Below are 173,913 nucleotides of genomic sequence, written 5' to 3'. Positions count from 1 at the left end.
CCAGCGGCGCGGGCCACGACGCGGTCTACATGGCGCCCACCGGCCCCATCGGCATGATCTTCATCCCCTGCCTGAACGGCCGCAGCCACTGTCCGGAAGAGTGGATCGAACCCGCGCAGCTGCTGGACGGCACCCGCGTGCTGTACCAATCCGTGCTGGAACTGGACCGCAAGCTGCGCGCCGCCTGAGGCCGGGACGGCCCTGCCAGGCCCGCGGGTATCTCCCGCCCGCGGGCGGGGCGCTGCCATAATGGGCGCCTCGCGCCGCGACCGGCGCCCTCTCCCGCCTTGCCCGCCCCATGGAACAGATAGAACTCAACGACAGCACCGCCGACCGCTACCTGCTGGACGCGCCCGGGCTGTCCCTGCTGGTCTTCCACAGCCGCACCTGTGGCACCTGCCGCGTCGCCCGTGAACAACTGCCGCAGCTGGAGCTGCCCGTGGAACGCGTGTGCTGGGTCGACGCCGGCGACAACCGCGGCCTGGTCGAGCGCTACGAAGTCTTCCACCTGCCCGCCATGTTCGTGACGCGCGACGGCGCCTTCTTCGGCCCGGTGCAATCGACGCTGGCGGAATGGGATCTGCGCCAGCAGATCGGCCTGGCCCTGGACAGCTACCCCGCCGAACTGCCGTGAGCGCCGCCAAGCCCTTGCGCCAGCCGCTGGACGGGCTGGCGACCGGCGCCATGCTGCTCTTATGCGTCTGCTGGGGCTTCCAGCAGATCGCCATCAAGCTGGTGGCCGCGGATGTTTCGCCCATCATGCAGATCGGACTGCGCTCGGCGTTCGCGGCGCTGGTGCTGGCCGTGGCCGTGTGGCGGCGCGAAGGCCTGCGTGCCGTCATGGACGGCACGGCGCTGCCCGGTCTCATCGTGGGCCTGCTGTTCGCCGGGGAATTTCTGTTCGTGGCGCAGGGTCTGGTCTACACCACGGCCTCGCACATGTCGGTGTTCCTGTACACCGCGCCCATCTTCACCGCGCTGGGACTGCACTGGCTGCTGCCCGAAGAACGCCTGAAGCCGCTGCAGTGGGTGGGCGTGGCCGTGGCGTTCTGCGGCATCGCCGTGGCCTTCCTCGGCAAGGGCCAGCCGGCGGGATCGGCCGGCGCGCCCAACATGCTGCTGGGCGATGCGATGGGCCTCCTGGCCGGCCTGTTCTGGGGCGCCACCACCGTGGCGATCCGCAAGACCTCGCTGTCCGAAGCCGCGCCTGCCAAGACGCTGTTCTATCAGATGGCGGTCGCGGCCATTACCCTGCTGGCCTACGCCGCGGCCACCGGCAACGCCGGCTTTCGCTATACGCAGGCGGCAGTGCTCAGCGTCGCCTTCCAGTCCGTGGTGGTGGCCCTGTCCAGCTATCTGGCCTGGTTCTGGCTGCTGCGCCGCTACCTGGCTTCGCGCTTGTCCGTCCTGTCGTTCATGACGCCGCTGTTCGGCGTGAGCTTCGGCGTGCTCATCCTGGACGAACCGCTGGACGCCGGTTTCGTGCTGGGCGCGCTGCTGGTGCTGACCGGCATCACCCTGGTGAGCGGCGCCGAACTGCTGCGCGAGAAGCTGCGGCGCGCGCGCTGATCCACCCGCGCCTATGGCCTGGATCGCGGCGCGGGCGCCGCGCCCAGGTTCAGCACGATCAGCGCGGCGCCTCCCAGCACCAGGGCGAATCCCCACCAGTCCAAGGCGGCGGGCCGGTCGCCCACCAGCGCCATCGCGCCCAGCACTCCCACCACCGGCACCATCAATGTGGTCAGCGCGGCCACCGTGGCGCTGACGCGCTCGCTCAGCACGAACCAGAGCCAGTACGCGACGGCGGTGCCCAGGATGATGTGGAACGACAGCGCCGCCACCACACGGCCGTTCCAGCCCTGCGTGGGGAACGATTCGCCCGCGATCAGCATGCCGCCCAAGGCGCAAGCCGCGCCCACCGCCAACTGCCAGGCCGTGACGACGATGCGATCGCCGGCCACCGGCCAGCCCTTCAGGTAGACCGTGCCGGCGGCCCAGCCGAAAGCCGCCACCAGCGGAAACACCAGACCCTTGGCCGCGGCCGCGTCGTGTTCGCCGAAGACTGCGCGCAGCACCGGCCAGGCCAGGATGGAAACCCCGGCCGCGCCCAGCAGCAGCGCCAGCGCCCGGCGCCGGTCCAGGCGTTCGCCCAGCACCGCCCAGGCCAGCACGGCCGACATCATGGGCATGGTGAAGGTCAGCACCGCCGCGCGCGAGGTGCTGGTGCTGAGCTGCGCCCAGGCCACCAGCAGGTTGAAGGCCGCGACGGCAAGCAGGCCGCCCACGATGATGCCGCGCCACGACTCGCGCGGCGGCAGCAGGGGCACCCGCTTGGCTCGCGCCAGCAGCAACAGCAGCACCGCGCCGCTGCCCAGGCCGAGCAGGCGCAGCGTGAACGGCGGGAAAATCGACAGGATGATCTTCACCGCCGGCCAGTTCAGGCCCCAGAACAGGGCCAGCGCAACCGGGATCAGGCGCACGCGGCGCGCGCCTGTGCCGTCAGTTCGGACAGGCCCTGCCGCTGCTTGCCCTGGGCATCGAAATTGTCGGGGCTCAGCCAGCGCTCATAGGCGGCACGCAGCGCGGGCCAGTCGCCGTCGACCATGGCGAACCAGGCCGTGTCGCGGCTGCGGCCCTTGTACACCGTGGCCTGGCGGAAGATGCCCTCGAACTGGAAACCCAGCCGCAGAGCCGCCGCGCGCGACGGCGCGTTCAGGCTATCGCACTTCCATTCATAGCGGCGGTAGCCCAGTTCGTCGAAGGCGCGGCTCATCAGCAGGAACTGGGCCTCGGTGGCGATGCGCGTGCGCTTGAGCTGGCGCGAGAACGACACGAAGCCGACCTCGATCGCGCCGTTGGCCGGGTCGATGCGCATCAGCGCCAGCGTGCCGATGGCGCGCCCCGTTTCCAGGTCGATGATGGCGTGATGCAAGGGGTCATTGCCGGCCTGCGCCTTCTCGGCGAACTGGCGGTAGGCCGCCAGGTCCGCGAAGGGTCCCACCGACATGTAGGTCCAGTCGCTGTCGTCCGGCGCCTCGCTGAACGCGTGGAACAGATCCTCGGCGTGACGCTCGGCCGACAGCGGCTCCAGCCGGCAATAGCGGCCGACGATGGGTGTCAGGGGCGGACGCGGACGCGTGGTCCAGCCCGTCATGTCCGGGCCGATGGGTTGCTGGTAGGCGTTGACGCGGGGTTGCATGCTACGGAGCCTCTTCAGGTTGGCGCACCGCCCGAAGGGACGGGCGCAGTACGCATGCCCTCACGATATCGGAATCGTGGCATCATAAAAAGCACCACGATCCAGAATTTTAATAGGGCCAAGATGAATACCCCCGCCCTGCTTTCCAGCCCGCTCACGCGCGGCCCCGGCGCCCTGCCGCGCCAGCGCCAACTGATCCAGCGCCTCAAGCAAGCCATCCTGGCCGGACAGCTGCCCGCGGGCGGCAAGCTGCCCTCGTCGCGCGCCCTGTCAGAAGAACTGGCCATCTCGCGCAACACGGTGCTGATCGCCTACGAGCAGCTCACGGCCGAAGGCTACGTGATCGCCGACCGCCAGGGCACGCGGGTCGCTCCCCTGTCGGCCGCCGCGGCCATCGCCGCCAAGCGCGCGACGCCGCCCACGGACCAGCCCTCGCTCACCGCCAAGCGGCTGACGCGCATCGTCTCCACGCGCTACGCCCACGACGGTTCGCTGCCCATGACGCCCGGCACGCCTGCGCTGACGCAGTTTCCCATCAATGCATGGCGCCGCGCGCAGGACCGCGCGCTGCAAGCCGCCCCGGCCACGGCCCTGGGCTACGGCCATCCCGTGGGCGAGCCGGCGCTACGCGAAGCCATCGCCCAATACCTGCGCGTGTCGCGCGGCGTGCGCTGCGACGCCTCGCGCATCGTCATCACCGAAGGCGCCCAGGGCGCGCTGGCGCTCTGCGTGCAACTGTTGACCAACCCTGGCGACACCGCCTGGCTGGAAGACCCCGGCTACCGCGGCGCCAAGTCCGCCTTCCATGGCGGCGACCTGGACGTGGTTGCCATGCGCGTGGACGCGGACGGCATCGTGATTCCCGAAAGCGCCTGGCAGGAACGCCCGCCCCGCCTCATCCAGACAACGCCGTCGCACCAGTACCCGACCGGCGCGGTGCTGTCCCTGCCGCGCCGCCTGGGCTTGATCGAACGCGCCCGCCAGGCCGGCGCCTGGATCATCGAGGACGACTACGACAGCGAATTCCGCCACCAGGGCGAACCCATCGCCGCGATGCAGGGCCTGGTCGAGGACGCGCCGGTGCTCTACGTGGGCACCTTCAGCAAGACCATGTTCCCGGCGCTGCGCCTGGGTTTCGTGGTGCTGCCCGAAGCCATCGCCGCGCAGGCGATGCCATCCATTATCGAGATGCTGCGCGGCGGCCACCGGCTGGAACAGCTGACCATGGCGGCCTTCATGGAAAACGGCCAGTTCTCGCGCCACCTGGGCCGCATGCGGCGCCTGTACCGAGAACGCCAGGGAGCATTGCGCGAGGCGCTGGCGGCGCATCTGGGGATCGAACACGAAGTCCTGGGCGGACATTCCGGGCTGCATCTGACGGTGCGGCTGCCTGCTGCATATCCCGACCGGGAGATCGTGGAACAGGCGCGCAAGATCGGGATGAATCCGGGCGCGTTGTCCTCGTTCGCGGTGGCGCCGCGGGCGGAGGACAATGGCCTGGTGATCGGATATGGCAATACCGGAGCCGAGCGGTTCGCGGGCCTGGTGCGCAGGCTCCGCGACGTGACGTTAGGACTCACGGGCTCCCGTACCGCACCATGATCAGCCAGTCGGCATGCACCGACGGCCTGAGCGTCCCCTCCGCCTGGATCGCGACCTTCCAGGCGCAGCGGGCCATGCCCGTGCCGGTCTCCACGACCTCGGCCAAGGAAAAGCTGGCGGCCACGCGCGTGCCGGAAACCACGGGCGCGGTGAAGCGGACCCTGTCGAATCCGTAATTCAGCAACATCGCTGCGCCCGGAAAGGCGATGCAGCTGTTCTGCCAGTGCGTCAGCAGCGACAGCGCCAGAAAGCCATGCGCGATGGTGTCGCCATAGGGGGATTCCGCTTGCGCGCGCAGCCGGTCCACATGGATCCACTGCGTATCGAGCGTGACCTGCGCGAACCGGTCGATCATGTCCTGATCGATCAGCAGCGCGTCGGAAACAATGGGAGGTTGCCCCACGGCGTTCAGCAAGGACTGGATCGAGTCGAACGGCAGAGGAGATGCAACAGGATTGCGTGTCATGGCGGCTTCAGATGCGTTCAAAGATTGCGGCGATGCCCTGCCCGCCGCCTATGCACATGGTGACCAGCGCGTACCGTCCGCCGATGCGCTCGAGTTCGTGCAAGGCCTTGACAGCGATGATCGCGCCCGTGGCTCCCACCGGATGCCCCAGCGCAATGCCCGAACCATTGGGATTGACCTTGGCCGGATCCAGATCCAGTTCGCTCGCCACCGCGCAGGCCTGCGCCGCAAAGGCCTCGTTGGACTCGATCACATCCATATCGGCGGCGGACAGGCCTGCCTTGGCCAGGGCGGCGCGCACGGCGGGAACCGGGCCCATGCCCATGTAGCGCGGGTCCACGCCGGCATGGGCGTAAGCAAGCAGGCGGGCCATGGGGCGCGCGCCCAGGGCCAGCGCCTCGGCACGCTCCATCAGTACCAGCGCGGCCGCACCGTCATTGATGCCGGAGGAGTTGCCCGCCGTGACCGTGCCATCGTCGGAAGAAAATACGGGCCTCAGGGCGGCCAGGTCCGACGGCGCGATGTCGGCGCGGACGTGCTCGTCCTGCGCGAACACAATGGGCTTGCGGCCGGGCGTCGTGATGGCCACGAGCTGCGCGTCGAAGCGGCCTTCGGCCACGGCGCGCGCGGCGCGGCGGTGGCTCTCCAGCGCCAGCGCATCCTGCGCGTCCCGCGTAATGCCGTAGCGCCTGGCGACGTTTTCCGCCGTGACGCCCATGTGGATGCGGTGGAACGGATCATGCAAGACGCCCAGCAGCATATCGGTCATCGGCGCATCGCCCATGCGCGCGCCGAAGCGCAGCGCCGATGTGGCGTACGGCGCGCGCGACATGCTCTCGGCGCCGCCCGCCACCGCGACCTTGCAGTCGCCCAGCAGGATGGACTGCGCCGCCGAAACGACCGCCTGCAATCCCGAGCCGCACAAGCGGTTGACGTTGAATGCCGGCGTGCCGTCGGCGCAACCGGCCTCGATCGCCGCCACCCGCGACAAGTACAGGTCACGCGCTTCGGTCGTGATGACCTGGCCGAAGCAGACGTGCTCGATCTGCGCAGGCGCCAGGCCCGCGCGCGCCACGGCGGCTTTCAACACCTCGGCGGCCAGCGCCGTGGGCGGGACGTCCTTCAGGCTCTTGCCGAAACTGCCGATGGGCGTGCGCACGCCAGACAGGACTACAACTTCTCGGTTTCGCATGCCAGGGCCTTGGCGATCTCGTGGCGCAACTGGTCGAAACCGGTGGCGGGAACCGTTTCCTGCGCGCGGTCGGACACTTCGTCCAGGCGGCCGATCAGGGCCTGCGCGGACAACTCCTCTCCACTCAGATGGATACCGCGGGTCATGGTGATATTGGCCTGCTCGAAACTGCCCGCGCCCGCCATCAGAATGGTCCGGGTGGGCGCGTTTTCGGCCACCAGGGCAACCAGGGCGGGACTGACCGAGTCCGGCGTCAACAAGGCCAGCGCCTGCTCATCGAGCAGGCCTTCGGTCATGGCCGTGGCGGCCGTCGGCGCCAGGCAATTCACGCGCACGCCGTAGCGCTCGCCTTCGAGGGCAAGGGTCTGCATCAGGCCGACCAGCGCCATCTTCGCCGCGCCGTAATTGGCCTGGCCGAAGTTGCCATAGAGTCCCGAGGACGAGGTGGTCATGACGATGCGGCCATAGTTCTGTTCGCGCATGGCGTTCCACACCGCCTGGGTGCAATGCACCGCGCCCATCAGATGGACCTCGATCACGAGGCGGAAGTCCTCCAGGCCCATCTTGGCGAAGGTCTTGTCGCGCAGGATGCCCGCGTTGTTGACCAGGATGTCGACGCGCCCCCAATTTGCGATGGCCGCCTGCACCATCGCCTCGGCCTGCTGCGGCTGGGTCACGTCGGCGCCATGCGCCATGGCGTCCCCGCCAGCCGCGCGGATCGCGTCCACCACGGCCTGGGCCGGCGAGTCCGGCCGGTCGGCGCCCAGGTCGTTCACCAGCACCTTGGCGCCGTGCTGCGCAAGCTCCAGCGCATGCGAGCGGCCCAATCCACGCCCGGCTCCGGTCACGATGGCGACGCGGCCTTGCAAAAGTTGAGTCATAGAGTCTCCGGATGAATGGTTGTTCAGGGGATCAGGGGAAGCGCGGTGTCGGCCTGGGTCCGCAGGACGCCGGCGCGCTCGAGCTCGGCTATCGCGGCGTCGTCCAGGCCCACGCGCCTGAGCACCTCGCGCGTGCCCTCGCCCAGCGCGGGAGCGCCTGCCTGAGTCGGGCCGCCGTCCTGCTCGAAGGCAAAGCCTAGCCCATGCGTGCGCAGCTCGCGTCCACCCTGGTGAAAACGATGATCAGGCAGGCTCACGCAACCGGTGGCGTCCGCCTCGTCGAGGAACTCCTCGAGCTTTCTCACTTTGGCCGCGGGCACGCCGGCCTGGCTGAGCAGGTCCTCGAGCTGCGCGGCGCTGCGGGTCGAAAACGCGGCTCTCAGCCGTTGCACCACGTACTCGCGGTCGTTCGGCACCACGAATCCGTTAGGCAGGTTGAAGGCATCCAGATCCAGCGCCCTGGCGTCGCTGCACAGCGCCTCCACTCCGATGGCGGCGGTCAACTTGCGGAATTGTTCCGGCGTGTTCGCGGCCACCGCCAGCCAGCCGTCCGCACAGCGGTAGGTATCGGCCGCGGGACTGCCGGTGTAGCCCCGGTTGCCGACCCGGCGCGTCGGCGTGCCGTCGCTCAGGTAGGCGCAGGTGTTGGTGTACATCAGCGCCAGCGAGGCCTGGACCATGGACGCGTCGATGTATTGCCCGGCGCCTTCGCGCAGTCTGCGATGCAGCGCCGACACGATGGACAGCGCGCCCAGCATGCCCACGGCCACGTCGATCACCGGAAAGCCCACTTTCAGCGGCGGCGCGTCGTCGCCCTCGCCCGACATCATCATCATGCCGGTCATCGCCTGGACCACATGGTCGTAGGCGCCGCGCTGCGACCAGGCCCCTTGCTGGCCAAAGCCCGAGATGGAGCAATACACGATGTCGGGCTTGACCGCCTTGATCGAGGCGTAGTCCAGCCCGTAGCGCGCCACCACGCCCGGCCTGAAGTTTTCGATGAACACATCGGCCGAGGCGGCCAGCGAGCGCAGCAGGTCCGCGCCCTGGCGGGTCCGGATGTCCAGCGCCAGCGATTGCTTGCCGGCGTTGATGGCCGCGAATCCGGTGGGCGTGTCGGTGTCGACGCCGTTCTTCATCGAGCGCAGGACTTCGCCCGCCAGGGGCGGTTCGACCTTGATGACTTCAGCGCCCAGTTGCGCCAGATAAAACGAAGCGAGAGGACCGGCGATCACGTGCGACAAGTCGAGCACGCGTACGCCTTCAAGAGGCTTGGCCATGGATTTCCTGCGGGTCAGCCGGCGGTGATGCCGGTCAGTTTGATGATTTCAGCCCATTTGCGGGCCTCGCTGCGCACGAACGACGCGGCGGCTTCCGGGCTGTCGCTTTGGATCACGCTGACGCCTGCCGCCTCGAAGTTGCTCTTGACGCCCGGGTTCTTGAGCGACGCCGTGGTTGCGCCATAGAGCTTGTCGGCCACCTCGGCGCTCGATTTGCGCGGCAGCCAGAAGGCGAACCAGAATTCCTGGACCGCCAGATCGCTGCCCAGGATCTCCCGCAGCGTGGGCACGCCGGCAAGCTCTGCCATGGGTTCGCGGCTGGTCACGGCCAGCGCGCGCAGCCGGCCGCCCTGCACCTGCGGCACGGCGGTCCCGGCAATGGCGAAGGCGAAATCCGTGTCCCCGCGCAGCAGCGAGGTCGGGATCTCCACCGACCCCTTGAACGGAACGTGCGTGGCTTCGGCCCCCAGCAGCGTGACGAAGGTCGCGCCGCCCAGATGCGCGGCCGATCCGATGCCGCCCGAGGCGTAGTTCATCTTGCCCGGTTGCGCCTTCAGGGCGGCGATCAGGTCTTGCGCCGTGCGGTAGGGTGACTTGGCGGACACGACCAGGACGCTGGGCGAGGCGCCGATCACCGTAACCGGCAGAAAGTCCTGCTCGGGATCGAACATCAGGCTCGGCTGCAGGGCTTTCTGGATCAGGTGCGAGTTGGAACCCAGCAGCACGGTATAGCCGTCGGGCGCAGCCTGGGCCACGTATTGGGCGGCCAGCACGCCGCCCGCGCCCACCTTGTTTTCCACCACGATGGTCTGACCCATCCTGGCGCCGAGCACCGGGCCGAATTGCCGCACCATGATGTCGGGTCCCCCGCCAGCGGCATAGGGCACGACGACGCGCACGGCCCGCGACGGATAGCTCTCTGCGGCGTTCGCCATGGAACGGAACATCATGCCCGCGCCAAGGGCGCCCAGGCAAAAAGTACGACGTTGCATGTTGTCTCCTTGTTATGCGGGCAGGATAGGCGATCGCAGCTAATCAAAAAATTGATATATTTTGATATAGCGATAACTTTCAGTTCTATCTCAACCCATGACCGGCGCCATCGAACCCGACCATCTGGTAGCCAAGCTGCGCTTTCGCCATCTGCGCATGCTGCAAGTGGTGCAGAGCACGGGCAGCCTGCGCGCCGCGAGCCAGGCGCTCAACTTGACGCAACCCGCGCTGAGCAAGGCGCTGACGGAAGTCGAAAGCGCGTTTGGCTTTGCCTTGTTCCTGCGCACCGCGCGCGGCCTGAAACCGACACCGCAAGGAGAGGTGGTGCTGCGCGGCGCCGCGCTGTTGCTTGAAGAGCTTGGACATCTGCGCGCCGACGCCCAGACCGCCGATCGCTACGCGGCGAAGATCCGCATCGGCGCGCCGCCCTTCCTGGCGCAGACCTACTTGCGCGGCGTGGTCGAGAAACTGGTGAACCATGCCAGGCCGATGCGCGTGCAATTGCTCGAAGAACGCGTGCCCGCCCTGCTCCACGCGCTGGAGCTGGGCGAAATCGACGCGCTGATTTCCACTTTCCCGCTGCAGATGCTGGGATCCGGGGCGGCCGCGTTTCAGTACGTCAAATTGTTTGAAGTGCAGTTCGCGGTGATTGCGGCCGCCAGCCATCCGCTGGTCCGCGCGCGGCGCGTGGACTGGGCCAGCCTGGCACGGGAACGTTGGGTAATGCCGGCCGAAGGATCCATGGGCCGCAAGCTGATTGAAGACTGCTTCACCCATGCCGGCCTGCCCGCGCCCCTGCCCGTGGTGGAATCCACCAGCCCCACCACCGGCGTGCAGTTCGTCGCCAGCGGCCTGGGCATCGGCATCGTGCCGGACATGGCCCTCATCCGCGACACTGTGGCCCCCGCGGGCGCGGTCAAGCAGATACGCGCGCACCCGGAACCGCCTTCCAGCGTGGTGGCCTTGATAACCCGGAAGGGACCATCCAATCCCCGCGTCGACCTCTTGCGGGAAGCGCTTGGAGAAGCGCTAGGCGCCCAGTCCGCCCAGCAGCAGTAGCGCGACGATCACCCAGAACAGGAATCCGATGATCGAACGGCGCAGCAGCGCCTTGACCGCGGCCCACAGGCACATCAGCCCCAGCACCAGCAGGATGAAATTGAAGATCGACGGGCTCATGCCCATTGCGCCGGCCAGCCCCGAGTAGAAATCGCCGAAGGCATGGCCCAGGCCGCCCAGCAGCCACTTCAAGCCCGCGACGACCCCGCGCAGCGCCTCGCCCAGCATGCCGCCCAAGGAAGCAAAGAAACCGTCTTCGGCCTGCATCAGCGGCGGTTATCCATCAGCATGCGTACCGCCAGCCCGGCCAGCACCGTACCCATCAACCAGCGCTGCACCACCATCCACAAGGGGCGGCCCGCCAGGAACCCGGCGATGGAACCGGCCATGATGGCGATCAGCGCATTGACCGTCAGGCTGATCGCGACCTGCGTCATGCCCAGCGCCAGCGACTGCGTGAACACGCTGCCGCGCTCGGGCTGGATGAACTGCGGCAGCAGCGACACGTACATGATCGCGATCTTGGGATTGAGCAGATTGGTCACCAGCCCCATCGTGAACAGCGTGCGCGGGCTGCTCTTGGGCAGTTCGCGCACCTGGAACGGCGAACGCCCGCCCGGACGCAGCGCCTGCCAGGCCATGTACAGCAGGTACAGCGCGCCGCCGATGCGCAGCGCGTCGTAGGCGTAGGGCACCGCCATCAGCAGCGCCGTGATGCCGAACGCCGCGCAGAGCACGTAGAAGACGAAGCCGACCGCCACGCCCCCCAGCGAAATCAGGCCCGCCTGCGCGCCCTGCGAGATGGAACGGGATACCAGGTAGATCATGTTGGGCCCGGGTGTGAGCACCATGCCCAGGGCAACCAGGGCGAACGTCATCAGATGGGTAAGGTCGGGCATGATGGGCCGGCGCGGGGCCGCGCGGAAAGTGGAAACGTGAATCCACACCTTAGCGCAAAACTGTATCGGAACAGCGAACTTCCGGCGGGGGTTTGCGGACCAGTGGCGCCGGCGATACAGTTGTCCGGTTCCCACGCCTGGAGGGCCGGCCATGCCGCAAGCGCATTCTCATCCGAAAGACGGCGCCATCCGCATCGGTATCGGCGGCTGGACCTACGCCCCCTGGCGCGGCGTCTTCTACCCCGAAAACCTGCCGCATGCGCGCGAACTGGAATACGCCAGCAGCCAGCTCACCGCCATCGAGATCAACGGCACCTACTACAGTACCCAGAAGCCGGCCACCTTCGCCAAATGGCGCGATGAGACGCCCGCAGGCTTCGTGTTTTCGCTGAAGGCCTCGCGCTACGCGACCAACCGCCGCGAACTGGCGGGCGCCAAGGATTCGATCCACCGCTTCGTGCACAGCGGCATCGCCGAACTGGGCCCCAAGCTGGGGCCCATCGTCTGGCAGTTCGCGCCGACCAAGGTATTCGATGCGGACGATTTCGGCGCCTTCCTCGCGCTGCTGCCGGACAAGGTGGACGGCTTGCCGCTGCGCCACGTACTGGACGTGCGCCATGACAGCTTCGCCTGCGAGGAATACCTGGAGCTGGCGCGGCGCCACGGCGCGGCCACCGTCTACACGGACAGCGAGGACTACCCGTCCATCGCCGACCGTACCGCCGCTTTCGTCTATGCGCGGCTGATGCGCGCCAGCACGGCCTACAAGGCGGGCTACCCGCCCAAGGCGCTGGACGCCTGGGCGGACCGCCTGCGCAGCTGGGCCCGCGGCGGCCACCCGGCCGACCTGCCGCTCACCGGCGCCCCGGAAGAAAAGGCGCGGCCGGGAGACGTCTTTGCGTTCTTCATCAATGGCGCGAAGGAACGCGCGCCGATGGCGGCGCGCGCCATGATCGAACGGCTGTAGCGCCTTATTGGGCGACCGGCGTGCGCAGGGTCACGAACTCTTCGGCAGCCGTGGGATGGATGCCGATGGTCTCGTCGAACACCTGCTTGGTCGCGCCGGCCTTCAGCGCGATCGCGATGCCCTGCACGATCTCGCCCGCGTCCGGGCCGACCATGTGCACGCCCAGCACGCGGTCGGTCTTGGCGTCCACGATCAGCTTCATCAGCGTCTTTTCCTGCGACTCGGTCAGCGTCAGCTTCATGGGCCGGAAGCGGCTTTCGAACAGCTTGACCTCGTGGCCGGCGGCGCGCGCCTCTTCCGTCGTCATGCCCACCGTGCCGATGTTCGGCAGGCTGAACACGGCGGTCGGAATCAGCTGGTAGTCGACCTTGCGGTATTCCTCGGGACGGAACAGGCGCCGCGCCACCGCCATGCCTTCGGCCAGCGCCACGGGCGTCAGCGGCACCCGGCCGATCACGTCGCCGATGGCCAGGATGGAAGGCTCGGCCGTGCGGTATTCGTCGTCCACCTCGATGAAACCGCCCTTGCCCAGCTTGACCGCCGTGTTCTCCAGGCCCAGGTTGTCCAGCATGGGCCGGCGGCCAGTGGCGTAGAACACGCAATCGGCCTCGACCACGGAGCCGTCCTTCAGCGTGGCGGCCAGCGTGCCGTCGGCCTGCTTGTCGATGCGCGTCACTTCCGAATTGAAGCGCAGGTCGATGCCCTTTTTCACCAGTTCGTCGCGCAGATGCTCGCGCACGCCCTGGTCAAAGCCGCGCAGGAACAACGGACCACGGTAGACCTGCGTGGTCTGCGCGCCCATGCCGTTGAAAATGGAGGCGAATTCCACGGCGATATAGCCGCCGCCCACCACCAGCACGCGGCGCGGCAGTTCCTTCAGGAAGAAGGCTTCGTTCGACGTGGTGGCGTGTTCCTTGCCCGGAATGTCCGGCACCTGGGGCCAGCCGCCGGTCGCCACCAGGATATTGGCGGCGCGGTAGGATTTGCCGTTGATTTCGACCGTGTGCGGATCGAGGATGCGGGCGTGGCCTTCCAGCAGGGTCACGCCGCTATTGACCAGCAAATTGCGATAAATGCCGTTAAGACGTTCGATTTCCCGGTTCTTGTTCGCGATCAGCGTGGGCCAGTCGAAGCTGGGCTCGCCGGCGTTCCAGCCGAAGCCGCGGGCCTGCTCGAAGTCCTCGCTGTAGTGCGCGCCATAGACCAGCAGCTTCTTGGGCACGCAGCCCACGTTCACGCAGGTGCCGCCCAGGTAGCGGCTTTCCGCCACCGCCACGCGCGCGCCGAAGCCCGCCGCGAAACGCGCCGCGCGCACGCCGCCGGAGCCCGCGCCGATCACAAACAGATCAAAATCGAATGCCATGATGTTTCCTTCGCGCGCCCTTGCAGGCCCGCGCTCACTGTCCGGGGAAAACCGTATTTAACACCACCCGGCGCGCGCGCCCGGCCACGTCCGGTTTGCAGGCGGCCGCGATTGCTATACAGTGGCCCGCAGGCTGGCCGCCGCGCGCAGCCCCACCCCTGGAGCAGATCCCATGTCGCTTGAAACCTGGCTGGCCTTCCTGGGCGCGTCCGCCCTCCTCGTGATGCTGCCCGGCCCCACGATACTCACCGTCATCAGCTACTCCATTGCGCAAGGCCGGCGCGCACGCCTGCCGCTGGTGCTGGCGGTGGCGCTGGGCGACTCCACCGCCCTGCTGCTGTCGCTGCTGGGCCTGGGCGCCCTGCTGGCGGCGTCGGCGTTCTGGTTCACGGTGGTCAAGATCGTGGGCGGCCTGTACCTGCTGTACCTGGGCTTCAGGCTGCTGCGCGCCGGCGTGTCGCCGGCGACCCTGCCCGCCGCCGGCGCGTCCGGTTCGCGCTGGAAGCTGTTCGCCAACACCTATCTGGTGACGGCGCTGAACCCCAAGGGCATCATCTTCTTCGTGGCTTTCCTGCCGCAGTTCATCGATCCGGCGGGCGACGTGACGCGCCAGCTCTGGATCCTGTCGGCCACCTTCGTTGCCTGCGCCGGCATCAACGCCACGGCCTATGCCATCTTTGCCGGGTCCGCCCGGCGCCTGTTGGCCTCGCCCCGCGCCCAGCGCGGCTTCAACCTGGGCGGCGGCGCCCTGCTGTCCGCCGCCGGGATCTGGGCCTTGCTGGCGCGGCGCGTCTAGCCTGCCCCTAGGGCCGCGCCGCGGACACGGCCTCCGGGTCGATGCCGTAGCGGGCGATGGCGTCGGCCGCGCGCTCGTGCGGCATCAGTCCGTCGTCCGCCAGCGCCTTCAGGGCCGCCAGCGCGATGTGATGCCGGTCCACCTCGAAGTAGGCCCGCAGGGCTGCCCGCGTGTCTGACCGGCCAAAGCCGTCGGTCCCCAGCGTGACATAGCGGCGGTCCTGCATGAACGGACGTATCTGTTCGGCCACCGTCTTCATGTAGTCGGTGGCGGCCACCACCGGCCCCTCGCTGTCCGCCAGGACCGTCTCCGCGTAGCCGGCGCGCCTGTTCTCCAGCGGATGCAGGCGGCTCCAGCGTTCGGCTTCCTGGCCGTCGCGGCCCAGTTCCGAATAGCTGGTCACGCTCCAGACGTCGGCCGCCACGCCGAAGTCCTGCCGCAGCAGCTCTGCCGCCGCCAGCGTTTCGCCCAGGATCGCGCCGCTGCCCAGCAACTGCACCCGCAGCGCGCCGTCGCCGCCTTCGCGCAGGCGGTACATGCCGCGCAGGATGCCCTCCTCGGCGCCCTGCGGCATGGGCGGATGCGCGGTCTTCTCGTTGATCAGCGTCAGGTAATAGAAGACGTCTTCCTCCTCCTGGTACATGCGCCGCATGCCGTCCTGCACGATCACCGCGATTTCATAGGCATAGGCCGGGTCGTAGGCCACGCATGAAGGGATGACCGAGGCCAGCACGTGGCTGTGGCCGTCGTCGTGCTGCAGTCCTTCGCCTTCCAGCGTGGTGCGTCCGGAGGTCGCGCCCAGCAGGAAGCCGCGCGCGCGGATGTCGCCCGCCGCCCAGGCCAGGTCGCCCACGCGCTGGAAGCCGAACATGGAGTAGAAGATGTAGAACGGAATCGTGGCCACGCCGTGCGTGCTGTGCGCGGTGGCGGCCGCGATCCACGAGGCCATCGCGCCCGACTCGTTGATGCCTTCCTGCAGGATCTGGCCGCGCCGGTCTTCGCGGTAGACGCTCAACTGGTCTGCGTCCTGCGGCGTGTACAACTGCCCCACGTGCGAATAAATGCCCACCTGCCGGAACATGCCGTCCATGCCGAAGGTGCGCGACTCGTCGGGCACGATGGGCACCACGCGCTGGCCGATGGCGGGGTCCTTGAGCAATTGCGCCAGCACCCGCACAAAGGCCATCGTGGTCGAGAACTCGCGGCCGTCGCTGCCCTTCAGGTGCGCGGAGAACGCCTCCAGCGGCGGCGTGGCCAGCGGCCCGGGTCCGGCCTGCCGCCGCGGCAGATGGCCGCCCGCGCGCGCGATCGCGGCGTCGAAATAGGTCCGCTCGGCGCTGCCGGGCGCGGGCTTGATGTAGGGGATCTGTTCCAGCAGATCGTCGGGCACCGGGATGGAGAAGCGGTCGCGGAAGGCGCGCACGGCCGGATCCGCCATCTTCTTCTGCTGGTGATTGGTGTTGGCCGCCTCGCCCGCCGCGCCCATGCCATAGCCCTTGACGGTCTTGGCCAGGATGACGGTGGGCTGGCCACGATAGGCCAGCGCCGAGGCGTAGGCGGCATAGATCTTGGCAGGATCATGGCCGCCGCGGTTGAGCGCGCCGATTTCCTCATCGCTCAGGTGCGCCACGCGCTCCAGCAGCACCGGGTCGGCGCCGAAGAAATGTTCGCGCACGTATGCGCCGCCGCGCGCCTTGAACACCTGGTACTCGCCGTCCACGCACTGCATCATTCGCCGGCGCAGGCGGCCGTCATGGTCTTGCGCCAGCAGCGCGTCCCAGCCGGCTCCCCAGATCACCTTGATGACGTTCCAACCGGCGCCGCGGTACACGCTTTCCAGTTCCTGGATGATCTTGGCGTTGCCGCGCACCGGGCCGTCCAGGCGCTGCAGATTGCAGTTCACCACGAAGATCAGGTTGTCCAGTTTTTCGCGCCCGGCCATCGCCACCGCCGCCAGCGTCTCGGGCTGGTCCTGTTCGCCGTCGCCCAGAAAGCCCCAGACCTTGCGGCCTTGCGCGGGGATCAGCTCGCGGTCTTCCAGGTAGCGCATGTAGCGCGCCTGATAGGCGGCCATCAGCGGTCCCAGTCCCATCGACACGGTCGGAAACTGCCAGAACCCGGGCATGGTGCGCGGATGCGGATAGGACGCCAGCCCGCCGCCGGCCGTCTCGCGCCGGAAGCGGTCGAGTTCTTCCTCGGAAATGCGGCCCTCCAGATAGGCGCGCGCATAGATGCCGGGCGCGGAATGGCCCTGGATGTACAGCATGTCACCCAGGAAGTCCGGCGTGGCCGCACGGAAGAAGTGGCGAAAGCCGGTTTCGTACAGCGTCGTGGCCGAGGCGTAGGTCGCGATGTGTCCGCCCACGCCCGAGGTCTTGCCCGCGCGCAGCACCATGGCCATGGCGTTCCAGCGCAGATAGGCGTCCAGCCGCAGCTCGATGCCCATGTCGCCCGGAAACGAACCCTGCTCCGCCGGCCGGATCGTGTTGACGTAGGGCGTGGCGTTCGGCGCGGCATAGCCGCCGTGGCCGGCGCGGTCCTGGCCGATCAGTTGGTCCAGCAGATAGTGGGTGCGCGGCCGGCCCTCGTGGGCCAGCACGGCCTGCATGGCCTCCAGCCATTCCTGGGTTTCCTGCGGGTCGGCGTCGGTCGGTTCTATCGGGGTGTCCATGGCGTCCTCCTGGTGGGCGCGAAGGCGGCATCCCGGTGTACGGCCGCCGTCATTTCGCATCGTGAATTGCAATTGCATCATGTGCAATTGCAATCGTATGGAGGAATTCTAATAATTGCAAGTGCAACTATTTCAGGACAGGTCCCCAGGCCCTCCCCGCTAGCGGGACGCAGCCATCATGAATTCCACCGCGGCCCTCAGGGTCGGTTCGTCCGCGGACGAGCCGCCGCGCGGCGGCATCGCGCCCTTGCCCTTGAGCACGGTGGCCAACAGCGCGTCCGTGCCCTGCGCAATAAAGGGTGACCAGGCTTGCTTGTCGCCCAGCCTGGGCGCATTGGCGACCCCGCTGGCGTGGCATACGACACAGGCGGACTTGTAGAGCTTTTCGCCCGCGGGGTTGATGGCGGCCAGCGACTCGGCCCCCGCTTGCGCGACGGGCAGGCTGGCCAGGGCGGCGGCGAACGCAATTCGATACAGCGAGGACATGGCAAGGCTCCGAAAGGAAAAAGCGTGACGGCGTAGCGGATAGACAAGGGCAAGGCGCGCCACGCGCGCCCTGCCGCCGCGCTCAGCGCGGGATCGGACCCGGCGCCTTGATCTGCTTCATCAGGTCGTCATTCCATTTGCCCTCGACCTTGATATGCCCGGCCGCGCCCAGTTCGAAGGCTTCGATCAGGTTGTGGTTCAGGTAGGCGTACACGCCGGGCTGCTTGAAGGTGTAGAGCGCCGCGCCCGCCGAACCGCCGCGGATGAACCAGGTCTCCAGGTCCTTCTGCGGCGGGTTGGCGAACTTGCCGGTTTCCCAGACCCAGTCGCCATGGCCGCCGATCAGATGCGGGCGCGTATCGCGATTGGCCTGCGAATGGATCAGGAGCACCGTCTCGCCGACCTTGGCCGTGAGCGCGTTCGCCCCCGTCAAGGCCCCGACCTTGCCATTGAAGACGATGTGCGACGGCGTCAGCGTGCGCATGACTTCGACCGTGTCGCCATAGCTTTCCGCCAGGGTCGCGTAGTCCTTGTATTTGCCGTTCGCGTCCTTGGGGATGTACAGGTCGAACTCGCCTATGGTGTAGGCACGATCGTAGCGCAGCGGCTTGCCCTGCGGATCCTTCAGGCCGTCGCGCGGCAGCACCATCAGCGTGCCGCTCATGCCCGCCACCACGTGCCAGGGCACCATGCCTTCGGGCGCACAGTGGTAGACGAAGGTGCCGCTGCGATCCGCCTTGAAGCGCAGCGTGGCCTGCTCGCCCGGGTTCACGTTGGTGAGCTTGGCCCCGCCCAGCGCGCCGGTGGCGGCGTGGAAATCCACGTTGTGCGGCATGGCGTTGGTGGCCGGATTGACCAGGGTCAGTTCGACATAATCGCCTTCATGCACCACCAGGGTCGGACCGGGCATGGACCCGTTGAACGTCATTGCCTGCAAGGTCGTGCCCTTGTCATCGATGACCATCTTCTTCTCCTCGATGGTCATCGTGAATTCGATCACCTTGGGACCCGAACGGGCCACCTGCTCATGCGGGTGGACCATGGGCGGGGCGACCAGCGCAACCTTGGCGCGTTCCAGCTGATCGGCGTTCTGGGCGGCTGCCGGGCCGCCCGCCATCGCTGCGATCAATGCCATGGCAAGCAAGGTGGGGCGCAAAGCGTTCATGTGCAACTCCTGTTCGGGTTTCTGCAACGCCGAGTCTGTCGGCGCTTCCATTGAAGGCTCGCCACCTTTTGCGTTCTTTGCTGTAGCGCAAACTTCAGACCAGCTTGCGAGCCGCCGTGCATTGCCGCCGCGCGGCCGCGATGTCACCATCAAGGCATGGACCCTCCACACGCTTCCGGGCAGCCTGCGGCGTCGTCGCCCCTGTGCCATGCCCTGCTTCGCAACCTGGATCTGTTCAGGCCCTTGTCCGATGCGCAGCTGGACGCCGCGCTGCGCGGCGCGGTGCCTTGCCGCCTGGAGGCCGGCGCCTTGGCCTATCGCCAGGGCGCCGCTGCCGCGCATTTTTTCGTGCTGCTGCATGGCTGCCTGAAGGTGGCGCAGCTGACGCCGGAGGGCGAACAGGTCGTGGTGCGCTACGTGAATCCCGGCGACATGTTCGGGCTGGCCTGCGCCATGCGGCAGCCCTGCTATCCGGCTACGGTGCAGACCGTACAGGAAAGCGTCTGCCTGGCGTGGCCGGCCACGGCCTGGGAACGCTTCATCGCCTGCCATCCCCAGTTGGGCGCGGCCGCACTGCAAACCATGGGACAGCGCTTGCAGGACGCGCACGTCCGCATCCAGGAGCTGTCCACCGATGAAGTCGAGCAACGGGTCGCGCGCGCCATCCTGAGGCTGGTGCAGCAATCCGGCCAGCCCATGCAGGACGGCATCGGCATCGGCTTTCCCATCACCCGCCAGGACATCGCCGAAATGACCGGCACCACCTTGCACACGGTCAGCCGGCTGCTCAGCGACTGGAAGCAGCGCGGCATCGTCTCGGCCGGACGCAAGCGCGTGGTGCTGCGCTCGCCCGCCGCCTTGGCCCGCCTGGGCGAGCACGCCGCGCCCGCCGTGGATTGCTCGGCCTGCCTGTCCTGTCGCCACGGGTCGCCGGCCGCGGACGAGGCCTGCGACGCGAGCGCCGAGCTGACCGGCGCATAGCGCGCAGGCAACGCGGCCTAGCCGGGTTCCAGCACCAGCCGCAGCCCCAGGTTGGCGGGCGGCACGCCGACCGAACACGCGCCGCCCTTGGGGTCGCGGATGAAATCGGGCAGATACGCGACGTGCCTGCCGGCCGCGACGCGTATGCCGCAGTTGCGGCTTTCCTGCTCCTGCTCCTGCGCCGCATTGCCGCTTGCGCCATCGCGCAGCCCGTCCAGCACGCGCCGCGCATGGCAATCGTCGGTCCAGTCCCACACGCTGCCCGCCATGTCCATCAGGCCGGCGCGGTTGCGGCCATAGGCGCCGAAGGCGCGCACCGTGACGTCGCCCTGCGCGCCGCGCAGGCTCTGTTGTTCGTATTCCGCCAGCCAGCGCTGCGCCGGGTCGCTGCCATCGGGCAAGGCCGGCAAGACGTCCGCGCGATAGGCTTCGCCCGCCGCGTAGACCCATTCGGCATAGCTGGGCAGGCGCAGGCGCCTGCCGGTGCGTTCGGACAGCCACGCAGCATAGGCAACCGCGTCGGTCCAGCTGATGCCTACCGCGGGCAGGTCGGGCGCAACCGCCTGGCGCTGCGCGGGATCCAACGCCTTGCATGCGCCGGCCTCCACGCACGCTGCGTATTCGGCCTGGCTGACCTGTCGTGTCATGATGACCAGGCCATCCGGATAGCGCGCGACGCGCGGCGCGGGCGTGGCGGGATAGCCGTTGCGCAAGGCCTCGCCCGGCGGCACGTAGCTCACCTCGCCCGGCGGCAGCCGCGTGATTTCCGGCAACGCAAAACGGACCCCGTCCTGGGGCCCGCAAGCGGTCAACAGCAATGAAACGATGACGGTCGGCAGGATGCGCATGCGGCGGTTCTCCGGAATGCCCGCGCCGGTCGGGCGCGGGCTGGATTCCATTGGACCGGCTGCCGCGGCCGGGCTCTTTGCGCTGAAGCAAAGAGCCCGACGCTCGCCGCGCGCCGCTCGCCGCGCGCCGCGCGCCGCTACCCGCGCGCCGCCTTGGCCTGCAGGCGCGGCTCGGCCTGCGCGGGCTTGCCGCTCAGAAGGCCCAGGATCACCTGCATCACGATGGCCAGCGCGCCCAGCAGGAACACCACGTCGCCGAAGGTGCGGCCCCAGCGCAGGTTCTGCAGCAGCTCCTGCTGCATGAAGCCTTCGCTGCGGGCGTACCACATGCCCTCGCTGACGCTGGCGTGGAACTGGATCAGCCCCACCGGCAGCAGGCTGGTGAAGATCATCAGCGCGAGGCCCAGGTTCATGCCCCAGAACGCCAGCTTCATCAAACCGGGGCTCAGCGCGTACTGCGGACGGATGTAGCGCAGCACCAGCAGGGTGAAGCCCAGCGCCAGGAAGCCATACACGCCGAACAGGGCCGCGTGCGCGTGCACCGGCGTGGTGTTCAGACCCTGGATGTAGTACAGCGAAACGGGCGGGTTGATCATGAAGCCGAAGACGCCCGCGCCCAGCATGTTCCAGAAGGCCACGGCGACGAAGCACATCAGCGGCCACTTCAGGTTTTCCATCCAGGGCGCGCGGGTCTTCAGGCGCCAGTTCTCCCAGGCCTCATGCCCCAGCACGATGAGCGGCACCACTTCCAGCGCCGAGAAGCTGGCCCCGATGGCCATCACGGGCGTGGTAGTGCCGGCGAAGTACAGGTGATGGAAGGTGCCGGGTATGCCGCCCAGCATGAAGAGCGAGGCCGAGGCCAGGCTGGCCGTGGTGGCCATGCGGCGCGACACCAGGCCCAGCGTGGAGAAGATGAAGGCCAGCGCCGTGGTCGCGAAGACTTCGAAGAAGCCTTCCACCCACAGGTGCACGATCCACCAGCGCCAGTACTCCATCACCGTCAGGTGCGTGCGTTCGCCGTAGAAGAAGCCGGCGCCGTAGAACAGGCCGATGGCGCCGACCGAAGCGGTCAGGAGCGCCAGCAGGTTCTTGTCCCCGCCCGGCGTGCGCAGCGCCGGCACGATGCCGCGCAGCATCAGCACCAGCCAGAAGCAGATGCCGGCGAACTTGCCGATCTGCCACAGGCGGCCCAGGTCCACGTATTCATAGCCCTGGTGGCCCAGCCAGAAGTTCAGGTCCGGCGGCATGATCTGCGCGATCGCGAGGTAGTTCCCGGTGAACGATCCGACCACCACCAGCACCAGCGCCCAGAACAGGATGTCGACGCCAAGCTTCTGGAACTTGGGATCGCGCCCGCCGTTGATCAACGGCGCCAGAAACAGGCCGGCGGCCAGGAAGCCCGTGGCGATCCAGAACAGCGCGCTCTGGATATGCCAGGTGCGCACCAGCGAATACGGGAACCACCGCGACAGGTCGACGCCATAGAACTTCTGCCCTTCGACGGTGTAGTGCGCGGTGAAGGCGCCCAGCAGCACCTGGAAGCCGAACAGCGCCACCACCAGGAACAGGTACTTGCCCAAGGCGCGCTGCGACGGCGTCAGGGCGAAAGTGGTCAGCGGGTCCTTGGCGGGCGCCAGCGGCTCGTCGTCTTCCTTGCCGCGCAGGAAAGCCCAGGCCCAGACCAGGAAGCCGATGCCGGCCAGCAGCACCACCACGCTGAGGATGGACCACATGACGTTCTCGGCGCTGGGCACGTTGTCGATCAGGGGTTCATGCGGCCAGTTGTTGGTGTAGGTGACCGCCTTGCCTTCGCGCTCGGTGGCCGCGGCCCATGCCGTCCAGAAGAAGAAATGCGTGAGCTGGGTGCGGCGCGCGGCGTCGGGCAGCGTGTTTTCCTTCATCGCGAAATTTTCGCGGCTGCGGTGCAGCGCGGGCGCGTCGGAGAACAGCTGGTCGTAATAGGCGGCGGTCTGCGCCATGGCGCGCGCGCGCCGCGGACTCACCGCCAGCGTGTCGGTGGCGGCGTCGCTGCGGTTGGCGCGGTATTCGGCCTTCAGTTCCGCGCGCAACGCTGCCTGGGCGCCCGCGTCCAGCTGCGCATAGTCCCGGCCGTGCTGCTCGCGCGCGGCCAGGTCCAGCCAGGCGGTCAGTTCACGGTGCAGCCAGTCGGCCGTCCAGTCCGGCGCCTGGTAGGCGCCGTGTCCCCAGACCGATCCCAGCTGCATGCCGCCGACCGATTGCCAGGCCGTCTGGCCGTCCAGGATGTCGTCGCGGCCGAACAGCGGTTTGCCGTCGGTCGTCACGACCTGCCCGGGAATCGGCGGCGCCTGGCGATAGACCTCGCCGCCGTAGAAGCCCAGCAATGCGAACGTGACCGCCAATACGGCGATCAAGGTGAACCATAATTTCCGATACGGACCCATGATGGGAACGCCCTCCAGTGTTGCGGTTTTGGGGTACGTACCCATATGCGAATTCCGTGCCAGGAAAAATCCCATGAAAATCATGGCATTGCAATTCAAACGGTTTTTTTCACCGTGGCCAGCCAGGGTATAAATCACCAATAAAGGGTTGTTTGGACCGCGAAATGCCGGCGTCGCGCCTGGCGCCCGCCTCTTACAATCCCCGCAGCATTCCCACCTCTTTCAAAGGAACCGACCGCATGGCCACGGGCAAGCCCGATGCGTGGAGCCTCTTCCTGACCGCGCATGCGCTGGTAGTGGAAGAAATCGAAAAGCGCCTGTCAGCCGCCGGCCTGCCGCCGCTGGCCTGGTATGACGCCTTATGGGCGCTGGAGCGCGCGCCCGACGGCACGGCCAGGATGTTCGAGATCGCCGAGCGCATGGTGATCGCGCGCTACAACCTGACGCGCCTGATGGACCGCATCGAGGCCGAAGGCCTGGTCGAACGCTTCCGCTCGGACGAAGACCGCCGCGCCACCTACGCCCGCCTCACGCCCAAGGGCCGCGCGCTGCGCCGCGAGATGTGGAAGGTCTACGGCCCCGCCGTCGACGAACTGTTCCTGTCGCGGCTGCCGCAGGCGCAGCAAGACGCCATGGCGGCGAGCTTCCTGGACATCGCGCGCCACGTGCGCGCATCCAACAAGGAGTCTGCTGAATGAACGCCACGCCCCTGCACATCGGCATCGTCGCCTGCTCGGCGGAAGGCGCCGCGCTTTGCTACCGCACGCTGTGCGCGGAAGGCGCCCAGCGCCTGGGCCCGCACGCGCACCCGGAGATTTCGCTGCACACGCATTCGCTGGCGGACTATGTCGCCTGCCTGGACCAGGCCGACCTGGCCGGGGTGGGCGCGCTGATGCAGTCGTCGGCGGGCAAGCTGGCGCGCGCGGGCGCGGATTTCCTGATCTGCCCGGACAACACCATCCACCAGGCGCTGGACCATGTGCTGCCGCAGTCGCCCCTGCCCTGGCTGCATATCGCCGAAGAGGTCGCGGCCGAGGCCCAGGCGCGCGGCTTGCGCCGCATCGGCATCCTGGGCACGCGCTGGCTGGTGGACAGCAGCGTCTATCCGGACAAGCTGGAAGCGCGCGGGCTGCAATGGTTGCGGCCGGCGCAAGCGGACCGCGACACGCTGGCCCGCGTCATCATGGATGAACTGGTGTACGGCGTGTTCAAGCCGGAATCCGTGGCGAAGCTGCAAGCCGTGATCGAGCGCCTGCGCGAGGCTGGCTGCGACGCCGTGGTACTGGGCTGCACCGAGTTGCCGCTGGTGCTGAACGACGGCAATTCGGCCCTGCCCACGCTGGATTCGACCCGCATCCTGGCGCGCGCCGCGCTCACCCGCGCCTTGCGCGGCGCCTGATCCGGCGCCCTCAGATCTGGTCCAGGCCGTATTGGCGCAAGCGCTCCAGGTCCAGCACCTTGATCTGGTTGTAGGCCAGCGCCAGGATGCCCTGGTCGGCCAGCGTCTGCAGCGCCTGGTTGACCCGCTGGCGCGACAGGCCCGTCAGATAGCCTAGTTCTTCCTGCGAGATCGCCAGCGTCAGATCGGTGGACGGATACAGCTGCGGATTGAACAGCTGCGCCAGCGACTGCGCCACGCGCGCGTCCGCATCCAGCAAACGGTGGTTCTGGATGGAAGCGATGAACTCGCCCATGCGGTTGTTCAACTGGCCGATGACGAAATGCGAAAAAGGCAGACTGGCCGACAACAGCGCATGGAAGGTGGCCGTAGGCACCAGCAACACCAGCGACGGCTGGATCGCCACCACGTCGTACTTGCGCAGTTCGCGCTTGATGACGCTGCCCTCGCCGAACCAGCCGCCCGGCGGCACGCCCGAAAAGGTGCAGCTGCGGCCCGATTCGTTGTAGATGGCCAGCTTCAACAGACCCGTGTGCACGCCCAGCCAATAGTCCGACGGCGCATTGCGCCGCGCGATCCAGGCGCCGTTGGGCACGTGTTCGGCGCGCGCGGTCGCCAGCACCAGATCCTGGTGGCGGGCCTCCAGCGCGGTAAACCAGGCACAGGATCCGAACAGGCCGGCCAGTTCCTCGGCGGAAACGATGTTTGAAACGTCGGACATGGGAATAACTGTGTAAAACTTGGGGAAGCCAGGTCGGCCGGCCGTCTGTCATGCAGGTGACAGACAGCATTTTCGGCGGCCCCGTAAGCTAGGGCAAGCGACGGGGATCAAACTCCCCGCACACGGATAAGGGACGCCTGCGCGTCCCAACTGGAGACAAGCATGAGCGGTATGTTCGACCGCGGCCTTGAGCGCCGCGACGCCAACTACGAAGCCCTGACCCCGGTGGATTTCATCGCGCGCGCAGCCCAGGTCTATGGCCAGCGGCTGGCCATCGTCCACGGCGAGGTGCGGCGCAACTGGGCCCAGACCTACGAGCGCGCGCAGCGCCTGGCCGGCGCGCTGGCGCAAGCCGGCATCAAGCGCGGCGACACCGTGGCCGTGATGCTGCCCAACATTCCCGCCATGGTCGAAGCCCATTTCGGCGTGCCCATGCTGGGCGCGGTGCTCAATACCCTGAATACCCGCCTGGACACCCCCAGCGTGCTGTTCATGCTGGGCCACGGCGAAGCGCAGGCGCTGATCGTGGACACGGAGTACGCCGAACTCGCCCAGCGCGCCCGGGCCGAGTTCCCGCACCTGAAGCTCATTTCGGTGCACGACCTGGAAACCGCCCCGGCGGAGCTGCCCGGCGCGGTCGATTACGAAGCCTTCCTGGCCGGCGCCCCAGCCCGCTACGACTGGAAGCCCCCCGCGGACGAATGGGACGCCATCGCACTGAATTACACGTCCGGCACCACCGGCGATCCCAAGGGCGTGGTCTACCACTACCGCGGCGCCTACCTGAACGCCATCAGCAACATCCTCGAATGGGACATGCCCAAGCATCCGGTCTATCTGTGGACCCTGCCGCTGTTCCACTGCAACGGCTGGTGCTTTGCCTGGACGGTCGCCGCGCGCGCCGGCGTCAACGTGTGCCTGCGCAAGTTCGATCCGCAGACCGTGTTCGACCTGATCCGCAATGAAGGCGTCACCCATTATTGCGGCGCGCCCATCGTGCAGAGCGCGCTGGCCAACGCGCCGGCCGAACTGCGCGCCGGCATCGACCACACAGTGCGCACCATGGTGGCGGGCGCCGCGCCCGCGCCCGCCGTCATCGCCAAGATGCGCGACATCGGTTTCGAATTGACCCATGTGTACGGTCTGACCGAAGTCTATGGACCCGCAGCCGTGTGCGCCCGCCAGGAAGCCTGGGACGCGCTGGACGAGGAAGAACGCGCGCTGCGCAATGCGCGCCAGGGCGTGCGCTACCACCTGCAGGCGGGCGTGTCCGTGCGCGATCCCGACACCATGGAAGAGGTGCCGGCCGACGAGCAGACCGTGGGCGAAGTCATGTTCCGCGGCAACATCTGCATGAAGGGCTATCTGAAGAACGAACGCGCCACCGAACAGGCTTTCGCCGGCGGCTGGTTCCGCACCGGCGACCTGGGCGTGATGACGGCCGACGGCTACGTCCGCATCAAGGACCGCAGCAAGGACATCATCATTTCCGGCGGCGAGAACATCTCCAGCATCGAAGTGGAAGACGCGCTCTACCGCCATCCCGCGGTGGCGGCGGTGGCCGTAGTAGCCATGCCCGACCCCAAATGGGGCGAAACCCCTTGCGCCTTCGTCGAACTCAAGCCCGGCTGCAGCGCCACCGCCGAAGAGATCATCGCGCACTGCAAGCTGCTGCTGCCCGGCTTCAAGGTGCCGCGCGCGGTGCGCTTCGGCGAACTGCCCAAGACCTCCACCGGCAAGATCCAGAAATTCGAACTGCGCGCCGCCGTCGGCGCGACCAAGGCCATCGACGTGGCCGGCCCCGGCAAGGCCGGTTGAATCCCACGTTTCCATCCCATCCAGGAGCTCCGACGCCATGACGTACCAAGCCCCCGTGAAAGACATGCTGTTCGTGCTGAACCACCTTGCGGGCCTGCCGCAAGTTGCCGCGCTGCCCGGCTTCGAGGAAGCCACGCCCGACACCACCCAGGCCGTGCTGGAAGAATCCGCGCGCTATGCCGGCGACGTGCTGGCGCCGCTGAACCATGCAGCCGACCGCGAGCCCAGCTCCTGGCGCGACGGCGCCGTCACCACTTCGCCTGGCTTCAAGCAAGCCTTCGACATGTACGCGGAGGCCGGCTGGCAAGGCATGACGCATCCGGTGGAATACGGCGGCCAGGGCCTGCCCGGCCTGATCGGTTCACCCTGCTCGGAAATGCTGAACGCCGCCAACCTGTCGTTCGCGTTGTGCCCGCTGCTGACCAATGGCGCGATCGAGGCGCTGCTGACGGCGGGTTCGCCTGAACTGAAGCAGCGCTTCATCGAGCCCATGATTTCCGGACGCTGGACCGGCACCATGAACCTGACCGAGCCACAGGCAGGCTCGGACCTGGCCATGGTGCGGTCACGCGCGCAACCCGTGGGCGACGGCACCTACCGCATCTCGGGCACCAAGATCTTCATCACCTACGGCGAACACGATCTGGCCGAGAACATCCTGCACCTGGTGCTGGCGCGCCTGCCCGACGCACCAGAAGGCGTCAAAGGCATTTCGCTGTTCCTGGTGCCCAAGTTCCTGGTCAACGAAGACGGCACGCTGGGCGCGCGCAACGATGTCCATTGCGTGTCGATCGAACACAAGCTGGGCATCAAGGCCAGTCCCACCTGCACGCTGCAGTTCGGCGACGCGGGCGGCGCGCTGGGCTATCTGGTGGGACAGGAAAACCGCGGCCTGGACGCCATGTTCATCATGATGAATGCCGCGCGCTATGCGGTAGGCGTGCAGGGCGTGGCCGTCGCCGACCGCGCCCACCAGCACGCGCTGGCCTATGCCGCCGAGCGCGTGCAGAGCCGCCCGGTGGATGGTTCGTCCAAGGACGCGGTGGCCATCATCCAGCACCCCGACGTGCGGCGCATGCTGGGCACGATGCGCGCCCTGACCGAGGCCGGCCGCGCGCTGGCCTACTACACCGCGGGCCACGCCGATCTGGCGCACGCCAGCCCGGACACCGAAGCCCGCAAGCGCCATCTGGCGGTGCAGGAATACCTGGTGCCGATCGTCAAGGGCTGGTGCACCGAGATGTCCATCGACGTGGCCAGCCTGGGCGTGCAGGTGCACGGCGGCATGGGCTTCATCGAGGAAACCGGCGCGGCGCAATACTACCGCGACGCGCGCATCCTCACGATCTACGAAGGCACCACGGCGATCCAGGCCAACGACCTGGTGGGCCGCAAGACCCTGCGCGACGGCGGCGCAGTCGCCCGCGCCCTGCTGGCGGAAGTCGGCAAGACCGAAGCGGCGCTGGAAGCCCGCAGCGAATCCGCTGCCCGCCTGATGTTGACGCCGCTGCGCCAGGCCCGCGCGGCGCTGGCCGACGCCATCGACTTCGTGCTGGCCAACGCCGCCAGCCGTCCCAACGCGGTGTTCGCGGCCGCCGTGCCTTATCTGCTGCTGGCGGGCACCACGTTTGCCGGCTGGCAGATGGCTCGGGCGCTGCTGGCGAGCTTGGATCTGCGCGAGGAAGATCCTGTTTTCCACGATGCAAAGATCGCGACTGCGCAGTGCTATGCGTTGCATAAGCTGAGCCAGGCGCCGGGGATGGCGGCGGTGGTGCTTGGGTCTGGGGAATATGAGGTGCAGCCGTAACTGTCTATGGTGTGTTGCGGCGGGCCCTTGATACATGAGGGTCTCGTCTGAGGTCTTGTTTGTAGGCGATGGCTTCGGGGTCTCGTTCCAGTGCTTCGTAGGCCGCTCGTCGGCGCGGGCGCCTGAGGGGTGGGCGCCCACGATTGCGGTCCGGAGCGTTCGCTCCGGACTGCCCCGTCGTCATCTTCGTCCAGGCCTTCGGCCTTCCCTTCAGATTCCCTCGGGCGCATCGAGGTTGCCCACCCCTCAGGCGCCCGCGCCGACGAGCTACTTGAATCTTGGATTGGGGCGCTGCTAGAGCCGTGGGCAGGGACGATGCTTGTGTTGCCCGTCATTCTCGGCCGCGCGGGCGGCCGAGAATGACATACGTGATTTCTTGAATTTCGATTGTGTTCGCTTGCGCGGATGCGGTGACTGATTTGCTATTGATCCCCAGCACACGGGGGAGTGGGCGGTGATGGGTGGCGCGCGGCGAATGGCCGCTTGCGCATGCAGACCTGGACGCGCGCCACCCATCCGGCACCTGCGTTGAAATGACGATTGCTGGCCGACCCTTGCGCTTCGCCATCAACCCGAACACAGCACCCACCATATTCAAACTTGGCTCTCGCCAGCCGCACGCGTCATCACGAGAACTCCCCCGTCACCCGCGCGCAGCGCCATCGCGCGACGCAAGATACAGCGTAAGCCCCAAGAGGCCGCCCGCGCGGCCGGCCTGGGGCGGGCCCCGCAAAACACACCACCACCCCCACCGACCGTGGCCAGAACGCCAAGCACACCGCCCGCCCCAGCGCCCGTGGAGATTCAAGCAGCCGAGCCAGTCGCGGCGTGGGCTCGCGATGCGCGGGGCGTCGATAAGCCCGAGGGAATCTGAAGGAGTCGCCGAAGGCGAGGACGAAGATGACGAAGGGGAAGTCCGGAGCGAAGGCTTCGGACCGCAATCGCAGCCCCGCGCATCGCGAGCCCACGACGCGACTGGCGTCTAAAGAACCCCACGACGAGCATCCTGAGAACCAACGGCCAAACGCTCACCACGCGGCAACGTCACCGCCCAGAACGCCAGCGCCACAACACTGATACCCGCCCCCAGCAAGCACACCCCAAGCCACCCCGCCTGCGCATAAACCGCCGTCGAAGCGATTGACCCCAACCCGCTCCCCACCGCGTAGAACATCATGTAGCCACCGACCAATCGACTATGCGCCTGCGGATTCACGCTGAAGATCATGGTCTGATTCGTCACGTGCAGCGCCTGCAAGGCGATATCCAGGACCAACACACCCAACGCCAGCAACCACAGACTCTGATCCAGAAAGGCAATCGGCACCCAGGCCAGGCAGAGCAACGCCAGGCCCACGGCCGTGGTCCGCTCGCCTTGCCCGCTATCGGCCAGCCGCCCTGCCCGCGCCGCCATCAGCACGCCCGCCACGCCCACCAGCCCGAACGCGCCCACCGCGCTGTGCGTCAGCGAATGCGGCGGCGCGCTCAGGGGCAGCACCAGCGCGGTCCAGAAGGCGCTGAAGGCGGCGAACATCAGCAGCGCGATCATGCCGCGCACGCGCAGCACGCGCTCGGTAGCCAACAGGCCGTAGAGCGAGCGCAGCAAGGCCCAGTAACCCATGTCCACCGCGGGCAGCCGGCGTTGCGGCAAACGCCGCGCCAGCACCACCGCCAGCACGGCGGCCAGCGCAGCGGACACGACGTAGACCGCGCGCCAGCCCCACAGGTCCGCCACGGCCCCGGCCAGCGTGCGCGCCAACAGCAGGCCGATCACCACCCCGCCTTGCGCGGCGCCGACCACCCGGCCGCGCTCGCCCGGCGCGGCCAGCGCCGCGGACAAGGCCAGCAGGCCCTGCGTCATGGCCGTTCCCAGCAAGCCCAGCGCCACCATGCCCATCAACAGCCAGGGCGTGCCGGCCGACAGCGCCACGGCCGCCAAAGACAGGACCAGCAGCGCCAGCTGCCCCAGCATCAGGCGCCGGCGGTCCAGCAGGTCGCCCAGCGGCACCACGAACAGAAGCGCCAGCGCGCAGCCCAGTTGGGTGGCCGTGACCACGATGCCTACCGCGCCTTCGGCGATGCCGAACTCTCGGCCGATGGCGTCCAGCAAAGGCTGCGCGTAATACACGTTGGCCACGCTCAGGGCGCAGGCCACCGCCAGCAGCATCACCAGGGATCTGGGCATCGGACTTGGGGGTGCGGAATCGGCGGGTTCTGGTCGGGCTGACATCTCTTGCTCCACTCTGGTTGCGTTATAAAACCAGAATAATAGTTTTCGAGGTTTTATAATGCAACCGAAATTTCGATACGCCAGCCATCACCGCCTTTCCCTCAGCAAGGATCCGACATGGTCAAACGCACTAGTCTCGAAGGCGCCGCCTGCCCGGTGGCACGCTCCCTGGACGCGATCGGCGACTGGTGGTCGCTGTTGATCGTGCGCGACGCCTTCGATGGATTGCGGCGGTTTGGCGAATTGCAGAAAAGCCTGGGCGTGGCCAAGAACATCCTCAGCGACCGGCTGCGCACGCTGGTGGCCCACGGCATCCTCGAAGTGGCGCCGGCCTCGGACGGCAGCGCCTACCAGGAATACGTGCTGACCGACAAAGGCCGGGCGCTCTTTCCAGTAATCGTGGGCTTGCGCCAATGGGGCGAAGACCACTACTACGGCGCGGCCGAACCCCATTCCACGCTGATCGACCGCAAGCGCGGCCAGCCCGTGCGCAAGCTGGAAATCCGCGCGCAGGACGGCCGCCTGCTCGGGCCGGACGATGCCGTGGTGCAGAAGACCGCCCTCCCGGGCTAGGTCGGGGCTAGGCAGCCCCCGCGGCCGGCCATTGCCCGGTCGCCAGCGCGGTGGGCGAGTACGAATCGAAGCGCCAGCGCAAGGCCAGCGCGCCGGGCCGGCGCACCACGCGCCGCACATGCACCCGCCACAGCCGTTCGGCGCCCTCGAACTGCGCGATCTCCGGGCTGTCCAGGATGACTTCAGCAGCGCCCGTCAACTGCAGCACATCGCCGCGCTCGAAGTCGATGAACAGCAGTCCGGCGCGCGGGTTGAGCACCATGTTGCCCAGGGTGTTGAAAAAGCGGTTCCCGGAAAAATCCGGAATGGTCAGCACGTCGCCGTCCACCCGCACGAAGCCCGGCTTGCCGCCGCGGTGCGAGACGTCGACCTTGCGGCCGCCCTCGTCCGCGTAGGTCGCCACGAAGAACGTGTCGGACCGGGCGATCAGCGCCCGCGCCGCGGCGTCCAGCGCGGTGCGCTCATTCGGCGCGCCCGGAAAGCGCAGCGCCGGCGAACGCGAAAACTGGAATTCCCGCGCCTGGATGTATTGCGGGCAATTGCCGAAGGACTGCATCACCGCCACCTCGAAGCGCTTGCCGTCCCAGGCGGCGATGCGGCCGTTGGCGCGGTTGCGTCGGCGCGTGTGCAGCTCGATTCCCAGCAGGCCCACCTGCTGGTCCATCCCCAGGCCGGCCAGCAGCGGATCGTCGGCATCCGGCACGGCGGACACGCGCAGGCTGCGTGGATCGGGCGAGGACACGAAGCCGGGCAGGCCTTCCAGCACGCCGGCCCAGGGATCGCCCTGCCCGTCCACCGCGCCGGCAACCAGAAACGGCAGTTGCTCGAAAAACAGGCGGTGCTGGTCCGGCATGTAGTCGCGGATGACTTTGGGTCCGGTCATCGCCATGCGCTCGGCGATCCCGACGTGGTGTTGCAACAGGCGTTCGCCCGCGTGCCAGGGCGACGGCGGGAGGGCGGCAGGTTCTGCGATGGCCATGGCGTACTCCTTGAGGGCGGCGCCTGTCCTCAGGCGGCCAGCAGGCCCACGGGCGACGAGGCCATGGGCACGAAACGCGGCAGGCTTTCGATGCGGCCCAGCCAGGCGCGGACGTGCGGATAGGCCTCCAGCGACACATTGCCTTCGGGGGCATGCGCCACATAGGCGTAGCAGGCCACGTCCGCAATGGTCGGCGTCGTGCCCGCCAGGAAATCCCGTGCGGCCAGTTCGCCGTCCATGACCTTGAGCAAGGCATGGGCGCGGGCCAGCGTGCTGTCCACGTCATAGGCCGCGCCGAACAGGGTCACCAGGCGCGCAGCCGCCGGGCCGATCGCCAGCGGACCGGACGCCGCCGACAGCCAGCGCTGTACCGCCGCCGCCCCGGCCGGGTCTTCCGGCAGCCAGGCCTGGCCGCCGTAGCGCTTGGCCAGGTAGACCAGGATGGCGGTCGAATCCGCGACCACCACCCCGCCATCGTCGATGACCGGCACCTGGCCGAAGGCGTTCAAAGCCAGGAACGGCGGGCGCTTCTGCTCGCCGCCGCGCAGGTCCACATCGACCTTGCGGTGGGGCACATCCAGCAGGGACAGCATCAGGGCGACGCGATGGGCGTGGCCGGACAAGGGAAAACTGTAGAAGGTCAGCGTAGGGGTATGGGCGGTTTGCATGAGCGGGCTCCAAGTCGGATTCAGACTCCATCTTGGGCCGGCGCCGGGCTCGCGTGAACGGCCAGCGCCGGCAAGACACTCTTGCAGCGGATGAAAGAAAGAGGACGGCCGCCCCGTCCCTTCAAGGCCTGCGTGCGGGCGCGTCCGAGGAACGGGTCGCTACGCCGGCAGCGTCGCCAGGTCGCGCCGCAAGGCCTCGACGCAGAACTCCACGAAGCTGCGCACCTTGGCCGAACTCTTGCGGCCTTCGGGGTACACCAGGTGGACCGGCAGCGGCGGCAGTTCGAAGTCGCGCAGCACCACCTCCAGGGCGCCGCTGGCCAGGTGCCGCGCCACCTGGTAGGACACCACCTGCGTCAGCCCCCAACCCTCGCAGGCCGCGAGCACCGCGGCCTGGAAGGACGTGACCGTCAGCTGCGAATCGACGCGCAGGCTGCGGGGCTGGCCGTCCTGCTGGAAGCGCCATTGCGGCGTGCGGCCCTCCATGGCGGCAGTGACCGTGCAAAAGCGCGGCAGGGACTCCAGGTCCTGCGGCACGCCGTGTTCGCGCAGGAAGGCGGGCGCGGCGCAGACCACGCGGCGTACCTGCCCCACCGGCACCGCCGTCAGCGTCGAATCCGGCAAGGCGCCGATGCGCACCGCCACGTCCACGCGTTCGTCCAGCAGGTTCACCACGCGGTCCACCAGCAGCGTGCGCACGGAGACTTCGCGATGCGCGCGCAGATAAGCCAGCACGGCCGGCATCACGTGCAATTCGCCAAAGAACGCCGGCGCCGTGATGCTGAGCGCGCCCCGCGGCGCGGCCATCGCGCCGGCCACGGCATCGTCGGCCTGTTCGACTTCGTCGAGGATGCGGCGGCAGTCGTCGGCATAGCGCTGGCCGGCCTCGGTCAGTCGCAGGCTGCGCGTGGTGCGCACCAGCAGCAACGCGCCCAACCGCCGCTCCAGCGCCGACACGCTGCGCGTGACGGTGGGCGCGGACATCTCCAGCCGGCGCGCGGCCGCGGCGAAACTCTGTGCCTCGGCCACCGCCAGGAACACGCTCATTTCATGGAATCGATTCACGCCTCGCGGCCTCCGCGCTGATTTTCGGGAAGAGAGTAGAAGCGCGTGCAGGGGCGCGTCAATCCAGTTACAGAGGATATGAGCCGCATGCTTCCCGGCCTCATGCTTGAGCCTCGAACTCCTTGCGCAACCACCCCAGGAAAGCCTTGACCGGCGGGTGGCGTTCGCGGCCCGGCGCGCACAGCGCGGTGTAGGCCGCCCCCGCCACCCGCACCTCAGGACGATACGCCACCAGGGTACCCGCCGCCACGCTGTCCGACACCATGACGGAGCTGGCCAGCACCAGTCCCTGGCCGGCAATGGCGGCCTGCAGGGCATAGTGCTCTTCCTCGTAGGCATGCAGCGCCGCCGGCTTGCGCCAGGACGGCAGGCCGGCGGCCTCGCACCAGTCCTGCCAGCCCTGCTCGTACAGCTGCGAATCGCGCCAGCGCACGGTCACCAGCGACGGCGCGCGCCTGCCCGGACGGGCGGCCAGCGTCGGCGCGCCATAGACGCCGAACCATTCCTGCAACGAGCAGGCGGCGTGCAGCCCGGGCCAGCGCGCCCGGCTGTAGCGGATGGCCAGGTCCACGCTGGCGTCGCGCAACAGGTCCACCGCTTCGGCGCTGGTGTTCAGGTTCAGTTGATATTGAGGAAACGCCGCGTAGAAGCGGCCCAGCCGCGGCACCAGCCACAGGGCCGCGAACGAATGTGTGGTGGACAGGGTCAGCGCGCCCGAGGCCGGCGCGGCGCGCAAGGCGTCCAGGGTCTGCGCCACATCGAGCAAGGCGCCGTGCACGCCGGCAAAAAGGCGCGCGCCCTTCTCCGTCAGGCGCACGCCGCGCGGCACGCGTTCAAAAAGCGCGTAGCCCACGTGCCGCTCGAGCGCCTTGACCTGATGGGACACGGCCGTGGCAGTGACCGCCAGTTCGGCCGCGGCCAGTTTGAAGCTGAGCAATCTGGCAGCCGCCTCGAAGGTGCGCAGCGCGGTCACCGGTAGCGTGGCAAACATGGATTCCTGGCCCTATGGATGAAATCAATTCATCATATTCAAGGATTCATCATTTGTCGCCTTTCAGCCGCCAGGACAGAATTTTCCTCACCACATGGAAACGTCCATGCCAACAAGAGGAATCAAACATGAATTCAGATCATCCCGACAAGCGCCTGCTGATCCTGGTCGGCAGCCCGCGGCGCGACGGCAACAGCGCGGCCCTGGGCGCGGCTGCGCTGCGCGGGGCCGAGGCGGCGGGCACCCAGGCCACGCTGCTGTTCCTGGACGACTACATCGGGGCCTTTTTGCCGGACTTGCGGCGCTCGCCCCCGCCGACCGACCGCTATTCCGAGCTGTTCCTGGAACACTTCCTGCCGGCCGACGGCGTGCTGATCTGCACCCCGATCTACTGGTACGGCATGTCGGCGCAGACCAAGGCGTTCTTCGACCGTTCGTTCAGCCACTATGCCGGCCAGGGACCCGAACCGGAACGGGTCAAGCAGCGCATGACCGGCAAGCGCCTGGGCCTGGCGGTGGCATCCGAGGAAACCTACCCGGGTGCGGCGCTGGGCATCGTGCACCAGATCCAGGAATACGCGCGCTATACCCATTCGGACTTCATCGGCTACGTGCACGGCGCCGGCAACCTGCGCGGCGAGATCGCGGCGGACCCGCGCCAGCCGCTGCAGGCGGCGGCCGAACTGGGCACCACGTTCTTTACCCGCAAGTACTCGGACTACCGGGTGGAAACGCCGCGCGCCCGCAATGTCTGGGAGCCCGCCCCCGCGCTGCGCAGCACGCCGGGCGTGCTGCCGTAGACCTGCTTGAACACGCGGGTCAGATGGGCCTGGTCGGCGAAACCCACGGCATGCGCGGCGTCGGCCAGCGCCAGGCCGTCGCGCAGCAGCGCCCGGGCCCGCGCCACCCGCCAGTTGCGCAGCCAGGCCAACGGCGGCAAGCCGTAGCGCCGGGCGAACTGCTTGACCAGCGTGGTGCGGTGGCGGTCCTGCGCCACCGCCAGGGCCTCCAGGTCCGGCGCGCAGGCTGGGTCCGAGGCCATACGCGCGCGCAGCAGCGAGCAGACGTCGGACGCGTCGTCTGCCGCCGCCGTACGGGCTTGCGCATGTGCCGCCAGCAGGCCGAACAAGGCGGCGGAGAGGCGTTCGCGGCGCTGCGCGTCGGCGATGGGATCGGGCGTGAGCGCGTCCAGCCAGGCCTGGCAGAGCGCCGGATCGCGAATCACGGGACCAGCCAGGCTGGCCCCGCCCGCAAACAACGTGAGTTCGTGATCCCTGAACCAGTCCGGATCGATATAGGCCATGCGGTACCCCAGCGGCGCGTCCGAGGTGCCCCCGGTATGGACCTGACCGGGCGCAATCACCACCAGATCGCCCTCGCCCGCGGCCTGCGGCACGCCATGCACGGTGAAGGCGCAACGGCCCTGCGCGATGGCGCCGATGGACCAGGCGTCGTGGAAATGCGGCGCATAGCGGTAGCCGCGCAGGTCTGCGATCAAAACATCGCCGGGCAGGCCGGCGCCGCAATGCCAGATATGTTGGGAAACCGCCATGAACAAGTGAGGATGTAGCGCCTAGCCGAAGTAGCTCTGGTCCGATGTGAGCGTGCGGGCCAACAGCCACGCGTTGCGGGGATTCTCGCCCACGCGGCGCACGGCATACGGCCACCAATCACCGCCGAAGGGCAGATAGACCCTGACGTTATAGCCCAAACGGCGCAACGCGAGCTGCCAGTCCGGACGCACGCCATAGAGCATTTCGAACTCGAAGGCTTCTGGCGGCCAGCCGCGCTCCCGCGCCAGCTCCAGGATGGCGCCGGCCAGGCGGTCGTCATGGGTACCGAAAACGGGCTGGAAGCCGGACTCCAGCGCCTCGCGCGACAGCATGATGGCGGCGGCGTCCAGATAGGCCTGGTCGATGCGCGCGCGGCCGGCGTGGTCCAGCGCGCGCTCCGGAAACGCGCCCTTGACCAGCCGCAGCGAGGTGCGCTGACGGATCGCCCAGGCCAGGTCCAGCGGCGTGCGGCGCCGCCGCGCCTGCAGTGTCAGGCCTGCCGGCATGCCGGCTTGCAGCAGTTCGCGATGCAAGGCGCAGGTGCGGTCGCAGAGGGAGGAATCCTCCATGTCCAGCACCATCCAGTCGCGCCCCAGGCCGACCGTCCGGCGCGCCGCCAGGCCGATGCGCCGGGCATTGTCCCGGCCCAGCGCGTCGTCGCGCATATAGCCGATGGCGGTGGGATCGACTGACACGTGCACGTCCAGCCCTGCGTGCTCCAGCGCCCGGCAGGCGCCGAGCGTCTGGGCCACGTTGTGCTCGATGGCCTCGGGATCGTCCACGTACTCGCCCAGGTAGAAGAGCGAGGCGCGGATGCCGTGCGCCTCGCGCAGCCTGGCGGCCGTGCGGACCGCGGCGTCGACGTCCGCGCCGCCGACGAAACGGGCCGCCAGCGACGTGCGGGCCGCCATGGCACGCATCGCCCGCCCCACGCCCGGGCTGCGCGCCAGCGCGATCGCCGTTCTCTGGAACATGCTCATGGGCTCTCTCCCTATAAAGAGAGCCACTGTGCCGGTACCGCGCGCGCCCGTCTTGAACGCCAGTGAAACTTCCTAGTCCAGCGCCAGCGTGCGGGCGCGACCGAACAGCGGGCGCTGCACCGTCTGCGCCAGCAGCACGCCGGCCAGCGTCACCGCGCCGCCCAGCAGGTGGTACATGTGCAGTTGCTCGCGCAGCATGACGAAGGCGGCCAGCGCGGTGAACAGCGGCAGCAGGTTGATGAAGATGCTGCAGCGGTTGGGCCCCAGCCGCTGCACGCCTTCGATCCACAGGAAGGACAGCAGCACCGACGAGAAGATGCCCGCGTACAGGATCAGCGGCACCGTGTTCATGTCCAGCGCAGCCTGCGCCGCCGGCACGCGCAGGTACAGCGGCAGCATGTAGAGCAGCGCGAAGATCGATTGCACGAAGGTGGACTGCCAGGCCGGCAGCGGCACCTTCCAGTGGCGCAGCAACACTCCGTACAGCGCGTAGGACAAGGCAGCCAGCAGCATCAGGCCGTCGCCGACGTGGATGCCGTGCTGGAACACGCTAAGCATGTCGCCCTGGCCCACCAGGTACAGCAGGCCGAGGAACGACAGCGCGCCGCCAGCGGCCATGCCCAGGGTCAGCGGATCCCGCAGGATCACCACGCTGAGCAGCATGCTCAGCAAGGGAATCAGCGCGGTCAGGATGGCCATGTTGGTCGCCGTGGTAGTTTCGGCGGCGCGATAGGACAGCGCCTGGAACACCGCCGACGACAGGGCGCCGTACAGCGCCAGCTTGGGCCAATGGCGCAGGATGGTCTTGCGGTTGCGCCAGGCCGGGCCGGCCGTGAACAGGCCCATCAGGAACAGGGCCAGCACCAGCCGGTAGAAGGTGATGGCGGTGGGCGAGATGGCGCTGGCGGCCATCTTGGAGACGATGACGTTGCCCGCCCAGAACAGAATGGCGAACAACGGAAACAGGTAGGACATGGTGGTTGCGCTCGGAGGATGAGGGATGGTCTCCGGCCGCTTGCGGCGCCGCTTGGGGCTACGCAGGCGGTGGAGTATCGCTATCCTATTGAGCGCGATCCAGTCCGTCTGCCGATGAAAAGGCAGTCACTATCGCAAAATGGACATCGCCGTATCAGGGGCGGAATGGCGCCGGATCCAGCGGCAGCTCCAGCCCGCCCATCTGGGCCGTCAACAGCGCGGCGCTGCCGCAGGCCAGGGTGAAGCCCAGCGCGCCCTGCCCGATGTTCAGCCACAGGTTGTCGGCGGCATGGCTGCGTCCGATCAGCGGCTTGCTGGTGGGAGTGGCCGGACGCAGCCCCGCCCAAGGCGCCGCCTGGCGCAGGTCCAGCGCCGGAAACGCCTCGTGCACCTGGCGCTTGAGCAGCCCGATGCGCGCCGTGTCGATGCCGGCATCGGCGCTGCCGATGTCGACCATGGCCGCGATCCGCAGCACGCCGCCCACGCGGGCGTAGACGATGCGCCGTTCGTAGTCCGTGACGCTGATGCGCGGCGCCACCGAATCGTCGTCCTCGGCCAGCGGCACGCTCAGGCTGTAGCCCTTCAAGGGATACAGCGGCACGTCATGGCCCAGCGGCTTGAGCAGCGCGCGCGTGCCGATACCGGTGGCCAGCACGATGGCGTCAGCGCCGATGTCGCCGTCGCGCGTGTTCACCGCCACGATGCGGCGGCCTTCGCGCTGCAGGCCCGATACCGGATTGGACATGACGCATTGCACGTTGGCCATGGTCTGCAGGCGGTCGAACAGCGCTTCGGTGAACTGGCGGCAGTCGCCCGCTTCTTCGCTGGGGGTGTAGATGGCGCCGGCCAGGCTTGCGCCCATGCCGGCCAGCGCGGGTTCCAGCGCCAGGGTCTGCGCCGCGTCCAGCACCTGCTGTTCAGCGCCGAGGTCGGCCTGGTACGCCACCAGCGCGCGCGCCTTGTCCAGCAAGGCCGGACTGCGGTAGGCGATGAGCTTGCCGTTCTTCAGATGGCCGAAATCCAGGTCTTCCTGCTCCAGCAGCGAGTGCATGACGTCCCGGCTCAGATAGGACAGGCCAGCCAGTTGGACCGTGGAAGCCTTGGCCACCGAGGCCCGGCACGCCAGCGCAAATTGCAGGCACCAGCGCCATTGATGGGGATCCAGCCTGGGCCGGAAACGCAGCGGGGAGTCCTCGCGCAGCAGCCAGCCCGGCACGCTGGGCAGCACGCCCGGACCGGCCAAAGGCGCCACGTAGCTATAACTGAGCTGACCGCCATTGGCGTAGCTGGAGACCTCGGCCGGACGCGCCTGGCTATCCACCAGCACCACGTCATGGCCCTGGCGCGCCAGGAAATAGGCCGACGTGACGCCCACGACGCCAGCGCCGATTACGCAAACCCGCATACTCTTAGATCCAGAAAGACAGGGACACGACGCTATTCTGGGACGCGCCCCGCCCGTCCGGCAAATGCCAAACTCCGCAGGGTCCATAACAAAACATCATGCCCCGCCTCAGGCGGCGCGATGCAGCTTGATGATGGCGGCGGCCGTGGGATCGCGCACCAGGTCGGCCAGGGTGTAGCCGTTGAGCGCCTCGTAGAAGGCCTGCAAGGTCTGCGCCAGCACGCCGGACAGCCGGCATGCGCCGTCCAGCGCACAGGGAGGTTCGCGGCAGTCGATCAGCGGCCCCTGCTGCTCCAGTTGCCGGATCAGGTCGCCCAGCCGGTAGCGGTCGGCGGACTGCGACAGCCGCAGGCCGCCGCCCTTGCCCCGCGAGGTGCTGACCCAACCCTGCTGCGCCATGAAGTGCACCACCTTCACCAGATGATTGCGCGACACGCTGAAGCGGTCGGCGATCTCCGGAATGGTGACGGCGGCGGACCGGTCGCGGCATTGCGTCAGGTACATCAGGACGCGCAGGCCGAAATCGGTGAATCGGGTCAGTTGCATGGCTGGGACGAAAGGGATGGACGCTGGCGGCCCGAAAGTTCAGGCCGCCAGGATACACCGCTCAGGCGGGCGCACCGCCGCTGCCGAAGGCTTCGGCATGGATGCGGTCGGCGGGCACGCCCAGGCCGGTCAAGGCTTCGCGCTGCGCGCGCATGAAGCCGGCCGGGCCACACAGGTAGTAGTCCGCGCCAGGCACGATGACTTCGTCGCGGATGGCGTTCAGATCCACCCGGCCGGCGTAGTCGTAGTCGCGGCCAGGTTGGTCGCCGTGGCCGACCTCCTCGTAGAACACCGCCTTGCGCACGTTGGCGCGTTCGGCGGCGATGCTGTTGACGTGATCGCGCATGGCGTGGACCGAGTTATTGCGGCAGCCGTGCACGAAACGGATCTGGCGCTCGTCGTTCAACCCCACCAGATGGTTCAGGATGGAGACCATGGGCGTCAGGCCCACGCCGCCGCTCAGCAGCACCACCGGCGCGCTGCCTTCCTCGCGCAGATGGAAGTCGCCCTGGGGCGGCGCCACGTCCAGCACCCCGCCCTCTTCCAGGCGGTCATGCAGGGCGTTGGAAACCCGGCCGGCCGGCGTATCGGCGCCCGCCGCTTCGCGCTTGACCGAGATGCGCAGGCGGTCCTGGCCCGGCGCGTCCGACAGGCTGTACTGGCGCGGCTGCATCAGGCCCAGTTCGGGCACGAACACGCGCACCGACACGTACTGGCCGGGACGGTAGGCAGGCACTTCGCCGCCATCGGCCGGCGCCAGGTAGAAGGACGTGATCTCGGCGCTTTCACGCTGCTTGCCCACCACGCGGAACGCGCGCCAGCCCGTCCAGCCGCCCGGCTTGGCGGCCGACTCCGCGTACAGGCGCGCCTCTTCGGCGATCAGCAGGTCGGCCAGTTGGCCGTAGGCCGCGGCCCAGGCCGCCACCAGCTCTTCCGTGGCTGCCTCGCCCAGCACTTCGCTGATGGAGGCCAGCAGATGCTTGCCCACGATCTGGTAGTGCTCGGGCCGGATGCCCAGGCTGACATGCTTGTGCACGATGCGCGTCACCACGGGCATCAGCACGGAAGGATCGTCGATGTGCTCGGCGTAAGCCGCGACCGCGCCGGCCAGCGCCTGCTGCTGCTCGCCGCCAGCCTGGTGGCCCTGGTTGAAGACATGCTTGAGCTCGGGGTTGTGCTTGAACATGCGGGCATAGAAATGCTTGGTCAGCGCGACGCCGTGCGTCTTGAGAACGGGCGCCGTGCCCTTGACCAGGGCGCGGATTTGGGGACTCAACATCAACTGCTCCTTGTGGCGCGATCGGAATCGCCATTAAACATGCATTTATAATACATCTTTAAATGCCCACTGAAAAACCCCGGGCGATTCAATCCGGCCCGCTGGCCCATGCGCCCAGGATGGCAAGCGGCGGTAACACGCAATCGGTCCCCGCGCGCCATTGGGGACGCGTGGCGCCGCCAGCCTGTCCGCGCCACGCCACGGACGCGATCCAGTCCTCGCCCAGGCGCCATGAACAGGCGCGCCACTGCCCCGGCGGCGCACGCAGGCGCCATTCCGCCTTGCCGCCGAAGTCCAGGCCTACCGAAGCCATGTCCGCAGGGAAATCCAGTCCGGCCGCCTTGATGAAGGCTTCCTTCAGCGTCCACAAGAGATAAAAGCGTTCCAATTGGGCTGCGCCTTCCAGGCCAGCCAGCGTGGCTTGCTCGGCCGGCGCGCATACCCACTCGGCCAGGCGCAAGACCTCGCGCGGCCGCACTCGCTCCAGATCGGCGCCCAACTGCCACCCGGCCGGGGCGGACGCGCAGACCGCGTGGCCGCCGCTGTGGCTGAGCGACAGGGCCGCAGGCGGCATGGCCTGCCTGATCTCTTGCAGCAAAGCCCTGCTGACCCGCCAATCGAGCTGCGCCTTCGGGCTGCGCAGCGCTTGTGCGCGCGCGGCGTCCTCCGCTGACAGCTCCTGGCTGCGGTAACCCGCAGCCGCGCCTTTGTCCGCCCACCAGATTAAAAGTTCCTGAACGTTCACGGGAGAAAGTAACAAATAGCAAGCTGAAGTGTAAGAAACAAAGGAAATATTGTGTATTATGTAACGTTTTAAATCAAAATGGCCTGACATCGCCATAGTAGAATCGCGCGCTATGTTGACGTTTTCGATCGCGCAATGGCAGGGTTGGGCGCAAGGAATCGATGGCCCCGGCGACTGGTTGAAATGGGCCGAACATCCGTTCTGCCCGATCGGAAATCAGAATCCGCCCCGCCTGGACTTCCTGCCACCCTTGCAACGCCGCCGCCTGAGCCCGCTGGCTCGCGGGGTGTTCGAGTGCGCGTGGCCATTGGCCGAGGGACGCCCGCCCATGCCGCTGGTGTTTGCCTCCCGCCATGGCGAAACCACCCGCAACTTCGGCCTGCTGCAAGCGCTGGCGGCGCACGAACCCCTGTCGCCCACGGCCTTCGGCCTGTCGGTCCACAACGCCATCGCCGCGCAGTGGTCGATCATACGCCGCGAGACCACTGAATCCGTGGCCTTGTCGGTGGAAGACGACGGCCTGGAGCACGCCTGCATCGAGGCGTCGATGCTGTTCGACGCCGGCCACCAGGACGTGCTCGTGGTGCTGGCCGAGGAACGGCCGCCCGCAGCTTACGCCCCCTGGGTGGATGACGCGCCCTACGCTTATGCGGTCGCCCTGCATCTGCAGCCCGGCGCCGACTGGACCTTGGCCCTGGCCCCGCAGGTGCGGGATGCCGCCGACAGCGCGCAGGCCTGGCCCAATCCCCTGAACCTGCTGCGCCACCTCTTGCTGCGCACGCCCGACTGGCGCCACGCCAACCGCTCCCGACTATGGACCTGGACACGCACGGCATGACTAGCGCCACGCCTCCCCGGCAGGACTTCTGGCTCTGGCGTCTGTTCGCCACCGGCATGGCCTTTACCCTTTTCGGGCTGGGCGGCGTGCTGCTGCGCGTGCTGGTGTTCCCGCCCCAACGCTTGCTGCCCGGCGACAAGGCGGACCGCCAGCGCCGCGCGCGCGGCGCGCTGAACGGCACCTTCCGCCTGTTCATCCGCTTCATGGTCCGCACCGGCATCCTGACCGTGGAATTCAAGGGCGCCGAACGCCTCGGCAAGCCCGGACAGATGATCCTGGCCAACCACCCTTCGCTGCTGGACGTGGTGTTCCTGGTCGGCCACGTCAAGAACGCCAACTGCATCGTCAAGCACGGCCTGGCCACCAACCCGTTCACCCGCGGCCCGGTGGCCAATGCCGGCTACATCACCAACGACGAAAGCTTCGACATGTTCGACCGCGCCGCCGACGTGCTGCGCGCGGGCGAAACCCTGATCGTCTTTCCCGAAGGCACGCGCACGCCGCGCGACGCCATGCCGCGCTTTCATCGCGGCGCCTGCGCCATCGCGCTGCGCGGCGCGCGCGTGGTCACGCCCGTGGTCATCAGCATGAATCCCCGCAGCCTGACCAAGGGCGAGCCCTGGTACCGGATTCCGCCCTGCCGCATGCGCTATGTGATCCGCGTGGGCGAGGACATCGATCCCGCCTCCTGGAGCGGCGCCCATCCGCTGCCCATCGCCGGACGCAAGATGAACGATTACCTGCACGCCTATTTCGAAGCCGAGCTGGCGCCCGCCGCGCCTGCCGGCGCCATCATGAATGAACAACCGCCTCGGGCGGTGGAAGTGGAGTCCTGACCGGATGAACCAACTGGAATTTGAACTCAAGACCCTCGTCATCGACTCGCTGGGCCTGGAAGACATCGCGCCCGACGATATCGACAGCGACGCCCACCTCTTTGGCGACGGACTGGGGCTGGACTCGGTGGACGCCCTGGAGCTGGGCCTCGCGCTGCAAAAGCGGTACGGCATCACCATCGATCCCGAGACGCGCAACATGCGCGAGCATTTCGCCAGCATCGCCAAGCTGGCCGAGTTTGTCACCGCGCAACGCCGCGCCTAAAGGATACGGAGTCCAGGATGCATACCCGCGACGAAATCTTCAACACGCTGCGCGGCGCGCTGGTCGAACTGTTCGAGATCGAACCTGAACGCATCACGCCCGAAGCAAACCTGTACACGGACCTGGAGATCGACAGCATCGACGCCATCGACCTGATCGACCATGTGCGCCGCCAGACCGGCCGCAAGCTCGACGCCAACGACTTCCGCACCGTGCGCACGGTCGAGGACGTGGTGCAGGCCATGTGCCAGAAACAGGACCCCGCCGCATGAAACGCGGCGTGGCGGCAGCCCTGGCCGTGGCCGGCATCGCCTATCCCTTCGCCGTCCATGCGGCGCTGGGACGGGTAAGCGCCGCCTGGCTGGCGCTGCCGCTGGCCCTGCTGTGGCTGGCGCGCGGCCTGACCGCGGATGCCGCCCGGCCGGGCGCGCGCCTGCTGCCCGCTGTGGCGGTGGCCTTCTGCCTGGTCCTGGCCGTTTCGAATTCGCAAGACTGGCTGCGCTGGTATCCCGTGCTGGTCAACGGCATGATGCTGGCTATCTTCGGCGCCAGCCTGCGGCGCGGCCGCCCCGTGATCGAGCAACTGGCCCGGCTGCGCCACCCAGATCTGCCGCCCGAAGGCGTGCGCTATACCCGCAATGTCACCCGCGTGTGGTGCGCCTTTTTCGCCCTGAACGGCAGTGTGGCGGCGGCCCTTGCGGCCTGGGGACCCTGGAGCTGGTGGACCGTCTACAACGGCGCCGTGAGCTATGTGCTGATGGGCCTGCTGCTGGCGGGCGAATGGCTGCTGCGCCCCGCCGCCGCCAAGGCGGCGTAACGCATGGCCTGGACCGATCTCGCGCAGCTGCTGCTGCCCGCCCCGCCTGACTTGGCCGATGCGCTGGTCGCCGACGAGCCGCCACTGACGCGCGAGGCGTTTGCTCGCGCCAGCCTGCAGGCCGCGGGCGCCTTGCAAGCCAGGCAGTTGCAACGCGTCGCGATCTGGTTCGAGGACGCCGCCCGCATGGCCGTCGCGTTGTTCGCATGCTGGCGCGCCGGCGTGGTCGCGGTGCTGCCGGGCGACGCCCAGGCGCAGACCTGCGCCACGCTCGACGCCATGGTGGACGCCTGGCTGAGCGACACTGATCTGCCGCTGCCGGCCGAGCGGCTGTGCCGGCTGGCCGAGCTGCAAGGCCACGCACCGCTCGCGCCCGCCGAACTGGACCCTGCGCTGACGCTGGTGCTGTGCACTTCGGGATCCAGCGGCACGCCCAAACATATCGCCAAGCACTGGCGGCAACTGATGGACGAAGTCCGCGCGCTGCAGCAGCAATGGCCGGATGCGCGCGGCCCCGTGCTGGGCAGCGTATCGGCGCAACACATGTACGGCCTGCCCTTCAGGGTGCTGTGGCCGCTGTGCGCCGGGCGCCAGCTGGACCGGCCGCAGCGCCTCTATCCGGAAGAGCTGCAGCAGGCCAGCCTGCGCCATCCGGCCTGCACCTGGATCGCCAGCCCGGCGCTGCTGCGCCGCCTGGGACAGCGGCTGGATTGGGACCAGCTGCGCGGCCGCCTGACCCGCATCCACTCGTCCGGCGGCGAATTGCCCATCGACGCATCCGACCATATCGCACAGCACCTGGGACTGCGCCCCAGCGAGATCTACGGCAGCTCCGAAACCGGCGCCGTCGCCTGGCGCGAAGGCGACAGTCCCTGGCAGCCGCTGCCCGGCGTGGCCGTCGACCTGAACGCCGAAGGCGCGCTGCGCGTGCAATCGCCATGGGTCAACCCGGCCGAGGCGCAGACCGCCGACGGCGCGGAGCTTGCGCATGACGGTTTCCGGCTGCTCGGCCGCCTCGACCGCATCGTGAAGATCGAGGAAAAGCGCATTTCCCTGCCCATGCTGGAACAGGCGCTGGCGCGCCATTCCTACGTCGCCGAAGCGCGCCTGGGAGGTCTGGCCGGGACCTCGCGCCTTGCCGCGCTGGTCGCCCTGTCGGCCGGCGGCCTGCATGCTTTGCGCAACCAGGGCCGCAAGGCGCTAGTGGATGCGCTGCGCGCGCATCTGGCCCCAGGCTTCGAATCGCTGGCCATTCCGCGCACCTGGCGCTTCTTCGCGCAACTGCCTGCCAACGCCCAGGGCAAGCTGCCGCGCGGCGTGTTCGAAGCGGCCGCGGGCCCCCGGCCGCTTGCGCCCGAGGCGCAGGAACTGCCGCGCCTGGCGGATCACGAACGCCGCTACCGGCTGGAAATCCCCTGCGACCTGGCGCATTTCAGCGGCCACTTCCCCACTGCTCCCGTTGTGCCCGGGGTTGTCCAGATCGGCTGGGCCATGTCGCTGGCACAACGCGACCTCCATCCCGAGCTGCGTTTCGCCGGCATGGAAGCCCTGAAATTCCAGCGCCTGCTGCGTCCGGGCGATACCGCCATGCTGGCGCTCAAATGGGACGCCTCGAAGCAGAAGCTGTATTTCGCCTACACGGTCAACGGCGCGCCCTGCTCTTCCGGCCGCATTCTGCAGGCAGGCGGCCATGGCCCCGCATAAGCTCTGCGCGCTCATTCCCGTGTACAACCACGGCGCCACGGTCGCCGCGGTGCACGCGCAGCTTGTGGCGCAAGGCTTGCCCTGCGTGCTGGTGGATGACGGCTCCGAACCGTCTTGCGCCGCCGCGCTGGATGCGCTGGCCGCCCAACCGCATACGCATCTGCTGCGGTGCGCGGTCAACGGCGGCAAAGGCGCGGCGGTGCAGGACGGGCTGCGCGCGGCGGCGGCGCTGGGCTATACCCATGCCTTGCAGGTCGACGCCGACGGTCAGCACGCCCTGACGGACGCGGCGGCCTTCGCCGCGGCCTCCCGTGCTCGCCCCGAAGCCCTCGTCTGCGGCGCGCCGCTGTATGGCGACGACGTGCCACGCAGCCGTCTCTATGGCCGCTGGCTGACGCGCGTGTGGGTCTGGATCAATACGCTTTCGCTCGACATCCCCGACGCCATGTGCGGTTTCCGCGTCTACCCGCTGGCCGCGGCGCTGCCCGTGATCGACGGCGCGCGCGTGGGCCGGCGCATGGATTTCGACATCGCCGTCCTGGTGCGCCTGCACTGGCGCGGCGTCGCGATGGTCTGGCTGCCGACGCGCGTGGCCTACCCGGAAGGCGGCATTTCCCACTTCCAGGGCCTGCGCGACAACCTGCTGATCAGCCGCATGCACGCGCGCCTCTTCTTCGGCATGCTGGCGCGCTCGCCGGCGCTGCTGTGGCGCCGGCTTGCCGGAGGTCAGCGTCCATGAGCGCCACAGATCAGCATTGGGCCGATCAGCCCGAGCGCGGCAGCGCCCTGCTGATGCGCCTGACCGCCTGGGCCGCGCGCACCCTGGGCCGCCGTTTGGTCGCGCCCGTGGTCTGGCTGGTCGTGCTGTATTTCTATGTCAGCGGCGCCCGCGCCCGGCGTTCGATCGCGGCCTACCAGCGCCGTCTGGCGCAATCCGGCACGCTGGCCGAGCCGCTGCCGCGCCGCATGCCGGTCTACCGCCAGTACCTCGCGTTCGCCAACGCCATCCTGGACAAGCTGGACGTCTGGCAGGGCAAGATCACGATGGCCCATCTGGACATCTCCGACCCTGACGGCCTGCACGCGCAGATGGGCAGCAACCGCGGCCAGATCCTGGTGGGCTCGCACCTGGGCAATATCGAGGTCTGCCGCGCGCTGGCGGAGCAAAGCGGCACCTTGAAACTCAATGTGCTGGTCCACGACAAGCACGCGGTTCACTTCAGCCGGCTGCTGCACGAGGCCGGCGGCGGGCTGCGCATGATCCAGGTCAGCGAACTGGATGCTCCGGCCATGCTGGACCTGGCGCAGCGCCTGGACCGCGGCGAATGGCTCGCCATCGCCGGCGACCGCGTGCCGCTGCAGGGCGACCGTTGCACGCCGGTGGACTTTCTGGGCGCCAGCGCGCTGTTCCCGCAAGGGCCCTGGCTGCTGGCGGGCCTGTTGCGCTGCCCGGTCAACCTGCTGTTCTGCACGCGCCACGGCGCACGCTACCGCGTCGCGATGGAACGCCTGTCGGACGGCATCGAATGGACGCGCGCCACGCGCCAGGCCCGGATCGCCGAGCTGGCCCAGCGCTACGCCGACCGTCTGGCCGCACACTGCCACCTGGCGCCGCTGCAATGGTTCAACTTCTACCCTTTCTGGAAAGACGATGCGTAAACGGGGCGCCATTGGCGCTGAAGTCGAAATCCGTGTGCCCTTCTTCGACGTGGATCCGCTAAACGTCGTCTGGCACGGACACTACGTCAAGTATCTGGAACAGGCCCGCTGCGAACTGCTGGACCTGCTGGGACACAACTACGACGCCATGCGCGCCAGCGGCTACGCCTGGCCGGTGATCGACCTGCATCTGCGCTACGCGCAGCCCGCACAATTCGGCCAGCGCCTGAAGGTGCGCGCCGAACTGGTGGAATGGGAGCACCGGCTGAAGATCAACTACCTGATCCTGGACGCCGCCAGCGGCCAGCGCCTGACGCGGGCCACGTCCGAACAGGTGGCGGTCTGCATCCAGACCCGCGAGATGCAGCTGACCTCGCCCGCCGCGCTGGTCGATGCCGTGCAACGCAAGCTGCAATCGATGGAGACGCCCGCATGACGCGCCGCCTGGTTTTCATACGCCGCCTGTGCGCCCTGCTGGCCTTGGCCCTGCTGCCGCTGGCCGCTCGCGCCTTCGACCTGGCCGACCTGCAAACGCAGCTGAACGCCACGCCGGTGGTGCGCGGCCATTTCGTGCAGCAGAAGTTCCTGCGCTCGCTGCCGCAGCCGCTGACCAGCCGCGGCGATTTCACGCTGGCGGCGGGCAAGGGCCTGCTGTGGCTGCTGCGCACGCCGATCGCGCAGGACCTGCGCATCGACGCCCGCGGCATCTCCCGGCGCGACGAAGCCGGCAAATGGCAGGCTCTGCCGCAGCATTCCGGCGCCGGCCGCGAGAACCGGCTGTTCCTGTCCGTGCTGGCAGGCGACACCGCCGGGCTGCGCGAAAACTTCGACCTGGCGCTCACTGGCGACGCCAATGCCTGGCAGCTGCTGCTGACGCCGCGCTCGGTTCTGCTGCGCCAGATCTTCGACAACATCCAGATCAACGGGGGCAAGCTGGTGGACCGCATCGAACTGCGCGAGACGCAGGGCGACCGCAGCGTGCTGCAAATGACGGATGCGCAGGCCGCCCAGGCCCTGACCGCCGAGGAGCAACGTGCGTTCGCCGATTGAGCGCTGGCTGCCGCGGCTGTTCAAGCTGGGGCTGCTGCTGATTCTCTGCGCCGGCGCCTGGCAAAGCCGCCACGGCTGGCCGGTGTCGGCCAACCTGATGGAGCTGGTGCCCCAGGCCGGCGCCGACGCCACCCGCCAATTAGCCGAGGCCCGCATCCAGGAGCCCCTGTCGCGCCAGCTCATCGCGCTGGTCGCGACTCAAAGCGCAAACGCCGGCGCGGATGCCGCGGCCCCCGCGCGCCTGCTGGCGCAGCGCTGGACCGACAGCGGCCTGTTTTCTTCCGTGCAGGTGGAACTGCAAATCGACGTGCCCGCGCTGCGCGCGCAACTGCTGGCGGGCCGGCTGGCCATGCTGCCGGCGGCCGACCGGCATCAGCTCGAGACCGATCCCGCGGCCTACGCCCAGCGCCGCGCACGCGAGCTGTCCGATCCATTTTCATCTTCGGGCCTGGTGCCGGCGGACCAGGACTGGCTGGGCCTGACGCGCCGCGCCGAACAGGCGCTGCGCCCAGGCGGCGCGGTGCAGTACGACATGGGCACGGGCACCCTGCAGGCCGAACACGCCGGCAGACGCTGGATGCTGGTGCGCGCCGAAACCCGCGGCGATGCGTTCGACGCGGCCGCGCCCCAACAAATCGCCGCGCAGCTCGAACAGGACCGCGCGGCGCTCGGCGCGGCCGGCGCCGAGCTGCTGGTGGCCGGCGGCCCCCTGTACGCCGCCGCAGGCCGGGCGCAAGCGGTTGCCGAAAGCAGCTGGATCGGTACCGGCGCCACCATCGGCATCGTGCTGGTCCTGCTGCTGGCGCTGCGGCGCGTGCGCGCGCTGCTGGCTTTCGTGCCGGTCGCCGTCGGGCTGCTGACCGGCGCGGTGGCCTGCGTGGCAGTGTTCGGCTCCATCCACGTCCTGACCCTGGTGATCGGCGCGAGCCTGATCGGCGTAGCGGTGGATTTCCCCATGCATTGGCTCGGCAAGAGCTATGGCATGGCCGACTGGCAGGCCTGGCCCGCGCTGCGGCGCGTCCTGCCCGGGCTGACCATCAGCCTGGCAGCCAGCCTGGTCGGCTACGTCGCGCTGGCGTTCACCCCGTTCCCCGCGCTGACGCAGACCGCGGTGTTCTCGGCCGCCGGCCTGCTGGGCGCCTACGCCTGCACCGTGTGCCAGTTGCCGGCCTGGATGGACGGCTGGCGGCCCCGCCCCTGGCAGCCGCTGCTGCGTTTTGCCGAGGCCGCGCTGCACGCGCGTCAGCGCCTGGCCGGACGCCGCGCCGCGCTGTGGCTGGGCGCCCTGGCCCTTATCGCCGCCACTGCCGGCGGCATCAGCCGGCTGAGCATCCAGGACGATCTGCGGCAATGGCTGAGCCTGCCCGCGCCCTTGCTGCAGCAGGCCCGGCAGATCGGCGAAATCACCGGCTTCATGCCGACCAGCCAGTTCTTCCTGGTGCGCGCGCCCGACGCCGACGAGCTGCTGCGCAGGCAGGCGCGGGTGTCGCAGGCGCTGGATGCGCTGGTCGCGCGCGGCGATCTCGCCGCCTACAACGCCTTGAGCCAGCTGGTCTCGCCGGCCGCCGACCAGAAGGCGCTGGGCGCGACGCTGGCCAGCCTGGCCGGGCAGCCCGACGCCTGGAAGCCGCTTAGCGACATCGGCATCCCCTACGCCGCCTTGCGCCTGGAACTGCAATCCATGGCCGCGCTGCCGCCGCAGGCCATCGAAGACGCGCTGCAAGGCCCGCTGGCCGAACGCTGGCGGCCGCTGTGGCTGGGCGTGCGTGAAGGACAGGCCGCAGGCATGGTGACCTTGCTGGGCCTGCGCGACGCGTCCGCGCTCGAGGCCATCGCCCGGGTTGCCCCGGACGTCACGCTGGTGGACCGCAGCGGCGAACTGAATCGCATGTTCGCGGCCACGCGCATCGAAGCCGCCGAGCTCAAGCTGCTGTCCTATGGGGTCGCGGCGCTGTTGCTGCTGCTGACTCTGGGCCGCGCCGCCGCCTGGCGCATCCTGGCCGTGCCGCTCGCGGCCACCGCATGCAGCCTGGCCGCGCTGGGCTATCTGGGCCAGCCGCTCACCCTGTTCAGCCTGTTCGGTTTGCTGCTGGTGTCGGCCATCGGCGTGGATTACGCCATCTTCATGTACGAGCGGGTCGCGGGCGCGGCCGCCAGCCTGGTCGGCATCCTGCTGGGCGCCGCCACCACGCTGCTGTCCTTCGGCCTGCTCGCCGTCAGCCAGACGCCCGCCATCGCCAACTTCGGGCTGGCGGTCGCGCTGGGCGTGGCCTTCTCGCTGCTGTGGGCGCCATGGATCAATCCGCCGCGCGCCGCCGCGCCGCATCCTGCTTTCAATAACTAAAAGGAAATACCCGGCATGGAACATCGCGAAGTCGTAGTCATAGGAGCGGGGCCGGCAGGCGCGGTCGCCGCCGCCCTGTTGAAGCGCCAAGGACATGACGTCCTGATGCTGGAACGCCAGCAGTTTCCGCGTTTTTCCATCGGCGAAAGCCTGCTCGCCCATTGCCTGGAATTCGTGGAAGAAGCGGGCATGCTGCCGGCGGTGCAGGCCGCCGGCTTCCAGGTGAAGAACGGCGCGGCGTTTGCCTGCGGCGAGCGCTATACCCACTTCGATTTCCGCGACAAGTTCAGCCCCGGCCCCGGCACCACGTTCCAGGTGCAGCGCGCGCACTTCGACAAAGTGCTGGCGGACGATGCCGCCCGCCAGGGCGTGGAAGTGCGCTACCTGCAGGAAGTGACGGCGGCCGATTTCGACGGCGACGCCCCCTTGCTGGATGTGCGCGGCGCCGATGGCGCGTCCTACCAGGTGCAGAGCCGGTTCGTGCTCGATGCCAGCGGCTACGGCCGCGTGCTGGCGCGCCTGCTGGACCTGGAGCGCCCGTCGTCGATGCCGCCGCGCAAGGCCATCTTCACCCATATCGAGGACCGCATCGACGACCCCGCCTTCGACCGCGAGAAGATCCTGATCAGCGTGCACCCGCAAGAACGCGGCATCTGGTACTGGCTGATCCCCTTCTCCAACGGCCGCTGCTCGTTCGGCGTCGTGGGCGGCGAAAACCTCTTCGGCGGCCCCGGCCAGGACCTGATGGCGACGCTGCGCGAGATGGCCGACGCCGCGCCCAATCTCAGGCGCGTCCTGAAGAACGCCGTCTGGGACACGCCCGCCAATACCATCGGCGGCTATTCGGCCAGCGTGACGCAGCTGCACGGCCCCGGCTACGCGCTGCTGGGCAACGCGGCGGAATTCCTGGACCCCGTGTTTTCCTCGGGCGTCACCATCGCCCTGCGCTCGTCCAAGCTGGCGGCCGACGCGCTGCACCGCCAACTGACCGGTGCGCAGGTCGACTGGCAGGCCGAATTCGCCGATCCGCTGATGGTGGGCGTGGAGACCTTCCGCGCCTATGTCCAGGGCTGGTACAGCGGGGAATTCCAGGATGTGGTCTTCTACGAGAACGCGCAGCCCGAGATCCGGCGCATGATCAGCTCCATCCTGGCGGGCTACGCCTGGGACCGGAACAACCCCTTCGTCGCCAACCCGCAGCGCCGCCTGCGCATGCTGAGCGAACTTTGCCGCGGCGCCGAAGCGCAGCCGCTGCCCGCCTGATCCCGACCATGGCCGCCACCCGCTCCTCCTTCCTGTCCGCCGCGCGCACCCTGGGCGCGCTGCTGGCGCTTGCCCTGCTGGCAGGCTGCGCGGGCGCGCCGCCATTGCCGGCGCGCAACGCGGACTTCACGCTGCCGCGGCAGCTGCATGTGGTGCAGGCCGTCGCCGGCCAGCCGCCGCTGGACACGCTGCTGGTGGTGCAGCGCGAAGGCGCCGCCTTGCGCTGGTCCCTGTTCGATCCCATGGGCGTGCCGCAGGCGCGCCAGATGCTGGAACGCGGCCAATGGCGCAACGACGGCTTCCTGCGGCCCAATGCCGGGGCGCGCGATCTGTTCGCCGCCCTGATGTTTGCGTGGACGCCCGAAGCGGAACTGGATGCGGCCTACGGCGCCGGCAACTGGCGCGCCAGCCGCGAGGACGATGGCGCGGCGCAACGCGAACTGCTGGACCGCGGCGGTTCGCGCTGGAGCGTGCGCTGGCCGCAGGCCGCGCAGACCGGCACGTTCATCATCACCACTGCCGACCAGGTCACCTGGCGGATCTCGCCCTTGAAGGAGCAGCCATGAACACCTGGTTGGGTACGCCCGGCGTGGTGTGCGCGCTGGGCGCCGGCATCGACGCGGTAGCCCGCGCCGCCTTCGCCGGCGACACCTCGGGCATGGGCCCGCAGCCGGATTGGGTCCATGGCCGCACGCTGACGCTGGGCGGCCATGCGGACGCGCTGCCGCCCATCCCCGACACGCTGCCCGCCCATCACCACAGCCGCAACAACCAATTGCTGCTGGCCGCCGCTTTGCAGATCGAACCGCAACTGCGCGCCGCCGTGGCCCGCCATGGCGCCAGCCGCGTCGCCGTCGTGCTGGGCACCAGCACTTCCGGCGTCAACGACAATGCGCCGGCCTTCCGCCAACTGGCGGCGCAGGGCGCATGGCCGGACGGCTACGACTACCGCCGCCAGGCGCTGTCGTCCCCCGCCGCCTTTTTCGCGGACTGGCTGGGCGCCACCGGCCCCGCCTACACGCTGTCCACGGCCTGCACCTCCAGCGCCCGCGCCCTGCTGTCCGCGCGCCGCCTGCTCGCCTCGGGCCTGTGCGACGCCGTGGTCTGCGGCGGCGCGGACACCCTGTGCCGCCTGACCATCAACGGCTTCGCCACGCTGGAAGCCATCGACGACATGCTGTGCCTGCCCTTCTCTGCTAACCGCCGCGGCATCAACATCGGCGAAGCCGGCGTGCTGTTCCTGATGGAACGCGAGCCCGCAGGGGAGCGCTCCGTGGCGCTGCTGGGCGGCGGCGCCAGCTCCGACGCCTGGCACATGTCCGCGCCCGAACCCAGCGGCGCCGGCGCGCGGGCAGCCATGCAGGCCGCGCTGCATTCCGCCGGCGTGGACGCGGCCAGCATAGGCTGGGTCAATCTGCACGGCACCGGCACCCTCCACAACGACGCCATGGAAAGCCAGGCCATGCACGCCGTCTTTCCGCAGGGCGTGCCCTGCGCCTCGACCAAGGCGCTTACCGGCCACGCGCTGGGCGCGGCAGGCGCGCTGGAAGCGGCGCTGGCCTGGGCCACGCTGTCGGCCGGCAATGCCGAAGGACGGCTGATGCCCCACGTCTGGGACGGGCAGCCCGATCCAACCCTGCCGGCGCTGGATTTCAGCACCGCGCAGCACCGCTACGCGCAAGGCCGGCCGCGCCTGGCCATGAGCAATTCCTTCGCCTTCGGCGGCAACAACGCCAGCCTGATCCTGGGAGCCCAAGCATGACGACCTGGCCGGTATCCAGCCTGCTGCCGCACGCCGGCGACATGATCCTGATCGACGAGGTCTGCAGCCACGACGCCGACAGCCTGACCGCGCGAGCCGTGGTCAGGCCCGGCCCCTACTCGCTGCCCGACGGCTCATTGCCGCCATGGCTGGGCATGGAGCTGATGGCGCAGGCCGTGGGCGCCTGGGCCGGCTGCCAGGCGCGCCAGGCCGGCGAACCCGTCAAACTGGGCTTTCTGCTCGGCACCCGGCGCTACGAAAGCCACGCGGACGCGCTGCCCGCCGGCGCCCGCCTGACCATACATGCGCGCCGCGGGCTGATCGACGCCAGCGGCATGAGCGTCTTCGAATGCGAACTGCGCGACGACGCGCGCCTGCTGGCCAAGGCCAGGCTGAACGTCTATCAGCCCAAGGACCCCGCCGCTTTTATCCAGGAAGAATCACCCGAATGAGCACCGCCCCGATACTCGTAACCGGCTCGAGCCGCGGCATCGGCCGCGCCATCGCGCTGGCCCTGGCCGACGCCGGCCACGACCTGGTGCTGCACTGCCGCCAGCGGCTCGACCAGGCGCAAGCCGTGCAGGCCGAAGTCCAGGCGCGCGGACGCCAGGCGCGCGTGCTGCAATTCGATGTGGCGGACCGCCAGCAATGCGCCGCCGCCCTGCAGGCCGACATCGACGCGCACGGCGCCTATTACGGCGTGGTCCTCAACGCCGGCCTGACCCGCGACGGCGCGTTTCCCGCTTTGACAGGCGACGATTGGGACCAGGTGCTGCGCACCAACCTCGACGGCTTCTACAACGTGCTCAGTCCGCTCGCCATGCCCATGATCCGCCGCCGCGCGCCTGGCCGCGTGGTCTGCATGGCGTCCGTGTCCGGCCTGATCGGCAACCGCGGCCAGGTGAACTACAGCGCCTCCAAGGCCGGCCTCATCGGCGCCGCGAAAGCTCTGGCCGTGGAACTGGCCAAGCGCCAGATCACCGTCAACTGCGTGGCGCCGGGCCTGATCGACACCGACATGATCGACGAGCACGTGCCGGTCGAGGAAATCCTGAAGGCCGTGCCCGCGCAACGCATGGGGCGGCCCGAGGAAGTGGCCGCCGCCGTCGTATTCCTGATGTCTCCCGGCGCCGCCTACATCACGCGCCAGGTCATCGCCGTCAACGGAGGGCTGTGCTGATGAAACGCGTCGTCATCACCGGCATGGGCGGCATCAGCGCGCTCGGCAACGACTGGTCCAGCGTGCAGCAGGCGTTCCAGGCGGGGCGCAGCGCGATCCGCGTCATGCCCGACTGGTCGCGCTACGCCGAACTGAACACCCGCCTGGCCGGCCCCATCGAAGGCTTCCAGACGCCCGCGCACTGGACCCGCAAGCAGTTGCGCAGCATGGGACGGGTTTCCCAGCTGGCGGTGCGCGCCGCGGAACTGGCGCTGGACGACGCGGCGCTGCTGGGCGACCCATGCATCGCCGACGGTCGCATGGGCGTGGCCTGCGGCTCCTCGGTGGGCAGCACGGCGGAAATCCGCGCCTTCGGCAACATGCTGCTCAATGGCGTCACGGATGATCTCAACGCCAATTCCTACGTCCGCATGATGCCCCACACCACCGCGGCCAACGTCGGCATCTTCTTCGAGCTGAAGGGCCGCATCATCCCGACCTCCAGCGCCTGCACCTCGGGCAGCCAGGGCATAGGCTACGCCTACGAAGCCATCCGCTACGGCCGCCAGGAGCTGATGCTGGCAGGCGGCGCGGAAGAGCTCTGCGCCAGCGAAGCCCTGGTGTTCGACGCGCTCTACGCGACCAGCCAGAAAAACGACACGCCCGAACTCACGCCGCGCCCCTACGACCGCGACCGCGACGGCCTGGTGATCGGCGAAGGCGGCGGCATGCTGGTGCTGGAATCGCTGGACCACGCACTGGCGCGCGGCGCGCGCATCCACGCGGAAATCGTCGGCTTCGGCAGCAATTCGGACGGCACGCACATCACCCGCCCCGAGGCCGGCACCATGCGCATCGCCATGGAAATGGCGCTGGCCGACGCGGGCCTGCCGCCGCAAGCCATCGGCTACGTCAACGGCCACGGCACCGCCACGGAACAGGGCGACATCGCCGAAACGCAGGCCACGCACGGCCTGTTCGGCAGCCGCATGCCCATCAGCTCGCAAAAGAGCTACCTGGGCCACACCCTGGGCGCCTGCGGCGTGCTGGAGTCGTGGTTCAGCATTGAAATGCTCAACCGCGACTGGTATGCGCCCACGCTCAATCTGCGCAACGTCGACCCGCGCTGCGGCGAACTCGACTACCTGACCGAGGGCCGCAACATGAGCAACGAATATGTCATGAACAACAACTTCGCCTTTGGCGGCATCAACACCTCGTTGATCTTCCGCCGCTGGCGCTGAAGTTCGCAATATCCGCGTTTTTCCCTCTCAAGAATGGAATGCCTGTCATGAACGTTTCTTACAAGCTGTCCGCCGCCCTGCTTTTGTCGCTGGCATGCTCGGCGCAAGCCCTGGCTGCGGATCGTACCGTCCATCTGCCCATGCAGGCCGCAGTCGAAGCCGCCCAGGCCGCCGGCAAGATCGACGGCAGCGTCAAGTTCTACCTTGCCGGCACCGGCCCCAAGGGCACGGTGCTGGAATCCGGCGTCGTCACCAACCGCAAGACCAACGCCTTCGCCAAGAAGGACGAGGACGCCTGCCTGTGGGTGGCCCAATCCGCCATCATCGCCCTGCACGAAGCGGCCAAGAAGGCCGGTGCGAACGCGGTGACCAATATCATCAGCTACTACCGCAAGAACGAATACAGCAGCAAGACCGACTACGAATGCCATGCCGGCGCGATGGTGGCCGGCGTCGCCCTGCGTGGCGACCTGGCCAAGGTAAAGTAAGCAAGGTGAACCGGCGCCCGCGGGAAATCGCCCGCCGCCGGAAATCGCCGGCCGCCGGTTTAAACTGCTTGTTTGTCGCAACACCACAAAGGTTTACCCATGAGCACTGCTACGCTCAAGACCCGCCTCTCCGATGCCGTCAAGGACGCGATGCGCGCCAAGGCCGCCGAACGCCTGACCACGCTGCGCTTCCTGCTGGCTGCCGTCAAGCAGAAGGAAGTGGACGAACGCCGCGACCTGAACGACGCCGAGATCACGGCCATCATCGAAAAGCAGGTCAAACAGCGCCGCGAGTCCATCGCCGCGTTCGAACAGGCCGGCCGCACCGAAACCGCCGAACAGGAAAAGGCCGAACTGCTGGTGCTGCAGGAATTCCTGCCGCAAGCCGCCACGCCCGAGGAAGTCTCGGCCGCCATCGACGCCGCGCTGGCGGAAGTGGCCGCGCAGGGCGTGACCGGCGCGCCCGCCATGGGCAAGGTCATGGCGCTGCTGAAGCAGGCCCTGGCCGGCCGCGCCGACATGACGGCGCTGTCACAGCAAGTGAAGGCCCGCCTGGCCTGAGTCCGCACATGCCTGGCTGCCGTTCGGCTTCCAGCCAGACACGGTAGCCAGCCGCCCCGCTCGGCTCAGAACGCGCCCCCGAACAGATCGGGCTGGCGCGACTGCTCCTGCGGGTCGGCGAAATTGCTCATCCCCACCCCCGCCAGCCGGTACAGCGTTTCCGGCGGCAAGTCCACGCGCTCGCACAGCAGCCTGGCGACGGCGGCCAGCTCCACCGCCGATCCGGGCGGGTTCAGGCTGGTCTGGCTGCGCGTCAGGATGCGGAAACGGTCCGTCTTCAACTTGAGCACCACGGTACGGCCCAGGGCGCCCTTCTTCAACGCCTGGTCCCACACCCGTTCCGCCATGCGGTCGATGGCCTCGCCCACCGCGTCCAGGCGGATATCCTGCGAGAACGTCGTCTCCGACGATACCTGCTGCAAAGGCTGATCCGTCTGCACCTCGCGCTCGTCGATGCCGCGCGCCAATTCGTACAGGCGCCGGCCATAGCGGCCGAAGTAATGCTCCAGCTCCTGGGCGCTGTGCGTGGCCAGGTCTCCCACGGTATGGATGCCCAGTTGCTCCAGGCGCGCCTGCGTCACCTTGCCCACGCCCGGCACTTTGCGCACCGGCAAGGGCTCCAGAAAGGCCAGCACCTTGGCGGGCCGGACCACGAACAGGCCGTCCGGCTTGTTCCAGTCGGACGCGATCTTGGCCAGGAATTTATTGGGCGCGACTCCCGCCGAGGCCGTCAGCCCGGTTTCCTCGCGGATCTGCTGCCGGATGACTTGCGCGACCTCGGTGGCCGAGGGCAGACCCAGCTTGTTGACGGTAACGTCGAGGTAGGCCTCGTCCAGCGACAAGGGTTCGATCATGTCGGTATGGCGGGCAAAGATCTGCCTGACCTGGCGCGAGACCTCGCGGTAGCGGTTGAAATCCGGCGGCACGTAGATCGCATGGGGACACAGGCGCTCCGCGCGGGCGGCGGACATGGCCGAATGGATGCCGAACCGCCGCGCCTCGTAGGACGCGGCGCACACCACCGAGCGCGGTCCGGTCCAGGCCACGACCACGGGCTTGCCGCGCAGTTCGGGGTTGTCGCGCTGTTCCACGGAGGCATAGAACGCGTCCATGTCCACGTGCACGATCTTCCGTAATTCAATCATGGTGGTGATGCCCCCATGAGCCGTTCATCGCCTGAAACCCCGTGGCAAAACATATATTATGACCGCCGACAACCGACTTTCCATTCCTGCCCGCAACGGTCCATGACTGCAGCCTCCACGCCTCAAACCGACTACTTCGGCCTGACCATCCCCTTCATGCATTTCATCGGCCTGGTGCCCGAGAGCATCGCGCCGGCCTATGCCCGTACCTCGCTGCCCTGGCGCGCCGACCTGACCAACAGCCGCGGCGACGTGCATGGAGGCACGCTGATGAGCGTGCTGGACTTCACGCTCAGCGCCGCCGCCCGCGGCTCGGCCGACGGCACGGAAGGCATGGCCACCATCGACATGAACACCTCGTTCCTGTCGCCCGGCACGGGCGACCTGGTGATCGAGGCGCGCTGCCTGCGCAAAGGGGCGTCGATCGCCTTCTGCGAAGGCGAGGTCCGGCGCGCCGACGGCGAGCTGGTGGCGCGCGCCACCGCCACCTTCAAGATCATCCGCCGCCGCCCGGGCGGGGACTGAGCGCGCCGGCGGCGGCAAGCCGCCAGCGCCCGCGCATCAGTTGGGCAGGTCGCGCGAAGGCTTGACCGGCGGGCGCGGATCCAGCGGCATATAGCTGCTGCACGACACCAGGCTGTAATAGACGGCGTCCTGCATCGCGCGCATGGCGGCCGCGTCCCAGGTGCCCTTGCCCCACACCGCGATGCGCACATCGGTGGTCTTGGGGCCGGCCGCCTTCAATTCGACCCGCGTCATCTCATTGTCGCTATAGGGCGCCAGCACCTGCACCACGCCGGACTGCGCGCTTTCGTTCATGGTGTCCACCACGCGATAGGCGTTGTCGGTGCTGCGCAGGCACGCATTGGCCTGCCGGATCGCCGCGTCGTAGGCGTCCTTGAAGGCCACCGGGGCCTTGAATTCGCTGTGCGGCGACGTGCCGGGCGAAATGCCCATCGAGCAGCCCGCCAGGCCCAGGGCCAGCGCCGAAGCCGCGACCAGTTTCCAGTACATGTGTATCTCCAGATCAGTGCCCGCGATTATCCCGCATATCGGCTGCGCGCGATAAGCGCAGCCGCGTTCACATGATCCCGATGCGGTACTCCAGGTTCTTCACCAGGGTCCGCAGGCGCGGCCCCAGGGTCTCGTACACGTGCTTTTCGTCCAGGTTGTCAGCCGGGATCGTCACGTTGAAGGCCAGCGGCAAGTCATTGGAGCGATAGCGCATCGGCGTGGCGATGCCGCACAGCTCGGCCCGCCAGTCCTTGCTGACCACGCAGAAGCCGTGCTCGGCGATGGCATCGAACGCGGGTTGCAGCGATGGGCCGAAGCGTTCCCAGTCCTCCGGGAACTCCTCGGCCAGCCGGGCGCAGATGAGCTCACGCTCGTCCGGCGTCTGCGCATACAGCAGCGCGCGCCCGGTGGCGGTGCGCAGCAAGGGGCGGGCCGACCCGATGTCCGGGCGCGAGGCATTGGACGCGCCGTCGTGCACCGTTTCCACGTAGACCACCTGCAGGCGGTCGCGGATGGCCATGGACACCGGCCCCTTGGCATAGCGCGCCAGTTCGATCATGTCGTGCGCCGCCAGCTGCCGCAGCGTCAGGTGCACCAGCAAGGGATAGCCCAGCGTCAGCACCGCCGGACCCAGCGAATATTTGCCGGTGCGTTCGTCGCGCCGCAGATAGCCCAGCCCCACCAGCGTGAACGTCAGCCTGGACACCGTCGGGCGCGTCAGGCCGAGCATTTCGGCGATTTCCTTGTTGCCCAGCTGCGGCTCGGCCGCCGAAAAGCACTTGAGCACGTCGAGCCCGTTGGAAAGCGTGGAGGCAAAGCGCGGGTGCGCTTCCAGCGAGGCGCGGGATTCGAGTTCGTAGTTGAGCGGCGTTTTCGAGTGCATGGCGGCCTAGGGATTCGGAGCATTGACAGTATATCGCCTGCCGAAATACAAACATTCCGTTCACTATAAACACTTGAATTCCATTTATTGAAATTGAAAGGGTAGTTGATGACGAATTCCCGCTTTTCCCGCCAGCCGCTGGGCGCCCGCCTGTTCAGCTTTGCCGTGGTGGCCGACACCCACGTCAATGAATCCGAAGACACCTGCGCGTCGCCCTTCGCCACCAATGCCCGCGCCAATGCCCGGGCGCGGCACGTCTTCGCCGACATCGCCAGCCTGGACCCCGCGCCCGCCTTCACCATCCACCTGGGAGACATCGTCCACCCGGTGCCCAGCATGCCTTCGTTCGAGGTGGCGGCCGACCGCTTCAAGGCCATCGCCGGCCAGATCGACATGCCGCTGCACCTGGTGCCCGGCAACCACGACGTCGGCGACAAGCGCATCGACTGGATGCCCGCCGACATCGTCTGCGACGACTACCTGGACAAGTACCGCCAGGTGTTCGGGCCGGACTATTACGCGGTGGACCATGGCGGCGTGCGCTTCCTGTTCCTGAACGCGCTGCTGTTCAACTCCGGACTGGCGGCGGATGACGCGCAGCGCGCCTGGATCGACGAGCAATTGGCAGGCGCCAGCGGCCGCGTCTTCGTGTCGCTGCATTACCCGCCCTATCTGCATGACGCCAACGAACGCGGGTCCTACGACAACATCGACGAGCCCGGCCGCGGCTGGCTGCTGTCGCGCCTGGCCGATCCGCGCGTCGAAGGCGTGTTCGCCGGCCACGTCCACAATTTCTGGTACGACGTCATCGGCGTCGCGGAGGTCTACATGCTGCCGTCGACCGCCTTCCTGCGGCATGACTTTTCCGAGTTCTACCGGGTGCCGCCGGCGGACGAATTCGGCCGCGGCGACGTGGAAAAATTCGGCTATTTCATCGTCGACGTGCATGAGCAGGGGCATGTCGCCAAGCTGATCCGCACGCACGGCGCCATGCGCGGCGAGGCCGAACCGGGCCGGGCGGCGGCGCGCACCCTGCCTACCGTCCATACCAAGACCGCCGCCTGCGACGGCATCGCGGTCGAGATGCGGCATCCCTGGGCCGAGATCGTCGAAATCCCCTGCACCGGCGGCGTACAGGAGTTCGGCCGCAAGCTGGCGCGCAACGACTACCCGCTGATGTCCATGTGGGAAATGGGGCTGCGCACGCTCAAGATTCCCGTGCAGGATCTGCGCGACGACAAGACCTTGCGCCGTGCGCGCCTCATGTCCGACGTCGGCCACCGCTTCGTGCTGACCTCGCTGGGGCTGCCGGACGCCAGGCTGCTGCAACAGGCGCGCGAGCATGGCGTGGCCATCGCCGCTATCGAGATCAACCTGAACGCCCAGGCGCTGGAAGAGGCGGGCGCAGCCTTGCAGCGCCTGCGCGCGCGCACCGACGCCCGCCTTGTCTATTGCAAGATCCGCACGGGCGCGGACGATGCCCACTTCGACGGCAAGCACTACAGCCATTTCGTCAACACCGGCCTGCGTGCGTCCGAGCTCGAAGCGGCGCAATCCGCGCTGCTGCCGCACTTCGCGCAGAAGAACCTGGACGGTTTCACCGTACGCCTGGACTGGGGCGCCGACCTGATCGCCACGCACCAGCAACTGGCCGCGCAGGCGCGCGACTGGGGCGCGACGGTGAACGTGGGCGTCAAGCTGGCCGACCGCCTGGCGGCGGCCAACACCGACGACACCGCCATCGCCGCGCTGGTGGCCGAAGCCTTCCTGGCGGCCCGGACCACGGACGCGGTGAGCTATTCCTTCGACACCTTCATGGACGTGGATCGCGGCTACTTTCCGCGCAACGGCCTGATCGACCGCCGCTACGATCCGCGCCCCGCCGGACTGGCGCTGGCCGCGCTGAACGCGGTCTTTGCAGGCCAGGCCACAGGCGCCGGATCGGTCGAACGCATCGACGGCGAAGCCGGTCTGCGTCTGTGCCGCTACCGCTGCGGCGAGCAGACCTATGAACTGGCCTACGGCCCCGGACCGGCCCTCAAGCGTCAGATCGAGGCCGGCGCGTTCAAGCGCGTCGTCGACCTGACGGCCCAGCGCGCGCTGCAGACCGGGGACGATTGGGCCGAGTACGCGCGCCTGCATCTGCCCGGCCAGGCCGTGCTGTTGATCCAGCGCAGTTGAACCCTCATTCCCCGCACAGGAGCCACCCCATGTTTCGATACGCAATCAAACTCGCGGGACTGCTGGCCGCCGCCTGCCTTCCCATGTATGCGCAGGCGCAGCCCTATCCCGACAAGCCGGTGCGCCTGATCGTTGCCTACACGCCCGGCGGCGCCACCGACGTGATCGCCCGCATCCTCGCGGCAAAGCTCAGCACCAGTTGGGGCCAGCAGGTCATCGTGGAGAACAAGTCCGGCGCCAGCGGCATGATAGGCGCCGAACAGGTCGCGCGCGCCACACCCGACGGCTACACCCTGCTGCTGGCCTACACGCCCGAGGTCTCCATCAACAAGCTGGTCTACAAGCAGATGCGCTACGACCCGTTGAAGGACCTGCAGCCCATCGCCCTGGTGGCGGATGCGCCGCTGGTGCTGGTCAGCGGTCCCAAGCTGCCCGCCACCACCTACGCCGATCTCAAGCAACAAGGCGCAAAGGCGCCGCTGGTGTACGGTTCGCCGGGCATGGGCGGCCAGCAGCATCTGGCCGGCGAACTGCTGCGAGTGCGCTCCGGCATGAACCTGACCCACGTGCCCTACCGCGGCACGGCGCTGGCCGTGGCCGATCTGGTGGGCGGCCAGATCGATATCTTCTTCGCCACGGCGCCAGCCATCATCGGCCAGATCGGCGCCGGCAAGCTGCACCCGCTGTTCATCGCCGGTCCCCAGCGTCAGGACATCCTGCCTTCGACCCCGACGGCCAAGGAGGTCGGTCTGGACGACTTCGACATTTCCAACTGGTTCGGCCTGTTCGGCCCCGCCGGCATGCCGCCGGCCCTGGTGGAACGCATTTCCAAGGACACGGCCCAGGCGCTGCAGGCCGCCGACGTGAAGGAAAAACTGCAGGGCCAGGGGCTGGCCATTTCCTACAAGCCGCCCCAGGAATTCAAAACCTTCATCGGCGCCGAAATGGCCAAGTACGGCGCCATCGTCAAGGCCACGGGGCTGGAGCCGCAATAAGGCCGGCGCAGGCCCGGCAGCGTCCGCGGGCGGTTCGACACCGCCCGCGCCGCTATGGCATTATCGGCGGACCACCCGGCGGCCGGCCTCAAGCGCCCGCCGCGGCAACTTCGGAGGTCCCCCTTGTTCTCATTCCTCAAGCGCACCGTCCTGGCCGCCAGCATCATCGGCGTCTCGCTGGGCGCCAGCGCCGCGCAACCGCCGCGCGTCTATCCCCTCAAGGATTTCTTCCGCAACCCCGAACGGGGCTTCTTCCGCCTGGCCGACGACGGCCGCACATTGGGCTTCATGCAGCCCACCAGCGTGGACGGCAATCCCGCCCGCATGAACATCTACGTGCAGCCGCTGCAAGGCAGCACGCCTGTCGGCGACCCGCGGCAACTGACCAGCGAGACCGCGCGCGACATCAGCAACTTCTTCTGGAAAGGCGCCGACGTGGTGCTCTACCAGAAGGATTTCGGCGGCGATGAGAACTTCCACGTGCTGGCCGTCAACGCCAAGACCGGCAAGATCACCGACCTGACGCCGTATGAAGGCGTGCGCGCCGGCATCGAGGACGATCTGGAAGACGATCCCGACCACGTCCTCATCAGCCACAACCAGCGCAATCCGGAAGTCTTCGACGTCTACCGCGTCAACGTCCACACGGGCGCCGCGGAGCTGGTGGCGCAGAACCCGGGCAACATCGTCGGCTGGCAGACCGACCACGCCGGCAAGGTGCGCGCCGCCGTCGCCAGCGACGGCCTGAACACCACCCTGCTCTACCGCGACGACGAATCTTCCGAATTCCGTCCGCTCATCACCACCGACTACCGCACCAGCGTCAGTCCGGCGTTCTTCACCTTCGACGACAAGAAGTTCTACGCCCTGTCCAACCGCGGGCGCGACAAGCTGTCGCTGGTGGTGATCGACCCCGCCCAGCCCGAGGCCGAGGAAGAAATCTTCACGCCCGACACCGTCGACCTGGATTCCGCCGGCTACTCGCGCAAGCGCCGCGTGCTGACGGTAGCCGCCTACCAGACCGACAAGCCGCAATACAAGTTCTTCGACGCGCAGAGCGAGACGCTCTTCAAGAAACTGTCGGCCAAGCTCACTGGCTACGACTTCGCCATCCAGGGATCCAACCGCGACGAAGACAAGTTCATCGTCGCCGCCTACAACGACCGCACGCCCGGCTCGCGCTACATCTACGACGCCGCTGCCGACACGCTGACCAAGCTGGCCGACATCAATCCCGCCATTCCCGAGGCGGACATGTCGCGCGTGCAGCCCATCAGCTACCAGACCCGCGACGGCCTGACGGTCCACGGCTACCTGACGCTGCCCGCCGGCCGCGATCCCAGGAACCTGCCTTGCATCGTGAATCCTCACGGCGGCCCGTGGGCGCGCGACGGCTGGGGCTACAACCCTGAAGTCCAGTTCCTGGCCAACCGCGGCTTCTGCGTGCTGCAGATGAACTTCCGCGGATCGACCGGCTATGGCCGCGCCTTCTGGGAAGCCAGCTTCGGCCAATGGGGCCTGAAGATGCAGGACGACATCACCGATGGCGTGCAGTGGCTCATCGGGCAAGGCATCGCCGATCCCAAGCGCATCGGCATCTACGGAGCCAGCTATGGCGGCTACGCCACGCTGGCCGGCGTGGCGTTCACGCCCGACCTGTATGCCGCCGCGGTGGACTACGTGGGGGTGTCCAACCTGTTCACGTTCATGAAGTCCATTCCGCCATACTGGAAGCCCATGCTGGACAAGATGCAGGACATGGTGGGCGACCCCGAACGCGACCGCGAACGCCTGGCCGCCACCTCGCCCGCGCTGCACGCGGACAGGATCAAGACGCCGCTGTTCGTGGCGCAGGGCGCCAAGGATCCGCGCGTGAACAAGGACGAAAGCGACCAGATGGTCAAGGCGCTGCGCGCCCGCGGCGTCGAGGTCGAGTACATGGTCAAGGACAACGAAGGCCACGGCTTCCACAACGACGAGAACAAATTCGAGTTCTACGAAGCCATGGAGAAGTTCCTGACGGAACATCTCAAGCCCTGACCTCCTCCTCCACCACCGTCGGGCCGCGCTCCTGCGCGCGGCCCGCGGGACGGCCGATCCAGGCCATCTCGACGCGGTCGCGCCCATGTTCCTTGGCGCGGTACAGCGCATCGTCGGCTCGTGCCAGGATGCCGTCCGCGCCGTCTCCCGACTGATACGAAGCCAGGCCGCCGCTGGTGGTCATCCTTACTTCGCGCCCTTGCAGGTGGAAGGGCGTGTCGCGCAGGGCGTCGCAGACGCGCTGCGCCTGCACCAGCGCGCGGGCCGGATCGCAGTCGTACATCAGCAGCACGAATTCCTCGCCGCCCAACCGGCCGAAGCGGTCGCTGGCGCGCACCGCCCGCTGCACCACCTTTGAAAAATGGCGCAGCGCCGCGTCGCCCGCGGCATGGCCGTAACGGTCGTTGATGGACTTGAAATGGTCGATGTCCAGCACCAACACCGCCAGCTTGCCGCCGGCGCGCTGGCAGCGCTGCAACTCGCGCTCCAGCTCGTCCAGGATGCTGCGGCGCGAATAGGCGCCTGTAAGGCCGTCGAAGGTCAGCGCAGCTTCCATCTGTTCGGACAGGCTGGTCTGGATCAGGAGCAGCAGCGCCAGGAACAGCCCGGGCACGGTCACCGTCCCGCAGACAATGAAGAACAGGCCCCAGGGACTGGGCTCGAGCAGCGACGAGGGTTCTTGTCCGCCCACGCTGTAGACCGCCAGGCGCAGGGCATGCAGCGCGGCTAGGCCGAAGCTTGCCAGCATCATGTACAGCATCACGCCGCGCGTGTGCAGCCGCTTGCGCTGGCGGAAGAACACCATGCCCGTCGCCATCATGGCCACGAAGGTGTAGGCGGAAAACAGCAGCATGCGCGCCCGCAGGTCATCCGCCACGTACAGCAGCAGCGCGAACGCAGCGATACTGAGCGCGCCCAGCGCCGCCGTGCGCCGCGCCAGCGGACGCAGGCCGAAGAACTGCCGCACGCCGACGTAGACCAGGCTGACCGCGCAGACCCAGGCGGCGTTCGAGACCATCACATAGACGGCGGACGGCAGGATGGGCGAGGCCGCATAGGCCAGCAGCGACAGCACGGCCAGCGCGTTGCCCGCCGTGAACGCGGCGACGCCGCCCACGTCGCGGGCGCGCAATGGCGCCAGCAACGGCAATGCCAGAGCCGTGGCCAGGCCCCACATCAGAAAGAAAAGAGAAGTCGTCATGGTGTTTGCCGGCTTGCGCCCCGCGGGCGTTCGCCGTCGCTCGTCATTGCTGTTGCACTGGGTTCATGCCTCATGAGGCGGCGTTACATCCCACCACCCCTGACGCTTTTTGTTACCCGTACAGCGACAGACCGGCACAACCTGGCGCCCGTCCGTCGCCGCACGCCGTTTCGCCCTGAACCTTTACCGCCCGCGCCAAGACGATTGCGCGGCAAGCGACGAAGAATACGCCACGGCCGCACTTTCGCCATGGCCCTTTGCACTAATTGACAGTTGACTGACAGTTAACACACTTATAATTCGGGCCATTGACGGTGCCATCAAGAGCGCCGCAATCACGCCCTACGGGCGTGGCGCGTACTAGCCATGCACTCCCATAGCGCGAGTGCGAAGGTCCCCGCAGCGGGCGCCGCGCAGTCCTAACCAAAAAGTGTTCCTTCCCGCCGCCGCCGGCGCCTTTGTGCTGCGCGTCGCCTCGGCTCGCGCCGAAAAAAGGCACGCCCACGGCCGGCCGGACCAGGAACGCCCCGAGTCGCAACTGCGGAAGTATTACAGATGCAAAACAGAGGATCGACACCCCTGGGTGCCGTTGGACCGAGACTGAGCCTGCTGGCGGCTTGCGCCATCCTGGCTCCAGCCATGGCGCTGGCCGGCCCCGGCAACGACTACGACGCCTTGATCGCCAGAGCGCGCGCCGGCGACTACGAGCCCGCGCTGGCGATGCTGCGCCAGCAAGGTCCGGCCGGCGGCAGCCGCGCCATCTACGACCACATCATCATCGCCGGATGGGCCGGCAAGCCCGCCGAAGCCGTCGCCGCCTACGAGCAATTGCCGCAAGGCGCGGCGCTGCCCGGCGACATCCAGCTTTCCGTCGCGCGCGCCTACCGCGACCTGCAGCGCTGGCCCGAGGCGCTGGCCGCGTACCAGGAGGGCGCGCGCCGCCATCCCGGCCAGTCCGCTTTTCGCGCCGGCGAAATCATGACCCTGGCCGATGCCGGCCGCTACCCCGAGGCGCGCGAGGCTGCGGCGCGCTGGCTCAAGCGGCATCCCCGCGATGTCGACGCCCGCCTTGCCCTGAGCTACGTCCACGCCCGCCAGGGCGAGCCTTATGAAGCGCTGCACCAGGCCGACCTGGCCCTGGCCGCCGCGCCCGGCACCCCTTACGTGTTGCGCGAGTACATCTGGGCGCTGCAGCGCGCGCGCATGGCGGACGTGGCGCTGGAGTTGGCGCGCCGTCACCAGGATCTGTTCGACGCTGGCCAGATGCGCGGCTTCGAGGCCGACGCGCTGGCCCAACAGGTGCGGCTGGCGGCCATGCCCACGCGGTCGGAAGCTGAACGTTTCGTGTTGGCCGACAAGGCTTTGGCGCGTTACGACGAACTGATCCCCGTCTGGCAGCAGCAGGAAGACGCCCGCGCCGACGCGCTGCGCGCCCGTATCGACCGCTTGCACGCCCTGCACGTCCGCGTGCGCATGGCCGATCTGGTCCGCGAATACGAAGCCCTGCTGGCCGAGGGCGTCACGGTGCCGCGTTACGCCTTGAACGACGTGGCATCGGCCTACCTGTACGTGCGCCAGCCCGAACGCGCCCGCGACATCTATCGGCAGGTCGCGGCCGACGACGCCCTGCGCGGCGACGATGCCGAGCAGCGCCTGGCGACCGAGACCGGCCTGTACTACTCGCTGGCCGAGGGCGAACAATTCAACGAGACCAGCGCCGTCACCGAAGGCGTCGAATCGGGCTACGCCCCCTGGCTGTACTACAAGGGCCAGGCCACCCGCATGCCCAACGACCTGAACCTGGAAAGCCGCCAGACCCTGGCGTCGGCTCGCCTGCAGGCCAACGACACCGTCGCCGCCCGGCAGCGCCTCGAAGAGATGGTCGAGAACGCGCCCAACAACTCCGGACTGCGCAGCGACCTGGCCACCGTCTACCGCGCCCAATCGCTCCCCCGCGCCTCGGAGGTCGAATTGAAGATGGCCGAGACCCTGGCGCCGCGCAGCCTGGGCGTGGAGAACGGCCAGGGCTTCACCGCCCTGGACTTGCAGGAATGGCGCCAGGCCGAAGCGCTGTCGCAGGACACCATGGCCCGCTCGCCCGAAAACCTGACCAGCCGCCGCCTGGCGCGCGAATGGGAAGTGCACAACAAGGCCGAGCTGCGCATCAACGGTTACCGCGGCCTGGCATCCGACAGCCCGGTCACCGGCAGCGGCGACTTCGGCATCGACGCCGTGCTGTACTCCGCGCCGCTGGACTACAACTGGCGGGTCTTCGGCGGCGGCGGCTACGCCTCCGGCGACTTCGAGGAAGGCCGCGGCAACTACCGCTGGCTGCGCACCGGCGTGGAATGGCGCGGCCGCGACCTCACGATCGAAGGCGAAGTCTCCACCCACGACTATGGCCACGGCGTGAAGCCGGGCGCGCGCCTGTCGGCCGCCTACGACCTGGACGACCATTGGCAGGTGGGCGGCTCGGGCGAAATCATGTCGCGCGAAACGCCGCTGCGCGCGCTGACCAGCGGCATCTATTCCAACAGCCTGTCGGCCTACGTGCGCTGGCGAGCCGACGAGCGCCGCGAATGGACGCTGGCGCTGTCGCCTTCGCACTTCAGCGACGGCAACAACCGCTGGGCGCTGGGCCTGGCCGGGCGCGAGCGCGTCTACACCTCGCCGCACCTGCTGGCGGACCTGGAGTTCGAGGCGTCCACCCAGCGCAACAGCCACGACAGCAACGTGCCCTATTTCAATCCGCGGTCGGACCTGATGCTGCTGCCCGGCGTGCGCCTGACGCACACCCTGTACCGCCGCTACGAAACCGCCTGGGAGCAGATCGGCACCCTGGGCGCAGGCGCTTACACCCAGCAAGGCTACGGCACCGGCGGCGTGATCGCGCTGGGCTACGGCCAGCGATACCGCGCCAACGACGTCCTCGACATGGGCGCCATGATCACCGGCACCAGCCGCCCGTACGACGGCGAACGCGAGCGCGAACTGCGCATCGTGTTCGACCTGACGTACCGCTTCTGAACCCGGATCCGAGTAACGCCATGATGCTTAAAACCCATACCCGCCTGATTCTCGCCGGCCTGCTGTTGCTTGCGATCCTGGCGCTGACCGCCTGCGCCAAGGACATCCCGGTCTACACGCCGCCGGACCAGCGCCCGCTCGCCCCCGCCGAACAGCCCTGGGTGCAGGGCCAGTTCCTGGCCCTGGCCTACCACGACGTGGAAGACGAAGACCCCGACCAGGGCTTTCTCAGCGTGCGCACCGACCGTCTGGTCGAACAGCTGGCCTGGCTGCGCGCCAATGGCTACCAGGCCGTCACCGTGGATCAGATCCTGGCCGCGCGCCAGGGCGGCAAGCCGCTGCCCGAGCGCGCCGTGCTGCTGTCCTTTGACGACGGCTACCGCAGCTTCTACACCCGCGTGCTTCCCATCCTGAAAGCCTATCAATGGCCCGCGCTGCTGGCGCCGGTCGGCGTCTGGATGGACACGCCGGCCAACCAGCGCGTGGACTTCGGCGGCAGCCCCGAAGACCGCAAGCGCTTCCTGAACTGGGACGAGGTCCGCGAGATCTCGCGCTCGGGGCTGGTCGAAATTGCCGCGCACACCAATGCCTCGCACTACGGCGCGCTGGCCAATCCCCAGGGCAATACCGAGCCCGCCGCCGCCATCCGAGCCTACGATGCGCAGACCCGCCGCTACGAGACCGAAGCGGAGTTCGACGCGCGCATGGGCGGCGACGTCGCCGCCATCACCGAAAAGATCCGCCGCGCCACCGGCAAGAAGCCGCGCGTCTGGGTCTGGCCTTATGGCGCCGAAGGCGGCTCCACCCTGCGCATTACCGCCGAGCACGGTTATCAGCTGGCGCTGACGCTGGAGGACGGCCCGGGCCGCGTCGGCCGCCTGATGTCCACGCCGCGCCTGCTGCTGTCCAGCGACCCGACGCTCAAGCCCTTCGCCAACAGCGTGGTCGGCATGGAAGCCCAGCCCTTCATGCGCGTGGCGCACGTGGACCTGGACTACGTCTACGACCCGGACCCGGCGCAAACCGACCGCAACCTGGGTGAGCTGGTGCAGCGCATCCTCGACATGCAGATCAACACGGTGTTCCTGCAGGCCTACTCGGACCCCGTGGGCGACGGCCTGGTGAAGTCCGTCTACTTCCCCAACCGCTGGCTGCCTATGCGCGCCGATCTCTTCAACCGCGCCGCATGGCAGCTGCACAACCGCGCCAACGTGATGGTCTACGCCTGGATGCCGGTGCTGTCCTTCGACCTGGATCCCGCCCTGCCCCGCGTCACGCGCTGGGAGGAAGGCCAGGCGCAGCCAGAGCCGGATCCCGACCAGTACCGCCGCCTGTCGCCGTTCGACCCGACCGTGCGTGCGCGCATCGGCGATCTGTACGAGGACCTGTCCCGCTACGCGATCTTCGACGGCATCCTGTTCCATGACGACGCGCTGCTGTCGGACTTCGAAGACGCCAGCCCCGGCGCGCTGGCCGCCTACCGGGCCGCGGGCCTGCCGGGCAGCATCGCCGAACTGCGCGCGGATCCGGACACCCTGCAACGCTGGACCCGCTACAAGAGCCGCGCGCTGGTGGACTTCACCGCCGAACTCACGCAGCGGGTGCGCGCGGTGCGCGGCCCGCAAATCAAGACGGCGCGCAACATCTTTGCCGAACCCATCCTGAACCCCGGCAGCGAAACCTGGTTCGCGCAGAACCTGGACGACTTCCTCGGCGCCTACGACTGGACCGCGCCGATGGCGATGCCGCTGATGGAAAACGTGCCCGCCGGCCAGGAAAACGCCTGGCTGGACCGGCTGGTCGATACCGTCGCGCAGCGCCCCGGGGCGCTGGACAGGACCGTGTTCGAGCTGCAGGCCCGCGACTGGCGCACCGGCCCCGGCCGCCCCGAAGCCACGCCGGTCGACACGGCCGTGCTGGCCGGCTGGATGAAGCGGCTGCAGCTGCGCGGCTCGCGCAGCTTCGGCTACTACCCCGACGATTTCTCGCAAGACCAGCCCCGGTTGCAAGGCATCCGGCCCGCCATCTCCGAAGCCTGGTATCCGATCAAATGATAGACCGACTGATTGCCCTGCTGATTCTCTGCGCGGTGCTTGGCGCGCCCTTCGGCTTCACCCTGATGCTGACCGGCGAAGCGCTGCTGGGCTTCGTGTTCTTCTACCCCCTGTTCATGTCCGGCATGTGGATGGCCGGCGGCATCTACTTCTGGTGGCATTGGGAGCGGCACTGGAAATGGGGCAAGGACAGCCAGCCGCCAGTCCTGGCCGGCAATCCGCTGGTGTCCATCCTGGTGCCCTGCTACAACGAGGCCGACAACGGCGAAGAGACGCTGCTGGCCGCCCTGGGCCAGAACTATCCGCACATCGAGGTCATCGCCATCAACGACGGCTCCAGCGACGGCACCGCCGACATGCTGGACCGCATGGCCGCCGCCCATCCGCGGCTGCGCGTGGTGCACCTGGCGCAGAACCAGGGCAAGGCCATGGCGCTGCGCATGGGCGCCATGGCTGCGCGCAGCGAGTACCTGGTCTGCATCGACGGCGACGCCATGCTGGACCCGGACGCGGCCGCCTACCTGGTGGCGCCGCTGATCGACAACCCGCGCGTGGGCGCCGTCACCGGCAACCCGCGCATCCGCACCCGCTCCACCATGATCGGGCGCATCCAGGTGGGCGAATTCTCTTCCATCATCGGCCTGATCAAGCGCACCCAGCGCGTCTACGGCCAGGTGTTCACCGTATCCGGCGTGGTCGCCGCCTTCCGGCGCGCGGCGCTGGACCGCGTGGGCTACTGGAGCCTGGACATGATCACCGAGGACATCGACATCAGCTGGAAGCTGCAGCGCGACCACTGGTCGATCTTCTATGAGCCGCGCGGCCTGTGCTGGATCCTGATGCCCGAAACCCTGCGCGGACTGTGGAAGCAGCGGCTGCGCTGGGCCCAGGGCGGCGCCGAGGTCTTCCTGAAGAACCTGCGTTCGATCTGGGTCTGGCGTCACCGCCGCCTGTGGCCGCTGATGGCCGAGTTCTGCTTGTCCACCGCCTGGGCCTTCGCCTTCGGCGTGTCGGTGCTGCTGTGGGCCGTCAGCCAGGTGGTCACGCTGCCCAACAACATGCAGATCGCCAGCCTGATGCCGCCCGCCTTCACCGGCATGATGCTGGCCGTGGTCTGCCTGCTGCAGTTCGTCGTCAGCATCCTGATCGACCGCCGCTACGAGCCCGGCCTGGCCCGCTCGCTGTACTGGGTCATCTGGTATCCACTGGCCTTCTGGATGGTGAGCCTGTTCACCACCCTGGTCAGTTTCCCCAAAGTCATGCTCCGCAAGCAGGCCCGGCGCGCGCGCTGGACCAGCCCGGACCGGGGCATCAAATCACCGGACGCAACGTCATGATCATCACCACGCAACGTTCCCGCGCAGGCTATCTGTTCGACCTCGTCCTGACCGCCGTCGGCTGGTTCGCCTTCGTCTATCTGTTCGGCGCCGGCATCCTGGCGATCCTGCGCGCCGCCGCGGGCGGCCCCGATGTCTCGCTCTGGCCGGTGTTCCTGCCCACCGTGCACACGCTGTGGGGCTATGCGCTGCTGGCCCTGGTCAACGCGGGCGTGCTGGTGGGCTGGGCCGTCTACAACCACCGCAAGTTCGCAGGTAAGGACCGCCGCAAGCCCATCAAGCCGGTGGGCGACCGCCGCGTGGCGGCCAGCTTCGCAATCAGCCCGGCGCAGCTGATGCAGGTGCGCTCCGCGCACACCTGCGTCGTCCACCACGGCGCGGCCGGCGACATCACCGGCATCGACATCAGCCGCCCCCGCCTGAACGCGGTGCAGGCCGGCTGATGCGGTCCCTGCCTGGCGCTGTAAGCCTCCTGGCTTGACGGCGCCAGGCCCGGCGCCCGCCTTCAGCGGCGCGCCTTCTCCACGTTCGGCAGCAGGATCGCCACCACGCCCAGCAAGGGCAGATAGGCGCAGACCTGGTACACATAGCCGATGCTGGTGGCATCAGCCAGCTTGCCCAGCGCCGCGGCGCCCACGCCGCCCATGCCGAAGGCAAAGCCGAAGAACAGTCCGGCGATCATCCCCACCTTGCCCGGCACCAGCTCCTGCGCATAGACCACGATGGCCGAGAACGCCGAGGCCAGTACCATGCCGATAATCACCACCAGCACGCCGGTCCAGAACAGGTTCACATAGGGCAGCAGCAGCGTGAACGGCGCCACGCCCAGGATGGACACCCAGATCACGATCTTGCGGCCGATGCGGTCGCCTACCGGTCCGCCCACCACCGTGCCTACCGCCACCGCGGCCAGGAACAGGAACAGGTAGAGCTGCGCCTCGCGCACCGACAGCGCGAACTTGTCGATCAGGTAGAACGTGAAATAGCTGTTCAGGCTGGCCAGGTAGAAATACTTGGAGAACACCAGCACGCCCAGCACCGCCAGCGCGCCCAGCACCTGGTTGCGCGACAGCCCGTTGCCCGCGCCCTCGCGCCGCGCGCGCGGCTTGAGCAGGACGCGGTTGGCGCTGTACCAGCGGCCGATGCCGGTCAACACCACGATGCCGAACAGCGCCGCCAGCGAAAACCAGGCCACGCTGCGCTGCCCGTGCGGGATGATGAAGAGCGCGGCCAGCAGCGGCCCCAGCGCCGAGCCCACGTTGCCGCCCACCTGGAACAGCGACTGCGCCAGGCCATGGCGTCCGCCGGAGGCCATGCGCGCCACGCGCGAGGATTCCGGGTGGAACACCGACGAGCCCGTGCCCACCAGCACCGCGGCCACCAGCAGCCAGCCGAACGACGGCGCCATCGACAGCAGCAACAGCCCCACCAGGGTGAAGCCCATGCCCACCGGCAGCGAGTACGGTTTGGGATTGCGGTCCGTATAGAAACCGATGAAGGGCTGCAGCAGCGAGGCCGCGAGCTGATAGACCAGCGTGATCAGCCCGATCTGCGCGAACGACAGGCTGAATGAATCCTTCAGCATGGGATAGATGGCCAACAGGATCGACTGGATCATGTCGTTCATCAGGTGCGCCACGCTGATCGCGCCCAGCACCTTGAAGGCAGTGGATGGGTCCGAGGAAGCGGCGGACGGCGGGACCGGATTGGCGTCGGCGACGCCGGCGGCGGAGTTCTGAGGGGGATTCATGGGCGATGGACGCAAGTAAGGGGGATGGACATGTCCAGCGCCACGCCGGACCAATACCCAGTGTAGGAATCCGGGACGGAACCGATCTGCCAATTTTCGTCGCTCAAGTGACAAAATATGGTGACAAAATACGCAAACCACCCCTGAGCCGCCCAACTCATCCTTATGCCGGAAGTGACACGCATGCCCGCCCGACTCCTTTTGCCCGACCCCGCCCGCAGCGTCAATCCGCAGGACTACCAGCACCGGCCGCGCGCCGTGACGGCCATGGCCAAGGAATTCCTGCCAGGCACCCGCACGGGCACCCACTCGCATCCGCGCGCGCAACTGGTCTACGCGGTCGAAGGCGTCATGCGCGTCACCACGCCCAGCGGCTTCTGGGCCCTGCCGCCGCTGCGCGCGCTGTGGGTGCCGGCGGGCGTGCCGCATGGCGTGGACATGGTGGGCGCGGTGTCCATGCGTTCGCTCTATCTCGAAGCCGAGACCGCCCGCGGCTACTGGCCGCAATGCCAGGTGGTCGAGGTCGGCGGCTTGCTGCGAGAGCTGATCCTGGCGCTGACCGCCGAACCCATCGACTATCCGCTGGACGGCCGCGCCGGGCAGGTCGCCGCCCTGCTGCTTTCCGAGCTGGCCGCCGCACGCGTCGCGCCGCTACAGATCCCCTGGCCGCGCGACCGGCGTCTGCAGACCATCTGCGCGGCGATCCTGGACGATCCGGGGCTGCAGCGCGGCATCGAGGACTGGGGCGACGAAGTCGGCGCCAGCGCCCGCACGCTGATCCGCCTGTTCCAGGCCGAACTGGGGCTGAACTACCGGCAGTGGGTCCAGCAGGTCCGGCTGGCCGAGGCGGTGTGCCGGCTGTCGCAGGGCGTGCCGGTCGCGCGCATCGCCGCTGACCTGGGCTACCGCAGCGCCAGCGCCTTCTCGGCCATGTTCCACCGTGCGCTGGGCGCGCCGCCCCAACGCTACCTGAACAATGGCTGACGCCTGCAACCGGATTTGCCGTCACTCGCGACGCAATTCATGTTTAGTTACTGAAACCTTATGACCCTCTGGGCGGTCCATCGTGTTCTGCCCTAGAATCGCCTGCAATGAGCACCCCCCAGCAATCCTCCGCCACCCCGGGCGGCAAACCGGGCCTCCCCTGGAAACGCATTCTCGTCAAGGCGGGCGTAGCCGCCGGCGGCGTCGCCGTGTGCGGCGGCATCGCGCTCGGCCTGGCGCTGGCCCTGGCCTGGCCCAGCCTGCCCGACCTGCACGCCATGACGGACTACCGTCCGCGGGTGCCGCTGCGCATCTATACGGCGGACAAGGTCCTGATCGGCGAGTACGGCGAAGAGCACCGCAACGTGCTGCGCTTTGACGAGATCCCGCCCGTGATGCGCCAGGCGGTGCTGGCAGCCGAGGACGACCGCTTCTACAGCCACGGCGGCGTCGACTGGATGGGGGTGGCGCGCGCGGTCGTGACCAACCTCGTCAAGGGCTCCAAGAGCCAGGGCGGCAGCACCATCACGATGCAGGTGGCGCGCAATTTCTACCTGTCGTCGGAAAAGACCTATTCGCGCAAGTTCTATGAATTGCTGCTGACGTTCAAGATCGAATCCGAGCTCTCCAAGGACCAGATCCTTGAGCTCTACATGAACCAGATCTACCTGGGCCACCGCGCCTATGGTTTCGCGGCCGCCTCGCGCACCTATCTGGGCAAGCCCCTGTCGGAAGTCACGCCGGCCGAGGCCGCCATGCTCGCCGGCATCCCCAAGGCCCCATCGCGCTTCAACCCCATCACCAATTTCCCGCGCGCCGAGATCCGTCAGCACTACGTGCTGGGCCGCATGAAGACGCTGGGCTATCTCACGCCCGAACAGGCCGACGAGGCGCTCAAGCAGCGCCTGACGATTCGCGGCGCGGACGGCGCCAGCGCGCGCGGCTTCGCAATCCACGGCGACTACCCGGCCGAACTGGCGCGCCAGCTCATGTACGGCGTGTTCCAGGAACAGACCTACACCAAGGGCATCGACGTCTACACCACCATCGATTCCAAGGACCAGGAAGCCGCCTACCGCGCCGTGCGCGACGGCGTGCTGGACTACACGCGCCGCGCCGTGTATCCGGGCCCCGAGGACCAGATCGACCTGCCCGAGGGCGTCGAAAAGGACCCGGCCGCGCTGGATGAAATCCTCGACGGCGTGCAGGAAAAGACGCCTGACAGCGAAGATCTGCTGACCGCCGTGGTGCTGGCCGCCAGCCCCACCGAAGTGACGCTGGCGCGCAGCGCGCGCGACATCATCACCATCAGCGACAAGAAGGCGCTGGCAGTGGTGGCGCGCGCGCTCAACCCCAAGGCCAGCGACAGCCAGCGGCTGCGCCGCGGCTCGGTCGTCTACATCCACAAGAACGGCGACAGCTGGGAAATCATCAACATGCCGACGCTGCAGGCGGCGCTGGTCTCGATGGTGCCGCAGGACGGCGCCATCCGCGCCATGATCGGCGGCTTCGACTACAACCGCGGCGGCTTCAACCGCGTGACGCAGGCCTGGCGCCAGCCCGGCTCCAACATCAAGCCCTTCGTCTACGCGGCGGCGCTGGAACGCGGCCTGACCCCGGCCACGCAGATCTCCGACCAGCCCTTCATGCTGACCGCGGAGCAGACCGGCTCCAAGGCCTGGCAGCCCAAGAACGACGGCAACAAGTACGAGCCCATGCTGACGCTGCGCCAGGGCCTCATGCGGTCCAAGAACATGGTGTCGATCCGCATCCTGCAGGCCATCTCGCCGCAATATGCGCAGGACTACCTGACCCGCTTCGGCTTCGACAAGTCGCGTTGGCCGGCCGTGCTGCCGCTGGCGCTGGGCGCGGGCGGCGCCACGCCGCTGCAAGTGGTCAACGGCTACAGCGTGTTCGCCAACGGCGGCTACCGCGTCACCCCGTATCTGGTGGACCGCGTCACCGACCGCTCGGGCAACGTGCTGATGCAGGCCCAGCCTGTCGTCGCCAGCGACGCCCTGGCGCGCGCCATCGATCCCCGCACCGCCTGGGTCATGGACGACATCCTGCGCGGCGTCACGGTCAGCGGCACCGCCGCCCGCGCGCACCAAGTGCTCAAGCGCAACGACATCGGCGGCAAGACCGGCACCACCAACGAGGCCGTGGACGTGTGGTTCTCGGGCTTCACGCCCAGCCTGGCCACCACCGTCTGGATGGGCTTTGACCAGCCCAAGTCGCTGGGCACCAACGAATTCGGCAGCGGCCTGGCCCTGAGCACCTGGCTGGACTACATGCAGCCGGCCTTGAAAGGCGTGCCCGAGGCCAAGCCCGCGCCGCGGCCGGACGGCCTGATCGTGGACAACGGCGAATACTATTTCTCGGAATTCCCGCCGGGCCAGGCCGTGGCCTCGCTGGACCTGTCCTCGGGCGACGCGTTGACCGATTTCCTGAACAACAACCGTTCGACGGACGGCGTGGACACCTCGGTCAAACCCCTGCCGCCCGGCGGCGGCGCAATGCCGCAAAGCAGTCCGGCCCAACCGCCGGTGGCCCTGCCCGTTCCCGTGGCCCCAGCGGGCGGCGCGCCGGCAGGCAACGCGCCGCCTGCCATCCCGCCCATCCCCGTGCCGCCCGTGGACGCCGACACGCCCGCCCGCGCCAGCGCCGTCAGCGGCGCCGGACCGGTGGCCGCCCGGCCGCTCTGACCGCGGCCGGCGACAGCCGCCGGGAATCCAGGCCTGGCTATTCCTGCTCCGCGAGTTCGGTCACGACCTCGCGTGGCCAGGCCCGCAGGGATTCCAGGTCCAGGAAGGTGAAGTAGCCGGATTTCCAGCCCTCGGTATCGATGTGGTAGACGTTGCCCAGCAGCAGCGGCGCCGGCACCGGCGTGTGCCCGGCCACCACTGCCCGCACCCCGCGGATGCCGGTGCGGTCCATCTGCCGCAGGCGGTCGCGCGACCACTGGCAGGCGGCGCTGGTGCGCCGGTAGCGGTCCTGCAAGGCGGATTCCAGCCGCGGCCAGAACAGCACCGGGCAATCCGCGTGCAGCAGCCCCACGGCGCCGTCCAGGGTTTCGACCTCGATGGCGATGGGCAATTGCGCGAAAGCCTCGGCAAAGACCTGCTGGCGATCAGAAGGCAGGTCCAGGAACCAGCCGCCGCCATAGCCGCGCCAGTTATCCACGTCCACCTGCCCCGTGCGCACGTGGCGGATCGCGTAATCCTCGTGATTGCCCTGAACCGCGTGAAACCACGGCCGCGCCAGCCACTCCAGCGCGGCCTCGCTTTCCGGCCCCCGGTCCACCAGGTCGCCGACCGAAAACAGGCGGTCCCGGGACGGGTCGAAGCCCAGCTCGTCCAGGCTTTCCTGCAGGCGGGAAAAATGCCCATGCAGATCGCCCACCGCGAAATCGCGGCCTAGCTCGTTGCGCGGGACTTTGAGAAAACGCTGCTCCATGATGATCCGGGGGCTACCACTGGTTGATGCTCGATCCCTCTTTTTAACCCGCTTTCACGCCGCTCCGCCTGTCCCCCTTTGCCGCGCCGTGGTCAAAATTTGGTTACGAGAATCGATATTATTCGCGATAATATTCAGTTTTCCCCAATCCGCGCCTGCAAGGGCCCCGCCCTCCCCCATGACTGCCGCGTCCACCATCAAAACCTGGTATCTGGTCCATAAATGGACCAGCCTGGTCTGCACGATCTTCCTGCTCGTCATCTGTCTTACCGGCTTGCCGCTGGTGTTCCACCACGAGATCGAACACTGGCTCGACGACGGCAAGCCGTTGTCCGACGTCCCTGCCTCGACCCCGCGCGCCAACCTGGACAAGCTGGTCGACAGCGCCCGCGCCATGTATCCGGGCGAGGTCGTCGACTATCTGTTCTTCGATCCCGACGAACCTCAGGTCTATGTGGGCATGGCGAAAACGCCCGGCGACGGCCAGGTGTCCGGCCACGCCGTGCGCATGGACGCGCGCACCGGCGACGTGCTGCTGGACGGTCCGCTGTACACGGAGGACAAGTTTTCCTTCATGGGCATCATGCTGGCGCTGCACGTGGACCTGTTCGCGGGCCTGCCCGGCGAGTTGTTCCTGGGATTCATGGGGCTGCTGTTCTGCGTCGCAATCGTGTCCGGCGTGGTGCTCTACGGCCCCTTCATGAAAAAGCTGGAATTCGGCACGGTGCGCGCCTCCCGCTCCACGCGCCTGAAGTGGCTGGATCTGCATAACCTGCTGGGCATCGTGACGCTGGTCTGGGCCTTCGTGGTGGGCGTGACCGGCGTGATCAACGAACTCTCCACGCCGCTGTTCCGCCTGTGGCAGTCCACCGAACTGGTGCGCATCCTGGAACCCTACAAGGGCCAGAACGTACCCACCGAGCTGGCCTCGGCCCAGGGCGCCGCCGACACGGCCAGGAAGGCCCTGCCCGGCAACGAGGTGTCGTTCATCGCCTTTCCCGGCAATGCCTTCGGCAGTCCCCACCACTACATCACCTGGATGCGCGGCGACACGCCGCTCACCTCCAAGCTGAACACGCCTGTGCTGGTGGACGGCAAGACCGGCGAACTGACCACCGTGGCCAAGATGCCCTGGTACCTGACCGCGCTGGAACTGTCGCGGCCGCTGCATTTCGGCGATTACGGCGGCATGCCGCTGAAGATCATCTGGGCGCTGCTGGACGTCATTACCATCATCGTGCTGGTCAGCGGCCTCTATCTCTGGCTGGCCCGCCGCCGCGCCACCGAGGCGCGCATCGCCGAACTCGTGCGCAAGCACCAGGCCGCCGCCATCCCGAAAAGGACTCCCGCATGAGCAAGACGGCCCGTGGTTTCATGTTTGTCTGGGGCGCGCCGATCCTGCTGGGCGTGCTCAGCGTGTTCGGCCTGCTGGCCGCGTTGCTGGGCACGGGAGGCTGGCACTGGGCGTCCTGGATCGCCCTGGCCATCCTGCTGGCGGTCATCGTGCGCTACTGGGTATTCCCGCTGCAGCGCTAGGCGCGACCGCCAGTTCCGTGCCGGCGTGCGGCATTATTTGCCGAAGGTCTCGGGGTCCGGCCCCAGGCGCGCGCCTTCCTTGATGCCGTCGATGGCGGCCATGTCGGCCGCCGACAGCTCGAAGTCAAAGACGTCGATGTTCTCGCGGATGCGGGCGGGCGTCACCGACTTCGGGATCACGATCAGATCGTGCTGCAGATGCCAGCGCAGCGTCACCTGGGCGGGCGACTTGCCGTGCTTCCTGGCCAGCTCCAGGATGACCTTGTCCTTGGCCACGCCGCCCTGGGCCAAGGGGCTCCATGACTCCGTCGCGATGCCGTGCTTGGCGTGGAAGGCCCGCAGCGCCTGCTGCGTGAAGCCTGGGTGCAGTTCGACCTGGTTCACGGCCGGCGTCACGCCGGACGCGTCGAGCAGCCGCTCCAGGTTGGCCTGGGTGAAGTTGGACACGCCGATCGAGCGCGCGCGGCCGTCTTCCTTCATTTCGACCATGGCCTTCCAGGCGTCCAGGAACTTCGTGCTGCCGGCCACGGGCCAGTGGATCAGGTACAGGTCCACGTAAGCCAGGCCCAGCTTTTCGAGGCTCTCGTCCATGGCCTTATGGGCCTCGTCGTAGCCGTGCCTGTCGTTCCAGAGCTTGGTCGTGACGTACAGATCCTTGCGCGCCACGCCGGCCGCGCGCAAGCCCGCGCCCACGCCAGCCTCGTTGCCGTAGATGGCCGCAGTGTCCACCGAGCGGTAGCCTGCCGCCAGCGCCTCTTTCACGCTTGCGGCGGCCTGATCGTTCGGCACCTGCCAGACGCCCAGGCCCAGCTGGGGAATCTTGCCGCCGTCGTTCAATTGCATTGCCGGTACTTTCGCCATAAGACCCTCCGTAGCTTGCGACGCGACGTCCGCGCGGCGAATATGCGCCGGGTCGCGCAACCAAGGGGCAGCCAGGCTTCATCCTTGGTTGAGACAGTAAAGAACGGGCCCGCCAGGCTGCGCCCGAGTCACCATGCCGGATTGAAAACCCCCGGGAGAGGTCTAAACATCCCAGGGGTCGTGAGGCCGATATTACCCCCAGAGCCGCAAAATCCCTGAATCCCCTCTGCCAAAGCAGGCGTTTCCGCCCCTGGGCGCGGTGCTGCGACAGAATTGCAGCCTGTGGCCGATAATGCGCTTCCGACGGCCCGACGGCCCATGCATCCCCCCAAGACCATGAACGCTCCTGACACGCGGCCCGCGCGCCGCGGCGGCTTTTCCACCCTGCGCACGCTCTTTCCCTATCTCTGGCCGCCCGGCGAGACGGGCCTGAAAACGCGGGTGATCGCGGCCCTGCTGTGCCTGTTCGCGGCCAAGGTGGCCACGGTCTATGTCCCCCTGCTGTACAAGCACGCCATCGACGAGCTGGGCCAGGGCGCCCCGGGTTCCGTCACCGTGCCGCTGGGCCTGATCCTGGCCTATGGCACGGCCCGGGTGCTTTCGCTGCTGTTCTCGGAACTGCGCGACGCCATCTTCGCGCGCGTCGGGCAGCACGCCATCCGCGCGGTTGGCCTGCAGGTCTTTCGCCACCTGCATGCGCTGGCGCTGCGCTTTCACCTGACGCGCCAGACCGGCGGCCTGAACCGCGCCATCGAGCGCGGCACCAAGGGCATCCAGACCCTGCTGTCGTTCCTGCTTTTCAGCATCCTGCCGACCTTCTTCGAAATCGGGCTGGTCTGCGTGGTGCTGTGGAAGATGTTCGACATCTGGCTGGCGCTGGCCACGGGCGCCACCGTCACGCTGTACATGGCGTACACGCTGCTGGTCACGGAATGGCGTGCCAAGTTCCGGCGCCAGATGAACGAAACCGACTCCGAGGCCAACACCAAAGCCATCGAGAGCCTGCTGAACTACGAAACGGTCAAATACTTCGGCAACGAGGAACACGAAGCGCGCCGCTACGACGCGTCGCTAAAGCGCTATGAACGCGCCGCCGTGCGCAGCCAGGTCAGCCTGTCCATCCTCAACATCGGCCAGGCCGCCATCATCTCGGTGGGCCTGACCCTGGTCATGTGGATGGCCGCCACCGGCATCGCCGAAGGCCGCTACACGCTGGGCGATTTCGTGCTGGTCAACACCTACCTGCTGCAGCTGTACCAGCCGCTGAGCTTCTTCGGCTTCGTCTACCGCGAAATCAAGCAGGCCATCATCGACATGGAGCGCATGTTCGAACTGCTGGGACAGGACCGCGAGGTGGCCGACCGGCCCGATGCCCAGCCCCTGCGCGTGGCGGGCGGCGCGGTGGAGTTCCGCGACGTGCATTTCGGCTACGACGCGCGCCGCCCCATCCTGAAGGGCGTCAGCTTCACCATCCCCGCCGGCAGGACCGTGGCCGTCGTCGGTACGTCCGGCGCCGGGAAATCGACCATCGCGCGCCTGCTGTTCCGCTTCTACGACGCCGACGGCGGCGCGATCCTCATCGACGGCCAGGACGTGCGCAACGTGACGCAGTCCAGCCTGCGCGCCGCGATCGGCGTCGTGCCGCAGGACACCGTGCTGTTCAATGACACCATCCTCTACAACATCGGTTACGGCCGCCCCGGCGCCAGCGAGGAAGAGATCCAGGCGGCGGCGCGCCTGGCCCACATCCACGATCTGATCATGGCCATGCCGGACGGCTACCAGACCATGGTGGGCGAACGCGGGTTGAAGCTGTCCGGCGGCGAGAAGCAGCGCGTGGCGATCGCCCGGACCATCCTGAAGAACCCGCCCATCTTCCTGTTCGACGAAGCCACCAGCGCTCTGGACACCCACACCGAACGCGAAATCCAGGCCAATCTGCGCGAAGTCAGCCAGGGCCGCAGCACGCTGATCATCGCCCACCGCCTGTCCACCGTGGCGGACGCGGACGAGATCATCGTGCTGGCCGAAGGCCGCATCGTCGAGCGCGGCCGCCATGCCCAACTGCTGGCGCAGGACGGCATCTACGCCGGCATGTGGGCCCGTCAGCAGCAAAGCGCCCTGACCGGCTCGCCGGATTGACAAGCCCGCGCCCCTGTCCGAACATCGCACCCTTTGATTTCCAGGCCCACCATGCAGGATTCAGCCCCCGTCCCCGCCGTCCGCGTCTGCGCTTCCTCCGACCTCGCCAACGGCGGCCTCGGCGTGAAGATCCCCGTGTCAGATGCCGCCGGCCGCACCACGGCCTTCTTCGTGCGCTACCACGACCGCGTGCACGGCTATCTGAACCGCTGCGCCCACGTGGGCGTGGAACTGGATTGGGAAGGCAGCTTCTTCACCCGCGCCGGCGACCTGATCATGTGCGCGCGCCACGGCGCCACCTACCAGCCGGACACCGGGCTATGCGTGGGCGGCCCCTGTAAGAACGGCCGCCTGACCGTGCTGACGGTCGAGGAACGCGAGGGCGCGGTCTACTGGCAGCCGGCCGGCAAGATCCGCCCTTTGGAAGATACGCCCGCCTAGGGGGCTACGCTCAAGCAAGAGACTTCAAGCCCGCGCCGCCGCCGCTTCAGCCGGCGCCTGCCGCTCCGCGTAGCGGCGCGCCAGCACCGCGCAGACCATCAGCTGCATCTGGTGGAAGATCATCAGCGGGAGCACCACCACGCCCATCTGCGAGGTGCCGAACAGCACCGTGGCCAGCGGAATGCCCGAGGCCAGCGACTTCTTCGAGCCGCAGAACACCAGCGTGATCTCGTTTTCCTTGGACAGCCCCAGCTTGCGGCTGCCCCAGGTCGTGACCAGCAGCACCGTTCCCAGCAGCAAGGCGTTCACCAGCACCATGGACGCCAGGTCGATGGCCGGGAACGCGTGCCAGATACCCTGCGCCACCGCCTCGCTGAACGCCGTGTAGACGGCCAGCAGGATGGAGCTGCGGTCCACTTTCGACAGCGTGCGGTTGTTGCGCTGGGCCCAGGCGCCGATCCAGGGCCGCAGCAGGCTGCCCACCGCGAACGGCAGCAGCAGCTGCAGCAGGATGCGGCCGGCGTCGGCCAGCCCGTGGCCTCCGCCCTGGCGGTGCAGCAGCACCGCCACCAGCAGCGGCGTCAGCACGGTGCCCAGCAGGTTGGAAGCCGTGGCCGCGCAGATCGCGCCCGGTACGTTGCCGCGCGCCATGGAGGTGAAGGCGATAGACGACTGCACGGTGGAAGACAGGGTGCAGACGAACAGCACGCCCAGCCACAGCGAAGGCGTCAACAGGCCGGGAAACAGCGCCCGCAGGCCCAGCCCCAGCGCCGGAAACAGCAGGAAGGTGCAAGCCAGGATCAGCGCGTGCAGGCGCACGTCCTTCACGCCAGCCACGATGGCGTCCGTCGACAGCCTGGCGCCGTGCAGAAAGAACAGCAGCGAAATGGCGATGTTGCTGGCCACGGTCATGAACGCCGCGCCCTTGCCCACGGCAGGGAAAAAGCTGGCGAAGACCACCGTGGCGATCAGGATGAGCGTGAATTGGTCGGGCAGGAAGCGGCGCATGGCAAAGATTTCCGTAGGGATTGCGGAAACTATAGGCACGGCGCTTGCCATCGTGAAGCCCACTGGGTACTTTAACTGTCATCGGACTTTCCTATGACCAGGCCGCCATGCTCAATCCCTTGTGGCTCAAGACCTTCGCCGCGGCCGCCGCCGCGCCCAGCTTCACCGAGACCGCCCGGCGCCTGGGCCTGACCCAGCCCACGGTCAGCGAACACATCCGCCAGCTGGAACAGGCCTTGAACCGGCGTCTGTTCCAGCGCGACACGCATTCGCTCGCGCTCACCAGCGACGGCCGCAGCCTGCTGGTGCATGCGCAGATCATCCTGGACGCGCACGAGCGGGCCGAGCGCCTGTTCGACGCGCCGCGCCTGCGTGGGCGCGTGCGCCTGGGCACCTCGGACGATCTGGCAATGGGACCTCTGCCCGACGTGCTGGCCGCCTTCCGGCTGGCCCACCCGGAGGTCGAACTGGACCTGACCATCGGCGTCACCAGCGAGCTCTACAAGCTGCTGGACGACAACGGCCTGGACGTCATGATAGGCAAGCGCCGCAAGGGCGACCGCCGCGGCCAGACCCTGCACAAGGAAGCCCTGCTGTGGCAGGCCAAGGAAGGCCTGCGGGTGGCGCCGGACGAACCGCTGCCGCTGATCCTGCTGCGCGAACCCAGCGTGACCCGCGGCCTGACGCTGGACGCGCTGGCCCGCGCCGGCCGCAGTTGGCAGATCGTCTGCACCAGCACCAGCTATGCGGGCTGCCAGGCGGCAGCCCGCGCCGGCCTGGGCATCACGGTGCAGCCTTCGCACCTGTCCACGCTCGGCCTTGCCGCGCCAGCAGGCGCCGCGCAACTGCCCGCGCTGCCGCAGGTGGAATTCATCGTGATCTCGGCGCCCGCGCCCAACAAGCCCACGCGCGCGCTGACCGAGATCCTGATGCGCAGCACGCTGACTTGAGGCCTTTGCTTATTGCGCCGCCGAGCGGGTGTGCTGCACGCGGCCTTCCAGCGGCTGCGGCTGCTTGAGCAGGTTCAGGATCGGGCACCATTGCTCCACCGCCTCATGCACGGCGCGCACCGCGCTCTCGTCGGCCGGCGACACGATGTGCGCGGTATAGCGGATGTTGTGCGGAAAGAATGGCACCTGCTCATAGCCCGGCTTGCCGCCGCGCGGGTCCAGGTCGCCTTCGATCTCCACCTGCAGCGACTCCAGCGGCAATTCGAGCTCGGCAGCCTTGATCAGGAAGATATGCGTCAGGCAACTGCCCAGCGATCCCAGCAGCAGCTCGGGCGAACTCGGTCCCAGGTCATAGCCCGCGAAATCCGCGGGACTGTCGCTGACCACCTGGTGATCTCGGATCCGGATGCGGCGCACGCCGCTGCGGCCTTCGGCGCTGACCTGTGCGCGCAATTTCACCGGCGTCACGGTGTGCGGATCGCGCGCGTTGCGCGCCAGCACGGCCTCGCGTTTCTGGCCCAGGTATTCGTTCAACGTACTCATGTTGCAGACCTCGCTTGGGGTTGATATGTGCTTGGGCAAGCGCCGCAGTCAATGTTCGCGGCGCATATCCGGAATGGCGATGGGCGCACGATCCATCGCCTGCAATAGTTGGCCCAGCCCGCGGGCCGTCGCTCCCTCCATCCGTCCTCCCGGCCCACAGACATCGTCCGCGCTGGTCCACGCCGGAGCCGCGCCTGGCAGGCGGCGCGCGCGCAGCCAGCCCTGGCGGTCGACCATGAACTGCGCGCCCGCCAGCTCGTCAGGAGACACGCCGGCTGCCAGCGCATAGGCGTTCCAGGCCTCTACGCCTGCCGCCACGCAATCCGCGTCTACGCGCTGTGTGTGGCCACGCGTCAGCGCCACGGTGAGCAGGCGTGGATCCTGCGGTTCCTCGGCCGCGCCCTGCGCGTAGGCCATCACACGCAGGGGCAAGCCGCGCAAACCGCTCAGCCGCGTCGCCCGGCCGTCGCGGCAGGCAAGCGCCACGACGGGTGCGGCGACCGCCGGCATGCCGCTGCCGCCGCTGACGCCATAGGCCCGCAGGCGCAGATAGTCCAGCACCTGCCAGATCTCTTCCGTGTTCAGCATTGCGCCAAACGCCGGCATTGCGGGGTTGGCCGCCGGTTCCTGGCCGCCCTGCGCGATGCGCCAGTGCAGCTCGCCTTCGAGCCTGTTCTGGAACAGGGCCGGTCCCAGCACGCTGGGCCACACCGGCAGGCTGGCGGCGCGCTCGCCCCGCCCATCTGCCGCCGCGCCGTGGCATGCGGCGCAATGCGCCTGGTACAGCCGTCCGCCCTGCAACAGATTGGCATCGGAAAACGGCAACGGCGACCGCTGATAGGAAGAACTGTGCGCCTCGACCAGCAACATCCGCGGGTTCGGCCAGTCAGTCAGCAGCGCCAGCGCGACGGCGGCGCCCAGCCATGCCAGCCGGCGGCGCTTGGCGAACAGCGCGCCGCATAGCAACGCCAGCGCCGCCGCCGACTGCGCCAGCGCCAGCCAAAGCTGGCGCCACGTGTGCGGGCTGACGGGCAGGTCCGGGTCGTAGCGCCACGCGAATGGCCAATACGCCAATGCCGGGGCCTGGCCCAGCGAGCGCCAGACCGCGGCGCCCAGGGCCAACGCCAATGCGGCCAAGCCGACCGTCAACAGCGCCGCCATGCGCCGCCGGGCCCACCGCGCCGCGCCAGCGGCATCCGCCGGCCGGCGTTGCACGATGCTCACCACGTCGCATCCAGCCCCAACAAGGCCAGCGCGCGATGGCGCAACGCGGCCAGGCGCGGATCGCCGCGATGCCTGGGGTACGGCAGGTCGTTGACGATTTCGTCCTTGATCCGCGCCGGCCGCTCGCTCAGCACCACGATGCGCGTGGCCATGAACAGCGCCTCCTCCACATCGTGCGTGACCAGCAAGGCCGTGTAGCCTTCGCGTTGCCACAGGTCCACCAGTTCGGACTGCATGGCGATGCGGGTCAGCGAGTCCAGCTTGCCCAGCGGCTCGTCCAGGATCAGGATGCGCGGATCGTTGACCAGCGCCCGCGCCAGCGCGGCGCGCTGCGCCATGCCGCCGGACAGCTGATGCGGATAGGCCTGGCTGAACGCCTTCAGGCCCACGCGCTGCAAGGCCTCGTCCACCCGGCTGCGCTGCGTCTTCAACAGCCCGCGCGCCTGCAGTCCCAGGGCCACGTTGTCCCAGACCGTGCGCCACGGATATAGCGTGGGGTCCTGGAACACCACGATGCGCGAAGGCGAAGGCCCCGTGATCGGCTCGCCGTCCGCCAGCAGGCCGCCCGCGGCTGGCGGCTCCAGGCCCGCCACCAGGCGCAGCAGCGTGGACTTGCCGCAGCCGCTGGGTCCCAGCAGGGCCACGAACTCGCCCGGCTTCACGTCCAGGTCTATGCCGTCCAGCACCGGCAGTTGCGCGCCGTCCAGGTCGAAGTGATGGTTCACGCCGCGCACGGCCAATGCGGCGCCGGCCGCATCCCGCTTGTCAGGCACCGCTGCCGCTACCATTTCACGACTCCCTTCTGCCAGGCCAGGAGGCGGTCGCGCCCCAGGAACAGCAAGGTGATGAGGCCCGAGAACACCAGCGCCATCACGATCAGCGCGCCGTACATGTTGGCGTAGGACGCCCAGCCCTGGGCCCATGACAGGTACCAGCCCAGCCCGGACTTCACGCCCATCATCTCGGCCGCCACCAGCACCGAGAACGAGGCGCCCAGGCCCATGAACAGGCCCACGAAGACCTGCGGCAAGGCCGCCGGAATCGCCACGCGCAGCACCAGGAACCACTCATTGGCGCCCATGGTGCGCGCCACGTCGTAGTAGGCCCGGTTGACGCCCGCCACGCCCGACCAGGTCAGCACCGTGACCGGAAACCAGGTGGCCAGGGCGATCAGGAAGACCGCTGCCGACCAGCTCGACGGAAAGAAGAAGAACGCCATAGGCAGCAAGGCCGTGGAAGGCACCGGCCCCAGGAAGCGCAGCACCGGATGCACCCAATAGCCCAGGCCGCGCGACCAGCCGATCGCGACCCCGGTCAGGAAACCCGCGGCCGCGCCCAGCAGAAAGCCGTTGGCCAGCAGCCAAAGCGAATTCGCCAGACTGTCGGCCAGCCGCTTGTAGTCGGAGACGTAGACTTCGATCAGCGACTGCGGCGGCGCGAAGAACGGGCTGGGCAGCAGCGCCAGCTTGGCCGTCGCGATCTCCCAGGCGCCCACCGCCACGGCCAGGGCCGCGAGCCAGGGGCCGGCGCGGTGCAAGGCGCGCACGGCGCGCAACTGCCCCGCCCCCGGCGCCGCCGCCAGTAACAGCAGCAACGCCAGCGCCAAGGCCGCCGCGCCGAATTCGCGCGTGTAGCCCCAGGACGAGAAGCCCACCTCGACGTTCGGCCATGCCAGCGTCACGCCGCCCACGCCCGCCCACAGCGCGGCGGCGGCGATACCGGTTTTCCACAAGCGCCAGTCGCGCGCGGGCGGATTCACGCCCGCGGCCGGGGCGTGCAATACGTCAGCCGAGGACATTGGGCACCACCACTTGCGCGTATTTGTTGACGTCCAGGCCCGCGCTCAGCACCTTGATCGTCTTCAGGTCCCGGGCGTAGCCCACGATCTCTTCGCGCAACGCGGCGCCCGTCGAGGCATGGCCATGGCTATGGCTGCGCAGGATCGCGGCCACGCGTTCGGCCGGCACCTTGCCGGGCACATACGGCGCGAAGATGCGCGCGGTCTCGTCCGGGTTGGAAGCCGTCCAGCGCTGCGCGTCGATCACCGCACGCGCAATGGCCGCGGCGGCCTCTGGATCCTTGCGCACCAGATCGCCGCGCAGGCCCAGCACGCAGCAGGTTCGGTTCTCGTAATCGCCCTCGATGTTGGTGGCGATCTCTCGCAGCTTGTTGTCCTCGCGCAGCGTGTAGATCAGCGGATCGTCACCCGCAATGGCGTCGACCTCGCCCTTGCGCAGGACTTCGCCGAACAGGTCCTGCGGGTACTGGCGCCAGTCCACGGATTCGGGATCGATACCCAGCTGCGCCACGCGGATCGCGAAGAAGTTCTTCACCGGACTGGCCTGGTCCGACACGGCCACGCGGCGTCCCTTCAGGTCGTTGACGCTCTTGATCGGCGAATCCTGCGCCGTCAGCAAGCGCATGCAGCCGCCATGCGTGCCCACCGCCAGCTTGACGTCGAAGCCCTGCTCCAGCGGCTTCAACCAACGCAGCGCCATGCCGATGCCGCCATCGGCGTGGCCGGTGGCGATCGCCTCCAGCAGCTGGTCGGTGGAGCCGCTGAAGTTGATGCGTTCGACCTTGAGGTTGTACTTGTCGAAGAAGCCGCGCTCCAGCGCCACCGACACGGGCGATTGGCAGACTGCGGTCTGGCTCCATGCGATCTTGAACGTGCGCGGTGCGGCGTTGGCGGCCAGCACGCGCGAGCCCAGCATGCCCAGCGGCGCCGCAAGGCCTGCGGCGCCTGCCGCGCGCAGCAGCGCACGGCGCGAAATTCCCCGCGTGGAGATGGCGCGGGAATGGACGTTCGTATTCATCAACCTTCCTTTTGAGCAGACTGTGAATGGCGATGATTGCCATGCGGCATCATCGACCTGCGCTCAGGGGTTAGACAAATACAAAGTCGGGATAACAATATGGGCGACGCATGGCCGCCCAGGGGCTGGACTATTCGGGCAAATGGTCCGGAACGCCGTCCTCGTCGACCTGCTTGACGCGGTCCAGCGCGTTGCGCGCGGCCGACATGGCCTCGACCGTGCTGCGGAAGCGTCGGCTGATGAAGATCTCGAAAGCCTGGGTGTCGGGCTCGGCTTCCTGCTGCACGGCGTCATCCGGTGGCGCTGGCGCATCGGCCTGGGCTGCCGCTTGCGCGTCCCGTTCGGCCTGGCTCTTTTTCTTCGGCAACCGCCGCGTTTCGATGAAAGCGCGCGGCGGCACGCGCCCCTCGGGTTGGGTCGCGTACGCGAGCACCGAAAATCCGTTGATGATCTTCTCAGCCATTGCGGTTCCGTGTGGCCGCGCCCAAAAAAGCGCGGTTCCTTGTTACCGACTACGGCCCGCCGCGGAAAAACTTAAGCCAGCGCCGCCTGGCGCGCACGCACGTAGGCCGCCACCTGGGCCAGCACGTCGGACAGGTCCGCCTGCAGCGGCGCGAAGCCGGCGTTGCGCTCGCGCGTGGCTTCGTCCATGTACAGCGGACGGCGGATCTCCACCTGCAAGCTGTGCCGATTCAAGGCCGGCTGGCCGATCTGCGCGATCAACTGCACGCCTTTGTAGGGGTCGTTGCGCGCCACGGTGTAGCCCTTGCCGCGCAAAGCGGTCTCGATCAGGGCGATGAACTCCGGCTCGCAGGTGGTGCCGTCGCGGTCGCCCAGCACAAAGTCCGCCAGCGGATGCTCGCTCTTGCGGCCCAGGCGCTCGTAGGCGTCGTTGGGCATGGAGTGCAGGTTCAGATGCCAGACCGCGCCAAAACGCTGCCGCACCTGCTGGATCGCCTGCGACAGCGCCGCGTGGTAAGGCTCGTAATACGCCTGGATGCGGTGGCGCACTTCGGCCAGCGTGAGCTTGCGGTCGTAGATCGGCGTGGACCTGTCCATCCTGCGCCAGATCAAACCCTTGCCCAGGCGGGTCTTCTCGCCCGGGTCCAGCGGCTCGGGCCAGGGTTGCGCCAGCAGCTCCGGGTCCAGGTCCTGCAGCGTGCGGTTGGGATCGATATAGACGCGCGGAAAGTTCGCGGCGATCAGCGTCGCGCCCAGGGCCGGCGCCGCCGACCACAACGCGTCCACGTGCGTGTCCTCGCCCTGGCGCAATTGCGCCAGGGTGGCCGCGGCGCCGAAGTCGTCGGGATAGCGCTCGCCGCTATGCGGCGAATCGCAAACCAGCGGCAAGCCCGGGCCCGTGGGCTCGTGTACGGAAACAGCGTCGAAGTCGGCGTGGGTCATCGTCAATCAGCCTGAATATTGGCAGTCTTGGCGACCTTGGCGTAGCGCGCCAGGGCCTGCTGGATCTGCGCCTCGAATTCCTGGGGCGTGGTGCGCACCAGCGTACCACCCACTTCCTCGGCCTTCTTGCGGAATTCCGGATCGTCCTGGGCCGCGCGCACTGCCTTGTTCAGGCGTTCGATCACGGCCGGCGGGGTGCCGGCGGGCGCCACCAGGCCGAACCAGCCGCCCGTACCCATGTCGGGGTATCCCAGCTCGATGTAGGTCGGCACGTCGGGCAACAGCGGCGAGCGTTCGGCGCCCAGCACGGCCAGCGCGCGCAGCTTGCCGCCCTGCACCTGCGGCAGGGTCGAGGACAGGTTGTCGGTGATCGCGTCCACCTGCCCGCCCATCACGTCATTCAACGCCGGACCCGCGCCGCGGTACGGCACGTGCAGCAGCTTGATGCCGGACAGCATCATGAAGTTCTCGATGTTCACATGGCCCAGCGAGCCCACGCCCGGCGAGGCGAAGCTATAGCGCTCCGGCTGTTTCTTGGCCAGGGCCACGAACTCGGCCATATTCTTGGCCGGCAGGCCCGGATTGATCGCGAAGATGCTGGGCACGGCGACCACGTTGGCCACCGGCACGAAGTCCTTCACCGGGTCGTAGTTCATCTTGCGGAACACAGCCGGGTTCGAGCCGTGCGTGCTCATCGTGGCCATGCCGATGGTGTAGCCGTCGGGCGTGGCGCGGGCCACCTGCTCCATGCCCATGGAACCGCCGGCGCCGGCCTTGTTCTCGACCACGATGGTCTGCTTCAGGTCGCGGCCGGCGTACTCGGCCACCAGGCGCGCCACGATGTCGGTCGAACCGCCAGCGGCGAACGGCACCACCAGCTTGATGGGGCGGGCGGGATAGTCGGCAGCTTGGGCGATGCCGGCAAAGGACAACGTGGCGAACATGCCGGCGAGCGCGAAGCGCGCGGACCGGCCCAGGAGGCGGCGGGACATGGGGGATGACTCCGAAAGTTGAAGGTCAGTCGACAAGGCCGCCAGTGTCCGAACTTTACGATCCCCTTTCAAACGACTATATTGCACGGCTTCATTACCAATGGTCATGCTAGATGCGACTGCACTCGCCCTCCATGTCCGAACTGCACGCCTTCGTGACGGCGGCACGCCTGGGCAGCTTCACCCGCGCCGCGGAGGTCTTGTGCGTCACCCAGGGCGCCGTCAGCCGCGCCATTTCCCGACTGGAAGCGCATTTCGGCCAGCCGCTGATGCATCGCAACGCCCATGGCCTGACCCTGACTGAAACCGGACGCCGCCTGTACGACGGCACGCTAGGCCCGCTGCAGCAGATCGAGTCGCTCAGCGCCGGATTGCGCGCCAATGACCGCCGCCTGCGCCTGACGCTGTCGACGGTGCCGACGCTGGCCAGCGCCTGGCTGGTGCCCCGCCTGTCCGACTTTCATGCGCGCCATCCGGATATCCAGCTCAGCTTCGCGGCCTACCGCCGCAACGAAGATTTTTCGGGTGAGACGCCCGATGCCAGCATCCTGTCCGGCATGCCGGAGCAATGGCCGGGCTGGCAGGTGGACTACGTGATCGGGCGCGAGTTGGTCGTGATCTGCCACCCCGCCCGTCTGGCGGCCCGGCGCGCGCAGGGACTCTGGGACACGCCAGCCGGCCTGCTCGGGGAACCGCTGCTGTATCACTCGAATGGCATGGACAACTGGGCGCAGTGGCTGGCCGCCGCCGGCGTGCCGCGCGCCTCGGTCCAGCTTTCCAATGGCTTTGACCAGGTTTCCATCCTGGTTCGCGCCGTCATGGCCGACATGGGCATCGCCGTGCTGCAGCGCTGCCTGGTCCGCGACGACCTGCAGGCCGGACGCGTGGTGGCCCCGTTTCCCGACCTGCCCATCCGCATCGACCGTGGCTACCATCTATGCGCCCCGGCCCAGCGCCGCGACCATTACGCGCTGGCTTGTTTCCGGCGATGGCTGCTGGAAACCGCCGGGCAGGATCCCGACGTAATCGCCGCCAGCCCAGCCTGAGCGCCTAGCCTGCGGACACAACCCGTTGCCGGCGTCCTGCGCGGGAATACTACAAAATGAAAACGGGCTCCCGATCTGGAGCCCGCTGCGGGGGTCTGCGCCATGCTGCCGGCGCGGTCGAAAATGCTCAGGGTGCGAGCTTGAACCCGAGGTCCACGCCCCATTTGTCGGTCTCGCGCAGCCATTTCGCGCCGCAATTCAGGCAGCGGAAATGGTCTTCACGGCTTTCTTCACGGCCTTTCTGCGTGGGATTGGTGAACCCCTGGTGTCCCAGATGGGCATGCGGCGCAACGCCTGCAAGCCCGGGGTTAATGCGTTGGCAAGCCAGGCACATAACGCTCATTGGTGCTTCCCTACAATTTTAGTAACTAAATTGTAAGGGATTCCACCAATACTTTTCTATCGAATCAGGCCCCTAAATCCAAAAAATATTGTTAACGCCACAATTAAACAACAGTGGGCAGGGCCGCCAGGCAGGTTGCCAGGTGATACGGAGAGGTCGACGGCATGTCCTTGCGCACCACCGCTCCTTCCGCGTCCAGGCATTCGTACCAGCCGCCGGGGTGCAGGAAACGCGCGCGGAACATGGACAGGCCGGCCTCCAGCGCGGGCAGGTCGCCCAGCACGCCGAGCACCCGCAGGTACTCGGTCTGCGCCCAGATCCGGCGCGTATCGTCGATCACGGCGCCGGACTCGTCCAGCGACGCCACCACTCCGCCCGCGTCCACACCATGGCGGCGCGACCAGCGCACAGCGCGCGGCAGCGACTCCGTCAACTCCAGGCCGTCGAAAACCTCGGCCGAGCCTTGCACCAGCGACAGCCACTCGAACTGATGCCCGGGCTCCAGCCGGTTGCCGGCCGAGCCTTGCCGCTCTTCCGCGATGCACTGCGAGGCCGCATGCACGAAGAAATGGCTGATGCCTTGCGCCAGGCCGCGCAGGCGCTGCGCGTACAGCGCCGGCTCCGCGACCTGGGCTGCGGCCAGGTAGGCCTCGGTCAGATGCATCATGGGATTCTGCGCGGGCGCGCGCAGAGGCTGGCTCAGGTCGGCGCTGAGCGCCGCGTGATACAGCCCGTCGGCGGTCTTGAAGCGCGCCTCGATGGTCGAGGAAGTCGACAGCATGAGCTTGCGCGCATCGGCATTGCGGCTGCGGCGGAAATAGGCGGCGCAGGCCAGCACGATGAACGCGTGGGTGTACAGGTCCTGCGTGTCATCGAGCGGATGCGCCGCGGCGTCCACGCTATAGCGCCAGCCTCCGTGATGCTCGTCGCGGAACACGCGCCGCAGCGATTCGAACAGCACATCTGCATGCGCGCCCGCAGCGTCGCCCGGCGCTTCCGAAAAAACGTAGAGCTGGCGCGCGCAAGCCATGGCGCGGTAGCGCTCGACCGGCAGCGCGGCGCCCGTCGCCGCGTCCAGCGATTCATAAGGCAGACCCAGCGCGCCATTGAAACCCTGCCCCATCCAAAGGGGCAGGACAACGGAATCAAAATGGTCGCGGAATGCGCGGATGTGTTCCGCAAGTGAAGAGTTGGTCTGTGCGGCAGTCATCTTGGAACGGCGCATACCCAATGAGGGCCCCAGATTTTGGAGCAGCAACGATAACCGAAATTTTCGTCGCAAACCTTTGAGTATTCTCCGAAGCGTCATGCTCACACAGACCGGTCCCGCCGATCAGCTCCGTCCAGGGCGTGGCGCCCTATCGGAAGATGTTTTCCTCTACCCAGTTCTGCGCGAATACTTCCGCGCGATCGCGTGCTTCGTCCAACGAAGCGCAGTTGCCCAAGTGGGAAAACGCGGCATCCACTTCGGTGCCGCCCTCGGCCGTAACCGTCAGCAGTACGCCATATCCGCCGGTATCCATGGCCGCTGTGGAAACGTCGATCAGAACTTCCTGGTCACGATGCTGCATGTGCTACCTCCCAGTCGGTTACCTAAACGCGTGAACCACGCGTGACGTTGCGGGGGCAGAATCCCCGCGCAAATGAATAGACCTGCAAACGTCACGCAAGTTCATCTTACTGGCGACTCGTGGGTCGCGATACGTCGAAAAGCAGCCAAATCGCGCATTCCGTCTCAGGAAATTCCCGTAGCACGGCCCTATTGGTCGCGAACTCGCGAAATACTGCGAAAACATTCGCAAATTGTGTGGAAATCCCCGCGCCAAACGGTCAAGACGCGGCGAAACGCGGAGGGCGGCCCCGGGCCGCGCCTGCTGTCGACATAATTGGATTTTGCGGGTTAGCGCAAATGGATGGCGCCCGGCTCTTCCATGCGCAGGGCGAGCTTGCCCTTCTCGGTGATCAGCCAGCGGCCGTCGGCGTCGGCTGCAATGCAACGCAACGTCTCCAGCGCCTGCGCCACGTGGGCGGGCACTTCAGTCTGGGCAGCGCCGGGCTCGCAATTGTCGGCCACGATGCGCAGCCAATGTCCCAACTCGCCTTTCTCGAAACGGTGCAATGCCATGCGGTGATTCTCTCTTGAATACCCAACGATAGCATGTTGCCATGCCCCGCCCTGGCGACCTGTAAAAGTCGCTAGGCAAGCAGCTTGGGCAAGGACGACGCCAGCAGCGCCACGCCCGAAACGGTCAGCAGGCCCAGCACGATGCGGCGAAACGCAACGTCGCTGATGCCCACGTAGACGCGCGTGCCCCACAAGGTCGGCACCAGCATCGCCGGCACGATCACCGCAAAGAGCGGCAGCATGTCGCGCGTCACCACGCCGGTGTAGACATAGCTCGCCATCGTCACGACCAACATCGACAGGTTGAAGTTCTGGATCACCGCGCGCTGCACGTCGCGGTCAAAGCGACGCAAGGTGCACCACAAAGTCGGAATGACGCCGGTGAAGCCGCCTATGCCGCCCATGACGCCGCCCATCGCTCCCACCACGCCGTCGGCCCATCGTCCACCCGCCGTGATAGGCGGCAAGCGCGTCGCGAACAGCATCACCGGACACCAGACCGCCAGCAGTCCGCCGACCAGCGCCTTGAACATCAGCGGATCCAGATAGGGCAGCAGCTTGACGCCCAGCGGAATCCCCAGCAATCCGCCCGCCACGAAGGGCAGCAGGTGCGCCATCGTGAATCCGCGGCGCATCGTGAACGCGGCCAGCAACTGGCCGGTCAGCGAGCCGAACACCACCATCGCAGCCGCGAGTTTGGGATCTATAGTCCAGGCCCAGAACGACATGGCCACCATGCCGAAGCCGAAGCCCGAGAGGCCCTGCACGAAACCGGCGGCCATGGCGCCCGCCGCGACCAGCACATATAAGGAATCCATACCCGCCGCACGCCTGCAAGAGAAGCCGGAACGGTTCCGGCGCTCGACATTCTAGAACGCGCCGATGGCCGGTTTCACGCCTGCGGCGTACTGACGGGCTAAGAAGCCCGCAGCGCCAGCGGCCGCTTCAGGCGCGTCGCCGCCGCCGACGCCGCCACGCTGGCGCCGATCAGGGCCAAGCCCAGCGCCAGGTCGGCCGAGATGCACTCCTGGAACACCAGCGACGACACGACCAGCCCGATCACCGGCACGCACAGCATGGCGATCGAGGTCGCCACCGGCGGCATCTTCTGCGTCATGCCCAGCACCACGATGAAGGTCAGCGCGGTAGCCAGCGGACCGGTGTACAGGATCACGGGCCATGCCTCGGGCTGCGCCAGGAAAACGGGCGCGCCATCGCGCATCCACGCCAGCGCGGCCAGCGGCAGCGCCGCGATGGCGGTCTGCCAGGGAATCATGTCCGCGCCCAGGCGGATATGCCGGTAGCCGCGCAGCTGGATGATATTGCAGGCCCACGCAAAGGACGCACCCAGCAACATGGCCAGGCCGACCACGGTGTGCGCCTGCCAAGGGCTGAACGCGGGCGCGACGATGACGGCGATGCCGGCATAGCTCAGCCCCGTCGCCAGCCATTGCGCCATCGACAGGCGCTCCTTCAGGATCAGCGAGGACAGGGGAATCACCCAGATGGAAGTGGCGTAGGCGATCACGGACGCGCGTCCCGGCGCCACGTATTGCATCGCCCATAGCGCCAGCGCCGTGAACGCCCCCATCTGCAGCAGCGCCACACCCGCCACCAGCGGCATTTCCTGCCGTGTCGGCAGGCGCAGGCGGCCCAGCATGCCCAGCACCAGCGCGCTGATCAGCGCGGCCGAGCCGAACCGGCTGGCGGCCAGCCACAGCGGGCTCATATGCGTCAGCCCCAGCTTCATGACGGGCCAATTGCCGCCCCAGATGGCGACCGCGCCGACCAGCGGCAAAAACCTGCCCAACGTGCTCTGCTGACTCATTACTGCCCAATCTACTGCTTGAATATTCCGCGCTTTGGCACAATTACCAAATGATGGAATAGTCTATAGGGTTAACCCCAGCATATTTCACTGCATTCAAGGGAGATACCCGTCATACTCAGCACAGATGAATTGCTGAATGACCGTAACTGGGTGACTTATGCCGGAAATCAACCTGGATGCCACCGACATCCGTATCCTCAACGAACTCCAGCGCGATGCGCGGCTGACCAATGTCGAACTCGCCGCGCGCGTGAACCTGTCTGCCTCTCCCTGTCTGGCGCGCGTGCGCCGGCTCGAAACCGAGGGCCTGATCGACCGCCGCGTCACGCTGCTCAACGCGCGCAAGCTGGGCCTGAAGGTCAACGTATTCATCCAGATCTCGCTGGACAAGCAGCGCAAGGCGGCGCTGGACGTGTTCGAACGCGAAATCGCGGTCCTGCCGGAAATCATGGAGTGCTACCTCATGTCGGGCGACGCCGACTACCTGATACGCGCCCTGGTGCCTGACGTGGACGCGCTGGAGCGGCTGATCGTCGAACACATCACCCGCATCCCGGGCGTCGCCAGCATCCGTTCCAGCTTCGCCTTGAAGCAGGTGCTGTACACCACCGCCGTCCCGCTCGCGTGAAGCCCGCGGCGGCAACTTGCGGGATCCGTGGCGCCCCTCCACAATGAAAGCGCCGCGCCCCGCGCCGGCGCCCCTCCCATCGCCTAGCAAGGAGAACACCATGCCTGAAACCGACTGGTTCCCCGGCGGCACGCTACCCGATCGTCAGGGCTACTTCGAAGTGGAATTCGAAACGGGTCAAACCGAAATCACGCGCTACGGCCTGCTCGGCTGGGAGCCCGAGCAGGATCGCGGCCGGATCAGACGCTGGCGCGGCCTGGACCCGGACATCGAAGCCGCCGAAATGCAGCGCGAGAGCTCGGTGCGCAACAACGGCGATACGCTCATGGGCTGAAGCGCCGGCAGACGCGCCAAACAAAAACGCCGCGGAGAACATCCGCGGCGTTTTGCTTGGCAGGCCCGTTCAAAGATTCAGTTTGGAAATCTTGGTACCGGCCAGGGACACGCCTGCCATCAGGCCGCCGTTGTTCATCACGAAGCCGACGATGGGTTGTTGTGCCGTGTTGGTGTCGATGCGGCCGTTGGCGCCCACATTGACAACCGCAACCGTCGCATCGGCGCCCACGGTCCAGCCGCTGCTGTTGCGGAACTTGGCAAGCGCCTCATCCGTCATGAACAACAGCACCATCGCCTTGGACTGCGCCCCCGCCTGGAAGCCGACGGAACCCGCCGTGGTGCTGTAGTAGCCGGCGGTGGAACTGCCCACGCGCAGCACGCCCTTGCCATGCTCGGCCCCGATGATGAAGCTGCCGCTCAACACATCAGGAAAAATCAGCACGCCTCGGGCGCGGGCGACCAGTTCCCTGGACTGCGGCGACGCTTGATAGAGCTTGCCCAAGGTGGCGTCGGCCGCACTGTTCAACGATTGGCGCTGTTCGGTCGCGGTGGCCTCTGACTTGGAACTGTTGGTGGTGCAACCCGTGAACATCAGGCCGGCCACGCCGATCGCCGCGGCGGCCAGGCCGACACGACGCAAGACAGGAAAAGTATCAAACATGGAACTCTCCTTTGTTGTTGTCACCCTACACCAATGTACCGGGCAAATCCGCCAGCGCAAAGCACGCGATTGTGTGAAAAGAAACAAAACCCTGCCTGCCGCTGCGGGTCCGGCCCGCCGCTACAGGATGCCGTAGCGCGGTTCGCCCGTGGCTTCGTCCACCGACACGATGCCCGACAGCACCAGTTCGGCGTGGCGTCTTGCCGTCCCGGGATCCTCGAAGGTCACGAAACGCGGCAGCGACCAGCGCCGCTCGAATTCGCCTTCCACCCTCCGGCACACCGCTACCTCGATCGCCAACATGCCGGTATCCAGCCGGATGACCTGACATTCCACCTCGAATCCATCAATATGACGCTGTGGCCACGCGCCCATTCCTTGCTCCTCGAAATTGTTTTTCCCGGCCGCAATATGCCAAAAAATTTTTGGCTTGAAAAGTAATGTTTTCAAGGAGTTATGAAGTACTAGAGCAGGTAGTGCGAACGCATCTTGAAGCTCATCCAAATGGCCGAAAATCGGTCCAAATCCTGGCCTTTCGCGCTCGCCGCAAGAACGGTGCGAGCAGCATCTTTCAGCCGCCCGGCGGACGTATCCATTGCGCGTCCCACAAGCCTTCGCCGCGCTCCAGAGCCGCGCCCAAGGCCTGTTTGCTGCGCTGCGCAACCGCCGCCAGCAAGGCATTGCAGACGGAAAAGGCCGCGGTATAGGAATCAAAAGGCGACGCGCTGGAACTGCGCGCTATCAGCACGTGGTGTGCCGAGGCCGCGGCGGGCGCCGACGCCGAATCGGTGATCAGAATCACCTTGCCGCCTCGCTGCCGGAAATACTGCACCGCCTTGGCCGCGGCAACCGAATAGCGCCTGAAGGTAAACGCCAGCAGCACGTCGGCCTCGTCGATCCAGAGCAGTTGGTCTTCCAGGAACAGCGGACCGGCGGCGACCATGGGCTTGACCGAAGGCAGGCACAGGTTCAAGTACAGCGCCACGTGGCTGGCCAGCGGCGCGGCCTGGCGTAGCCCCAGCACATGCACCCGCCCCTTGCGCTGCGTCAGCAGTCGGACGGCAGCCTCGAAGGCGGCCACGTCGATCGACGCGTAGGTCTCCTTCAGGTTGTGCTGGTCATGCAGCAAGGCGTTATGCAGGCAGGCGCGCGCCGACGGTTTGTCCGAGCCCACCGCGTCCGCGCGCTCGCCGGGCGAGGCCAGGCGCGCCGTCACTTCCGTGCGCGCCTCCACCTGGGCCTGCGCGTAGCTTTCGTAGCCGAGCTTGGCCAACAGGCGCACCACGGTGGAAGCGCTGGTGCCGACCTGCCTGGCCAGCGCCGTCGCCGATTCCAGCAGGCTTTGCGGATAGCGCGCCTGCATCTCCTCGACCAGCAATTGTTCGCTCTTGCTGAGCTTGCGGCCGTAGCCGGCAATACGTTGGTGCAGGTTCATCCTTGCATGGCCCTAGGTGATAACCCCAAATTTCACAATACACATTGCATCTTATATTGCTACCTGCAATCTTCATTGCAAATTAGACCAAACCCGCAGTCACCACAAGAGAATTCCATGAAGCATCAATCGCAGGGACCGTCCTCGATCCGCCGCAGCCTGATTCTGGCCGGTCTGGGCGCCGCCTTGCTGCCGCTGGCCGCGCGCGCCGACGCCTATCCTTCGCGCCCCATCACGCTGGTCGTCCCCTTCCCTGCGGGCGGCTCCGTCGACCTGATCGGCCGACTGTACGCGGACGCCCTGGGCAAGGCGCTGGGTACCAGCGTCATCATCGAGAACCGCGACGGCGCGGGCGGCGCCATCGGCAGCAAGCGCGTCGCGCGCGCCGCGCCGGACGGCTACACGCTGGTCGCGTCCTCGCAAAGCTCGCACCTGGCCAACCCGCTGATGCGCAATGACCTGGGCTACGACCCGATCAAGGACTTCGTCTCGATCTCGCAGCTGTCGCGCACGCCCAATGTGCTGGTGACCAATGCCGCCGTGCCGGCCCGCAACCTGGCGGAGTTCGTGGCGCTGCTGAAGGCGCGCCCCGACCAATTGCACTATGCCACCGCAGGCATCGGCAGCATGGGCCAGCTCAACGCCGAACTGCTGAAGAACACCCTGCAGCTGCAGGCCGTGCACGTGCCCTATCGCGGCGGCGCGCCGCTGATCAACGCGCTGCTGTCCGACCAGGCGCAGTTCGCGCTGGACAACCTCGCGCCCTTCCTGCCCCACATCCAGGTCGGCAAGATGCGCGCGCTGGCGGTGGCCGCCCCAAAACGCCTGGACTCCCTGCCCGACGTGCCGACCTTCGAGGAACTGGGTTACCCCGTGCTCAATTCCATGTCGTGGATCGGCCTGGCCGCGCCCGCAGGCACGCCGCCCGACATCGTCCAGAAGCTGCTGGCCGCCGTGCGCACCGCCGCCACCGAGGACGGCATGCCGCAATCCCTGGAAAAGGCCGGCGCGCTGCCCCCCGAGAACCAGACCCCGCAACAGTTCACCGCCATGATGTCCGAGCGCCTGGCGTTGTACAAAGACCTGATCGACCGCGCCGGCATCCGTCCTGAATAGGCCTTACTCCCATGAAAAATCCCGCTTTCGAACCCGACACCGCCCCGCTCGAAGTCCTGCCGCGCGATCTCTCGGCCTATCGCGAGGGCAATGTCGGCATCCCCTACGTGCACCGGTTCGAGTCGGGCCGTCCCGGCCCGCACGTGCTGATCAACGCCATCACGCACGGCAACGAAATCTGCGGCATGGTGGCTGCGACCCATCTGCTGGACTCGGGCGTGCGCCCCAAGATCGGCACGCTCACCGTCAGCTTCGCGCACGTCGAAGCCTATGAAGCCTTCGATATCGAGAACCCCTACGAGAACCGCCAGCTCGTCCACAACCTGAACCGCATCTGGTCCGCAGCCATGCTGGACGGCCCGGAAGACAGCCCAGAACTGCGCCGCGCCCGCGAGCTGCGTCCGGTGCTGGACGCCGCCGACTTCGTGCTGGACATCCATTCCACGCGTGCGCCGGTGCAACCCTTCTGGGTCTACACCGAGATGGACCGCAACACGGCGCTGGCCAGCGCCGTCGGCGTGCCGCAGGTGCATCTGGTGATGCCGCCCGACCTCTTCCCCGGCACTGGCGTCATGGGCTACGGCCGCCACGGCGATCCGCACTCCGACAGCAGCGGCTCGCTGGTGGTCGAATGCGGCCAGCACTTCGCGCAATCCGCCGCCGACCTGGCCACCGACGTCACGCTGCGCTTCCTCGCGCACACGGGCCTGATCGACATGCCTGCCGGCACGCCGCCCCCGCCCGCGCCGCAGCGCTACCGCCTGCTCGAAGTGCATATGGTGAAGTCCGAGGACTTCACCTTTACCCGTCCGGTGATCGGCTTCGAAACCTTCGCCAAGGGTGAACTCATCGCCATGAACGGCACCGAGGAAATCCGTTCGCCCTGCGACGACTGCACCATCTTCATGCCCACGCGCATGCCCATCGTGGGTCGCGAAGCGGTGTACCTGACCGTGGCGATCTGATCGCCATCCGCAAGCGTCTGATCGGGATCCGTCAAAGGTCCGGAATCAGGCGCTTGCCCAGGCTGATGACCTCGTCCTGCTGAAAGCCCAGGGTCGCGTAGAAGTCCTTCACCGCAATATTGCCCGACCGGATCAGCAGATTGATCTTGGGGCAACCCATTTCCAGCAGCCTGCGCTCCACCGCCTGCATCAGCGCGGTGGCATGACCGCGGCGCTGATGCGCGGGCGATACCGCCAGGTAATTGATCCAGGCGCGATGGCCGTCATAGCCGCCCATCAGCGTCGCGACGATCGCGCCGTCCGCCTCTCCCACCAGAAACAAGTCCGCCTGCACCGCAAGCTTGCGCGCAATATCCTTGCGCGGGTCGTTCCATGGGCGGGTCAGGCCGCAGTCATGCCACAGCTGGATGATGGCCGCTTCGTCGGTCGAATGGTAGGGCCGGATGGCGAGGTCTTGCGCACTCATGCTTCGTTCCTTCAAGGATGGCAACGAAAGCCTTGCGATACGCCTCGACAGCGGGACCAGCCAGAAACAGAAAAGCCACGAGGGGTATCGTGGCTTTCAGGATATGGCGCCGATGGTTTGGCGCCGGGACGTGACCAGCCACTCAACGTAAGCGTCGAGTGATTCGTCGGTAGGCTGCGCCAGACATAGGCGCGAAATGCTGTGCGTTCATGAGGGCAAGCATACACGAGGCGGCGAAGCGCAGCCAACGTCAGGACGCGTCAGGCGCCTCCAGCGTGCCTTCCATGACCACCACGGCCTCGCCCGCCACGCCCGCCCATACGCCATCGGCGCGCGGTTCGGCGTGAGCCAGCAGCACGCTGGCGCGTCCCATGTCCACGCCCTGCTCCACCCTCAGGCGCATTGCGCCGGCGCCGCGCAGGGCCGTGCGCAAGGCCGTCATGGCCGCCGTCGCGCTGCCGGTCGCGGGGTCTTCCGTCATGCGACCGGTGAACATGCGGGCCTGGACATCCGCCCCGCCCGCCCCCGTGTCAGTGGTGTAGGCATAGATGGACTTTGCGCCGTCCAGCGGCAGCAGGGCCGCGTAGCCCGCCGGATCTGGCACGGCCCGGCGCAAGGCGTCGCGGCTGGCCAATTGCACCACCAGGAAGATCAGGCCTACCGACGCCACCTGCGGCGCATGCGTGGAGGTATCGATGTCCGCAGGCTCCAGGCTCAAGGCCCGCGCAACCGCGGCGGCCGGCGCCTCGCTGGCGCGCGACAGCGGTTGCGGCGCAAGCAGTTCCGCACCCGCCGCGCCGTTTGCGCCTGGGCGCAGCGCAATGCGCACCAGTCCCGCCTCCTCCTCAAACGCGAAGGCATCCGGCACGGTCAGGCCCGAGGCAGCCATTTCGCGCGCCAGCACCACGGCCGTGCCCACATTGGGATGTCCGGCGAACGGCACCTCGCGGTCGGGCGTGAAGATGCGCACCCAGGCCGTATGGGCAGGATCCCGCGGCGGCAGCACAAAGCTGGTTTCGGAATAGTTGAATTCGCGCGCGATGCGTTGCATCTGCGCCGTGCTCAGGCCCTGGGCGTCGAACACGACCGCCAGCGGATTGCCGCCGTACGCTTGGCTGGTGAACACATCGGCGGTGACATAACGGTAGCGCATGGAACGTCCTCTCAGGCCACGCGGACAGCGCGGCGACCCGGGAAGTGTGCGGGGCCGGCGCGCGGTCCACCAGACACAGAGGCGATGAATCGGGACCGTAACAGCGGGTGGATCTGGAACAGCGGGTGGATCTGGCATAGACTATGCTGGCCCGGCGCTTTCCGCCCCCCCAAGCCGGTGCATGACGATTTGCGCTCACCAGGAACCCGCCACATGTCCACGGTACGCACCTACTTCCAGAACCGCCTGCCTGCAGGCGAACTTGCCAGATTGATGCGAGTCCAGGAGCCGTTCTTTCTGGAGAACATCGTCGACATCGACGAAACCGCGGCAGCGCTGCAGGCGCTGTGCCGCGAACATGGGCTGACCGTGCGGACGGTCAAGCAACCCTACAACGCCAGCGTGTCGGGCTGGGATCTGGCCAGCTTTGTTCCCGCCTGGTTCGGCGCGCTGGCCCTTGGTTTCTTCGCCGCCACTACGCCGGGCGGGCAGCGTACGGACGTCACCCTCAAACTGCGCAGCAACAGCTTGCTCGAAGTCTGTTTTTCCCGGACAGCACCCCATCCCGGCGCCGCCTTGCCTTGATCCGCGCGGGGTGTGCCTTGCATCAAGGTAGCGTCCACTCAGGCCTAGTACAATGTCCCATATATGGGGACGCTAAACATGAAAGACAGTGCCAGACCCGCAGAGGCGCTTACCGTCGAAGCCGCGATAGGCTTGGCTGAAAATTGGGCCCGCGCGCATCACGCGGACGCTGATCGAAGCAGGAAGTTCGCCACCCAATGGCATGGAGACACCAGTCCCGATGACAGGCAAGGCGACGTGCTCCTGAGGGATCTCGCCTTCTTTTTCCAGGCCGCATCCAACGACGCCGCCTACTGGCGCTCGGTCGGAGACTTCACCGAGGAAGCCACCGGCCCCTGGGGAGTCCAGGCGCTGAAAGCCTTGGCCGGCCTGAACCTCATCGGCCTGGCGGCATCCCTAATCCTGTTCGCGGCGCGCGACAGCTCGGCCTTCACGGCAGGCGCAATCAGCGCCTGCGCCTTGTTCCTGGCCGGGCTGCTGCTGGCCTATCCGGCGCTGCGGCTCACCCGCATTTCCCGCTCCACGGCGAACGCCGCGTCGGCCCTGCAAAGCCGCGAAGCGGGAGCCGCGTCGACCTGGGAACAACTGCGGTCCGCCAACGTCGGCAACCCCAACGTCGGCCGCAAGGAACGCAAGATCGCCTTGCGCCTGGCCGCCATCATGGCAGCCACAGCAACGGCGGGCTGCGCGCTGCTGATTGCGACAGTGTGGTTCTAGCGGGTAGCCCGACGTCCGGCTACGCCACTGGCGTAACCGCCCTCCCCGTCGTAAAGAACGACACCAGGTTCCGCATCGCCAGCTCCGCCATCTGGCGGCGCGTCTCGTGCGTGGCGCTGCCGATATGGGGCGCCAGGATCACGTTCGACAGGCGCCGCAGGGGGCTCTCGCCCAGCGGCTCGCTTTCGAACACGTCGAGCGCGGCCCCCTGGATGATGCCGTTGGCCAACGCATGGCACAGGTCGGCCTCATTGATCACCGAGCCGCGGGCGACGTTGACGACCACCCCCTCCGGCCCCAGCGCACTCAACACGGCGGCGTCGACGATGTGGCGCGTTGCCGCCCCGCCGGGACATGACAGGACCAGCACGTCCACATGGCGAGCCATGGCAGGCAGAGAATCAAAATGCCGCCACGGCGTATCCTGGGGCGTGCGGCCGAAGTAGCTGAGGTCCACTTCGAACGGCACGAGCCGCCGGACGATCTCTTTGCCGATGCGCCCTAAACCGACGATGCCGACCTTCCTGCCCGCCAGGCTCGCCCCCAACGGAAAGGGCGAGGCCTCCCATGCGCCCGTGCGCACGAAGCTGTCGGCGGCAGGCAACTGGCGCAGCAAGGCGAGCAACAACCCCACCGCCAATTCAGCCACGGCCTTGTTCAACACGTCCGGCGTGTTGGTCACGACGATGTTCTTCTCACGCGCGCGGTCCAGCGCGATGCCGTCGTAGCCGACGCCGTTGGTGGCGATGATGCGCAGCCCCGGCAAGCGATCCATCAGCTCGGCGGAAATCCGGTAGTTCGAGCGCGTGACGATGCCGCCGATCGCATCGGCCTGCGCAGGATCGTTTTGCAGCGCCGCCTCGTCGATCAACGTGAACCTCGAGCGGAACTGCGCTTCCACCGACTCGGGAAAAACCCCTACCTTGAGCAGAGGGGGAAACTTGCCGTCCCCCTTGCCGGAGACATTTGCTGCTGCCTGGCGCGCTTGGGCCAGTTCATGCTCGATCATGGATTTCAACCTCGACGCTATAACATACGGAAAATTGGCGCGATAAGCCTGCAACCATCGCAGCCGGGTTCGTAGCGGTTCGTGCGATCTTCAACCTGAAGTTTCTCCTTTCAGGGCAATAGGCCCATCGCATCATGGACATCAAGTGCATGCAGAGCTTCGTCGCAGTCGTCGAAGCTGGTTCATTCGCCGAAGCGGCGCGCAAGCTCGATCTGACCTCGGCCGCCATCGCCGCGCGCATCAAGGCGCTGGAGATGGACCTGGGCGTGGCGCTGGTCAAGCGCTCGGGGCGTTCGGTCCGGCCCACCGAGAGCGGCATGCGTATCCTCGAAGGCACCAAGTCGGCCATCCGCAACATCCGCGATCTGCGCGCCATGGCCATCGACGGCGACCAGCCGGGCGAATTCCGCATCGGCTGTTTCGTGTCCGCATTGACGAACGTGTTGCCGCCGATACTGAAATCGCTGTACCGCAAGCATCCGGACGCCTCCGTCTTCGTCACGCCCGGCGGCTCCATAGACCTGTGCGGCAAGGTGGTCAACGGCGAACTCGACGCCGCCATCGTGGTGGAACCGCAGTTCGCGGTGCCCAAGAGCTGTCTCTGGCAGCCATTCATGGAAGAACCGCTGGTCGTCGTCGCGCCGTCCCATCTTGCGGACCAGGACGCCCACACCCTGCTGTCGACCCAACCCTTCATACGCTACGACCGCAACATCTACGGCGGCCAGCTGGCCGACCGCTATCTGCGCGACCACCAGATCTGGCCCAAGCAGCGGCTGGAGATCGACGGCCTGCTAGCCATCGTCGCGCTGGTGCATGAAGGCCTGGGCGTTGCGCTGATTCCGGACTGGTCGTCCATGTGGAAGTCGCTCGACGTGGCGCGCATCCCGCTGCCCAACCGTGCGCCCGTGCGCAGGAACGGCCTGATCTGGAATACCCGCGGCCATCACGCCAAGATGGCCGCGTCGATATCCCAGGATGCCCGGACCCTCTTCGGCAACATGGAAGCACGCCGGGCAAAGCCGTAGCCCTACTTCGACTTGCCCGGCACGCCGCGCAGGAAGTCGAAATCCACGCCCTTGTCGGCCTGGGTCACCGTATCGAGGAAGAGCTTCTTGTAGCCGCGCTCGGCCGTGGGCGGCGTGACCGGCTGCTCGCGGCGGCGGCGGTCGAGTTCTTCGTCCGACACCAGCAGGGAGATCTCGCGCCGACTCACGCTCAGGCGTATGCGGTCGCCGTTCCTGACATAGGCCAGCGGCCCGCCTATGGCCGCTTCCGGCGTGACATGCAGCACGATGGTGCCAAAGGCGGTGCCGCTCATGCGGCCGTCAGAGATCCGGATGATGTCCTTCACCCCCTGCGACGCCAGCTTCTTGGGGATCGGGATATAGCCCGCCTCCGGCATGCCGGGCGCGCCCTTGGGCCCGATGTTCTTCAGCACCAATATGTCCTGCGGCGTGACGTCCAGGTCCGCGGCATCGATGCGGCCCGCCAGGTCCTCGGCGTTCTCGAACACCACGGCCCGGCCTTCGTGTTCCATCAGCCCGGCATCGGCGGATGACTGCTTGATGATGGCGCCTTCGGGGGCCAGGTTGCCCGAAAGGACGGCTATGCCGCCCTGTGGATAGATCGGGTTCTGCCGCGTCTTGACCACGCTTTGCGGGAACCCCGGCCCCGCGCGTTCGATCTCCTCGCCCAGCGTCCTGCCGGTCACGGTCAGCGCGTCGAGCTTCAACAGCGGCTTGAGTTCGCGCAGCAGCGTGGCCATGCCGCCCGCTTTGTGGAAGTCTTCCATGTAATGCTGGCCCGAAGGCTTCAGGTCCACCAGCACGGGCGTCTCGCGCCCCATGCGGTCCAGCGCCTGCAGATCCAGGTCCAGCCCCAGCCGGCCGGCGATGGCGGTCAGATGGATGATGCCGTTGGTGGACCCGCCGATGGCCAGCAGCACGCGCATGGCATTCTCGAAGGAATCCGCGGTCAGGATCTTCGAGACCGACAGGCGCTGCCTGGCGATCTCGACGGCCTGCGCGCCCGTGAGTTCAGCAATGCGCATCCGGTCAGCCGTGACGGCGGGCGGCGTAGCGCCGCCAGGCACGGTCATGCCCAGCGCTTCGGCAATACAGGCCATGGTACTTGCCGTACCCATGACCGAACAGGTGCCCACGCTGGCGACGAGCTGGTTGTTGACGTCGGCGATCTCCTGGCTGTCGATCTCCTCGGCGCGGTACTTGCCCCAGTACCGGCGGCAATCCGTGCATGCGCCCACCCGTTCTGAACGGTGCGACCCCGTCAGCATCGATCCCGTCACAAGCTGGATCGCCGGTATGTCCGCCGACGCGGCGCCCATGAGCTGGGCGGGCACGGTCTTGTCGCATCCGCCTATCAGCACCACCGCGTCCATGGGCTGCGCGCGTATCAGCTCCTCGGTGTCCATGGACATGAGGTTGCGCAGGTACATGCTGGTGGGAAAGGAAAAGCTCTCGTGGATGGAGATGGTCGGGAAATCCATCGGCAGGCCGCCCGCGAACATGATGCCGCGCTTCACGGCTTCCAGCAGCTGCGGCGCGTTGCCGTGGCAGGGGTTGTAGGCGCTGCCCGTGTTGGCGATGCCGATCACCGGCCGGTCCAGCGCGCCGTCCGTGTAGCCGGCGCCCTTGATGAAGGCCTTGCGCAGGAACAGCGAAAAGCCGCTGTCGCCGTAGCTGGTGAGGCCTTTGCGCAGGCCGCCGGCCTCGCCCTGCGACGCCTCGGTGTTTTTCTTGCTCATCTTGTTCAAGCTGCTTCCAGTTAATTTACGGTGATGCCGCCGTCGCGGATGACCTTGGCCCACTGCTCGATTTCGGCGTTCAGGCGCGCCTTGGAGGCTTCGACGTCGAGCGCGTCGGCATAGACGCCTTGCTGCAGCAGCTGGGCCTTGGCATCGTCCTTGGCCAGCGCCGTGGTCAGCGCCTTGTTGATCTTGGCGACGATGGGAGCCGGCGTGCCGGCCGGCGCCATCACGCCAAAGAGCGAACTGACGTTGAAGCCGCTGAAGCCTTGTTCCTCGGCGGTGGGAATGTCCGGCAACATCGAGACGCGCTGCGGCGTCAGCACGGCCAGCGGACGCAACTGGCCGGACTTGATGAAGGAGATCGCGGCGGGCACCGTCTCGGTCATCGTCTCCACCTGGCCGCCGACCAGGTCCGTCATGGCCGGGCCGCTGCCGCGATAGGCCACGTGCACGATGTTGACGCCCGCGATCTGCTTGAAGAGTTCCATCGCCATGCGCTGCGGCGCGCCCGCGCCCGACGAGGCGAAATTGAGTTTTCCGGGATTCGCCTTCGCGTAGCTCACCAGATCGGCCAGCGATTTGATGGGCAGCTTGGGATTGACCACGGCCACCAGCGGCACAAAGCCGACCACCCCGGCGGGCGCGAAGTCCTTGCGCAGGTCGTAGGGGATGGTGTCCTTCTCCAGGGTCGCCATGACCGAATGCGAAGTCAGCGCCCCCATCAGCAAGGTATAGCCATCAGGTTGCGCGCGCGCCACTTCCGCCGCACCGATATTGCCGCCTGCACCGCCGCGGTTCTCGATCACGACCTGGCCGCCGATCTGCTCGCTCAGGCGCTGGCCTACGATGCGTCCGATCACGTCGGTCGCGCCGCCAGGCGGATACGGGATGATCAGGCGGATGGGCTTGTTCGGATAGCTGTCGGCGGCCTGCGCGGATGCATGGCCAGGAACGGTGAAAGCAGCAGCCGCGATGAAGGCGGCCGCGGCGATGTGAATGCGCTTGCGCGCGGCATTCTTACAGAACATTTTTGTCTCCCGATGCGTTCTTATGGCTTGAAAGCTCTAGGCGCATGTTCGCAAACTCCCGCCTGCGAAAAGAGAAAAAAATTTATGTTCTGTCAAAAAAATCCGTGAGAGTCCTAGGACGTATGGATGAGGAAAATCCGGGCTGTACTTCGGTTTGGTGAAGTAGAGTTCTTGAGTCGCCGGCGTCCGGACTGCGGGATTCCGATGCTCGCCCCGGTGGGGCTGCGCTTCGGATCCCTCCGTCCGGACACCGGCTCACGGCATCTGCCCATGAACGGCGGCTGAAACCAACGCATCAGGCGACTGCCAGCCGAGGACCCCGGAGCCATCCGAAGCGCAGCCCCGCCGGGGCGAGCATCGGAATGGCGCAGGGCAGCCTCGGCGGCTAAAGAACCCCGACATCCGCAAGTTCGAAGCCCTGCCGCTCCGCGACAGTCTGCGTCAGGCCAGCGCCTCTTCATCCTTCAGGATCTGCATGGCCTTGCCCAAGGCGACCTGGTAGCGCCGCTGCTCCTGGGCGACGCGGTCCGGCGTCCATTGATAGAAGCCCTTCAGGGAAGGCGACTTGACGCCTATGTTGCCCTGCTCGACCAGCTCGCGCATGAGCGCGCTGGGCCTGTCGTCCGTACGCAGGTGCGGATACATCGTCGCGGCCGCCGCGCAATGGATGTCGATGCCGGCCAGATCCTTCTGCAGCAGCGGGCCGGCCGCGATGTAGCGGAATCCGAACCCGTAGCGCACGGCGGTATCCACGTCCTCGGCGGACGCGAAGCCTTCCTCGACCAGCGCGATCGCCTCGCGCATCAGCGCATGCTGGATGCGGTTGGCAAGAAACCCCGGCACGTCGCGCTTGACCTGCACCGGCTTCTTGCCGGTATCGCGCATGATGCGGCTGACTTCCTGGGCCATGGCTTCATCGGTAGCCTCTCCGCGTATCACTTCCACGGCGGGCACCAGATGGGCCGGCATGAAGTAATGCAGACCCACCATGCGTGCGCGGGTCTGCAAGCCCTCGCCGATGGCGCTGATGGGAAAGCTCGACGAATTGCTGGTCAAGGGAATCGAAGCGGGCGCCAGCTGTTCCAGGCGAGCGAATACGGCACGCTTGGTTTCCAGCAGTTCGGGCACGCACTCGACCACGATGCGGGTATCGTTCCAGTCGATTTCTTCCATGGTTGCGCTGGTGACGATGCGCCCGGCGTCCGCCTGGCCGCCGATCATTTCGCTGGAGGCGTTCACGCGCCGCGTGGCCGCCGCGCGCGCCGCCGCGTCGGGCTCCACCAGCCATACACGCCAGCCGGCCGCATGAAAACCGGCGGCGACGTCGGCCCCCATGGTGCCCGCGCCCAGCACAATTGCCTGATCCATCTGTTCCGTCCTTTTGGTAGTTGGGGTATGTGGTAGTCAGAGCGCCTGCGCGGCCGGCGCCGGCAGGTACATCGGCTTGCCCGCTACATCGAGTTCGACGCGCAGGATGCTGGCCGAACTGGACTCGGTGATGTAAAGCGTGCGGCCCGCGGCTCCCCCGAAGGCCAGGTTGGTGGTGTGCAGCCCCTCGGGAGACTGGATGCGCAAAGCCGGCTGGCCCAACGGATCCATGCACCAGATGGCGCCCAGACCCACGTGGGCAATGCACAGTCCGCCCTTCGCATCCAGCGCCAGGCCATCCGGGCCGCCGCCGCCCGACATCTGGATGAACGTGCCCACCTTGCCGACCTGGCCGTTGCGCAGCAGCGGCACCTTCCAGATCGCGTTGGCCCGCGTCGCCGCCACATACAGCGCGTGCTCGTCCAGATCCATCACCAGGCCGTTGGGGCTGGGTATGCAATCAAGCAGGCAGTCCAGCTTGCCGTCCGGCCGCAGGCGGAACAGGCGGCCAGTCGGATCCTGCCAGCCGGTCATGCCCTGGTCGGTGAAATAGAGATCCCCCGCCTGCGAGAAGAACAGGTCGTTCACGCCCTTGAAGCGCTCGATGTTGTAGCGCTCGAGCACCGGGCGCACCTCGCGGCGCTCGAGGTCGAACTGCATGATGCCGTGCTTGTAGTCGGCGATGAAGATGCGGCCGTCGCGATGGAACTTCAGGCCGTTGAGCCAGCCGTCGTACTGTACGAGCGGCTCGAATTCGCCACGCGCATCGACCCGCAGGATGCGGCCGTTGATGACGTCCACGCAATACAGCAGGCCGTCTGGCCCGAAGGACGGCCCTTCCAGCAACGAGCGCGGCGGATTGCCCTGCGGCTGGCCAGCGACCCACTCGTTCAGGTCCTGGCCCTGCCACTTCAGCTCGTCGGGCAGCCGGGCGTATACGCTGGCTTGAATCCTGGGGACGGGATCGTAGAACATGCAGGTCTCCTCTGATTTACCGGACGGGAATCTATGCGCCCCGTTTCGAGCGAAATTCTAAGGAGAGCCGAGCATTTAAGGAAATGAAATATATCGAACGAGTCTTTCAATAAAACCGATCGTTGATTCCTGCCGTCGCGACGCCGCCGGCGTCTTGCCGCCAGGGGATTCACGCCAGCGTCCGCGCGGTGGACCCGGCCCACGATACGATGACGCGTCCCCTACCTGTTGCTTGCCGCCAAATGCTCCGTGTTGCCCTCCGCGCCATTCTCGTCCTCGTCATCGCCGGCGCCGCCTTGGTGCTGCTGCGAGGTACGGGCGGCCCCAAGCTGATCCACAGCGAAGATTCGCAGTTCGGCAAACTGCTCGTGTTCGAGGAAAACGGCGAGCGCTGCATGAACTTCAACTCCATGCACGACGTCGGCCGCCAGACCTGCATGAGCCTCGAGCATCCCGGGCAGCTGGTGTTTTCCTACACGCGCATGATGATGACCGCGCTCTACATCAATCCCAAGCCGCGCAACATCCTGATCGTCGGATTGGGCGGCGCCACACTGCAAAAGACCCTGGCCGCGCTCCTGCCCGATACCGTCATCGATACCGTGGAAATCGATCCCGCCGTGGGCAAGGTCGCGGCGCGCTACTTCGGTTACCAGGAAGGCCCCGCGCAACGCCTCTTTCTGGAAGATGGCCGCGCCTACATCGAACGCGCCCATCGCGACGGCCTGCAATACGACATGGTGATGCTGGACGCGTTCGACGTCGACTACATCCCCGAACATCTGATGACGCTGGAATTCCTGCAACACGTGCGCGGCATCCTCGCGCCGGGCGGCGTGGCGGTGGCGAACACCTTCACCGAGAGCCAGCTCTATGCACGCGAATCGGCGACCTATGCCGCGGTGTTCGGAGAATTCTTCAATCTGCAAACGGGCAATCGCGTCATCATGGCGGTCAACGGTGAACTGCCCGGCCGCGATCAGCTTGCCCGCAATGCCAAGGCGCTGGATGCCGTTCTCGGGCCGTTGGGCGTCAATGCCGAGGAAGCCCTGGAGATGTACTCGCGCCGACAGGCGATTGCCGACGACGCACCCGTCTTGCGCGATTGAGCCTGGACGGCGCGCTCACTTCACGGCGGAGTTGCCGCCATCCGCATAGAGCGCGGACCCGGTCACGAAGCTTGCCATCGGGCTGGCCAGGAACAGCGCCGCCGAGGCGATTTCATCGGCGCGCGCAATCCGCTTCATGGCATGCAGGCCGGCCGCCCAGTCCTTCTGCTCCTGGCTCCCGGCCATCTCGGTGTCCACTCCCCCAGGCAAGAGCGCATTGGCGCGGATGCCTTGCGCGGCATAGTCCGCAGTAATGCCCTTGACCAAGCCCATCAGCGCGGCTTTGGACGTGCCATAGGCCGTCATGCCGGGCAGGCCCACGCTCGTCCCCACAAAACTGGACACGAAGACCAGCGCGCCGCCGCCCCGCTCCAGCATGGCCGGAATCTGATGGCGCGCTCCCAGGAACGCCGCCGTGAGATTGACGCTCAGCGTATGCTCCCATTCTTCCAGGGCAACTTCCGCAAGCGGCTTGAAGGGCCCGATGGTGCCGGCATTGTTTATCGCGATGTCCAGGCCGCCGAACTCGCGCTGGGCGTACTGCACCGCCAGTCTGTGCGTGTCCGGCAAGGCGACATCTCCCGCAGCAACGCAGGCCCGCCCGCCGGCGCTCCTGATCTCATCGGCCACCTGCTCCAGCAGATCACGGCGTCTGGCCGTCAGCACCAGCGCCGCGCCCTCGGCGGCCAGGCGCAACGCCACGGCGCGCCCGATACCCGAGGACGCGCCCGTGACCAAAGCCACTTTTCCAGCAAGAGATAAAGACATGGGCGTCTGCTCCAGACATGAATGATGCCTGCATCCTACAAACGCGAGCGGGCCCTGTCCTCCCGCTTCTTGCTGTCTACGCGCGGCATCTCACGCCACTGATCCGCGCTGCGCCATCCGTGCCGGCAACTCCTGGGCCACCTGCCTGGCATGATCGGCCGGCCGTATCAACAGGCAGCCCAGCACACCAAGCGCGCCGCCTGCAAGGCTGTAAAAAACGGGCGCCAGTGATATCCCGGTGGCCTGGATCAGCCAGGTGACGATGAACTGGGCGAAACCGCCAAAAATCATGACGGCGATGTTGTAGCAAACCGCCAAGCCGGCCGAGCGCACGTTCGTTGGAAACTGTTCGCCTAGCGCTGTCGCGAACGGTCCAAGAAAGCCGCCCAGCAGTATGCTCAGCACGGTGAACCCCACGACCAGATTCGGCAAGGTCGGCGTCGACTGCACCCACGAGAACAGCGGATACATCAATATCGCGTACGGCAGCAGGAACGACAGCATCACCGGCTTTCTTCCATGGCGATCCGAAATCGCGCCGGAAATTGGAATGATGACGATCAGCGCCAGCAGCCCGATGGCCTGCGCGGTGAAGGCGTCGTGCAGCGCGAAACCGAACTGGCGGGTCACGAAAGTCGGCAGATAAATGATGAATGTATAGACGGAAGCCGTGGCGCACGTGGTCAGGCACAGCGTGGCTGCGATGGACCGCGGATAACGGCCCAACATCGCTGCCAGGCTGACCGTCTCCCCCTTGCGCAGCGACGCCGCGGACTCTTCGGGTTCGTCCAGATAGCGCCGGATCCACCATCCCAGCGGCGCGATCAGCAGTCCCACGACAAACGGAATGCGCCACATCCCGTCGAGCAGCTGTTGCTCGGTGAAGACCGATGTCAGCAGAAACCCCGTGGCGGCGCCCCCCAGATTGGCGAGATTCTGGCCGAACATCTGCCATGCGCCGTAGAGTCCCTTCTTGTTCCTGGGCGCGGCCTCCACGAGATAGGCGGTGGACGATGCGAACTCGCCGCCAGTCGCGATCCCCTGCATCAGGCGGGCCAGCACGATCAGGATGGGCGCGGCGACGCCTATGGTCGCATACGAAGGCGTAAAGACCATGATGAGCAAGGACACCGTCATCAACGCAATAATCAGTTGCAGCGCTGCCTTCCTGCCCTTGCGGTCCGCATACATGCCGATGGCGATGCCGCCTATCGGGCGCGTGACGAAACCGACGCCGAACGTCGCCAGCGTCAGCAGCAGCGCGGTATGTTCGCCCGCTTCCGGAAAGAACACCTTGGCGATGATGAATGCCATCGCCGCGAACACGCCGAAGTCATACCATTCGAGCGCATTGCCAAATATCGCCGCCGTCAATTGCAGCCATCGCGGGGCGCTTTTCATTTTTGCCTTATTCATGTCTCGTCTCCTCCCAATTGCTACCTAGTTGTTGTTGTCCAGCGGCAGCGCTCTTTCGGCTATCCGGGAAAGCACCGCGCTTCCGATGGGAATGGCGGCATCGTTGAAATCGAAGTGCGAGGTGTGCAACCCGTGTACATGATCCGGATCGCCCGTGCCCAGATGCAGATACGCACCGGGCCGCTCGCGCAGCATGTAGGCGAAATCCTCCCCGCCCAGGCTGGGCACCGGATGCCGGACCACATGCTGTTCGCCCACCACGTCCTGCGCCGCCAGCCTGGCCAGGCGGGTCTGCGGTTCCGTATTGACCGTTGCCGGCACGTTCGGCTCATAGTCCAGCGTCGCCGATCCGCCCAGCCCTTTCGAAACGCTTTCCACGGTTTCCCGCAGGCGGGCCTGCAAGACCTGCTGAACTTCCGGCCGCAACGATCTGGCGGTGCCCGTAAGCACCACCTCGTCCGGTATGACGTTGAAGCCCGCCAGATTGCCTCCCGCCACGGCGCATAGGCTGAGCACGCCGGCGTCCAGCGGGTCCAGGTTGCGGCTCACGATGGAGTGCGCCGCAACGATGACGTGGCCGGCGATCAGGACCGGATCTACCGTCCGTTGAGGCGCAATCCCCCCATGGCCACCCTTGCCGCGGATCCGGATCGTAATGCGGTCGGACGCCGCCATGACGGGCCCGACCGGAATGGATACCGTCCCCAGAGGCAACGCCGGCCAGTTGTGGAGCGCATATATCTCTTCAATGGGAAACCGCTCGAACAGGCCATCCTTGACCATTTCCAACCCGCCGTTGTGCCCTTCTTCGCCGGGCTGAAAAATCAGATAGACCACGCCGTTGAAATTCCGGGTGCGCTGCAGATAGGCGGCGGCGGCCAACAGCATGGCGACGTGGCCGTCGTGGCCGCAGGCATGCATCTTTCCGTCCTCGGCTGACGCGTACCCCAGCCCCGTGCATTCGCGGATGGGGAGCGCGTCCATGTCCGCTCTCAGGCCTATCGCCCGTCCGCTGCTCGTTTCCCGGCCTGGAATGAATCCGACTACGCCGGTGCGTCCAATGTTGGTGTGGAATCCGATGGAGAGCCGGCGCAGCTCCTCGCAAACCAGCGCCGCGGTCCGGTGCTCCTCAAAACCCAGTTCTGGATGCGCGTGCAGGTCGTGCCGTATCTGCCTGTACCTGGCGGCGTCCGCGGACAAATGATCAAGGATTTTCTGTGGCATGGGCTTGGGCCTTCGTTATTGAAGTTTTTGTCTACACAGGTTCACTACCGCCCGAATGGTAGAGACACCCCACCCATGCCGTAAAATGCTATTTAACGATGCCCGTCATACTAATAAGGTATAGCCATGGATCTGCGGCAATTGCGCTACTTCGTTGCCGTCGCCGAATGCGGCAGCATCAGCCTCGCGGCTCAGTCGGTGCATATCGCCCAGCCGGCATTGACCCGGCAGATCCAGGCATTGGAAGAAGAGCTGGGCACCGCCGTTTTTGAACGAACCACCCGAGGCGTCCATCTGACCGAAGCGGGCAAGCAGTTGCTCCTGGACGCCAACCGCCTGCTGGGCGACGCGACCGCGGCCATGGAGCGCGCGCAGCGCGCGGGACGCGGTGAGATCGGTCACCTGACCATCGCCCTGCCGGTCATGCTGACGTTGCGTTCCCTGCTCGCCGATGCGCTGCGGCGATTCCGCCGGGAAGCCCCGGGGGTCTCGTTGACACTCAGTCATCTGCTTTCGGATGCGCAGATCGAACTACTGCCCACAGGCAGGCTGGACGCGGGATTCACGCTGTTCAGGCCGCTCGACGATCCCGCGTTCAAAGGCATCCCCATCTACTCCGAGAAGATGCTGGTCGCCTATCCCGCGGACTGGCACTGGGACAATGACGGCCCGGCGTCCTTGCGCGAACTGGCCGGCCGGGACTTCATCTGGCTGCCGCGCAATGCAGCGCCTGTCTGGCATGACAGGCTGATCCATTGCTTTTTCAAGGCCGGGTTCGTGCCCCGCTCATCGATACAGGGCGTGGATGTCGGATCGATGCTCACCCTGGTCGCCGCGGGCTTGGGCTGCACCGTTCTGCCCGACTCGGCCACACGGGCCGCGCCGCCCACCGTTGCCTTCAAGGAGCTGCCCGATCTGGACGTGGTCCAGCATTGGGAGCTGGTCTGGCGGGCCGACAACCAGTCGGCGCCGCTCGAGCGGTTTATCGACATCGTCACGACCCACGTCGCGGACCCCAGCCGCCGTCTGGTGTGAAGCGCGGCACGCCGCAGCCCGCGCTACCTCTCGCAGCTCCAGTATGGGCAACCCGAGCGCCCGATGATTGCCCAGGCCAGCTCGCCCGGGCGGCGGAGCATGCGCTTCATGGCGTTTGCCTGCGCCCGCAATGGCGCTGAATCCGTCCGGTACATGCCCCGCTCGTCGAGCAGGAAGTTCATCTTCAAACGCGCCTGGCGCGCCTTTTCCAGATCGAGTTCGGCGCCGTCTGCTTGAAAGATCGCGCCATAGATCTGCGCTTGAACTCCGCAGTACTGGTCCGCCGCGGTCAATGCCTCTTGCAGGGCGGCATCCGGGTAGAGTTTGCGCAACCCTGCGATCTGCGCATGGCAGCTTTGGTACTGCAGCGGCATGAACCTTGCCAACAGCGCCTGATCCCTGTCTCCGGGTTTCGCGCAACCTCGCAGATCCGGCGCTCGCGATCCATCGCGCACAGCGGCGGACAACGCGCCGGCAATGCACTCATCCAGCGACGACGCTTTCCACAGCGCCTGATCCGAGCCCAGCAATCCCATTTTTCCCAGCGTGCGCCCAAACTGCGCGGCGGCAAGCTGTTCCTGCATACCGCGGTCATGATTGTCGAGCGTCACCGCGGCCAGCGCCACGGCGCTGAGTGTGCCCGTCGCGGCCAGGACCACCGCCGCCGTTACGGGCCGCAAGCGCTCGGCATACAGCGCGATGCCCGCGAGCAGCGCTCCCGACAGCAAGCCGCCCAGGTGCGCCGCGTTGTCGACGTCGAACGCGAAGCCCGCGCCAAAGGTCAGCACCAGGCTGAACAGCAGATTGCCGGGCGGGATGTGGGGCCGGCCCATACGCCGGTCATGCAAGCCGTAAACGATCGCGGCCCCGAAAATGCCCAGGATTGCGCCAGACGCCCCGCAGCTCAGGAAAAACTCGTCGCGATGCCATAACGCGGTGACCAGGCTGCCACATAGGCCCGACAGCAGATACACGCCCAGGAACACCCCGGAACGCATGCGCGCCTCCAGGATGATCCCCAGCGACCACAGCGCCAGCATGTTGATTGCCAGGTGCAGGAAGCCGATGTGCAGGAACATGCTGGTGAACAGGCGCCAGTATTCCCCGGACAAGGTCAAGGCCGGTACGTTGCCGCCCCAATCGATCAGGAACGAGGTTTGGCTCAGGCTCTCGAACGCGCGCGAGTCTAAAAATCCCGCCACGCCGTACACCGCGACATTGCAGGCAATCAGCAGAAGCGTGATCTTGCTGGCGAATATTCTTTTGAGCAGGGACGTGCGTTGGAATGGAGGCATCAAGTAGGCATATCGAAGAGTGGGCTTTATCTTAACCAAGCCATGCGTGACGTCGCACGAGCTCGCGGTGCGCGATGTACCGCTGGGGTGCGTTACTCAACCGCCAACCTTGATCGCCGGCTTCTCGTTGCTGCACCCTTCGTATTGATATCGGCCCGGCTTGCCGAGCTTTGCCGTAAAGGTGCATGGCTCACCGGAATACGCGTGCGTGGCCTGCACTTTCAGCACATTACCGGCGACAACCACTCTCTGCTTGTCCTGCCCGCAACTCCAGAAAGTGGTCGAGAGTTCCGCGAAGGTCTGTTCCGCAATGAGCTTTGCAGGACGGCCAGCGGCCGCGGGCGCGACCCATTGAATCCGTACGCGGCAGCTGACGTGCTCGAACCCGACCTCTTCGACCAGGATCCGGTACGCGCCCTTGGCTGCGTCGTCGGTCCAGCGGCCGCCCTGTACCACGCGCGTGGTCGATGCGTCCGCCTGCGCTTCAGCGACAGCGCCGGTCGCATACAGCGTCAGCAATAGAGGCACCGCAAGAGTTCTCATGACTTTCATCCGCATACCGCCTGGAGTTATCACTGACCGTCAATCGCACCGCAATTGCGCTGCCGCGCACTTATACCATTCAGGCGCGTAACCGATCGCCGTCATACGGTCAGCGCAATCACCAGCGCGAGAACGGCAATCGTCATCAAGGCCCCTGCGATACCGGCAGACGGCCGATAGTCCGGCCCCGCGCCCTGCTCCTTGAACTGGAACGGCCGCGTCCAGAAGACGAACAGGCTGCCAGTGAATGCAGCTAGCGCCAACACGCTCCACAAGACCACGTACAGCACCGGCACTTCCTCCCACTCCACGTTTCCAATCTGGCGTTTAACGAGGTTCCGCCTGCCGCGCCGCTGCCTTGCGGGCGTTTCGCACAGCGACATGGCTGCAATAACGCGTGAAGTCCTTCTTCGCCAATGCCAGATAGAACCCGGTCAGGACCATCGCAGCGCTGGCGACGTAAGCATGCAACCACAGATGGGCGGAATACTTGAGCATGCCCGTCAGCAGGTAGAGATTCATCGCACCGATGCCGAGCAGCAGGACCATCAAGATCCAGCGCGCCCATTCGCTGCCCCGATACAGCCAATACAGCAGCAGCGCCGGGATCACCAGCCGTTGCGCCGGCCCGAATTGGCCTCGCAATGCATCTAGGATATCTGGGCTGCAGGTCACAATGATGCCCAGTAGGCTGATAAACCAAAAGCGGCGGCCGTCAGGCATGCGACGACGCGCCTTGTTCTTCACGGCATTCTGTTGCGCCATTTCTTTTCCTAGTCGAAGAGCGTCCCAGTGTACCCATTCGGGTTCGTCAATTTGACGCCGCAAAAAGAAATCAAATACGCTGCGAGGATGATTACGATAAGAACCTCCCGCCCCGACGAAGGCGCGCGCGCAGTCGAAATCTGGCGCAGCGCAGTAGACGCCACGCACGACTTTCTTTCACCCGAGGATCGCCAGGCCATCGACGAGATGGTGTGCGGTTTTCTCCCGCAAGTGCCGCTCTGGCTTGCGGTCGACGCCCGCGACTACCCCCAGGCATTCATGCTCATCGACAACGGCCACATGCAAGCGCTGTTCGTCGATCCCGCCTGCCGCGGAACCGGCATAGGCGCCGCGCTGGTGCGGCACGGCCTATCCCTCCATCCCAACATGACGACGGACGTCAATGAACAGAACGGCCAGGCGGTGGGCTTCTATGAAAGGATGGGCTTCAAGCGCACAGGCCGTTCGCCGCTTGATGATCAAGGCAGGGCCTACCCGTTGATCCATCTGGAGTATCGGGGCTGATCGGAAAAAACAAAGCCACCTGCGGGTGGCTTTTTCCATGGCTGACACTTTGCCGCCGTTTTACGCCGGCAGTTTTTTATCAGCCATTGGCATAACGCGCTTGCACCGCGCTCGCTGAAATCAGGCCAACAAAAATGAAAAGGCCGTCAGTGATTTCTCACTGACGGCCTTTGGAACTACTGGTCGGGACGGCGGGATTCGAACTCGCGACCCCTTGCACCCCATGCAAGTGCGCTACCAGGCTGCGCTACGCCCCGAAAGAAAAAGAGTATAGCAGAACAAAAAATTGTTTGCACGCATTCGTGCAAAAAAAGTGCTGAATACTCAAAAAAATTTTCGCGCTGCGTTCATCGATTGCATCAACCGCATGCGCATCGATGATTGCTGCGCGAGGTACTGCTCAATGCAACGCGCGGCTTGCGCCGCGCGTTGCTGGTACTGCGTTCAAACCATATGGGGAAGACGATGCGCCGACGATCAGGCCGCAGGGCTGACGTTGCTGGCGCTTGCGCCTGCTGCGTTTGCCGCCGTGCCCAAGGCTTCGGCCAGCATCGTCGAGACGTTGCCAAGTTCATTGCGCAAGGCTTGCATCTCGGCGCCCGACAGGCGCACTGCCGCGTCCTGATCATGCGGCACGTCGCGCGCATCGCCCAGGCGATTGCGCGCGCCGCTGATCGTGAAGCCTTGCTCATACAGCAGCGAGCGGATGCGGCGGATCAGCAGCACTTCGTGATGCTGGTAGTAGCGGCGGTTGCCGCGCCGCTTCACCGGCTTGAGCTGCGTGAATTCCTGTTCCCAATACCGCAAGACATGGGGCTTGACGCCACACAGGTCGCTGACTTCACCGATGGTGAAGTAACGCTTGGCGGGAATGGGCGGTAAGGTAACGGTGGATTCGGTACGTGTCATAAGGGGATTTTATGCCGCGATGCGTCAGGTGCCGATAACAATTGCCGACAAAGCGTATCACTCCTCGGCGTCGGGTGCTGCGGGCGCGGCCTGTTCCACCACGCTCTTGAGCTTCTGGCTTGCGTGGAAGGTGACCACGCGGCGCGCGGCGATGGGGATGGTCTCGCCGGTCTTGGGATTGCGGCCAGGGCGCGGCGGCTTGTCGCGCACCTGGAAGTTGCCGAAGCCGGAGAGCTTGACGGAATCACCGCGCGCCAAGGCGTCGCGGATTTCCTCGAAGAAGGTATCGACGATGTCCTTGGCTTCGCGCTTGTTCAGGCCGACCCGCTCGAAGAGCAGTTCGGCCAGTTCAGCCTTGGTCAGAGTGCGCGGCTCGGCAGCAAGCATACTGTTCCCCATGGTTCAAGCGCGTTGGCGAGCGCCGTGCGCAGCCACCAAGGCTTCCTTGATGCGTGCCAGGCAATCCGCCACGCGGGCCTCGTCCAGCGTGACCTCAGTGTCCTGTAGCCAGAAACGGAAAGCAAGGCTTTTCTCGGTGACGGGTTCGCTGCCGTGGGCCTTCTCGCGCCACACGTCGAACAGGCGCGCGTCCTGCACCACCGACAGTTGCGGATCCGCCTTCACGACCGCGGCGACGGTGTCGAGCATGGATTGCGCCGACACGTGGGCATCGACCCACAGCGCCAGGTCGCGCACCACGATGGGCTGGCGCGAGAGTTCGCGCACTTGCGGCAGTTCGCCTTCGGACAAGGCTGCGGCGTCCAGTTCGAACACGACGGGCGCATGCGCCAGGTCGGCCTGCTGAGCCCAGCGCGGATGCAGTTCGCCGATCCAGCCGACATGCTTGCCGTCCAGCTCGATGCGGGCGCTGCGGCCCGGATGCAGGGCGGGATGCGAGGCGGCTTCGAAGCGCAGGCGGCTGCCTCGCGCGCCGAACAGCGCCTCGACATCCATCTTCACATCATAGAAATCCACCTGGCGGGTCGCCACGCCCCACTGCTCTTCCACGGCCGGTCCCCAGGCCGCGCCAGCCAGCTTCATGGGCTGGCGCACGCCGGCCACTTCCAGCGGGCCGTCCTGAACGGACGCATCGCGCATGAACACGCGGCCCAGTTCGAACAGACGCACGCGCGTCTGCTTGCGGTTGGCGTTATGGCGGATGTTGGCGATCAGGCTGCCGATCAGGCTGGAGCGCATGACCGACAGATGGCTTGCAATCGGATTGACCAGGCGCACCGGCGTTTCGTTGCCGGCATAGTCGCGTTCCCAGTCGGCTTCAACGAAGCTGTAGTTCACGACTTCCTGGTAGTCCTGCGCGGCAGCCAGGCGACGCAGCGCATGGGCGCCACGACGGATTTCCGGCTGCGAGAACATCTTGGCGCGCGCCATCGGCGGCTCCACGGGGATGTTCTCGAAACCGTAGATACGGGCCACTTCCTCGATCAGGTCTTCTTCAAGCTCCAGGTCGAAGCGGTAGGAAGGCGGCGTGACGATGAAGTCGTCGCCCTCGATCTTGAAGTCCAGCCCCAGGCTGCCGAAGATCTTGGCGACTTCGGCTTGCGTGACGGGCACGCCCAGCACGCGGTGGCAACGCGCCAGGCGCATGCGCACGGGCTCGCGCTTGGGCAAGTTGATGATCTGGTCATCCAGCGGACCGGCTTCGCCGCCGCAGATGTCAATGATCAGGCGCGTGATGAATTCGATGTGCTCGGGGATGGTGGCGTAGTCCACGCCGCGCTCGCCGCGGTGGCTGGCTTCCGAGCTGAACTTGTAGCGGCGCGCGCGGCCGGCGAGCGACTGCGGCCACCAGAATGCGGCTTCCAGATAGATGTTGCGGGTGCCGAGCGTGACCGAGGTGGCTTCGCCGCCCATGATGCCGGCCAGGCTTTCCACCTGATCGCCAGCGACCACCACGCCCACCGTCGAATCCAGCGTGACGGTCTGGCCGTTCAGCAGTTCGAGCGTTTCGCCTTCGCGGGCCCAGCGCACGCTGAGGTCGCCGCGGATCTTGTCCAGGTCGAACACGTGCGACGGACGGCCCAGTTCGAGCATGACGTAGTTGGAGATGTCCACCAGCGCCGATACCGAGCGTTGGCCGGCGCGCTCCAGGCGCGTCTTCATCCATTCGGGAGTCGCTGCGCGGGCGTTGACGCCGCGGATCACGCGGCCGCCAAAACGGCCGCACAGATCAGGCGCCTCGACCTTGACCGGCAGGCGCTCGTCCAGCGTGACCGGCACAGCGACAGCGGTGGGTACCGACAGCGGCGCACCGGTCAGGGCGGCCACTTCGCGCGCCACGCCCAGGATGGACAGGCAGTCGGCGCGGTTGGGCGTCATCTTCAGCGTGAAGAGCGTGTCGTCCAGATTCAGCGCCTCGCGGATCGACTGGCCCGGCGTCATGTCGGCGGGCAGTTCCAAAAGGCCTGCATGGTCTTGCGACAGTCCCAGTTCGCGGGCCGAGCACAACATGCCCGAGGACTGCACGCCGCGCATCTTGGCCACGCCGATCTTCATGCCGCCAGGCAGCTCGGCGCCGACGCGCGCGAGCGGCACCTTCAGGCCGGCAGCGGCGTTGGGCGCGCCGCACACGATCTGCAGCAGTTCGCCGGCGCCGTCGTCCACTTTGCAGACGCGCAGCTTGTCGGCGTCGGGATGGGGCGCGATTTCGACGATGTGGCCCACGACCACGCCGCTGAAGGCGGGCGCGGCGGGCACGGTGTCTTCGACTTCCAGGCCGGCCATGGTGAGCCGGTGCGCAAGTTCTTCGGTGGCGATGGCGGGGTTGACCAGCGTACGCAGCCAGGATTCGGGAAATTGCATGATCAGCCGTCTGTTATTCGTTGAACTGGCGCAGGAAGCGCAAATCGCCTTCGTAGAACTGGCGCAGATCGTTGACGCCGTAGCGCAACATGGTCAGGCGCTCAAGTCCGGAACCGAAGGCAAAGCCGATGTAGCGTTCGGGATCGAGGCCGAAGTTGCGCACCACTTGCGGATGCACCTGGCCCGAGCCGGAAATCTCCAGCCAGCGGCCGCGGTTCGGCCCCGAGGTGAACATCATGTCGATTTCGGCGGACGGCTCCGTGAACGGGAAGAACGACGGGCGGAAACGCACGGCCAGGTCGTCGGTTTCAAAGAAGCAGCGCAGGAAATCGGTGTACACGCCCTTCAGGTCGGCGAACGAAATGTCCTCGGCGATCCAGAGCCCTTCCACCTGGTGGAACATGGGCGAGTGCGTAGCGTCGCTATCGACGCGGTAGGTGCGGCCCGGTGCGATGACCTTGATGGGCGGCTTATGCATGCGGGCGTAACGCACCTGCATGGGGCTGGTGTGCGTGCGCAGCAGCAGCGGCTGGCCTTCGGCGTCCTGCATGTCGACGTAGAACGTGTCATGCATGGAGCGCGCAGGATGGTCCAGCGGGCTGTTCAAAGCAGTGAAATTGGTCCAGTCGTTTTCCACTTCGGGGCCGTCGGCCACGTCGAAGCCTATGGAACGGAAGATCTCTTCCACGCGTTCCCAGGTCCGGATCACCGGATGGATGCCGCCCGGCGCGCGGCCGCGGCCCGGGAGGGTGACGTCAATGGTTTCGGATGCCAGGCGGGCGTCCAGTTCAGCCTGTGCCAGCGCGGCGCGCCGCAGGTTCAGCAGCTCTTCGACCCTTTGCTTGGCCTGATTGATCCGGGCGCCCATCTCGCGCTTCTGCTCCGGGTCGAGCTTGCCGAGGGCTTTGAGCAGCACCGTCAGCGCGCCTTCCTTGCCCAGGAACCGAGCCTTTGCATTTTCCAGCGCGGCGGCATCGGAGGCCGCGGCGAAGCGTTCTTGCGCCTGGGAGACCAGGTCGTCAACCGTTTGAGTCATGAAATCCAGCCTTCAAAACGCAAACGGGGCCATTACAGCCCCGTTTGCAGCGATGCGCGATGAGTTAAAGCGCGATCAGGCAGCCAAGGCAGCCTTGGCTTGCTGCACGATGGCGGCAAAGCCGGCCTTGTCGCGCACGGCCAGGTCGGCCAGAACCTTGCGGTCGAGTTCGATCGAAGCCTTCTTCAGGCCGGCGATGAACACGCTGTAGCTGACGCCATGTTCGCGGACGGCGGCGTTGATACGCGTGATCCACAGAGCACGGAACGTGCGCTTCTTGTTACGACGGTCGCGGTAGGCGTATTGGCCAGCGCGCATGACTGCTTGCTTGGCAATACGGAACACATTACCGCGGCGGCCACGGTAACCCTTGGCGGCGGCAATGACTTTTTTGTGACGTGCGCGGGCGGTTACGCCGCGTTTGACGCGAGGCATAGTAGATCTCCCTTAGATCAAGCGAAAGGCATCATGGCCTTGACGGAGGCCACGTTGGAGTCATGGACCGCTGCCGAGCCGCGCAGTTGACGCTTGGCCTTGGTGGTCTTCTTGGTCAGAATGTGGCGCTTGAACGCCTGACCGCGCTTGATGGAGCCGCTGCCGCGAACCTTAAAGCGCTTGGAGGCGCTTTTCTTGGTTTTCATCTTGGGCATGTTGATTCCCTAAACTAAACACTCATTGTTGATATGCATGACGCCAGGTGCTTGACGCATGGACGGCCGATGAAACCTTCCATGGCGGCAAAACTTGGAGACCTGTTGCCACTTCTTGGGGGTACTTCCGGGGTACTTCCGGGACACTTCTGGATTGCATCCGAAGCATTTCCGGGGTACGTTCCGCCAGCATTGCTGCCAGGCGAATTCTCCCCAGAAACAGATCAAATCTGATCCAGATCCGGGAAAGCCTTTGATTATATGGTGATTTCCCGCATTTTGTCGAGCCAGGCAGCCGGCAAAGCGCAACCCCAGGGGTGGCGAACGCCACAGAGGGGTGTCATACGCCCGGCCGCCGGTACTGCACCGCCTGGGCAATGTGGCGCCCCCCCAGGGCGTCCTCCCCTTCCAGATCGGCGATCGTACGCGCCACCCGCAGCGCACGGTGCATGGCGCGGGCCGACCCCGACAGGCGGCGCATGGCCTGTAGCAGCAAGGCCTGGCCTTCGTCGTCCAGGCGGCAATGCTCGTCCAGTTCTGCCCCCGCCAGCGCGGCGTTGGGCTTGCCCTGGCGGGCCTGCTGACGCTGGCGGCAACGCGCCACGCGCTCCCGGACCGGGCCGGACGCCTCCCCCGGCGGCTTGCCCATCCATTCGGGGTCGGATGGCGGCAAGGCCACGTGCAGGTCGATGCGGTCCAGCATCGGGCCCGATATCTTGCCTGCATAGCGCGCCACCTGATCCGGCGTGCAGGCGCAGGGCCGCCCGGGATGCCCGCGCCACCCGCAAGGGCACGGGTTCATGGCCGCCACCAACTGGAAACGGGCGGGAAACTGCGCCGCGCGCAGCGCCCGCGCGATGACCACCCTGCCCGTCTCAAGGGGTTCCCGCAGGGCCTCCAACGTACGGCGGCTGAACTCTGGCAACTCATCCAGAAACAACACCCCATGATGCGCGAGGCTGATCTCGCCCGGACGCGGACGACTCCCCCCGCCTACCAGCGCCGCCGCCGTGGCGGAATGGTGTGGCGCGCGGAACGGGGGCTGCCCCACGGGCGCGTCGGACAAGCCAGCCAGCGCGGCGACGGCGGCCACTTCCAACGCCTCGCCGCGCGCCAGCGGCGGCAGCAGGCCCGGCAGGCGCGCCGCCAGCATGCTCTTGCCCGCTCCCGGCGGCCCTATCATCAACAGGCTATGTCCGCCCGCTGCAGCAACCTCCAAAGCCCGCCGCGCCCCCGGCTGCCCCCGCACATCCGACAGGCAGGGTCCGGGCGCAGCCGCCGGCCAGGGCCGGGGCACGGCGTTGGACAACAGGCAGGCACCGGTGGCGTGCGCTGCCACGTCAGCCAGCGTGCGCGCCGACAGCACGCGCAGCCCGGGAACCCAGGCGGCCTGCTCGGCGCTGCCCGCAGGCAGGATGAGCGTGGCGCCGGGCGCCTCCCGGGCGACGCTCAGCGCGATGACCAGCGGCGCCGCGACCGGCACCAACGCGCCGGTCAGGGACAACTCCCCGGCCAGCACCAGGTCGGCCAAGGCTGGATCCCGAACGGGCGATTCCGGATCGCGAACGTCCACCGGCGCGGCCAACTGGCCGGAGGCCAGCAGCAGGCCCAGGGCGATCGGCAGGTCGAAACGCCCCGACTCCTTGGGAATGTCGGCGGGCGAAAGATTGACCGTGATCCTGCCGGGCGGGAACTCGAAGCCGCTGTTCAAGATGGCGGCGCGCACGCGCTCGCGGCTTTCGCGCACTTCGGTATCGGGCAGGCCGACCACATTGAAGCTGGGCAGGCCCGGGCCCAGATGCGTTTCCACGCGCACCGCGTGGGCATCCAGGCCGCACAGGGCGCGGCTGGCAAGTACGGCTAGCGTCAAGGCGGCCTCCGAGCAAGAGTTGGGTCCGCCAGTATCCGCAAACGCGAGGCCCGCGCGGCGGCGGCCGTGACAGAAGCATCACTCCCGTCAACCACAGATGCGCACGCGGAAATGGAAAACGGCCGCTGATCGCGGCCGTTTCCGGAAAGCAATTCCTGCCGGCCGCGAGATGCGGCCTCCAGCGCTTACTTGTCCAGCGCGGACAAGCGCGACTCCAGCTGCTGCACCTGCGCGGCCAATTGGTCCACCCGGGCTCGGGTGCGCGCCAGCAGGTCGGCCTGGACGTCGAATTCCTCGCGCGTGACGAGATCCAGCTTGGAGAATGCCTGCGTCATCATCGCGCGCACATTCCGCTCCACATCCGCGGCCGGACTGCGGGCGATCAGGTCGGAGATGTTCTTCTGGATGTCTTCCATCCATTGGGTGCGATTGTTCATGACGGCCTCACTGTGTTCTTGATGCCTCAAGTGTAGTGCGTCGGAACGCCGTTTCCGGACTGACCGCGCAAAAAAAGGGCCGCCTCGATCCAAAAAAAGAGGGCGGGCCGCATGCGGTGACCGCCCTTCAAAGCACAGGAGAAAACCGGGCTGCCATGGCGGCAACCCCCTACCAACATCGTTACGGGCAACCCATCTGGCTTGCCGACTGCGTGAACGTATCCGACGACTGCTTGCATTGCGCCGCCAACTGCGTCTTGTCGCTGACCGCGCCCCATTGCGCCCTGGCCGCGTCTAGCTGCTCCTTGATCGCGGCGGCAGCCGGGTTGCCGCTGCCGAGCTTGTCCATGCAGGCATTGATCTTGGCGACGTAGGCCTCGCACTCGGCGGGAACGGACGCTGCAGTGCCTGCCGCCGGAGCAGCCGAGGAAGGCGAAGTCGCGGGTGGAGGCGGCGCCGCGGGAGCCGCAGGTGCGGGCGCAGGTGCGGTGGCGGCCTTTTCTTCGCTCTTGTTGCAGCCGGCCAGCGCGGCAAGCGACGCGGCCAGGACCAAAGTGCAGAAAGCCTTGCGGTGGATTTTCATGACTACCCTTTCCCGTTCCTGCTTTCTTTTGGAGATCCGTCGACGCGGAGACTCCGCCTGCGGCCCAGCCTGTTCGGGGACAGGCTTGAACTGTTATCGATTCTTCTGCAGCCGCTCTTCGGCAACAAGCCGACGGGTGTAAACCCTCGTATCACGAGACCGCGCCGGCCGCGCCGATTCCGGCGCTCCTCTGCGTCTCGCCAACGGTCTGCCGATTTAGGTCAAAGGCGCGCCGCATATGGCTCAGCGGGCAGCAGGCGAGTCATCGATGACTCGATAAAAAAGCTGATATGCCAACATAAAACGCAATAAAACGCGCATCAATTTGCTACAAATATCGGACGCCAAACATATTTTGTTGCTTGCCCCAAGGGCTGGCGCGGCGCACCAACTTGAAGCTGACTTGCGGTGCATGAAGCACCAAACCGGTGCAATCAAGCACACTTTGAGCGCGCCAACCTCCTTCGCTGGGCCATATCCGACATGGCATGGAATTTGCTTGATAGACGAAGCCAACGTGCAACCATGAGAGGAAATGCCATGAAACTCATCATCGCCATCATCAAGCCCTTCAAGCTCGACGAAGTGCGGGTGGCTCTATCCGGGATCGGCGTCCAGGGCCTGACCGTCACTGAAGTAAAGGGATTCGGCCGCCAGAAGGGCCATACCGAGCTGTATCGCGGCGCCGAGTACGCCGTCGATTTCCTGCCCAAGCTGCGTGTCGAGGCCGCCGTGCCCGACCATCTGGTCGATCAGGTCATTGAAGCCATCGAACAGGCGGCCCGCACCGGCAAGATCGGCGACGGCAAGATCTTCGCCGCCCCGCTCGAACAAGTGATCCGCATCAGAACGGGTGAATCCGGCGAAGCTGCGCTGTAAATAAATAAAGACTCAATGGAGCCTGAAAATGGATAAAGCAGATATCTCCTGGTTGCTCGTCTCTACCCTGCTTGTATTGATGATGGCCGTACCCGGTCTGGCGATGTTCTATGGCGGCCTGGTACGCAGCAAGAACGTGCTGTCCGTGTTGCTGCAAGTGCTGTGCACGTTCGTGCTGGGCCTGGTGCTCTGGTTCATCTACGGATATTCCCTTGCCTTCACCGAGGGCAACGCCTTCTTCGGCGGCCTGTCGCGCGCCTTCTTCTCCGGCATGTTCACCCCGTCCGACGGCAAGTACGCCATGTCGAACTCGCTGACCGAACTGCTGTTCGCCTCATTCCAGGCCACGTTCGCCGGCATCACCTGCGCGCTGATCGTGGGCAGCTTCGCCGAACGCGCCCGCTTCTCGGCGGTGCTGGTGTTCACGGTGATCTGGTTCACCTTCGCCTATGTGCCGATCGCCCACATGGTCTGGTTCGCGTCCGAAACGGCGCCAGGCCTGCTGAATGCGAAGGGCGCGCTGGACTTTGCCGGCGGCACCGTGGTGCACATCAACGCTGGCGTGGCTGGCCTGGTGGGCGCCTACGTGGTGGGCAAGCGCGTAGGCTACGGCCGCGAAGCCATGCAGCCGCACAACCTGCCGATGACCTTCGTGGGTGCGGCGCTGCTGTGGGTGGGCTGGTTCGGGTTCAATGCAGGCTCCGCCTTGGCCGCCAATGAAAACGCCACGCTGGCCTTCTTCAACACCATGATCGCGACCGCCGGCGCCGTGCTGTCCTGGCTGTTCACCGAATGGGCCGTAAAGGGCAAGCCCTCGATGCTGGGCGCCGCCTCGGGCGCCGTCGCAGGCCTGGTCGGCATCACCCCGGCCGCCGGCCTGGTGGGCCCCGTGGGCGCGCTGGTCATCGGCGTCATCGCCGGCATCGTCTGCGTCTGGGGCGTGAACGGCCTGAAGCGCCTGCTGCGCGCCGACGACGCGCTGGACGTGTTCGGCGTACATGGCGTGGGCGGCATCGTTGGCGCCCTGTTGACTGGCGTGTTCAATGCGCAGATCCTCGGCGGCCCCGGCCTGGCCGAGCCCGGCATGATCGGCCATCAACTGTGGGTCCAGCTGGAAGGCGTACTGCTGACCATCGTCTGGTCCGGCGTGGTGGCATGGATCGCCTACAAGATCGCCAACGCCCTGTGCGGCATGCGCGTGCCGGAAGATCAGGAGCGCGAAGGCCTGGACGTCACCAGCCACGGCGAATCGGCGTACCACAGCTAAACCTGGAACCCCTCCCCACCGGATGGCATAGGTGGGCGGGGATAAAAAAAGGCGCCGGGGCATTCTGCCCCGGCGCCTTTTTTGATGCAGCGGCGAACCGCCTCAGGCCAGGTCCAGCGTGTCCAGATCCACCGGCAAGGCGCGGTTCAGGGCGCTGGCCACCTTCACGCGCAAAGCGTTGGAGTGCGCGCGCCGGACCTCGCGCTTGACGTCCAGCAGTTGCTGAGGGTGCATGGAGAACTCGGTCAGGCCCAAGCCCAGCAGCAGCCGGGTCATGCGCGAATCCCCCGCCATCTCGCCGCACACGGCAACCGGCTTGCCGGCACGCTCACCTGCATTGATGGTGTGCGCGACCAGGCGCAACACCGCGGGATGCAGCGGATCGTACAGGGACGCCACGTCGTGGTCGCCGCGATCGATCGCCAACGTGTACTGGATCAGGTCGTTGGTGCCGATGGACAGGAAGTCCAGCGCCTGCGCAAAGGGTTCGATGGCGATGGCGATGGCGGGCACCTCGACCATGGCGCCCACTTCCATGTGGGGCGCGTAGGCCTGGCCGCGCGCGTCGAGTTCGCGCCGCGCCGATTCGATGGCCGCCTTGGTCGCCACCACCTCGTGCATGTGCGCAATCATCGGTATCAGCAGGCGCACGGGCCCGTGGGCCGAGGCCCGCAGGATGGCACGCAGCTGTGTTGCGAACATCTCCGGGCGCGCCAGGCAATAGCGGATGGCGCGCTGGCCGAGCGCGGGATTGGTGGCCACCGTGGCCTCGCCATCCAGCGTCTTGTCCGAGCCGATGTCCAGCGTGCGGATCGTGACGGGCCGGCCGGCCATCACCTTGACCACCGACGAGTAAGCTTCGTACTGTTCTTCTTCGCCCGGCAGGTCCGGACGCCCCATGAAGAGGAATTCGCTGCGGAACAAGCCGATGCCGTGCGCGCCGGAAGCCAATGCCAGCGCCGCTTCGTCCGGCAGTTCGATGTTGGCGTGCAGCACCACATCAATGCCATCCAGCGTGACCGAGGGCTCGTCGCGCAGCAGGCTCAGTTCGGCGCGCTCGTCGGCATAGGCCGATTGGCGGCGGCGGTATTCCTCGAGAATGCGGCTGGACGGATTGACGATCACCGCGCCGGCTGCGCCGTCGATGATCAGCATGTCGCCGTCGCGGACCAGTTCCCGCACGTTGCCCATGGCGACCACCGCTGGCACGGCCATGCTGCGCGCCACGATGGCGGTATGCGAAGTGGGACCGCCCAGGTCCGTCACGAAGGCGGCAAAGCGGCCGCCCCGCAGGCGCAGCATGTCGGCGGGCGAAATATCGTGGGCCACGACCACCAACGCGTCGTCGCCGCCCATGTGGGACATGTCGGGCAGGATGGCCGAGGTGCCAGCCAGCACATGCAATACCCGTTCGATGACCTGGCGCACGTCGGCCCCGCGCTCGCGCAGGTACTCGTCTTCCATGGCGTCGAACTGCTGGCCCAGGATCTGCCCCTGCGTCGTCAGCGCCCATTCGGCGTTGTAGTGGCGTTCGGCAATCAGCGCCAGGGTCTGCTCGGCCAGCAGCGGGTCGCCCAATAGCAGGCTGTGCACGTTGAGCATGGCGCCGAGCTCGCGCGGCGCGTCGGCCGGCAAGGTATCGGCCAGCTGCAGCAGTTCCTGCTGCGCCGAAGCCAGGGCATCGGTGAGCCGGCTGCTTTCGGCAGGCACGTCCTCGGGCGAGATGCGGTAGTGCGCGACCTCCAGCGCCGCCGCACCCATGACGACCGCGCGGCCGATGGCGTATCCCTTGGCCACGCCTTTGCCGTACAGACACACAACGGGGCTGGCAGAACCAGCCCCGTTGTTGGGTGCGTCATTGAGGGTCGTAGACGAGCCGGCCTGGGCAACGCCCAGGCCGGCCGATTCGGAAGAAATTCTATTCCTGCTCACCGAATTTGCTGTCGAACAATGATTGAATTTCGGAAAGGGCCTGATCGGCGTCATTGCCGGAGGCCTCCAGCTTAACCGTCACGCCCAGCCCGGCCGCCAGCATCATGACGCCCATGATGCTCTTGGCGTTCACGCGCTGCGCGCCGCGCGAGATGAAGATCTCGCTGGAAAACTTGCTGGCCAGCTGCGTCAGCTTGGCAGCCGCCCGGGCATGCAGGCCCAGTTTATTGCTGATGACGATGTCTGTATTAGGCATAGGAAATATTATGGCTGCGGCATGAGGCCGCAGTGTTGATCACAGCAAACCGTCGAACCGTCAATCGGCTTGAATGGATAGCCGACATAATAGGGCAAACTTCCGCCCGTCAGTCTACACGTAAGACGCCCTGAAGCCCGCCGGCCAGCGCCTTCTCGCGGGTTTCGGCCAAGGGCAGATTGCGATAGGTCAGGGCCCGCAGCAGCATCGGGGTATTCAATCCGGCCAGCACGCAGCACTGGATGCCCTGGGCCTGGGCATCGGAGACGGCGCGCTTGGCGATATTGGCGGGCGTGGCGCCGATCAGATCGGTCAGCACCAGCACGCCCGCGCCATGTTCCTGCTCCAGGATGTCCTTCAGGACTTGCGGCGCCAGGTCGTCCGGCCGGTCTTCAGGCTGGATGTCGTGTATGGCCAGCATGCCGTCCAGGTTGCCCATGACGTGGCTGGCGCAATCGCGTATCGCCGCGCCCAGGGGCGCGTGCACGACGATGACTATACCGGTGGTCATGACAGGGATCCTGGCGGGTCAAGCGGCAGCGGCAGGGGTCGCCACGGCCTTTTCCAGCGCCTGGACGAACATGCCGGCGACGTCGAAACCGGTTTGCTCCGCGATTTCCACAAAACAGGTGGGGCTGGTGACGTTGACTTCAGTGACGTAATCGCCAATGACGTCCAGGCCGACCAGCAGCAGACCGCGGGCGGCTAGCTTGGGAGCCACGGCCTCGGCGATCTCGCGGTCGCGCGGGGAAAGTTCCTGGGCCACGCCGCGGCCGCCGGCCGCCAGGTTGCCACGGGTTTCACCGGCCAGCGGAATACGGGCCAGGGAGTACGGCACCGGCACCCCGCCGATCAGCAGGATGCGCTTGTCGCCCTTGACGATGTCGGGAATGTAGCGCTGCGCCATGATGGTGCGCGCGCCATTGTCCGTCAGCGTTTCCAGGATGGCGTTGAGGTTGGGATCCTTGGGCTGCAGCCGGAACACGCCCGTGCCGCCCATGCCGTCCAGCGGTTTGACGATGACATCGTGGTGCTCATCGTGGAACGCCTTCAGGCGGGCCATGCTGCGGGTCACCAGCGTGGGCGCGGTGAACTCGCTGATTTCGGTGATGGCCAGCTTTTCGGGATGGTTGCGGATCGCCGCGCCGCTGTTGAACACGCGGGCGCCTTGCGCCTCGGCATATTCGAGCAGGTGCGTGGAATAGACGTATTCCATGTCGAACGGCGGATCCTTGCGCATGACCACCGCGCCGAATTCCGCCAGCGGCAGATCCCGGGCGGCAGACTCGCGCCACCAGTCGTGGCCGTGCAGATCGGCGTCCGCGACCAGTTCGATGGGGGTGGCCGCGGTCTTGACCGTGCCCGCCTCGATATAGAGATCGCCCTGCATGGCCACGCTTAGCGTATGGCCGCGCGCCACCAGGGCGCGCATCATGGCGACAGAGCTGTCCTTGTACGCCTTGAGCAGCGGCAAGGGATCCAAAACGAACAATACATGCATCGCGACACCCTGAACGGACACCGCCTTCCCTCGCGGGAAGGCGGCTTTATGACATCGTAGCGCAGAGCCGCCCAATTAGCGAACCCGCCGGCGCCATGGCAGGCGGCAGATCGCACAGGCGGCGTAGCCTCCCTGGGGAGACTACGGCAGGAGCTCAGGCAGCCGACTCAGGCTTGCCCGCAGGCACGGCCTTTTTCTTCGGCGCCAGCACCATGACCATCTGACGGCCTTCGAGCTTCGGCATGGCTTCGACCTGGGCAAGTTCCAGCAGATCGTCGCGCACACGTTCAAGCACCCGCATACCGAGTTCCTGGTGGGCCATTTCGCGGCCACGGAAACGCAGCGTCACCTTGGCCTTGTCGCCTTCTTCGAGGAAGCGGCGCAGATTGCGCAGCTTGACCTGGTAGTCGCCCTCGTCGGTGGCCGGACGGAATTTGACTTCCTTGACCTGGATGACCTTCTGCTTGGAACGAGCTTCAGCTTGGCGCTTCTGCTCCTGGTACTTGAATTTGCCGTAGTCCATCAAACGGCAGACCGGCGGTTCGGCGTTCGGCGCGATTTCCACCAGATCCACGTCGCTTTGCTCGGAAAGACGGAAGGCGTCGGCAATCTTGACGATGCCGAGCTGTTCTCCGTCCAGACCTATCAGGCGCACCTCGGGGACGCGGATTTCACCGTTGATGCGATTGGCTTTTTCAGTGGCGATGTTGAAAGCTCCTAGAAATGTTAAGCAGCGCTGCTATCAGGATGAACGACGTCGCGACGGGTGGAAACGTCCTCGGACAAGCGCGCGACGAATTCGTCGTATGCGATGGCTCCGAGGTCCAATCCGCCCAGTCCGCGTACGGCTACAGTGCCGTTTTGCTTTTCCTTGTCGCCGACGACGAGGATGTACGGCACCTTTTGCAGGCTGTGCTCCCGAATTTTACGAGTGATTTTTTCACCGCGCAAATCGGACTCTACTCTAAAGCCTTGTTTTTTCAGGCTTTGCGTGATTTCAGCCGCATAATCGGCCGAAGGTTCGGAAATGCAGCATACGACGGCCTGCACCGGGGCCAGCCAGGGAGGCATGGCGCCGGCGTGGTTTTCGATCAGCATGCCGATGAAACGCTCCAGCGAACCGAGGATCGCGCGGTGCAGCATGACCGGCGGGCGGCGCTGGTCGTTCTGGTCCACGTACTCGGCGCCCAGGCGCACGGGCATGGAGAAGTCGACCTGGATCGTGCCGCACTGCCAGTGGCGGCCGATGGCGTCCTTCAGGGTGTATTCCACCTTGGGGCCATAGAACGCGCCCTCTCCCGGCGAGATCTCGAATTCGCAACCCGTGCGGCGCAGGCTCTCCATCAGGGCGGCTTCGGCCGTATCCCAGACTTCGTCCGTGCCGATGCGCTTTTCAGGACGCGTGGCGACCTTGTACAGCACTTCCGTGAAGCCGAAGTCGCGGTAGACCTTCTGCAGCAGCGCGGTGAAGTCGGCGCACTCGTCCTGCAGCTGTTCTTCGGTACAGAAGATGTGGCCGTCGTCCTGCGTGAAGCCGCGCACGCGCATCATGCCGTGCAGCGAGCCCGAGGGCTCGTTGCGGTGGCACTGGCCGAATTCGCCGTAGCGCAGGGGCAATTCGCGATAGGAATGCAGGCCGGCGTTGAAGATCTGCACGTGACCGGGGCAGTTCATCGGCTTCAGGCCGTAAACGCGGTTCTCGGACTCCGTCGTGAACATGTTTTCACGGTAGTTGTCCCAGTGGCCCGTCTTCTTCCAGAGCGAAATATCGAGGATCTGCGGCGCCTTCACTTCCTGGTAGCCGTTGTCGCGGTAGACGGAGCGCATGTATTGCTCCACCTGCTGCCACAGCGCCCAACCCTTGGGGTGCCAGAAAATCAGACCAGGGGCCTCGTCCTGGAAGTGGAACAGGTCCAATTCGCGGCCGATCTTGCGGTGGTCGCGGCGCTCGGCCTCTTCCAGCATGTGCAGGTAGGCTTCCTGTTCTTCCTTGGTTGCCCAGGCCGTGCCGTAGATGCGCTGGAGCATCTCGTTCTTGCTGTCGCCGCGCCAGTAGGCGCCGGCAACCTTCATGAGCTTGAAGACCTTCAGCTTGCCCGTGGACGGCACGTGGGGGCCGCGGCACAGGTCGATGAAGTCGCCTTCGCGGTACAGGCTGAGCGGCTCGTTCGACGGAATCGAGGCGATGATCTCGGCCTTGTACTTTTCGCCGATGCTCTTGAAGAATTCGACGGCGTCGTCGCGCGACCATTCCTCGCGCGTGACGACCTCGTCCTTCTTGGCGAGTTCGGCCATCTTTTTCTCGATGGCGGCCAGGTCTTCGGGCGTGAACGGGCGCTTGTACGAGAAGTCGTAGTAGAAGCCGTTGTCGATCACCGGACCGATGGTGACCTGCGCATCCGGAAACAGCTCCTTGACGGCATAGGCCAGCAAGTGCGCCGTCGAGTGGCGGATCAGATCCAGGCCGTCGGCGTCCTTGGCGGTGACGATGGCCAGGCGCGCGTCGCCCTCGATGCGGAAGCTGGTGTCGACCAGCCTGGAGTCCGAGCCCTCAAACGTCACGCGGCCGCCCAAGGCGGCCTTCGCCAGGCCCGTACCGATCGATTGCGCCACTTCGGCAACCGTTACCGGCCCCGGATATTGGCGCTGCGAACCATCGGGCAATGTGATCTGTACCATCGGGAGTGCTTCCTGGGGGGTTCTGGGAACTAAACAAACAAATTACGGAAACGAAAAACGCGGCCTGAGAGCCGCGTTCCTTGGATTGTCTTGCTGAGTCCTACCGCTGACCTGACACGGTGAAACCCGACGCACGAAAACTTAACGCGACATAGGGCGAAAGTTCCGGGTCGTAGTTCGTGCCAGCGGGTAAAACATGGTGTCTGGACCTAATGATGCTCGCCGCAGCGGCAGGGATCAAAAACAGCAAACAATGCACTGCGCAACAGAAGCTGTGCTTATCGTCGACGATTGTATCACTATTTACGCCTTTTCCGTGGCTAAAGCGCCACAGCGCTCCCTGGAGCGCGTGCGAGGTGCGCCCGGCGGCGCCATAACTCAAAAACTCATCTGCCGTCGCGGCCTAAATCCCGGCTGTTGCACGCGTGCTTCTCGCATATATGACAGGTCGACGGTGCAACAGTCTGATATTGGCGCGATTCATCTCCCGCGGGCCATGCGAAAACGTAATCTGCCTTCGCAAATTCAGGACACCCGCGACCTGCGCAATCGACCGCCGGCGTTCCCCCATCCTGCATGTGGAGCATCGATGAAAACTGTCTCAGCGCTCACCCTCAAAGCGCCCCCGCACATCAACCCCGAGCCCGCCGAAAGCGGCGACCGCCCGGGCACGCGCCGGCACCTGCTCCTGTCCCGGCCGCCGCCTCTCATCAAGGTGGCGATCCTGGACGACCACCCCGTGGTTGCCGTGGGCGTGGGCGCCTACCTGGAGAGCCGGCCAGGCTTCCGGGTGGTGCACCGGGAGACCTCGGCACGGTCCCTCCTGGAGAAACTTACCCACTCACCCTGCGAAGTCGCCCTGGTCGATTTCTACCTGCCCCTGGAACCCTGGGACGGCGTGAACTATCTGCGGCGCCTGCGCCGCTACCACCCCGGGATGGCGCTCATCACCTTCTCGGCGGGCAGCCGCCAGGAAACCCAGTACGCGGCGTTCCGCGCAGGCGCGAATGGCTATTTCGCCAAGGAATGCGGCATGGTGCTGCTGCCGGAGATGATCCGCGGCGTATTGGCGGGCAAGGAAGAGTTCCTCACGGTGCAGGACGGCAAGATCCGGCCGCAGCAGCCGACGCATCCTCACGCGGCATTGACGACTTCGGAAGTGGAGATACTGCGCCACATCAGCCTAGGGCTGTCCGTCACGCAGATCTCGGCGCGGCTGATGCGCAGCAAGAAAACGATCAGCACCCACAAGCGCCGCGCCATGCGCAAGCTGCAGTTGTCCGACGATTTGTCGCTGGCGCTTTATCTGCGGGAGAAGTTCGCCGAATGAGCGCCGCCGGGCTCTGCGCGACGCCGCGGCTCAGATGATCCGCGAGTAGCTGGCCGCGGTGCCCGGCGCCCGCAGGTAGCCGTCGAACGCCATGGCGACGGCTCGCACGAAGTACCAGCCCAGGCCGGTCACCTGCAGTTCGCCGGGGTGCAGGTTGACCAAGCCCAGCTCGGCCAGATTCGCCATCTGCAGCAGTTCCGGGCCAAAGCTGTCGGCGAACCGCAATCCGTGGCGCGCCTCTATCCGGCTGTAGTCCACGCGGCCCTGGCACATGATGTCCATGATGATCTCGCGGCGAACCAGATCATCCGTGCTCAGCGCCAACCCTCTTTCGACGGCGAAGCGCCCTGCTTCGATTGCCGCGTAATACTCGTCCAGGACTTTGGCGTTCTGGCTGTAGGTATTGCCGATGCGGCCGATCGCGGACACGCCCAGCGCGACCAGGTCGCGGTCGGGCTGCGTGCTGTAGCCCTGGAAGTTGCGGTGCAGCTCCCCCTTGCGCTTGGCGATCGCCAGCGCATCGGTTTCCAGCGCGAAATGGTCCATGCCGATATAGGCGTAGCCCTGCTTCAGAAAACCATCGATGGCGGCGCTGAGCAGCCCCACCCGCGTCTCCCTGTCGGGTAGGTCGGCCTCGTTGATGCGGCGCTGCGGCTTGAAGCGCGCGGGCAGGTGGGCGTAGGCATACAGCGCGATGCGGTCGGGCCGCAGCGCGATGACCTGAGCGATCGTGCGGGCAAAGGACTCCGTGGTCTGCAGCGGCAGGCCATAGATGAGATCCACGTTGACCGAGGCATAGCCCAACGCCCGGGCGCTCTGCATCAGCGCCCGCACGTCCTCGAACGACTGCATGCGGTGCACAGCGGCCTGCACCCGGGGATCGAAATCCTGCACGCCGAAACTCAGGCGATTAAAGCCCAGTTCGCGCATATGGGCCAGGCGGTCGGGCGTGGCGGTGCGCGGATCTACCTCGATCGAGATTTCCGCGTCGGGTTCGAAGCGGAAGGCGCGTCGCAGGTTCTCCATCAGACGCGACAATTCCTCGTCGGACAAAAAGGTCGGCGTGCCGCCCCCGAAATGCAACTGCGATACGGGTACGCCCTCGCCCAGTTCGCGCACATGCAGCTCGATCTCGGCCGCCAGGGCGTCCAGATAGCGGGCGGCGCGGTCGTGGTGGCGAGTCACCACCTTGTTACAGGCGCAGTAATAACAGACCGATTCACAGAACGGGATGTGCACGTAGAGCGACAAAGGCTCGGCCGGCGCCGTCGCGCGGCGCTGCTGCAGCGCCTGCCGGTACTCCTGCTCGCCGAAGCCGCCGTGATACCGGTCAGCCGTGGGATACGAGGTATAGCGGGGCCCGTTCTTGTCCAGCCGCGCCAGCAATTGCGGCGGGAACAATGGGCTGGCGGCGGAGGGCTCGCGGGATTCTGTCTGTGACGGGCGTAGGGCGGCTTGCATACCTGGAATTATTCGCCTGTGCCGGCCAGTCCGGGTTGATCTTGCGCAAACGCCAGCGTGTTGCCCCCCGCCAGTCCACCTGCCCACCCAGAGAACACCCCGCGGCGCTGGCGGCCTCGCCCCCGTAAAATGCGCCTGTCACAAAGATGCACAACAAGGAAACCATCATGGGCACTGAACTGGACGGCCGCCTGCTCGCCATGCGCCAGGCGCTGGCGATCGCCATCGCCCTCTCGACCCGCAGCAGCCCCCAGGCCACCGACATGGCGCTGGAACTGCTTAATGACCTGAAGGCAAGCATGGACAACGCTCCTTCGGACAGCCCGTTCGAGAAGCCGGAATGGGTAGCGGGCGCGCACGACGAACTGGACGGCATCGCGCGCCTGGTGCGCGCCTTCACGCAGACGCCTGAACCGGACGACGAGGCGCAATAGCCTGCCCCTAGGGGCGAGGCACGCCAGACGCCGTGCCGCAAAGCCGGGAAGACGGCGTCACACGCCAGTGCAGGCCAGGAAAATCCTTTCCAACGGCGACAAACCCCGCTCCGGGCGTTCTCGGTTCCAGCTCCAGCTCCAATGCGCCGCAAGCCTCGGCCACGTCTTTCGGCACCCAGGGACTGAAACGGAGCTGTCCGTCTATCAGCACCAGCGGCTGTTCCGGCAGCCTCAGGGCCAGCGCGCCGGCCTCGGCCGGCGGCCCCGATATCACCCTGACCGGCCCGCCAAGCGCCGCTTTGGCGGGTTCGTGCACAGCCAGGGCCAGCGCCCGGGAATCGAAATAGCGCCAATCCGACGCCTTGCGCGCAAGCCCCGCCCCGCCCGGCGACGTCAGCCCGACCCGGACCATCAACAGCGCCTGGACCAATGCAAATACCGCCACGGCATCGCGCGGCCGCACGCGCTCCCAGACGCCGCCACGCAGCAGTTCCATCATCGCCGGCGCCATGAACAGCAGATAAGGCGTGCCCCAGTGCAGTTGCACATGGGAACCGCTGGCAAGCGTCATGATGCTGACGAACACCAAGGGCGTAAAACCGAACGACAGCAGGATGGCGCGGCCCGCATCGCGCGGCGGCGCTTCTGCCGTCACAGCAGCCACCGCGGCGCGGCGGCGCGCCAACCAGCACCAGACGCCCAGGAACACCCACGCAGGCAGCGCGCGGTTCAGCATCTGATCGCCCCACCACCGCGCCACTTCCGCCGCGCGCTGAACCCAAGGCAGGCCGGCGGCCAGCGATGAAGTCATCGCGTAGTTCAGGGGTTCGAAGCCGTTGTACGCCAGCCACCAGAGATGCGGCGCGAAGACCGCCAGCGCGGTCAACCCCGCAACCTGCAGCCCGAACCGGTGCACGGAGTCGCGCCAGCCGCGCTGGCTCAGCCAGAAGACCAGCACGGCGGCGCCCGTCACCGCGCTTTGGTACTTGGACAGAGCCCCCAGGCCCAGGCACGCGCCCAGCACGATCCACCAACCGATCCGGCGCGTGGTCCAGGCTTTCCAGCACGCGACGGCGCAGCCCACCGCCAGGGGAATCAGCACGATCTCGTGGTTGTAGAAATGCAGACGGCCGTTGTAGAAGGTGATGCACAGGCCGGCCAGCAACGCCGCCCGCGCATGGCCGCTGCCGCGCATGCCCCGCAGCCAGCGCCACAACAACGCGAAGGCGCCCAGGGTGCAGAGCGCACCGACGATGTAGCTCGTCCACGCCGACCAGCCCAGCAATTGCACCGCTGGCCACAGCAGCCAGGTCGGCAGAGGCGGATGCTTGTAATAGCCCCATTCCAGGCTGCGCACCCAGGTCAGTTGCTCGATATTGTCGGTCGGCGGCGCGAGGGCCGCCTTGTCCAGCAGCGTCAACCACGCCAGGGCGAAGACCGCCATGCCCAAGCCTATCCACCAGCCCTCGGGCCGGAACGCCCGCTTCGTCACTTCCTGCACGTCCTACCCCTTCCTGCCGCCGCAGCGCGCTGCCTTGCCACATGCCCGGTATCGGGCGCAACGGAGTATGGGATGGCGTCCGCCCGCAACAGCGGGGCTTCTGTGCGGGATTTGTCTGGAAACTGTAAAGCGCCCGAGACATTCCTAGCTGGCCTGACCACTTCAAAGAAAGAGGTGGAATCCCTGTGATCGTTTTCCCTTGAAATAGAAAATTTCCCTTCTTATTCAAGGATGAGATGCCTATATTTGGTGGCCTGACCACTTGGCTCTCCGTTCCCGCCCCTATCGTCGATGAACACCTTCCAAGCTGCCGCCGTCACCCGCCTGTACCGAGTCATCGCCGACCAGATCGCCGGCCGGATCCGGGCCGGGGAATTCCCCCGCGGCGGGCGCCTGCCTTCTGAGCGGGAGCTGGCCGAACAGCTGCAGGTCAGCCGCGCGTCTATCCGCGAGGCACTGATCGCGCTGGAAATAGAAGGCTATGTCGAGGTGCGCGTGGGCACCGGGGTGTTCGTCACTGCCATCCGGGAAGCCGCCGCTCCCGCGTACGCCGCGCCAGGACAGGACGGCATCGGCCCGTTCGACCTGCTGGAAGCGCGCATGCTGATCGAACCCGAGTGCGCGGGCATGGCCGCGCAGCATGGGTCGCCCGCCCAGATTGCCGCCATCCGCGACGCCCACGAGGGCATGTCGCTGGGCAACTCGCCCGGCCGCCACGACCGCGAATTCCACAACGCCATTGCCGCGGCTTGCGGCAACGCCGCAGTAGCGGCCTCGGTGGCCCATCTGTGGGAATTGACGCAGGCCAGCCCCGTGTACAGCCGCATGGAGGATTACTTCGTCGACACCAAGGTCTGGGCCATCGCCCATGCCGAACACCAGCGCATCCTGACGGCCATACAGGCGCGCGATCCGATCCGCGCGCGCCATGCCATGCATGCGCATCTGCTAGGCATCCTGGCCCGCCTGCGGGAAGACTTTGGCGACGAGAACGGCGCTCCGCAATGGTGCGCGGCACGCTGAAGAGCACCTGTACGAAGCATTGTTGTAGCGGCTCCACCCGTAGTACCCCTGAAAACACAGGTGGCATGAGGTTTGCTTGCCAGTGCACGGCATCCGCGACGCGGACACCTGTCAGACCCTTTCCAGCCCGGAGGCTCGCAGTGAAATCGAAGAAATGGTTCTCCCTAAGCATCGGCGCACTGGTCCTCGCGGCCGCGCTGCCCGCCACGCAAGCCCTGGCGCAGACCAAGGGCGGCACGCTGAACATGATCGTCCAGCCCGAACCGCCGGTGATTGTCACCGCCATCAATCAGCAGGGGCCCACGCAGTTCGTCGCCGGCAAGATCTACGAGAGCCTGCTGACCTACTCCACCGATCTGAAGCCCCAGCCCGGCCTGGCCAAGTCGTGGGACGCCTCGCCCGACGGCCTGTCCTACACCTTCCACCTGCAGGACAACGTCAGGTGGCATGACGGCAAGCCCTTCACGTCCGAGGACGTGGTGTTCTCGCTGGCGGACATGCTGCCCAAGACCCATGCGCGCGCCCGCGTGATCCTGAACAAGTTCGTGGAATCGGTGCAGGCGCCGGACGCGAAGACGGTCGTCGTCAAACTGAAGACGCCCTTCCCGGCCTTCATGCTGATGTTCGAACCGGGCTTTGCGCCCATGATGCCCAAGCACATCTATGCCGGCACCGACTACATGACCAATCCCGCCAACCAGAAGCCGGTCGGCACGGGCCCGTTCATGTTCAAGGAATGGAAACGCGGCGAATACATCAAGCTGACCCGCAACCCCGACTACTGGAAGCCCGGCAAGCCCTATCTGGATGAACTGGTGTTCAACGTCATCCCCGACTCGGCCTCGCGCGCGGTGGCTTTCGAGCGCGGCAGCGTGGACGTGCTGCGCGGCGGCGACGTGGACAACGTCGACATCAAGCGCCTGCGCGCCCTGCCCAAGGTCGAATACACCACGGCCGGCTGGGAGATGTTCTCGCCCCAGGCCTACCTGATCTTCAACATGCGCAAGCCGCCCTTCGACAACCTGAAGGTGCGCCAGGCCGTGATGGCGGCCATCAACCGCAACATGGTGGTCAACAACATCTTCTTCGGCCTGGGCAAGGTGTCCACCAGCCCCTTCGTCACCACCGAGATGTTCTATGACAAGAACATGCCGCCGCTGGCGTTCGACATGAAGAAGGCGCGCGCGCTGATCAAGGAATCCGGCATCAAGCCCGAGGATTACACGATCCGCCAGCTGAGCTTCCCCTACGGCTCCACCTGGGACCGCCTGGGCGAATACACCAAGCAGGCGCTGGAGCAGCTGGGCTTCAAGGTCAACCTGGAAGCCACCGACGCCGGCGGCTGGGCCAGCCGCACGGGCAACTGGGACTTCGACATGACGACCACCTTCACCTACCAGTACGGCGATCCCGCGCTGGGCGTGCAACGGCTGTATGTCTCGTCGAACATCGTCAAGGGTTCGCCCTTCGCCAACGTGCAGGGCTACAGCAATCCGGAGACCGACAAGCAATGGGAGGCGGCCGCTTCCGAGGTGGATCCCGCCAAGCGCCAGGAGCTCTACACCAAGCTGCAGACCACGCTGGTCAATGAGATCGCCAACGGCTTCCTGGTGGACATGGAGTTTCCCACGCTCTACCGCGGCAACGTCAAGAATCTGGTCAAGACCGCCATCGGCCTGAACGAGAGCTTCGACGACGTGTACATCGAAAAGTAAGCGCCGCAGGACGCCGCCGCGGCAGGCTTGCCGCGGCGGCGGATGCCGGCCGGACAACGGCTGCCCCAGGCAGGCCGCGCCCGACCAGAGAGGACCCCGAGCATGAAATTCCTGTCTTTCCTCGTTTCCCGCATCGGCAAGGCCCTGGTGGTCGTGCTGGGCGTGGTAATCATCAATTTCTTCCTGATCCGCCTGGCCCCCGGCGACCCCGCCGCCGTGCTGGCGGGCCAGGCCGGCGCGGGCGACGCCGCCTACGTCGAACAATTGCGCGTGGCCTTCGGCCTGGACAAGCCCATCCTGACCCAGCTGATGCTGTACCTGAAGGGCGTGGTGCAACTGGACCTGGGTTTCTCGTACCGCAACCATGTGCCGGTGCTGGACCTGATACTGGAACGCCTGCCCGCCACCTTCCTGCTGATGTCCTGCGCCTTCGTGTTCTCCATCGTGCTGGGCGTCTTCCTGGGCGTGGTGGCGGCCAAGGCCCGCTACCGCAACAAGCGCCGCTGGATCGACAGCTCCGTCATGACGGGCGCCCTGGTGCTGTACGCCACGCCGCTGTTCTGGCTGTCGCTGATGGGCATCCTGCTGTTCTCGGTGGTGCTGGGCTGGCTGCCGGCCTTCGGCATGGAGACCGTGGGCGCCAACCTGAAGGGCTGGGCGCGCGCGGGCGACATCGCCCAGCACCTGATCCTGCCCACCGTGACGCTGGGCTGCTTCTTCATGGCGGTCTACGTGCGGCTGACCCGCGCCTCCATGCTGGAAGTGATAGGCATGGATTTCGTCAAGACGGCGCGCGCCAAGGGCGTAAGCCCCGGCCGCGTGATCCGCGCCCACGTGCTGCGCAATGCGCTGCTGCCGGTCATCACCTTCGCCGGCATCCAGCTGGGGCAGATGGCGGGCGGCGCGGTGCTGACCGAAACCGTGTTCGCCTGGCCCGGCATCGGCAGGCTGATGTTCGACGCGCTGCTGCAGCGCGACTACCAGCTGCTGCTGGGCATCTTCCTGGTCACCTCCATCATGGTGGTGGTGTTCAACCTGCTGACCGACGTGCTGTACCGACTCATCGATCCGCGCATCGGCGCGGGCGCGCAGCAAGGAGCCGCCGCATGAAGTCATTTGCCCGGCGCTACATGCGCAATTACGGAGCGGTGGCCGGACTGGCCATCATGCTGGTCGTGATCGTCGTGGCCCTGGCCGCGCCGCTGCTGTATGAAGAATCCCCCTGGATGATGGTGGCGGATCCGCTGATTCCGCCGTTCACCAATGCCGACTACCCCTTCGGCACCGACATGCTGGGCCGCGACATCACGGCCGGGCTGGTCTGGGGCGCCCGGGTCTCGCTGATGGTGGGCCTCTTGTCGACCGCCGTGGCGCTGGTCTTCGGCATCGTGGTCGGCTCGGTGGCAGGTTACTGCGGCGGCCGGGTTGACGACGCGCTGATGCGCTTCACCGAGTTCTTCCAGACCATCCCGCAGCTGGCCATGGCCGTGGTGCTGGTGGCGATCCTGAGTCCATCCGTCTATTCCATCATGGGGGCCATCGCGGTGGTGTCGTGGCCGCCGGCCGCGCGGCTGGTGCGCTCGGAGTTCATGACGCTCAAGCAGCGTGAGTTCGTGCAGGCCGCCATTGTCATCGGGCAGACGCCGGCCCGCATCGTCGGCACGCAGATCCTGCCCAACGCCATGTCGCCCATCATCGTGTCGGCGTCGTTCATGGTCGCCACCGCGATTCTGACGGAATCGTCGCTGTCCTTCCTGGGACTGGGCGACCGCAACCTGATGAGCTGGGGCTTCATGATCGGCGCGGCCCGCACCATGATCCGCGAAGCCTGGTGGATGAGCGTCTGGCCCGGCGTGGCGATCCTGCTGACCGTGCTGGCCATCAACCTGATCGGCGAAGGCCTGAACGATGCCCTCAACCCGCAGCTGCGCAAGCGCGGCGAATAGGAGGACGGCATGAACGCTTCCACTCCTTTGCTATCCATCCAGAACCTGAGCATCGCCCTGCCCAAAGGCGGCGACCGCCCTTATGCCGTGCAGGACGTGTCGTACGACATCCGCGCCGGCGAGATCCTCTGCATCGTCGGCGAATCGGGCTCGGGCAAGTCCATGAGCGCCAACGCCATCATGGGCCTGCTACCCGACTACCTGACGCCGCAGCAGGGCCGCATCCTGTTCCGCGGCCAGGACCTGCTGCGGCAGGACGAAGCCACGCTGCAAGCCATGCGCGGCAAGGACATGGCGATGATCTTCCAGGAGCCCCTGTCGGCGCTCAACCCGCTGATGACGGTAGGCGAGCAGATCAGCGAAGTCATGCGCGTGCACAACGCGTATCCGGGCGCGCAGCGCATGGCCCGCACGCTGGAGCTGCTGGCCTTCGTAGGGCTGCCCGACCCCGCCACGCTTTACCACGTCTACCCATTCCGCCTGTCGGGCGGACAGCGCCAGCGCGTGATGATCGCCATGGCCCTGGCGCTGGAGCCTGCACTCCTGATCGCCGACGAACCGACCACCGCGCTGGATGTCACCACCCAGGCGCAGATCCTGGCGCTGATCGCCCGCATCCAGAAAGAAAAAGGCATGGGCGTGATGTTCGTCACCCATGACTTCGGCGTGGTGGCCGAAATCGCGCACCGGGTCGCCGTGATGGAAAAAGGCGTCCTGGTCGAACAGGGGCCGGCGGACGAAGTGCTGAACCGGCCCCGCCACCCCTACACGCAACGCCTGATCGCGGCCGTGCCGCACCGCCGTGGCGCCGAGCGCGAGTCCGCCCCGCACGACCAGCCCGTGCTGGACGTGCGCGACTTGAAGAAGACCTACGTGGTGGGCCGCGGCTGGCTGGGCGGCAAACGCGAGGTTCACGCGGTCGACGGCGTCAGCTTCAGTGTGCGGCGCGGCGAGACGCTGGGCATCGTGGGCGAATCGGGCTCGGGCAAGTCCACCATCGGCAAATGCCTGCTCAAGCTGGTGGGCATCAACGGCGGGCAGTTGATCTTCAACGGCCAGGACATCGCCGCCATGCCGGAATCGCGCTTCCGGCCGCTGCGCCACGACATCCAGATGATCTTCCAGGATCCGTTCGCCTCGCTCAACCCGCGCCATACCGTCGGCCGCATCATCAGCGACGGCCCCGTCGCCAACGGCGTGCCACGCGCCCAGGCCGAAGCGCGGGTGCGCGAGCTGCTGTCGCTGGTCGGGCTGGACCCGTCGGCCTTCGATCGCTATCCCAACCAGTTTTCGGGCGGACAGCGCCAGCGCATCGGCATCGCGCGCGCGCTGGCGCTGGAGCCCAAGGTGCTGGTGGCCGACGAATCAGTGTCGGCGCTGGACGTCTCGGTTCAGGCGCAAGTACTGCAGCTATTGCACGATTTGCAGCAACGCCTGAAGATCGCACTGGTCTTCATCACCCACGATTTGCGCGTGGCGGCCCAGATCTGCAATTCCGTGCTGGTCATGCATCGCGGCAAGGTGGTCGAGTACGGCTCGCCCGCGCAGATCTTCGACAACCCGCAACACGCCTATACGCGGCAGCTGATCGCCGCGGTCCCCGGCCAGCACTGGGACCCGACCAAGGCGCAAGCGGCCTGAAGCGCACAAGAATATTCATACTTCCAAGGAGAACGCCCCATGCAACGCCCCGCCGCCATACCGACCGTGCAGATCGACAATGACATGGTCACCGTCACCGAATGGCGCTTCCCGCCCGGCGGCGAAACGGGATGGCACCGCCATGGAATGAACTACGTGGTGGTCCCGCAGACCACCGGCCCGCTCTTGCTGGACACGCCCGACGGCGAAATCACCAGCCAGCTCACCACCGGCGTGGCCTACTACCGGCCCGTGGGTGTAGAGCACAACGTGATCAATCCCGGCGACACGGAGTTCGTGTTCGTCGAAATCGAACTCAAGCACGCATAACGCCAGCGAGGGCAGCCATGAAGGCGTTTTTCTCGGAAGAGCAGCTGCTGCATACGCCGCGGCAGTTCATGCGGCTTGGGCGCATCAGCGCGCCCACCGATCTGCCGGCACGGGCGGAAAGCCTGCAAGGCGCGCTGGCCGCGCGCGGCATCCGCGTCCAAGCGCCGGCTGACTACGGCCGCAAGCCGCTGCAGGACATCCACAGCCCGGACTACCTGGACTATCTGGAATCGGCCTATGCGCGCTGGCAGGCCCTGCGCTCGCCTGGCGTGGATCCGGGCCCCGAAGTGCTGCCCAATCTTTCGCCGTACTACAACGGCCGCATCGAACTGGCTGGCCGCGGCCCCTGCCCATCGCCCTCCATCGTGGCCCAGACTGGCTACTACCTGAGCGATCTATCGTGTCCCATCGGGCCGCAGACCTGGCGCTCGGCGCTGCGCTCCACGCATAGCGCGGTGGCCGCCGCCGACCACGTCGCCAGCGCCGGGGGCATGGCCTATGCCTTGTGCCGGCCCTCGGGCCACCATGCCCACCGCGACCGCGCGGGCGGCTTCTGTTATCTGAACAGCAGCGCGGCCGCGGCTAACCGGTTGCTTCAGACCTGGTCCAAGGTGGCGGTGCTGGACGTCGACGCCCACCATGGCGATGGCACGCAGAACATTTTTTATCAGCGCGGCGACGTCATGACGGTATCCCTGCACGCCGACCCCGCCGGCTACTACCCCTTCTATACCGGCTATGCGCATGAGCGCGGCTACGGCGCGGGTGAAGGCTGCAACCTGAACCTGCCGCTGCCGCACGGTTCGGGCAACGACACCTTCCTGCAGGCACTGGATACGGCGCTCGCCGCCCTGACCGGCTACGCGCCGCAGGCGCTGGTGCTGGCCCTGGGCTTTGACACCTACAAGGACGATCCCATCAGCGTGCTCAAGCTCGACATCGATGCCTACCGCGACATCGGCGCGCGCGTCGCCAGCCTGGGACTGCCCACCGTGATCGTGCAGGAAGGCGGCTACATGGTCGAGGCCATCGGCCCGGCTCTGGACGCGTTCCTGCAGGGCGCGGGCCAGGCGGCAGCCTGAGTCCTCCCGCCCACATGAGCTCCGTTCCCATCGCGTTACCCTCGCCCGCCGCCGCGCGCCAGACGGGCATCCTGCTGTTCTTCGCAGCGTTGGTGGCCTTTGCCACCTTCGATGCGGGGTCCAAGCACATGCTGGCGCGCTACCCTGCGCCCTTCCTGAACATCATGCGCTATTCGGCGGTGGCCGTGCTGGCGGTGGCGCTGTTGTGGCGGCACCGCGGCGGACTGCGTCTGCGCGATGCGCCCGAAAAGCCGCTGTTGATCCTGCGTGGCCTGCTGCTGGCCACGGTCGGTACCTGCTTCATGACGGCGCTGATCTGGATGCCGCTGTCGGAAGCCACCGCCATCTACTTCACATCGCCTCTGATCATGGTGGCGCTGTCGCCCTGGCTGCTGGGCGAGCGGGTGCGACCCGCCCAGTGGACAGCGGTGGCGGCGGGCTTTGGCGGCATGCTGCTGATCGTGCGGCCGGGCTCCAACCTGCCGTGGCTGGGCACGCTGCTGATGGCGGTGTCCGCGGTCAGTTACGCAGTGTTCCAGGTGCTGACGCGCAGGCTCTCGGGCAAGGTGCCCGGGCCCATCCAGTATGCCTACACGGCCTTCATCTGCCTCGTCGTCACCGGGCTGCCGGCGCCCTTCTTCCTGCCGGATCCGTGGCCGGATCTTGCCGACATGCTTTTCATCGTCGGCTTGGGCGCCTGCAGCGGATTGGCGCAAATCTTTCTGATATCCGCCTTCCAGCGTGTGGCGGCGGCGACCCTGGCGCCCCTGAACTACTTCCAGCTGCTGCTGGCGGTGCTGTTCAGCACCTTCTGGTTCCAGCGCCCGCCCGATGGGCTGGCCCTGGCCGGCATGGGGTTGATCATCGCCTCCGGCGTATTCCTGGCGCTGCGCCGGGGCTGAGGCTTGGCGTTCAGCTGGTTTCGCGCTGCACCAGCTTGAAGCCCAGGTCCACATGGCGCTCGGCGACGGGCTCGCCGGCCAGATGGCGCATCAGCAGGCCCGCGGCCGATACGCCGATCTGGTAGCGCGGCGTGGCGATGGTCGACAGCGGCGGCGTGGTCCAGGCCGTGCCCGCCACGTCGTGGAAGCCGACGATGGCCATGCGTTCCGGCACCGGCACGCCCAGCCTTCCGCACTGGAACACCGCCCCCTGGGCCAGGTCATCGTTGCAAAAGAACAGCGCATCGCAGTCGGGATGACGTTCGCGCAGCGCTTCCAGCAGCGAGGCTCCCAGGCCGATGGATGATTTCTCCGGCGTCATGATTTCCAGCGCCGCGTCATACAGGCCCGCATCCCGCAGCGCCTGGCGGCAGCCTTCGCAGCGGCGCAGCGACCTCGGATCCAGTTGCGCGCCGACGATGCCGATACGGCGGTAGCCCCGCTCCACCAGATGGCGGCCCGCGGCATAGCCGGAATCGAATTGCGAAAAACCCACGCTCATGTGCTCGCCGCCGTCCAGCGTCTCGATCGTGTGCACGGTGGGAATGCGCTGCGTGTCCAGCAGGTCCCATACGCCAGGGTTGTGGTCGATGCCGGTCAGGATCAGGCCGTCGGGCGCGTGCTGCAGGTACTTGCGCAGCAGAGCCTCCTCCTCGTCCAGTGAATAGCCGGTCACGCCGATCAGCATGTGGTAGCCGTGCCGGTCCAGCTCTTCCTTGATCCCCGCGATGATGTCGACGAACACCACGTTGCTCAGCGACGGAATCAGCGCCACGATGGTCTGCGAACGCGCCGACGCCAGCGCGCTGGCCGCATGGTTGGGCACGTAGCCCAGTTCCTGGCACACCCGCGCGATGCGCAGCCGCAGTTCTTCCGCCACCTTGTCCGGCGTGCGCAAGGCGCGCGATACCGTGATCGCGCTCACGCCCACGCGGCGCGCGACATCCTGCATGGTGACGCGGCCGGCGCGTGAACTGCGGGGTTTACGGATGGACATCGGTCCTCGGCATGGGTTGGTGAGCGCGTAGTCTGACGCAAAAAACTGGGGCTTGCCAAACGCAAAATGTTAGCGCTAACATTTTGCACAGCATAACCCTAAAAAATTCCGGGAAACGGATAGGAGACAAGCATGCAAGCTTCCCCACCGGGGCGGCCTGGCGGCACGCCGCTGGCCCGCGCCGCCAATTGGTGCTTCGCGCTGCAGACCTGGCTGATGGTGACCTGTCTGGCCGTCATGGTGGTGCTGCTGTTCGGCAACGTCGCGCTGCGCTACCTGTTCAACTCCGGCATCAACGTCTCTGATGAGATCTCGCGGCTGGCCTTCGTCTGGATGATCTTCCTGGGCTCGGTGATAGCGCTGCGCTCGCATCAGCACATCGGCGTCACCATGCTGGTCGAACGCTTCGGCCCCGCTGCCCGTCGCGCCTCGCACGTGTTCTGCCAGTTGCTGACGCTGTGGGTGCTGTGGCTGATGGCCGAGGGCAGCTGGACCCAGACCGTCATCGGCCTGGACACCGTGCTGCCTGTCACCGGCATGTCGCTGGCGGTGTTCAACGCCGCGGCCCTCTATGCGGCCGCCGCCATGGGCATCCTGACCTTGATCGATCTGGTGCGCGTCCTTGCGGGCGGGCCCTTGCCGGCGGAATCCAGCCCCGAAGACCCGCTGGTCTGACGGCTCCGCCTCCAACTCCCCTACCCCGCCCGGACGCCCGCAATGATCCTGACCGTTTTCCTGCTCGTGCTGCTGGGGCTGATCGCCCTGGGCATGCCTATCGCCTTCGCGCTGCTGCTCAGCGCGATCGCCATGATGTTCCAGCTGGACTTTTTCGATACCCAGATCCTGGCGCAGAACATGCTGTCTGGCGCCAACAGCTTCACCCTCATGGCGGTGCCGCTGTTCATGCTGGCCGGCGAACTGATGAACGCCGGCGGCATTTCGCGCCGTATCGTCAATCTGGCCAGCACCTTCGTGGGCCACATCCAGGGCGGCCTGGGCTACGTGGCCATCTTCGCCAGCGTGCTGCTGGCCGCGCTGTCCGGCTCGGCCGTGGCCGACGCCGCTGCGCTGGGCTCGCTGCTCATCCCCATGCTGCGCGAAAGGGGCTACGACGCGGGCCAGGCCTCCGGGTTGATCGCGGCCGGCGGCATCATCGCGCCCATCATTCCGCCCTCGATCTCGTTCATCATCTTTGGCGTCGCCACCAACGTGTCGATCACCAAGCTGTTCTTCGCCGGCATCGCGCCCGGACTGATGATGGGCCTGACCCTGGTCGCCGTATGGACCTGGGTGGCGCGCAAGCACGGCAGCATAAAGCCCTCGCCGCGCGAACCCTGGAGCAAGCGCTGGAAGGCGCTGCGCGAATCGCTATGGGCCCTGATGCTGCCCGTCATCATCATCGGCGGCTTGCGCGGCGGCATCTTCACGCCGACCGAGGCGGCCGTCGTCGCCGCGGTCTACGCGCTGCTGGTCAGCCTGTTCGTCTACCGCGAAATCGGCGTGCGCGACCTGGCGCCGCTCTTCATCAACGCCGCCAGCACCACCGCCATCGTCATGTTCCTGGTGGCCGCCGCCATGGTCTCGTCCTACATGATCACTCTGGCCGACATGCCGCAGGACCTGATCGCGCTGCTGGAACCCGTGCTGGACCAACCCAAGCTGCTGATGTTCGCCCTGCTGGTGCTGCTGACGCTGGTGGGCACGGTGATGGACCTGACGCCCACCATCCTGATCCTGGCGCCGGTGCTGATGCCGGTGGTCACCAAGGCCGGGATCGACCCCGTCTACTTCGGCGTGATGTTCGTCATGGTGGGTTGCGTGGGCCTGCTGACGCCGCCGGTGGGCACCGTGCTCAACGTGGTTTGCGGCGTCGCCCGCATCAATATGGAAACCATCTGCAGGGGCGTGTGGCGCTATGTCGTCGCCTACACGCTGCTGCTGATCCTGCTGGTGATCTTCCCCGAGCTGATCACCGTCCCCGCACGCTGGATGCATTAGAAAAACCCCAAGGAGGAGCACCATGATCACCCGTTTCAAGACCCGCATTCTTGTCCTGGCGACGGCGCTGTCCTGCGCCGTCGCCGGCGTCGCGTCCGCCGCCGACGTCAAACCTCGCCTGATCCGTTTCGGCTATGGCCTGAACGAGGAAAGCGTCCAGGGGCGCGCCGCGCGCCACCTGGCGCAGGAGCTGGAAAAAATCAGCGGCGGCAAGCTCAAGATGAAGACCTTCGGCTCGGCCAACCTGGGCTCGGACGAGCAGATGCAAAGCGCGCTGGTGGGCGGCGTGCAGGAAATGATGGTGGGGTCCACCGCGCCCCTGGCCGGCATGGTCAAGGAGTTCGGCGTGTTCGACCTGCCCTTCCTCTTCAACAGCGAAAAGGAAGCGGACGCCGTGCTGGACGGGCCTCTGGGCCAGGACATGCTGAAAAAGCTGGAAGCCAAGGGCATCATCGGCCTGGTCTATTGGGAAAACGGCTTTCGCAACATGACCAACTCCAAGCGCCCCATCGCGCGCGCGGAAGACCTGCAAGGCATCAAGCTGCGCGTGATGCAGAACCAGATCGCATTGGGCGTCTTCAATACGCTGGGCGCCAACGCCGTGCCCATGCCGTTCTCCGAGCTGTTCACCGCGCTGGAAACCCGCACCGTGGACGGCCAGGAAAACCCCATCACCACCATCCAGAGCAGCAAGTTCTACGAGGTTCAGCCCTATCTGACCATCACCCGCCACGTCTACACGCCCTGGGTGGTGCTGGCGTCCAAGAAATGGTGGGACACCCTGTCGCCGGAAGAACAGAAGCTGATCCGCCAGGCGGCCGCATCCTCGCGCGACTTTGAGCGCCAGGACAGCCGTGCGGACTCCCAAAAGGCCATGACCACGCTGGAAAAGGCCGGCATGAAGATCAACACGGTCTCGCCCGAAGAGATCGCGCGCATGCGCCAGAAGGTGCAGCCGGTGGTCGACAAGTACACGCAGGACCTCGGCCCAGAGCTGGTCAAGCAGCTCAACGACGAGATCCAGAAGGCGCGCAACTAAGCCTTTGCGGCCCGCACGCGCGCCGGGCCGCCACGCAACCGCTGTAAACGAGAATCCCATGTCCCAGACTCCCCGCAAGCTGCGCAGCCAGAAGTGGTTCGACGATCCGGCCCACGCCGACATGACGGCCATCTATGTCGAGCGCTACCTCAACTACGGCCTGACGCGCCAGGAACTGCAATCTGGGCGGCCGATCATCGGCATCGCTCAGACCGGCAGCGACCTGGCGCCCTGCAACCGGCATCACCTGGCGCTGGCCGAGCGCATCAAGGCCGGCATCCGCGACGCGGGCGGCATCCCCATGGAGTTTCCCGTGCACCCGCTGGCCGAACAGGGCCGGCGCCCCACCGCCGCGCTGGACCGGAACCTGGCCTATCTGGGCCTGGTAGAGATCCTGCACGGCTATCCGCTGGACGGCGTGGTCCTGACCACCGGCTGCGACAAGACCACGCCCGCCTGCCTCATGGCCGCGGCCACCGTGGATATTCCCGCCATCGTGCTGTCCGGCGGGCCGATGCTGGACGGCTGGCACGACGGCCAGCGCGTCGGCTCCGGCACGGTCATCTGGCATGCGCGCAATCTGATGGCCGCGGGCAAGCTGGACTACGAAGGCTTCATGACGCTGGCCACGGCGTCGTCGCCGTCCGTCGGCCACTGCAACACCATGGGCACGGCGCTGTCGATGAACTCGCTGGCCGAAGCGCTGGGCATGTCGCTGCCCACCTGCGCCAGCATTCCCGCGCCGTACCGCGAGCGCGGCCAGATGGCCTACGCCACCGGGCTGCGTATCTGCGACATGGTGCGCGAGGACTTGCGCCCGTCCCACATCCTGACGCGGCAGGCTTTCGAGAACGCCATCGTCGTGGCCTCGGCGCTGGGCGCCTCCAGCAACTGCCCGCCGCACCTCATCGCCATGGCCCGCCACGCCGGCATCGACCTGAGCCTGGACGACTGGCAGCGCTTGGGCGAAGACGTGCCGCTGCTGGTCAACTGTGTACCTGCGGGTGAGCATCTGGGCGAAGGCTTTCACCGCGCGGGCGGCGTCCCGGCGGTGTTGCACGAACTGGCGGCAGCAGGCCGCCTGCATACCGATTGCGGCACCGTGTCCGGCAAGACCATCGGCGAGATCGCGGCTACGGCCAAGACCAACAATGCGGACGTCATCCGCAGCTGCGACGCGCCGCTCAGGCATCGCGCGGGATTCATCGTCCTCTCGGGCAACTTCTTCGACAGCGCCATCATCAAGATGTCGGTCGTCGGCGAAGCCTTCCGCCACGCCTATCTGTCGGAGCCCGGTTCAGAGAACGCCTTCGAGGCGCGCGCCATCGTCTTCGAAGGCCCCGAGGACTACCACGCGCGCATCGAAGACCCCGCCCTGAACATCGACGAGCACTGCATCCTGGTGATCCGCGGCGCCGGCACCGTCGGCTACCCCGGCAGCGCGGAAGTGGTCAACATGGCGCCGCCCTCGCATCTGCTCAAGCGCGGCATAGACTCCCTGCCCTGCCTGGGCGACGGCCGCCAGAGCGGCACCTCGGCCAGCCCTTCGATCCTGAACATGTCGCCGGAAGCCGCGGTGGGCGGTGGCCTCGCGCTGTTGCGCACGGGCGACCGCATCCGCGTCGACCTGAACCAGCGCACGGTCACCGCCCTGGTGGATGAAACAGAAATGGAACGCCGCAAGCTGGAGCCGCCCTACCAGGCGCCGGAATCTCAGACGCCGTGGCAAGAGCTATACCGGCAACTGGTCGGCCAGCTTTCAACCGGCGGCTGCCTGGAGCCCGCCACCTTGTATCTGAAGGTCGTGGAAACGCGGGGCGATCCCCGGCATTCGCATTGACGCCGGCGGCTACCGCGCTTGTCCGCTGCCGGCCTGCGGCCCCTGCGGCGCCGGCCGCGTGACAACATAGGCCGCGCTAGCCAGGAAGAACACGGCCACACCGGCGGCCAGCATCCAAGACGGATGCGCGCCCCACCAGAACAGCATATAGCCCAGCGCCATGCCCAGGCAGGCGTAGGTCTTGCCCTTGCGCGATACGGCGCCCTGATCCCGCCAGGCGCGCAGGGCGGGACCGTAGGTCGGGCTATCCAGCAGCCATTTCTCGAGACGCGGCGAAGAGCGCGAAAAGCAGGCCACCGCCAGGATCAGGAAAATGGTCGTAGGCATGACGGGCAGAAACGCGCCGATCACACCCAATGCCAGCATCAGGCAACCCAGGCAGAGCCACAGTACTCTCATCATGATGGGCAGCAGGATATCCCAGGTTTTCCGCTCGCTTCAAACGCGCCGCGCAAAGCGCCGGTTTTCCGGCCGCCGGTATGGGGCGGATCACTTGGCCGCGTCGCGGCAACAGTAGAGAATAATTTGGAATATATATTCACAAATTGGAATTATTGAATAAAAATCGAACGTGCGCGGGTCCCCGCGCTTCCCGTAGCAAGGAACTGCCATGCGCAACGCAAGCGATTTGCTGGAAGACTCTTACCGCCGCACCGACCGGGCGATGCTGCCTCTGCTCTGGCTGCTGTTTGCCGTCGGACTGTGCTTGGCCCCTCAATACGGACGCTGGGGCGCCGCCATCGGCGTCGGCTTGGCCGCCGCAGGCATACCGTCGCTGTTGATACTCTGGCGGCCCGGCCGCTTGAGTACCCGCCTGGTCGTGGCCTGTAGCCTGATGGTGCTGGCCGCGCTCCATATCCATCTGATGTCCGGCATGGCCGAGATCCATTTCGGCATCTTCGTGCTGCTCTCGCTGCTGCTGGCCTATCGCGACTGGCGCACCATCCTGTGCGCGGCCGTCGTCATCGCACTGCACCACCTGTCCTTCAACTTCCTGCAGCAATGGGGCTACGGAACAATTTGCTTCACCGAGCCGAGCCTGCCCATGGTGCTGTTGCACGCAGCCTATGTGGTGGTGCAGGCTGCCGCGCTAGGCTGGCTGGCCTGGAAAATGGAACGGGCCGCGGTGGCGGCCGAGGAACTGGCCCGACTCAGTGCGCATATCGGCCGTGAGGCTGGCGTGTTCGACCTGCGCTTTGGCGGCATGAGCATGGACAGCAGCCTGGGCCGCAGCTTCAAGGCCACGATGGACGCCGTGCACCGGACCCTGAGCGGCGTAAGGAACACCGCCACCGCCCTTTCCGCCGCCTCGCGCGACATCATGCAGGACAACCAGCAGCTCGAAGAACGCACCCGGACCCAGGCCGACTCCCTGGAGCGGACCGTTGCATCGATGCGCGACCTGGCCGCCAACGTCCATGACAACGCCGGCAACGCCTTGCAGGCCCGGCAGCTGAGCGACGAAGCGCGGCGCATCGCGGACACGGGCAGCGCCGCGGTAGCGGGCGTGGCGACGGTGATGGGAGAAATCCAGCAGGAAGCCAACAAGATCTCCGAAATCACCGGCTTGATCGACAGCATCGCATTCCAGACCAACATCCTCGCCTTGAACGCGGCGGTGGAAGCAGCCCGCGCCGGTGAAAGCGGGCGAGGCTTCGCGGTCGTCGCCACCGAGGTCCGCGCGCTGGCCCAACGCAGCGCCAGCGCCGCGCGCGAGATCCGCACCCTGATCGACGGCTCGCTGGAGAAGACCAGCAGCGGTTTCCGCCAGGCCGACCATGCCGCCGGCGTGATCCGCGAAGTCGTGGCCAGCATCGAGCGCGTGGCCACCATCGTCGGTCAGATCGGCGACGCGGGCCGGGCCCAGAGTACGGACATCGACGAAGTCAACCAGGCCGTGACGCAAATGGACGAACTGACCCGGCAGAACGCGGCCCGGGTAGCCCAGGCCGCCGACGCCTCGGCGGCCCTGCAATCGCAGGCGACCGAGCTGCTGCAAGCCGTGGGCGTATTCCGCCTGCAGGATGAACGGCAGCCGCAAGCGCAGTCCGCCCCGAGGGCGGCCGCTCCAGCGCGCACCGCGCCGCTGGCGCTGGCGAGCGGCTGAGACCCGGATTTGCGCGAAACGCCTGCCGCCAGCAGGCGCTTCACCGTCCTTTGCAGGGCCGGACTTTCATGGAAGAATCATTGTCTCCCATGGCTCCAGCCCCCAACGACCATGACTCCCTTTGCTTCCATACTCGCTATCCTCGGTGCGCTGTGGCTCGGAGCCATGCTGCCGGGACCAAGCTTCATCATCGTCGCGCGCAAGGCCATCGGCCAGTCCCGCTGGGACGGCCTGGCCTCGGCCTTCGGCATGGGCGCAGGCGGCATGCTGTTCGCCGGCCTGGCGCTGGCGGGGCTGTATTCCCTGTTGCAAAGCGTGGAATGGCTGTACGTCGCGCTGAAAATCGCGGGCGGCGCCTATCTGCTTTACGTGGCTGCCGGCATCTGGCGCAACGCCAGGCAGCCTTTTGCCATGCCCGGCAGCAGCGCGCCAGCATCACGCAATGGAGGTCGTTCCTTCTGGATCGGTCTCACGACCCAGTTGAGCAACCCCAAGACGGCCATCTGGTATGGCAGCATCTTCGCCGCGCTGCTGCCTCAGCATCCGCCGGCATGGACCTATTTCGCGCTGCCGCCCCTGGTGTTCCTGGTCGAATTCGGCTGGTATGCGATCGTGGCGCTCTGTTTTTCGACCAAGGGCCCGCGCGAGGTTTATCTACGGGCGAAGCAATGGATAGACCGGGCAGCGGCGGGCGTTATTGCGGCGCTGGGCTTGCGGCTGATTCTTAATGCGCCCAAAAACGGAATCTAGGAAAAGTCGGGTTTCCGATGCGCGACACGAGCAGCCGCAGCAGATAGAAGCCACGCCGCGGGTGGCGCTTCCCTGCAGACAGGCAAGAACTTACCGCAGCTTTTGCTGATAGAGCTCTTGCGCGCCTTCCAATGAGGCGCGCATTCCGTAAATCGTGCCTCCGCCGCCGCGGCTGAACCATAGTTCGTACTGCCACATCCCGTCCACGAAGACCCGGGAGATCGTCCAGCCCGCTGGCCCTTGCCAGTAATAGTCGTCCCGCTGCGTCCATTCCTCATCGATCATGCTTCGTCCCCTCTCGGCCGAAACCGGGCCGAATTGCGCTGCTGCCGACCTCAAATATACTGTATATTTGTACAGCACATTTGACCGCAGCATGACGGCCTAGGGGGTATCGAGAAGGCTGGCGGATGCAGGTCTTCCCGGGCTCAGCCCGGCAGGCGGTTACGCAATCTGCATCTCACGCCGCGCCTGCTTGTCTGCATACATCAATTGATCTGCTTCCCTGAGGACGGCCTGCAGCGCGCTGGCCGATGGGTCGGCATTCACAATGCCAAAGCTCGCGCCGGCATAGTGAAAACTGCAGTCGTCCAGGGTGTAGATGCCGCTGAGCAACGGGGCCAGGCGCGTGCGCATTGTTTCAACCACAGCATCAGCCGTCGGCCCTGACCTTGCGCCCAAGCCAACGACGACGAATTCGTCGCCCCCCCATCGACCCAGCACCTCTCCAGAACGCAGGCCTGCCGACAGACGTCGGCCAACCTCGATCAAGAATTTGTCGCCAATGTCGTGGCCGTAGGTATCGTTAATCGTCTTGAACCCATCCAGATCTATAAACGCGACTTGAACAGACCGCTGCGTCCGATTCGCTTCCGAGAAATACCGCTCCAACTCCGCCATGATCGTTCGCCGATTCGGCAAGCCGGTAAGCGCATCATGGTTGGCGGCATGCCGTTCATCTTGGCGGCGTCTCACCATTTGCGCGACCACATGGCTGGAGAGAAGGATCAGGACCAGACCGACCATCGCCACCAATCCCGTCGCCCAGATATGCCGCTTGCGCATGGGCGCCAAAGATTCCAGCGAGGCCAGCGTGATCAAGTGGTATTGCCCATTAGCCAGCGCCTGCCGCCTCGCCAGATAGGGCCTACCATCGATGAGCCAACGGCCGGATTGGATGGAGCCGGGTATGGCGCGAATATCCAGGGGTTCGCCGAGGTCTTCATCGCCATCGGAAGGCAGTACCGAATCGGCAGGTAAAAGCGCTGCGACATTACGCAGCATGAACGGCTCGGACGAAGCCGTGGTTACCCTTCCCTGGCGATTCACAACCAACGCGATATGTCGCCCGGCCAGGTAAAGCGCCACATCCGGCGCATCGAACTTTACCGTCACTGAGCCCTGCGGCATGTCATTCGAGTCTTCGATGCGGCTGGCGACGAAATACGATGGACTCTTGTTCAACCGGGCAATGCCGAAGTAACTGCCATAGCCATCACGCAATGCGTCTTCGAGATAAGCCCGACCCGAGTAGATCATGCCGACGATGCTGTCGGGTTCCGCCCAGTTACTGGCCGTCACCGTATCGTCCGACATATTGTTCATATAAATGCGGGCGTATCGCAGATCGCTGGCCAGCTCATTCATGAAGTCGCCTACCCTGCGCACCAATGGATCCCGCGTGAACAGGGCCGCTCGCTGCTCTCGAGACAAGTCGGCTGCGCCGGGTGGATCCGTACGGTAACGGACGGCAAGCTGGATCACTTGGCCCTGGCGGGCCACCATGTTCGCTACGCTCACCATCTCGGTGAATAACCGATCCATGACGCGCGCAGTAATTCTTGCCTCGTATTCAGCGCTGGCGGCTAGGCTGTCCAGCCGCGATGCCTCCATTCCCTGCGACATCCAGCGTGCAATAGCTATCACCAACGCAAACCATGCCAGGGCCAGACCGAGCGTCACGCGACGCACGAGGGAATGGCCCTGCCGTTCACGTCTACCTTGTCGCGACAATTCTGCGCTCACAGGGTCCCCTGATTCAAACCAACGGCCTCAGGCAATCATCGGCCAATCCGCCAGTTGTACTGAAAGGAAATGTCTGGCGGCCGGTCAACGGAACGTGACCAAAATGTTCGGCCACACGCTAATGAATCGCCATATTTCCATTATGCGTGGCTTACTTCAATATGATTCGGCGATTCACCGCGAACTGCGCAGAACGCACAGGCTTGTGTAAATGCAGGGCTAACGGCTGGCGTCGATAGCTGAAGAGTTTTCGCGCCTTTGCCATTGCCCCGCGAAAACCATGCTTTGTGGCATGGCGCGCGGCATGCAACGGACGAAACCCAAACAAAAAAGCCGCCAGATCATTGATCTAGCGGCTTTCTCTTTGCCGTGCTTGACAGCACTTTGCAGGAATTTGGTAGGCGGTATTGGAATCAGAATCATCGTACAAGCCTTTGATTTATAAGGAATGTGATAGACACCCGCTGTTCCCTTACCCGCATTCTTACCCTTATTCATCTACGCTTGGGTGTCGCTAGGTTCCGACAGGATACCCCATGTGCAGCCACTACACCGCGCTGAAGAAGCAGGAACAGATGGAGAAGTACTTCCGGGCCCGCGGCATCCCGCTCCCGGCCAATTCAGATATGTGGCCGAAGTATCAGGGAGTGTTTGTTCGCCGGCCGGCCGGCCAGTGGCAGGAGAGCTACACCATGCTCACCATCAACGCCGACCAGGATTCGCTCTTCCAGAACTACCACCAGGCCGGCAAGGAAAAGCGCATGGTTGTGATCCTGCCGGAGGGCGCCTATCAGGACTGGCTCACGGCGCCGGTCGCGGATACTCACGCAAAGCCCCCCATTGGGGCGCATTTTTGTGGTTTCCCACGGCTTTGCACATGCCGCGACGCGCCAGACCAGTTGTACGCCGCACGATGGATGCTCGCGGTTCTAATGGCCGTGCTAAAGATGAACGCGCCACGGGAGCACGCGCCTGCAGGCAATCCATTCCCGACACAGGCGCACCGATCTAGGAGGGAGACAAAATGACCTCAGACACTCGGTTAGCAGACGTTATCGTCAAGCTTCCAGACCGATCTACGTGTCGGATACAACGCCGGCTAGTCATCAAGCGCGGCGCGGCGGAACCCCCAAAGCCTGAATACCACTGCGCTTTGCCCACTGGTGAACCTGTGAGCTGGTTGGGAGACGGGAAATACCGCCTCCCGGACGGCTCAATCGCGGTCGCGGTAGCTCATCGCCCGCCTGCACCGTAGTTGGCCCCGGGCGCGAGCTACGCAAAGGGATGCACGGCGCTAGATGGCATATGCTACATTTCCCCCGCCCATGTGCGTCCTTGGCCGGCTGCTTTGGGTACTACGTCCCAACCCCATCACGGGTTGGGACGTTTTTTCTTATGGGTCGAAGCAATTGGTATCGGCTCAGGAGATGCGCCGCAAGCTGCGCATGGGGATGACGCCGCGCTAGGCTAGGTAGTACCGCCACACTATTGCAAGCCCGCCCCCCAAGCGCAATACTGACCTTCCCGTGTTCTTCTTTTGGAGGGTATAGCAATGCAACGCGACGACATCCGAAAGTTGGGCGTCAAGGCTGCCCGCGAAGGCTTGACTCTGTGGGATTGCCCCTACTATTGCGCCGCGGCCATGCCCGGACACACAGGTGAACCGATCGTGGCGTGGCGCGAGAAGGTCGAAGCTTGGGAGGCTGGGTGGTTAGCGGAAATGAAATGTTTGAGCCCCCCGGGAAAGACGAAGTTCGCACCGCTGTCAGTTGAGCGGCGCCCCAACTGAACTATGTGCTAACGCCCCAGCAATGGGGCGTTTTCATTGGCGGCATGGCTACGGTCTGGCCCAAGCGTCTACCACTGTCTGATGCCGTGCCGCGCACTCTGCATACTGGAAGGCCAGCGCTACATGCGCCTGCGCCAGGTCGTCCCAAGAGGGCGAATCAACGCGCGGCACCGGCGGGCACGGCGCGCTGAGGTTGACGGGCAGCGTTGGCCGCGTCGATGGCTTCGTTGGTTGCGCGCACCCGGCCAGGGTCGCGCACGCAGTCAGCAGGCAAAGGGCGCTGAACGATTTCACGGGTATACCTCTCGATGACCTTGGGCTGGGCAGTGGCGAGCGTGTGCACGGTGTCGGCCAGGCTCTGCGACAGCCCGGTCAGCCGCTCGGCCTCAGTCTTGAATTCCTCGAGGCCTGCCACGCGGTGGGCTTCCTGGCACTCGGCCCGACCGACCGCACGCTGGGCGTGCCCGTACCAGGCGACGGCACCTGCGGCCAGGGCCAGAGCAGCAGCCCCGATCAGGTATGGCGCCGCGGCGCGCAGCAGCGGGTTCATGCCCGCCCCTTCCAGTCGCGCGGGATCTGGAAGTGCGGGCCATCGCGCATCTTCCAATCCCCGCCCCACTCCACCGGCACGCCCAGCTCCGCGGCGCACGCCTTGACCACGCCGGCCAGATCGGCGAAGTGCTGCCATTGGTCCCAGGGAATCGCCCCGCCCACCAGCGGCGCCAGGTCGACGGCGTGGCCAAGACCATCCGCCTGCGGCAAGTGGTAGCTGGCCATCGTCTGGCTAGCACCCCGCGCGACGTATTCGCGCTGCTGCGCCAGCGTCCGCACGCCCTCCACCACCGTGAAGTCCACCGCCGTGCGCTGGATGGCCAGCTTCACGATCGCCACCAGGTCGGGATGGACGCCGGCCAGCCGCGTCAGGCTGCGCTGGGATAGTTGAAACGCGCTCATTGATTCGGCCTCCGAATGTGCTTCGCCGTCACTGCGGCGACATAGAAAGCGGCGGACGCGGCCAGCATCGCGTCACCCGCGCTCGCCCACCCAGCAACGAAGACGCGGCAGGCCGCGCCCGTAGCGGTGAGGCAAAGTGCCGACAGGCCGATGCGCTCCAGCGTGGTGTCCTTCACCGAGCGGGCGAATACCGCCAGCCCGGCGCCGCCGGCTACGACCAGCCAGCAGACGAACGCCAGCACCGCCCACAGCGTCAGATAGATAGAGCCGTCCATGTCACGCCCCTTTGCCGCGCACGCGGTCGATCACGGCCTGCCACAGCGCGCTGATGGGCGCCGCCTGCACGGCCTCCCATGCGCGCGACACGATGGCCATGCCGAACATGCCAGTCAGAAAGCCCGCCAGGCCTTCCGGGATGCCCAGCAGCAGCGATAGATACGGCGAGGCGTAATAGGCCACCAGCGAACCACTGATGGCCATGCTGAGCCGCGCCGGCCAAGACCCCTGCAGGTAGCGCATGGAAATGGCCGCGCCGAGCACGCCGGCGAACTTTGCCGCAAGGGCGTCGAAGTCTTGGATGTTCAATCGCGTCCCCTATAGACGTAAAAAAGCCCCAACGAAGGGGCACGGTGCGAGTCGAGTAATCGATCGCCGGCTATTTCTGGCTGGCGAGGACGAAAAGGTCATCGAGCTGCGCATCCGTGCCGCCGACTTGCGCCCACATGGCGCGCAGAAATGCGCTCGAGCGCTCATACACCGGGGAGTTGAATTCGATCTCGGCCTTGCGCTTTTCGACGGGATCCGCGATGCCTTGGATCAGCGCCTCCACGTCCGCCAGCTTGCCGACTTCCAGCATGGCCAGATTCGCCTGGCGCCACGACACCGAGGTCGGGATGGCCAGCTTTGCGACGTGGTCGGCGTAGGCCGCCTGCGTCGCCGAGTTGTTCCACACCGCCATGATTTCCTCGAAGGTCGGCTGCTCGATGTCTTCGAAGTCCCATCTGGCGATGTACGCATCCTCGAGCTGCGCGTCCCCGACTATCGGCATCAAGACGATGTACTTGCGGCCGTGGTCATACACGGTGATCTGCGGATAGATCCGCCGGATGCAGAAAATCATTTGTTCATGCGTAATCATTGCGGTCCTCCTAGATCATTTTCAGCGTGACGCCGCGAAGGTAGACGATCGCGGAATTGTTCACCCGACGCATTCCGATCATCACAAACGGGTTCGGGAAGTCCACCTGGCTCGGTTCCACCAACTGGATAAAGTAGGTCGGGCCGGCCTCAACGATCGCCCCATCGTGCTGCACAAGGGCGCCCTTCGTCGCCTTCGTACTGGGATCGAAATTCCCGGAATGCCACAACGCGCCCCGATACACTCCATCTGCCGCAGCTTGAAAGAACGATCCGTCCCAGGTCACGGTGACAGGTGTTGCGTTTGCCGCAGACACATAGTTCCCGGTTGCCTGCTTCCCGTTCAGCCCAGCATCCAGCTGAGCCTTGGTCACGACGTGAGCCGGGGCCGTGGCAGCCTTCGCCTCCAGATTCTTCGGCAATCCCGAGGCATCCAGGATCTTCACTGCCGTTGGGTCGGCTCGCGATAGCAGGATCTGCGCCGCGTCTGCCCCACTTACTGCAAGCGAAATGACCGCGTCGCCTACCGTGGTGCTTGCGGTACTCGCGATGATGGCCGCATTCGAAAAGCCAGACTGGTTGTCCTTGTAGACGGAGACCTGGCCATTGATGAGGCCGCCCGTCGTCGGATACGCCCGCTTGAACAATTCAGATTCGATCACCCAGGCCGTGTTCGAATCATTGCGGCGCTTCAAGACCTGGTTTGCGGTATCAGCCCAGCAGCTGTACGGCCACGCCAACGCTGCCGGATCGTTGGGTCCTGAAAAATCGGTGGCTATCGTCTGAAGGGCCCTATTGATCGCGGGAATCGCGACGTTGCCGGGCAACGGCGGCGTGGTTGGAATCTGCGAGTTATCTTGCATGTCAAAACCCCTGTGCAATCCAGTTAATCTTTCGCCCCACCGCCGTGGAGCCGTTAAAAATCATGACATCGAAGCCCGTCGCGCCGGCAGTCGCTTCTTGCACGACAGCGCGATCGCCGTGTTGGCTATCCAGAATGGTGATCTGCAAGTTCGGACGCGCATGAAAGGGCTTGGGATACGTGACCCGCATGCCCGCGACCGGGATAGAGACAGACTCGGCGCGCTGCAAAAGATCAGGCACGTCTATCGTCCAAACGAAATGCCTGACGAACGGCAAGATACGCGCGTTCGAAGTGGCGAAGTACAGCCGAACATCGAAGTAGCGCGCGTTGATCAGCCCTGGAACGAAGTCCACCCACTCCGACCACTGCCCTGCCACCTGTGCACTTCGAATCTGCGGGCGAACAGTGATGGCCTGTCGAGCTGAGCCATTGAGCAGATCTTCCGCCGCCAGCCAGTCGGGGATCGTCAGCAGGTCATCATCTTGGCTAATAGCCAGATAATCGATGCTGAAATCGAGGCGGACAGGCGTCACGTACCCAATGTCGACTTGGTCCGAAACCGCGTTCGTGTAAATCCCGTCTGACGCCACCCCGCCAAGCCACAGCAAATCAGACTCGGCGAACAGGTCCGGGCTCGCCAGCACATCGCCCAGCGCCGCGAGCGTCAGTTGGTTCTCGTACACCACCGCGCCGCCGGATACCGTGCCGGTCCAGTCAGGAGCTTCGTCTTGCGTCAGCAGGACATTCCTGACCAGCACCGCGCCGGAAACCGTTATGCCGGCCGCAGGCCCGAAAACGACCTGGCCATTTGATAGCCTGAATCTGGCCGCTACCCAGTAGCTGCCATTGCCCACCGCTAGCATCTCTTGTGCGCGCGTTGAGCCAACGATCCGGGAATTCGACCAGGAATCGCCAATCCTGACCTCGTAGTCCGGATCACGAACGTCGGATACCTTGCGCCAGCTGAGCACCGTCAGCCCGTCACGGAACACCGTTGTCAAACCCTCAACGGGCGGAAGTGGCGCATTCAGCCCTTGGACGACGTAGGTAGTCTCGCGCGGCGTCCCCGTCCCTGTTGGGCCGTTCGGCGTCACCGTGGCGGTGATCACGTCGCCCGTCCGAACCAACAGATCCGTCGAGCGCCCCTCGATGTCCTGCGCCAGGCGCTGAACTCCGTTCACGAAAACCACCGCAAGAACGGGCATTTCTCGCGACAGCGCCCAAGTAAGCGTCACGCGAATCTGATCGCTGCTGGCATTGACGATGGCCTCCGTCGCGCTGATCGAGAACACCACCCCTACCAGCAGCGCCCCGTCTCTCGGCGGCGTATAGGCATATGGGTTGTCCTCGCAGGCGTAATACTCCGGGTCGTCATCAACGGCCTCAAATCGCAGTCCGTCGCCCGCCGGCGAGACGCCGGACACCTTGAATCGACGTCCCGGCGTCGCGATCGGATCGAACTGCCACGCCCAGTCGAACGGCGCGCACTCTTCAAAGCCGGCCGCGCCCGGCATCGGGAAACCATCCAGCGGCGAGATGATTGTCAGCTCATCAACATCACCAACAGCGGACACGACGGTAACCGTCTTCATGTTGCCGTCCGGATCGCGGAGCATCGCAATGCCGTTGCCGTCGCTGGGCACCTTGTTCTGCAGCTTTATCGTGGTGCCGCCACTACCGGGCATCATGCGCCCCGAGTATCCCCACACCGTCAAATCGTGTGAGAACGACACCACGTCGCCGCGGGTGCACACCATCCCCTCGATGTCGGTTTCCCAGGAAATCTGCCGCCGCCGCCACACCTGACTTGCCGCCAGAAGATTCGCTTCCCGGCCGGCCATGTCAGCGTACACACAGCCATCCAGGTCGAGCTGCAAGGGATTGTTCGTGGCAACCACGCCAGGCACCTTGGCGCGCACCTCGTCCATCACCCAGCCCGAGTCCTTATTAATGAAGTTCGCAACAATCTCGTCAACGGTGCCTTCGTTGATGTATGCCACCTTGAAGGACCCGGCGCGGACATTGAACGGGCCGAACATCGCAGTGACAGGGGTGTCCGCCGCGTCCCATATGACACCAAGCTTCCCAGTCTGGTAGGTCATCGAGGCACGCCCGGCGCGCGCGATCATCTGAAGCACAGACGCCGTGCTCATCTTGCGGTCTAGCACGTAGTCAAACGTGAGCCTATTGGTGTGGCACCACAAACCCCAGGCCTTGATGGCCTCGATGTCGATCTGGGCATCGCTCATGCCACCGCCGTAGATTCGATGCCCATCCGTGTCCAACTTCCCGCGAGCGAACCACAGGAACCACCACGCGGGGTTGCTCGTCGGGGCCCACTGCCAGTCGGAACCGGTCCAGATCGAGCACCACGCGGTTGCAATGGCACTGAACTCGTCAACCGCTCCGTTGAGCTGTGCCGAAGCCTGGATGCGCAAGGCCACACGCAGCTGGCCCGAGTAATCCGCCGTGTCGGTCTGATAGCACAGTATCTGGCTGATCGCCGTCTGGTTCGATTCTCGGCTGCTCTGTATGTCCGCGGTCACCTTCCAGGCGCGCACCTCGTACATGCCAACAGGTACATCCCAAGAAATCGTCTTCCGCGTCGGCTCTTGCCTGCCCCCAGTGACGCGCACACCAGGGGTCGTGCTGTAGCCGAGCAATGGATCAGGCGCGATTCCGGCCCAGGGCTGCCCGACCTGGAAAGGGTGTGGCTTCCAGCGCCAAACGCCCATCACCGGCGGCACAACGGTCACGCCCGCGTCGCCACCGCCGAAGCTGTAGCCAGGCTTGATGACAAATGTTTCACCGTCCGTATGGTCTGCGGAATTGGTCGATCCGAACCCGATCTGCTGTTCCCGCGTGTATCCCTCTCCGGCTTCGCCGCCGCCTGTTCCGGACACGATCTGCATCTTCGCCCAATAATGGGTCGCGTAGCTCGCATCATTGAGCAGCCCAATATCTACCCACGCGCCACCGACTGGACGGTACTGCAGCCGAAGTTCAACAGTCCGCGACTCCATCGCGCCAGAATCGTTCACGTAGAACAACTGGGACGCCACCTCGACGGAAATGTGCGTGACATCTTTCGGGGTCGTGCGGGTATTGACCACGCCAGCCTGCAGGGTGAACCCCTGCAACGTGTCCACGTTGCCGGGGAACATGGTCAAGCCCCCGCTATTGGGATCAGAAGACTGCATCTGGACCCCTTGAAAACTCAGGACTGGCGTCTCGCCAATCCTGTAGTCGTTCAAAGAGACGGAGTTCAGCTGAAGCCCGAAGTGGAAGATCTGATTCAGAAATTGCGTGTCGCCGACATACTGTGAGTAGGGCTTAGCGCCAATGTCTGCAACTACCTTGTGTTCCCCGAACACAATCGCCATCGGTTCCCAGGGGCGAGGGCGATTTCGCCCGCCCTGAATGGAGTAAGTCGGGCTGCTCTCGTATTTTTGACCCGTGCCCAACTTCGCGGCGGTAGGCGACGGCATGGGGAGTAGAGCGTTGACGAGCAGCGAACCGCCGAGCATCACACCAGCGGACAGAAGGGCCCCGCCGGCTGGTCCAAGGCCCCAGGCTACTGGCGCCAGATACGGCGCAAAAATCGACACAACCACCACTGCAATCATTGCAACGGTGCGCAGTACCTTATTGCCGCCACCACCACCCTCGCCTCGCGCTCGGATCACAACCTGATCGCCATTGCGCGGGATAAGCCTCTGCCAGATCCCAATGGGCACCGGCCGCCCGTTGTGCCAGACATTGACCACGCGCGACGGCAACGCGACGCGCAGACGCTCGCAGTACCGCCCCAGGGTTTCACCGGGCAAGAAAGGAGCGCAAAACGCGTCTCGGCCTGCGGATGCAACGAAGGGGTTGCGAACGACCAGCAGCGACGGAGTCTCCGACGTCGTCTCGGGCTTCTTTTCTACGATTTCCACCGGTAGAACCCTTCAATCTTGTAATCGATCATCGT

Annotated in this window: 175 protein-coding genes and 1 tRNA gene (1 of these 176 running past the window's edge); 79 read left to right on the top strand and 97 right to left on the bottom strand. The window is 66.5% G+C overall.

What is annotated here, in order from left to right; all coding sequences use genetic code 11:
* The 3 genes from IB268_RS27450 to IB268_RS27440 all read left to right on the top strand — a co-directional run.
* Window positions 1-188, top strand: a 188-nt coding sequence (locus tag IB268_RS27450) for a M20/M25/M40 family metallo-hydrolase (protein ID WP_192355119.1), incomplete at its 5' end; no start/stop codon positions are given.
* A gap of 110 nt (window positions 189-298) precedes the next feature.
* Window positions 299-634 carry a co-chaperone YbbN gene (locus IB268_RS27445; RefSeq protein WP_119452051.1) on the top strand — a complete coding sequence of 112 codons (336 nt, stop codon included), beginning with the start codon at window positions 299-301 and terminating at the stop codon, window positions 632-634.
* On the top strand, window positions 631-1,569 hold the full coding sequence (locus IB268_RS27440; protein ID WP_119452052.1) for a DMT family transporter: 939 nt from the start codon (window positions 631-633) through the stop codon (window positions 1,567-1,569). The genes IB268_RS27445 and IB268_RS27440 overlap by 4 nt, the downstream gene beginning before the upstream one ends.
* A gap of 11 nt (window positions 1,570-1,580) precedes the next feature.
* Here IB268_RS27440 and IB268_RS27435 read toward each other — a convergent pair whose 3' ends face one another.
* Complete coding sequence (locus IB268_RS27435; RefSeq protein ID WP_054458147.1) at window positions 1,581-2,480, bottom strand: DMT family transporter; 900 nt, start codon at window positions 2,478-2,480, stop codon at window positions 1,581-1,583.
* Complete coding sequence (locus IB268_RS27430; RefSeq protein WP_192355118.1) at window positions 2,471-3,199, bottom strand: GNAT family N-acetyltransferase; 729 nt, start codon at window positions 3,197-3,199, stop codon at window positions 2,471-2,473. The genes IB268_RS27435 and IB268_RS27430 overlap by 10 nt, the downstream gene beginning before the upstream one ends.
* A gap of 123 nt (window positions 3,200-3,322) precedes the next feature.
* On the opposite strand from IB268_RS27430, the gene IB268_RS27425 reads away from it, so the two are divergent.
* Entirely contained in the window at window positions 3,323-4,801 is a 1,479-nt protein-coding gene (locus IB268_RS27425) for a PLP-dependent aminotransferase family protein (RefSeq protein ID WP_192355117.1), read from the top strand.
* Here the strand turns inward: IB268_RS27425 and IB268_RS27420 are convergent.
* Genes IB268_RS27420 through IB268_RS27400 form a run of 5 tightly spaced genes read right to left on the bottom strand, consistent with a single transcriptional unit; the run spans window position 4,776 to window position 9,612 of the window.
* Window positions 4,776-5,267: a MaoC family dehydratase gene (locus IB268_RS27420; RefSeq protein WP_125473090.1), complete on the bottom strand. Its 492-nt coding sequence runs from the start codon at window positions 5,265-5,267 to the stop codon at window positions 4,776-4,778. The two genes, IB268_RS27425 and IB268_RS27420, sit on opposite strands and share 26 nt — an antisense overlap.
* Window positions 5,268-5,274: 7 nt before the next feature.
* A complete protein-coding gene (gene bktB / locus IB268_RS27415) occupies window positions 5,275-6,459 on the bottom strand; it encodes a beta-ketothiolase BktB (protein ID WP_192355116.1) in 1,185 nt (394 codons plus the stop codon).
* The gene (locus IB268_RS27410; protein ID WP_192355115.1) at window positions 6,438-7,340 is read right to left on the bottom strand and encodes an SDR family NAD(P)-dependent oxidoreductase; all 903 of its coding nucleotides are present in this window, start codon (window positions 7,338-7,340) and stop codon (window positions 6,438-6,440) included. Before IB268_RS27410 ends, bktB begins: the two co-directional genes overlap by 22 nt.
* Before the next feature lie 23 nt (window positions 7,341-7,363).
* Window positions 7,364-8,620, bottom strand: a complete 1,257-nt coding sequence (locus IB268_RS27405; protein ID WP_175162692.1) for a CaiB/BaiF CoA-transferase family protein — start codon at window positions 8,618-8,620, stop codon at window positions 7,364-7,366.
* A 14-nt stretch (window positions 8,621-8,634) separates the two neighbouring features.
* Window positions 8,635-9,612: a tripartite tricarboxylate transporter substrate binding protein gene (locus IB268_RS27400; RefSeq protein WP_192355114.1), complete on the bottom strand. Its 978-nt coding sequence runs from the start codon at window positions 9,610-9,612 to the stop codon at window positions 8,635-8,637.
* A gap of 97 nt (window positions 9,613-9,709) precedes the next feature.
* Between IB268_RS27400 and IB268_RS27395 the strand changes: the two genes are divergently transcribed.
* Window positions 9,710-10,672 carry a LysR family transcriptional regulator gene (locus IB268_RS27395; protein WP_225591508.1) on the top strand — a complete coding sequence of 321 codons (963 nt, stop codon included), beginning with the start codon at window positions 9,710-9,712 and terminating at the stop codon, window positions 10,670-10,672.
* On the opposite strand, the gene IB268_RS27390 is transcribed toward IB268_RS27395, so the two are convergent.
* Entirely contained in the window at window positions 10,643-10,939 is a 297-nt protein-coding gene (locus IB268_RS27390) for a hypothetical protein (protein WP_192355113.1), read from the bottom strand. The genes IB268_RS27395 and IB268_RS27390 overlap by 30 nt on opposite strands.
* On the bottom strand, window positions 10,939-11,571 hold the full coding sequence (locus tag IB268_RS27385; RefSeq protein WP_059380273.1) for a LysE family translocator: 633 nt from the start codon (window positions 11,569-11,571) through the stop codon (window positions 10,939-10,941). The genes IB268_RS27390 and IB268_RS27385 overlap by 1 nt, the downstream gene beginning before the upstream one ends.
* 151 nt (window positions 11,572-11,722) lie before the next feature.
* Here IB268_RS27385 and IB268_RS27380 point away from each other — a divergent pair, with 151 nt between their 5' ends.
* Window positions 11,723-12,538, top strand: a complete 816-nt coding sequence (locus IB268_RS27380; protein ID WP_192355112.1) for a DUF72 domain-containing protein — start codon at window positions 11,723-11,725, stop codon at window positions 12,536-12,538.
* A gap of 4 nt (window positions 12,539-12,542) precedes the next feature.
* On the opposite strand, the gene gorA is transcribed toward IB268_RS27380, so the two are convergent.
* Window positions 12,543-13,901: a glutathione-disulfide reductase gene (gene gorA / locus IB268_RS27375; RefSeq protein ID WP_054458152.1), complete on the bottom strand. Its 1,359-nt coding sequence runs from the start codon at window positions 13,899-13,901 to the stop codon at window positions 12,543-12,545.
* Window positions 13,902-14,073: 172 nt separating this feature from the next.
* Between gorA and IB268_RS27370 the strand changes: the two genes are divergently transcribed.
* A complete protein-coding gene (locus IB268_RS27370; RefSeq protein WP_192355111.1) occupies window positions 14,074-14,697 on the top strand; it encodes a LysE family translocator in 624 nt (207 codons plus the stop codon).
* A gap of 7 nt (window positions 14,698-14,704) precedes the next feature.
* Here the strand turns inward: IB268_RS27370 and aceE are convergent, their stop codons facing one another.
* The 3 genes from aceE to nirK form a co-directional block, all read right to left on the bottom strand.
* Window positions 14,705-17,368, bottom strand: coding sequence for a pyruvate dehydrogenase (acetyl-transferring), homodimeric type (aceE, locus tag IB268_RS27365; protein ID WP_192355110.1), 2,664 nt, complete (start codon window positions 17,366-17,368; stop codon window positions 14,705-14,707).
* Window positions 17,369-17,527: 159 nt separating this feature from the next.
* Window positions 17,528-17,854 (bottom strand): cytochrome c5 family protein, encoded by a 327-nt coding sequence (locus tag IB268_RS27360; protein WP_054458155.1) that lies wholly within the window; start codon window positions 17,852-17,854, stop codon window positions 17,528-17,530.
* Between the two features lie 82 nt (window positions 17,855-17,936).
* Window positions 17,937-19,019, bottom strand: coding sequence for a copper-containing nitrite reductase (gene nirK / locus IB268_RS27355; RefSeq protein ID WP_088157858.1), 1,083 nt, complete (start codon window positions 19,017-19,019; stop codon window positions 17,937-17,939).
* 156 nt (window positions 19,020-19,175) lie between these two features.
* On the opposite strand from nirK, the gene IB268_RS27350 reads away from it, so the two are divergent.
* Complete coding sequence (locus IB268_RS27350; protein WP_192327139.1) at window positions 19,176-20,000, top strand: Crp/Fnr family transcriptional regulator; 825 nt, start codon at window positions 19,176-19,178, stop codon at window positions 19,998-20,000.
* Window positions 20,001-20,017: 17 nt separating this feature from the next.
* On the opposite strand, the gene IB268_RS27345 is transcribed toward IB268_RS27350, so the two are convergent.
* Both IB268_RS27345 and IB268_RS27340 read right to left on the bottom strand, forming a co-directional pair.
* A complete protein-coding gene (locus tag IB268_RS27345) occupies window positions 20,018-20,899 on the bottom strand; it encodes an SUMF1/EgtB/PvdO family nonheme iron enzyme (protein WP_192355109.1) in 882 nt (293 codons plus the stop codon).
* An 86-nt stretch (window positions 20,900-20,985) separates the two neighbouring features.
* Complete coding sequence (locus IB268_RS27340) at window positions 20,986-23,271, bottom strand: nitric-oxide reductase large subunit (RefSeq protein ID WP_192355128.1); 2,286 nt, start codon at window positions 23,269-23,271, stop codon at window positions 20,986-20,988.
* Between the two features lie 239 nt (window positions 23,272-23,510).
* Here IB268_RS27340 and IB268_RS27335 point away from each other — a divergent pair, with 239 nt between their 5' ends.
* Entirely contained in the window at window positions 23,511-23,969 is a 459-nt protein-coding gene (locus IB268_RS27335; RefSeq protein ID WP_119452062.1) for a MarR family winged helix-turn-helix transcriptional regulator, read from the top strand.
* Window positions 23,966-24,670 (top strand): aspartate/glutamate racemase family protein, encoded by a 705-nt coding sequence (locus IB268_RS27330; protein WP_175182302.1) that lies wholly within the window; start codon window positions 23,966-23,968, stop codon window positions 24,668-24,670. The genes IB268_RS27335 and IB268_RS27330 overlap by 4 nt, the downstream gene beginning before the upstream one ends.
* Before the next feature lie 10 nt (window positions 24,671-24,680).
* On the opposite strand, the gene IB268_RS27325 is transcribed toward IB268_RS27330, so the two are convergent.
* Window positions 24,681-25,391 (bottom strand): Crp/Fnr family transcriptional regulator, encoded by a 711-nt coding sequence (locus IB268_RS27325; protein ID WP_054458159.1) that lies wholly within the window; start codon window positions 25,389-25,391, stop codon window positions 24,681-24,683.
* A gap of 162 nt (window positions 25,392-25,553) precedes the next feature.
* Here IB268_RS27325 and IB268_RS27320 point away from each other — a divergent pair, with 162 nt between their 5' ends.
* Window positions 25,554-27,209 (top strand): acyl-CoA synthetase, encoded by a 1,656-nt coding sequence (locus tag IB268_RS27320; RefSeq protein ID WP_192353222.1) that lies wholly within the window; start codon window positions 25,554-25,556, stop codon window positions 27,207-27,209.
* A 37-nt stretch (window positions 27,210-27,246) separates the two neighbouring features.
* Window positions 27,247-29,016 carry an acyl-CoA dehydrogenase gene (locus tag IB268_RS27315; RefSeq protein ID WP_192355108.1) on the top strand — a complete coding sequence of 590 codons (1,770 nt, stop codon included), beginning with the start codon at window positions 27,247-27,249 and terminating at the stop codon, window positions 29,014-29,016.
* Between the two features lie 982 nt (window positions 29,017-29,998).
* Here IB268_RS27315 and IB268_RS27310 read toward each other — a convergent pair.
* Window positions 29,999-31,246 (bottom strand): MFS transporter, encoded by a 1,248-nt coding sequence (locus IB268_RS27310; protein WP_175162714.1) that lies wholly within the window; start codon window positions 31,244-31,246, stop codon window positions 29,999-30,001.
* A gap of 117 nt (window positions 31,247-31,363) precedes the next feature.
* Between IB268_RS27310 and IB268_RS27305 the strand changes: the two genes are divergently transcribed.
* Window positions 31,364-31,819, top strand: a complete 456-nt coding sequence (locus tag IB268_RS27305; RefSeq protein ID WP_054458163.1) for a helix-turn-helix domain-containing protein — start codon at window positions 31,364-31,366, stop codon at window positions 31,817-31,819.
* A gap of 7 nt (window positions 31,820-31,826) precedes the next feature.
* Here IB268_RS27305 and IB268_RS27300 read toward each other — a convergent pair whose 3' ends face one another.
* The 4 genes from IB268_RS27300 to IB268_RS27285 all read right to left on the bottom strand — a co-directional run bounded on the left by IB268_RS27300 (window position 31,827) and on the right by IB268_RS27285 (window position 35,522).
* The gene (locus IB268_RS27300; protein WP_192355107.1) at window positions 31,827-32,798 is read right to left on the bottom strand and encodes a pyridoxamine 5'-phosphate oxidase family protein; all 972 of its coding nucleotides are present in this window, start codon (window positions 32,796-32,798) and stop codon (window positions 31,827-31,829) included.
* A 29-nt stretch (window positions 32,799-32,827) separates the two neighbouring features.
* On the bottom strand, window positions 32,828-33,466 hold the full coding sequence (locus IB268_RS27295; RefSeq protein ID WP_119451670.1) for a glutathione S-transferase family protein: 639 nt from the start codon (window positions 33,464-33,466) through the stop codon (window positions 32,828-32,830).
* A gap of 159 nt (window positions 33,467-33,625) precedes the next feature.
* Window positions 33,626-34,531 carry a LysR family transcriptional regulator gene (locus IB268_RS27290; protein ID WP_054458166.1) on the bottom strand — a complete coding sequence of 302 codons (906 nt, stop codon included), beginning with the start codon at window positions 34,529-34,531 and terminating at the stop codon, window positions 33,626-33,628.
* A 100-nt stretch (window positions 34,532-34,631) separates the two neighbouring features.
* Window positions 34,632-35,522, bottom strand: coding sequence for a LysR substrate-binding domain-containing protein (locus IB268_RS27285; RefSeq protein WP_054458167.1), 891 nt, complete (start codon window positions 35,520-35,522; stop codon window positions 34,632-34,634).
* Window positions 35,523-35,650: 128 nt separating this feature from the next.
* On the opposite strand from IB268_RS27285, the gene IB268_RS27280 reads away from it, so the two are divergent.
* A complete protein-coding gene (locus tag IB268_RS27280) occupies window positions 35,651-36,322 on the top strand; it encodes a flavodoxin family protein (RefSeq protein ID WP_054458168.1) in 672 nt (223 codons plus the stop codon).
* Here IB268_RS27280 and IB268_RS27275 read toward each other — a convergent pair.
* The 7 genes from IB268_RS27275 to IB268_RS27245 all read right to left on the bottom strand — a co-directional run bounded on the left by IB268_RS27275 (window position 36,241) and on the right by IB268_RS27245 (window position 42,834).
* Window positions 36,241-37,074 (bottom strand): AraC family transcriptional regulator, encoded by an 834-nt coding sequence (locus IB268_RS27275; protein ID WP_175214281.1) that lies wholly within the window; start codon window positions 37,072-37,074, stop codon window positions 36,241-36,243. The genes IB268_RS27280 and IB268_RS27275 overlap by 82 nt on opposite strands.
* A 21-nt stretch (window positions 37,075-37,095) precedes the next feature.
* Entirely contained in the window at window positions 37,096-38,055 is a 960-nt protein-coding gene (locus IB268_RS27270) for a proline dehydrogenase family protein (protein ID WP_054458169.1), read from the bottom strand.
* A gap of 72 nt (window positions 38,056-38,127) precedes the next feature.
* Window positions 38,128-39,030, bottom strand: a complete 903-nt coding sequence (locus IB268_RS27265) for a DMT family transporter (protein WP_054458170.1) — start codon at window positions 39,028-39,030, stop codon at window positions 38,128-38,130.
* 154 nt (window positions 39,031-39,184) lie between these two features.
* On the bottom strand, window positions 39,185-40,435 hold the full coding sequence (locus tag IB268_RS27260; protein WP_054458171.1) for a D-amino acid dehydrogenase: 1,251 nt from the start codon (window positions 40,433-40,435) through the stop codon (window positions 39,185-39,187).
* Window positions 40,436-40,543: 108 nt separating this feature from the next.
* A complete protein-coding gene (locus IB268_RS27255; RefSeq protein WP_054458172.1) occupies window positions 40,544-40,981 on the bottom strand; it encodes an Rrf2 family transcriptional regulator in 438 nt (145 codons plus the stop codon).
* Between the two features lie 61 nt (window positions 40,982-41,042).
* Window positions 41,043-42,260 carry an NO-inducible flavohemoprotein gene (gene hmpA, locus IB268_RS27250; RefSeq protein ID WP_054458173.1) on the bottom strand — a complete coding sequence of 406 codons (1,218 nt, stop codon included), beginning with the start codon at window positions 42,258-42,260 and terminating at the stop codon, window positions 41,043-41,045.
* An 88-nt stretch (window positions 42,261-42,348) separates the two neighbouring features.
* On the bottom strand, window positions 42,349-42,834 hold the full coding sequence (locus tag IB268_RS27245; RefSeq protein WP_225591506.1) for a 4'-phosphopantetheinyl transferase superfamily protein: 486 nt from the start codon (window positions 42,832-42,834) through the stop codon (window positions 42,349-42,351).
* A 283-nt stretch (window positions 42,835-43,117) separates the two neighbouring features.
* Here IB268_RS27245 and IB268_RS27240 point away from each other — a divergent pair, with 283 nt between their 5' ends.
* From IB268_RS27240 to IB268_RS27150, 19 genes are all read left to right on the top strand, one after another.
* The gene (locus tag IB268_RS27240) at window positions 43,118-43,843 is read left to right on the top strand and encodes a beta-ketoacyl synthase chain length factor (RefSeq protein ID WP_054458175.1); all 726 of its coding nucleotides are present in this window, start codon (window positions 43,118-43,120) and stop codon (window positions 43,841-43,843) included.
* Window positions 43,840-44,679, top strand: coding sequence for a 1-acyl-sn-glycerol-3-phosphate acyltransferase (locus tag IB268_RS27235; protein WP_119451677.1), 840 nt, complete (start codon window positions 43,840-43,842; stop codon window positions 44,677-44,679). Before IB268_RS27240 ends, IB268_RS27235 begins: the two co-directional genes overlap by 4 nt.
* A gap of 4 nt (window positions 44,680-44,683) precedes the next feature.
* Entirely contained in the window at window positions 44,684-44,944 is a 261-nt protein-coding gene (locus tag IB268_RS27230) for a phosphopantetheine-binding protein (protein ID WP_054458177.1), read from the top strand.
* 17 nt (window positions 44,945-44,961) lie between these two features.
* A complete protein-coding gene (locus tag IB268_RS27225) occupies window positions 44,962-45,216 on the top strand; it encodes an acyl carrier protein (RefSeq protein ID WP_013392999.1) in 255 nt (84 codons plus the stop codon).
* Window positions 45,213-45,761 (top strand): hypothetical protein, encoded by a 549-nt coding sequence (locus IB268_RS27220; RefSeq protein ID WP_175162726.1) that lies wholly within the window; start codon window positions 45,213-45,215, stop codon window positions 45,759-45,761. Before IB268_RS27225 ends, IB268_RS27220 begins: the two co-directional genes overlap by 4 nt.
* Before the next feature lie 3 nt (window positions 45,762-45,764).
* Window positions 45,765-47,465 carry an AMP-binding protein gene (locus IB268_RS27215; RefSeq protein WP_119451661.1) on the top strand — a complete coding sequence of 567 codons (1,701 nt, stop codon included), beginning with the start codon at window positions 45,765-45,767 and terminating at the stop codon, window positions 47,463-47,465.
* Window positions 47,452-48,204 carry a glycosyltransferase family 2 protein gene (locus IB268_RS27210; RefSeq protein WP_192355106.1) on the top strand — a complete coding sequence of 251 codons (753 nt, stop codon included), beginning with the start codon at window positions 47,452-47,454 and terminating at the stop codon, window positions 48,202-48,204. Before IB268_RS27215 ends, IB268_RS27210 begins: the two co-directional genes overlap by 14 nt.
* Window positions 48,201-49,124 (top strand): glycosyl transferase, encoded by a 924-nt coding sequence (locus tag IB268_RS27205; RefSeq protein ID WP_119451659.1) that lies wholly within the window; start codon window positions 48,201-48,203, stop codon window positions 49,122-49,124. Before IB268_RS27210 ends, IB268_RS27205 begins: the two co-directional genes overlap by 4 nt.
* The gene (locus tag IB268_RS27200) at window positions 49,117-49,560 is read left to right on the top strand and encodes a thioesterase family protein (RefSeq protein ID WP_054458182.1); all 444 of its coding nucleotides are present in this window, start codon (window positions 49,117-49,119) and stop codon (window positions 49,558-49,560) included. The genes IB268_RS27205 and IB268_RS27200 overlap by 8 nt, the downstream gene beginning before the upstream one ends.
* On the top strand, window positions 49,557-50,174 hold the full coding sequence (locus tag IB268_RS27195) for an outer membrane lipoprotein carrier protein LolA (protein WP_119451658.1): 618 nt from the start codon (window positions 49,557-49,559) through the stop codon (window positions 50,172-50,174). Before IB268_RS27200 ends, IB268_RS27195 begins: the two co-directional genes overlap by 4 nt.
* Entirely contained in the window at window positions 50,158-52,518 is a 2,361-nt protein-coding gene (locus IB268_RS27190) for an MMPL family transporter (protein WP_119451657.1), read from the top strand. Before IB268_RS27195 ends, IB268_RS27190 begins: the two co-directional genes overlap by 17 nt.
* 15 nt (window positions 52,519-52,533) lie before the next feature.
* Complete coding sequence (locus IB268_RS27185; protein WP_119451656.1) at window positions 52,534-53,781, top strand: NAD(P)/FAD-dependent oxidoreductase; 1,248 nt, start codon at window positions 52,534-52,536, stop codon at window positions 53,779-53,781.
* 8 nt (window positions 53,782-53,789) lie between these two features.
* A complete protein-coding gene (locus IB268_RS27180) occupies window positions 53,790-54,347 on the top strand; it encodes a hypothetical protein (RefSeq protein ID WP_192355105.1) in 558 nt (185 codons plus the stop codon).
* Window positions 54,344-55,543, top strand: coding sequence for a beta-ketoacyl-ACP synthase (locus IB268_RS27175; protein ID WP_192355104.1), 1,200 nt, complete (start codon window positions 54,344-54,346; stop codon window positions 55,541-55,543). Before IB268_RS27180 ends, IB268_RS27175 begins: the two co-directional genes overlap by 4 nt.
* Entirely contained in the window at window positions 55,540-55,995 is a 456-nt protein-coding gene (locus tag IB268_RS27170; protein ID WP_192355103.1) for a hotdog family protein, read from the top strand. The genes IB268_RS27175 and IB268_RS27170 overlap by 4 nt, the downstream gene beginning before the upstream one ends.
* The gene (fabG, locus tag IB268_RS27165; protein ID WP_119451654.1) at window positions 55,992-56,723 is read left to right on the top strand and encodes a 3-oxoacyl-ACP reductase FabG; all 732 of its coding nucleotides are present in this window, start codon (window positions 55,992-55,994) and stop codon (window positions 56,721-56,723) included. Before IB268_RS27170 ends, fabG begins: the two co-directional genes overlap by 4 nt.
* Window positions 56,723-57,946: a beta-ketoacyl-ACP synthase gene (locus tag IB268_RS27160; protein ID WP_054458189.1), complete on the top strand. Its 1,224-nt coding sequence runs from the start codon at window positions 56,723-56,725 to the stop codon at window positions 57,944-57,946. The genes fabG and IB268_RS27160 overlap by 1 nt, the downstream gene beginning before the upstream one ends.
* 47 nt (window positions 57,947-57,993) lie before the next feature.
* A complete protein-coding gene (locus IB268_RS27155; RefSeq protein ID WP_119451653.1) occupies window positions 57,994-58,434 on the top strand; it encodes an excinuclease in 441 nt (146 codons plus the stop codon).
* Between the two features lie 99 nt (window positions 58,435-58,533).
* Window positions 58,534-58,995 carry a GatB/YqeY domain-containing protein gene (locus tag IB268_RS27150; RefSeq protein ID WP_054458191.1) on the top strand — a complete coding sequence of 154 codons (462 nt, stop codon included), beginning with the start codon at window positions 58,534-58,536 and terminating at the stop codon, window positions 58,993-58,995.
* Window positions 58,996-59,060: 65 nt separating this feature from the next.
* Here IB268_RS27150 and dinB read toward each other — a convergent pair whose 3' ends face one another.
* Window positions 59,061-60,140 carry a DNA polymerase IV gene (dinB, locus tag IB268_RS27145; RefSeq protein WP_119451652.1) on the bottom strand — a complete coding sequence of 360 codons (1,080 nt, stop codon included), beginning with the start codon at window positions 60,138-60,140 and terminating at the stop codon, window positions 59,061-59,063.
* Between the two features lie 102 nt (window positions 60,141-60,242).
* Between dinB and IB268_RS27140 the strand changes: the two genes are divergently transcribed.
* Window positions 60,243-60,665 (top strand): PaaI family thioesterase, encoded by a 423-nt coding sequence (locus tag IB268_RS27140; protein WP_054458193.1) that lies wholly within the window; start codon window positions 60,243-60,245, stop codon window positions 60,663-60,665.
* 36 nt (window positions 60,666-60,701) lie between these two features.
* Here the strand turns inward: IB268_RS27140 and IB268_RS27135 are convergent, their stop codons facing one another.
* On the bottom strand, window positions 60,702-61,154 hold the full coding sequence (locus IB268_RS27135) for a BPTD_2524 family lipoprotein (protein ID WP_054458194.1): 453 nt from the start codon (window positions 61,152-61,154) through the stop codon (window positions 60,702-60,704).
* A gap of 67 nt (window positions 61,155-61,221) precedes the next feature.
* The gene (locus IB268_RS27130; protein ID WP_054458195.1) at window positions 61,222-62,037 is read right to left on the bottom strand and encodes an IclR family transcriptional regulator; all 816 of its coding nucleotides are present in this window, start codon (window positions 62,035-62,037) and stop codon (window positions 61,222-61,224) included.
* A 108-nt stretch (window positions 62,038-62,145) separates the two neighbouring features.
* Between IB268_RS27130 and IB268_RS27125 the strand changes: the two genes are divergently transcribed.
* From IB268_RS27125 to IB268_RS27115, 3 genes are all read left to right on the top strand, one after another.
* Window positions 62,146-64,218: a metallophosphoesterase gene (locus tag IB268_RS27125; RefSeq protein ID WP_192355102.1), complete on the top strand. Its 2,073-nt coding sequence runs from the start codon at window positions 62,146-62,148 to the stop codon at window positions 64,216-64,218.
* Between the two features lie 29 nt (window positions 64,219-64,247).
* Window positions 64,248-65,213 carry a tripartite tricarboxylate transporter substrate binding protein gene (locus IB268_RS27120; RefSeq protein ID WP_054458197.1) on the top strand — a complete coding sequence of 322 codons (966 nt, stop codon included), beginning with the start codon at window positions 64,248-64,250 and terminating at the stop codon, window positions 65,211-65,213.
* 123 nt (window positions 65,214-65,336) lie between these two features.
* Window positions 65,337-67,253 (top strand): S9 family peptidase, encoded by a 1,917-nt coding sequence (locus IB268_RS27115; RefSeq protein WP_054458198.1) that lies wholly within the window; start codon window positions 65,337-65,339, stop codon window positions 67,251-67,253.
* On the opposite strand, the gene IB268_RS27110 is transcribed toward IB268_RS27115, so the two are convergent.
* On the bottom strand, window positions 67,243-68,454 hold the full coding sequence (locus IB268_RS27110; RefSeq protein ID WP_192355101.1) for a GGDEF domain-containing protein: 1,212 nt from the start codon (window positions 68,452-68,454) through the stop codon (window positions 67,243-67,245). The two genes, IB268_RS27115 and IB268_RS27110, sit on opposite strands and share 11 nt — an antisense overlap.
* 555 nt (window positions 68,455-69,009) lie before the next feature.
* On the opposite strand from IB268_RS27110, the gene pgaA reads away from it, so the two are divergent.
* Genes pgaA through pgaD form a run of 4 tightly spaced genes read left to right on the top strand, consistent with a single transcriptional unit; the run spans window position 69,010 to window position 75,315 of the window.
* Window positions 69,010-71,481: a poly-beta-1,6 N-acetyl-D-glucosamine export porin PgaA gene (gene pgaA / locus IB268_RS27105; protein WP_054458200.1), complete on the top strand. Its 2,472-nt coding sequence runs from the start codon at window positions 69,010-69,012 to the stop codon at window positions 71,479-71,481.
* 20 nt (window positions 71,482-71,501) lie between these two features.
* Window positions 71,502-73,535 carry a poly-beta-1,6-N-acetyl-D-glucosamine N-deacetylase PgaB gene (pgaB, locus tag IB268_RS27100; RefSeq protein WP_192355100.1) on the top strand — a complete coding sequence of 678 codons (2,034 nt, stop codon included), beginning with the start codon at window positions 71,502-71,504 and terminating at the stop codon, window positions 73,533-73,535.
* The gene (gene pgaC / locus IB268_RS27095; RefSeq protein ID WP_118934541.1) at window positions 73,532-74,872 is read left to right on the top strand and encodes a poly-beta-1,6-N-acetyl-D-glucosamine synthase; all 1,341 of its coding nucleotides are present in this window, start codon (window positions 73,532-73,534) and stop codon (window positions 74,870-74,872) included. The genes pgaB and pgaC overlap by 4 nt, the downstream gene beginning before the upstream one ends.
* Window positions 74,869-75,315 carry a poly-beta-1,6-N-acetyl-D-glucosamine biosynthesis protein PgaD gene (gene pgaD, locus IB268_RS27090; protein WP_192355099.1) on the top strand — a complete coding sequence of 149 codons (447 nt, stop codon included), beginning with the start codon at window positions 74,869-74,871 and terminating at the stop codon, window positions 75,313-75,315. Before pgaC ends, pgaD begins: the two co-directional genes overlap by 4 nt.
* A 62-nt stretch (window positions 75,316-75,377) precedes the next feature.
* Here pgaD and IB268_RS27085 read toward each other — a convergent pair whose 3' ends face one another.
* Window positions 75,378-76,622: an MFS transporter gene (locus tag IB268_RS27085; RefSeq protein ID WP_054458204.1), complete on the bottom strand. Its 1,245-nt coding sequence runs from the start codon at window positions 76,620-76,622 to the stop codon at window positions 75,378-75,380.
* 183 nt (window positions 76,623-76,805) lie between these two features.
* Here IB268_RS27085 and IB268_RS27080 point away from each other — a divergent pair, with 183 nt between their 5' ends.
* Together IB268_RS27080 and IB268_RS27075 are read left to right on the top strand one after the other, a co-directional pair.
* Window positions 76,806-77,606: a helix-turn-helix domain-containing protein gene (locus IB268_RS27080; protein WP_054458295.1), complete on the top strand. Its 801-nt coding sequence runs from the start codon at window positions 76,806-76,808 to the stop codon at window positions 77,604-77,606.
* A 107-nt stretch (window positions 77,607-77,713) separates the two neighbouring features.
* Window positions 77,714-80,311 carry a penicillin-binding protein 1A gene (locus tag IB268_RS27075; protein ID WP_192355098.1) on the top strand — a complete coding sequence of 866 codons (2,598 nt, stop codon included), beginning with the start codon at window positions 77,714-77,716 and terminating at the stop codon, window positions 80,309-80,311.
* A 37-nt stretch (window positions 80,312-80,348) separates the two neighbouring features.
* Here the strand turns inward: IB268_RS27075 and IB268_RS27070 are convergent, their stop codons facing one another.
* Complete coding sequence (locus tag IB268_RS27070; RefSeq protein WP_054458206.1) at window positions 80,349-81,062, bottom strand: metallophosphoesterase; 714 nt, start codon at window positions 81,060-81,062, stop codon at window positions 80,349-80,351.
* Between the two features lie 178 nt (window positions 81,063-81,240).
* Here IB268_RS27070 and IB268_RS27065 point away from each other — a divergent pair, with 178 nt between their 5' ends.
* Complete coding sequence (locus IB268_RS27065; protein WP_054458207.1) at window positions 81,241-82,416, top strand: PepSY domain-containing protein; 1,176 nt, start codon at window positions 81,241-81,243, stop codon at window positions 82,414-82,416.
* Window positions 82,413-82,598, top strand: coding sequence for a hypothetical protein (locus tag IB268_RS27060; RefSeq protein ID WP_054458208.1), 186 nt, complete (start codon window positions 82,413-82,415; stop codon window positions 82,596-82,598). Before IB268_RS27065 ends, IB268_RS27060 begins: the two co-directional genes overlap by 4 nt.
* 33 nt (window positions 82,599-82,631) lie before the next feature.
* Here IB268_RS27060 and IB268_RS27055 read toward each other — a convergent pair whose 3' ends face one another.
* Window positions 82,632-83,459 (bottom strand): aldo/keto reductase, encoded by an 828-nt coding sequence (locus IB268_RS27055; protein ID WP_054458209.1) that lies wholly within the window; start codon window positions 83,457-83,459, stop codon window positions 82,632-82,634.
* 336 nt (window positions 83,460-83,795) lie between these two features.
* Between IB268_RS27055 and IB268_RS27050 the strand changes: the two genes are divergently transcribed.
* Together IB268_RS27050 and IB268_RS27045 are read left to right on the top strand one after the other, a co-directional pair.
* The gene (locus tag IB268_RS27050; RefSeq protein WP_192353209.1) at window positions 83,796-85,601 is read left to right on the top strand and encodes an ABC transporter ATP-binding protein/permease; all 1,806 of its coding nucleotides are present in this window, start codon (window positions 83,796-83,798) and stop codon (window positions 85,599-85,601) included.
* A 51-nt stretch (window positions 85,602-85,652) separates the two neighbouring features.
* Window positions 85,653-86,042: a Rieske (2Fe-2S) protein gene (locus IB268_RS27045; RefSeq protein ID WP_192355097.1), complete on the top strand. Its 390-nt coding sequence runs from the start codon at window positions 85,653-85,655 to the stop codon at window positions 86,040-86,042.
* Between the two features lie 24 nt (window positions 86,043-86,066).
* On the opposite strand, the gene IB268_RS27040 is transcribed toward IB268_RS27045, so the two are convergent.
* Entirely contained in the window at window positions 86,067-87,050 is a 984-nt protein-coding gene (locus IB268_RS27040) for a bile acid:sodium symporter family protein (RefSeq protein ID WP_054458211.1), read from the bottom strand.
* A gap of 107 nt (window positions 87,051-87,157) precedes the next feature.
* Between IB268_RS27040 and IB268_RS27035 the strand changes: the two genes are divergently transcribed.
* Entirely contained in the window at window positions 87,158-88,000 is an 843-nt protein-coding gene (locus IB268_RS27035; protein WP_054458212.1) for a LysR family transcriptional regulator, read from the top strand.
* 9 nt (window positions 88,001-88,009) lie between these two features.
* Here the strand turns inward: IB268_RS27035 and IB268_RS27030 are convergent, their stop codons facing one another.
* From IB268_RS27030 to IB268_RS26995, 8 genes are all read right to left on the bottom strand, one after another.
* Window positions 88,010-88,543, bottom strand: a complete 534-nt coding sequence (locus tag IB268_RS27030; RefSeq protein ID WP_054458213.1) for an OsmC family protein — start codon at window positions 88,541-88,543, stop codon at window positions 88,010-88,012.
* Window positions 88,544-88,591: 48 nt separating this feature from the next.
* Window positions 88,592-89,767, bottom strand: coding sequence for a c-type cytochrome (locus IB268_RS27025; protein WP_244958707.1), 1,176 nt, complete (start codon window positions 89,765-89,767; stop codon window positions 88,592-88,594).
* Window positions 89,764-90,555, bottom strand: a complete 792-nt coding sequence (locus IB268_RS27020) for an ABC transporter ATP-binding protein (protein WP_119451643.1) — start codon at window positions 90,553-90,555, stop codon at window positions 89,764-89,766. The genes IB268_RS27025 and IB268_RS27020 overlap by 4 nt, the downstream gene beginning before the upstream one ends.
* Window positions 90,549-91,565 (bottom strand): ABC transporter permease, encoded by a 1,017-nt coding sequence (locus IB268_RS27015; protein ID WP_054458215.1) that lies wholly within the window; start codon window positions 91,563-91,565, stop codon window positions 90,549-90,551. The genes IB268_RS27020 and IB268_RS27015 overlap by 7 nt, the downstream gene beginning before the upstream one ends.
* Window positions 91,552-92,583: an ABC transporter substrate-binding protein gene (locus tag IB268_RS27010; protein ID WP_054458216.1), complete on the bottom strand. Its 1,032-nt coding sequence runs from the start codon at window positions 92,581-92,583 to the stop codon at window positions 91,552-91,554. The genes IB268_RS27015 and IB268_RS27010 overlap by 14 nt, the downstream gene beginning before the upstream one ends.
* A gap of 130 nt (window positions 92,584-92,713) precedes the next feature.
* Complete coding sequence (locus tag IB268_RS27005) at window positions 92,714-93,046, bottom strand: hypothetical protein (RefSeq protein WP_054458217.1); 333 nt, start codon at window positions 93,044-93,046, stop codon at window positions 92,714-92,716.
* Window positions 93,047-93,117: 71 nt separating this feature from the next.
* The gene (locus IB268_RS27000; RefSeq protein ID WP_119451640.1) at window positions 93,118-93,987 is read right to left on the bottom strand and encodes an N-formylglutamate amidohydrolase; all 870 of its coding nucleotides are present in this window, start codon (window positions 93,985-93,987) and stop codon (window positions 93,118-93,120) included.
* Window positions 93,988-93,989: 2 nt separating this feature from the next.
* The gene (locus IB268_RS26995; protein ID WP_054458219.1) at window positions 93,990-94,979 is read right to left on the bottom strand and encodes a tripartite tricarboxylate transporter substrate binding protein; all 990 of its coding nucleotides are present in this window, start codon (window positions 94,977-94,979) and stop codon (window positions 93,990-93,992) included.
* A gap of 113 nt (window positions 94,980-95,092) precedes the next feature.
* Here IB268_RS26995 and IB268_RS26990 point away from each other — a divergent pair, with 113 nt between their 5' ends.
* Window positions 95,093-96,025 (top strand): LysR substrate-binding domain-containing protein, encoded by a 933-nt coding sequence (locus IB268_RS26990; RefSeq protein ID WP_175182130.1) that lies wholly within the window; start codon window positions 95,093-95,095, stop codon window positions 96,023-96,025.
* A 127-nt stretch (window positions 96,026-96,152) separates the two neighbouring features.
* Here the strand turns inward: IB268_RS26990 and IB268_RS26985 are convergent, their stop codons facing one another.
* From IB268_RS26985 to IB268_RS26960, 6 genes are all read right to left on the bottom strand, one after another.
* Entirely contained in the window at window positions 96,153-96,368 is a 216-nt protein-coding gene (locus IB268_RS26985; RefSeq protein ID WP_042792993.1) for a hypothetical protein, read from the bottom strand.
* 103 nt (window positions 96,369-96,471) lie between these two features.
* Window positions 96,472-97,578: an AGE family epimerase/isomerase gene (locus tag IB268_RS26980; RefSeq protein WP_192355096.1), complete on the bottom strand. Its 1,107-nt coding sequence runs from the start codon at window positions 97,576-97,578 to the stop codon at window positions 96,472-96,474.
* 148 nt (window positions 97,579-97,726) lie between these two features.
* The gene (locus IB268_RS26975; protein WP_008159938.1) at window positions 97,727-97,939 is read right to left on the bottom strand and encodes a hypothetical protein; all 213 of its coding nucleotides are present in this window, start codon (window positions 97,937-97,939) and stop codon (window positions 97,727-97,729) included.
* 329 nt (window positions 97,940-98,268) lie between these two features.
* Entirely contained in the window at window positions 98,269-98,493 is a 225-nt protein-coding gene (locus IB268_RS26970; RefSeq protein ID WP_054458221.1) for a hypothetical protein, read from the bottom strand.
* 71 nt (window positions 98,494-98,564) lie between these two features.
* Window positions 98,565-99,311, bottom strand: coding sequence for a sulfite exporter TauE/SafE family protein (locus IB268_RS26965; protein WP_054458222.1), 747 nt, complete (start codon window positions 99,309-99,311; stop codon window positions 98,565-98,567).
* A 98-nt stretch (window positions 99,312-99,409) separates the two neighbouring features.
* On the bottom strand, window positions 99,410-100,321 hold the full coding sequence (locus IB268_RS26960; protein WP_192355095.1) for a DMT family transporter: 912 nt from the start codon (window positions 100,319-100,321) through the stop codon (window positions 99,410-99,412).
* A 160-nt stretch (window positions 100,322-100,481) separates the two neighbouring features.
* On the opposite strand from IB268_RS26960, the gene IB268_RS26955 reads away from it, so the two are divergent.
* Window positions 100,482-100,952, top strand: coding sequence for an Lrp/AsnC family transcriptional regulator (locus IB268_RS26955; protein WP_006226939.1), 471 nt, complete (start codon window positions 100,482-100,484; stop codon window positions 100,950-100,952).
* A gap of 100 nt (window positions 100,953-101,052) precedes the next feature.
* Window positions 101,053-101,286, top strand: a complete 234-nt coding sequence (locus tag IB268_RS26950; protein WP_054458224.1) for a hypothetical protein — start codon at window positions 101,053-101,055, stop codon at window positions 101,284-101,286.
* Window positions 101,287-101,355: 69 nt separating this feature from the next.
* Here IB268_RS26950 and IB268_RS26945 read toward each other — a convergent pair whose 3' ends face one another.
* The 3 genes from IB268_RS26945 to IB268_RS26935 form a co-directional block, all read right to left on the bottom strand.
* Complete coding sequence (locus tag IB268_RS26945; RefSeq protein WP_054458225.1) at window positions 101,356-101,949, bottom strand: YSC84-related protein; 594 nt, start codon at window positions 101,947-101,949, stop codon at window positions 101,356-101,358.
* 120 nt (window positions 101,950-102,069) lie between these two features.
* Entirely contained in the window at window positions 102,070-102,252 is a 183-nt protein-coding gene (locus IB268_RS26940; protein WP_225589211.1) for a hypothetical protein, read from the bottom strand.
* A 268-nt stretch (window positions 102,253-102,520) separates the two neighbouring features.
* Window positions 102,521-103,384, bottom strand: a complete 864-nt coding sequence (locus IB268_RS26935; RefSeq protein WP_119451637.1) for a MurR/RpiR family transcriptional regulator — start codon at window positions 103,382-103,384, stop codon at window positions 102,521-102,523.
* A 117-nt stretch (window positions 103,385-103,501) separates the two neighbouring features.
* Here IB268_RS26935 and IB268_RS26930 point away from each other — a divergent pair, with 117 nt between their 5' ends.
* Window positions 103,502-104,500 carry a tripartite tricarboxylate transporter substrate binding protein gene (locus IB268_RS26930; protein WP_054458228.1) on the top strand — a complete coding sequence of 333 codons (999 nt, stop codon included), beginning with the start codon at window positions 103,502-103,504 and terminating at the stop codon, window positions 104,498-104,500.
* 11 nt (window positions 104,501-104,511) lie between these two features.
* Window positions 104,512-105,465, top strand: coding sequence for a succinylglutamate desuccinylase/aspartoacylase family protein (locus IB268_RS26925; protein ID WP_054458229.1), 954 nt, complete (start codon window positions 104,512-104,514; stop codon window positions 105,463-105,465).
* Window positions 105,466-105,496: 31 nt separating this feature from the next.
* Here the strand turns inward: IB268_RS26925 and IB268_RS26920 are convergent, their stop codons facing one another.
* Complete coding sequence (locus IB268_RS26920; protein ID WP_054458230.1) at window positions 105,497-105,931, bottom strand: GNAT family acetyltransferase; 435 nt, start codon at window positions 105,929-105,931, stop codon at window positions 105,497-105,499.
* A 250-nt stretch (window positions 105,932-106,181) separates the two neighbouring features.
* Window positions 106,182-107,084, bottom strand: a complete 903-nt coding sequence (locus tag IB268_RS26915; RefSeq protein ID WP_054458231.1) for a PhzF family phenazine biosynthesis protein — start codon at window positions 107,082-107,084, stop codon at window positions 106,182-106,184.
* Between the two features lie 213 nt (window positions 107,085-107,297).
* On the opposite strand from IB268_RS26915, the gene IB268_RS26910 reads away from it, so the two are divergent.
* Complete coding sequence (locus IB268_RS26910) at window positions 107,298-107,669, top strand: hypothetical protein (RefSeq protein WP_192355094.1); 372 nt, start codon at window positions 107,298-107,300, stop codon at window positions 107,667-107,669.
* Between the two features lie 78 nt (window positions 107,670-107,747).
* Window positions 107,748-108,386, top strand: coding sequence for a hypothetical protein (locus IB268_RS26905; protein ID WP_192355093.1), 639 nt, complete (start codon window positions 107,748-107,750; stop codon window positions 108,384-108,386).
* A 19-nt stretch (window positions 108,387-108,405) separates the two neighbouring features.
* Here the strand turns inward: IB268_RS26905 and IB268_RS26900 are convergent, their stop codons facing one another.
* On the bottom strand, window positions 108,406-109,395 hold the full coding sequence (locus tag IB268_RS26900; RefSeq protein WP_119451635.1) for a 2-hydroxyacid dehydrogenase: 990 nt from the start codon (window positions 109,393-109,395) through the stop codon (window positions 108,406-108,408).
* Between the two features lie 134 nt (window positions 109,396-109,529).
* Here IB268_RS26900 and IB268_RS26895 point away from each other — a divergent pair, with 134 nt between their 5' ends.
* A complete protein-coding gene (locus tag IB268_RS26895; RefSeq protein ID WP_192355092.1) occupies window positions 109,530-110,423 on the top strand; it encodes a LysR family transcriptional regulator in 894 nt (297 codons plus the stop codon).
* A 2-nt stretch (window positions 110,424-110,425) separates the two neighbouring features.
* On the opposite strand, the gene IB268_RS26890 is transcribed toward IB268_RS26895, so the two are convergent.
* From IB268_RS26890 to IB268_RS26875, 4 genes are all read right to left on the bottom strand, one after another.
* Entirely contained in the window at window positions 110,426-112,162 is a 1,737-nt protein-coding gene (locus IB268_RS26890) for an IlvD/Edd family dehydratase (protein WP_054458304.1), read from the bottom strand.
* A gap of 20 nt (window positions 112,163-112,182) precedes the next feature.
* Window positions 112,183-113,193, bottom strand: a complete 1,011-nt coding sequence (locus IB268_RS26885) for a tripartite tricarboxylate transporter substrate binding protein (protein WP_054458235.1) — start codon at window positions 113,191-113,193, stop codon at window positions 112,183-112,185.
* A gap of 441 nt (window positions 113,194-113,634) precedes the next feature.
* The gene (locus IB268_RS26880; RefSeq protein WP_054458236.1) at window positions 113,635-114,561 is read right to left on the bottom strand and encodes a 3-hydroxyacyl-CoA dehydrogenase family protein; all 927 of its coding nucleotides are present in this window, start codon (window positions 114,559-114,561) and stop codon (window positions 113,635-113,637) included.
* 36 nt (window positions 114,562-114,597) lie between these two features.
* Window positions 114,598-115,536 carry an SMP-30/gluconolactonase/LRE family protein gene (locus IB268_RS26875; RefSeq protein ID WP_192355091.1) on the bottom strand — a complete coding sequence of 313 codons (939 nt, stop codon included), beginning with the start codon at window positions 115,534-115,536 and terminating at the stop codon, window positions 114,598-114,600.
* Window positions 115,537-115,778: 242 nt separating this feature from the next.
* On the opposite strand from IB268_RS26875, the gene IB268_RS26870 reads away from it, so the two are divergent.
* Window positions 115,779-116,645: a spermidine synthase gene (locus IB268_RS26870; RefSeq protein ID WP_192355090.1), complete on the top strand. Its 867-nt coding sequence runs from the start codon at window positions 115,779-115,781 to the stop codon at window positions 116,643-116,645.
* A 15-nt stretch (window positions 116,646-116,660) separates the two neighbouring features.
* Here IB268_RS26870 and IB268_RS26865 read toward each other — a convergent pair whose 3' ends face one another.
* The 3 genes from IB268_RS26865 to IB268_RS26855 all read right to left on the bottom strand — a co-directional run bounded on the left by IB268_RS26865 (window position 116,661) and on the right by IB268_RS26855 (window position 120,053).
* Window positions 116,661-117,413, bottom strand: a complete 753-nt coding sequence (locus tag IB268_RS26865; protein WP_054458239.1) for an SDR family oxidoreductase — start codon at window positions 117,411-117,413, stop codon at window positions 116,661-116,663.
* A gap of 90 nt (window positions 117,414-117,503) precedes the next feature.
* Window positions 117,504-118,829, bottom strand: a complete 1,326-nt coding sequence (locus tag IB268_RS26860; protein WP_192355089.1) for an MFS transporter — start codon at window positions 118,827-118,829, stop codon at window positions 117,504-117,506.
* Between the two features lie 24 nt (window positions 118,830-118,853).
* Window positions 118,854-120,053 (bottom strand): amidohydrolase, encoded by a 1,200-nt coding sequence (locus IB268_RS26855; RefSeq protein WP_192355088.1) that lies wholly within the window; start codon window positions 120,051-120,053, stop codon window positions 118,854-118,856.
* Between the two features lie 126 nt (window positions 120,054-120,179).
* Here IB268_RS26855 and IB268_RS26850 point away from each other — a divergent pair, with 126 nt between their 5' ends.
* A complete protein-coding gene (locus IB268_RS26850) occupies window positions 120,180-121,088 on the top strand; it encodes a LysR family transcriptional regulator (protein WP_054458242.1) in 909 nt (302 codons plus the stop codon).
* A gap of 23 nt (window positions 121,089-121,111) precedes the next feature.
* Here the strand turns inward: IB268_RS26850 and IB268_RS26845 are convergent, their stop codons facing one another.
* From IB268_RS26845 to IB268_RS26830, 4 genes are all read right to left on the bottom strand, one after another.
* Window positions 121,112-122,422, bottom strand: coding sequence for a rhomboid family intramembrane serine protease (locus IB268_RS26845; protein WP_192355087.1), 1,311 nt, complete (start codon window positions 122,420-122,422; stop codon window positions 121,112-121,114).
* Between the two features lie 57 nt (window positions 122,423-122,479).
* The gene (locus IB268_RS26840; RefSeq protein WP_192355086.1) at window positions 122,480-122,926 is read right to left on the bottom strand and encodes a hypothetical protein; all 447 of its coding nucleotides are present in this window, start codon (window positions 122,924-122,926) and stop codon (window positions 122,480-122,482) included.
* 101 nt (window positions 122,927-123,027) lie between these two features.
* Window positions 123,028-123,216 (bottom strand): hypothetical protein, encoded by a 189-nt coding sequence (locus tag IB268_RS26835; protein WP_054458306.1) that lies wholly within the window; start codon window positions 123,214-123,216, stop codon window positions 123,028-123,030.
* Between the two features lie 37 nt (window positions 123,217-123,253).
* On the bottom strand, window positions 123,254-123,691 hold the full coding sequence (locus IB268_RS26830; RefSeq protein WP_119451627.1) for a hypothetical protein: 438 nt from the start codon (window positions 123,689-123,691) through the stop codon (window positions 123,254-123,256).
* A gap of 87 nt (window positions 123,692-123,778) precedes the next feature.
* On the opposite strand from IB268_RS26830, the gene IB268_RS26825 reads away from it, so the two are divergent.
* A complete protein-coding gene (locus tag IB268_RS26825) occupies window positions 123,779-124,216 on the top strand; it encodes an acetyltransferase (RefSeq protein WP_192355085.1) in 438 nt (145 codons plus the stop codon).
* Between the two features lie 180 nt (window positions 124,217-124,396).
* Here the strand turns inward: IB268_RS26825 and IB268_RS26820 are convergent.
* From IB268_RS26820 to IB268_RS26775, 10 genes are all read right to left on the bottom strand, one after another.
* Window positions 124,397-124,473, bottom strand: a tRNA-Pro gene (locus IB268_RS26820).
* 220 nt (window positions 124,474-124,693) lie between these two features.
* Window positions 124,694-125,125: a MerR family transcriptional regulator gene (locus IB268_RS26815; RefSeq protein ID WP_054458247.1), complete on the bottom strand. Its 432-nt coding sequence runs from the start codon at window positions 125,123-125,125 to the stop codon at window positions 124,694-124,696.
* A gap of 57 nt (window positions 125,126-125,182) precedes the next feature.
* On the bottom strand, window positions 125,183-125,524 hold the full coding sequence (locus tag IB268_RS26810; RefSeq protein WP_054458248.1) for an integration host factor subunit alpha: 342 nt from the start codon (window positions 125,522-125,524) through the stop codon (window positions 125,183-125,185).
* Between the two features lie 3 nt (window positions 125,525-125,527).
* Window positions 125,528-127,945: a phenylalanine--tRNA ligase subunit beta gene (gene pheT / locus IB268_RS26805; RefSeq protein WP_192355084.1), complete on the bottom strand. Its 2,418-nt coding sequence runs from the start codon at window positions 127,943-127,945 to the stop codon at window positions 125,528-125,530.
* Window positions 127,946-127,958: 13 nt separating this feature from the next.
* Window positions 127,959-128,981, bottom strand: coding sequence for a phenylalanine--tRNA ligase subunit alpha (gene pheS, locus IB268_RS26800; protein WP_054458250.1), 1,023 nt, complete (start codon window positions 128,979-128,981; stop codon window positions 127,959-127,961).
* 75 nt (window positions 128,982-129,056) lie between these two features.
* On the bottom strand, window positions 129,057-129,416 hold the full coding sequence (gene rplT / locus IB268_RS26795; RefSeq protein WP_006218741.1) for a 50S ribosomal protein L20: 360 nt from the start codon (window positions 129,414-129,416) through the stop codon (window positions 129,057-129,059).
* 17 nt (window positions 129,417-129,433) lie between these two features.
* Entirely contained in the window at window positions 129,434-129,631 is a 198-nt protein-coding gene (gene rpmI, locus IB268_RS26790; protein WP_008159912.1) for a 50S ribosomal protein L35, read from the bottom strand.
* A 340-nt stretch (window positions 129,632-129,971) separates the two neighbouring features.
* On the bottom strand, window positions 129,972-131,501 hold the full coding sequence (locus IB268_RS26785) for a YifB family Mg chelatase-like AAA ATPase (protein WP_192355083.1): 1,530 nt from the start codon (window positions 131,499-131,501) through the stop codon (window positions 129,972-129,974).
* Between the two features lie 185 nt (window positions 131,502-131,686).
* The gene (locus tag IB268_RS26780; RefSeq protein WP_054458252.1) at window positions 131,687-131,938 is read right to left on the bottom strand and encodes an accessory factor UbiK family protein; all 252 of its coding nucleotides are present in this window, start codon (window positions 131,936-131,938) and stop codon (window positions 131,687-131,689) included.
* A gap of 181 nt (window positions 131,939-132,119) precedes the next feature.
* Window positions 132,120-132,521: a DUF5339 family protein gene (locus IB268_RS26775; RefSeq protein ID WP_175182140.1), complete on the bottom strand. Its 402-nt coding sequence runs from the start codon at window positions 132,519-132,521 to the stop codon at window positions 132,120-132,122.
* Between the two features lie 540 nt (window positions 132,522-133,061).
* Here IB268_RS26775 and IB268_RS26770 point away from each other — a divergent pair.
* The gene (locus IB268_RS26770) at window positions 133,062-133,400 is read left to right on the top strand and encodes a P-II family nitrogen regulator (protein WP_054458254.1); all 339 of its coding nucleotides are present in this window, start codon (window positions 133,062-133,064) and stop codon (window positions 133,398-133,400) included.
* Between the two features lie 28 nt (window positions 133,401-133,428).
* A complete protein-coding gene (amt, locus tag IB268_RS26765; RefSeq protein ID WP_013392915.1) occupies window positions 133,429-134,667 on the top strand; it encodes an ammonium transporter in 1,239 nt (412 codons plus the stop codon).
* Between the two features lie 102 nt (window positions 134,668-134,769).
* Here the strand turns inward: amt and ptsP are convergent, their stop codons facing one another.
* The 6 genes from ptsP to thrS form a co-directional block, all read right to left on the bottom strand.
* The gene (ptsP, locus tag IB268_RS26760) at window positions 134,770-136,479 is read right to left on the bottom strand and encodes a phosphoenolpyruvate--protein phosphotransferase (RefSeq protein ID WP_054458308.1); all 1,710 of its coding nucleotides are present in this window, start codon (window positions 136,477-136,479) and stop codon (window positions 134,770-134,772) included.
* Window positions 136,480-136,585: 106 nt separating this feature from the next.
* Window positions 136,586-136,855: an HPr family phosphocarrier protein gene (locus IB268_RS26755; protein ID WP_013392913.1), complete on the bottom strand. Its 270-nt coding sequence runs from the start codon at window positions 136,853-136,855 to the stop codon at window positions 136,586-136,588.
* Window positions 136,856-136,964: 109 nt separating this feature from the next.
* The gene (locus IB268_RS26750; RefSeq protein WP_054458255.1) at window positions 136,965-137,366 is read right to left on the bottom strand and encodes a PTS sugar transporter subunit IIA; all 402 of its coding nucleotides are present in this window, start codon (window positions 137,364-137,366) and stop codon (window positions 136,965-136,967) included.
* Window positions 137,367-137,384: 18 nt separating this feature from the next.
* Entirely contained in the window at window positions 137,385-138,356 is a 972-nt protein-coding gene (gshB, locus tag IB268_RS26745) for a glutathione synthase (RefSeq protein ID WP_054458256.1), read from the bottom strand.
* Between the two features lie 154 nt (window positions 138,357-138,510).
* Entirely contained in the window at window positions 138,511-139,062 is a 552-nt protein-coding gene (gene infC / locus IB268_RS26740; RefSeq protein ID WP_080551054.1) for a translation initiation factor IF-3, read from the bottom strand.
* A gap of 20 nt (window positions 139,063-139,082) precedes the next feature.
* Window positions 139,083-141,035: a threonine--tRNA ligase gene (thrS, locus tag IB268_RS26735; RefSeq protein ID WP_054458257.1), complete on the bottom strand. Its 1,953-nt coding sequence runs from the start codon at window positions 141,033-141,035 to the stop codon at window positions 139,083-139,085.
* A gap of 589 nt (window positions 141,036-141,624) precedes the next feature.
* On the opposite strand from thrS, the gene IB268_RS26730 reads away from it, so the two are divergent.
* Window positions 141,625-142,365 carry a response regulator transcription factor gene (locus IB268_RS26730; protein WP_054458258.1) on the top strand — a complete coding sequence of 247 codons (741 nt, stop codon included), beginning with the start codon at window positions 141,625-141,627 and terminating at the stop codon, window positions 142,363-142,365.
* Window positions 142,366-142,395: 30 nt separating this feature from the next.
* On the opposite strand, the gene hemN is transcribed toward IB268_RS26730, so the two are convergent.
* The gene (gene hemN, locus IB268_RS26725) at window positions 142,396-143,826 is read right to left on the bottom strand and encodes an oxygen-independent coproporphyrinogen III oxidase (RefSeq protein ID WP_175214312.1); all 1,431 of its coding nucleotides are present in this window, start codon (window positions 143,824-143,826) and stop codon (window positions 142,396-142,398) included.
* A 167-nt stretch (window positions 143,827-143,993) separates the two neighbouring features.
* Between hemN and IB268_RS26720 the strand changes: the two genes are divergently transcribed.
* Window positions 143,994-144,260 (top strand): hypothetical protein, encoded by a 267-nt coding sequence (locus IB268_RS26720; protein ID WP_054458311.1) that lies wholly within the window; start codon window positions 143,994-143,996, stop codon window positions 144,258-144,260.
* Window positions 144,261-144,267: 7 nt separating this feature from the next.
* On the opposite strand, the gene IB268_RS26715 is transcribed toward IB268_RS26720, so the two are convergent.
* The gene (locus tag IB268_RS26715; protein ID WP_370540040.1) at window positions 144,268-145,761 is read right to left on the bottom strand and encodes a glycosyltransferase family 39 protein; all 1,494 of its coding nucleotides are present in this window, start codon (window positions 145,759-145,761) and stop codon (window positions 144,268-144,270) included.
* A 291-nt stretch (window positions 145,762-146,052) separates the two neighbouring features.
* Here IB268_RS26715 and IB268_RS26710 point away from each other — a divergent pair, with 291 nt between their 5' ends.
* From IB268_RS26710 to IB268_RS26675, 8 genes are all read left to right on the top strand, one after another.
* Window positions 146,053-146,784, top strand: coding sequence for a FadR/GntR family transcriptional regulator (locus IB268_RS26710; RefSeq protein ID WP_054458261.1), 732 nt, complete (start codon window positions 146,053-146,055; stop codon window positions 146,782-146,784).
* Between the two features lie 140 nt (window positions 146,785-146,924).
* The gene (locus tag IB268_RS26705) at window positions 146,925-148,499 is read left to right on the top strand and encodes an ABC transporter substrate-binding protein (RefSeq protein ID WP_192355082.1); all 1,575 of its coding nucleotides are present in this window, start codon (window positions 146,925-146,927) and stop codon (window positions 148,497-148,499) included.
* A gap of 102 nt (window positions 148,500-148,601) precedes the next feature.
* The gene (locus IB268_RS26700) at window positions 148,602-149,609 is read left to right on the top strand and encodes an ABC transporter permease (protein ID WP_054458263.1); all 1,008 of its coding nucleotides are present in this window, start codon (window positions 148,602-148,604) and stop codon (window positions 149,607-149,609) included.
* Window positions 149,606-150,445 (top strand): ABC transporter permease, encoded by an 840-nt coding sequence (locus IB268_RS26695; protein ID WP_059380519.1) that lies wholly within the window; start codon window positions 149,606-149,608, stop codon window positions 150,443-150,445. The genes IB268_RS26700 and IB268_RS26695 overlap by 4 nt, the downstream gene beginning before the upstream one ends.
* Window positions 150,446-150,454: 9 nt before the next feature.
* Complete coding sequence (locus IB268_RS26690) at window positions 150,455-152,086, top strand: ABC transporter ATP-binding protein (RefSeq protein ID WP_054458264.1); 1,632 nt, start codon at window positions 150,455-150,457, stop codon at window positions 152,084-152,086.
* Between the two features lie 39 nt (window positions 152,087-152,125).
* Window positions 152,126-152,416: a cupin domain-containing protein gene (locus tag IB268_RS26685; protein ID WP_054458265.1), complete on the top strand. Its 291-nt coding sequence runs from the start codon at window positions 152,126-152,128 to the stop codon at window positions 152,414-152,416.
* 17 nt (window positions 152,417-152,433) lie between these two features.
* Window positions 152,434-153,498, top strand: a complete 1,065-nt coding sequence (locus tag IB268_RS26680) for a histone deacetylase family protein (RefSeq protein ID WP_192355081.1) — start codon at window positions 152,434-152,436, stop codon at window positions 153,496-153,498.
* A 14-nt stretch (window positions 153,499-153,512) separates the two neighbouring features.
* Window positions 153,513-154,400, top strand: coding sequence for a DMT family transporter (locus IB268_RS26675; RefSeq protein ID WP_119451615.1), 888 nt, complete (start codon window positions 153,513-153,515; stop codon window positions 154,398-154,400).
* A gap of 10 nt (window positions 154,401-154,410) precedes the next feature.
* Here IB268_RS26675 and IB268_RS26670 read toward each other — a convergent pair whose 3' ends face one another.
* Window positions 154,411-155,436: a LacI family DNA-binding transcriptional regulator gene (locus IB268_RS26670; RefSeq protein ID WP_054458268.1), complete on the bottom strand. Its 1,026-nt coding sequence runs from the start codon at window positions 155,434-155,436 to the stop codon at window positions 154,411-154,413.
* Between the two features lie 132 nt (window positions 155,437-155,568).
* Here IB268_RS26670 and IB268_RS26665 point away from each other — a divergent pair, with 132 nt between their 5' ends.
* The 4 genes from IB268_RS26665 to IB268_RS26650 are packed head-to-tail and all read left to right on the top strand — an operon-like array spanning window position 155,569 to window position 160,313.
* Entirely contained in the window at window positions 155,569-156,111 is a 543-nt protein-coding gene (locus IB268_RS26665) for a TRAP transporter small permease (protein WP_054458269.1), read from the top strand.
* A gap of 42 nt (window positions 156,112-156,153) precedes the next feature.
* Window positions 156,154-157,434, top strand: a complete 1,281-nt coding sequence (locus tag IB268_RS26660; protein ID WP_054458270.1) for a TRAP transporter large permease — start codon at window positions 156,154-156,156, stop codon at window positions 157,432-157,434.
* Between the two features lie 22 nt (window positions 157,435-157,456).
* Window positions 157,457-158,473, top strand: a complete 1,017-nt coding sequence (locus tag IB268_RS26655; RefSeq protein ID WP_054458271.1) for a TRAP transporter substrate-binding protein — start codon at window positions 157,457-157,459, stop codon at window positions 158,471-158,473.
* A 58-nt stretch (window positions 158,474-158,531) separates the two neighbouring features.
* Complete coding sequence (locus tag IB268_RS26650) at window positions 158,532-160,313, top strand: IlvD/Edd family dehydratase (RefSeq protein ID WP_192353190.1); 1,782 nt, start codon at window positions 158,532-158,534, stop codon at window positions 160,311-160,313.
* 9 nt (window positions 160,314-160,322) lie between these two features.
* Here the strand turns inward: IB268_RS26650 and IB268_RS26645 are convergent, their stop codons facing one another.
* Window positions 160,323-160,715 carry a YbaN family protein gene (locus tag IB268_RS26645; RefSeq protein WP_119451614.1) on the bottom strand — a complete coding sequence of 131 codons (393 nt, stop codon included), beginning with the start codon at window positions 160,713-160,715 and terminating at the stop codon, window positions 160,323-160,325.
* Window positions 160,716-160,923: 208 nt separating this feature from the next.
* Here IB268_RS26645 and IB268_RS26640 point away from each other — a divergent pair, with 208 nt between their 5' ends.
* Window positions 160,924-162,420 (top strand): methyl-accepting chemotaxis protein, encoded by a 1,497-nt coding sequence (locus tag IB268_RS26640; protein WP_119451613.1) that lies wholly within the window; start codon window positions 160,924-160,926, stop codon window positions 162,418-162,420.
* A 111-nt stretch (window positions 162,421-162,531) separates the two neighbouring features.
* Window positions 162,532-163,170 carry a LysE family translocator gene (locus IB268_RS26635; protein WP_119451612.1) on the top strand — a complete coding sequence of 213 codons (639 nt, stop codon included), beginning with the start codon at window positions 162,532-162,534 and terminating at the stop codon, window positions 163,168-163,170.
* A 90-nt stretch (window positions 163,171-163,260) separates the two neighbouring features.
* Here the strand turns inward: IB268_RS26635 and IB268_RS26630 are convergent, their stop codons facing one another.
* Together IB268_RS26630 and IB268_RS26625 are read right to left on the bottom strand one after the other, a co-directional pair.
* Window positions 163,261-163,455 carry a hypothetical protein gene (locus IB268_RS26630; RefSeq protein ID WP_054458275.1) on the bottom strand — a complete coding sequence of 65 codons (195 nt, stop codon included), beginning with the start codon at window positions 163,453-163,455 and terminating at the stop codon, window positions 163,261-163,263.
* A 159-nt stretch (window positions 163,456-163,614) separates the two neighbouring features.
* On the bottom strand, window positions 163,615-165,195 hold the full coding sequence (locus IB268_RS26625; protein ID WP_192355080.1) for a sensor domain-containing diguanylate cyclase: 1,581 nt from the start codon (window positions 165,193-165,195) through the stop codon (window positions 163,615-163,617).
* A 536-nt stretch (window positions 165,196-165,731) separates the two neighbouring features.
* On the opposite strand from IB268_RS26625, the gene IB268_RS31135 reads away from it, so the two are divergent.
* Both IB268_RS31135 and IB268_RS31270 read left to right on the top strand, forming a co-directional pair.
* Complete coding sequence (locus IB268_RS31135; protein WP_225591504.1) at window positions 165,732-166,223, top strand: hypothetical protein; 492 nt, start codon at window positions 165,732-165,734, stop codon at window positions 166,221-166,223.
* Window positions 166,224-166,747: 524 nt separating this feature from the next.
* A complete protein-coding gene (locus tag IB268_RS31270) occupies window positions 166,748-166,984 on the top strand; it encodes a CrpP-related protein (RefSeq protein WP_304515490.1) in 237 nt (78 codons plus the stop codon).
* 157 nt (window positions 166,985-167,141) lie between these two features.
* On the opposite strand, the gene IB268_RS26615 is transcribed toward IB268_RS31270, so the two are convergent.
* The 8 genes from IB268_RS26615 to IB268_RS26580 form a co-directional block, all read right to left on the bottom strand.
* On the bottom strand, window positions 167,142-167,534 hold the full coding sequence (locus IB268_RS26615; RefSeq protein WP_192355079.1) for a hypothetical protein: 393 nt from the start codon (window positions 167,532-167,534) through the stop codon (window positions 167,142-167,144).
* Complete coding sequence (locus tag IB268_RS26610) at window positions 167,531-167,938, bottom strand: M15 family metallopeptidase (protein WP_192355078.1); 408 nt, start codon at window positions 167,936-167,938, stop codon at window positions 167,531-167,533. Before IB268_RS26610 ends, IB268_RS26615 begins: the two co-directional genes overlap by 4 nt.
* Window positions 167,935-168,213: a hypothetical protein gene (locus tag IB268_RS26605; protein WP_175209126.1), complete on the bottom strand. Its 279-nt coding sequence runs from the start codon at window positions 168,211-168,213 to the stop codon at window positions 167,935-167,937. Before IB268_RS26605 ends, IB268_RS26610 begins: the two co-directional genes overlap by 4 nt.
* 1 nt (window position 168,214) lies before the next feature.
* Window positions 168,215-168,523, bottom strand: coding sequence for a hypothetical protein (locus IB268_RS26600; protein ID WP_192355077.1), 309 nt, complete (start codon window positions 168,521-168,523; stop codon window positions 168,215-168,217).
* Between the two features lie 70 nt (window positions 168,524-168,593).
* Window positions 168,594-169,076: a hypothetical protein gene (locus IB268_RS26595; RefSeq protein WP_192355076.1), complete on the bottom strand. Its 483-nt coding sequence runs from the start codon at window positions 169,074-169,076 to the stop codon at window positions 168,594-168,596.
* A gap of 10 nt (window positions 169,077-169,086) precedes the next feature.
* Window positions 169,087-169,938 (bottom strand): hypothetical protein, encoded by an 852-nt coding sequence (locus IB268_RS26590; RefSeq protein WP_192355075.1) that lies wholly within the window; start codon window positions 169,936-169,938, stop codon window positions 169,087-169,089.
* A 1-nt stretch (window position 169,939) separates the two neighbouring features.
* The gene (locus tag IB268_RS26585; protein ID WP_370540039.1) at window positions 169,940-173,878 is read right to left on the bottom strand and encodes a host specificity protein J; all 3,939 of its coding nucleotides are present in this window, start codon (window positions 173,876-173,878) and stop codon (window positions 169,940-169,942) included.
* Window positions 173,866-173,913, bottom strand: the 3' end of a protein-coding gene (locus tag IB268_RS26580) for a hypothetical protein (protein ID WP_192355074.1). 339 nt of this gene lie beyond the right edge of the window; only the last 48 of its 387 coding nucleotides appear in the window; its start codon lies beyond the right edge, outside the window — the gene reads right to left on this strand; the stop codon is at window positions 173,866-173,868. Before IB268_RS26580 ends, IB268_RS26585 begins: the two co-directional genes overlap by 13 nt.

Origin of the sequence: Achromobacter sp. ACM01 (assembly GCF_014851745.1) — a bacterium.
GTDB classification, from domain to species: Bacteria; Pseudomonadota; Gammaproteobacteria; order Burkholderiales; family Burkholderiaceae_B; genus Achromobacter; species Achromobacter aegrifaciens.
The sequence above is the reverse complement of the archived record's forward strand: the minus strand, read 5'-3'. Positions and strand labels throughout refer to the sequence as shown.

Bases quoted from the DNA above. Each gene is read 5' to 3' on its own strand.
- IB268_RS26985 (WP_042792993.1), bottom strand. From the start codon at position 96,368: ATGAGCGTTATGTGCCTGGCTTGCCAACGCATTAACCCCGGGCTTGCA.
- IB268_RS27065 (WP_054458207.1), top strand. From the start codon at position 81,241: ATGACTGCCGCGTCCACCATCAAAACCTGGTATCTGGTCCATAAATGG.
- pgaD (WP_192355099.1), top strand. From the start codon at position 74,869: ATGATCATCACCACGCAACGTTCCCGCGCAGGCTATCTGTTCGACCTC.
- IB268_RS26605 (WP_175209126.1), bottom strand. From the start codon at position 168,213: ATGGACGGCTCTATCTATCTGACGCTGTGGGCGGTGCTGGCGTTCGTC.
- IB268_RS27150 (WP_054458191.1), top strand. From the start codon at position 58,534: ATGAGCACTGCTACGCTCAAGACCCGCCTCTCCGATGCCGTCAAGGAC.
- rplT (WP_006218741.1), bottom strand. From the start codon at position 129,416: ATGCCTCGCGTCAAACGCGGCGTAACCGCCCGCGCACGTCACAAAAAA.
- IB268_RS27445 (WP_119452051.1), top strand. From the start codon at position 299: ATGGAACAGATAGAACTCAACGACAGCACCGCCGACCGCTACCTGCTG.
- IB268_RS27245 (WP_225591506.1), bottom strand. From the start codon at position 42,834: ATGCCGCCTGCGGCCCTGTCGCTCAGCCACAGCGGCGGCCACGCGGTC.
- IB268_RS26810 (WP_054458248.1), bottom strand. From the start codon at position 125,524: ATGGGGAACAGTATGCTTGCTGCCGAGCCGCGCACTCTGACCAAGGCT.
- IB268_RS26965 (WP_054458222.1), bottom strand. From the start codon at position 99,311: ATGGATTCCTTATATGTGCTGGTCGCGGCGGGCGCCATGGCCGCCGGT.
- IB268_RS27295 (WP_119451670.1), bottom strand. From the start codon at position 33,466: ATGCAAACCGCCCATACCCCTACGCTGACCTTCTACAGTTTTCCCTTG.
- IB268_RS26995 (WP_054458219.1), bottom strand. From the start codon at position 94,979: ATGTCCCGCCGCCTCCTGGGCCGGTCCGCGCGCTTCGCGCTCGCCGGC.
- IB268_RS27050 (WP_192353209.1), top strand. From the start codon at position 83,796: ATGAACGCTCCTGACACGCGGCCCGCGCGCCGCGGCGGCTTTTCCACC.
- IB268_RS26615 (WP_192355079.1), bottom strand. From the start codon at position 167,534: ATGAACCCGCTGCTGCGCGCCGCGGCGCCATACCTGATCGGGGCTGCT.
- IB268_RS27385 (WP_059380273.1), bottom strand. From the start codon at position 11,571: ATGCCCGACCTTACCCATCTGATGACGTTCGCCCTGGTTGCCCTGGGC.
- IB268_RS26915 (WP_054458231.1), bottom strand. From the start codon at position 107,084: ATGCGCTACCGTTATGTCACCGCCGATGTGTTCACCAGCCAAGCGTAC.
- IB268_RS31270 (WP_304515490.1), top strand. From the start codon at position 166,748: ATGCAACGCGACGACATCCGAAAGTTGGGCGTCAAGGCTGCCCGCGAA.
- IB268_RS27170 (WP_192355103.1), top strand. From the start codon at position 55,540: ATGACGACCTGGCCGGTATCCAGCCTGCTGCCGCACGCCGGCGACATG.
- IB268_RS27225 (WP_013392999.1), top strand. From the start codon at position 44,962: ATGCATACCCGCGACGAAATCTTCAACACGCTGCGCGGCGCGCTGGTC.
- IB268_RS26850 (WP_054458242.1), top strand. From the start codon at position 120,180: ATGGATCTGCGGCAATTGCGCTACTTCGTTGCCGTCGCCGAATGCGGC.
- IB268_RS27310 (WP_175162714.1), bottom strand. From the start codon at position 31,246: ATGTCAGCCCGACCAGAACCCGCCGATTCCGCACCCCCAAGTCCGATG.
- IB268_RS26855 (WP_192355088.1), bottom strand. From the start codon at position 120,053: ATGCCACAGAAAATCCTTGATCATTTGTCCGCGGACGCCGCCAGGTAC.
- IB268_RS27080 (WP_054458295.1), top strand. From the start codon at position 76,806: ATGCCCGCCCGACTCCTTTTGCCCGACCCCGCCCGCAGCGTCAATCCG.
- pheS (WP_054458250.1), bottom strand. From the start codon at position 128,981: ATGACTCAAACGGTTGACGACCTGGTCTCCCAGGCGCAAGAACGCTTC.
- IB268_RS26910 (WP_192355094.1), top strand. From the start codon at position 107,298: ATGTCCACGGTACGCACCTACTTCCAGAACCGCCTGCCTGCAGGCGAA.
- IB268_RS27215 (WP_119451661.1), top strand. From the start codon at position 45,765: ATGGCCTGGACCGATCTCGCGCAGCTGCTGCTGCCCGCCCCGCCTGAC.
- IB268_RS27085 (WP_054458204.1), bottom strand. From the start codon at position 76,622: ATGAATCCCCCTCAGAACTCCGCCGCCGGCGTCGCCGACGCCAATCCG.
- IB268_RS27140 (WP_054458193.1), top strand. From the start codon at position 60,243: ATGACTGCAGCCTCCACGCCTCAAACCGACTACTTCGGCCTGACCATC.
- IB268_RS26780 (WP_054458252.1), bottom strand. From the start codon at position 131,938: ATGAACAATCGCACCCAATGGATGGAAGACATCCAGAAGAACATCTCC.
- hmpA (WP_054458173.1), bottom strand. From the start codon at position 42,260: ATGTTGAGTCCCCAAATCCGCGCCCTGGTCAAGGGCACGGCGCCCGTT.
- IB268_RS26970 (WP_054458221.1), bottom strand. From the start codon at position 98,493: ATGGCATTGCACCGTTTCGAGAAAGGCGAGTTGGGACATTGGCTGCGC.
- IB268_RS26825 (WP_192355085.1), top strand. From the start codon at position 123,779: ATGATTACGATAAGAACCTCCCGCCCCGACGAAGGCGCGCGCGCAGTC.
- IB268_RS27340 (WP_192355128.1), bottom strand. From the start codon at position 23,271: ATGGGTCCGTATCGGAAATTATGGTTCACCTTGATCGCCGTATTGGCG.
- IB268_RS26830 (WP_119451627.1), bottom strand. From the start codon at position 123,691: ATGGCGCAACAGAATGCCGTGAAGAACAAGGCGCGTCGTCGCATGCCT.
- IB268_RS26870 (WP_192355090.1), top strand. From the start codon at position 115,779: ATGCTCCGTGTTGCCCTCCGCGCCATTCTCGTCCTCGTCATCGCCGGC.
- IB268_RS26595 (WP_192355076.1), bottom strand. From the start codon at position 169,076: ATGATTACGCATGAACAAATGATTTTCTGCATCCGGCGGATCTATCCG.
- IB268_RS27020 (WP_119451643.1), bottom strand. From the start codon at position 90,555: ATGGTAGCGGCAGCGGTGCCTGACAAGCGGGATGCGGCCGGCGCCGCA.
- IB268_RS26815 (WP_054458247.1), bottom strand. From the start codon at position 125,125: ATGACACGTACCGAATCCACCGTTACCTTACCGCCCATTCCCGCCAAG.
- IB268_RS27270 (WP_054458169.1), bottom strand. From the start codon at position 38,055: ATGAGCATGTTCCAGAGAACGGCGATCGCGCTGGCGCGCAGCCCGGGC.
- IB268_RS27280 (WP_054458168.1), top strand. From the start codon at position 35,651: ATGAATTCAGATCATCCCGACAAGCGCCTGCTGATCCTGGTCGGCAGC.
- pgaA (WP_054458200.1), top strand. From the start codon at position 69,010: ATGCAAAACAGAGGATCGACACCCCTGGGTGCCGTTGGACCGAGACTG.
- gshB (WP_054458256.1), bottom strand. From the start codon at position 138,356: ATGCATGTATTGTTCGTTTTGGATCCCTTGCCGCTGCTCAAGGCGTAC.
- IB268_RS26750 (WP_054458255.1), bottom strand. From the start codon at position 137,366: ATGACCACCGGTATAGTCATCGTCGTGCACGCGCCCCTGGGCGCGGCG.
- IB268_RS27200 (WP_054458182.1), top strand. From the start codon at position 49,117: ATGCGTAAACGGGGCGCCATTGGCGCTGAAGTCGAAATCCGTGTGCCC.
- IB268_RS26890 (WP_054458304.1), bottom strand. From the start codon at position 112,162: ATGAGCAAGAAAAACACCGAGGCGTCGCAGGGCGAGGCCGGCGGCCTG.
- IB268_RS27220 (WP_175162726.1), top strand. From the start codon at position 45,213: ATGAAACGCGGCGTGGCGGCAGCCCTGGCCGTGGCCGGCATCGCCTAT.
- IB268_RS26730 (WP_054458258.1), top strand. From the start codon at position 141,625: ATGAAAACTGTCTCAGCGCTCACCCTCAAAGCGCCCCCGCACATCAAC.
- IB268_RS26875 (WP_192355091.1), bottom strand. From the start codon at position 115,536: ATGTTCTACGATCCCGTCCCCAGGATTCAAGCCAGCGTATACGCCCGG.
- IB268_RS26755 (WP_013392913.1), bottom strand. From the start codon at position 136,855: ATGCCTAATACAGACATCGTCATCAGCAATAAACTGGGCCTGCATGCC.
- IB268_RS27265 (WP_054458170.1), bottom strand. From the start codon at position 39,030: ATGTCCTACCTGTTTCCGTTGTTCGCCATTCTGTTCTGGGCGGGCAAC.
- IB268_RS27180 (WP_192355105.1), top strand. From the start codon at position 53,790: ATGGCCGCCACCCGCTCCTCCTTCCTGTCCGCCGCGCGCACCCTGGGC.
- amt (WP_013392915.1), top strand. From the start codon at position 133,429: ATGGATAAAGCAGATATCTCCTGGTTGCTCGTCTCTACCCTGCTTGTA.
- fabG (WP_119451654.1), top strand. From the start codon at position 55,992: ATGAGCACCGCCCCGATACTCGTAACCGGCTCGAGCCGCGGCATCGGC.
- IB268_RS26720 (WP_054458311.1), top strand. From the start codon at position 143,994: ATGGGCACTGAACTGGACGGCCGCCTGCTCGCCATGCGCCAGGCGCTG.
- IB268_RS26945 (WP_054458225.1), bottom strand. From the start codon at position 101,949: ATGTTTGATACTTTTCCTGTCTTGCGTCGTGTCGGCCTGGCCGCCGCG.
- IB268_RS26655 (WP_054458271.1), top strand. From the start codon at position 157,457: ATGATCACCCGTTTCAAGACCCGCATTCTTGTCCTGGCGACGGCGCTG.
- IB268_RS27345 (WP_192355109.1), bottom strand. From the start codon at position 20,899: ATGGAATCCAGCCCGCGCCCGACCGGCGCGGGCATTCCGGAGAACCGC.
- IB268_RS26640 (WP_119451613.1), top strand. From the start codon at position 160,924: ATGCGCAACGCAAGCGATTTGCTGGAAGACTCTTACCGCCGCACCGAC.
- IB268_RS26955 (WP_006226939.1), top strand. From the start codon at position 100,482: ATGCCGGAAATCAACCTGGATGCCACCGACATCCGTATCCTCAACGAA.
- IB268_RS26630 (WP_054458275.1), bottom strand. From the start codon at position 163,455: ATGATCGATGAGGAATGGACGCAGCGGGACGACTATTACTGGCAAGGG.
- IB268_RS27400 (WP_192355114.1), bottom strand. From the start codon at position 9,612: ATGCAACGTCGTACTTTTTGCCTGGGCGCCCTTGGCGCGGGCATGATG.
- IB268_RS27040 (WP_054458211.1), bottom strand. From the start codon at position 87,050: ATGCGCCGCTTCCTGCCCGACCAATTCACGCTCATCCTGATCGCCACG.
- dinB (WP_119451652.1), bottom strand. From the start codon at position 60,140: ATGATTGAATTACGGAAGATCGTGCACGTGGACATGGACGCGTTCTAT.
- IB268_RS26590 (WP_192355075.1), bottom strand. From the start codon at position 169,938: ATGCAAGATAACTCGCAGATTCCAACCACGCCGCCGTTGCCCGGCAAC.
- IB268_RS27195 (WP_119451658.1), top strand. From the start codon at position 49,557: ATGACGCGCCGCCTGGTTTTCATACGCCGCCTGTGCGCCCTGCTGGCC.
- IB268_RS26920 (WP_054458230.1), bottom strand. From the start codon at position 105,931: ATGAGTGCGCAAGACCTCGCCATCCGGCCCTACCATTCGACCGACGAA.
- IB268_RS27335 (WP_119452062.1), top strand. From the start codon at position 23,511: ATGGCCACGGGCAAGCCCGATGCGTGGAGCCTCTTCCTGACCGCGCAT.
- IB268_RS27030 (WP_054458213.1), bottom strand. From the start codon at position 88,543: ATGAGTACGTTGAACGAATACCTGGGCCAGAAACGCGAGGCCGTGCTG.
- IB268_RS26905 (WP_192355093.1), top strand. From the start codon at position 107,748: ATGAAAGACAGTGCCAGACCCGCAGAGGCGCTTACCGTCGAAGCCGCG.
- IB268_RS26610 (WP_192355078.1), bottom strand. From the start codon at position 167,938: ATGAGCGCGTTTCAACTATCCCAGCGCAGCCTGACGCGGCTGGCCGGC.
- IB268_RS27350 (WP_192327139.1), top strand. From the start codon at position 19,176: ATGGACCCTCCACACGCTTCCGGGCAGCCTGCGGCGTCGTCGCCCCTG.
- rpmI (WP_008159912.1), bottom strand. From the start codon at position 129,631: ATGCCCAAGATGAAAACCAAGAAAAGCGCCTCCAAGCGCTTTAAGGTT.
- IB268_RS27410 (WP_192355115.1), bottom strand. From the start codon at position 7,340: ATGACTCAACTTTTGCAAGGCCGCGTCGCCATCGTGACCGGAGCCGGG.
- IB268_RS27160 (WP_054458189.1), top strand. From the start codon at position 56,723: ATGAAACGCGTCGTCATCACCGGCATGGGCGGCATCAGCGCGCTCGGC.
- bktB (WP_192355116.1), bottom strand. From the start codon at position 6,459: ATGCGAAACCGAGAAGTTGTAGTCCTGTCTGGCGTGCGCACGCCCATC.
- IB268_RS31135 (WP_225591504.1), top strand. From the start codon at position 165,732: ATGTGCAGCCACTACACCGCGCTGAAGAAGCAGGAACAGATGGAGAAG.
- pgaC (WP_118934541.1), top strand. From the start codon at position 73,532: ATGATAGACCGACTGATTGCCCTGCTGATTCTCTGCGCGGTGCTTGGC.
- IB268_RS26710 (WP_054458261.1), top strand. From the start codon at position 146,053: ATGAACACCTTCCAAGCTGCCGCCGTCACCCGCCTGTACCGAGTCATC.
- IB268_RS27005 (WP_054458217.1), bottom strand. From the start codon at position 93,046: ATGGCTGAGAAGATCATCAACGGATTTTCGGTGCTCGCGTACGCGACC.
- IB268_RS27240 (WP_054458175.1), top strand. From the start codon at position 43,118: ATGTTGACGTTTTCGATCGCGCAATGGCAGGGTTGGGCGCAAGGAATC.
- IB268_RS27420 (WP_125473090.1), bottom strand. From the start codon at position 5,267: ATGACACGCAATCCTGTTGCATCTCCTCTGCCGTTCGACTCGATCCAG.
- IB268_RS27380 (WP_192355112.1), top strand. From the start codon at position 11,723: ATGCCGCAAGCGCATTCTCATCCGAAAGACGGCGCCATCCGCATCGGT.
- IB268_RS26880 (WP_054458236.1), bottom strand. From the start codon at position 114,561: ATGGATCAGGCAATTGTGCTGGGCGCGGGCACCATGGGGGCCGACGTC.
- IB268_RS27425 (WP_192355117.1), top strand. From the start codon at position 3,323: ATGAATACCCCCGCCCTGCTTTCCAGCCCGCTCACGCGCGGCCCCGGC.
- IB268_RS26935 (WP_119451637.1), bottom strand. From the start codon at position 103,384: ATGAACCTGCACCAACGTATTGCCGGCTACGGCCGCAAGCTCAGCAAG.
- IB268_RS27035 (WP_054458212.1), top strand. From the start codon at position 87,158: ATGCTCAATCCCTTGTGGCTCAAGACCTTCGCCGCGGCCGCCGCCGCG.
- gorA (WP_054458152.1), bottom strand. From the start codon at position 13,901: ATGGCATTCGATTTTGATCTGTTTGTGATCGGCGCGGGCTCCGGCGGC.
- IB268_RS26650 (WP_192353190.1), top strand. From the start codon at position 158,532: ATGTCCCAGACTCCCCGCAAGCTGCGCAGCCAGAAGTGGTTCGACGAT.
- IB268_RS27000 (WP_119451640.1), bottom strand. From the start codon at position 93,987: ATGACCCACGCCGACTTCGACGCTGTTTCCGTACACGAGCCCACGGGC.
- IB268_RS27155 (WP_119451653.1), top strand. From the start codon at position 57,994: ATGAACGTTTCTTACAAGCTGTCCGCCGCCCTGCTTTTGTCGCTGGCA.
- IB268_RS27185 (WP_119451656.1), top strand. From the start codon at position 52,534: ATGGAACATCGCGAAGTCGTAGTCATAGGAGCGGGGCCGGCAGGCGCG.
- IB268_RS27285 (WP_054458167.1), bottom strand. From the start codon at position 35,522: ATGTTTGCCACGCTACCGGTGACCGCGCTGCGCACCTTCGAGGCGGCT.
- IB268_RS27135 (WP_054458194.1), bottom strand. From the start codon at position 61,154: ATGTACTGGAAACTGGTCGCGGCTTCGGCGCTGGCCCTGGGCCTGGCG.
- IB268_RS26865 (WP_054458239.1), bottom strand. From the start codon at position 117,413: ATGTCTTTATCTCTTGCTGGAAAAGTGGCTTTGGTCACGGGCGCGTCC.
- nirK (WP_088157858.1), bottom strand. From the start codon at position 19,019: ATGAACGCTTTGCGCCCCACCTTGCTTGCCATGGCATTGATCGCAGCG.
- thrS (WP_054458257.1), bottom strand. From the start codon at position 141,035: ATGGTACAGATCACATTGCCCGATGGTTCGCAGCGCCAATATCCGGGG.
- IB268_RS27255 (WP_054458172.1), bottom strand. From the start codon at position 40,981: ATGCAACTGACCCGATTCACCGATTTCGGCCTGCGCGTCCTGATGTAC.
- IB268_RS27370 (WP_192355111.1), top strand. From the start codon at position 14,074: ATGTCGCTTGAAACCTGGCTGGCCTTCCTGGGCGCGTCCGCCCTCCTC.
- IB268_RS27070 (WP_054458206.1), bottom strand. From the start codon at position 81,062: ATGGAGCAGCGTTTTCTCAAAGTCCCGCGCAACGAGCTAGGCCGCGAT.
- IB268_RS26930 (WP_054458228.1), top strand. From the start codon at position 103,502: ATGAAGCATCAATCGCAGGGACCGTCCTCGATCCGCCGCAGCCTGATT.
- IB268_RS27405 (WP_175162692.1), bottom strand. From the start codon at position 8,620: ATGGCCAAGCCTCTTGAAGGCGTACGCGTGCTCGACTTGTCGCACGTG.
- IB268_RS26990 (WP_175182130.1), top strand. From the start codon at position 95,093: ATGCGACTGCACTCGCCCTCCATGTCCGAACTGCACGCCTTCGTGACG.
- IB268_RS26975 (WP_008159938.1), bottom strand. From the start codon at position 97,939: ATGCAGCATCGTGACCAGGAAGTTCTGATCGACGTTTCCACAGCGGCC.
- IB268_RS26950 (WP_054458224.1), top strand. From the start codon at position 101,053: ATGCCTGAAACCGACTGGTTCCCCGGCGGCACGCTACCCGATCGTCAG.
- pheT (WP_192355084.1), bottom strand. From the start codon at position 127,945: ATGCAATTTCCCGAATCCTGGCTGCGTACGCTGGTCAACCCCGCCATC.
- IB268_RS27235 (WP_119451677.1), top strand. From the start codon at position 43,840: ATGACTAGCGCCACGCCTCCCCGGCAGGACTTCTGGCTCTGGCGTCTG.
- IB268_RS26895 (WP_192355092.1), top strand. From the start codon at position 109,530: ATGGACATCAAGTGCATGCAGAGCTTCGTCGCAGTCGTCGAAGCTGGT.
- IB268_RS26775 (WP_175182140.1), bottom strand. From the start codon at position 132,521: ATGAAAATCCACCGCAAGGCTTTCTGCACTTTGGTCCTGGCCGCGTCG.
- IB268_RS27060 (WP_054458208.1), top strand. From the start codon at position 82,413: ATGAGCAAGACGGCCCGTGGTTTCATGTTTGTCTGGGGCGCGCCGATC.
- IB268_RS26680 (WP_192355081.1), top strand. From the start codon at position 152,434: ATGAAGGCGTTTTTCTCGGAAGAGCAGCTGCTGCATACGCCGCGGCAG.
- IB268_RS26645 (WP_119451614.1), bottom strand. From the start codon at position 160,715: ATGATGAGAGTACTGTGGCTCTGCCTGGGTTGCCTGATGCTGGCATTG.
- IB268_RS27075 (WP_192355098.1), top strand. From the start codon at position 77,714: ATGAGCACCCCCCAGCAATCCTCCGCCACCCCGGGCGGCAAACCGGGC.
- IB268_RS27300 (WP_192355107.1), bottom strand. From the start codon at position 32,798: ATGGCCATCGCAGAACCTGCCGCCCTCCCGCCGTCGCCCTGGCACGCG.
- IB268_RS27130 (WP_054458195.1), bottom strand. From the start codon at position 62,037: ATGCACTCGAAAACGCCGCTCAACTACGAACTCGAATCCCGCGCCTCG.
- IB268_RS26670 (WP_054458268.1), bottom strand. From the start codon at position 155,436: ATGTCCATCCGTAAACCCCGCAGTTCACGCGCCGGCCGCGTCACCATG.
- IB268_RS27010 (WP_054458216.1), bottom strand. From the start codon at position 92,583: ATGAATACGAACGTCCATTCCCGCGCCATCTCCACGCGGGGAATTTCG.
- pgaB (WP_192355100.1), top strand. From the start codon at position 71,502: ATGATGCTTAAAACCCATACCCGCCTGATTCTCGCCGGCCTGCTGTTG.
- aceE (WP_192355110.1), bottom strand. From the start codon at position 17,368: ATGGACACCCCGATAGAACCGACCGACGCCGACCCGCAGGAAACCCAG.
- IB268_RS27260 (WP_054458171.1), bottom strand. From the start codon at position 40,435: ATGCGGGTTTGCGTAATCGGCGCTGGCGTCGTGGGCGTCACGTCGGCC.
- IB268_RS26940 (WP_225589211.1), bottom strand. From the start codon at position 102,252: ATGTTGGCGATCGAGGTAGCGGTGTGCCGGAGGGTGGAAGGCGAATTC.
- IB268_RS26770 (WP_054458254.1), top strand. From the start codon at position 133,062: ATGAAACTCATCATCGCCATCATCAAGCCCTTCAAGCTCGACGAAGTG.
- IB268_RS27305 (WP_054458163.1), top strand. From the start codon at position 31,364: ATGGTCAAACGCACTAGTCTCGAAGGCGCCGCCTGCCCGGTGGCACGC.
- IB268_RS27205 (WP_119451659.1), top strand. From the start codon at position 48,201: ATGAGCGCCACAGATCAGCATTGGGCCGATCAGCCCGAGCGCGGCAGC.
- IB268_RS26685 (WP_054458265.1), top strand. From the start codon at position 152,126: ATGCAACGCCCCGCCGCCATACCGACCGTGCAGATCGACAATGACATG.
- IB268_RS27210 (WP_192355106.1), top strand. From the start codon at position 47,452: ATGGCCCCGCATAAGCTCTGCGCGCTCATTCCCGTGTACAACCACGGC.
- IB268_RS26690 (WP_054458264.1), top strand. From the start codon at position 150,455: ATGAACGCTTCCACTCCTTTGCTATCCATCCAGAACCTGAGCATCGCC.
- IB268_RS27015 (WP_054458215.1), bottom strand. From the start codon at position 91,565: ATGTCCTCGGCTGACGTATTGCACGCCCCGGCCGCGGGCGTGAATCCG.
- IB268_RS27325 (WP_054458159.1), bottom strand. From the start codon at position 25,391: ATGTCCGACGTTTCAAACATCGTTTCCGCCGAGGAACTGGCCGGCCTG.
- IB268_RS27055 (WP_054458209.1), bottom strand. From the start codon at position 83,459: ATGGCGAAAGTACCGGCAATGCAATTGAACGACGGCGGCAAGATTCCC.
- IB268_RS26840 (WP_192355086.1), bottom strand. From the start codon at position 122,926: ATGAGAACTCTTGCGGTGCCTCTATTGCTGACGCTGTATGCGACCGGC.
- IB268_RS27110 (WP_192355101.1), bottom strand. From the start codon at position 68,454: ATGACGACTTCTCTTTTCTTTCTGATGTGGGGCCTGGCCACGGCTCTG.
- hemN (WP_175214312.1), bottom strand. From the start codon at position 143,826: ATGCAAGCCGCCCTACGCCCGTCACAGACAGAATCCCGCGAGCCCTCC.
- IB268_RS26665 (WP_054458269.1), top strand. From the start codon at position 155,569: ATGCAAGCTTCCCCACCGGGGCGGCCTGGCGGCACGCCGCTGGCCCGC.
- IB268_RS27320 (WP_192353222.1), top strand. From the start codon at position 25,554: ATGAGCGGTATGTTCGACCGCGGCCTTGAGCGCCGCGACGCCAACTAC.
- IB268_RS26900 (WP_119451635.1), bottom strand. From the start codon at position 109,395: ATGATCGAGCATGAACTGGCCCAAGCGCGCCAGGCAGCAGCAAATGTC.
- IB268_RS26960 (WP_192355095.1), bottom strand. From the start codon at position 100,321: ATGAGTCAGCAGAGCACGTTGGGCAGGTTTTTGCCGCTGGTCGGCGCG.
- IB268_RS27360 (WP_054458155.1), bottom strand. From the start codon at position 17,854: ATGTCCTCGCTGTATCGAATTGCGTTCGCCGCCGCCCTGGCCAGCCTG.
- IB268_RS26885 (WP_054458235.1), bottom strand. From the start codon at position 113,193: ATGTTCTGTAAGAATGCCGCGCGCAAGCGCATTCACATCGCCGCGGCC.
- IB268_RS27120 (WP_054458197.1), top strand. From the start codon at position 64,248: ATGTTTCGATACGCAATCAAACTCGCGGGACTGCTGGCCGCCGCCTGC.
- IB268_RS26860 (WP_192355089.1), bottom strand. From the start codon at position 118,829: ATGAATAAGGCAAAAATGAAAAGCGCCCCGCGATGGCTGCAATTGACG.
- IB268_RS27430 (WP_192355118.1), bottom strand. From the start codon at position 3,199: ATGCAACCCCGCGTCAACGCCTACCAGCAACCCATCGGCCCGGACATG.
- IB268_RS26675 (WP_119451615.1), top strand. From the start codon at position 153,513: ATGAGCTCCGTTCCCATCGCGTTACCCTCGCCCGCCGCCGCGCGCCAG.
- IB268_RS27275 (WP_175214281.1), bottom strand. From the start codon at position 37,074: ATGGCGGTTTCCCAACATATCTGGCATTGCGGCGCCGGCCTGCCCGGC.
- IB268_RS26700 (WP_054458263.1), top strand. From the start codon at position 148,602: ATGAAATTCCTGTCTTTCCTCGTTTCCCGCATCGGCAAGGCCCTGGTG.
- IB268_RS26695 (WP_059380519.1), top strand. From the start codon at position 149,606: ATGAAGTCATTTGCCCGGCGCTACATGCGCAATTACGGAGCGGTGGCC.
- IB268_RS26925 (WP_054458229.1), top strand. From the start codon at position 104,512: ATGAAAAATCCCGCTTTCGAACCCGACACCGCCCCGCTCGAAGTCCTG.
- IB268_RS27175 (WP_192355104.1), top strand. From the start codon at position 54,344: ATGAACACCTGGTTGGGTACGCCCGGCGTGGTGTGCGCGCTGGGCGCC.
- IB268_RS27045 (WP_192355097.1), top strand. From the start codon at position 85,653: ATGCAGGATTCAGCCCCCGTCCCCGCCGTCCGCGTCTGCGCTTCCTCC.
- IB268_RS27315 (WP_192355108.1), top strand. From the start codon at position 27,247: ATGACGTACCAAGCCCCCGTGAAAGACATGCTGTTCGTGCTGAACCAC.
- IB268_RS27230 (WP_054458177.1), top strand. From the start codon at position 44,684: ATGAACCAACTGGAATTTGAACTCAAGACCCTCGTCATCGACTCGCTG.
- IB268_RS27390 (WP_192355113.1), bottom strand. From the start codon at position 10,939: ATGCAGGCCGAAGACGGTTTCTTTGCTTCCTTGGGCGGCATGCTGGGC.
- IB268_RS27125 (WP_192355102.1), top strand. From the start codon at position 62,146: ATGACGAATTCCCGCTTTTCCCGCCAGCCGCTGGGCGCCCGCCTGTTC.
- IB268_RS27395 (WP_225591508.1), top strand. From the start codon at position 9,710: ATGACCGGCGCCATCGAACCCGACCATCTGGTAGCCAAGCTGCGCTTT.
- IB268_RS26635 (WP_119451612.1), top strand. From the start codon at position 162,532: ATGACTCCCTTTGCTTCCATACTCGCTATCCTCGGTGCGCTGTGGCTC.
- IB268_RS26660 (WP_054458270.1), top strand. From the start codon at position 156,154: ATGATCCTGACCGTTTTCCTGCTCGTGCTGCTGGGGCTGATCGCCCTG.
- IB268_RS27330 (WP_175182302.1), top strand. From the start codon at position 23,966: ATGAACGCCACGCCCCTGCACATCGGCATCGTCGCCTGCTCGGCGGAA.
- IB268_RS26980 (WP_192355096.1), bottom strand. From the start codon at position 97,578: ATGACTGCCGCACAGACCAACTCTTCACTTGCGGAACACATCCGCGCA.